Annotated in this window: 192 protein-coding genes, 3 tRNA genes, 4 pseudogenes and 1 riboswitch (1 of these 200 cut by a window edge); of the genes and pseudogenes, 115 read left to right on the top strand and 84 right to left on the bottom strand. The window is 44.1% G+C overall.

Annotated elements, in window-relative coordinates; genetic code table 11:
• On the top strand, positions 1-1,546 hold the 3' portion of the coding sequence (gene ftsZ / locus ACFS7Z_RS09010; RefSeq protein WP_377483545.1) for a cell division protein FtsZ. 35 nt of this gene lie to the left of the window's left edge; only the last 1,546 of its 1,581 coding nucleotides appear in the window; the start codon falls outside the window, past its left edge; it ends in the stop codon at positions 1,544-1,546.
• A gap of 83 nt (positions 1,547-1,629) precedes the next feature.
• Here the strand turns inward: ftsZ and ACFS7Z_RS09005 are convergent, their stop codons facing one another.
• The 4 genes from ACFS7Z_RS09005 to ACFS7Z_RS08990 all read right to left on the bottom strand — a co-directional run bounded on the left by ACFS7Z_RS09005 (position 1,630) and on the right by ACFS7Z_RS08990 (position 5,869).
• On the bottom strand, positions 1,630-2,154 hold the full coding sequence (locus ACFS7Z_RS09005; RefSeq protein WP_377483542.1) for an NADPH-dependent FMN reductase: 525 nt from the start codon (positions 2,152-2,154) through the stop codon (positions 1,630-1,632).
• Between the two features lie 173 nt (positions 2,155-2,327).
• Positions 2,328-3,083 carry a succinate dehydrogenase/fumarate reductase iron-sulfur subunit gene (locus ACFS7Z_RS09000; RefSeq protein WP_377483787.1) on the bottom strand — a complete coding sequence of 252 codons (756 nt, stop codon included), beginning with the start codon at positions 3,081-3,083 and terminating at the stop codon, positions 2,328-2,330.
• Between the two features lie 154 nt (positions 3,084-3,237).
• Positions 3,238-5,172, bottom strand: coding sequence for a fumarate reductase/succinate dehydrogenase flavoprotein subunit (locus tag ACFS7Z_RS08995; RefSeq protein ID WP_377483540.1), 1,935 nt, complete (start codon positions 5,170-5,172; stop codon positions 3,238-3,240).
• Positions 5,173-5,188: 16 nt separating this feature from the next.
• Positions 5,189-5,869, bottom strand: a complete 681-nt coding sequence (locus ACFS7Z_RS08990; protein WP_377483538.1) for a succinate dehydrogenase cytochrome b subunit — start codon at positions 5,867-5,869, stop codon at positions 5,189-5,191.
• 408 nt (positions 5,870-6,277) lie between these two features.
• Between ACFS7Z_RS08990 and ACFS7Z_RS08985 the strand changes: the two genes are divergently transcribed.
• The 6 genes from ACFS7Z_RS08985 to ACFS7Z_RS08960 all read left to right on the top strand — a co-directional run bounded on the left by ACFS7Z_RS08985 (position 6,278) and on the right by ACFS7Z_RS08960 (position 14,760).
• Complete coding sequence (locus ACFS7Z_RS08985) at positions 6,278-8,869, top strand: T9SS type B sorting domain-containing protein (protein WP_377483536.1); 2,592 nt, start codon at positions 6,278-6,280, stop codon at positions 8,867-8,869.
• Entirely contained in the window at positions 8,869-9,294 is a 426-nt protein-coding gene (locus ACFS7Z_RS08980) for a thiol-disulfide oxidoreductase DCC family protein (protein WP_377483534.1), read from the top strand. The genes ACFS7Z_RS08985 and ACFS7Z_RS08980 overlap by 1 nt, the downstream gene beginning before the upstream one ends.
• A gap of 136 nt (positions 9,295-9,430) precedes the next feature.
• Entirely contained in the window at positions 9,431-10,312 is an 882-nt protein-coding gene (fabD, locus tag ACFS7Z_RS08975) for an ACP S-malonyltransferase (RefSeq protein ID WP_377483532.1), read from the top strand.
• A gap of 598 nt (positions 10,313-10,910) precedes the next feature.
• Entirely contained in the window at positions 10,911-13,286 is a 2,376-nt protein-coding gene (locus ACFS7Z_RS08970) for a T9SS type B sorting domain-containing protein (RefSeq protein ID WP_377483531.1), read from the top strand.
• A gap of 290 nt (positions 13,287-13,576) precedes the next feature.
• Positions 13,577-14,392: a CPBP family intramembrane glutamic endopeptidase gene (locus ACFS7Z_RS08965; RefSeq protein WP_377483529.1), complete on the top strand. Its 816-nt coding sequence runs from the start codon at positions 13,577-13,579 to the stop codon at positions 14,390-14,392.
• Positions 14,393-14,457: 65 nt separating this feature from the next.
• Positions 14,458-14,760 (top strand): hypothetical protein, encoded by a 303-nt coding sequence (locus ACFS7Z_RS08960; protein ID WP_377483527.1) that lies wholly within the window; start codon positions 14,458-14,460, stop codon positions 14,758-14,760.
• A gap of 20 nt (positions 14,761-14,780) precedes the next feature.
• On the opposite strand, the gene folK is transcribed toward ACFS7Z_RS08960, so the two are convergent.
• Both folK and ACFS7Z_RS08950 read right to left on the bottom strand, forming a co-directional pair.
• Positions 14,781-15,272, bottom strand: coding sequence for a 2-amino-4-hydroxy-6-hydroxymethyldihydropteridine diphosphokinase (folK, locus tag ACFS7Z_RS08955; RefSeq protein ID WP_377483525.1), 492 nt, complete (start codon positions 15,270-15,272; stop codon positions 14,781-14,783).
• The gene (locus tag ACFS7Z_RS08950) at positions 15,265-16,110 is read right to left on the bottom strand and encodes an alpha/beta hydrolase family protein (protein WP_377483523.1); all 846 of its coding nucleotides are present in this window, start codon (positions 16,108-16,110) and stop codon (positions 15,265-15,267) included. Before ACFS7Z_RS08950 ends, folK begins: the two co-directional genes overlap by 8 nt.
• A gap of 419 nt (positions 16,111-16,529) precedes the next feature.
• On the opposite strand from ACFS7Z_RS08950, the gene ACFS7Z_RS08945 reads away from it, so the two are divergent.
• The 5 genes from ACFS7Z_RS08945 to ACFS7Z_RS08925 all read left to right on the top strand — a co-directional run bounded on the left by ACFS7Z_RS08945 (position 16,530) and on the right by ACFS7Z_RS08925 (position 20,873).
• A complete protein-coding gene (locus ACFS7Z_RS08945; protein ID WP_377483521.1) occupies positions 16,530-17,507 on the top strand; it encodes a polyprenyl synthetase family protein in 978 nt (325 codons plus the stop codon).
• 118 nt (positions 17,508-17,625) lie between these two features.
• Complete coding sequence (locus ACFS7Z_RS08940) at positions 17,626-18,141, top strand: hypothetical protein (RefSeq protein ID WP_377483519.1); 516 nt, start codon at positions 17,626-17,628, stop codon at positions 18,139-18,141.
• A 111-nt stretch (positions 18,142-18,252) separates the two neighbouring features.
• Entirely contained in the window at positions 18,253-18,873 is a 621-nt protein-coding gene (locus tag ACFS7Z_RS08935; RefSeq protein WP_377483517.1) for a class I SAM-dependent methyltransferase, read from the top strand.
• 389 nt (positions 18,874-19,262) lie between these two features.
• Entirely contained in the window at positions 19,263-19,844 is a 582-nt protein-coding gene (locus ACFS7Z_RS08930) for a hypothetical protein (protein WP_377483515.1), read from the top strand.
• A gap of 507 nt (positions 19,845-20,351) precedes the next feature.
• Positions 20,352-20,873 carry a GNAT family N-acetyltransferase gene (locus tag ACFS7Z_RS08925; protein ID WP_377483513.1) on the top strand — a complete coding sequence of 174 codons (522 nt, stop codon included), beginning with the start codon at positions 20,352-20,354 and terminating at the stop codon, positions 20,871-20,873.
• A gap of 247 nt (positions 20,874-21,120) precedes the next feature.
• Here the strand turns inward: ACFS7Z_RS08925 and ACFS7Z_RS08920 are convergent, their stop codons facing one another.
• The gene (locus ACFS7Z_RS08920; protein WP_377483512.1) at positions 21,121-22,215 is read right to left on the bottom strand and encodes a peroxiredoxin family protein; all 1,095 of its coding nucleotides are present in this window, start codon (positions 22,213-22,215) and stop codon (positions 21,121-21,123) included.
• A 367-nt stretch (positions 22,216-22,582) separates the two neighbouring features.
• Between ACFS7Z_RS08920 and ACFS7Z_RS08915 the strand changes: the two genes are divergently transcribed.
• Positions 22,583-24,859 (top strand): aconitate hydratase, encoded by a 2,277-nt coding sequence (locus ACFS7Z_RS08915; protein ID WP_377483511.1) that lies wholly within the window; start codon positions 22,583-22,585, stop codon positions 24,857-24,859.
• A gap of 78 nt (positions 24,860-24,937) precedes the next feature.
• On the opposite strand, the gene ACFS7Z_RS08910 is transcribed toward ACFS7Z_RS08915, so the two are convergent.
• Entirely contained in the window at positions 24,938-28,234 is a 3,297-nt protein-coding gene (locus ACFS7Z_RS08910; protein ID WP_377483509.1) for a S8 family serine peptidase, read from the bottom strand.
• Between the two features lie 599 nt (positions 28,235-28,833).
• Positions 28,834-29,130, bottom strand: a complete 297-nt coding sequence (locus ACFS7Z_RS08905) for a hypothetical protein (protein ID WP_377483507.1) — start codon at positions 29,128-29,130, stop codon at positions 28,834-28,836.
• Between the two features lie 384 nt (positions 29,131-29,514).
• Between ACFS7Z_RS08905 and ACFS7Z_RS08900 the strand changes: the two genes are divergently transcribed.
• Together ACFS7Z_RS08900 and ACFS7Z_RS08895 are read left to right on the top strand one after the other, a co-directional pair.
• Positions 29,515-29,952, top strand: coding sequence for a response regulator (locus ACFS7Z_RS08900; protein ID WP_377483506.1), 438 nt, complete (start codon positions 29,515-29,517; stop codon positions 29,950-29,952).
• A gap of 166 nt (positions 29,953-30,118) precedes the next feature.
• Complete coding sequence (locus tag ACFS7Z_RS08895) at positions 30,119-30,682, top strand: DUF4136 domain-containing protein (protein ID WP_377483505.1); 564 nt, start codon at positions 30,119-30,121, stop codon at positions 30,680-30,682.
• Positions 30,683-30,730: 48 nt separating this feature from the next.
• Here ACFS7Z_RS08895 and cobA read toward each other — a convergent pair whose 3' ends face one another.
• Entirely contained in the window at positions 30,731-31,486 is a 756-nt protein-coding gene (gene cobA, locus ACFS7Z_RS08890; protein ID WP_377483504.1) for a uroporphyrinogen-III C-methyltransferase, read from the bottom strand.
• Between the two features lie 777 nt (positions 31,487-32,263).
• Here cobA and nirB point away from each other — a divergent pair.
• The 6 genes from nirB (at position 32,264) to ACFS7Z_RS08860 (ending at position 43,262) form a co-directional block, all read left to right on the top strand.
• A complete protein-coding gene (gene nirB, locus ACFS7Z_RS08885; RefSeq protein WP_377483503.1) occupies positions 32,264-34,789 on the top strand; it encodes a nitrite reductase large subunit NirB in 2,526 nt (841 codons plus the stop codon).
• 50 nt (positions 34,790-34,839) lie between these two features.
• Positions 34,840-35,196, top strand: a complete 357-nt coding sequence (gene nirD, locus ACFS7Z_RS08880; RefSeq protein ID WP_377483501.1) for a nitrite reductase small subunit NirD — start codon at positions 34,840-34,842, stop codon at positions 35,194-35,196.
• 195 nt (positions 35,197-35,391) lie between these two features.
• The gene (locus ACFS7Z_RS08875; protein ID WP_377483500.1) at positions 35,392-36,678 is read left to right on the top strand and encodes an alginate export family protein; all 1,287 of its coding nucleotides are present in this window, start codon (positions 35,392-35,394) and stop codon (positions 36,676-36,678) included.
• Between the two features lie 65 nt (positions 36,679-36,743).
• The gene (locus ACFS7Z_RS08870) at positions 36,744-38,111 is read left to right on the top strand and encodes an MFS transporter (RefSeq protein ID WP_377483498.1); all 1,368 of its coding nucleotides are present in this window, start codon (positions 36,744-36,746) and stop codon (positions 38,109-38,111) included.
• A 110-nt stretch (positions 38,112-38,221) separates the two neighbouring features.
• Positions 38,222-41,749 carry a molybdopterin-dependent oxidoreductase gene (locus ACFS7Z_RS08865; RefSeq protein ID WP_377483496.1) on the top strand — a complete coding sequence of 1,176 codons (3,528 nt, stop codon included), beginning with the start codon at positions 38,222-38,224 and terminating at the stop codon, positions 41,747-41,749.
• 13 nt (positions 41,750-41,762) lie between these two features.
• Entirely contained in the window at positions 41,763-43,262 is a 1,500-nt protein-coding gene (locus ACFS7Z_RS08860; protein ID WP_377483494.1) for a rubredoxin, read from the top strand.
• Between the two features lie 179 nt (positions 43,263-43,441).
• Here the strand turns inward: ACFS7Z_RS08860 and ACFS7Z_RS08855 are convergent, their stop codons facing one another.
• From ACFS7Z_RS08855 to ACFS7Z_RS08845, 3 genes are all read right to left on the bottom strand, one after another.
• Positions 43,442-43,981: a hypothetical protein gene (locus ACFS7Z_RS08855; RefSeq protein WP_377483493.1), complete on the bottom strand. Its 540-nt coding sequence runs from the start codon at positions 43,979-43,981 to the stop codon at positions 43,442-43,444.
• A 288-nt stretch (positions 43,982-44,269) separates the two neighbouring features.
• The gene (purU, locus tag ACFS7Z_RS08850) at positions 44,270-45,109 is read right to left on the bottom strand and encodes a formyltetrahydrofolate deformylase (protein WP_377483492.1); all 840 of its coding nucleotides are present in this window, start codon (positions 45,107-45,109) and stop codon (positions 44,270-44,272) included.
• 203 nt (positions 45,110-45,312) lie between these two features.
• Entirely contained in the window at positions 45,313-48,261 is a 2,949-nt protein-coding gene (locus tag ACFS7Z_RS08845; RefSeq protein WP_377483490.1) for an FAD-binding and (Fe-S)-binding domain-containing protein, read from the bottom strand.
• 488 nt (positions 48,262-48,749) lie between these two features.
• Here ACFS7Z_RS08845 and ACFS7Z_RS08840 point away from each other — a divergent pair, with 488 nt between their 5' ends.
• A complete protein-coding gene (locus ACFS7Z_RS08840; protein ID WP_377483488.1) occupies positions 48,750-49,784 on the top strand; it encodes an acyloxyacyl hydrolase in 1,035 nt (344 codons plus the stop codon).
• A gap of 122 nt (positions 49,785-49,906) precedes the next feature.
• Here ACFS7Z_RS08840 and ACFS7Z_RS08835 read toward each other — a convergent pair.
• Both ACFS7Z_RS08835 and ACFS7Z_RS08830 read right to left on the bottom strand, forming a co-directional pair.
• Positions 49,907-49,983 (bottom strand) — tRNA-Pro (locus ACFS7Z_RS08835).
• Between the two features lie 165 nt (positions 49,984-50,148).
• Positions 50,149-51,300 carry an MFS transporter gene (locus tag ACFS7Z_RS08830; RefSeq protein WP_377483486.1) on the bottom strand — a complete coding sequence of 384 codons (1,152 nt, stop codon included), beginning with the start codon at positions 51,298-51,300 and terminating at the stop codon, positions 50,149-50,151.
• 325 nt (positions 51,301-51,625) lie between these two features.
• Here ACFS7Z_RS08830 and ACFS7Z_RS08825 point away from each other — a divergent pair, with 325 nt between their 5' ends.
• Positions 51,626-52,741: a sodium:calcium antiporter gene (locus ACFS7Z_RS08825; protein WP_377483483.1), complete on the top strand. Its 1,116-nt coding sequence runs from the start codon at positions 51,626-51,628 to the stop codon at positions 52,739-52,741.
• A 10-nt stretch (positions 52,742-52,751) separates the two neighbouring features.
• Here the strand turns inward: ACFS7Z_RS08825 and ACFS7Z_RS08820 are convergent, their stop codons facing one another.
• Entirely contained in the window at positions 52,752-54,131 is a 1,380-nt protein-coding gene (locus tag ACFS7Z_RS08820) for an SPW repeat domain-containing protein (RefSeq protein ID WP_377483481.1), read from the bottom strand.
• Between the two features lie 308 nt (positions 54,132-54,439).
• On the opposite strand from ACFS7Z_RS08820, the gene ACFS7Z_RS08815 reads away from it, so the two are divergent.
• Complete coding sequence (locus ACFS7Z_RS08815) at positions 54,440-54,565, top strand: hypothetical protein (protein WP_377483480.1); 126 nt, start codon at positions 54,440-54,442, stop codon at positions 54,563-54,565.
• 180 nt (positions 54,566-54,745) lie between these two features.
• Positions 54,746-54,928 (top strand): hypothetical protein, encoded by a 183-nt coding sequence (locus ACFS7Z_RS08810; RefSeq protein WP_377483477.1) that lies wholly within the window; start codon positions 54,746-54,748, stop codon positions 54,926-54,928.
• Positions 54,929-55,345: 417 nt separating this feature from the next.
• On the opposite strand, the gene ACFS7Z_RS08805 is transcribed toward ACFS7Z_RS08810, so the two are convergent.
• The 3 genes from ACFS7Z_RS08805 to ACFS7Z_RS08795 form a co-directional block, all read right to left on the bottom strand.
• The gene (locus ACFS7Z_RS08805; RefSeq protein WP_377483475.1) at positions 55,346-56,668 is read right to left on the bottom strand and encodes a hypothetical protein; all 1,323 of its coding nucleotides are present in this window, start codon (positions 56,666-56,668) and stop codon (positions 55,346-55,348) included.
• A 251-nt stretch (positions 56,669-56,919) separates the two neighbouring features.
• Positions 56,920-57,084 (bottom strand): hypothetical protein, encoded by a 165-nt coding sequence (locus ACFS7Z_RS08800; RefSeq protein WP_377483472.1) that lies wholly within the window; start codon positions 57,082-57,084, stop codon positions 56,920-56,922.
• A 348-nt stretch (positions 57,085-57,432) separates the two neighbouring features.
• Positions 57,433-58,326, bottom strand: a complete 894-nt coding sequence (locus ACFS7Z_RS08795; RefSeq protein ID WP_377483470.1) for a LysR family transcriptional regulator — start codon at positions 58,324-58,326, stop codon at positions 57,433-57,435.
• A gap of 97 nt (positions 58,327-58,423) precedes the next feature.
• Between ACFS7Z_RS08795 and ACFS7Z_RS08790 the strand changes: the two genes are divergently transcribed.
• The 3 genes from ACFS7Z_RS08790 to ACFS7Z_RS08780 all read left to right on the top strand — a co-directional run bounded on the left by ACFS7Z_RS08790 (position 58,424) and on the right by ACFS7Z_RS08780 (position 62,349).
• Positions 58,424-58,684: a CBU_0592 family membrane protein gene (locus ACFS7Z_RS08790; protein WP_377483469.1), complete on the top strand. Its 261-nt coding sequence runs from the start codon at positions 58,424-58,426 to the stop codon at positions 58,682-58,684.
• A 773-nt stretch (positions 58,685-59,457) separates the two neighbouring features.
• The gene (locus ACFS7Z_RS08785) at positions 59,458-60,864 is read left to right on the top strand and encodes a hypothetical protein (RefSeq protein WP_377483467.1); all 1,407 of its coding nucleotides are present in this window, start codon (positions 59,458-59,460) and stop codon (positions 60,862-60,864) included.
• 642 nt (positions 60,865-61,506) lie between these two features.
• Entirely contained in the window at positions 61,507-62,349 is an 843-nt protein-coding gene (locus ACFS7Z_RS08780) for a hypothetical protein (RefSeq protein ID WP_377483465.1), read from the top strand.
• A 62-nt stretch (positions 62,350-62,411) separates the two neighbouring features.
• Here the strand turns inward: ACFS7Z_RS08780 and ACFS7Z_RS08775 are convergent, their stop codons facing one another.
• Positions 62,412-62,567 (bottom strand): DUF4113 domain-containing protein, encoded by a 156-nt coding sequence (locus ACFS7Z_RS08775; protein ID WP_377483464.1) that lies wholly within the window; start codon positions 62,565-62,567, stop codon positions 62,412-62,414.
• Positions 62,568-63,202: 635 nt separating this feature from the next.
• Entirely contained in the window at positions 63,203-63,541 is a 339-nt protein-coding gene (locus ACFS7Z_RS08770) for a hypothetical protein (protein WP_377483462.1), read from the bottom strand.
• Between the two features lie 113 nt (positions 63,542-63,654).
• On the opposite strand from ACFS7Z_RS08770, the gene ACFS7Z_RS08765 reads away from it, so the two are divergent.
• The 3 genes from ACFS7Z_RS08765 to ACFS7Z_RS08755 all read left to right on the top strand — a co-directional run bounded on the left by ACFS7Z_RS08765 (position 63,655) and on the right by ACFS7Z_RS08755 (position 68,515).
• A complete protein-coding gene (locus ACFS7Z_RS08765; RefSeq protein WP_377483459.1) occupies positions 63,655-65,058 on the top strand; it encodes a hypothetical protein in 1,404 nt (467 codons plus the stop codon).
• A gap of 550 nt (positions 65,059-65,608) precedes the next feature.
• A complete protein-coding gene (locus ACFS7Z_RS08760) occupies positions 65,609-66,535 on the top strand; it encodes a hypothetical protein (protein WP_377483457.1) in 927 nt (308 codons plus the stop codon).
• Between the two features lie 249 nt (positions 66,536-66,784).
• The gene (locus ACFS7Z_RS08755) at positions 66,785-68,515 is read left to right on the top strand and encodes a hypothetical protein (RefSeq protein ID WP_377483455.1); all 1,731 of its coding nucleotides are present in this window, start codon (positions 66,785-66,787) and stop codon (positions 68,513-68,515) included.
• A 146-nt stretch (positions 68,516-68,661) separates the two neighbouring features.
• Here the strand turns inward: ACFS7Z_RS08755 and ACFS7Z_RS08750 are convergent, their stop codons facing one another.
• The 4 genes from ACFS7Z_RS08750 to ACFS7Z_RS08735 form a co-directional block, all read right to left on the bottom strand.
• Entirely contained in the window at positions 68,662-69,027 is a 366-nt protein-coding gene (locus tag ACFS7Z_RS08750; protein WP_377483453.1) for an HIT family protein, read from the bottom strand.
• A 2-nt stretch (positions 69,028-69,029) separates the two neighbouring features.
• Positions 69,030-70,049 carry an HNH endonuclease domain-containing protein gene (locus ACFS7Z_RS08745; protein ID WP_377483451.1) on the bottom strand — a complete coding sequence of 340 codons (1,020 nt, stop codon included), beginning with the start codon at positions 70,047-70,049 and terminating at the stop codon, positions 69,030-69,032.
• Positions 70,050-70,085: 36 nt separating this feature from the next.
• On the bottom strand, positions 70,086-71,327 hold the full coding sequence (locus tag ACFS7Z_RS08740) for a hypothetical protein (protein WP_377483449.1): 1,242 nt from the start codon (positions 71,325-71,327) through the stop codon (positions 70,086-70,088).
• Positions 71,328-71,549: 222 nt separating this feature from the next.
• Entirely contained in the window at positions 71,550-72,221 is a 672-nt protein-coding gene (locus tag ACFS7Z_RS08735) for a hypothetical protein (protein ID WP_377483447.1), read from the bottom strand.
• 342 nt (positions 72,222-72,563) lie between these two features.
• Between ACFS7Z_RS08735 and ACFS7Z_RS08730 the strand changes: the two genes are divergently transcribed.
• Genes ACFS7Z_RS08730 through brxL form a run of 7 tightly spaced genes read left to right on the top strand, consistent with a single transcriptional unit; the run spans position 72,564 to position 86,546 of the window.
• A complete protein-coding gene (locus tag ACFS7Z_RS08730; protein ID WP_377483445.1) occupies positions 72,564-73,043 on the top strand; it encodes a BrxE family protein in 480 nt (159 codons plus the stop codon).
• Entirely contained in the window at positions 73,043-73,816 is a 774-nt protein-coding gene (locus ACFS7Z_RS08725) for a BrxA family protein (RefSeq protein WP_377483443.1), read from the top strand. The genes ACFS7Z_RS08730 and ACFS7Z_RS08725 overlap by 1 nt, the downstream gene beginning before the upstream one ends.
• Entirely contained in the window at positions 73,806-74,375 is a 570-nt protein-coding gene (locus tag ACFS7Z_RS08720; RefSeq protein ID WP_377483441.1) for a BREX protein BrxB domain-containing protein, read from the top strand. Before ACFS7Z_RS08725 ends, ACFS7Z_RS08720 begins: the two co-directional genes overlap by 11 nt.
• A gap of 6 nt (positions 74,376-74,381) precedes the next feature.
• Complete coding sequence (brxC, locus tag ACFS7Z_RS08715; RefSeq protein WP_377483439.1) at positions 74,382-77,972, top strand: BREX system P-loop protein BrxC; 3,591 nt, start codon at positions 74,382-74,384, stop codon at positions 77,970-77,972.
• Between the two features lie 24 nt (positions 77,973-77,996).
• A complete protein-coding gene (pglX, locus tag ACFS7Z_RS08710) occupies positions 77,997-81,992 on the top strand; it encodes a BREX-1 system adenine-specific DNA-methyltransferase PglX (RefSeq protein ID WP_377483437.1) in 3,996 nt (1,331 codons plus the stop codon).
• Positions 81,985-84,459, top strand: a complete 2,475-nt coding sequence (locus ACFS7Z_RS08705) for a PglZ domain-containing protein (RefSeq protein ID WP_377483435.1) — start codon at positions 81,985-81,987, stop codon at positions 84,457-84,459. Before pglX ends, ACFS7Z_RS08705 begins: the two co-directional genes overlap by 8 nt.
• Complete coding sequence (gene brxL / locus ACFS7Z_RS08700) at positions 84,459-86,546, top strand: BREX system Lon protease-like protein BrxL (RefSeq protein ID WP_377483432.1); 2,088 nt, start codon at positions 84,459-84,461, stop codon at positions 86,544-86,546. Before ACFS7Z_RS08705 ends, brxL begins: the two co-directional genes overlap by 1 nt.
• A gap of 195 nt (positions 86,547-86,741) precedes the next feature.
• Here brxL and ACFS7Z_RS08695 read toward each other — a convergent pair whose 3' ends face one another.
• The 8 genes from ACFS7Z_RS08695 to ACFS7Z_RS08660 form a co-directional block, all read right to left on the bottom strand.
• The gene (locus ACFS7Z_RS08695; RefSeq protein ID WP_377483430.1) at positions 86,742-87,041 is read right to left on the bottom strand and encodes a hypothetical protein; all 300 of its coding nucleotides are present in this window, start codon (positions 87,039-87,041) and stop codon (positions 86,742-86,744) included.
• Between the two features lie 144 nt (positions 87,042-87,185).
• A complete protein-coding gene (locus ACFS7Z_RS08690) occupies positions 87,186-87,884 on the bottom strand; it encodes a hypothetical protein (protein ID WP_377483429.1) in 699 nt (232 codons plus the stop codon).
• 284 nt (positions 87,885-88,168) lie between these two features.
• Positions 88,169-89,839, bottom strand: a complete 1,671-nt coding sequence (locus ACFS7Z_RS08685; protein WP_377483428.1) for a hypothetical protein — start codon at positions 89,837-89,839, stop codon at positions 88,169-88,171.
• Between the two features lie 407 nt (positions 89,840-90,246).
• A complete protein-coding gene (locus ACFS7Z_RS08680; protein WP_377483427.1) occupies positions 90,247-90,654 on the bottom strand; it encodes a hypothetical protein in 408 nt (135 codons plus the stop codon).
• Between the two features lie 279 nt (positions 90,655-90,933).
• Positions 90,934-91,227 (bottom strand): hypothetical protein, encoded by a 294-nt coding sequence (locus ACFS7Z_RS08675; protein WP_377483426.1) that lies wholly within the window; start codon positions 91,225-91,227, stop codon positions 90,934-90,936.
• A 19-nt stretch (positions 91,228-91,246) separates the two neighbouring features.
• Positions 91,247-91,546, bottom strand: a complete 300-nt coding sequence (locus ACFS7Z_RS08670; protein ID WP_377483424.1) for a hypothetical protein — start codon at positions 91,544-91,546, stop codon at positions 91,247-91,249.
• Positions 91,547-91,899: 353 nt separating this feature from the next.
• Positions 91,900-92,499 (bottom strand): hypothetical protein, encoded by a 600-nt coding sequence (locus ACFS7Z_RS08665; RefSeq protein WP_377483422.1) that lies wholly within the window; start codon positions 92,497-92,499, stop codon positions 91,900-91,902.
• A gap of 335 nt (positions 92,500-92,834) precedes the next feature.
• The gene (locus tag ACFS7Z_RS08660) at positions 92,835-93,335 is read right to left on the bottom strand and encodes a hypothetical protein (RefSeq protein WP_377483420.1); all 501 of its coding nucleotides are present in this window, start codon (positions 93,333-93,335) and stop codon (positions 92,835-92,837) included.
• 168 nt (positions 93,336-93,503) lie between these two features.
• Between ACFS7Z_RS08660 and ACFS7Z_RS08655 the strand changes: the two genes are divergently transcribed.
• Complete coding sequence (locus ACFS7Z_RS08655) at positions 93,504-93,698, top strand: hypothetical protein (RefSeq protein ID WP_377483418.1); 195 nt, start codon at positions 93,504-93,506, stop codon at positions 93,696-93,698.
• Here the strand turns inward: ACFS7Z_RS08655 and ACFS7Z_RS08650 are convergent.
• The 5 genes from ACFS7Z_RS08650 to ACFS7Z_RS08630 all read right to left on the bottom strand — a co-directional run bounded on the left by ACFS7Z_RS08650 (position 93,691) and on the right by ACFS7Z_RS08630 (position 99,520).
• Positions 93,691-94,611, bottom strand: coding sequence for a phospholipase D-like domain-containing protein (locus tag ACFS7Z_RS08650; RefSeq protein WP_377483416.1), 921 nt, complete (start codon positions 94,609-94,611; stop codon positions 93,691-93,693). The genes ACFS7Z_RS08655 and ACFS7Z_RS08650 overlap by 8 nt on opposite strands.
• A 40-nt stretch (positions 94,612-94,651) precedes the next feature.
• Positions 94,652-96,895, bottom strand: a complete 2,244-nt coding sequence (locus ACFS7Z_RS08645; protein ID WP_377483414.1) for a GmrSD restriction endonuclease domain-containing protein — start codon at positions 96,893-96,895, stop codon at positions 94,652-94,654.
• 177 nt (positions 96,896-97,072) lie between these two features.
• Positions 97,073-97,894, bottom strand: a complete 822-nt coding sequence (locus ACFS7Z_RS08640) for a hypothetical protein (RefSeq protein ID WP_377483412.1) — start codon at positions 97,892-97,894, stop codon at positions 97,073-97,075.
• 301 nt (positions 97,895-98,195) lie between these two features.
• A complete protein-coding gene (locus tag ACFS7Z_RS08635) occupies positions 98,196-99,056 on the bottom strand; it encodes an agmatine deiminase family protein (RefSeq protein ID WP_377483410.1) in 861 nt (286 codons plus the stop codon).
• The gene (locus ACFS7Z_RS08630) at positions 99,032-99,520 is read right to left on the bottom strand and encodes a hypothetical protein (RefSeq protein WP_377483408.1); all 489 of its coding nucleotides are present in this window, start codon (positions 99,518-99,520) and stop codon (positions 99,032-99,034) included. The genes ACFS7Z_RS08635 and ACFS7Z_RS08630 overlap by 25 nt, the downstream gene beginning before the upstream one ends.
• Positions 99,521-99,751: 231 nt before the next feature.
• On the opposite strand from ACFS7Z_RS08630, the gene ACFS7Z_RS08625 reads away from it, so the two are divergent.
• From ACFS7Z_RS08625 to ACFS7Z_RS08615, 3 genes are all read left to right on the top strand, one after another.
• A complete protein-coding gene (locus ACFS7Z_RS08625; protein WP_377483406.1) occupies positions 99,752-100,603 on the top strand; it encodes a DNA/RNA non-specific endonuclease in 852 nt (283 codons plus the stop codon).
• Between the two features lie 18 nt (positions 100,604-100,621).
• Positions 100,622-101,026, top strand: coding sequence for a nuclease A inhibitor family protein (locus ACFS7Z_RS08620; protein ID WP_377483403.1), 405 nt, complete (start codon positions 100,622-100,624; stop codon positions 101,024-101,026).
• 158 nt (positions 101,027-101,184) lie between these two features.
• Positions 101,185-101,547, top strand: coding sequence for a hypothetical protein (locus ACFS7Z_RS08615; protein WP_377483401.1), 363 nt, complete (start codon positions 101,185-101,187; stop codon positions 101,545-101,547).
• A gap of 55 nt (positions 101,548-101,602) precedes the next feature.
• Here the strand turns inward: ACFS7Z_RS08615 and ACFS7Z_RS08610 are convergent, their stop codons facing one another.
• Positions 101,603-102,304 (bottom strand): hypothetical protein, encoded by a 702-nt coding sequence (locus ACFS7Z_RS08610; RefSeq protein WP_377483399.1) that lies wholly within the window; start codon positions 102,302-102,304, stop codon positions 101,603-101,605.
• Between the two features lie 127 nt (positions 102,305-102,431).
• On the opposite strand from ACFS7Z_RS08610, the gene ACFS7Z_RS08605 reads away from it, so the two are divergent.
• A complete protein-coding gene (locus tag ACFS7Z_RS08605) occupies positions 102,432-102,608 on the top strand; it encodes a hypothetical protein (RefSeq protein ID WP_377483396.1) in 177 nt (58 codons plus the stop codon).
• Positions 102,595-103,068: a hypothetical protein gene (locus ACFS7Z_RS08600; RefSeq protein WP_377483394.1), complete on the top strand. Its 474-nt coding sequence runs from the start codon at positions 102,595-102,597 to the stop codon at positions 103,066-103,068. Before ACFS7Z_RS08605 ends, ACFS7Z_RS08600 begins: the two co-directional genes overlap by 14 nt.
• A gap of 50 nt (positions 103,069-103,118) precedes the next feature.
• Here the strand turns inward: ACFS7Z_RS08600 and ACFS7Z_RS08595 are convergent, their stop codons facing one another.
• Positions 103,119-103,280 (bottom strand): hypothetical protein, encoded by a 162-nt coding sequence (locus ACFS7Z_RS08595; RefSeq protein ID WP_377483391.1) that lies wholly within the window; start codon positions 103,278-103,280, stop codon positions 103,119-103,121.
• A gap of 347 nt (positions 103,281-103,627) precedes the next feature.
• Here ACFS7Z_RS08595 and ACFS7Z_RS08590 point away from each other — a divergent pair, with 347 nt between their 5' ends.
• Entirely contained in the window at positions 103,628-103,864 is a 237-nt protein-coding gene (locus tag ACFS7Z_RS08590) for a hypothetical protein (protein WP_377483389.1), read from the top strand.
• An 82-nt stretch (positions 103,865-103,946) separates the two neighbouring features.
• Positions 103,947-104,303, top strand: a complete 357-nt coding sequence (locus tag ACFS7Z_RS08585) for a hypothetical protein (RefSeq protein ID WP_377483387.1) — start codon at positions 103,947-103,949, stop codon at positions 104,301-104,303.
• Between the two features lie 527 nt (positions 104,304-104,830).
• On the opposite strand, the gene ACFS7Z_RS08580 is transcribed toward ACFS7Z_RS08585, so the two are convergent.
• Positions 104,831-104,989, bottom strand: a complete 159-nt coding sequence (locus ACFS7Z_RS08580) for a hypothetical protein (RefSeq protein WP_377483384.1) — start codon at positions 104,987-104,989, stop codon at positions 104,831-104,833.
• Between the two features lie 303 nt (positions 104,990-105,292).
• On the opposite strand from ACFS7Z_RS08580, the gene ACFS7Z_RS08575 reads away from it, so the two are divergent.
• Positions 105,293-105,922 carry a hypothetical protein gene (locus ACFS7Z_RS08575; protein WP_377483382.1) on the top strand — a complete coding sequence of 210 codons (630 nt, stop codon included), beginning with the start codon at positions 105,293-105,295 and terminating at the stop codon, positions 105,920-105,922.
• On the opposite strand, the gene ACFS7Z_RS08570 is transcribed toward ACFS7Z_RS08575, so the two are convergent.
• Entirely contained in the window at positions 105,919-106,476 is a 558-nt protein-coding gene (locus ACFS7Z_RS08570; RefSeq protein WP_377483380.1) for a recombinase family protein, read from the bottom strand. The two genes, ACFS7Z_RS08575 and ACFS7Z_RS08570, sit on opposite strands and share 4 nt — an antisense overlap.
• 271 nt (positions 106,477-106,747) lie before the next feature.
• Between ACFS7Z_RS08570 and ACFS7Z_RS08565 the strand changes: the two genes are divergently transcribed.
• Positions 106,748-107,584, top strand: a complete 837-nt coding sequence (locus ACFS7Z_RS08565) for a hypothetical protein (protein ID WP_377483378.1) — start codon at positions 106,748-106,750, stop codon at positions 107,582-107,584.
• 406 nt (positions 107,585-107,990) lie between these two features.
• Here the strand turns inward: ACFS7Z_RS08565 and ACFS7Z_RS08560 are convergent, their stop codons facing one another.
• Together ACFS7Z_RS08560 and ACFS7Z_RS08555 are read right to left on the bottom strand one after the other, a co-directional pair.
• The gene (locus ACFS7Z_RS08560) at positions 107,991-108,521 is read right to left on the bottom strand and encodes a hypothetical protein (RefSeq protein ID WP_377483376.1); all 531 of its coding nucleotides are present in this window, start codon (positions 108,519-108,521) and stop codon (positions 107,991-107,993) included.
• A 177-nt stretch (positions 108,522-108,698) separates the two neighbouring features.
• On the bottom strand, positions 108,699-110,162 hold the full coding sequence (locus ACFS7Z_RS08555; protein ID WP_377483374.1) for an RDD family protein: 1,464 nt from the start codon (positions 110,160-110,162) through the stop codon (positions 108,699-108,701).
• 848 nt (positions 110,163-111,010) lie between these two features.
• On the opposite strand from ACFS7Z_RS08555, the gene ACFS7Z_RS08550 reads away from it, so the two are divergent.
• On the top strand, positions 111,011-113,251 hold the full coding sequence (locus ACFS7Z_RS08550) for a hypothetical protein (protein ID WP_377483372.1): 2,241 nt from the start codon (positions 111,011-111,013) through the stop codon (positions 113,249-113,251).
• 450 nt (positions 113,252-113,701) lie between these two features.
• Positions 113,702-114,091 carry a hypothetical protein gene (locus tag ACFS7Z_RS08545; protein ID WP_377483371.1) on the top strand — a complete coding sequence of 130 codons (390 nt, stop codon included), beginning with the start codon at positions 113,702-113,704 and terminating at the stop codon, positions 114,089-114,091.
• A 186-nt stretch (positions 114,092-114,277) separates the two neighbouring features.
• Here the strand turns inward: ACFS7Z_RS08545 and ACFS7Z_RS08540 are convergent, their stop codons facing one another.
• Both ACFS7Z_RS08540 and ACFS7Z_RS08535 read right to left on the bottom strand, forming a co-directional pair.
• Positions 114,278-114,541 carry a transglutaminase domain-containing protein gene (locus ACFS7Z_RS08540; RefSeq protein WP_377483785.1) on the bottom strand — a complete coding sequence of 88 codons (264 nt, stop codon included), beginning with the start codon at positions 114,539-114,541 and terminating at the stop codon, positions 114,278-114,280.
• 132 nt (positions 114,542-114,673) lie between these two features.
• On the bottom strand, positions 114,674-115,138 hold the full coding sequence (locus ACFS7Z_RS08535; RefSeq protein ID WP_377483369.1) for a hypothetical protein: 465 nt from the start codon (positions 115,136-115,138) through the stop codon (positions 114,674-114,676).
• Between the two features lie 455 nt (positions 115,139-115,593).
• Between ACFS7Z_RS08535 and ACFS7Z_RS08530 the strand changes: the two genes are divergently transcribed.
• The 3 genes from ACFS7Z_RS08530 (at position 115,594) to ACFS7Z_RS08520 (ending at position 118,940) form a co-directional block, all read left to right on the top strand.
• Entirely contained in the window at positions 115,594-116,412 is an 819-nt protein-coding gene (locus tag ACFS7Z_RS08530) for a caspase family protein (RefSeq protein WP_377483367.1), read from the top strand.
• An 11-nt stretch (positions 116,413-116,423) separates the two neighbouring features.
• Positions 116,424-117,917 (top strand): hypothetical protein, encoded by a 1,494-nt coding sequence (locus ACFS7Z_RS08525; RefSeq protein WP_377483365.1) that lies wholly within the window; start codon positions 116,424-116,426, stop codon positions 117,915-117,917.
• Between the two features lie 750 nt (positions 117,918-118,667).
• Positions 118,668-118,940 (top strand): hypothetical protein, encoded by a 273-nt coding sequence (locus ACFS7Z_RS08520; RefSeq protein ID WP_377483363.1) that lies wholly within the window; start codon positions 118,668-118,670, stop codon positions 118,938-118,940.
• A 336-nt stretch (positions 118,941-119,276) separates the two neighbouring features.
• On the opposite strand, the gene ACFS7Z_RS08515 is transcribed toward ACFS7Z_RS08520, so the two are convergent.
• Positions 119,277-119,849, bottom strand: coding sequence for a heme NO-binding domain-containing protein (locus ACFS7Z_RS08515; RefSeq protein WP_377483360.1), 573 nt, complete (start codon positions 119,847-119,849; stop codon positions 119,277-119,279).
• 473 nt (positions 119,850-120,322) lie between these two features.
• Between ACFS7Z_RS08515 and ACFS7Z_RS08510 the strand changes: the two genes are divergently transcribed.
• The 9 genes from ACFS7Z_RS08510 (at position 120,323) to ACFS7Z_RS08470 (ending at position 126,027) form a co-directional block, all read left to right on the top strand.
• Positions 120,323-120,877: a hypothetical protein gene (locus ACFS7Z_RS08510; protein ID WP_377483359.1), complete on the top strand. Its 555-nt coding sequence runs from the start codon at positions 120,323-120,325 to the stop codon at positions 120,875-120,877.
• A gap of 15 nt (positions 120,878-120,892) precedes the next feature.
• Complete coding sequence (locus ACFS7Z_RS08505) at positions 120,893-121,789, top strand: hypothetical protein (RefSeq protein WP_377483358.1); 897 nt, start codon at positions 120,893-120,895, stop codon at positions 121,787-121,789.
• 30 nt (positions 121,790-121,819) lie between these two features.
• Positions 121,820-122,257 (top strand): hypothetical protein, encoded by a 438-nt coding sequence (locus ACFS7Z_RS08500; protein WP_377483357.1) that lies wholly within the window; start codon positions 121,820-121,822, stop codon positions 122,255-122,257.
• A gap of 62 nt (positions 122,258-122,319) precedes the next feature.
• Positions 122,320-122,619 (top strand): hypothetical protein, encoded by a 300-nt coding sequence (locus tag ACFS7Z_RS08495; RefSeq protein ID WP_377483356.1) that lies wholly within the window; start codon positions 122,320-122,322, stop codon positions 122,617-122,619.
• Between the two features lie 146 nt (positions 122,620-122,765).
• Positions 122,766-123,176 (top strand): hypothetical protein, encoded by a 411-nt coding sequence (locus ACFS7Z_RS08490; protein ID WP_377483355.1) that lies wholly within the window; start codon positions 122,766-122,768, stop codon positions 123,174-123,176.
• 357 nt (positions 123,177-123,533) lie between these two features.
• Entirely contained in the window at positions 123,534-124,277 is a 744-nt protein-coding gene (locus tag ACFS7Z_RS08485; protein ID WP_377483353.1) for a hypothetical protein, read from the top strand.
• 92 nt (positions 124,278-124,369) lie between these two features.
• Complete coding sequence (locus tag ACFS7Z_RS08480) at positions 124,370-124,873, top strand: GNAT family N-acetyltransferase (protein WP_377483352.1); 504 nt, start codon at positions 124,370-124,372, stop codon at positions 124,871-124,873.
• Between the two features lie 185 nt (positions 124,874-125,058).
• On the top strand, positions 125,059-125,430 hold the full coding sequence (locus ACFS7Z_RS08475; RefSeq protein ID WP_377483351.1) for a VOC family protein: 372 nt from the start codon (positions 125,059-125,061) through the stop codon (positions 125,428-125,430).
• Between the two features lie 126 nt (positions 125,431-125,556).
• Positions 125,557-126,027, top strand: a complete 471-nt coding sequence (locus ACFS7Z_RS08470; protein ID WP_377483349.1) for a DUF2306 domain-containing protein — start codon at positions 125,557-125,559, stop codon at positions 126,025-126,027.
• 729 nt (positions 126,028-126,756) lie between these two features.
• Here the strand turns inward: ACFS7Z_RS08470 and ACFS7Z_RS08465 are convergent.
• Positions 126,757-126,830 (bottom strand) — tRNA-Arg (locus ACFS7Z_RS08465).
• Between the two features lie 173 nt (positions 126,831-127,003).
• Between ACFS7Z_RS08465 and ACFS7Z_RS08460 the strand changes: the two genes are divergently transcribed.
• The gene (locus ACFS7Z_RS08460; RefSeq protein ID WP_377483347.1) at positions 127,004-127,417 is read left to right on the top strand and encodes an organic hydroperoxide resistance protein; all 414 of its coding nucleotides are present in this window, start codon (positions 127,004-127,006) and stop codon (positions 127,415-127,417) included.
• Positions 127,418-127,658: 241 nt separating this feature from the next.
• Here ACFS7Z_RS08460 and ACFS7Z_RS08455 read toward each other — a convergent pair whose 3' ends face one another.
• On the bottom strand, positions 127,659-128,471 hold the full coding sequence (locus ACFS7Z_RS08455; RefSeq protein WP_377483345.1) for an alpha/beta hydrolase: 813 nt from the start codon (positions 128,469-128,471) through the stop codon (positions 127,659-127,661).
• 184 nt (positions 128,472-128,655) lie between these two features.
• Between ACFS7Z_RS08455 and ACFS7Z_RS08450 the strand changes: the two genes are divergently transcribed.
• The 5 genes from ACFS7Z_RS08450 to ACFS7Z_RS08430 all read left to right on the top strand — a co-directional run bounded on the left by ACFS7Z_RS08450 (position 128,656) and on the right by ACFS7Z_RS08430 (position 133,790).
• Positions 128,656-129,360: an esterase family protein gene (locus ACFS7Z_RS08450; RefSeq protein ID WP_377483343.1), complete on the top strand. Its 705-nt coding sequence runs from the start codon at positions 128,656-128,658 to the stop codon at positions 129,358-129,360.
• A gap of 16 nt (positions 129,361-129,376) precedes the next feature.
• Complete coding sequence (locus ACFS7Z_RS08445; RefSeq protein ID WP_377483341.1) at positions 129,377-130,336, top strand: ATP-grasp domain-containing protein; 960 nt, start codon at positions 129,377-129,379, stop codon at positions 130,334-130,336.
• Positions 130,337-130,403: 67 nt separating this feature from the next.
• Positions 130,404-131,507, top strand: a complete 1,104-nt coding sequence (locus ACFS7Z_RS08440) for a carboxylate-amine ligase (RefSeq protein ID WP_377483339.1) — start codon at positions 130,404-130,406, stop codon at positions 131,505-131,507.
• 87 nt (positions 131,508-131,594) lie between these two features.
• Positions 131,595-132,416, top strand: coding sequence for a type 1 glutamine amidotransferase (locus ACFS7Z_RS08435; protein ID WP_377483337.1), 822 nt, complete (start codon positions 131,595-131,597; stop codon positions 132,414-132,416).
• Positions 132,417-132,596: 180 nt separating this feature from the next.
• Positions 132,597-133,790 carry a hypothetical protein gene (locus tag ACFS7Z_RS08430; RefSeq protein ID WP_377483335.1) on the top strand — a complete coding sequence of 398 codons (1,194 nt, stop codon included), beginning with the start codon at positions 132,597-132,599 and terminating at the stop codon, positions 133,788-133,790.
• 96 nt (positions 133,791-133,886) lie between these two features.
• Here ACFS7Z_RS08430 and sucC read toward each other — a convergent pair whose 3' ends face one another.
• Positions 133,887-135,083, bottom strand: coding sequence for an ADP-forming succinate--CoA ligase subunit beta (gene sucC, locus ACFS7Z_RS08425; protein ID WP_377483333.1), 1,197 nt, complete (start codon positions 135,081-135,083; stop codon positions 133,887-133,889).
• A 210-nt stretch (positions 135,084-135,293) separates the two neighbouring features.
• On the opposite strand from sucC, the gene ACFS7Z_RS08420 reads away from it, so the two are divergent.
• From ACFS7Z_RS08420 to ACFS7Z_RS08405, 4 genes are all read left to right on the top strand, one after another.
• Complete coding sequence (locus tag ACFS7Z_RS08420; RefSeq protein WP_377483331.1) at positions 135,294-136,382, top strand: AI-2E family transporter; 1,089 nt, start codon at positions 135,294-135,296, stop codon at positions 136,380-136,382.
• 121 nt (positions 136,383-136,503) lie between these two features.
• Positions 136,504-137,172 carry an ABC transporter ATP-binding protein gene (locus tag ACFS7Z_RS08415; protein WP_377483329.1) on the top strand — a complete coding sequence of 223 codons (669 nt, stop codon included), beginning with the start codon at positions 136,504-136,506 and terminating at the stop codon, positions 137,170-137,172.
• A gap of 255 nt (positions 137,173-137,427) precedes the next feature.
• Complete coding sequence (locus tag ACFS7Z_RS08410; RefSeq protein WP_377483327.1) at positions 137,428-138,207, top strand: hypothetical protein; 780 nt, start codon at positions 137,428-137,430, stop codon at positions 138,205-138,207.
• A gap of 166 nt (positions 138,208-138,373) precedes the next feature.
• Positions 138,374-139,189 (top strand): transporter, encoded by an 816-nt coding sequence (locus ACFS7Z_RS08405; RefSeq protein WP_377483325.1) that lies wholly within the window; start codon positions 138,374-138,376, stop codon positions 139,187-139,189.
• A gap of 52 nt (positions 139,190-139,241) precedes the next feature.
• On the opposite strand, the pseudogene ACFS7Z_RS08400 reads toward ACFS7Z_RS08405, so the two are convergent.
• Positions 139,242-140,090 (bottom strand): annotated as a pseudogene (locus tag ACFS7Z_RS08400) (HAEPLYID family protein).
• Between the two features lie 301 nt (positions 140,091-140,391).
• On the opposite strand from ACFS7Z_RS08400, the gene ACFS7Z_RS08395 reads away from it, so the two are divergent.
• The 6 genes from ACFS7Z_RS08395 (at position 140,392) to ACFS7Z_RS08370 (ending at position 148,120) form a co-directional block, all read left to right on the top strand.
• The gene (locus ACFS7Z_RS08395) at positions 140,392-142,302 is read left to right on the top strand and encodes a RecQ family ATP-dependent DNA helicase (RefSeq protein ID WP_377483322.1); all 1,911 of its coding nucleotides are present in this window, start codon (positions 140,392-140,394) and stop codon (positions 142,300-142,302) included.
• A gap of 331 nt (positions 142,303-142,633) precedes the next feature.
• Positions 142,634-143,371, top strand: a complete 738-nt coding sequence (locus ACFS7Z_RS08390) for a head GIN domain-containing protein (protein ID WP_377483319.1) — start codon at positions 142,634-142,636, stop codon at positions 143,369-143,371.
• Between the two features lie 495 nt (positions 143,372-143,866).
• Positions 143,867-144,859: a 2-hydroxyacid dehydrogenase gene (locus tag ACFS7Z_RS08385; protein WP_377483317.1), complete on the top strand. Its 993-nt coding sequence runs from the start codon at positions 143,867-143,869 to the stop codon at positions 144,857-144,859.
• Between the two features lie 67 nt (positions 144,860-144,926).
• Positions 144,927-145,637, top strand: a complete 711-nt coding sequence (locus ACFS7Z_RS08380; RefSeq protein ID WP_377483315.1) for an L-lactate permease — start codon at positions 144,927-144,929, stop codon at positions 145,635-145,637.
• Between the two features lie 2 nt (positions 145,638-145,639).
• Positions 145,640-146,371, top strand: coding sequence for an L-lactate permease (locus tag ACFS7Z_RS08375; RefSeq protein WP_377483313.1), 732 nt, complete (start codon positions 145,640-145,642; stop codon positions 146,369-146,371).
• 396 nt (positions 146,372-146,767) lie between these two features.
• The gene (locus ACFS7Z_RS08370; RefSeq protein ID WP_377483311.1) at positions 146,768-148,120 is read left to right on the top strand and encodes a KAP family P-loop NTPase fold protein; all 1,353 of its coding nucleotides are present in this window, start codon (positions 146,768-146,770) and stop codon (positions 148,118-148,120) included.
• A 341-nt stretch (positions 148,121-148,461) separates the two neighbouring features.
• Here the strand turns inward: ACFS7Z_RS08370 and ACFS7Z_RS08365 are convergent, their stop codons facing one another.
• The 7 genes from ACFS7Z_RS08365 to ACFS7Z_RS08335 all read right to left on the bottom strand — a co-directional run bounded on the left by ACFS7Z_RS08365 (position 148,462) and on the right by ACFS7Z_RS08335 (position 154,821).
• Positions 148,462-149,499: an LLM class flavin-dependent oxidoreductase gene (locus ACFS7Z_RS08365; protein ID WP_377483308.1), complete on the bottom strand. Its 1,038-nt coding sequence runs from the start codon at positions 149,497-149,499 to the stop codon at positions 148,462-148,464.
• Position 149,500: 1 nt separating this feature from the next.
• Entirely contained in the window at positions 149,501-150,484 is a 984-nt protein-coding gene (locus tag ACFS7Z_RS08360) for an ATP-grasp domain-containing protein (RefSeq protein WP_377483306.1), read from the bottom strand.
• A 367-nt stretch (positions 150,485-150,851) separates the two neighbouring features.
• Positions 150,852-150,954: riboswitch (SAM riboswitch) on the bottom strand.
• Positions 150,955-151,051: 97 nt separating this feature from the next.
• Complete coding sequence (locus tag ACFS7Z_RS08355) at positions 151,052-152,488, bottom strand: amidohydrolase family protein (RefSeq protein ID WP_377483304.1); 1,437 nt, start codon at positions 152,486-152,488, stop codon at positions 151,052-151,054.
• Positions 152,489-152,513: 25 nt separating this feature from the next.
• On the bottom strand, positions 152,514-152,996 hold the full coding sequence (locus ACFS7Z_RS08350) for a GNAT family N-acetyltransferase (RefSeq protein WP_377483302.1): 483 nt from the start codon (positions 152,994-152,996) through the stop codon (positions 152,514-152,516).
• A 78-nt stretch (positions 152,997-153,074) separates the two neighbouring features.
• Positions 153,075-153,647 carry a pentapeptide repeat-containing protein gene (locus ACFS7Z_RS08345; protein ID WP_377483300.1) on the bottom strand — a complete coding sequence of 191 codons (573 nt, stop codon included), beginning with the start codon at positions 153,645-153,647 and terminating at the stop codon, positions 153,075-153,077.
• 9 nt (positions 153,648-153,656) lie between these two features.
• Positions 153,657-154,085 (bottom strand): nuclear transport factor 2 family protein, encoded by a 429-nt coding sequence (locus ACFS7Z_RS08340; RefSeq protein ID WP_377483298.1) that lies wholly within the window; start codon positions 154,083-154,085, stop codon positions 153,657-153,659.
• A 142-nt stretch (positions 154,086-154,227) separates the two neighbouring features.
• Positions 154,228-154,821, bottom strand: a complete 594-nt coding sequence (locus tag ACFS7Z_RS08335; protein WP_377483296.1) for a hypothetical protein — start codon at positions 154,819-154,821, stop codon at positions 154,228-154,230.
• A gap of 628 nt (positions 154,822-155,449) precedes the next feature.
• Between ACFS7Z_RS08335 and ACFS7Z_RS08330 the strand changes: the two genes are divergently transcribed.
• Together ACFS7Z_RS08330 and ACFS7Z_RS08325 are read left to right on the top strand one after the other, a co-directional pair.
• Complete coding sequence (locus ACFS7Z_RS08330) at positions 155,450-156,088, top strand: DUF2975 domain-containing protein (protein WP_377483294.1); 639 nt, start codon at positions 155,450-155,452, stop codon at positions 156,086-156,088.
• A 4-nt stretch (positions 156,089-156,092) separates the two neighbouring features.
• A complete protein-coding gene (locus ACFS7Z_RS08325) occupies positions 156,093-156,296 on the top strand; it encodes a helix-turn-helix domain-containing protein (RefSeq protein WP_377483292.1) in 204 nt (67 codons plus the stop codon).
• A gap of 82 nt (positions 156,297-156,378) precedes the next feature.
• Here ACFS7Z_RS08325 and ACFS7Z_RS08320 read toward each other — a convergent pair whose 3' ends face one another.
• From ACFS7Z_RS08320 to ACFS7Z_RS08285, 8 genes are all read right to left on the bottom strand, one after another.
• Positions 156,379-158,712: a glycoside hydrolase family 95 protein gene (locus tag ACFS7Z_RS08320; RefSeq protein WP_377483290.1), complete on the bottom strand. Its 2,334-nt coding sequence runs from the start codon at positions 158,710-158,712 to the stop codon at positions 156,379-156,381.
• Between the two features lie 77 nt (positions 158,713-158,789).
• Positions 158,790-159,044: a hypothetical protein gene (locus ACFS7Z_RS08315; RefSeq protein WP_377483288.1), complete on the bottom strand. Its 255-nt coding sequence runs from the start codon at positions 159,042-159,044 to the stop codon at positions 158,790-158,792.
• Positions 159,045-159,162: 118 nt separating this feature from the next.
• Positions 159,163-160,410 carry a thioredoxin-like domain-containing protein gene (locus tag ACFS7Z_RS08310; protein WP_377483286.1) on the bottom strand — a complete coding sequence of 416 codons (1,248 nt, stop codon included), beginning with the start codon at positions 160,408-160,410 and terminating at the stop codon, positions 159,163-159,165.
• A 462-nt stretch (positions 160,411-160,872) separates the two neighbouring features.
• Positions 160,873-161,874, bottom strand: coding sequence for a 23S rRNA pseudouridine(2604) synthase RluF (gene rluF / locus ACFS7Z_RS08305; protein WP_377483284.1), 1,002 nt, complete (start codon positions 161,872-161,874; stop codon positions 160,873-160,875).
• A gap of 227 nt (positions 161,875-162,101) precedes the next feature.
• Positions 162,102-162,323 (bottom strand): VF530 family protein, encoded by a 222-nt coding sequence (locus ACFS7Z_RS08300; RefSeq protein ID WP_377483282.1) that lies wholly within the window; start codon positions 162,321-162,323, stop codon positions 162,102-162,104.
• Positions 162,324-162,833: 510 nt separating this feature from the next.
• Positions 162,834-163,127 carry a DUF1330 domain-containing protein gene (locus tag ACFS7Z_RS08295; RefSeq protein ID WP_377483280.1) on the bottom strand — a complete coding sequence of 98 codons (294 nt, stop codon included), beginning with the start codon at positions 163,125-163,127 and terminating at the stop codon, positions 162,834-162,836.
• Positions 163,128-163,183: 56 nt separating this feature from the next.
• Positions 163,184-164,062 (bottom strand): O-methyltransferase, encoded by an 879-nt coding sequence (locus ACFS7Z_RS08290; protein WP_377483278.1) that lies wholly within the window; start codon positions 164,060-164,062, stop codon positions 163,184-163,186.
• A 79-nt stretch (positions 164,063-164,141) separates the two neighbouring features.
• On the bottom strand, positions 164,142-165,758 hold the full coding sequence (locus tag ACFS7Z_RS08285; RefSeq protein WP_377483276.1) for an amidase family protein: 1,617 nt from the start codon (positions 165,756-165,758) through the stop codon (positions 164,142-164,144).
• 228 nt (positions 165,759-165,986) lie between these two features.
• Here ACFS7Z_RS08285 and ACFS7Z_RS08280 point away from each other — a divergent pair, with 228 nt between their 5' ends.
• A complete protein-coding gene (locus tag ACFS7Z_RS08280) occupies positions 165,987-168,482 on the top strand; it encodes a zinc-dependent metalloprotease (RefSeq protein WP_377483274.1) in 2,496 nt (831 codons plus the stop codon).
• 85 nt (positions 168,483-168,567) lie between these two features.
• Here the strand turns inward: ACFS7Z_RS08280 and ACFS7Z_RS08275 are convergent, their stop codons facing one another.
• A complete protein-coding gene (locus ACFS7Z_RS08275) occupies positions 168,568-169,959 on the bottom strand; it encodes an amidohydrolase family protein (protein WP_377483272.1) in 1,392 nt (463 codons plus the stop codon).
• 242 nt (positions 169,960-170,201) lie between these two features.
• Between ACFS7Z_RS08275 and ACFS7Z_RS08270 the strand changes: the two genes are divergently transcribed.
• Complete coding sequence (locus ACFS7Z_RS08270; RefSeq protein ID WP_377483270.1) at positions 170,202-170,594, top strand: VOC family protein; 393 nt, start codon at positions 170,202-170,204, stop codon at positions 170,592-170,594.
• A 103-nt stretch (positions 170,595-170,697) separates the two neighbouring features.
• On the opposite strand, the gene ACFS7Z_RS08265 is transcribed toward ACFS7Z_RS08270, so the two are convergent.
• Positions 170,698-171,423: a DUF4184 family protein gene (locus ACFS7Z_RS08265; protein ID WP_377483267.1), complete on the bottom strand. Its 726-nt coding sequence runs from the start codon at positions 171,421-171,423 to the stop codon at positions 170,698-170,700.
• 97 nt (positions 171,424-171,520) lie between these two features.
• Positions 171,521-172,720, bottom strand: coding sequence for a phosphoglycerate kinase (locus ACFS7Z_RS08260; RefSeq protein ID WP_377483265.1), 1,200 nt, complete (start codon positions 172,718-172,720; stop codon positions 171,521-171,523).
• 544 nt (positions 172,721-173,264) lie between these two features.
• Here ACFS7Z_RS08260 and ACFS7Z_RS08255 point away from each other — a divergent pair.
• From ACFS7Z_RS08255 to ACFS7Z_RS08235, 5 genes are all read left to right on the top strand, one after another.
• A complete protein-coding gene (locus ACFS7Z_RS08255) occupies positions 173,265-175,967 on the top strand; it encodes a D-alanine--D-alanine ligase family protein (protein WP_377483263.1) in 2,703 nt (900 codons plus the stop codon).
• A gap of 327 nt (positions 175,968-176,294) precedes the next feature.
• Positions 176,295-177,071, top strand: coding sequence for a PASTA domain-containing protein (locus ACFS7Z_RS08250; RefSeq protein ID WP_377483260.1), 777 nt, complete (start codon positions 176,295-176,297; stop codon positions 177,069-177,071).
• Positions 177,072-177,142: 71 nt separating this feature from the next.
• On the top strand, positions 177,143-178,969 hold the full coding sequence (locus ACFS7Z_RS08245) for a T9SS type A sorting domain-containing protein (RefSeq protein WP_377483258.1): 1,827 nt from the start codon (positions 177,143-177,145) through the stop codon (positions 178,967-178,969).
• Entirely contained in the window at positions 178,966-179,274 is a 309-nt protein-coding gene (locus ACFS7Z_RS08240) for a rhodanese-like domain-containing protein (RefSeq protein ID WP_377483256.1), read from the top strand. Before ACFS7Z_RS08245 ends, ACFS7Z_RS08240 begins: the two co-directional genes overlap by 4 nt.
• Before the next feature lie 365 nt (positions 179,275-179,639).
• Positions 179,640-182,393, top strand: a complete 2,754-nt coding sequence (locus tag ACFS7Z_RS08235; RefSeq protein ID WP_377483254.1) for a S8/S53 family peptidase — start codon at positions 179,640-179,642, stop codon at positions 182,391-182,393.
• 58 nt (positions 182,394-182,451) lie between these two features.
• On the opposite strand, the gene ACFS7Z_RS08230 is transcribed toward ACFS7Z_RS08235, so the two are convergent.
• Together ACFS7Z_RS08230 and ACFS7Z_RS08225 are read right to left on the bottom strand one after the other, a co-directional pair.
• Positions 182,452-183,741 carry a site-2 protease family protein gene (locus tag ACFS7Z_RS08230; protein WP_377483252.1) on the bottom strand — a complete coding sequence of 430 codons (1,290 nt, stop codon included), beginning with the start codon at positions 183,739-183,741 and terminating at the stop codon, positions 182,452-182,454.
• A complete protein-coding gene (locus tag ACFS7Z_RS08225; protein WP_377483250.1) occupies positions 183,728-184,360 on the bottom strand; it encodes an HAD family hydrolase in 633 nt (210 codons plus the stop codon). Before ACFS7Z_RS08225 ends, ACFS7Z_RS08230 begins: the two co-directional genes overlap by 14 nt.
• 92 nt (positions 184,361-184,452) lie before the next feature.
• Between ACFS7Z_RS08225 and ACFS7Z_RS08220 the strand changes: the two genes are divergently transcribed.
• The 23 genes from ACFS7Z_RS08220 to ACFS7Z_RS08110 all read left to right on the top strand — a co-directional run bounded on the left by ACFS7Z_RS08220 (position 184,453) and on the right by ACFS7Z_RS08110 (position 215,332).
• Positions 184,453-184,526 (top strand) — tRNA-Ile (locus tag ACFS7Z_RS08220).
• A gap of 1,038 nt (positions 184,527-185,564) precedes the next feature.
• A complete protein-coding gene (locus tag ACFS7Z_RS08215) occupies positions 185,565-186,137 on the top strand; it encodes an RNA polymerase sigma factor (RefSeq protein ID WP_377483248.1) in 573 nt (190 codons plus the stop codon).
• 4 nt (positions 186,138-186,141) lie between these two features.
• The gene (locus ACFS7Z_RS08210; protein WP_377483246.1) at positions 186,142-186,918 is read left to right on the top strand and encodes a tetratricopeptide repeat protein; all 777 of its coding nucleotides are present in this window, start codon (positions 186,142-186,144) and stop codon (positions 186,916-186,918) included.
• 158 nt (positions 186,919-187,076) lie between these two features.
• Entirely contained in the window at positions 187,077-187,346 is a 270-nt protein-coding gene (locus ACFS7Z_RS08205; RefSeq protein WP_377483244.1) for a hypothetical protein, read from the top strand.
• 604 nt (positions 187,347-187,950) lie between these two features.
• Positions 187,951-189,366: a S8 family serine peptidase gene (locus ACFS7Z_RS08200; RefSeq protein WP_377483242.1), complete on the top strand. Its 1,416-nt coding sequence runs from the start codon at positions 187,951-187,953 to the stop codon at positions 189,364-189,366.
• A 24-nt stretch (positions 189,367-189,390) separates the two neighbouring features.
• The gene (locus tag ACFS7Z_RS08195; RefSeq protein WP_377483240.1) at positions 189,391-192,165 is read left to right on the top strand and encodes a CHAT domain-containing protein; all 2,775 of its coding nucleotides are present in this window, start codon (positions 189,391-189,393) and stop codon (positions 192,163-192,165) included.
• Positions 192,166-192,792: 627 nt separating this feature from the next.
• Positions 192,793-193,806 carry a PKD domain-containing protein gene (locus ACFS7Z_RS08190; protein ID WP_377483238.1) on the top strand — a complete coding sequence of 338 codons (1,014 nt, stop codon included), beginning with the start codon at positions 192,793-192,795 and terminating at the stop codon, positions 193,804-193,806.
• Positions 193,807-193,822: 16 nt separating this feature from the next.
• The gene (locus ACFS7Z_RS08185; protein ID WP_377483236.1) at positions 193,823-196,330 is read left to right on the top strand and encodes an ATP-dependent Clp protease ATP-binding subunit; all 2,508 of its coding nucleotides are present in this window, start codon (positions 193,823-193,825) and stop codon (positions 196,328-196,330) included.
• A 177-nt stretch (positions 196,331-196,507) separates the two neighbouring features.
• Positions 196,508-196,960, top strand: coding sequence for a hypothetical protein (locus ACFS7Z_RS08180; RefSeq protein WP_377483233.1), 453 nt, complete (start codon positions 196,508-196,510; stop codon positions 196,958-196,960).
• 43 nt (positions 196,961-197,003) lie between these two features.
• On the top strand, positions 197,004-198,371 hold the full coding sequence (locus ACFS7Z_RS08175) for a DUF5458 family protein (RefSeq protein ID WP_377483231.1): 1,368 nt from the start codon (positions 197,004-197,006) through the stop codon (positions 198,369-198,371).
• 318 nt (positions 198,372-198,689) lie between these two features.
• Complete coding sequence (tssD, locus tag ACFS7Z_RS08170; protein ID WP_377483228.1) at positions 198,690-199,079, top strand: type VI secretion system tube protein TssD; 390 nt, start codon at positions 198,690-198,692, stop codon at positions 199,077-199,079.
• 98 nt (positions 199,080-199,177) lie between these two features.
• Complete coding sequence (gene tssD / locus ACFS7Z_RS08165; RefSeq protein WP_377483224.1) at positions 199,178-199,567, top strand: type VI secretion system tube protein TssD; 390 nt, start codon at positions 199,178-199,180, stop codon at positions 199,565-199,567.
• A gap of 179 nt (positions 199,568-199,746) precedes the next feature.
• A complete protein-coding gene (locus ACFS7Z_RS08160; RefSeq protein ID WP_377483222.1) occupies positions 199,747-201,546 on the top strand; it encodes a type VI secretion system Vgr family protein in 1,800 nt (599 codons plus the stop codon).
• A gap of 27 nt (positions 201,547-201,573) precedes the next feature.
• Positions 201,574-202,947 carry a hypothetical protein gene (locus ACFS7Z_RS08155; protein WP_377483220.1) on the top strand — a complete coding sequence of 458 codons (1,374 nt, stop codon included), beginning with the start codon at positions 201,574-201,576 and terminating at the stop codon, positions 202,945-202,947.
• A 73-nt stretch (positions 202,948-203,020) separates the two neighbouring features.
• Positions 203,021-207,556, top strand: coding sequence for a DUF6531 domain-containing protein (locus ACFS7Z_RS08150; protein ID WP_377483218.1), 4,536 nt, complete (start codon positions 203,021-203,023; stop codon positions 207,554-207,556).
• A gap of 6 nt (positions 207,557-207,562) precedes the next feature.
• The gene (locus ACFS7Z_RS08145) at positions 207,563-207,877 is read left to right on the top strand and encodes a hypothetical protein (RefSeq protein WP_377483216.1); all 315 of its coding nucleotides are present in this window, start codon (positions 207,563-207,565) and stop codon (positions 207,875-207,877) included.
• A gap of 1,102 nt (positions 207,878-208,979) precedes the next feature.
• Positions 208,980-209,420, top strand: coding sequence for a GPW/gp25 family protein (locus tag ACFS7Z_RS08140; protein ID WP_377483214.1), 441 nt, complete (start codon positions 208,980-208,982; stop codon positions 209,418-209,420).
• Between the two features lie 7 nt (positions 209,421-209,427).
• Positions 209,428-211,290 carry a hypothetical protein gene (locus ACFS7Z_RS08135; protein WP_377483212.1) on the top strand — a complete coding sequence of 621 codons (1,863 nt, stop codon included), beginning with the start codon at positions 209,428-209,430 and terminating at the stop codon, positions 211,288-211,290.
• A 12-nt stretch (positions 211,291-211,302) separates the two neighbouring features.
• A complete protein-coding gene (locus tag ACFS7Z_RS08130) occupies positions 211,303-212,250 on the top strand; it encodes a type VI secretion system baseplate subunit TssG (RefSeq protein ID WP_377483210.1) in 948 nt (315 codons plus the stop codon).
• An 86-nt stretch (positions 212,251-212,336) separates the two neighbouring features.
• Positions 212,337-213,212 (top strand): TssN family type VI secretion system protein, encoded by an 876-nt coding sequence (locus tag ACFS7Z_RS08125; RefSeq protein WP_377483207.1) that lies wholly within the window; start codon positions 212,337-212,339, stop codon positions 213,210-213,212.
• A 14-nt stretch (positions 213,213-213,226) separates the two neighbouring features.
• Positions 213,227-214,441, top strand: a complete 1,215-nt coding sequence (locus tag ACFS7Z_RS08120) for a hypothetical protein (protein WP_377483204.1) — start codon at positions 213,227-213,229, stop codon at positions 214,439-214,441.
• A 27-nt stretch (positions 214,442-214,468) separates the two neighbouring features.
• Positions 214,469-214,996 carry a type VI secretion system TssO gene (tssO, locus tag ACFS7Z_RS08115; RefSeq protein WP_377483201.1) on the top strand — a complete coding sequence of 176 codons (528 nt, stop codon included), beginning with the start codon at positions 214,469-214,471 and terminating at the stop codon, positions 214,994-214,996.
• Positions 214,997-215,170: 174 nt separating this feature from the next.
• Positions 215,171-215,332: a hypothetical protein gene (locus tag ACFS7Z_RS08110; protein ID WP_377483199.1), complete on the top strand. Its 162-nt coding sequence runs from the start codon at positions 215,171-215,173 to the stop codon at positions 215,330-215,332.
• A gap of 504 nt (positions 215,333-215,836) precedes the next feature.
• On the opposite strand, the gene ACFS7Z_RS08105 is transcribed toward ACFS7Z_RS08110, so the two are convergent.
• The 8 genes from ACFS7Z_RS08105 to ACFS7Z_RS08070 form a co-directional block, all read right to left on the bottom strand.
• On the bottom strand, positions 215,837-216,196 hold the full coding sequence (locus ACFS7Z_RS08105; RefSeq protein WP_377483197.1) for a hypothetical protein: 360 nt from the start codon (positions 216,194-216,196) through the stop codon (positions 215,837-215,839).
• Between the two features lie 203 nt (positions 216,197-216,399).
• Positions 216,400-217,344 carry a relaxase/mobilization nuclease domain-containing protein gene (locus tag ACFS7Z_RS08100; RefSeq protein ID WP_377483195.1) on the bottom strand — a complete coding sequence of 315 codons (945 nt, stop codon included), beginning with the start codon at positions 217,342-217,344 and terminating at the stop codon, positions 216,400-216,402.
• A complete protein-coding gene (locus ACFS7Z_RS08095) occupies positions 217,319-217,711 on the bottom strand; it encodes a MobC family plasmid mobilization relaxosome protein (RefSeq protein WP_377483192.1) in 393 nt (130 codons plus the stop codon). The genes ACFS7Z_RS08100 and ACFS7Z_RS08095 overlap by 26 nt, the downstream gene beginning before the upstream one ends.
• A gap of 144 nt (positions 217,712-217,855) precedes the next feature.
• Positions 217,856-218,155: a toprim domain-containing protein gene (locus ACFS7Z_RS08090; protein WP_377483190.1), complete on the bottom strand. Its 300-nt coding sequence runs from the start codon at positions 218,153-218,155 to the stop codon at positions 217,856-217,858.
• Positions 218,128-218,787 carry a hypothetical protein gene (locus ACFS7Z_RS08085; protein ID WP_377483188.1) on the bottom strand — a complete coding sequence of 220 codons (660 nt, stop codon included), beginning with the start codon at positions 218,785-218,787 and terminating at the stop codon, positions 218,128-218,130. The genes ACFS7Z_RS08090 and ACFS7Z_RS08085 overlap by 28 nt, the downstream gene beginning before the upstream one ends.
• A 239-nt stretch (positions 218,788-219,026) precedes the next feature.
• Complete coding sequence (locus tag ACFS7Z_RS08080; RefSeq protein WP_377483185.1) at positions 219,027-220,256, bottom strand: primase-helicase family protein; 1,230 nt, start codon at positions 220,254-220,256, stop codon at positions 219,027-219,029.
• Positions 220,257-220,274: 18 nt separating this feature from the next.
• A complete protein-coding gene (locus ACFS7Z_RS08075; RefSeq protein WP_377483183.1) occupies positions 220,275-220,610 on the bottom strand; it encodes a helix-turn-helix domain-containing protein in 336 nt (111 codons plus the stop codon).
• 86 nt (positions 220,611-220,696) lie between these two features.
• Positions 220,697-221,662 (bottom strand): hypothetical protein, encoded by a 966-nt coding sequence (locus tag ACFS7Z_RS08070; RefSeq protein ID WP_377483180.1) that lies wholly within the window; start codon positions 221,660-221,662, stop codon positions 220,697-220,699.
• 352 nt (positions 221,663-222,014) lie between these two features.
• Here ACFS7Z_RS08070 and ACFS7Z_RS08065 point away from each other — a divergent pair, with 352 nt between their 5' ends.
• A complete protein-coding gene (locus ACFS7Z_RS08065) occupies positions 222,015-223,118 on the top strand; it encodes a Fic family protein (RefSeq protein WP_377483177.1) in 1,104 nt (367 codons plus the stop codon).
• Between the two features lie 243 nt (positions 223,119-223,361).
• On the opposite strand, the gene ACFS7Z_RS08060 is transcribed toward ACFS7Z_RS08065, so the two are convergent.
• From ACFS7Z_RS08060 to ACFS7Z_RS08045, 4 genes are all read right to left on the bottom strand, one after another.
• On the bottom strand, positions 223,362-223,832 hold the full coding sequence (locus tag ACFS7Z_RS08060) for a JAB domain-containing protein (protein ID WP_377483174.1): 471 nt from the start codon (positions 223,830-223,832) through the stop codon (positions 223,362-223,364).
• A gap of 607 nt (positions 223,833-224,439) precedes the next feature.
• Positions 224,440-224,859, bottom strand: coding sequence for a hypothetical protein (locus tag ACFS7Z_RS08055; protein ID WP_377483172.1), 420 nt, complete (start codon positions 224,857-224,859; stop codon positions 224,440-224,442).
• A 193-nt stretch (positions 224,860-225,052) separates the two neighbouring features.
• Complete coding sequence (locus tag ACFS7Z_RS08050) at positions 225,053-225,820, bottom strand: tyrosine-type recombinase/integrase (RefSeq protein WP_377483783.1); 768 nt, start codon at positions 225,818-225,820, stop codon at positions 225,053-225,055.
• A complete protein-coding gene (locus ACFS7Z_RS08045) occupies positions 225,742-226,362 on the bottom strand; it encodes an Arm DNA-binding domain-containing protein (protein ID WP_377483170.1) in 621 nt (206 codons plus the stop codon). Before ACFS7Z_RS08045 ends, ACFS7Z_RS08050 begins: the two co-directional genes overlap by 79 nt.
• A 389-nt stretch (positions 226,363-226,751) precedes the next feature.
• Between ACFS7Z_RS08045 and ACFS7Z_RS08040 the strand changes: the two genes are divergently transcribed.
• Positions 226,752-227,351 carry a DUF6624 domain-containing protein gene (locus ACFS7Z_RS08040; RefSeq protein WP_377483168.1) on the top strand — a complete coding sequence of 200 codons (600 nt, stop codon included), beginning with the start codon at positions 226,752-226,754 and terminating at the stop codon, positions 227,349-227,351.
• A 250-nt stretch (positions 227,352-227,601) separates the two neighbouring features.
• On the opposite strand, the pseudogene ACFS7Z_RS08035 reads toward ACFS7Z_RS08040, so the two are convergent.
• A pseudogene (locus ACFS7Z_RS08035) lies at positions 227,602-227,709 on the bottom strand (IS3 family transposase); the annotation flags it as partial.
• A 433-nt stretch (positions 227,710-228,142) separates the two neighbouring features.
• On the opposite strand from ACFS7Z_RS08035, the gene ACFS7Z_RS08030 reads away from it, so the two are divergent.
• The 3 genes and pseudogenes from ACFS7Z_RS08030 to ACFS7Z_RS08020 all read left to right on the top strand — a co-directional run.
• On the top strand, positions 228,143-229,396 hold the full coding sequence (locus ACFS7Z_RS08030) for an SBBP repeat-containing protein (protein ID WP_377483166.1): 1,254 nt from the start codon (positions 228,143-228,145) through the stop codon (positions 229,394-229,396).
• Positions 229,363-229,563, top strand: a pseudogene (locus tag ACFS7Z_RS08025) (SBBP repeat-containing protein); the annotation flags it as partial. The gene ACFS7Z_RS08030 and the pseudogene ACFS7Z_RS08025, both read left to right, overlap by 34 nt.
• 81 nt (positions 229,564-229,644) lie before the next feature.
• Positions 229,645-230,686: pseudogene (locus ACFS7Z_RS08020) on the top strand (hypothetical protein); the annotation flags it as partial.

Here is a 230,686-nt window from a genome sequence, read left to right as displayed (position 1 = left end):
CGGTAAGTCTATCATAAAAGTGATTGGCGTCGGGGGTGGAGGCAGCAATGCTGTAAACCACATGTACGGCCAAGGCATCAAAGATGTAGAGTTCATCATCTGCAACACAGACGCGCAGGCTTTAAAGAGCAGCAGCGTGCCAAACAAGCTTGCTATCGGTCAGAACCTGACGGAAGGCCTGGGAGCAGGTGCTAACCCTGAGAAAGGAAAGCATGCTGCGCTTGAGAGCAAAGAGGAGATACGCGAGATGCTGAGTAACGACACCAAAATGGTGTTTATCACGGCTGGTATGGGCGGTGGTACCGGTACAGGTGCTGCCCCGGTTATTGCTAAAGTAGCCAAAGAACTGGGCATCCTGACAGTGGGTATCGTAACTGCTCCGTTTGTGTTTGAAGGGAAGAAGAAAAAAGTAGCAGCAGAGAACGGTATAAAAGAACTGAGCGAGAACTGCGATACCATTCTTGTCATCCTGAACGACAAGTTGCGTGAGATGTTTGGTAACCTGACCATCCGTGAGGCCTTTGCCAAAGCAGACAACGTGCTGACAACTGCAGCTAAGTCGATCGCTGAAATCATCACGGTTACTGCTGAAGTAAACGTTGACTTTGAAGACGTCAAAACAGTAATGAAAGACTCTGGTGCTGCAGTGATGGGTTCTGCAATAACAGAGGGCGAGGGCCGTGCCCTGCGCGCTGCTGAAGAAGCACTTTCATCTCCTTTGCTTAACAACACCGATATCCACGGTGCTCAGAAGATCCTGCTTTCGATTATGTCTGGTGAGCAGGCGGAACTGGAAATGGATGAACTGACTGAAATCACAGAGTACATCCAGGACAAGGCCGGCCAGGAAGCGGAAGTTATCTTCGGCCACGGAATCGATTCTTCACTTGGGCAGAGCATTCGCGTTACTGTTATCGCCACTGGTTTCGCCAGCGACGCAGAAAGCATTATTGAGCCAAAAAAAACTTTTTTTGATTTAGAAAGCCAAAAAAAAATTGAAGTAGCTGAGCCTGCAAAGCCAGAGCCGGCACAGGAGGTCGCTGCCTTTGTGTCTCGCCCGGTAGCGCCGGCCCCGGTGGTAACACCGCAGCAGCCACCTGTACAGCAAACGCCGCCACCAGCGAGACCAACATATGAGCAGCCGCAGCAGCCGGTACAGCGTCCTGAGCCGCAGCCAGTAAGGCCGCAGCCGATAGTGTTTGAACTGGATGGTAACGTGCAGGGCCCTAATACTCCTGCCAACTCTCCTTACAGTGCTCGTGAGGAAGAAGCCCGTGTTGCACGTGAGCGCGAAGCCCGCTTGGCAGAAGAGCGTGAACTGATGCAGCGTCGTGCTGAGGAGCGTCGTGAGCGCTTGCGTATGCTGAGCTCAGAAATCACTTCTGAGGCTATCAAGGAGAAACTGGATGTGCCTGCTTACCTGCGTCGCAACGTGGCATTGGACAGAGTATCGCACTCTTCAGAGCGTAACATCTCCCGCTTCAACCTGAACGACGACAATGAAATTCTGGGGGACAACCGTTTCCTGCACGATAATGTGGACTAGTCCCACGGATTCAATACAAACAGAAGGGCTCTGCATGAGAACATGCAGAGCCCTTCTGTTTGTATACCTTTAAGGAACTGCCTCTAAAACTTGATGAGCTGTTCTATGTGCTCTTCCATTAAGTCATTGTAAAGGTCGCTGGTGATGATCTTGCCGTCAAAGTTTTTCTCAATGTGGGCAAACTTCAGTTTCATGGCCATAATGTGCATGCCCAGGTAATGCAGTATGTCGGTGAGGTGGCTCAGGGCAAGGCCGCTGCCCTGCATGCCGGAAGACAAGCCAATCAGCGCCCCTTTCTTGTCCTTGAAAGGGCAGGGGTAGCTGAGGGCATCTATAAATGCCTTCAGTACGCCAGGGAAAGAAGAATTATATTCCGGAACCACAAAGACAAACTTCTCAGCGTCTTCTATAACCCGGGTGAGTTTATTGAACTCCTCATTTTTGCCTGAATTCTTGTACATCGCTGAAACAATGAAATCAGAGGGTAATTCGGCGAGGTCGATGATATGATAGTCCACCTTCCGCGTTTCCAGCTTAGAGGCATACAAATCTGCAATGGCTCTTGATCTGGAGGATGGTCTGTTAGTGCCTGATATGAGTGTAATCATGAATGTTGTTTCTTATACCTCCTTTAACAGCATTAACTGCTATAGGTTATAAAGGAGAAGACTTTACATTTTTCAGCTGATGCTATCGCTACCTGCCGTATAAAGATAAGCACCAGGTAAAATAAAAAAGGCGGGAACAGTAGCTGTCCCGCCTTTACTTCTGTTAAGGTATACTAAGCTATGTTCTCGGAAGTTGCTTTTGCCACAATATACTCTCTTCTGAGCATGTTGATGTTCTCCAGCGAAATTCCTACCGGACACTCAGCCGCGCAGGCACCTGTATTGGTACAGGCCCCAAAGCCTTCTATGTCCATTTGTGCCACCATGTTTTCTACGCGTGTTTTACGCTCTGGCTTACCTTGCGGCAGCAGGGCCAACTGCGACACTTTCGCGCTTACAAACAACATGGCAGAAGCATTTTTACAGGCAGCCACACAGGCACCACACTGAATACAGGTAGCTGCGTCAAAGGCTTTGTCCGCGATTGTTTTGGGTATTGGAATCTCGTTGGCATCCGGTACACCACCTGTGTTCACAGAGATGTATCCCCCTGCCTGCTGAATACGGTCAAAAGCAGAGCGGTCTACTACCAGGTCTTTGTGTACCGGGAAGGCAGCTGCTCTCCATGGCTCAATCGTAATGGTATCGCCGTCTTTAAAGTGACGCATGTGCAGCTGGCAGGTAGTGGTGCCACGCTCCGGGCCGTGTGCACGGCCGTTGATGAACAGGCTACACGCACCGCAAATGCCCTCTCGGCAGTCATGGTCGAAGGCAACAGGCTCTTCGCCGCGTATCATCAAGTCTTCGTTCAACACATCCAGCATCTCTAAGAATGACATGTCGGGAGAAACTCCCTTTACAGGATATGTTGCCAGCTGACCTGCTGTATCTCTATTTTTTTGGCGCCAAACCTTTAGTGTCAGGTCCATTGGTTTAGCATTTGGATTACTTCCAGCCATTTCTTTCTGAATTAGAAATTATAAATTATGAATTAGAAATTGTCAGAACTGATACCCTTGTATAACATTTCGTTACGGCTATTCATTTCTAATTTTGCATTTCTAATTTTTAATTATCAATCAATTATTTGTAGCTACGCTGTGTTAGTTTCACGTTCTCGAACTCCAGTTCCTCTTTGTGCAGAACAGGCTCGTTGCCAACACCTGTAAACTCCCACGCAGCTACATACGCGTAGTTCTCGTCATCGCGCAGGGCCTCGTTCTCCGGTGTCTGGGACTCTTCGCGGAAGTGGCCACCACAGGACTCACTTCTGTTCAGGGCATCCTCTACCATCAACTCCCCGAGCTCAATAAAGTCGGCTACGCGGTTGGCACGCTCCAGTGTCTGGTTCAGTTCTTCCCCGACACCGGTTACTTTCACATCGCGCCAGAACTCTTCGCGCAGCCTGCGGATTTCCTGCTTGGCTGTTCTCAGGCCTTCTTCGTTACGGGCCATACCGCAGTGGTTCCACATAATCAGGCCCAGTTCCTTGTGGAAAGCATCTACTGTGCGGGTGCCATTTATTGAAAGCAGCTGGTTGTTTATATCAATTACAGCCTGTTCCGCTTCCCTGAAAGCCGGATGATCTGTCGGCACTTTGTCGTAAGGCATCTTCGCAAGGTAATCACCTATGGTGTAAGGTATCACGAAGTAACCGTCTGCCAGGCCCTGCATCAGCGCCGATGCACCCAGGCGGTTAGCGCCATGGTCAGAAAAGTTACACTCGCCGGCAGCGTACAGGCCTGGTATAGTTGTCATCAGGTTGTAATCTACCCAAAGGCCACCCATGGTATAGTGAACCGCCGGGTAAATGCGCATTGGCCGTTCGTATGGGTTCTCATCCGTAATCTTGGCATACATCTCAAACAGGTTACCATACTTCGCTGCGATAGCTGCCTGGCCGTCACGTTTGATAGCATCAGCAAAGTCCAGGTATACCGCAAGGCCAGTTGAACCAACGCCGCGTCCTTCGTCGCAGGCAAGTTTTGCGTTACGGGAAGCAACGTCGCGCGGTACCAGGTTACCGAAAGCAGGATATTTGCGCTCCAGGAAGTAATCACGGTCAGCTTCGGCAATGTCATTCAAAGTGATCTCGCCTTTTCTTAATCGCTGCGCAGTTTCTACTGTTTTAGGCACCCAAACCCGTCCGTCGTTACGAAGTGACTCAGACATCAGCGTCAGCTTGGACTGGTACTCGCCTGATACCGGGATGCAGGTTGGGTGAATTTGTGTAAAACAGGGGTTAGCGAACAAAGCGCCTTTTTTATAGGCTCTCCAGGCTGCTGTAGCATTAGAACCCATGGCGTTGGTTGATAGGAAGAACACGTTACCGTAGCCACCGGTTGCCAGTATAACGGCGTGTGCACTATGCGATTCTATTTTACCGGTGATCAGGTTGCGCACCACAATACCACGTGCTTTGCCGTCTACCATCACCAGGTCCAGCATTTCTGTGCGAGGGAACATCTTCACCTTACCGTAGGCAATCTGGCGGTTAAGGGCAGAGTAAGCACCTAATAACAGCTGCTGTCCGGTCTGGCCGCGGGCGTAGAATGTACGGGATACCTGCGCACCACCAAAGGAACGGTTGGCCAGCAACCCGCCGTAATCACGGGCAAAAGGAACACCCTGCGCCACGCACTGGTCAATGATGTTAACCGATACCTGTGCCAGGCGGTAAACGTTCGCCTCGCGGGAACGGTAATCACCGCCCTTCACAGTATCGTAGAAAAGGCGGAAAACTGAGTCACCGTCGTTCTGATAGTTTTTGGCAGCGTTTATACCACCCTGAGCGGCAATAGAGTGCGCACGGCGCGGAGAATCCTGAAAGCAGAATGCCTTCACGTTGTAGCCAAGTTCGCCTAGTGTGGCAGCCGCAGAAGCACCAGCCAGGCCAGTACCTACTACAATGATATCGTATTTGCGTTTGTTGGCTGGGTTTACCAGCTTCACATTAAATTTATGCTTATCCCACTTTTCAGCTATCGGGCCTTCCGGGATTTTGGAATCTAATATCATAACAACTATAAATCAGTTAGTACAAAAAGAAGAAGTAGAGTGGGATAATGGCAAAGCCAAGACACACTAAAATAGAAAAGGCATATCCAAACTTCTGAATGAAAGGAGTGTATTTCTTATGATCCAAACCCAGTGTCTGGAAGGCACTCTGGAAACCATGAATCAGGTGATAAGCCAGTGCCACCATAGCGACAACATAAATGGCTACGTACCACCAGATCTGGAAAGACTCTACCACTCTGATGTAAAGGTTTTCATATTCTGCACCTTCTATCACCACTCCTTCCAGGCCGCCAAAGCGCGCAGGAACAAAGAAGTTCCAGAGATGGATGATAAGAAACACCAGGATAACCGTGCCTAACAGACCCATGTTACGGGAAGACCACGTGCTGTTATCCTGAGGGCGTTGCTCGACATAATCAACAGGGCGGGCAGCCTTGTTGCGGCGGACCAGCATGATGGCATCGTAAATATGGAAAAGGAAACCAGCCACAAGTACTATTTCCATGATGCGGATAACGATGTTATTCGCCATGAAATAAGAGTAAAGGTTGAAGGAGGCACCTCCGTCGTCGTTAAAGAGCTGCAGGTTACCAATCAGGTGTACGACCAGGAAAGAACACAGAAAAAGGCCCGTAACCGACATGATGATCTTGCGCCCCATTGTACTGGAAAACGTTTTAGTAAACCAACTCATTTGTGTTTGATAAAGGTTAAGTAAGTATGGGTTTTAATTACCAAAGGTAATAGCGGTCCCCTTATAAACCAATTTTAGCTTCATATTTTGAATCAATCTAAATTGTTACGCGTACCACAAAAGGCTACATGTATATAACCTATTTTCGATCCTTTTGTTGATAATAAAATCTCAAAAAAAGAGTTTTACTAAATACTTATATCTACTTCCTAAATTTACAGCCAAAATCATAATTGTATGCCAATCAGTTTACGCTTGAGGTATTTGCTGCGCGGCAGTCTGTTGTTAGTGCTGATCGCATTCTTGGGGATTTTCACAGACGCACAGGCTACGCATATCAGAGCAGGAGATATCACAGCAGTACGCGACACCACGCCCAACCCTAACCCACGGAGGTTTTTCTTCAGAATGAATATTTTTACCGATCAGGCTTCTTCCGCTGAAGACCCGATTGTGTACATGAATATGGGCGGCGGAGTGATACTGGAGGTGCCGCGCGACTCCGTTGTAAACATTGGAAACGAGACCGACCGGGAAGTATATATGTGGGAATACACGTTCCCTTCCGACGGTACTTTCAGAGTCTCATGGGTGGGAATCAACCGTAACCTGGGTATCCTGAACATGGCCCCACCCTCTGACCAACGCTCGTTTTTTATCGAGACGGTTATCAACATCAATGCCTTGCGGGGCTTCAACAGCACCCCCATACTTACAGTTGACCCGATAGACATAGCCGCGGTAGGCCGGCGGTATGTTCACAACCCCGGCGCCTATGACGCCGACGGCGACAGCCTCGCCTTCAAGCTCATCGTGCCCCGATATGAAGACGTGAATGGCAACATCTCGCCTGTGCCGGGCTACCAACTCCCCCACATCCCCTTCAACTGCACTACCTCCGACGGCTCAGGCCCGGCTACCTTCTCACTGGACCCTTTGACGGGGCAGATGACCTGGGACGCCCCCTGCCGCAAGGGCGAGTACAACGTGGCCTTCGTGGTGGAGGAGTGGCGTGTGTCTCCCGGCGGCGGGGCCGTGAAGCTGGGCGAGGTGGTGCGCGACATGCAGATACTGGTGCGCGAGACGCCCAACCGCCCGCCCGTGCTCGAGCCCAGGGACACCTGCATCGTGGCAGGCACCCTGCTGCGGGGGGTGGTCTCGGCCACCGACCCGGACGGGGACCTGATTGACCTGACGGTGGCCGGCTCGGGCATCGTGCCCCCGGCCACCTTCCAGCAGACCGTGCGCACGCCGGGCGAGGCGCGGGGCCTGCTGAGCTGGCAGACCGACTGCTCAGACGTGCGGGAGCGGCCCTACCAGGTGGTCTTCCGCGCAGAGGACGTGCGCCCGCCGGGCGAGACGCGCCTGGCCGACCTGCAGGCCTGGAACATCAAGGTGGTGGGCCCGGCGCCGGAGAACCTGGCGGCCCTGGGCGGGGATCGGAGCGTGACGCTCACCTGGGACCCCTACCTGTGCCGCAACGCCTCCTCCATCCGCATCTACCGCCGCGAGGGCCCCTCGGGCTACGTGCCCGACGAGTGCCAGACGGGGGTGCCGGCCTCCACGGGCTACGTGCTCATAGGCGAGGTGGAGGCCGGGGTGGCCACCTTCTTCGACGACAACGGCGGGCAGGGGCTGCAGGCCGGGGTGGAGTACTGCTACATCATCTACGCGGCCTTCCCCTCGCCGGGCCGGGGCGAGAGCCTTGCCTCCAACGAGGCCTGCGTGGCCATCAACCAGGACATCCCCTACATCACCAACGTGACGGTGGACGAGACGGACGCCGTGGACGGGCAGGTAACGGTGCGCTGGACGCAGCCCGAGGCGGAGCTTTTGACCCCGCCGCTGGAGTACCGCCTGCTGCGCAAGCAGGGGCTGGGGGCCGGCGAGGGCTATGTGGAGGTGTTCCGCAGCCGCAGTATGAGCGACACGGTGTTCGTGGACCGGGGCCTCAACACCCTGGAGCAGGGCTACCGCTACCGCCTGGAGTTCTACCAGTCGCCGGCTGCCGGGGGGCAGCCGACGGTGCTGCGCGAGGCGGCCGAGGCCTCGAGCGTGCGGCTGGCGGTGAGCGCGGCCACAGGGGACGAGAAGGTCCTGGAGCTGGTGTGGGAGTATGAGGTCCCCTGGGACAACAGCACCTTCCTGCACCGCATCTACCGCCTGGAGGGCAGCACGCTGACGCTGATAGACAGCGTGCAGGTGAGCGGGGGGCAGGGCAGCTACCGCGACACGGGCGCCTTCGGGGGCCTGGGGCTGGAGCGGGGCCGGGAGTACTGCTACGTGGTGGAGACGGCCGGCAGCTACGGCATCGCGGGCCTGCCCGAGCCCCTGCGCAACCGCAGCCAGCGGGCGTGCGCGCTTCTGGAGAAGGTGGTGTGCGCCCCGGAGCTGAGCGTGGACCAGCTCGACTGCGAGGCCTTCGCGCGCAACCCGCAGGAGCCCCCGTATGCGAACGTGCTGACGTGGGTGCCGCAGGTGACGGGGGACTGCACCGACCAGATAGCCTTCTACACGGTCTACTTCAAGTCCTCGCTGGAGGCCGAGTACGTGGCGCTGGGCACCACGGAGGAGACCACCTTCACGCACTCGGGGCTGGAGTCGTTTGCGGGCTGCTACCGGGTGAGCGCCACGGACGCGCAGGGGCGGGAGAGCGGGCTGAGCAACGAGGTGTGCAAGGACAACTGCATCTCCTTCCTTTTGCCCAACGTCATCACCCCCAACGGGGACGGGCTCAACGACGTGTTCCGGCCCGACCGGAAGACGGCCTTCATTAGGAGCATGAAGTTCAGGGTCTTCAGCCGGTGGGGGGTGCTGGTGTACGAGCGCAACGCCAGCAGCGGGGGCGACGACCTCTACATCAACTGGCCGGGGGTGGACAACCAGGGCAACCGCCTCACCGACGGCACCTACTACTACGAGGCCGAGGTGGAGTTCCACACCCTGGACCCCAAGCAGGCCAGGGCCACCTACAAGGGGTGGGTCGAAATCATCAGGTGATGAAAGCCAGAGAACCAGAGAAGCTGCAGGGTGAGTCCATTGTTTTTTACGATGGCACCTGCGGCTTTTGCCAAGCCAGCGTGCAGCTGGTGCTGAAACATAACAGGCGGCGGAATCTTTCTTTCGCAGCCCTGCAATCCGGTGTGTTAGAGGCACTGGTACCGGCTTCGCAACGCCCTGACCCACTGCCGGATTCTGTTGTGTTCTACGAGCGCGGCAGGCTTTATGTAGAGTCTGATGCAGTGCTTCACATCTCACGTCACCTCAACTTTCCCTACGCTGTACTTTACTATTTCCGGTTTATTCCTTTATCTTTCCGCAACCTTTTGTACCGCTTTATAGCCAGACATCGCTATAAGATTGCCGGTCAAACGGAGGCATGTATGCTGCCCAGCCCTGAAGAACGGGCACGGTTTATGGCATAAATTGGCTTGTGGTGTAAGTGCTGTGTTTCTGTGGCTTAAGCTCATGAAAATGCGGTAACCACATATCAATTTAACTATGAATGGATGCAGCACTTTTAAAAAAAAGCGAGGATAAACGAATAAGAATAAACGACGAATGAAGAAGGCATATGTTTTCCCCGGGCAGGGTTCTCAGTTCACAGGTATGGGTAAAGACTTGTATGAGCAATACCCCGAGGCAAAAAGACTGTTTGATAAGGCAAATGACATCCTGGGATTCAACATCACCGAAATCATGTTCAATGGCACGGAGGAGGAGCTGAAGAAAACCAACGTAACACAGCCGGCTATATTCCTGCACTCTGTGGCGCAGGCAGCAGTGGCGAAAGATTTCCAGCCGGACATGGTAGCAGGCCACTCTCTCGGAGAGTTTTCGGCACTGGTTGCCAGTAAGGTGCTCAGCTTTGAGGACGGACTAAAGTTAGTGCATAAGAGAGCCCTGGCAATGCAGAGGGCATGTGAGGCAAACCCATCTACTATGGCTGCCATTCTGGGGCTGGAAGACAATAAAGTAGTGGAAATTTGCGCATCTGTAGAAAATGAAGTAGTAGTAGCCGCTAACTTCAACTGCCCCGGGCAGCTTGTCATTTCAGGTTCTAACAAAGGAATAGAGATTGCCTGTGAAAAGATGAAGGCAGCAGGTGCCAAACGTGCCCTTCCTTTACCGGTTGGGGGTGCGTTCCACTCGCCCCTCATGAAGCCCGCTGAAGAAGAACTGGCTCAGGCCATTGAAAGCACTACTTTCAGCGAAGGCATTTGTCCAATTTATCAGAATGTTGATGCCAAACCGCACACAGATCCAGAGGAAATTAAGCAGAATCTTATAAAGCAGCTAACGGCGCCGGTGCTCTGGACCCAGTTGGTGCAGGAGATGATTGCTGATGGCGCGACCCATTTTATAGAGTGTGGCCCTGGTAAAGTATTGCAAGGACTTGTAAAGAAAGTAGAGCGCACTGCAGAAGTAAGTTCTGCTGAGTAGACTCTACCCCAAGCAAAAGTATAAAGTCCTTTCCGGCATATGCCAGAGAGGACTTTTCTTTTTAAATGTGAAGGATAGCCAGGTGGTGGTGGTGTACAGGAACGGCAACAACCTTATGCCAAGATGATAACGTGATAAAATTGTATCTTAATAATATAAAATAAGTATATTTATTCTGACTTAGAATGTCTACGCACCTCCTGAAACCATCACTATGCCGGATTTTATGAAAAAAAGATACCTGTGGCGGGGAGTACTGTTAGGGCTGCTGGTACTTATACTAGGTACTTTCACAGAAGCACAGGCAACACATATCAGAGCAGGAGACATTACGGCGAAGCGGGATACCACACCCAACCCTAATCCGCGCCGTTTCTTCTTTACCATGACGATTTACCGTGACTCTAGGTCACAGGAGAAGAACTTTGCAGTCAGCATCAATACAGGCGAGGGAATAGAAAACGTAGATGTTGCTTCTGTGACAGACATAGGCAATCAAACTGAGAAATGGGTTTATAAATGGGAGCACACCTATAGTTCTGATGGTACGTTTGTTGTCTCCTGGGTTGGTATTAACCGCAACAGGAACATTCTGAACATGTCTCCGCCTACCGACCAGCGGTCTTTCTACATTGAGACGGTCATCAACATCAATGCCTTGCGGGGCTTCAACAGCACCCCGGTGCTGACGGTGGCGCCTATTGATGTGGGTGCTGTTGGCCGCCGTTTCGTGCACAACCCCGGCGCCTACGACGCCGACGGCGACAGCCTCGCCTTCAAACTCATCGTGCCCCGCTACCAGGACGTGAACGGAAATATTTCGCCTGTGCCGGGTTATATGTTGCCCCATCTTTATGATAATTGCACTACGTCCGACGGCTCCGGGCCGGCTACCTTCTCACTGGACCCTTTGACGGGGCAGATGACCTGGGACGCCCCCTGCCGGCAAGGGCAGTACAACGTGGCCTTCGTGGTGGAGGAGTGGCGTGTGTCTCCCGGCGGCGGGGCGGTGAAGCTGGGCGAGGTGGTGCGCGACATGCAGATACTGGTGCGCGAGACGCCCAACCGCCCGCCCGTGCTCGAGCCCAGGGACACCTGCATCGTGGCAGGCACCCTGCTGCGGGGGGTGGTCTCGGCCACCGACCCGGACGGGGACCTGATTGACCTGACGGTGGCCGGCTCGGGCATCGTGCCCCCGGCCACCTTCCAGCAGACCGTGCGCACGCCGGGCGAGGCGCGGGGCCTGCTGAGCTGGCAGACCGACTGCTCAGACGTGCGGGAGCGGCCCTACCAGGTGGTCTTCCGCGCAGAGGACGTGCGCCCGCCGGGCGAGACGCGCCTGGCCGACCTGCAGGCCTGGAACATCAAGGTGGTGGGCCCGGCGCCGGAGAACCTGGCGGCCCTGGGCGGGGACCGGAGCGTGACGCTCACCTGGGACCCCTACCTGTGCCGCAACGCCTCCTCCATCCGCATCTACCGCCGCGAGGGCCCCTCGGGCTACGTGCCCGACGAGTGCCAGACGGGGGTGCCGGCCTCCACGGGCTACGTGCTCATAGGCGAGGTGGAGGCCGGGGTGGCCACCTTCTTCGACGACAACGGCGGGCAGGGGCTGCAGGCCGGGGTGGAGTACTGCTACATCATCTACGCGGCCTTCCCCTCGCCGGGCCGGGGCGAGAGCCTTGCCTCCAACGAGGCCTGCGTGGCCATCAACCAGGACATCCCCTACATCACCAACGTGACGGTGGACGAGACGGACGCCGTGGACGGGCAGGTAACGGTGCGCTGGACGCAGCCCGAGGCGGAGCTTTTGACCCCGCCGCTGGAGTACCGCCTGCTGCGCAAGCAGGGGCTGGGGGCCGGCGAGGGCTATGTGGAGGTGTTCCGCAGCCGCAGTATGAGCGACACGGTGTTCGTGGACCGGGGCCTCAACACCCTGGAGCAGGGCTACCGCTACCGCCTGGAGTTCTACCAGTCGCCGGCTGCCGGGGGGCAGCCGACGGTGCTGCGCGAGGCGGCCGAGGCCTCGAGCGTGCGGCTGGCGGTGAGCGCGGCCACAGGGGACGAGAAGGTCCTGGAGCTGGTGTGGGAGTATGAGGTCCCCTGGGACAACAGCACCTTCCTGCACCGCATCTACCGCCTGGAGGGCAGCACGCTGACGCTGATAGACAGCGTGCAGGTGAGCGGGGGGCAGGGCAGCTACCGCGACACGGGCGCCTTCGGGGGCCTGGGGCTGGAGCGGGGCCGGGAGTACTGCTACGTGGTGGAGACGGCCGGCAGCTACGGCATCGCGGGCCTGCCCGAGCCCCTGCGCAACCGCAGCCAGCGGGCGTGCGCGCTTCTGGAGAAGGTGGTGTGCGCCCCGGAGCTGAGCGTGGACCAGCTCGACTGCGAGGCCTTCGCGCGCAACCCGCAGGAGCCCCCGTATGCGAACGTGCTGACGTGGGTGCCGCAGGTGACGGGGGACTGCACCGACCAGATAGCCTTCTACACGGTCTACTTCAAGCCCTCGCTGGAGGCCGAGTACGTGGCGCTGGGCACCACGGAGGAGACCACCTTCACGCACTCGGGGCTGGAGTCGTTTGCGGGCTGCTACCGGGTGAGCGCCACGGACGCGCAGGGGCGGGAGAGCGGGCTGAGCAACGAGGTGTGCAAGGACAACTGCATCTCCTTCCTTTTGCCCAACGTCATCACCCCCAACGGGGACGGGCTCAACGACGTGTTCCGGCCCGACCGGAAGACGGCCTTCATTAGGAGCATGAAGTTCAGGGTCTTCAGCCGGTGGGGGGTGCTGGTGTACGAGCGCAACGCCAGCAGCGGGGGCGACGACCTCTACATCAACTGGCCGGGGGTGGACAACCAGGGCAACCGCCTCACCGACGGCACCTACTACTACGAGGCCGAGGTGGAGTTCCACACCCTGGACCCCAAGCAGGCCAGAGCCACCTACAAGGGGTGGGTCGAGATTGTTAGGTAGTAGAAGAATATACTGTGAAATCATGAGCAACATGTTATGAGCAGGTTCGGAAAGGGAAGTGTATGGATGATACTTCACTTTCCAGGCTTGTGGGACATTTGGCAGGAAGTATGCAGCACTTTCAAAAAAGAAGTTTAGCAGCAAAGATTATGCACTGCTGAAAAGGCAAGTCTTGGAGGTAGTTTTCCTTCCGCTATAAGTTGAACATTTTCCGCAAAGTTCTACCAGAGGCTGCCGCCATACATGATATTTAGAATATCCTGTAGATTTGAGGCAGAATTATTGGCAACATGAAAAATAAAATAGCCTTCATCTTGTGGATACTGGCTTTCATGGTCCTGAACCTGTATGTGAAACTTACTCCCAGGTTTCTTCAGCAGGATAATGTGTCGCATTGGATAAACTATTGGCTTACCTTCTTTGGCATTGCCTTTCTGATAGCGAGATTTGTACTTCGGTTTCAGGGATTGCAGTCTTTTGGGCTGCGCCTGCATCAAGGATGGTATCAGAACCTTACTGTTGGATTTCTGCTTGGTGCCGGAGTATATTCCCTGAAGTACCTGCTTTGCTATGGTGCCGGTATGTTTGATGTAGCTGGCACGACGGACATGTCTTTTATTACTGTGTTGTTAGCGCAGGCTTTGTTGGCCATGCTCTTTTCTTCTGCCATCAACGATGTCATGAACAGGGGCTATTGGTTGCCATACCTTCGGAAAGAGCACCTGATGAAGTGGTATCTGCTATTTGTTACCGTTTTGTATGTATTAGATGACTCGTGGAATGAAGGGCTGAAGGTGGAGAACCTGGCATTTTCCGTTGTTTTAGGCCTTACGTTTGCTTATACAGTTTTAAAAACAGGCAGTATCTGGATGTCCATCGGGCTGCACTGGGGCGGAAACGTGTTGTTTAGAATGATGTACGGTTTTGATGGGCAGGGTGTCTGGAGGCTGGAAAATGTACAGGATGGGCCACTTTTCGATTACATTAGCCTTGCCGTTACGGCGCTCATGTTCCCACTCGTTTTTATGGTTCTGAAGAGCAGGTTTATAAATAAAGATAAAATCATTGAAGTGGAGGGGGCAGCTCTTTCAGCAAAAGTGGCCTGATAGCTTTTATAATCAGGACAGACCTTATTTTACCCGCTAAAGAAATAGCTCTTAAACTAACTCATATGAATACGGAAAACAGAAAAGACGTGCTGAAGCTTTTAGATGCTGCGCATGCCAGGGTAGAATCATATTATCCTGAAACACCTGTTTATAAGGAAACCCCTGAGTGGGAAGAAAAAAGAAGACTGCTGCTTTCGGACCTGTCGCTGCACCTGGCGCAGGATGCTATGAAAGGAGACAAAATGAATGGGACATCACTGAAAAACCATCTTTTCGCCATTCTTAATATCTGTGGAGAGTTTTTCCCGGATGAAAATTATAAAAAAGCAGCAGCGTTAATTGATCAGGTAGAGGCGCCGCATTAATTCTACAGCTAAAGCGCAATTCATTCCTCTTCTTCATACTTCCAGACTTCTAACGCATCTGGGCATGTTGCAAGCAAATCTTCCACACTTTTCTCCAGTACCGGATGCACCAGTCGGGGGGAGATCTCCGCTAAGGGCATCAGTGTAAAACGACGGAGGTGGAGTTGCGGGTGAGGAATAGTGAGGCGCTGGCTCTGAAGCACCAACTGGTCGTAGAACAGGATATCAATGTCAATCACGCGTGCTCCCCAATGCTCGAGGCGCACCCTGCCCAGTTCCTGTTCAATTATATGTATTTTCTGTAGAACCTCCTCCGGAGAAAGCTTGGTTTGCACCTCCAGCACCTGGTTCAAAAACGCTGGTTGGTCTGTTTTTCCCCAAGCAGCTGTTTCATACAGTTTAGAACTTTGAGTAATAATGCCTACAGATGCAGATATACTTTTACAAGCGTCCGCTAAGTAGGAGGTACGGTCGCCGAGGTTGCCACCCAGGAGCAGGTATAGTTCAGGCATGTTTCTGAAAAAAACCAATAGACAGATCAGCCGCATGGCGGGCGGCTTCCGGTAGTTCGTTCTGCTCAAAAGGGTGTGAACCTCCAAAGGAATGGTTTGCCTCCGGTAGCAGGTGCAATTCTGCATCTGGTTTCCAGCTTTTTAAAGCGCGGGCCATTTGCAGTGGTACTGTTTCGTCCTGCTCCCCGTGCAGAATCAGCAAGGGCTGGTGCATCTTCTTTATCACCTGCGGAATATCAAGGCGGTGCCGGTTCTGGTAGTAGTCTTCCACCATTTGGTAATAGAGAGGCATCTGCTGTCCTGTGCGGCCATTCAAAATCCACTGCACCCCGTCCTGCTTCCACTGTTGCATCTGCTCCTCTGTCCAGCGCTGGTCGTAGTCGCTGACAGCGGCCCAGGTGGCAACGGCTTTTATTCTTGCGTCCTCGGCGGCTTTCAGTATAACGGCCCCGCCCCCGCGACTGTGCCCAATCAGGTAAATTCTCTTCAGGTTGAATTCGTTTTGCGTAACGGGGCCGGATGGATCAAAGAGCAAGTCAATCAGGGCCTGCAGGTCATCCAGTTCCAGGCTGAAGTTGTTGTTCCCGAAGGCTTCCATGTCGTGTATGTCACTGTGGTCTTCCAGGGTGGTGCCGTTGTAGGCGAAGTTGAATTTTATAAAAGCGAAGCCTCTCTCAGCAAAATAACGTGCCAGCAGGTTAAAGTGCCCCCAGTCTTTAAAGCCCTTGAAGCCGTGCGTGAAAATAATAACCGGCTTTGGCTGACTGTTGGGCATGTAGGTGGCATCAGCGGTAAAAGGGCGCCCGTGCTCCGGGTATACTACAAAATCTACTTTCATCTTTTTAATTGTTAAATGGCTTCATTGTTAAATTGCTGATTTGGTAAATCACTAAATCAGGCGGACGTTGCTTCTGCACACTTGTCTGGCTTTTATAAGGCATCGACATCCTTAAAGTTTCAATTCTACCATTCTATTAAGTGGCCTTACATGATGAATACTGCACCGGCACAGCTGTTAAAGCTAAATGGCAGCTCATTAATAATTAAGTAAAGAAGGTAGCCAGTAACAAAAAAACAATCAGCCATCATCTAAATTCAAACAATTTAACAATCAAACCATTTAACCATTGAGCAATTCAGCTATAGAGGCCGCAGCAATCCAGCAATTAAGCCGCAACTAAACCGCAATTAAACCCGGTTCTGCTAGCACACGTTTGGAAACCACTGCAGCAGGTAGTAATATTGCGGACTTAACATATGAGCATCAGCCTAAAGGAAATACAAGCGCCAATTGCGCAGGAAATGGAGCTGTTCGAAAAGAAGTTCAGGACCTCGATGAAGTCGAAGGTGCTGCTTCTGGATCGGATCATGAGCTACATCGTGAAGCGTAAAGGCAAGCAGATGCGCCCGATGTTTGTGTTTTTTACGGCTAAGCTTTTCCGCCCCGATATCAGCGATGCTACTTACCGCGGAGCGGCGCTCATAGAACTGCTGCACACGGCCACTCTTGTGCACGACGATGTGGTGGACGATGCTAATTACCGCCGCAGTTTCTTCTCTGTTAATGCACTCTGGAAAAATAAAATAGCCGTATTGGTAGGCGACTACCTGCTCTCCAAGGGCCTGCTGCTCTCGCTGCAGAACGATGACTTTGAGCTGCTCAAGATTGTGTCTAACGCCGTGAAAGAGATGAGCGAGGGGGAACTGCTGCAAATTGAGAAAGCCCGCCGCCTAGATATCACGCAGGACGTGTACTTCGACATTATCCGCCAGAAAACAGCCTCCCTCATTGCCTCCTGCTGTGCTGTGGGCGCTGCCTCGGCAGGTGCCTGTAAAGAGGATGTGGAGAAGGCGCGCCTGTTCGGCGAGAAAGTAGGTATCGCCTTCCAGATAAAAGACGACCTTTTTGACTACGGGACTGCCGAGATAGGCAAGCCAGTGGGCATTGACATTAAGGAAAAGAAAATGACCCTGCCGCTGATTCATGCCCTCCGCAACGCCGACTGGCTGACCAAGCGCCGCGTTATTTATAACGTGAAGAACAACAACGGGAACAGCAGGCGCGTGCAGGAGGTAATAGACTTTGTGAAACGTTCTGGTGGAATCGACTATACCATCAAGTTAATGAACGAGTACCACGCTGAGGCACTGGCCATCCTGAATACTTTCCCTTCCTCCCCATCCCGTACCTCGCTGGAGCAACTTATTTCCTACACAATTGAACGAGAGAAATAAGTAGACGTATATTCAGAGAATTTAATTTTTTTAATATTTAATACTTCGTTAACTTTGGGCTATTGTACCTACACAGGTACAGGTGTGCTCTCTGCTCCAACCACTTATATTCGTTCTTATGAAGGTTCTACTCTGTGTTGTCACATTGGTACTTACGCTGCCATCCCTATTAAATGGCCAAGACCTCGAACCACAGTTTAAGCATGATAAATACAAACATCCTACGCAACTTATTGCTGACAACATGATGCCTGAAGTGTATGAACTTTCCAAGTTATGCGTCAGTTCTGTCACGTTTGTTCGGTTTGTGATTGGTGCCGACGGGAAAGTGAAGAATGTAGCCTGTACACCCGATACGCCTGCCGTTATCGCGAAGTCGCTGAAGCAAACCATAACGGCCATGAGTGGGCACTGGACTCCGAAAGAAGTAAATGGGGTAGCCGTGGAGAGTAAGCCGTACCTGCTGCCTGTGGTGTATGATGTGAATTTCGGATGCTCCAACAGTGAGCAGAGTATCAGTAAGTTTGAAGACGCGATAAAGCATGTGCTGGTTTTTGATGATGGCAGTGTTGCAGAGTCGATGGAATGTACAGTGCTGCCCCCCATGGTGCAGCGGTATTCAAAAAGCAAATAAAATTATCAGAGGCTGGCCGCTCCATCTCTTATTTTATGTGTTTTGCTTTGAAGTGAAGCGGGAGAAATGCCCTCTAATGCTTAGTTTCGGGTTTGCAAAATAACCTGTGAAATGAGCCTTAACACTAACACGTGGAATCGGATAAGGTATTCCCTGTACCTGCCGTTTTATGATTTTATAGCTGACCGGATTTTCCGGAAGCACCGCCAGCGGTCTGTTCAGTTATCAGGTGCAAAACCCACGGATGCTATTCTGTTGCTGGGTGCCGGCACCGGTCTAGATTTACCCTACCTGCAAGGCTGCACCCACCTGACTGCCATTGACATAACCCCGGGAATGATTTCGAAACTGAAGGAGCGGGCACAGCACCTGAACCTGCCGGTGCAAGCACATGTCATGAACGGACAGGAACTGCAATTCCCAGATGCCACTTTTGATGCCGTTTTGCTGCACCTCATACTTGCCGTCATCCCTGACCCGGTGGCCTGTATAAAAGAAGTGGAGCGGGTGCTGAAGCCGGGCGGCACTGTAATGGTATTCGATAAGTTTCTGCCTGACGGGCAAGAGCCTTCGTCGCTGCGCCGGTTGCTCAACCAAGTAGCTAGCACCCTTTTCTCCGACATTAACCGCTCTATCGGCAACATCATCAGCCATACTTCGCTGCGCCAGGATTTGAATGAGCCTGCAGCCTTGGGTGGTGCCTTCAGGATTGTAAGGTTGCGGAAGCCATAGTAAGTCAGTTTAGAACTTATTGACATCATGGCACTTCTTTGATCGTGGTGAGCAATTGGTATTGCTGCATCGCCACAATTTGCCTCCTTCACCTTCTGAATAAAACGAGCACATGATGGGAAGAGGATATTCTACAACAGAGTTTAACTCTAGTTGAATTGAATATAAGAGTTGTTATGGGGAAAAACACGCTTAAGAGGCTGAAATCGAAGGGTAAGTTTTTGGTACTTTTGTGGGGAAGAGTCGCCTGACGAACTGTTTTATATTGCCAGGGGTATATAGTATATTCGTTAGTCCAGTTCCGTTTATACAACCACCGTTAGGCGGCTAAACAGAATAACTTATATTTAGCCCCTAGTTAGGCAGCATAAAAACATAATTTACCTACAATGAAACAACTGAAGTTCATTAAGGCCTTATTGCTTATTTTTCTAATGCTATCTACTGCCTGCAGCAAAGACGCTCCAGAGCCAGATGAACCATATACTGGTAACGGATACATCAGGGGCAATTTTGGCTCAGAATACCTTACCTTTAAAGAGCCGCAGATCACAGGGGATGGAGATTCCTCCAGTCACTACTATAACCCCAATATCAATGGAGGGCTACTTCTGCTTACAAGAGTAGGCCTATACTCAGACAGACGCAGTGTTTCTTTGATCATCAATGGTATTGATTTGGATAACCTGCCACTACCTATTGTGATCAGTCCGTCACAGGCGCTAGAAAATAGGATGTATGGAGCTGTGATGTTGTATGATTATACGATCCCAGATAGTGTGGTTCGATGGGGCCCTGAGGACAGCTACAATTTTGAAGGTACAACACAAAAGGATATTACCATAAACATAACCAGCAAAACTGACGACATCATAAAAGGAACCTTTGAGGGCAAGATAAGGAGTAGGACAGGTTTGGAAAAGGCAGTTACAGGAGGTGAATTTCGAATTAAGATAATAAGAAAAGAATAATGTTGCCTAACCACGTGTAGACTCCATGCTTCGGCTAAAAGCCTCGCGCATAGTCTACACCAGCCGTTGGCACACATCAAAGGAAAAAATCGAAAAGAGCGATGAAAACAGTAAAGTATATACTTAGTGTAATCTTCTTGCTCTATTCTGGGATATTTATAGTTGCATATTTTGGTCTGCTTTACCATAAGGTTGATAGACCCACATTTAAGAATTTAGATTTTGAAGGATTCTTCTTTTTTGGATTACTTGTCATCTTCTTGATGATCTTAGATTATCTTCTAATTAAGTGGCTATACAAAAAAAATAAAGTTAATAAGTCAGCTGACATTAAATGATTTAGTGAGTGTTCTTATTATGAATGACAGAAAATAACATATTAAATGTTGTACTCGAGTAGCTTTAGCAAAGCATTAAATATAACGCTTGCCAACACTACTTATTAGTGCATAAATGCCGCATAGTCCACCCCGTTGGCAACCTAAAATAGCAAACTCAAAAGACAGAATGGATAACATCGACATTAGAAGAGTTTCATTGAACGACATTGACCTATTGCAAAAGATTGGCAGACAAACTTTCTCCGAGACATTTTCAGCAGGAAATACAGAGGAGAATATGAAGAAGTACTTGGTAGAAGGATTTTCTATTGAAAAACTTTCTACTGAGCTCAAAAACAAAAACTCTGAATTCTACTTTGCGACAATTGACAATAGAGTAGTTGGCTATTTAAAACTCAATTTTGGTCAATCACAAACGGAATTGAAAGACGACAAAAGCCTTGAAATAGAAAGGATTTATGTGTTGAAAGAATTTCACGGTAAAAGTGTAGGGCAGTTACTTTATGAACAAGCAATGCAAATTGCAAGGCAGACGAATGCCAATTATGTATGGTTAGGTGTTTGGGAAGAAAACCCAAGAGCAATAAATTTTTATAAGAAAAATGGTTTTGATGAGTTTGATAAACACGTTTTTAAATTAGGCAATGACGAGCAGACAGATATAATGATGAAACTACATTTGAAATAGATAATTAGGAATAGAAAAAAGTCAGCCACTTATACTATGTAAATCTCAGTCACAGCCGGCGGCCTTGCCAGTCGCTTAAACGAGGCCGTTACTCTTGCTTAACACAGCTTGGCCTGCAAAACATTTTAAAAATACATGCTCCTGTTCTTTCCACATCAATAAGTGACTCTCTGAACGATACAGTAGTTTCCTTTTGTCTGCTTTGGAACAGCGGGTTACTTCTGCCAGCCTGCCGCAGCATAAAAAATTACTTCTCCGCCAGCAGTTCCTCCATCGCCTGGTTAAAATCAGCCACCCATGCATCGTAATATTCTCCTGTGCCAGGGCCGGTGAAGCCGGTGTGTATCTGGCGTACTTTGCCGTCTCTTCCTATAAAGATGGTGGTCGGGAATGATAGGACGTGGTCGAGGGCAGGCAGGGCTTTGGCTGCCGCTTCTTTATCTGAAACACCTGCAACAAGTAAATCATAGTTAACGCCTAAGTGCACTTCCATATTCCGCAGGCGTGCGGCCGCTTCCTCGAACACCGGGCTGCGCTCAAAACCCAGTCCGATAATTTCCAGGCCGCGGCCTTTGTTCTTATTATAGTAAGGCACCAGGAAATTGGTAGCATCCATGCAGTTCGGACACCAAGAAGCTACTAACTGTACAAGCACCACTTTGCCTTTGTACTTTGGGTCAGATAACGAAACCTGTTTGCCCTCCAGGTTTGGGAAAGTGAAATTCAGTTTGTCGTATCCAGGCTTCAGGCTGGTCAGCGAATAAGCGCTAGCAAGCTGAGCGTGTTCATTTCGTGTGGCTGTCCAGCTTTCATACCCGCTTAAGCCGGAGTAAAACTCCCCCTGCAAAGTGCCGTCACCGTTAGGCCTGGCAGTGAAGAGGTAGGCATGGTTGCCATCGAAGGCAGATAGTTTCTGTTGCTCACCTGCTACCTGCCCATCTAAATAGCGGTAATCGCCTGTCTCGGTCAGGAAAGTGCCGGTAATGTTATTACCGTCATGCTTAAATACTCCGATAGCCTTAGAACTCCCACCTTCCTTATCAGAAAAGACAACGTCCCACTTTCCGTCGAAGTTATAGGAGGCAGGAGCAGGGTTTGCTGTAAAGCGGTTTTCCTGGCCAAATTCGGCTACAAAAGGAATAGAATAAGGCGTTTTGGTATCGTTCTTCACAAAGTGGCCTTCCATTGTATGGCCGTTTACGCTGACCATAAGGGCAGCATCAAAAATATGCAAGTCTATTTTCAGGAAATCGCCTTGTTGCTGCATATCATCCAAAAGAATGCGCTCTTCTCCGTTCACGAGGTACAATACGGTTTTGCCCTCTCTTTTTTCAACATGCATTAAGAATGGAATTTCCTGGCCCTGAGCTTGTAGGGTAACTCGCCAGGTGCCTGTTTGTATGGGAGCGGGATTATCTTCTGTAGATTTCATCGAGATGCAGGAGCTATGAATTTGTATTACTGGTATTCCTAAAAACAAAAAGAGGCTGGAAGGGGTATGCATAAAGTGATGTTTTATGCGGTTACCTTTTAAACTTGCCTCTACAAAAATATGGCACATCACGTTATAAACCGCATTTTGCCAGTTATGCTTGCATCATCATGTAGCTACCTATATTCATGGCAGCTAATGTTTTTCAAGATACTTAGATTTTGTACCTTTGTAGAATTCATTAGAGAGCAATTAAAAACTAACAATAGCAAAAACTATGGCATTTGATTTAGGAATGATCAAGGCAGTATATGCCGGCATGGAAGAGCGCATAACTGCTGCCCGCCAGGCAGTGGGAAGACCGCTTACCCAGACAGAAAAGATCCTGTACTCACATCTTTTCGATGGCAACGCGACACGGGGTTTTGAGCGTGGTAAATCTTACGTGGATTTCGCGCCTGACAGGGTAGCAATGCAGGACGCCACGGCCCAGATGGCCTTGCTCCAGTTCATGCAGGCTGGCAAGCCGCAGGTTGCAGTACCTTCTACTGTGCATTGCGACCACCTGATCCAGGCAAGAGTCGGTGCTGACTCTGATTTGCAGGACGCATACAACGAGAACAAAGAAGTTTATGATTTCCTTGCTTCTGTATCGAATAAGTACGGCCTGGGCTTCTGGAAGCCAGGCGCGGGTATCATCCATCAGGTAGTGCTGGAAAACTATGCTTTCCCGGGCGGTATGATGATTGGTACTGACTCACACACACCGAATGCAGGTGGTTTGGGTATGGTGGCCATTGGTGTTGGTGGTGCTGATGCGGTAGACGTGATGGCTGGTATGCCCTGGGAGTTGAAGTTTCCGAAAGTAATCGGTGTGAAACTGACCGGCAGAATGAACGGATGGACTTCAGCTAAAGATGTTATCCTGAAAGTAGCCGGTATCCTGACTGTAAAAGGCGGTACGGGTGCTATCGTGGAGTACTTTGGTGACGGTGCCGAGTCTTTGTCTTGTACTGGTAAATCTACCATCTGTAACATGGGTGCTGAGATTGGCGCAACTACTTCGGTGTTCGCCTATGACGCGAAAATGCGAGAGTACCTGATGGCAACAGAGCGCCAGGAAATAGCTGATATGGCTGAGGGCGTGGCACAACACCTGCGTGCTGACGATGAGGTTTACGCTGATCCGGCTGCTTTCTACGATCAACTGATTGAAATTGACCTTTCTACGCTGGAGCCACACGTAAACGGACCTTTCACGCCGGATGCGGCATGGCCAATATCGCAGTTCGCTTCTGTAGTAAAAGAGCATGGCTGGCCATCTAAACTGGAAGTAGGTTTGATCGGTTCCTGCACCAACTCTTCTTACGAGGACTTGACCCGTTCTGCCTCTGTGGCGGCACAGGCAACTGAGAAAGGGCTTATAGCGCAGGCGGAGTTTACTATCACGCCGGGTTCTGAAATGGTACGCTATACCACAGCCCGCGACGGTTTGTTAGACACTTTTGCAGAGATGGGTGGCGTGGTACTGGCAAATGCCTGTGGTCCGTGCATCGGTCAGTGGGCGCGTCATACAGACGATCCAAAGCGCAAAAACTCTATCATCACTTCGTTTAACCGTAACTTCGCGAAGCGTAACGACGGTAACCCGAACACACACGCCTTTGTGGCCTCTCCTGAGATTGTAACCGCTTTTGCCATTGCCGGTGACCTGACGTTTAACCCACTGACAGATACGCTGACAAACAAAAACGGCGAGCAGGTACGACTGGATGAGCCAAAAGGCATTGAACTGCCAGTGCAGGGCTTTGCCGTGGAGGATGCTGGTTATACAGCTCCCGCAGAAGATGGCAGCCAGGTAGAGGTTGTGGTAGATCCAGGATCTGATCGTCTGCAACTGCTGGAAGGATTTAAGCCATGGGAAGGCACAGACCTGAAAGGCCTGAAACTCCTGATTAAGGCCCAGGGTAAGTGTACGACTGACCACATTTCAATGGCCGGTCCGTGGTTGAAGTACCGTGGCCACCTCGACAACATCTCTAACAACATGTTGATTGGTGCCATGAATGCTTTCAACAGCGAGGCCAACAGCGTATACAACGACATGACACGCGGTTATGATACTGTGCCAGCTACAGCGCGTACTTACAAAGCTGCCGGAATCGGTACAGTGGTAGTAGGCGACGAGAACTACGGTGAAGGGTCATCCCGTGAACATGCTGCCATGGAGCCACGCCACTTAGGTGTTCGTGCCGTTATCGTGAAGTCATTCGCTCGTATCCACGAAACCAACCTGAAGAAGCAGGGTATGCTGGGGCTTACATTCGCTAACAAAGCGGACTACGACCTGATTGAGGAGACAGATACTTTCGATATCCTTGGTTTGACAGATTTTAGGGAAGGACAGCCACTGAAAGTGGTGCTGCACCACAAAGATGGTAGCCAGGACAGCTTTATGGTTAACCATACCTATAACCAGGGACAGATCGAATGGTTTAAAGCTGGTTCTGCACTTAACCTGATAAGATTGAAAGAAAAAGGCACCAACGCATAATTCTTTCATCCACATAAAAAGAGAAGGCCTCACTGTTAAGTGAGGCCTTCTCTTTTTATGTGGTATAGGTTCGGTACATTACTGGTGTCTGATTAAAAACCGCTTCACATAGCTGGTGTTGTTATACCTGATGTGAGCAATGTAAACACCTGCTGCCAACCTGCTTACATCGTAGTATAGCTCAGAGTTCTTTATATGAGATGGCAGAGAAATGCTCTTGCCTGCCATATCTGTCAGCAACAGGTGTGGACTGGTAGCGCTGTTACCCCAATCGACGGGGCCTGTCAGCGTGATGATGAGAAACTGATCTGCAGGATTGGGGAAAACTGTTACATCGTCGGCGTAAACCTGCAGCTGCTTTGTTACAACGCTTTTTACGCAGCCAAGGCTGTCTGAAGCTGTCAGCGTCACCTCATATAAGCCTGTTGCTTTAAAAGTATGCGTAGGGTTGATGTCTGTGGAAGTAGTGCCGTCCCCGAAGTTCCATTCTACAATGGCAGTATGCTTACTCCTGTTAACGATCTCTGTTGCTTTTCCTGCGTTTCCAAAGCCTTTCGTTAAGTTAAACTCTGCAACAGGTTCGGCCGGTATAACATAGGCATAAGGTACAGCTACGCTTTCAAACAGAGAGTCTGCATTACTGACGTAGATCTTCCTGTTCTCATATACCGAGCCAATAGGAAGGGCATCGGCTGTGCCAAGAAGTTCTGACCTGGCCTCATCCGCATAAAAATTAAATACACTGCCCTTGTCCGGGGTAACCAGGACAGGTGAGCCGGCACAGATGCCCTGTTGTAACGGTGTTGGGATTGGTCCTGACTTGATGCTGATATATTTCAGTTGGGCCGCGGCCGCATGTGCCTTGAGCTTCGGAAGATTATCAGCAGCCAACAGCGCCACAGCTACGGTTCGTGTCTCACCGGGAGCTATATCAGAGAGCGTGGCACCTACCAAATGCGATACGTTGTTACCTGATCTTCCGCCTGCTTTCACCCTGCTCACACCGTTGGAAATGATCTTATATTTTTCTGCGTCCGAGAAGCCGTCATCAACCGTAACAGTAGAGTCGTTTCCGCCAAGGTTGTCGATGGCGTGGTAAACCGGCTGGTCTTTTGTCAGAAGCTTGATGCCTGCATAGGGCAGGGCAGAACGCGTGTTGTAAACATAGCCCAGCTTCAGGGCATCATCCCAGGCGGCGGCATTTTGCATGTAATTGCCAATATCCCAATCGGCAAAGAGGCCGGCATGTACTTTCCGCATAGTGTCGGTCGTGACGTTCGTGATCTGGTATTCAAGAATGATATAGTCCCTGTCAGGGGCTTCCATCCAGGCAGAGGCTACTTTTTTTACCCTTACGCCCGCCTGCTTTTCTCCTGTGGACTGCATCAGGGTGCGGGCTTCCTGGGTGGCCAGCGGCGTGTCGTAACGCAGGCGTACAGCGCCAGACGAAATAAAGTTGGCGTCGTTGAGCCACTTTTCATTGTGCAGGTTATCCGATACCTTGCCTGCGTCTGAGGCCACTACCAGGCCTCCTTCAAACAGCAAAGAAGGACCGCCTTTGTATTTCACGCCTACACCCTGCTTAAAATTCAGGCCATTGTAGCCAATGTTACCCACGTTGTTCAAAGACACGTGCAGGTCGTTTGCGGTGAGCGTAACAAAGCTTGGGTTGATGACCAGGGTGATGTACTGAAAATCTTCGTAATCGCCATCCTTAAAGCCAAGGCGAAGGGCCACCATGTGGTCAGTAGGTGCATTTTCAGCGATATTGAGGATAAAAGGGCGCAGGCCGGAAGTGGCAGTGGCCATGGTCCCTACGGCGCCTAAACTCAGCGTAGCCCGCTCCATGCTAACATAGGGCGAGGAAGAACTCATGGTGACCTGTAAGGCTGTGGTAGGAGAGAGGTAGTTCAGGAAGCTGGCTTCCAGGGCTACTTTGCTGCCTGCGTAGGCAATCTGCGTGCTCAGCGACAGTCCGTAGGAAGTACAGCGCGCCGACTTCAGATTTTGCTGTTTCAGTGCTTTCTTCAGGTTAAAACGGCCCTTACCCAGCTTCTCCAGGTATGGCTGGTTACCCGCATGCCTGTAAATATCGTCCGTGCTCACCCGGATTCTCTCGGCTACCTGCCGGGCATTCAGTTCCGGGTATTTTGCTCTTACAAGCGCCGCGCCCCCAGCTACGATAGGAGAAGAAAGTGAGGTGCCATAGCCGCCACCATACCCCTGGTCGCTGGAAATGGAGGCAGTGTATATATTCGCACTCGGCGCCGTCAGGTCTATGCGGTAGCTGAAAGTGTGGTCTTTGTATTTAACATCATTTGCGTCTGTGCCACCCACTGAGAGTACGTTATCGTAAGAAGCCGGGTAAATGTCCACCATCTTGTTGGTATTTCCACCGGATGCTATAACGAGTACGTCTTTGTCCAGCACGGCATAATTGATGATATCCTGCTCATACTGCGAACGACCCTCACCACCCCACGACAGGTTGATGACTTTACAACCATGGTTCGCAGCGTAAACAATGGCCTCGTAACCGCCAAAAGGGCCATTTGTAACTGATGAAAACACCTTGAGTGGCAAGAATTTGGTGTTGTACCCTAAGCTGGCTATACCAGCGCTGTTGTCCGTGGCACCTGCCGACACTCCGGCTACACTGGTGCCATGCCCCCTCCAGGGCGTGTCGTCGTTCACGTTGTTGTCTTGGTCGGCGAAGTCCCATCCGGAGAAGTTGTCGATATAACCGTCGCCATCGTTGTCTATGCCGTCAACCGGGTCGTTGTAGTTGTGCTTTACTTTGGACTTGAGTTCATCGTGTGAGAGCCGGAAGCCCGTGTCTAAGATGGCAACCATCACGTTTGTGTCGCCTTTCTCCACCGCCCAGCCTTCATAGGCCTGCAGCAGCTTCAGGTAAAATTGCGTGGATTTGGTTGAGTCAGCAGCAGGGTCGTTCGGTTGCATAAGCGGCTCACGGATATAAAGCGGCTCTACATACTCTACCATACCAGTGCTCATCAGGGCACTTTGAACCTCCTCAAAGGAAAGGCTGGCGGTATACTTCAGTTCATAAACCAGGGAAAGGTCTACAGCAGGGGCTGCTATACGCATTCCGGACACCTGTGCCCCTGCCTTCGGGAATTTCTGCTGCACTCGTTTCGCGCCCACCTCCTGCAGGGCTGCCTGTAGCGTTCTGGCTGTGCTTTGGGTGCTACGCGCCATCTGCCCACCCTGAGGCCTTAACTTATACACAACGGTATGCGGTACTGTGCCGCTCCCGCTGTTTCCGGGCCGCTGCGCGTACAAGGTTGGTATAAATATAAAGAAAAAAGCTACGCTCCAGAAGATACGTTTAAGCGCTATGACGAGGGTAAGCATGCAATCAAATGAGCTAGGTTTAGTGCGCGTATCAGTTTTATCTTTTAAAGAGGGTTGCTGACATTATATGATTTTGACAGGGTGCAATCTTATCCGCTTTCATAGCCATACATTTTGTTAGGTGTCTTTCCCTTGTTTCGTTGCAGGAAGTGCAAAGTCCCTGTTTATGATAAAGTTACTAGTTAATCCGGTTTAATGTATACTTCCGTTTAAATTTTTAATACGGATAGAAAGTATATATGTTCCATTATATAACCAAAGTGCTATGAATATAAATTTGCACGACTAAGGCCAGCTTCCCTCGCAACCTATAGATCATGCCCCAGATAAATTTACAGGTGCAGAAAGCACAGGCATATCGGGGTGTGCATTTGTCCCGCTACCGGGCAGAAGTAACTAGTCAAACCCCCATGCATGCCGTTTGGTTCTTTGTATAGCAAAGGATTAACTGAAAGAAATTTATTTAACCGGACACCTGAGAACAAATAAACAACCAGGCTGGGAATAAATGTGGCTTTGAGGTAAAATGTGATGTGTACTGGAATCAAAAGAGCCCCTGCAATTATTCACAGGGGCTCTTTTGCTATTTTTTTACTTTATTATTTGAACAGCTTGTTCAGGTCGTCTTTCAGGTTGTCTAGTCCGCTTTGCAGTTCCTGCCAGGTGCTCTGCTTGTCTTCTGCATCAGCAAGTTTAGAGGAAATCAGCTCCCGTTTCTTCTCGAGGCCGGCAATGTGCTCGTGGTAAGTGTGGTTTGAATCGGCGGCAGTGGCGTGTGCCCGGCCTTTCAGCACCTTTATTTTACTGTCCAACTCATCAAGGCTCCTCTGTATCTCTTCGCGGGTAAGATTGGCAGGTGCGCGCATATGTTCAGGTTTCAAAGGGTAATGATCCATAGTTATCAGGTTAAATCATTCTACACGTGCCTTGAACAGGCTTTTCTTTCTCTTAATACTCCTCTGAAGAAAAAAGGATGTATTTAAAGCAGCACTACTGTACCCTTTTTTCAGGCCATTGCGGCACAGGAATGCGGAAAAGGGCAATACAGGTGAATAGGAAGGTTAACAATATGGCAGATGAAAAAGTGAGGAAAAACCCGGAAGCAGGGAAAGTTTAAGCTGCTTTGAATGTATCAAATATGAAAAATACGCTTAATTTGATATTTGAATAAAGTAAGCGATATTAGCAGTTGCAAATTCGGTTCTTTACGCCTGCTGTTCAGCAGGAGCAGGTACCGTAGCGCTTTTAGATATTCAAGTTAAAAGGCAGAGGCTGAATTAATGATTGCTTACAACACCCCCCTGGATCTGGTGCTATTGGTAGATGATGACGAGACGACCAACTACCTGAACAAGCGCCTGTTAAATGAAATGCAAGTAGCCAAAGATATTTTGGTGCTAAAGAACGGGAAAGAAGCATTAGAGTACCTGTCTAAGGCTTGTGCTGCTACGCCGGATGCTGCCGCTGCATGCCCCGACCTGATCTTCCTGGATATCAAGATGCCGGTGATGGACGGATTCACGTTTCTGGAGGAGTACGAAAAGCGTGGCCTCGATATGAAAGACCACATGATTATCCTGATGCTCACCTCTTCGGCCAGTTTTTATGATCTGGAGCGCCTGAAAGATTTTAAAAAGGTGCGGAAGCATTTTTCAAAGTCACTCACCAAGCACGATGTGCGGGATATTATGAATGAGTTCTTCAAGGTGAAGAAATAGCGACAGAACGTACATCTACATCATAAACACAGGAGGCGCAGCACTAAAATGCTGCGCCTCCTGTGTTTAGAAGCGTTAAAAACGGGAGCCAGGTAGTATGGCCACAGAAGGTGGCATTGCTTTGAGGTTTTCTCACGTATACAGGGTGTACATAACGTTCATTTAAATGAAGAGAATGCGCTGCACGAAATCAAACTGTCTTCTGCTCCTCCTGCCGCTGGTGTTTATACTGTCGGCCTGTAGCCCCTCAATCCGGGTTAACACAGAGCCTGCCGCAGGCTTCCAGTTAAGCAACTATAAAACGTTCGCTTTTTATGAGGTGGATGCCTCCGGGGAAGGACTGGGTAATGCTTACGAGCCGCAGGTGCAGTACCTGCAACAGGAGATAGCCGGGCAACTGGAAAATAAAGGCCTGACCCGCGCCACATCCGATACGGACCTGCTCATAAACCTGGGCATTGTGGTAAACGAAGAGGTGCAGACGCGGCAAACGGATCTCCGGTCGGACCCGCCAAACTACATCGGTCAGCGCCGCTACACCTGGAGAAGCAGGGAAGTGGAGGTAGGCAGGTACAAGGAAGGAACCGTGTCGGTGCACCTCGTGGACAACGACCGGAACGAACTGGTATGGCAGGGCAATGCAGAAGCTATCCTGAAGAGCAAAGAAGTAAAGTTACGGGAGCAAATAGCAAGGGGCGTAGAAGAGATGTTCCGCGAGATTCCGCAGTAAGCCGCCTGTGTGCGATTCTGTTTGTGTTGCTGCCACACCCACCACAGGCTATAAGGAGGAACGTTTCGGTACTCCTCCTTCCTGCACGGCAATCACCCATCCAATCACAATGATAGCGGGGTAGGTGAGGTGGTGGTGCTCTATCAGCTTTGGCAAATCCCTTACCTTGCCTGTCGCCGATTTCTGCTGCGGGAGCGAGGCATGTTGTATAACCGCGACCGGTGTATCGCCTTTGCCCTCCTGCACATACACTGCGGCAATCTCTGCAGCTTTTTTCATGCCCATGTAAATGACAACAGTCGCATTGCTTTGCATCGACAATCTTAGGTCCTGCGATAAAGAACCGTCTTTCTTGGTGCCGGTTATCGCCCAGATACCTTCACTCACAGCCCGGTGCGTCAGCGGGATGTCATCAAAGCCGCTTGCCTGCATGCTGGTGATGCCGGGGATGTAATGTGTCCGGATACCATGCTCACGGGCAAAAAGCACTTCTTCAAATCCCCTCCCAAAAATATAAGGGTCACCACCTTTCAGCCGTACCACAATGCCCTTGCTGTGGGCTTTCTCTAAAATCAACTCATGTATCTTCTCCTGTGGGGTATAGTCGCCGTAAGGGTGTTTTCCTACATATATATTCTCGCAACCTGCTTTTGTCAAGCTGAGCAACTCTTTGTTGGCGAGGTTATCATACAGCACCACGTCTGCCTGTTGCAAAACTCTATGGGCTTTCACAGTGATGAGTTCGGGGTCGCCGGGGCCAGCGCCTATCACATACAGTTCAGGGATTATTTTTTGATCAGGCATAATTATCATGCTCCTTTCAGGAGGTTAAGCTAACAGGATTATATTAACCCGGTAGCAAGTAATAGTGTACGTTTCCGGTTTAGTGTGTGGCTTTAAATTTAAGGCTGTTTCCAATACACCACCTCATTCATAGTTTAGCAGCAGGCAGTGCCGGTATGGTGTAAATGGCAGCAGCAAACTTTTGTTTTTTCTTTATTTTTTCAGGTTACACAGCGTAAGTGCTGCCTTCATCAAGCCGCCTGTAACACCAGTTGGTGATGATACTTCAACTCATATCAATCTCACATCTGATGATTAGTTACTCACTCAACTAGAAGCTGTCTTTTTATTGGTATAGTTTAATATCCCCAAGTTTAAAACTACAAACTAATGGGGTATATGCTAAATGGGGGGTAATGTACAGAAATTATGTGATAATGTATCTAACCCCCTTTTGAAATAAGGGGTATTTCTGAGCTTTATTTAATAAGAAGCGAAATATTCCTTTTTGTAATAGGGTGTAGAAAAAAACTTCGGTTTTTGCTAAAATTTATTTTTATAGATAAAATCATATTTAAACTCATGATGCAGGCACATTTTGTTGATAATGTTAAAATTTAAACAAAGAAACCTGTTGTTGCGAAACTGTTAAGGCGAATCTTAAATTATGATAAATCAGTAATCGTTTATTAGGTTTGGTTATGAAGTTGTTAAAAATAGATGCGGAAAGGGCTTGCCTTTTCTCTCTTATAAACAAGTACAGCAACATACCCTTAGCGGAATCAAACTTAGTCTTGAATGAAACTGGAAATTATGGATATCTCTCAGCAAGACCCCAAAACAGTAGTAGTGGTAGGAAATGGAATGGTGGGCTATAAGTTCTGTGAGAAACTGCTCGCTAAAACGTCAGCCTTTAACATTGTGGTTTTTGGAGAAGAGCCGCGCCACGCCTACGACCGTGTGCACCTGAGCGAATACTTTAACGGTAAGTCTGCGGATGACCTGTCTATGTCGCACCTCGGGTGGTACAGTGAAAACAACATCTCCCTGCACCTTGGCGATACCATTACGGAAATCAATCGCTCAGATAAAACGATTCATTCCCTGAAAGGAGTTTCGCAACCCTACGATTACCTCGTGCTGGCAACTGGTTCATCTGCGTTTGTGCCCGATATACCAGGAGTGGAGAAGGACGGTGTGTTTGTGTACCGCACCATCGAAGACCTCGACCTGATTCAGAATTATGCCAAAGCAGCCAGGAAAGGAGCTGTGATGGGTGGTGGGCTCCTGGGACTTGAGGCGGCAAAGGCCCTCATTGACCTGGGGCTGGAAGAAACCCATGTCATAGAGTTTGCCCCGCGCCTGATGCCCCGGCAGATAGACTCCGCCGGTAGCGCCATGCTCCAGTCTAAACTGGAAACACTGGACCTGAAAGTGCACATGAACAAGAGCACCAGCAGCATCCTGGGAGACGGCAGTATCAAGGGGCTGCAGTTTAACGATGATACTTCGCTGGAGGTGGATATGCTGGTGATTTCAGCCGGTATACGCCCCCGCGACGAACTGGCAAAGCTGGCGGGACTGGAAACCGGCACGCGCGGCGGCATTGTGGTAAACCAGAAAATGCAGACCAGCGACGAAAGCATTTTTGCCATCGGTGAGTGTGCACTCTACGACGGTATGATTTATGGTTTGGTGGCGCCGGGATATGAAATGGCCGAGGTTGTTGCCGCACATCTGTGCGCCGGCGAACGCACCTTCAACGGCTACGACATGAGCACCAAGCTCAAGCTGATAGGCGTGGATGTCGCCAGCTTCGGAGACCCGTTTGTGACGGAGCCAGACAGCAGGTCCATTGTTTTTGAGGACTCGCACAAAGGTGTGTATAAGCGCATCAACATCAGCAACGACGGCAAGTACCTGCTGGGTGGCGTGCTGATTGGCGATGCGGACGCCTATAACATCCTACTGCAGACAGTGAATAATAAAATCATTCTGCCGCCAAACCCCGAAGACCTGATTTTAGGCTCCAGGGGCGGCGAAGCCAGTGGGGGAGCGGGTGCCGTGACTTTGCCCGATGAAGCGCTCATTTGTTCCTGTGAGGCAGTAACGAAGGGAGATATCTGCGGTGCTGTGACGGACCTGAATGTGACGACGGTGGAGGGCATGAAGAAGTGCAACAAAGCGGGTACAGGCTGTGGTGGTTGCGTGCCACTTGTAAAAGACCTGATAAACGAGACACTGAAGGCAAACGGCACCTACATCAAGAACGTCGTTTGCGAGCACTTCGACTACTCCCGCCAGGAGTTGCTCGACCTGCTGAAGATGAACAAGATAAAGACTTACGACGCAGCCTTAGACCACTTTGGTAAGGGCGATGGCTGTGAGACCTGTAAGCCTGCCGTCGCCAGCATACTGGCCAGCCTCTGGAACGACGTCATTGTGAAGCAGCATACCATTCAGGATAGCAACGACCGCTACCTGGCCAACATCCAGAAAGGCGGTACTTATTCTGTGGTGCCGCGCATACCGGGAGGTGAGATAACACCAGATAAACTGATTGTAATCGGGCAGGTGGCGAAGAAGTATAACCTGTACACCAAAATCACCGGAGGCCAGCGCATCGACCTTTTCGGGGCGCACCTCAGCGACCTGCCGGAAATCTGGTCAGAGTTGATAGATGCCGGCTTTGAAAGCGGCCATGCCTACGGAAAGGCGCTTCGCACGGTGAAAAGCTGCGTGGGCAGCACCTGGTGCCGTTTTGGCCTCCACGACAGTGTGTCGTTTGCCATTGAAATTGAAGAGCGCTACCGGGGCATCCGGGCACCGCACAAAATAAAAGGCGGTGTGAGCGGATGCGTGCGGGAGTGTGCCGAGGCGCAGTCGAAAGACTTCGGCATCATTGCCACGGAAAAAGGCTGGAACCTGTTTGTGTGCGGCAATGGCGGCTCTAAACCCCAGCACGCCCAGCTATTGGCCACTGATATAGACAAAGAGACCTGTGTCAGGTACCTCGACCGGTTCCTGATGTTCTACATCAACACCGCAGATTCCCTCACACGCACCGCCACCTGGCTGAACAAAATGGAAGGCGGGCTGAGCTACCTGAAGAACGTGGTGATTAACGACAGCCTCGGCATCAATGCCCAACTGGAAGCGGAGATGCAGGCCCTGGTAGACAGCTACCACTGCGAGTGGAAAGAGGCAGTGGAGAACCCGGACCTCCGCAAGCAGTTCGCCCACTTCGTGAATGCCCCGAAAGAAAAAGACCCGCATGTTGCTTTCGATACCATGCGCGAGCAGGTGAAAGCGAAGGAGTGGTGATTCCTGAATTACAGAGTAAAATCATTCATCAAACAAAAATACACAAGTATATGGAAGCAGTAATTGACATCGCAGTTGAATGGGTATTTGTTTGTAAAACAGACGATATTCCTCAGAACGGGGGCGGATGCGTGAAGGTGGGAGACGAGCAGATTGCCCTCTACAACTTCAGCCGCCGCGCAGAATGGTATGCTACCCAAAACCTGTGCCCGCACAAGCAGCAGATGGTGCTCTCAAGAGGCATGATAGGCAGCACCGGCGATACCTGCGAACCGAAAGTTGCCTGTCCTTTCCACAAAAAAACCTTCTCCCTCCTTTCCGGCGAATGCCTCACGGGGGAAGAATACCAACTGAAAACCTATCCTGTGAAAGTGGAAGGCGACAGGGTGTATGTGGGTATAGAGTAATTCAACAAAATAAGTTACCTGTCATAACAGCAGATACAGGGCGTGGGGCCTCTCCTTGTTTTGCACCACCTCGTTACACGCCGTTAGCTGATTAAGAAGAGCCTTTGACAAAAAATTGACTTTGCCTGCAAAGTAGCTGTTGCAGGATAGGCAGCGCTATACCTGGATTTTTAACATTAGCCTTATTTCTGTTCTATGAAGAAGTTCTACTTTTCTCTTGTGCTGCTGATACTATGTATGGTTCTGTCCAGTTCGAACATAGCCTTGGGACAGTTCACCCTATCGGCAGAGATACGTCCCAGAGCAGAATTCCGCGACGGCTTTAAAACAGTGCAGGCCCAGGGGGAGACACCTGCCTTTTTCATAGAACAGCGCTCCCGGCTAAATGCAGATTACCACTTAGATAAACTGCGGCTGCGGCTGTCGTTGCAGGATGTCCGGGTATGGGGCAACACCAGCCAGATTTACAAGTCGGACCCGAGCCTGTTTAATGTATACGAAGCCTACGGAGAATACCTGCTCACACCCCGGTTGGCGATGAGGGTGGGCCGGCAGGAACTGGACTACGACAATGCCCGCTTTTTAGGGAATCTGGATTGGGCGCAGCAGGGCCGCAGCCATGATGCTGCTTTGCTGATGTATGCCGACAGCACCGGCTTTTCCGCGCACGCAGGAGCCGCTTTTAACCAGCAGGTGCTTTCTGAGCCTGCTAAACTGGAAGGCACTTTTTACGGCGGAGTAGACAACTATAAGACCATGCAGTATCTCTGGCTGCACAAAGAAGCCGGAGGGGCTAAGGTATCCGGCCTGTTTTTCAACGACGGGCGCCAGCGTGCTTCAGACTCCACCGTTTTCTTTCGGCAGACTTACGGGCTGATAGGTGAAAAAAGCCTGGGTGCCATCAAACTGGGAGGGGAGTTCTACTACCAGGGAGGCAAAGAGCCTGCTGGCAGAAAGGTGCGTGCTTATCTTGCCGCGCTAAATGCAACACTTGCTACAATGCTAACGCCGGTTACAATAGGAGTAGATTACCTGTCCGGCTCAGATGCCAATGACACCCCCAATAAAGCTTTTACACCTTTGTACGGCACGAACCATGCCTTCTACGGCTTTATGGACTACTTCTATGTAGGCAACAACCATGGGCAGAGCGGCCGAACCGCAGGTCTTGTAGATTATTACCTCAAGACAAATTTCAAACTGGGAGAGAAGAGTTCGCTTCTGGCGCACCTGCACCATTTTGAATCTCCGGCAATGGTGTATGCACCGGTAGAGGGTGCAGGTACTTCATCCTCCCGGCTCGGGGAGGAAATAGACCTGATGTATAACCTGAACGTGACACCAGACTTTAACCTGAAGGTCGGTTACTCTCAGCTCTATGCCGCAGGTTCGATGGAGGCGCTGAAAGGCAAGGCCGGAAATACTTTCAATCAATGGGCCTGGGTTATGCTGACTTTCAAGCCAGTCTTATTCAAGCAGTAGGCCCTCATACTTTACATCACCAGAACTAATTCCGATTCATACATCTCACATTATACTTGAACATTATGAAAGCATCAAAAGGAAAAGCAACCTCTATTAACCTGTTTAGTCTGAAGTCGATACCGATGCGAACGTTTCACCTTTCGTGGCTCGCCTTCTTTTTGTGCTTCTTTGGCTGGTTCGGTATTGCGCCATTAATGGCTGTGGTGCGCGATGAGCTGAACCTCACAAAAGACCAGATTGGTAACATCATCATCTCCTCGGTGGCCATCACAGTCATTGCCCGCCTGGCCATCGGTTGGCTTTGCGATAAAATCGGGCCGCGCATCTCTTATACTGCCTTGCTGATTTTAGGTGCGTTTCCGGTCATCTTTATCGGGCTCAGCAACAGCTATGAATCTTTCCTGCTTTTCAGGCTGGCTATAGGAGTCATAGGGGCTTCTTTTGTAATTACGCAGTACCATACCACTGTCATGTTTGCACCCAACGTGGTGGGTACGGCCAATGCGACCACTGCCGGTTGGGGTAACCTGGGCGGAGGTATTACGCAAATGGTGATGCCAATAATATTTGCAGCTTTTGTGGGGGCAGGCTTTATCGAGGCCCAGGCCTGGCGCTATGCCATGGTGGTGCCAGGAGTTGCGATGATTCTGTGTGGAATTGCATATTATCTCTATACCAAAGATACGCCCTTCGGTAATGTTTCTGACTTATCAGAAGCAGCGGCAGTGGCGAAGAAAAAAGACACCGTGTCTTTCTGGAAAGCGGCAGCTGACCGTAGGGTATGGGCGCTGTTCGTGCTTTATGGGGCCTGCTTCGGCATAGAACTGACTATCAACAACATTGCCGCCATCTACTACCACGACTATTTTTCTCTTGACCTGGCCACTGCCGGTTTGATTGCAGGACTGTTTGGGTTGATGAACATCTTTGCCCGTACGCTTGGCGGTTATTTCGGTGATAAGGCAGGCATACGCTGGGGCCTCTCCGGCAGGGTATGGTTTCTGGGTGCTGTGATACTGGTAGAGGGCCTTGCCTTGGTTCTCTTTTCCCAGATGACTGTTCTGCCGCTGTCCATTATCGCGATGATTGTCTTCAGCCTTTTTGTGCAGATGTCGGAGGGAGCTACTTTCTCGGTGGTGCCTTTCATCAACAAGAAAGCAATGGGAGCTGTGTCCGGTATCGTTGGGGCTGGTGGTAATGCGGGTGCAGTGGCGGCAGGCTTCCTGTTCAAAGTAGAAAACCTTTCTTACCCGGAGGCTTTGTTTATCATCGGCCTGGTAGTGGCCGGTACATCTGTTCTGACGATGTTGGTAAGATTCTCTCCAGAGATGGAACTGGATGCGCAAGTCGAAATGGATGCATTATTGGCTGAGAAGGAAAGTGTAAGTGTAGCAGAGCCTGCTTATGTGATGGAAGAAGCCAGAAGATAAACTGGCTATATGAGGAATGACTGACTGCCTGTAACTACAGGCAGTTTAAAAAGCCCCTTTCAAAGGGAGACAAAAAAGCACCTGCGCAACAACAGTAAAACAAGGAAGAGATGCCAGTAGATACACAACATAAGAATGCCTTTACCAGCACGTGTTGCTACTGTGGGGTAGGATGCGGTGTGGTGGTGAACAGAGAGAAGAATGGCACCGTGACCGTGGAAGGAGACAAAGCGTATCCTGTGAACAAAGGTATGTTGTGCAGCAAAGGCATGAACCTGCAGTACACAGTGAATGACAAAAGCGACCGGCTGCTGTACCCGGAGATGCGCTACAACAAAAACATGCCGCGGCAACGCGTCTCCTGGGACACCGCGTTGGAACGTACAGCCGCCGTCTTCAGCACTTTCATCCAAAAGTATGGACCGGAATCGGTGGCCTTTTACGCTTCCGGGCAGTGCCTGACGGAGGAGTACTACGTTATCAACAAACTTATAAAAGGCTTTATCGGCAGCAATAACATCGATACGAACTCCCGGCTGTGTATGAGCAGTGCGGTGGCGGGCTATAAAATGGCACTCGGCGAAGACAGCGTGCCGATTTGCTATGATGACATTGAACTGGCAGACTGTTTTTATGTAACGGGTGCGAACCCCGCCTGGTGCCACCCTATTCTGTGGAGGAGAGTAGAGGCGCACAAGGCAGAGAACCCGGACGTAAAAATTATTGTGGTGGACCCGCGGGTAACCGATACCTGTGCCATCGCGGATTTGCATCTGCAACTCAATCCAGGAACCGATGTAACGCTGAACCATGCCATTGGCAGGGTGCTGATAGAGAACGGAGACATCGACCTGGACTTCGTGCGGAAGCATGCCCAAGGGTTTGAGCAGTACCGCGAAGTGGTGTTTCAGAAAACACTGGCAAAGTCTGCCCAAATATGCGGACTCACAGAAGAGGAAATTCGCCTGGCAGCATCTTATATCGGTAACGCCAAAGGCTTTATTTCGATGTGGACGATGGGGCTGAACCAGAGCGCTAACGGTGTAAACAAGAACCTGAGTTTACTTAACCTGAACCTGATTACGGGACACATTGGCAAGCCCGGCTCCGGTCCTTTTTCCTTAACGGGTCAGCCCAACGCCATGGGAGGCAGGGAAGTGGGCGGCTTGTCTAACCTGCTGGCGGCCCACCGCAACCTGAATGACCTAGCCCACCGCGAAGAAGTGCAGAAGTTCTGGGGCGGTACGGTGATATCAGAGAAGCCCGGACTGACGGCGACGGAGATGTTCGAGGCACTGAACGACGGCCGCCTGAAAGCCATCTGGATTCTGTGTACCAATCCGCTCACCAGTTTGCCTAACGTGCGCATGGCCGAAGAAGGCCTGAAGAAAGCGAAGTTTGTGGTAGTACAGGAAATCAGCAATAAACCCGAGACGCTTGCTTATGCCGATGTAGTACTGCCTGCAGCAGCCTGGGCAGAGAAGGAAGGCACCATGACGAACTCGGAGCGGCGTGTGAGTTACCTGCACAAGGTAATTGAACCGCCGGGAGAAGCGTTGCCGGATGCTGAAATCATTTGCCGCTTTGCAAAAAAGATGGGCTACCGGGGCTTTGATTACCCAAGCTTTGCCGACATTTACAAAGAGCACACTCAGCTAACGGTTGGCACCAACATCGATGTGAGCGGGCTGAGTTACGAGGTGCTGAAAGCGAGCCGAAGTATACAGTGGCCATACAAAACTGGCGATGTAGGAGACGGCACTGCAAGGCTTTTCACCAATAAAATATTCTACACCCCATCCACCAAAGCCATCATTCATTCGCCTTCTGATGAAGTCAGCAGTGAGCAGCCTGATGTCGATTTTCCGCTGATTCTGACCACCGGCCGCATCCGCGACCAATGGCACACGATGAGCAAGACGGGCAAGGTAAACAAGCTGAAGAAACATGTCGCGCAGGCTTTCCTGGAGATAAACCCTGCCGATGCGGAGCGCCTGAAGATAGCGGAAGGCGATATTGTGGAAGTGAAGTCGAGGAGGGGAGAGGTGCGCGTGAAAGCGAAGCTGTCTCCCGGAATAAAGCAGGGTGTGGTGTTCCTGCCGATGCACTGGGGCAAAATACTGGGCAGCGACCTTAACCGCGCCAACAACGTGACCAGCGAGTTGTTGGACCCGATTTCGAAAGAGCCGGACTTTAAGTACTGCGCGGTGGAGGTGCAGAAGTACCAGAAGCCGTTACAGCGCATTGTGGTGATAGGGGCCGGCGCGGGTGCCTATGGCTTTGTGAAGTCCTACCGGGAAATCAACGAGAAAGATGAGATTATCATTTTCAGCAAAGAGGATTTTCCTTTTTATAACCGGGTCATGCTGCCGGACTATATCAGCGGAATGCAGAGCTGGCAACAGCTGGTGAAGATGAAAGATTCTGAAGAACCGGCTTACAATATCCAGCTGCTCAGAGGGGTGAGCGTGGAGCATATAGACCGGGAAAATAAGTTCGTGATTGACTCCAGGGGAATTCAGACGGAATACGATGTGCTGTTGATGGCTACCGGTAGCCGGGCAGCTGTGCCGAAGCATGTGCCTTCGTTGCCGGGGATTTTTACTATGCGCAGCCGCACGGATGCCGATAGCTTCCGGAACCATGTGCCGGAAAACGCCCATGTGGTAATTGTGGGAGGCGGCTTGCTTGGGCTGGAAATGGCGGCTTCGCTGCGCGAGATGGGGGTAAAAATCACCATCATTCAGCGGGTGTCGCGCTTCCTCGACCGGCAGCTGGACCCGTTGGGTAGCCAGTTGCTGCACGAGGAAATGATAGACCAGGGCTGCGACATCTACTACAACGATGAAGTGCAGCTCTACTATGGCCGGTCAAAGCTGACGGGGGTGGGCCTGAAAAGTGGCCACCGCATAAACTGTGACGCCATGATAATTGCCATCGGCACGGTGCCGAACCTGGAGCTAGCCAGAGCCTGCGGCTTGGAGTGCAAGCGCGGTGTACTGGTAAACGAGCGGCTGGAAACCAGTGACACAAACATCTATGCCATCGGTGAGATAGCTGAGTTTAACGGGGTGCTGTATGGTATAACCGCTGCCGCTGAGCAGCAGGCAGATGTGGTGGCGCAGCACCTGAACGGGAACATTGCCAGCTACTATGAAGGCAGCACCTTCATGAACATCATCAAAATCCATGGGTTTGACTTGTGCAGCATTGGCTTGGCGGAGAGCCCCGATGAGGAGCACTACGAGGAGATTGTTTTCATAGACAAGGCCAAGCGCTACTACAAGAAGTGCATCATTCACCAGGACAGGCTGGTGGGCACCATACTCATCGGTGATAAAACGGAGTTCCGGGAGTTCCGGGAGTTAATCTCCAACAGAATTGAGCTGAGTGAGAAACGCCTGCAGCTTTTACGGAGCGGCCAGAAGGCGGAGCCGGTGCTGGGCGAACTAGTGTGCAGTTGCAACAATGTGGGCAGCGACAATATCCGGCAGAAAGTTGCAGAAGGCTGCACCGATTTAAAACAGCTGTGTGCCCAGACCGGTGCCGGTACCGGTTGCGGTTCCTGCAGGCCGGAGGTAAAACGGCTGTTAGACGACATGCTGAAATTAGATGTGCAGGAGGTAGGAGTCAGCTAAAAGAACAATACGGATGACACAAAAGAAGAACTTAGTGAAGATAAACCTGCCCGGAGGCATGGTGTCTGCCGGGGACCTGTACCGTATTCTGGAGGCCGCCGAGAAAGCGGGTGTGGAAAACATACGGTTCGGAAACAGGCAGCAGGTTATTTTTTATGTAGCGGAGAATAAACTGGAAGTGCTGAAACAGGATTTGATGGCGGCTGATATCATGTTTGAGCTGGATGCAGACGTTCACCCGAACATCATCAGCTCGTATGCCATTGAGGACGTGTTTTACCATGCCGACTGGCTTCGGGAAGGCGTTTACAAAGACGTTCTGGATCTGTTTGATTACAGGCCCCAGCTAAAGGTAAACCTGGTGGATAACAACCAGACCTTCTTTCCGTTCTTCACCGGAAACCTGAATTTTATTGCCTCCGACACCAGCAACTACTGGTACCTGTACATCCGCTTTCCCAAAACAAACATCATTTACGCTTGGCCTTCGCTGGTGTACTCCGAGGATATTCCCGGCCTGAGCAGTGCCATTGAAAGCACCATTTTTTCTAGGCAGGAGCAGTTCTACGATCAGCCTGCCGTTGATGGCAATGTGCTTCACGGATTAGTGAATGCAGGCGGCAATTTTGTGGTGCAGCCGGTTACTAAGGCACTGAAACTGCCGGACTTCAAGCTTCCCTACTACGAGGGGTTCAACAGGTATGGCAACAAGCTGTGGCTGGGCATCTATCGCCGCGATGAGCTCTTTTCTGTTTCCTTTCTGAAAGATGTATGTAAAATATGCCTCAAAACGAGGGTGGGGCAGCTGTACACCACACCCTGGAAATCCATCATTGTGAAAGGCATAGAACTGACAGACCGCGATTTGTGGGATATCGTTTTGTGCAAGCACCGCATCAACGTACGGCATGCCTCCAATGAACTGAACTGGCAGGTAGAGGACCTTTGCGATTACGGCCTCGACCTGAAAAACTACCTTGTCCGGATATTTAATGAAGAAGACGTCCGGACATACCGATTGTGCTTTGCCATCAAAACGCAGCCTAAAACGGGGTTGTTCGGCTCCATTATCATCCGGACGCAGCAACAGGACATAAAGGGAAGTGAACCCGGTACCGAGCGTTTTGAAGTGCTGCACACGCGGGAGTTTAATCCCAATTCAAAGGAATTTATCAGTTTCCGGAAAAATGTGACCAAACAGGAGCTGAGTGCCTGCCTAATTCAGCTGTGTAACCATTTTTATGAGCTGCAGAGCGAACCGGAGTTGATGGCAGGCGCTGTTTACCTGAAAGAAGATGCCACCGGCGAGTCGGAGGAGCAGGAGATAATGCTGGTATACCAGTGCAGAAACTGCTTTACGGTTTACAACCAAAAGTATGGTGACGAGCAGAACCTGATAGCCGCTGGCACTCCCTTCGTAGAGATTACCGCCTACAGATGCCCCACGTGCGAGGCTCCGAAAGAAGATTTTGTACCGGTAGAAGTGCAGGCTTTTGCGATGGGTCTGTTCTAAGCTGTTATGCCTGCAGTAATTTTAAGTTTAACAGGAATCTGTAATTTGCAAGGTTGCCTTATTCAAACTCCCTTGCTTGTGTGCTGCACAGGCAAGGGAGTTTGGAGTGAAGTAAAGTGTAGTATAAAAATCAATTTCTCTACACTTGCCGTAAAGGGTACAGTTCAATGATGAAGGTATCAATACTGTACCTGGGCAACTACCTCAATGTCACGGGGCTGGCTGAGCATCATCTCCTTGTCTACTCTAAAGCTCCCGACCGGCTCGTCGGTAATGGTGATGCGGTCCAGCAGAAAACGCCGGTGAATCGTGTCCTCTCCTGACACGGCACCCCATACCCAGGCTCTTTCTTCCGAGTCCTTGCCATACACATAAGGCGATAGTGTCACATTCTCTTCATCCCCGTCTTCATCCCTGTACAGGATCTCCAGGATGAGCTGCTGCTCTATGGCCTTAATGATGGTGGAAATCGTGCTATTCCCTTCCATGAAGTATAGTCCCTTCTCCGTGAGTCTCCCATGGATAGGGTGAATTTCATCAGTGTCTTTTGAATCATCAAAAGCTGACGGTTCCTGAATTTCTATAAACCCGTCGAGGTGAAGGTTATAGATAAACGTTTCAGAAAATGCTGACGGGTTTCTCTTTATCAGCGGTGTCAGGTCATGGTATTGTCCGTCACCGTAAAAGCCATGCAGGTAAGTTAATACTGTGTTTATCATAGGTGTATTTTTAGGTTCTTTTGTTTTGCCGTTTCCGCATCTTCACGACATCTGCCGCCAGTCTGCTGACTTGTGTGGCAGCATGCTTTCCTGCACCTTTATGGGCGCAGGGAAGCATAGTACCATACGTATGTATACGTATGCTAAAGAACAAAAAAGGTTATAAGAATATGATAAAGCCAGAAAGAGGGCTACACCTGAAGAGCAGCTATGGAGTAACAGGAGTAGAAGCATCTCAAGGCAGGTTGAATTGCTGGCGTGCTGCTCTCTGCTAAAGAAGCAAAGCGGTTATTCAAAAAGAACAGTTTTATTCCTGTACACAAACACCTGTTCATTTAGCACAAGTTTTAAAGATTTAGCCAATACATTCTTCTCCACATCCCGCCCGGCCTGGGCCATTTCCCTGGAGCTGTGCGTATGGTCCACAGGTATAACACTCTGGGCGATAATGGGTCCCTGATCCAGCTCAATATTAACGAAGTGTGCGGTTGCCCCGATGATTTTAACACCCCGCTCATAGGCTTGCGCATAAGGATTTGCGCCTATAAAGGCAGGTAAAAAGGAGTGATGGATATTTATAATCCGGTTGGTGAAGTGGGAGACGAAATCGCCTGACAGGATGCGCATGTACTTGGCCAGCACAATAACCTCCGGGTTGTACTGCTGCACAGTGTTGAGCACAGCTGCCTCGTGTACTTCCCTACTCATACCTTCGTGACTGATGAAATGAAAAGGAACATCGAACTTCCTGGTCAGATCTTCCAGCACATCATAGTTGCTGATGACGCATAGAATATTGGCGTTCAGCTCATTAAAGGCATGGCGGATGAGCAGGTCACTCAGGCAATGGTGTTCTTTTGTGGCCAGCAGCACAATGTCTTTCTTCCGTTTTCCTGTGAGTTTTATTTCTACGCCTTCCGGCAATACCTCATACAGATCTTTCAGCAGTTCTTCCTTGTCAAACGTTCCCGAGAACTCTGTGCGCATAAAGAAGTGGTTGAAGTTTCTTTCTACAAACTCTCCGTTACGGATAATATTCAGGTTATACTTCTTATACAAAATACCAGTGACTTTAAAGACAAGTCCGCTTTCGTCGGGGCAGTTGATCAGGAGGATGTTTGATTCCATGGGTTTTGGTTATAGAGCGTTTTCTTCTCTTACCTACCGCAAGTTTTCAACTTGTGGTTTACATAGGGCCAGTTTTCAACTGGCGTGGCTTAATAAGCTGTTATATATACTTCCACCAGTTAAAAACTGGGGCCTCACAAAAGCTCCAAGTTGAAAACCTGAAGCAGGTAATATTCCCTACAAGTTGCCCTTTTTGTTACTGCTCAACGTAAGGCACTGTACAATACCTCAATCGGGTGCAGGGCTTTGCGGCCGGTGCCATCGTGAATCTGGTGGCGGCAGCTGGTGCCGGGGGCGGCAATAATGACCTCCTCCGGTTGCTGCCGTACGGTTGGGAACAGGACCAGTTCACCCACCTGCATGGAGATATCATAGTGCTCTGCCTCGTAGCCAAAAGAGCCCGCCATACCGCAGCATCCTGATGGAATGGCCTCTACCTTGTAGTTTGGAGGCAGGGTGAGCATCTGCTGGGTATACAGCACTGAAGAAAGTGCTTTCTGGTGGCAGTGCCCATGGAGTTTTATCAACCGCGCCTCCTCTTTAAATAAACTCTTATCTATGTTCCCGCTGAGAATTTCGCGCGCGATAAACTCATCGAACTGCAGGCAGTGGATGGACAGGCTTTTCGCATCTTCTTCCTGGTCAGCTTCTACTAAGTCCAGGTATTCGTCGCGGAAGGAGAGGATGCAGGAAGGTTCTATACCCACCAGTGGTGTGTCGCTGGAGATAAGGTCCTTTAGCAGGGCCACATTCTTTTGCGCCAGTTTCTTTGCCTCCCGCAGCAGGCCTTTGGACAGGTAGGTGCGGCCGCTTTCCTCGTGCTTCGGAATCTCTACTTCATACCCCAGGCGCTCCAGCAGGAGCACCGCTGTTTTGCCGATGTGGGTGTCGTTGTAGTTGGTGAATTCGTCGCAGAACAGGTATACTTTCTTCTTCGCCTGCTGCTGTCCGTTGCTGTTGCCTGATTGCTGTTTATGTTTTTTAAACCAGCTGCGCAAGGTAGTTCCCTGTAGCAGCGGGATAGTGCGCTTTGGTGCAAAGCCCATCATTTTCTTGGCAATGGCGGCAGTGGTTGTATTCTTAAAGAGGAAGTTGTATACACCGGGCGCCATGGCGGCCAACTGGTTTGCCTTGGTAAAATTACCCACCATGCGGGTGCGGAATGGAACGCCGTTGGCATCGTAGTAGTGCTGCAGGAACTCTGCTTTCAGTTTAGCCACATCCACGTTAGAAGGACACTCTGACTTGCAGCCTTTGCAGGACAGGCAGGTATGCATGGTGTCCATTATTTCCTCGTGGTCGAAGCGGTTTGCCTTATCGGAACGGGTGAGGAATTCACGCATCATGTTGGCCCTGCCCCGGGTAGTGTCCTTCTCGTTGCGGGTCACCATATAACTCGGGCACATGGTGCCGCCTGTCAGGTGCGTTTTACGGCAGTCGCCGGAGCCGTTGCAAAGCTCTGCTGCCCGCAGTACGCCACCCTGCTGGCTGAAGCGGAAAACGGTATCAAACTCCGGTGTCTCCTGCCCCGGGTCATAGCGCAGGAAGGTGTTCATGGAGGGCGTGTTAACAATTTTGCCGGGGTTGAAGATATTGCCCGGGTCCCACACCCGCTTTACTTCCTCCACCAGCCTGTAGTTATCCTCCCCAATCATAAAGGGAATAAACTCGCCTCGGAGGCGGCCATCGCCATGCTCGCCGCTCAGGGAGCCCCGGTACTTTTTTACGAGGTGCGCAATCTCCGTGGCAATATCGCGGAAGAGCTTGTTGCCTTCTTCTGTTTTCAGGTTGATAATCGGGCGCAGGTGCAGTTCGCCGCTTCCCGCGTGGGCATAATGCACACAGTATAAATTATACTGCTCCAGCGTGAGGTTAAACTCCCGGATAAACTCCGGAAGGTCGGCCACGTCCACAGCCGTATCCTCGATGACGGCTACCGGCTTGGCGTCGCCCGGAACGTTGGAGAGCAAGCCGAGGCCGGCTTTGCGCAGGTTCCATACTTTCTTCGTGTCAGGTCCTGTCACCAGGGGGTAATGGTAGCCCAGTTTATTTTTCTCCAGGTCACGCACGAGGGCTTCTGCCCGCTGCTGCACTTCTTCCAGGGTATCGGCCCCAAGTTCCACTACCAGGATGGCTCCCGGATCTCCTTTTACAAAGAAACGGTTCTGGCTGTGCTCAATGTTTGTTTTGGTGCACTCCAGTATGTAGTGGTCCATCAGTTCGCTGGCGCTAGGTTTATAGTGCAGCGCCACCAGGTTCGCCCGCAACGACTCATCAATGGTATTGCAATGGATGCAGAGCAGCCCGGTTTCCTTTGGAGGGAGCGGGTTCACGTGCAGCTTGATCTCTGTCAGGAAAGCCAAGGTGCCTTCAGAGCCTGCCATCAGTTTGCAGAAGTTAAAGGCCTCCGCTCCTTCAGTAAACGGCTCCGACTCCAGTAGCAGGTCGATGGCATAGCCGGTATTGCGGCGCTGGATGCTGGGTTTCGGGAATTCACGCCGGATGTTTTCCTGTGATGGCACATGCGATAGCATTGCCTTCGTTGCCTGGTAAATACGGGTCTCTAATTCTCCAGAAGTGTTCTCGCCTCTGCACTTTGCCTCAAACTCCTCCTGACTCAAAACCCCAAATTCTGTTTCCGTACCATCGCTTAAGATGGCTTTTACAGAGATGGTGTGTTCGCGGGTGCTGCCGTAAACTATTGAGTTGGAGCCACAGGAGTTATTGCCTACCATTCCCCCGATCATGGCCCGATTAGCGGTAGATGTCTCCGGTCCGAAGTAGAGCCCATGCTGCCTTAGGAAAAGATTTAACTCATCCCTGATAACACCCGGCTGCACCCGTACCCAGTTCTCTTCCGGGTTCACTTCCAGAATTTGGGTGAAGGTGCGCGAAACATCCACTACAATGCCATTGCCAACCACTTGGCCAGCCAGGGAGGTGCCGGCTGTTCGCGGAATCAGGGAAGTGCCTTCCTTGCGTGCAAAGGCAATCAGCTTTTTAATATCCGCAACAGATTCAGGAAAGGCAACGGCCTGGGGCATTTCGCGGTAGGCGGAAGCATCTGTGGCGTACAGCGTACGCATGGTACTATCGAAATAGAACTCTCCCTCCAACTGCCCGGAAAGGTGCTTGAGTTTTTCTGGATTCATATATCACGTTGCCTGTTGCTGCCTTAGTTGGCAACAAAGGGCGGTTAAGTGCTTAATATTGATACTGCAGAACTGAAGATGTTAAAATATAAAGCCATTCTTTAAAGCTTTATTTATAAAGTAACGGCCGCTTTGCTTTTTTAACAAATGTTCTGTTCCCGAAGGTAAGCAGCGGCAGGCGAAAGTCAAAGATAGAAGGGACCGCTAAATGCATTATGCTGCTGGTGCTATGCAAACTTTTCTACTTTAGCGGTAATTGGAGAGGTGTAAAAACAGTTGCAGGCGTATTCCGAATTAATGGCAGTGTGTAAATTTTGTAACCACCGGCGCTGATAACCTGTTCATTAGGTACAGCATTTAACTCAAAAGCGCATCTTGTATCACGTGTAGAGGGCTATTCTTTTATGTTCAGACAATTTCTTATACATCTGTTCCCGATCATTCTCTTCCTTTGGCTTCTTACTTTTCCTGCGTCAACGCTTGCAGTTGTGCCTGTACAGGATGACAGTTCACGCGTGGCTGTCTCTATTGGTCTGCTGGGACACTACGGATTTATCATACCGCATTCAAGGGAAATCAGGGAGGTATCGGATTCTAACCCATGGGGTACTGAAGTTGATGTGGGTTTTCATTTTACAGATGCCAAAGCCTGGCAGTACCTGCAGGCCTACCCGAGGCTGGGTGTTTCACTGGCGTATTATAATTTCGATAACCCGGAGGTGCTGGGCAGCGCGTATGCCCTGGTGGCTTATGTAGAGCCTTTTTTGTCAGCGCATAAGGACTTCAGTATGTCTTTTCGCCTTGGTGGCGGTTTAGCTTACCTGAACAACGTGTATGACCCGGAGACAAACCCTGAGAATCTGTTTTACAGCACTGCCATCAGTTTTCCGCTGGAGGCGAACGTGATGGCTAATTACAGGCTAAACAGGCATTTTATGCTGCGGGCTGGCGGTACCTATAAGCACATTTCCAACGGCGGTCTGCGCCAGCCAAACAAAGGCATCAACTTCCCTACAGCCACTTTGGGGGTACATTATGCTTTACAGCATGCTTCTTTTCCGGAAAGGCAGCCATCAGAAGCCAACACGGCGCAAAATGAGCGGAGTTACCTGCTGGCGCTGATAGCATCTTACCAGGACCGCTCAGACGACCCGACGAAACAGCTCCCGCTTCTGGGACTCACGGCTTATGTGAGCCAGCCCCTTGGAAGGCTCAGCGCCCTTACCGCCGGAGCAGAGTGGATTGCCGACTTCACTATCCAAAAGCAACTGGAACAAAATGGTGAGGATACTGATTTCCAGCGTGGCGGTTTGCTGGCAGGGCATGAGTTCCGCATCGGCAGGTTTCGGTTCAGCCAGCAGTTAGGATTTTATGTATATGCCCCGCATGCTGCCCGCGATGCGGTGTACCAGCGTTATGGCCTGGAGTATCATACAGGCAGCAAAGCGTTTTTTGGCATTAACCTGAAGGCACACCGCCATGTGGCAGATTTCCTGGATGCGCGGGTGGGGGTGCGGCTGTAGAAACTGTAACAGCCAAGGCTCACAAAGAACAATATTTCTTCAGCAGGTCATTTTTGTGGCAGAACAGTTGGTTCAGTGGTGCAATTAAAAAGCCGCTTCAGCATTTTGCTAAAGCGGCTTACTGGTCGGAGTGGCGGGATTCGAACCCACGACCTCCAGCACCCCATGCTGGCGCGATACCAGGCTACGCTACACCCCGAATTTTTCAGCAAAATAAAAGGCTGTTACAACAAATGCAAGCCTTTTAGGAGCGGAGGCGGGTATATTTATACATACCAGCCGTTCAGGCAAAGATGCCTTGTCTGCAGCAGGAAGCTGAATCCTGGAGCCTGTCTTCCTTTGTCGCTGTAAATCAAAGGGTATATCAGCCAGCCGTTGCCAGCCGGGCTTCTTTCCTGAAAAACAGGGTCGATATCGGGATGAACATGAACCCGGCGAAGGCAAAGGCTATAAACGACACCCTTAGGTTAAATGCATGCGCCAGGTAACCGATAAGGGGTGGACCAATCAGCATGCCGACCATGCCATAGGTGGCGATAATGGAAATGGCCATACCAGGGGAATATTTTTTTGAAGCCCCTGCCAGGGTAAACGTCATCGGGATAACAGCGGCAGTGCCAAACCCGACCAGCGAGAACCCGAGCATGGCGGGCCAGAAACTCGGGAAAAGAGTGGACAGCCCAATGCCCAGAAAGATAAAAACAGCACTGAACATATACGTGGCAGGCATGCCTATTTTATCTATAATCCGATCGGAAAGAAACCGTGAGAGCGCCATGAACGCCATGAATATCAGGTAGCCGGCAGTGAACAAATCTACCTTTAAAACTTCTTTGAAATAGATGCCACTCCAGTCGAACATGCCGCCTTCGCAGATAGCTGCAAAAAACACGAGCAGGCCCAAGTATAGGATGTAAGGGTCCGGTTTCCCGAAACGCAGCTTGTTACCGGCTGTGGAACGGTCGTTTTGCAGCAGAAACCTGGAGGAAAACAGGGTGGCCAGTATAATGATGAAAGTGACAGCCATTAAATGGGGTGATATGGCAACATTAAATGCAACCAGTAGCGTGGTAAACCCGACACCCGCTATACCGCCTGTGCTCCAGAGGCCGTGAAAAGATCCGTTTATTTTGCGGTCGAACTGTTTCTGGAGTGTAATGGCCTGCGTGTTCATAGCTATATTAAGTATGCGCATGCTAAAGGAAAACAGGCATACAGCCATCACGAGTGTGGTAGTGGTCGTGGCAAAGCCGATGAGCGACAGGCAGGCGGCATGTAGCAGAAAACCCACAGACAAGGGTACCCTGCTGTCGAACTTAGTCAGTAGCCAGCCGGAAAAAGGAAGGCCGATGAGGGAGCTGATAGGCATCGCAAGCAGAACGGTGCCCAGTTCTGCCTCATTAAAACCAAAAGCCGTTTTAATGGTGGGTATCCTGGATGCCCAACTCGAAAAACTGAACCCGGAGAGAAAGAAAAATGCACTTAATGCAACCCGCTGCCTGACTTGTAAATCCATACCACACTATTTGAGCGAGTGCAAATATCCTGAATAACAGCAACAGGCGGATGTGGTTAAAGGTAAAATTTAGGAAATACACAGTTGTCTCCTGCAAACACACGCGAAAGAGAAGTTTAAAAAATTCAGTGTAGTAGCAAGTACCTTTCAGATGTAGGTTAGTTTTAGCAGTAGGATCTCTCAAAGAGATCTCACAGGCTTCCTCTCATTAAAATAAACATGAGGCTTAAGTTAAAGTATAAAAGATAACGCAGATTAATGTAGGGCAACAATTGTCAGGCCTGCTTTTGAAAGGAATGTTAGACCGTTTAAGAACCTTTAGATTTTGAAGAACTTTCTACAGGACCTCCCTTTGTTATGGAACATCGGTATTTTTGTTTTAGCAGGTGCATTGGTTTGGGGTGCCGGTGTGAGGCTTTCTAAATATGCCGACAAAATTATAGAGAAAACGGGTGTATCAGAGGTTTTCATTGGCACCCTAGGATTGGCGGTCATCACCTCGCTGCCAGAGGTGGCCACTACCGTTTCAGCTGCTCTGGCCAACAATGTAAGTATGGCCGTCAACAACCTGTTTGGAAGCATTGCGCTACAGATTACCATTCTGGCTGTTGGAGATGCTATTATCAGAAATTCATCCCTAAGCGGTTCTCTTGAAAATCCTGTGTCCCGGCTTCAGGCAATCTGCCTTTCATTTTTACTTGCGGTTGCGGCCATCGCCATCCTTTATAAAGATTTTGCTATTTTCCATGTAGGCCTTTGGTCTGTCGTGCTTTTCATCCTTTACGTCGCACTCTTCTACATCATCAACTACTTCAAAAAAATGAAATGGTGGCTGACAGAGCCGGCAGAGCGGGAAAGTATAGGCAAGGTGAAAGCCATCGTATCTAAAAGAGTAGAAGAAATAGAGGAAGAAGAGGAAGCCGATGATGAAGAAAATAAAGGAGAAGAAAAACTTTCCGAAGTTATCATGTCTAAGCTCGGGGCATTCTTCTTGCTTTCTGCGATTGCCATATTAGTGGGTGGTTACTTTGTGGCAAATACAGCAGACATTATTGCGAACCAAACAGGCATTGGCTCCGGCTTTATGGGTTTCTTTTTTGTAGGACTTACCACTTCACTTCCCGAACTCAGTACTACCATTAGTGCTGCAAAACTAAAGAGGTACCGGATGGCTTTTAGCAACATATTTGGGACTAACCTCTTGAATGTTGGTTTGGTGTTACTCGCTGACCTGCTTTACTTCGAGGGGCCAGCCCTGGATGAGGTAGGAAACTTTGCTGCAGCCGGAGCTATCCTGGGAATACTGCTGACAAGTATTTACCAGATTGGGCTTACCATTAAGTTCAGGAAAGCATTCTTCAGGCTGGGCTTAGACTCTATCCTGGTTATTCTGTTTTATGTAGTAGGAGCGGTTATTCTTTTCAACATGCGCCAGCTTTAACCACATCACGCTACTTAATGTACTTGTCGAAGCTTCCTCTTTTGTCCTGTATTTTACCTTTAGGGAGACACAGCGGAATCAATACTAATCCGCAAATCACGCCGTTCCATAGCGCCATGTTGTTGTCTGTTCCTAATACCCAGGGGGCAGCAATGAGCCAGAGGCCGAAGAGTACCAGGATATACCGGATGGGGCGGCCTACTTCAGACATGGAGATAACAGTAAAGGTTATGATGAGTGCCCCTGCAATATGGCTGCTATTGGCGATGGTGCCACTGTAGCCTAAAACAGAAGGCGAGAGCATGATCCAGGCACCTAAGGCAAAGATGAGAAACAGGTTCCAGGGCCTGTTCAGAAAGTCTTTGGAGGCTTCCCGGAAGGTAAGATCCAGCAGGGTTTCCGGATTTTTTGCTTCTTCTGTTCTACCGCCTTCCATGGTGCCACCAAACCATAGCGACTTCCAGTAGGAGGTGTTTCGCTGCTTCTTCTCATTCTTCATCATTTGCAGGGTAGCCACCACTTCGTCAATTGTAAACGGAATCATGATAAGCGAAACCATGGCGCTGGTAAGGCACAGGGTACACCAGTACCCCACCGACACAGGCTGGAGGATAACCAGGGTAATACTCACCACACCGAGCGGGAAAATCAGGATACCGAAGATAATTACAACCCAGGGCATGGTACGCCAGCGGTGTGTGCCTCCTGCCAAACCAAACAGCACATCGACGATATAGGAAAAGGCCCCTAGCATGGCATCCGAAACCGGGAAAGACTTTGACACTTTGGACGTGAGTACATTTTTGGTGCCGTCGCCAAAAAAAGGATCCCACACCGTATCGATGTACTCCATCTGGTAAGCCCCCATGTAGCGGGCCACAAAAAAACCGATCCAGGCAAAGAAGACGACGGGTACGCGTTGGTTCCAGGAGGAGGGGTTATAGCTCCAGCCGGGCGGGACGTTAGGCCCTGGCTGTGCGAATAGTTTGATGCCGGGCTGCCGGGGAATAACAATTCCGAAGACTACTACCAGTGTGCCTATCAGGTAATCAGTTACGAGTCCGGCTCCTTCCTTAGCCATAAAAATCATGGGGGCAATAAAAAGCCAGCTTCCCAGAAAAATAATGGCCCATTGTGCCCATAGCCTATAGGGCTTCAGAGCAAAATAACTCAGCACGATCAGTAGGATACCTGACAGAATATCATTCCATACCATTGCCGGCACCTTGTAGCCGAAAGTGGGAGGGTTGGCTATAAGCCAAAGCCCCAATGTGATGATGCAGTAATAAACCCAGCTTACTTTTTTATGATGTTCTTCATGAGACTGCTGCTTCTCTTCAGGGAACATCCCCTTTTTTACAAAAAAAAGATTACTAAAAGTAAGATCCATATTATTAGCTATTTACACTCCACACTGAATACGGGTAGAAACATGTTACAGAAGAAAGGCGGTGTATTTTCCGGAAGAGCTTCATTTATCAGGTCTGCCTAAACCAGGGTTTTATAAAACCAAACATCGCTGAAAACGGGTGGTAAACACCCGGTCCTGTTGTAAATGAGGATAACGCAACCAATATTTTTTTGTTTGCTGCAGCGCTGTTTCCGGGTTGTGAGGGCATTCTGCTGTAAAAGAACCTGGTTGGCAGGCAAAAGCACTGTTAGCGGGACTTGGTTGAATGGTATGCTTTTTTGTAGGAAATGAGAAGTGGTTTATGTGCTTTGCAGGGGCAGAGTGAGGAGTCCATCATCAATACCTTTGTGGAGTGGCACAAAGGGCAGGTATGGTTTGAAAGCAAAGCAGGGATGGCATCAGTTTTATACTGAGCTTCCGAAAGAGTAATTACCTGAGCTAAAGCTATTCTGCCTGAGTTCGTGTGGTTACAGAAAGGTATATGCCTGCTATTGAAGGGGAGTAAAATACGGAGGTGCCTGATAAATACGGTTTAAAAATCAGTATATACCCTCCCTGTCAGCTTCGTACACTATAGCTCAAAGCCTTAAGGAATGGAACATAAACCTATCACAACTCAGGCCGAGTATGATAAAGTGGCCTCTCGTATAGAACAGCTAAAAGATGGTGACCCGGGCTCGGAAGAAGCCGAGGAGCTGAAACTGCTAACCAAGCTAATAGTGGCATTCGAGAGCAGAAAGCAACAGACAAAGCTGCGCAATTCTGAAGAGGGTTGATCTGGATCCAGGGCATGATTCCAGCAGCACAGTATTTGTTTTAATCTTCTGCTTCCTCCTGCTTCCCACAAGTTTGTCTATACTTATACATTAACCCGGAATACTATGCAATGAGTGCAGTCAACTCCTGTTTAAGTATTTGGTTGATGAATGTTTTTGCTAAAAGCCTCAGTAGTTACAGAAAGCCACGTCCCACTGCATGTAGTGCCAGGTAAGTATGCTGGTGATGGATGTGCTTGCCTTGTAAATCAATTGTTGAGGCTCATTCTATACTTTCTTAGAAAGACTTGCTCCTGTTTTATCATCCCTAGAAGACGTATCTGCATCTATACTTTTTCAACAGTTTCCTGTGCCCCTATACTACAAAAGAACAGGGAGCAGAGCTTTAGCAGGTTATTGTTCTGTGAGGGAAAAAATCTACTGCTCCAGCATAGAGGCACTATACGGGTTAGAGAGGAGTTCACGGAATGCCTCCCAGCGCTTTTCCGGGTTTGCTGCGGTACCGCCCCGCGCCTCCACATGCTGGCGCACCAGCTCCTGCCCTAAATTGTAGTTGATGACGTAACTCCTGTAGCGGTCGAAAAAGCGGGTGCGTTGCAAGGCCTTGTCTTTGTCAGAGAAAGTATACTTCACCAGCAGGTCGGCGGCTTTATCGCGGCTTATCTTGCCGTCCAGGTACAGGCGCGCTACTTCATTTCCGGCAAAATTCAGCTGGCCTATTTTTTCAAGAATGGCATAATAGTTCTCAGCATTCTCAGGATTCAGACCTGCCAGAGGAAACAATACTTCTTTCTCAAACTCAATGCGTTCAGAGGCAGGAAAGGCAACTTCCACGCCGTAGTTGGCACTGCCTTCTGCAATCAGCGACTGAGGGCTGAACAAAGGGTAGATAGAATACTCTTTCCAGCCACGGTTGTTGACCAGTTCTTTCTCCAGCAGCGCGTTAAACACATGGTGGCCGGGGTAGCCCTCGTGGCCTGCCAGGTCTATGGCGCGCTCGATATTGATCGGGAAATCCGTGTTAATCTGAATCAGGCTGTAGCCATTGCCTTTATAGTAGTTATAACCCGACCACGGTTTGTCCGTCACATACTCCAGCGTGAAATTCTCATTTTCAGGAAGGTCATAGTGGGCTTTGGTTCTTTTGCGCGCCTCCGCTATGGCAGCCTGAAACACAGTGTCGAGCTTTTCTTTTGGTATCACAAAATTGGCACGGTAAGCAGCCCATCGGTCTGCTGTGCTGCCTTCGCCGGGAAGCATCGTGTCCAGCGTGTGCAGTACGGAGTCGAAGTAGGCAAGCTCATAGTGTGGAGGTACTGCATCGTATAGTAGTTGTGCCTCCTCATCAAAAGAGAGCTGTTTACCCTGCATCATTTCCACTTTCGTTATGCTTGCCAGCACCTGTTTCTGCAGCATCTTTATTCTTCTTTTCTCCTGTGCCGTCAGCCCGGTGGTGTCCTGTGCGGTAAGCCCTTGCTGTACCAGTTGTAACTGCTTCAGCAGGGTGTCTCCCGGAAAAGTATCAGCAGGTGGTGTCGTCGGTTTCCATTCCTCCGGACCGTAATAAGCATCCACAAAGTCACTGTCGTACTGGCCTATCTGCAACAACGTTTTTACATACTGCTCTGCCAGGTTATCCATAAGCGGTACATTTGCTTCTTGCTGTCTGGCAGGCGCGCAAGCCCCCAGCAAAGCCAGGAAAACGATAGCGAACAGATTCTTTAGGTTGTGGAACTTCATGCGGCATCAGTTTAGAGTCAAAAAAGCTATGAAAGCTAAGAATTTTTTCCTCTTAAATAAAACAAACCCTGCAGCCACTCCCTGCACTGCGCAAGTGGCTGTAGGGTTGACTTATTGAAATGTGATCGCCTTAAGATTCAAGGAAAGACAGGCCCCTGCTATAAGGCTTTGAGTATCCTGTAAGCCAGAATTTTATTTCAGCAGAAGGATAATCTTTGGAAAAGTTGCAACAACTGAGGCTTGAGCTGAAATTATTCTTTTAAAAGTTTCACCAGCACGCTGACCACACCTACCCCTATAGCAACAGCTAGCAATAAAGGTATAATGGTGGCAACAGTGATTCCATAGTTCTGGATGGTGGAAGCCACCGAGCCGATAACAAGTATAATGAGTAGAATGATGAAAAATCTTCCCATAGCAGTATCTCTTTTGATTCCTATTTGTTTCCTGTCTTATTACAAGCTTAAAATATAGTTAAATATAAATACATAGATGCAATAAATCCAAGTACATATAAATATTTGTATTGAAAAGCTGTATGTCGCTTCGGAAAAGTGATACTGATATCCTAATAGCTATAGGAAACTAAGGCTTTTGCTTTGAAAATAAAACTGGCTGCGAGACTATGAATAGTGAAAATGACCAGAGCAGAGGAGAATAGTATAAACCGGAGAAAAATTGCATTGCGCAAAAACATGCTACTGGTCATAAATCCGGTTAACGGCTCATCTTGGCAGGAATAGTATAGGTGATGTGCTGGCTGGTCATTTACCCTCTCCGATATATTTACTGGCTGCTTCCGACACCTGTTGCAGAATGTTCCTCAACACAGGGCTGTTGTCGTTTTTCCGCCACGTCACGTAGAGGTTCATTTTGTAAGGCAGGGTAATAAAGCGCACGTTGGGCAATGCGCTGAACGAGTAAGAGTGCGGCAGGATGGAAACGCCAAGCCCCTTGGAGACTAACCCGAGCACCATGCCTCCGAAGTCCGTTTCGATGCGGACATCGGGCGTGAAGCTATAGTCTTCGAAGATTTGCCGGAGGCACGAAGTATAGAATGTTGTCTGTGCCAGGTTTGACAGGATGAACTTCTCGTTCTCTAAATCCTGAAACCCAGAGAAGTTCTGCTCATGCAAGTGGTGGCTCGAGGGCACGACAAGGGCAAATGGCTCCGAGTACAGGCAGGTTGACTGCAGCGAGGGGTTTTCAGCGGGGTCTCGCCTGAAAGCCATATCCATCTGGTAAGAGAGCAGCAATTGCTCAAAGCTGACGTCGGTTGGCTCCACCAGTTCCACTTTTAGCTCCGGCAGGGTGCGGGATATACTGGTGATAAGTTCTGGCATGAAACCATAAGCGATAGAACCGGGGTAACCTATCCTCACCGTGCCGAATGCTCCCTCGTGAATTTTCCTCGCCTGCAAGTGGATACGGTTTATCTCGTCAAGCAAAGGCAGCCACTGGTCTCTCAGGAATACGCCAGCCTCGGTTAGCTTCACGCTCCGCTTGCTTCTCTCAAAAAGCTGCACCCCAAGTTCATCCTCCAAAGCTTTGATTTGCCTGCTGAGCGCAGACTGCGTAATGAACATCCGCTCAGCAGTGTTCCAGAAGTGCAACTCCTGTGACAGCGCCAGAAAGTATTTTATCTGCTGAATCTCCATCTACACTAATCTGATTTTCGCATTAGTTAAGCCAATATTAGCATTTTTATACCCATCCGCATGCACTTACTTTACAATAAAATGAAGGTGTAGCGCCATGGTGTCACAACGTAAATATGTATGGGAGGGGATAGGTTGGGTAGGAGCGCTGTTTTCGCTTCTGGCTTTCAGCCTGAACAGTTTTGGTGTTATCAGCAGTCAGTCGGTGGAGTACCTGGGGATGAACATTGCTGGCTGCTTTTTCATGATTCTGTACGCAGTTTCAAAGAAAGCCCATGCCAGTTGGGTACTCAATACCATCTTTCTATTGATGGCTGTTATTGCGTTAGTGAGGGTGTATATGATGCAAGCTTACTGATGCTTTGCAGTTGAATAGTTCAACGTTCTTTCACATGCTGGACGTTCTTTTGGCTTGCCTGACCAGCCATAAAACCACTCATGCTATCTAACTGGTGCTACCGGATAGCACCACCACCATAAGTCTATTTGCATATGCAGGATAGCATTCATACAAATCAATCCTCTCAAATAACCGTAATAAAGCGTAAGTTTCAGTTTAAAATCTTATTCATGAGGACTTTTTTCAACCTTTTGATTCCATCTATTTTCTTAGTTTATCTGCCTAACAGAATCTGGGAAGAAGTGTATCAACCCCAACCTGACAAGTCTGGAATCTTGATTCTTACTTTGATGTTCCTGTTTGCCTTAGCGCTTTTTATCTACCGTTTAAACAGGTTTATGAAAAGGGAGAGCAGGTAAAATGTGATAGCCCAGGCTGCTGAAAGTATGAGATCTTGTCTGGATGTCTAAAGGCTCAACAGACCCGCGACAGCAAAAGAAGTTCATAAAGTTGTGCTACTTGCCAGGAAGAATGATGCTTACAGGTATGATAGTGAACAAAGGCTCCTTCGATACTTATAAGATGTGATACCCTGAAAACAAAAAAGCCACACATCTAAGTATGGCTTTTCTCTACTTGTGCACCCGAGAGTATTCGAACCCATTTACAAAGTGCCTAAATTGGTTAATTAAGGCACTTTTTAGACTAATGTTTGATTAATGTTTGATTAAAAATTGTATGTTATTTACCTTTGTTTTAGCTATTTATGATTTGTAAATAATCAAAGATAAATGTATTCAACTAAGGCATATCTACAAAAGCCCGATAAACAGGGTGTCGGACGTATTTATATCAGGTATACACATGACCGAAAAACGAATGCCATTAGCCTTGATAAAAAAGTTGAGGCATTCAAATTCGATTCTAAGAATGGATTAATTTACAATAAATATCCAGAAGCAGAATCCCTTAATTCAGCTATCAGAGAAGCACAACAGCTTATTGAAAAGGTAGCTGCAAGCCTTCGGACACCAGAATTTGCGCTGGTTAAAAAAGGTTTTCTTGAGCGTAGTGCTGAACTTAAGGCAAAGAAGAAACAGGAACGTTATAACAGGGTTATTCCTGATTTATACAATCACTTTGAGGCGGAAGAAATACCACAGCAGATTAAGGAATACCAGGAGAAGATAAATGAATTACTTGTCAAGCAGAGAGAACTCAGCGCAAAAGGTTATAAGAACGAAAGTGTGGAAGAGTTGGAATTCAGAAATTACCTGGCTGAATATCCAGATACTTTCAATTCAAAGAGTAAGTCAGCAAAAGCACACATCAATGTTTGGATAAAGGTATTGTTAGAGTTTTCAGAGAAAACAAACACTACATTAACATATGATATATTCGACTATAAATTTTATGACTCCTATGCAAAGTACCTGATGTACGACAGTGAACACAAGTATTTTAATAATAATTTTGGCAATCACGTAAAAAGACTGAAAGCGTTTTTGCAGTGGCTGGAAGATGATAAAGGGGTAACTGTAATCAACAAGGGATACAAAAAATATAAAGTTCTGAAAGAAGAAATCGAGATTATATACCTTACATCGGAAGAACTTGAATTACTGTGGAATCATAGAAGTGAGGTTGAAGCCCCGTTCGTTAAGTATATTGACCTTTGTGTTTTTGGTAATCTGACTGGTTTAAGATACTCAGATATTAAGCGTAGCTACTGGAAAATAGAAAATGGTTTTCTGCAAGGTAAAACCAAGAAAACAAAGGGAAATTATCAGATACCTCTGAAACTTGACAGTAGAATAGAAGAAATTCTGAAGAAATATAACTACAGTCTTAATTTGGTTTCTTCTGTTAAGTTTAACAAATACATCAAAACAATTTGTGGTGAACTTTTTAAGAAAAATGAGATTAACCAAATTCCAATACCAATCTGTCGTTATAAATTAAAAGATGAATTTATAACTTATCATCTAAAACATGAATTGATAGCCAGTCATTCGAGCAGGAGGGGCTTTTGTACAAGATTATGGCAAGACAGTTGGTCTGAGCGAGACATATTGCTGATGTTAGGGTCCAAGTCTAATGATGTGCTCCGAAAATACGTTCGTAATTCTACTGAGGATTTATTAAGAAAGGTTAATGAGAAATTGAAGCAAACTATAGTTTCAAATGTTGAGGAATAACTAAATCGGTATAGGGTGTCTAAGAATACTTGGGTTTAAGGTAAAGCCTTCTGTGACCTAATAGTGGCACTCCATGGTCTATCAGTAGCTGTAGCACCACATCTTTCCCATTGTCCATCCCATAAGAGCAGCACTCAGCATAGTTTACCTTCTGACACGCCTCTACCTGTGGTGTCCTGTCTTACTCAGCATACCTAATTCTTTAGCAAAGCACTTGGCTTTTATATTAAATAGCGATGAGTCTTAACCAGTGGTTCTACACCTTCTGGCTTCTGCTGCTCAACTGCATTCATTGTGTCTGAGCAATACATGAGGCATTGTCTAAGAGATTCAGTGGCTACCGATGCGAGTGCTTTACATACTATTTTGAATAACCTGTAGCCGTATTAATTGGATATAAATGGACATTTACGGTAAGCGGAAAGGAAATGGATTGTTCTCCATTTTCTTCAACTCACCATCATTGCATTACGGTGTTGATTCAATTAATATAAAAGATGGATAATCATGTTATAGCTATTCATTTAAAAAGTTCAGAATAGTAAATACAATGATACGTATAATAAGTATGGCAAAAATAACTTGATATAATTACTGTTAATAGAGTTAAGGATAGATTGTTGAATTGCTTAAAGAGGTGAAATGTGTCAAAGCCTTGATTTTATTAGTGCAGCTGAAAAGTGGACAGAAGGTGAATCCCTCTCAGATTACTGTCTCTATGGGCTTTCGTTTGTGTGGATTGGGAGAATTGGGCAGATTATTCAATTTCTTGGCGGTTTTACGATAGTAGCTGAAATTATTGGAAGGGAAAAAATCTTAGTTTACCGAGATAATATAGAAAGCCTTATAAATATTCGAGAGTTCATCAGGAAGACAAGAAATGACATTAAATTGTTAAAAATCTATGTTAATCTTAATTTCTTTATTAATAATATTCCCTTTGCTTTATACATAAGAGAAAAAGCTAAAGAACGATATCAAGTTAATTTCTTTTATAGGGATTTGATAAGATTCAGAAAGGAATATGAGGAATGGAGACAAGCTCATTCTATTGAATATGAAAAGTGGCAAGAAAAAAGAAATCTTATACGACCACATAAAAAAAGATTTTCAAGATTTGTGTTTAATGTTGGGCTTCCATTCACCTTTATTTTTTTATGTTTTTGTATATATATGCTGTTTTGTATTTATGGAATTACTTTCAAAACTTTAACAATATTTGTAATTCTGTTTGTGCCTCTATTACTGAGTGGCTTATATTCTTCGATAGTAGTAGGGCTTTTTTTAATGCTATTAATATTAATGTTGCCTATTCTGTATATTCCATTCTTACTATTGAGGGTAATCATAGCTTTCTTCATTGAAATATTTGTTTTCAAACTGGCCCTATGTTATCTCAATTTTGCACAAAAAGAGAGCATATTTAAGTTAACAGGATTCTTTTTGATCTCGATTGGATTTCTAATTGCTTTGTTTTCAGATTAAATTATAGGTAGCTATCTATGATGAAGGCATGAAATAATCTTAAGATTTTCCCGCTGTGCTAATCACTTCACATAAACATTTTGTATCTCACTGAGCCTGGTGGTATAGCAAGGTGATTTGAAGTCGCTCTTCAACTGCCATGAGTTATCTGTACCCTGTGTGGCAACTCTTATCTTTCCTCTGCCGAAGCGGTCAGTCATGTTATCTATGACACCCATAAGTTTTGCATGCTTATCCCTATCCACCGTATCCAGCAGGTCTAACTGAATCTGGTTCTATGGCACTATCTCCGTTACATACACACCAGATTTATGTCATTTTCAATCTTTGTAATAACAGTACTAATAAAAGAGATACTTTTGCTGCCATCCCTTTTCTTTTTAGGTTAAGGCTTCACTAAATTATTGGCTTATACAGGAACTGATGGACAGCTTCTTTGCTCCCTGCTATTTTAATCGCTTCTGTATGAACTCCTGTAAGTCTTCTTCATATTTACCATACTCATCGTTCAACAACTCAAATGGGAGGAATCTATCTGTCACGCCAGCAGCTATATGTTGCTTCAGATTTCTAATTACATCTTCTCGGAGGTTGTAATCAGGTAAAATCTTGATTAAGCGTACTCGTTATTAGTGTTAACAACCTTGTACTTTCTGCTTAGTTGAGCAAAGGCTGCTTTAGCACTCTGTACGTGTTGATTTTCTTCGAAAAGTATTTCTGCTCAAATGTTCTTTGATGGATCATCATCAACCAAAGGAATCATGGAGGAAACAGGAATAAGATTAAAGCTTACATCTTTGGTTGTAGTAGCTAGATTATAACTTATAATTATCACAATTACTGCTCTGCTTAATTAAACGTGAAACAACGCACTTTCCTGCCTTTTCAGGTCACTGCTTTTCTCACTGGCTGCTTTGTTGGAGTATGTAATGATGTAGACATCTTCTATCTTCTTGTCAGTGTTGTAGCTATTGTATTGATTGATTCGATTGCTTTTAAATCGGTTGTATGTGCTTGCCGTTGGAATATAGCTATCATAGTTGAACCTTATTGAATCTGGACTGATAACTGGCATTTTTTTTAACTTTGCCACACGTGCTGCTTCTCTTGCTTCAATTTTAGCTTTTTCTCGGGCAAGCATGTTTTCTCTATCTGCTACTAATCTTTTACCCCCTTTCTGATCATCAATCATTCTGAATCACATTCAAGAAAACCACATTCCCTTTTTCGTTTTGAATACTATTAATGAAACATTATTTTTATATATATTGTATCGATAATACAATATATATAAAAATAATGTTTATGATAAAGAAACTTTGTTGTTTGAGTAATGCAGTTGTGATTGTGTTGCTTGTTTCGTTATGCTCATGTTCTTCATTGAATGAAGAAAGAAATGAAGCTGAAATAGAAATAGTCGCAAGTAGCATAATGAATGATACAATTGCTATGCAGATGGCTACTAATAGTAGTGATGCATATGTACACCCTGAACCATATCCAGATGGTGGATTTGTCGGATTTGATGTGTGGGAATGGAAACCACGTAGCTGGAAGGACTTACGTGAAAGATATTCTGGACGATTTTATGATACTACTTCATACAAATCCGAATTGCCTGATATCAATGGAGTTATGTTAGATTGTGAAAATCCTCCACACATACTTTATTCACCCGTTGCATCTTATAAAACAGACAGCACACATGTCATTTTCTTCAATATGGGATTGGGTTATGGAAACGAAGGAGATTACTGTGAAAAATTAAGAAATGAAAGGGGTTATATAGGAGCAGCCGCTTATAAAAAAACAAAAGAAGGATGGGTATTATCAAAAAGAGTTTTTGATTTTATTCCAATGGCAAAAATCGGATTAGGAGATATTTATTCCTGTTATTTCGGTGATGCAGGTAATATCGCAGGTTCACCAGCGGTAGTTATTTACATAAACAATAAGGAATCAGATAGTTATGATGATTTTGAATCTCGTTTTTATGATTATGGTTTAAACATGATAAATCGAGATCATGCAGATGTTGTACTCTTCAAGCATGAAATAGATGTTAATAATTATTTTCAACCGCTGCCATCAAAATCGTTACGCACAATAGCCAGAGATGTCTATGAGACATTCAAAAATAAAACCAAAGCTACTCTACCACCATTCGAAGATGTGTCACCTATTTTCACAACATCACGCTCCCGCTACACAGGTATTACATATTATAAGCATTATGCACGGTATAGTGATCATTTAGAGAAAGATACAATTTTATTAAAAGGTGAAATAAACATTTATAATCTTGGTAAAGATGATGAAAAAGTATATTATGATGGTATCTGGTATAACTATCATGATGGTCTTGCTCATAATTTGAATAACAAGTTGCTTAATCAAAGTGTTGTTGATATAGCAGATGTGGATATACTATATGATAACATAAGAGATGAAGAAAGCAGATCTTACAATACCAGACAGACGTATCTTACGGATGGTCAAAAATGTTCATTATGCTCAGTCGGAAGGTACGTTAGCGGTACATGTAACATGTGTGGAACAGTATCAAGTGAAAAAGAGTCAAAATATTTAGATGATTTTAGATCAGATCATGAAGATAGTCCATGTAGATTTTGTCAAGGTACTGGAAGAATAAGTGGTGGTGAGTGTGCTCAATGTTTAGGCACTGGTGTTTCGCCTCGAATCTACTAAGCAGCACATACCTATAAATGAAAAAGCCTACATCTTATTGTAGGCTTTTTCATTTATAGGTATGTGGATTTTTAATGAATATACTAAGTGTAACTGGTAGTGCTGAACTTGTAAAGCTAATTTAAACATCTCTCCAGAATGTTCAGTTGGAATATGCCCATTGTGCGCAACGCCTTGGTTGATGATATTAAATTTTAGCCCGCACTGACACATAGTCTATATGATGTTTCTCATGCAAGGTCTGTTAAAGCGTATTAAGTACCTCAGATATATTGTTCATTGATGAGTTCAACAGGGAATACATTCCATATGCTTTCATATTATCAGCACAGGGCTTCAACACCGATAGGAAACCCGTTTGTATCTAACGCTCGTCCAGTCATAATTTTTTTTTAATCAGGTGAGAGAATCACAGGTATTTGAATGGTTATCGTGTCAATTTGTTGATAATTAGCTTATAGTGTTTATAAACATTAGGATTTTAAGATATTTATTACTATCTTTGTACCAGAAAATCCTAATACCCATCTTCCAACTAAACCCATTCTAAATGACCCAAACCGTTCTTCAATCGCCTCAATGTGTTACAGATAATTTCAAACATGCATTACAGGAACGGTTGAAGGATAGGAAAAACCTAGTCTATTTTGCCTCTGGTAGAAGCATCAGAAACGGCTACTCTGACCTTCCCTATGAGAATGTAGTGCTGGTGGATAGATGCTTCAAGGAAGTGTTGTCAGTACATGGAAAAGTGCTTTGTATAGGGCTTGATTCAGTTCAAGCTACAGCTTTATTCAAACAGATTAATGCGAAGTTTGATGCCTTTGTATGTATAAACGAAGGACTTAGTGAAGGTGGTGGCCACTATCCTATCCACGGTAACTGGAGTTTGAGTAACATTCTGCCTATTCTGAAGGATGAATACCTGCATATCGCCTGTCCTGAATACTACGGCCAGAGAAAGTGGAAGAAGATGTCGGACCTACCTCAGCAGGCGGTGTTGTTAAGTGAAAAAGACTCTGGCTATATTGACCCTAAAATGTTCTCTGATTATCATAAATATGGCAAAGAGTTCTGCGTCTGGAAGGTAACGAAACAAGCAGGTGAGCCAGTCTCATTCAAGTGTGGGAATAGAGAGATTGCCGTTCAGAGAGCTAACATTTGGGATGCCTATGAGTTGGATGCCTTATTCGTGCGCTGTTCTCCAGGAGAGGCCCAAAACCTAAAAAGCGTGGCTCCCAGAGCCGAAATCCTTAAAGATCATACCTTTGAGCAGATACTAAGATACTGCAACAGAAACAAAATTTCTAAGTTAGGCTTGTCGCCTTGGCTTAGACATAATTATGATGGATTTTTAACCTTTTTGGAAGTGAATGAAGAGAGGTTTCCTTATCCGCAGCAAATACACTTCTACCACCTTCATAAGAACGACTTTCAGCAGCTATATGCGAGAGCAAAGCAACATGAAGAATGTTAGCAATCGCTGTAATGAAGCTGTAGAAGCTGCTAGATTGGCATGGGAGAGTAGAGGTTATAGTAGCCCTCTATATCTCAGACAGAATCTTTACTATCTTTTATTGTTCTGATCATTTGGCCTTGAAGCTTTGATATATGTTTTTTTTTTGCGCCTAAAACTATACTTAGCTTAGCATTGACTGTTACCGTATGTTGCAGATATTGTAATTGGAATGCTTCATTCACCTTTTATGAGAAGATTTATTAAAACATGTCATTAGTTAGAAAACAAACAGTAGGATATAAAGATATTTTCGAAGAAGCACCAAGCACAATTGGTGCTTATTTAACAGGTATCCCCAGAAACCTACTACTTAAGGCTGCCACTTTCTTTCTAGGTTTGGCAAGAAGCAATTCAAAGTTTAGAAATCATGTTGACTTACTAAGCATGTTTTTTAATCAGGAAAATAATGATTTTGCGAATGACTTATACAGTAGACTCAAAGATATTGAGCAAGATACAGGCGCTGAGTTAATTATCATAAATAACCACAGTAGTCTTAGACTATTTGAGTACAGTTTTGATCATATATCTGAAAACCGTACACAAACTGACAGTGAAGCAGAAATCAATATATTTAAAGCTTATCTTCTGTTTAATCAGCACTTATCTGATTTTGATTCAATTGCAGGAAATTCTACAAAAGAGCTCACAGAGTTGCAGTTTGCTGCGCTTTGCTTATCTCAATCGTACGTTTACTCAGATATTGAGAACTATAACATAAATGAGATTTTTATTGCCCAACTTATCAAAGCAATTTTTTTATTTGAATTTTTAGAATCACGCTCAGACACTCAATACCTTTTAGCTAACTTCTTAGAGCATTTTGGATGTGAAACATGGAAAGAGTATTTGAAGAAAATACTTCCAATGATGATCTCTGCAATCAATAAAAAAAATGAGGGTAGTGTTGAATTAACAGTGATAGAAGATGAAGAGTATACAAGGAATTGCCTATTGTTTGAGAAACTGATTGTAAGTGAAGCACAAATTATAGAAGATACTGATTTTAAAAAACTTAGGTCGGCTCCATTTTATAAAGTTAATGATGGAGTATATCAGATTATATTTGATTTGTTTGTTGTTGAGAAGCTTTTCAAAGGGTTGTATTTTCAACTAAATGAATTAAACAGTTCTTTACCTAAGTCTGAAAGGGTAAAAGATTTCAGGAGAATTTACACAGATGATTTTTCTGAAAAATATATACTGTACAGTATATTACAATCAATTTATAGTAAAAGGTATAAAAAGTACAATGGTGAAGATATACTCAGATTAGGTTATAATGCTGAGCCAGACTACTATTTAAGGAATGGCAATAGTTTATTCTTATTTGAATCGAAGGATATATTAGTTCAGGCTGAGGTTAAGGTTTCTTATGATTACCAACAGATCGAAGCAGCATTTAAAAAAAAATTATATTTTGATGACTCAAATGGCAAAGTAGAGAAAAAAGCTGTTCTACAGCTCGTATTCAACATTGAGAGGGTACTGAAAAAATCCTTTAACTTTGATATAAATTATAAATCATCATCGCTAAAAATTTATCCGATTATTATACTGCATGAACGGCAATATAATTTGGCAGGATTGAATGTAATTGTTAACCAGTGGTTTCAAAAAGAATTACTAGAACTAAAAAGACGAGGTGTTGGTGTACAAGGAGTTAAACCCGTAACTATAATTGATATAGACACTTTTTTGTTATACCAAGATTATTTGAAATTCAATAAGGTTAAGTTAGATAATTTGTTAGATCTATATTTTGAACATGTTCAGATAAAAAAAAAGAAGAAGTATCTAAACTATCATCATTTAGAAGAAGCCATTAACAACTCTGTTATACCCTTCTCAATATTTTTAAGTAACTACTTAAATGGTAGAGGTATATACCCTACACCAAAGATGCTATCAGAAAAAGGATTTTCTCTTTTCCATTGATCGCCACTCAATATGTATAGTGGTGGTAGTTTAGTAAAAGCCTATAATAATCATTGCTCTGAATCCAGTACTCTTAGTTCTTTATCCTCTTGCTTCTATCTCTAATTGGGAGAGACATAATCACTATTAAAATTATAAGTATATAATCAATAATAGCCCTTACCAGCCACACAATGCCTTACACCACCTCTTGGGTCTTCCATGTCACCCTTGTATCGTGGTATAAGATGGCAGTGGAAGTGCATAACGGTTTGTCCAGCTACTTCACCGCAGTTCATTCCGATGTTATAGCCATCTGGTATAAATTCCTGCTCTATTAGCTTCTTACATTTCTCAATAACTTTTACCAGATGGAGTTTCTCATCTTCAGTTAAGTCAAAGTAGTCAGACCTTAGCATATTAGAAATGATAAGCGAGTGACCATCAGAAACAGGATACTTATCCCTGATGATGAAGAACATTTCGTCTTTATAGATTACTCTATCCTCTGGTATTTCGTGAAAAACGCTCATAGCTAAAATGTAGATGGTAGCTCTATATCTGGTTTCCAGGTATGAATGGAATTGTTCTTTGCAATGTCGTAGTGGTGTTGTAGAAATGCCCTGCGTTTTTCAGGTGTATTGCCAGTCTGATTAACAATAGTTTCCGATAAGGGATGCTTGCTTGCAATGAAAAACTCATTCCTGTTGTAAAGACGATTCAGGTATTTTATGTCAGGAACTGTTGCATTCTTCTTCCGATTTACGCTACTGTCAGCCAACACCAGATTCCATACACCATTAATATTAGCTGGAAAATGATTTTGTTTATTAAGATGTGGTAGGAAATGGTCTACATCACAAATGTTAGGGGAGAGGCTGTTTACAGAAATGTCCTGAAAGCTGTAGAAGCACTTACCTTTCTGGTATCCATTGAGTGAGTCACGAACGGAAGTGATGTTAACCCTGCGCATGGTGTTGTTCTCAATGAAGAGCAGCTCTTTACCTTCATCGTACTGCACTTCCAGGAGAGTTGGGTTAATGTTGAGGTTCCACGCTGTCTCCACCAGATTCCATCTGGATTCAGTTTCCTGTCCGAAGTTATGAAACTGGAAAGACTCTTTCAGTTTCAGTAGGTTATCAGTAATTACAATCTCTTTTTTACCGTTGGTATAGTTCTTCTGATAAAATGGGTCAGGAACAGCATCTCTGTTTACCATCTGGAATGCATCTACCACATTCACAAACCCGAGCCGTTCTGTTTGAACCAGTAGTTGTTCCTTTGTGATTTGGCTGTTTATAAAGCTCCTGCAAGTGCCTAAGAACTTACTTGATGATGAGCTTCCCTGTTTATCATTTTTTCTCAGGTGGTCTACTACATGCCTTGAAAAAGGCTCTGCGAGGTCGGTGAGCGTAATCTTTGTCCTTTCTTGCTCAACCAGTTCAAGCAAAGCCTTGGCAAAGGCGAACTTGTAGGTTGCCGTATTCTTTCCGAACAGGATAATAGCCCTCCACTGAGATTCGAGTGATGGGTCGTTAATCAGAAATTTAACCATAAGGAACAGTTGCGTTTCTAAAGCGTGAAGGTAGATTTACTTATAGTTGTTCTGTATATAATTCCGAACAACCATAGTGAAATGATTATCCACAGTAGAACTGAGAACTTTCTTAGAAGAGCTTTTAAGTTCACTATAATAGTAATCCATATCCACTTTTACTATTTTGTTAGAGGGTAATAACTGGTTTAATGTCCTTTCTCGTATTATCTGTCCACAATAAATTAAATCGTAGATGTCATGAGTAGTAGTTGTTTCTCTGTTATCATCCCCAACTTTATAGGTGCTTGTTTTTTTTTCAACAATTTTATTGAGAACAAAGACCTTCTCGAGATCCCAATTTTTATAATCACTACCATGTTCAACAAACAGAACCTCACATTGCTTAAGATAAGCATCATCTAGTGTCTTGTTTATGTTATTGCGAGTATCAACTACTATTTTCTTTCTGTAATGATTATCTGGGGGTAGGTTATCTAATCTTAGTCCATAGGTTTTAAAGCTCAATTCAGAAGCAGTAAATAATTTTTCTAAATGGGTTTGTATTCTTTCTAATGCTAAACCAAAAGCCTTTGTAACTAATGGGTTAATCACATTAGGATAAGAATTAGACTTAGGGAGAATAAATGTTTCAGGAACTGAATATTTTCTTTCATAGTCAGACCAGTTGATATTTATTATAGCAGGATAATCAACTAATGACAAAGTGTAGTTTTGTTTATCTAAGTAAATGCTTCTTTCCCCAAAATCTAGCACATGGATGTTTTCTGCCAATTCCTTTGTACAAGCATACTTACCTAGTGCCTGTACAAATTGTACAAATTTTTCACCTTTGATAATAAGGTTAAGTTCTTCTTCAATCTTTAGATTTTCAATTTGCTCTTTTATTTTCTCTGCTTCCTGTAAAAGCTTTATTTTTTTATCAGCCTTAGTTTTAGCTAATTGATAGATGTCTTTTAAATCTTCTTGAGTAAGGGATGGAAGTTCAAAATTAGTCTGTGTATCATTATTTAATGTAGTTGTTTGTTGATGAAGATGTATCCAATAGGTCTTTTTTGCTTCTATACCAAGTATATTACCACCATCTGATATGTTGAAAGAAACTGCTTTAGCTGTATCATAACATACTATCTTGCCATTATTATTGTAGAGTCCTTTATAAGAATAATAAGCCCCCACTTGTATCAAATATTTGTGTATATACTTAGAATTACCTCGTTCATCATTTACAATTTTATAAATGTCTTCTTTAGTTAATAATATGTTTTCAACAAGCATAAAAGCTATATATTAATGCAGCAGGGAAATTGATAAGTTGAAAAAAAGGAAATTAATAAAAGAACAACTTGTTTAAAGTAAAGTATTACATTGTAAGGATATATAAATAAAATTATGATTCAATTATCAAGCATTTTACTCAGCTCCTGAAACTCAGGTTTATTCAAAAATATCTACCGTATTTTTAGTCACCAACTTTATAGCATCTCTGCTCTTTACTATTCAAGACAACAGAGGAATAATCATGCTATTGCCGTGATTAACAAGCTTCTCAGTTGGTATGTTTTTAGTTACCTCAACAGATTGCAAAATGTACCCGTATTCATAGGAAGACTCCTCTTCTTTTAGCTTAAACACTTCTCTGATGTCAGATGCGAAAGCTTTTTTTGAGACATCCTGATTAACCTCTAGTTTTAGTTTTCCAGAGGCACTTAGTTCATACTCTGGTTTAACAGCAATAGGTAAGGACTGATGATCAAGAATTTTTTCCTGTGCTAAGATATATTTAACCCAAATGGTTTTCTGATCCAGCGCATCTTTATCTGAAGCAGGAGTGGGTAGTACTATCCTTTCTCTTTTCTTAGGTATGGGGCGTTCGGTAGTAATGCTTTTTGTTGATGAACGCTTAGTATGAGGAAGCTCAATCTTTCCTGATGCAGTTAATCCCTCCAAAGCAGAACTTTTATCATGTGATAGCGAAGGTGAATGTAAAGTATCTCTGTTTGCCAAGGATGGAGCATATACCTTTACCAAGAGGTCATATTGTTCTTGAGTAATTTTTGTAACTGGTTTATTTTCTACATGAAAACCTTTGGCTGCTAAGAAATCTACAATTGTGTATATACCAACATTAAGTGTTGTAGAAACCTGTTTCAGCCTTCTCGTTCGTTCCATTTTTCAGTCGTTCTCTTAAATCAAAGCTGCTTAATATAGCAAAAACAAAATTGGATTATGAAATATCTTAATGGAGTTTTTTTAATATTTTAAACTGGCTATTAATCGTGTATAAAACTTGGTCAGTGCAGTGTTTTGGTTTAAATTGAAAAGAATTTTACCCTAGTTGATGCTTAAGCCATGGAGGTAAGGGGCATATTTTAAGAACTATATGATTTATAGGTAATTAATTGATTGCATTATCAAACACTAAAAAATGTGATTCTTCGATTCTTATGAAGCACTGCTAAGTCAGATCATAAAATGACTTTTATAGGAATTGATTTAAAAAAAAATTAAAACATGACACATAATGTCAACAACTGGATTCTACTACGACAACTAGTTATCCTTTCTGGAGAATATAGTAATTGGTGGCCTACGAACATATTGAGTGCAAACGGGGAAGAGTTTTTAGGGTATGCTCTACCGAAAACAAAGAAATCTGCCACATTGCATCTAGCTTCACAGATATGCCAAGTCAATCATGACAAGCACATTGGTCCAGGTAAATACCACTTGTTTCGCTTACCCCAAAAAATGGAAGAAAATATCTTCACTGAATTAAGGAGCTTTATATCGAACGATGGTACACTAACTCAGGAAGAGGTCTTAAGTGAGCTTAGAAGGCTTACTGGTGATATTTCTACTGAGACTATTAAAGGACCAGTTCTAGTTGGTCATAATACTGAGCTAGGGGATGACTCTATTCTTAAGACCTTTGCACGTCATTATTATGAGGCATTTAAAAACAACTACAGCACATTTCCATATTTGAATTAATGATAAATACACAATGGGTCTATAACTCTGATTTGTTAAAAGGTACAGGTTTAATACAGGAAACTCTTTTATTGCTGGATATCTATGAGCCTGGTATACCAAAAGCTGACCTGATAAAGAAGGTTATAGAATCAAACGTCCTAGTTAGAAACCACCCAAATAGAATCAAAGACATTGTGAATCATACCTTCTTCAGAAGATACTTGAAGCAAGGAGAAGATACAGTAACTTCTTTAAAGTTACTAAGAGAGAAACATGTAAGCCTTGACATCTTAAATCAAATATTTCTTATCTACACCTGCCGAGCTAATTTAATTTTATTCGATTTTATACGCTTTGTGTATCAAAAGCTAATAAAAGAAGGAGCAAGTGAATTACCAGGAAATGCAGCTAAAGCATTTATAGATGAAGCCATTATAGATGGAAATATCGAGAAAGCATGGGCAGATTCAACCAAAAGAAAGGTTTCTGAACATATCAATGCCAGCATGATCGACTTTAAGTTGATCAACAGGCAAAGAAAGATTTTGCCATTCTTTCCATATGACTTTGTCGCTAATTATTTAGTGCATCAATTACATTTCAGTGGCCTCTCCGATGAAGCAATTTTAAATGCTAAGGAATGGGAGCTGTTTGGATACAACAGACATGATACTTTAAAACACCTTGAAAGACTGTCCTTTCAAGGCAATTTTATATTGCAAAGCTCTGGTGAGATAGTTAGAATTACCTGGAATTACCAAAATATGAACGAACTTATAGATGCTGCTTGATAATAAATTTAAAACCATTCTAGATTCCTTAGATAAACCAGCAACAAGCCATCATGCTGGGGATAAGCAACTTTGTTATCTCACGTATGAGCCATCTTTAACCTTAGAAGTTAAGAGGAAGCTTCCAAATTGGTTAAGCTTGGCAAAGGGCTATCAATTCGAGTGTTCTGTTTTGTCCATAGCTCAGGTAACTAATGATTTCTTTAGAAACAATCCTAGACGGAAAGGTTGGCCTGTGCCTGATGCATCATCAGGTTATGATGAAATCATAGATTTCTTTAAAGATGATTTAGGATCAATGATCATAAGCAATAGAGTCATTGAAAAGTCTATTTTAGAGAAGCAGGAAACCTGTAAGCATCAGAAAAGACCACTACTGATATTGTCTGATATAGAAGCTTTGCATCCTTTTACTAGGTTTGGTCCAATCGAGCAGAATATCTACAACGAAATAGAGATACCACTTATCATATTGTACCCTGGTAGCCTTAGCGGGTCCAGCTTGGAGTTTTTAGGATATTATCCACCAGATGGTAACTATAGATCAAAACACTTTTAATCTGTCATGAGCAAAATCAAAGAATTGTTTGATCCTTCAAAGGATATATACAGGAGTATAGAGAAGGTAGTTACTTTTGGAAGCACTAAGCCAGAAGCACTCAAGAGAGAGGTTTCAGAATATGTTGTAACTAATAAGTTAAAGCAGAATTTTGAAGATATTCTTGATGCGATGAATGTAGGAATGCAAACTGGAGATAAAGATCAAGCAAACGAAGTAGGTGTTTGGATATCTGGTTTCTATGGTTCAGGTAAGAGTTCATTTGCAAAATACTTTGGGTTAGGCTTAAAGAAGAACTTTATAATAGATGGTACTTCTTTCCAGGATAGACTAATTAATAGAATTAACTCTCTTCCAATAAGCCAGCAATTAAAAACCTTGGTTCAGAGATATGATCCAGAGGTTTTTTTAATTGATATGGCTACACAGCAAATCAGCGGGTATACCTTAGCTCCTGTTGGTACCATTATTTATCACGAAGTAATGAAATGGGCTGGTTATGCAACAGAAGAAAAAATTTCTCTCTTAGAGAGAAAACTCGAGATGGATGGAAGGCTGGAGGAGTACAAGAAGTTAGTAGAAACTGAAAATGAAGAAGATTGGGATAAATTAAAATTTGAGGATAAACTTACCGCTAAAGGTATTGCTCAGGAATTGGCTCCACGCTTTTATCCAAATATTTGGAAAGATGCAAGGTCGTTCAATATTACTAAAGTTGAAGATATTGAAAACGACGAGGAGAAGGTGAAGCATATGCTATCCCTGATCAAGAAGAAGTCAGGTAAAGATAGTGTGCTTTTCATTTTGGATGAAGTGGGACAGTATGTTTCAGCTGATAATGGCCTTATTCTGCAGCTGCAAGGAACCATGCAAAATTTCAAAAATATTGGAAATGGCAAAGCATGGATATTGGCAACAGGGCAGCAAACATTAACAGAGGATAATCCGAATGCACGTTTCAACTCAGAAAAGCTTTATAAGCTGAATGACCGCTTCCCTATCAAAATAGACATAGAGGCCTCTGATATCAAGGAAATTACTACTCAGCGTCTTTTAGGAAAGTCGTCTTCAGGAGCACAAGAACTGAAGCAATTCTATGCAAAACATGGAGAAATGCTTCGCCTAAACACGCGCTTAACAAATGTTGACCGAACTGTTTATAAGGCAGATTTAGATGAGAAAAGCTTTGTAGACTTATATCCTTTTTTACCTCATCATTTTAACCTGCTGCTAAACCTTCTTGCCAGATTGGCAAAAAAGACAGGCGGCATTGGTTTAAGATCCGCAATACGTGTTATTCAGGATGTATTGACTGAGGGGCCTGCAGACATGTTAGCTGAAGAGAAAGTAGGTCGCTTGGCAAACACTGCTCATATCTATAATGTGTTAAAATCGGATATCAGAAAGTCTTATCCACATGTAGCGGCTTCCGTTGAAAAAGTAATCAACGTTTTCAATGAAAATTCTGAGGAGGCAACAATTGCTAAATCAATTGCTACACTCCAAATATTAGATGATTTTCATCTGTCTATAGAAAATCTGGCTGTGATGATGCATCCTTCCGTTGATGCACCTTCACAGTTAGATAAAGTTAAGGAGAAGGTTAACGAGCTTAAAAATACTAAAGGTCAAACTTTGAAGGAGATTGATGGTCAGTTACGATTCATGACTGATGCAATTATCCGAATCGAAGAAGAAAAGCAAAAAATTACGGTCTTTGGAACCGCTTCACGAAGAGTATATGACGATCAAGTTGAAGATATATTTACGCCATTACCTACTGCTCGAATAGCCAATACAAAAGCTGTTAAGTCTGGAGTTCAGTTGGTTTTGGATGAACGAACTACTAAGCTTATAGAGCAAAATGAAGAAATACAACTCGAAGTTCACTTTGTTCAAAGGACCAGATATACAACTGAGCTAGAGGAGCTAAAACAGAAAAGTACCGACAAGCTTAATACAAGCAGAATTTACTTCCTAGGCGTTCTGGATGAAGATTTAGATAAAGCAGTTGAAGAAATTGTGCGTTGTGAGGAAATAGGCGGCACTAAAAACAGGTATGACGATAAAGAAATAAATGAGTACTTAAATAGTCAGCTTCAGGAAGCCCAGAACTACAAATTACAGGTTAAAAGGAAGTTAGCTTCGTCATTAGAAGCAGGAGAATTCATCTTCAGAGGAGCATCAACCCCTACTAAGGCATTATCAAGCAATTTAAGAGACGCTGTCAATCAACAGTTAAAAGCTGCTGCGGAGGAAGTTTATCATAAGTATAATCTGGCGGCTCAGTCTATTGACTCAGCGACTGCTCAAAAGCTGCTTCAGTTTGAAGATTTAAGGTTACTACCTGCCACTTTGAACCCATTCAATCTTGTAAAAGGGGATGGGAGCATAGATGTTAATGCTTCTGCTCTTCAAGCTATAGAAGATTATCTGCAAAGTGAATTACAAATTGATGGTCGTAAACTACTACAACACTTTAGTGAGGCACCGTTTGGATGGCATAAGGATACTACTCGCTATTTAGTTACAATAATGTTCTTAGCTTCCGTGGTTAAGCTGAGAATTGCAGGAGATACAGTTAAGGTAAAAGGTCCGTCTGCTATAGAAAAGTTGTCCAGTGCAGCTGCATTTAATCAAATTGGCGTTTCCCTTCATAGCGATGATCAGCCTACCCAAGCTCAGAAGCTTTGTGCGGCTAAACACCTAACTGAACTTACACTTACAACTGTGCCGCCATTGCCGCAAAAAATAAGTGAGGTGGTGATGAAGCACTTTCCTGAGTTTCAAAAGAAGTATGGTAACCTTAGATATATTTTAGAAAATCTAAAACTCCCAGGTAAGGATAAAGCTGAAAGCATCCAGGAGGGGATTTCTGAAATTTTAAAAGGTGATGCTTCTGATGCAACATTTAGATTAGGTAAAGATGATGCTGAACTTTATGTTGCCTTGGTTTGGGCTAAAAAGGTACAACAGGCTTTTGATAATGGTATAGAAACGGTAATAAAGAAAGTTCAAAATACTAAAGCAGATATAGACTCTTTGCCTAACCAAGGAATAATTGGTGATTTAAAAGAAAAGTCTAAGCCACTATTCGTTAAAGTTGATCAGGTTATACAATCAGAGAACTTCTTTGAAAGAGCAGCTGATTTGAATGATTATGCTACAGAGTTAGATAACACCATTGCTGAGGCTTGCGAAAAATTCAGAGAGCATGAGAATGATAATATAGCGCTATCTATAAAGGGAATAAAGTCTTCCCCTAATTGGGCGCTTTTAGAGGATGAACAAAAACAGGAATTCTCGCTTCGTTTAGATAAGTCTCTGATTCTAGAAAAAGCTGGAACGAAAGGTATTAGGGAGATAATCAATGAGGCATACGTCTTTAATAACCTGACTAAGGAAATTGAAAAAGAAATTGAAGAACTCACTAAAGCTGAGGAACCTGCTCCAGGAACCAAGAAAGTAAAAAAGGTGACCCTTTCTCATTTACCGAAGCGGTTCGAGAAAAAAGAAGATGTTGATCCTATCATTGAAGAGTTTACCAAGATAAGAGAACAGCTTATTGAAGATGAAATTGTAGATATAAGCTGGTAATTATCAAATCTGTTATTCTCGATTATGGCTATTACTAAAGCAGCCCGAAAAAAAATATTAGACCTTGTACAGCAGGCTAAAGCTCTGCTTATGGATGAGGTTGAATCTCAACTGCAACAATTTTATGGGATTCGTCCTGATGGAATAGTTGTATTAATTGAGCAGTTAACCACAGAAGATTCAGAAGTAGTATATACAGCAAGGCTTTTACGACAGCGATTAGAGTACATTAAGTCTAACCTTCCTTCAGCTAGTAATAAGGAGGCCGAGGCGGTACGACAGTTGGTCAGAGAGCAGGCTTTTACTATACTCAACCGCATTGCCAGCCTCCGTATGGCAGAAGAGAGAGGCATCATTAGCGAGAGTATCCGTAATGAGTATAATAGTGAGGGCTTCCAAATATTTGATGATATTACTGGAAAAGGTAAAACCGCTGAGCAATTCATAAGGTACAAGTGGTACATCCATGCTATTTTTGATGAGCTAGCTCTAGATTTACCGTCAATCTTCGACCGTTTCTCTCCTTATGCTCTGATTTTTCCATCTGAAAGAGCATTACGTGCATTACTAGCTATCATTAATGATGATCAAGTAGCAATGCATAGGGAAGAGGGGATGCAGCCAGTTAACCTATGGAAAGAAGATGAGACCATAGGATGGATATATCAATACTATAATTCTAGTAAAGAGATAAAGCAGATGCGTGATGCATCTGACCTTCCTCGTAATAGTCGGGAGCTGGCTGTCAGGAATCAGTTCTTTACACCAAGATATGTTGTTCAGTTTTTAACTGATAACTCTTTAGGTAGAATGTGGTTTGAAATGACAAAGGGTAATACCAGTCTCCACTCTATCTGTAAGTATCTGATTGTTCATCCAAATGAGGTATATCTTCAAAAGGGTAAGATTATACCTACCAATGAAGATGAACATAAACTCTACATCGAGCATCGCGAGCTAAAAGATCCCCGTGAAATTAGTCTTTTAGATCCTGCATGTGGTTCTATGCATTTTGGCTTGTATGCTTTTGATGTGTTAGAGCATATTTACATTGAAGCATGGGACAACCAGCCATCTCTACTAACAGATTTAAGGAATAGCATTACCCGACAGGAATTCATTAATAATGTACCTGAATACATAATTCGCTTCAACATACATGGAGTGGATATTGACCCAAGGGCTTTGCAGATAGCCGCACTAAGCTTATGGTTAAGAGCGCAAAAGAGTTTTGATAAGTTAGGTCTCGCGCCAGAACAAAGGCCACAAATAACCAAGAGTAATCTTGTGCTGGCTGAGCCAATGCCTGGGAATGCTGATGTTTTAAGCGAGTTAGTCAAGCCTCTAGACGCCCCTATGCGAAAGTTGATGCTTTCTATTTGGGATCTAATGGAAATGGCTGGGGAAACAGGCTTATTGCTAAGAGTTGAAGAAGAGATTGATCGTAAGATTAAAGAGATTGTAGGCGAGTTAGTTAAGGAATCAAAAAATACTCAGCTCTCCTTAGGCAGTAACAACGAAGACTTACAAGCCGCAGAGCAAGCAGCTCTGTATGCTTCTAAATCTTATCGTGATAACTTCCTCGAAACATCTGAGATTAAGGTTATAGAGCTGTTGCAGGGGTTAGCCGAAACAGCCACTAATGGAGATGCTTATCAGAAACTACTGTTTGTAGATGATACTGCAAGAGGCTTTGCTTTTATTGAGTTATGTCGTAAGAACTATGATGTAATTTTGATGAACCCACCTTTTGGTGCAGCATCTAAGGATACAATTAACTACTTAAGAAGCTCTTATGATAGTTTTTGTGATAATTTATATGTTGGATTTACACTAAGAATGACTGAGCTTTTAAACAGTAATGGTATAATTGGCTCAATAACAGACAGAGGATTTATTAATAAGCAATCATTTGAAAAGTTTAGAAGGGGAATTATTACTCAAAATAGTCTTGCATGTTTAATTGATTTAGGTGGAGAGGTACTGGATGGAGCTAACGTAGATGTAAGTGCACAAATACTAGCAGGAAAGTCTGTAAGACAATCCATTTTTATAGATGTTAAAAACTATAAAGACAAAGAACACCAAATTCTTCTAAACCTAAAGAACATTAGTGATACGGCCTTCCTAAACATAGGTTCTTTTTTATATTTTCCTTATGCTTCTTTTGTCTATAATATGCCTAAAAGCTTGTTGGAAAGTTATGAAAAAGGAGAAATAGTAGGAGAAAGCTTGTTTAATTCTCAAAGAGGGCTAGCATCTAGTGATTCAAAAAGGATGTTTAGGCTCTTTTGGGAGCCTAAAGTAAATAGTATTAAAGAACGTTGGGACTATTTTCAAAATGGTAGTCCATTTAGTCCTTATTACTACCCTACCTTCCTCGTAGTAATCTCTGATAACTTTACATTTAGAACAGTATTGTCACTAGATTCTGGGAGAGTTACAGGACAAGAATTTTATGCAAAACCAGGTATTGCATATGGGAAAAGAACAGATATAATGTATGGGTACAAAATGAGGTCTGGGCATGTATTTTCCGTAGAAGGTCATGCAGTCTTCCCTGTTCAGTTTAACGATATTTGGTTCTCCTTATTAGTAATCAATTCAAGTCCTTATCAAGAAATAATTAACCACTTATGTGGCCAACATAAATTCTCTGGCTACATAAATCCTGCTCAGATTGAATCAAGTAAGTTTATCGATAAAGGGAATGATCTTAGAGAAGTAACCAAAACACTAGAATTCTTAGATTCTGGAAATGAAACTTCATCAATCTTTTGCTATCCCCATGTATTCGATTTTAAAGAACTAGATTTTAAAGGAGCACTATCTGCAAGTATTAAGCAAAATGCTGAAATAACAAGCACTGCAAATAAATTCAGATTTAATTATAACGAGTTAGTTGAAAATAATTTTGAATGGAAAAGCTTAGGTAGATTTGATAAGTTTGTTGATTACACAAAGCTGTATTATGGTGTTGAGAATAGCTTAAATAATGAATGCCTAAAAGTTGTCTCGTACTTAGTAGGGGGCATCTTTGGCCGATGGGACCTAACTGCAGCAAAAGTATCAGGAAGATCAATTGATTTAGGTATGTTCAATGAACTACCTAAATATCAGCCAGGGAGACTGCTCAATGAGTCCAATGAGATGCCAAGTAGCATTACAAGTAACAAATATACCTCGCCTAAAGACAAATGTTTAGAGACGTCTCAGAACAGATACATAACCTTAAAGGATATAATAGTAAGGGACGGTATAGTTACAGAGGAAGAGTTAGTTAAGAAACTAGAGTTATTGACTAATACACTACTACCAGTTAACTCTATTGATGACATATTATCTGTTCTTGAGGAACGTAGTCTTAATCAAGTAATAAGTAAATTAAATGTCTTTTTTGATTTTCATTTTAATACTTACTCTAGGTTTAGACGAGAAGCTCCAATTTACTGGCCTATATCAACAATTTCAGGGAGTTATACAATATGGGTGTACTATCCAGAGCTTACGAATCAAACACTATTCACTGTTGTAAATAACTACCTGCAGCCAAAGATTGATGAGGTAGCAGACGATGTAGCAAAGCTTCAAAGCAATTCGATAATTGATAATAATGGTCTAAAGCAGCTTAATTATCAGCGTGATTTCCTTCATGAGTTAGAAGAAATGAAGAAAGAAGTATTGCGTGTTGCTAATCTTCCTTATAAGCCTAATCATGATGATGGGGTGCTTATAACAGCTTCTCCACTTCATAAGCTGTTTAGACACAACAAATGGTCAAAAAGCACAGAGGAATGCTGGAAAGGATTAGAAAAAGGGGATTATGACTGGGCGCATTTAGCATATTCAATATGGCCAGGAAGGGTAGCTAATAAATGCAAGAAGAACTTGAGCTTAGCAGTTACACATGGGTTAGAAAGTATATGTGAAATAAAGCCTAAGGCAAAAAAAGAAAAGAAGGCTAAAGCTACTATAGCAAGGAAACCAAAGCAGTTGACCATAGGCTCAGAAAATGATTAGGGAATACATCATTTCGCATATAAAATCTAAACTGGTTGATCATCCATCTCTGGTGATTTATGATTCGGAACAGCGTTATCAAGAATTATTAACTGGTTTAGCAAATGATCATATCAAGATTTTCGACACATCTGATTCTGTTCTATCAGTTAGGGAAGATGCTCTAGATTTCTATACAAATACTATTCCTTCAGGTAAGGACAAGAAGATGGTACTCTATGTACCTTTCCCAGCTCCTCAGTCTAAGCAGGATAAAATATTAGATCCCTTTTACATATTTTCTTTCGGAGGCGTAGTCTTTCCATACGATGCAGGTGATAAGTATGAGTCACTGTGCAAAGCATGTTTCAAAGATAAAGAGCAACAGATAAATCAGCTGTTTCAGGAGGAAATTCCTGATTTTGATACGATAGATGCTTTAGGTGGAGGTTATACCTGGGCCAAGCTACAAACATTAACGGGAGGGAAGTCTGAAAAAGAAATTTTAGTTGAGTTACTAGCGCCAGGTCCTACACGCTTGGAAGCACTTAAGAAGGATAAAACATGGTTGAAAGAGTACAAAGAGCTGTCAAAACAAATAGGGCTCACTACAAAAGAGAAATCATTTGATGCTGTTAATGATGAACTTTGGAGATTCATACTATTTAGTGAGTTTGTTTTTGATTTGCCTATACCGCTACCAACTAACTTAGCCAGCATTTCCATAGCTAAAAACTCATCGAAGAATTTGATTTTAGATATTTGCCAAACAATTCGTAATAATAAGGTTTGTGAGGATTTGTATATAGAAAAGGCAGATCAGATAGCTGAGCAGCTTTCATTACCTGAGCTTTTCAAAAATGAGAATAACTTAGGTGACATTATTACTTTTTCCTTTGAGGATAATACTTACTACTACCACTTGGTAGACTTGATAAAAGAGGGTAAGGGAGAAGAAGCCAGTAAGATAATTGCAAAGAGCAAAAATAATATCTGGTACCATCACGATGAAGAAAGAAGAAGATATTGGAAGCTTGCAGAAGTTGGGTTACAATTAATACAGCTTACAAATGACAAAGCACCTACTGCTTCATCTCTTCATATATTGATTGATAACTATACTACTGTAGGGTATAAGGTTGATCAACTACAGCGGAAATTTGAAAAGCTGGTAGTTGAGGTAATACAATCGAATACGGCAGTATCTACATTAGTTGAGCTTGTAAGAAAGCAATACAGAAAGTTTACAGAAAAACTCCAGAAGAACTACCAACTACTTTTCAAAGACGAGCATTGGCCTGTTGATGGAGTAGTACATAATAATCAGGTCTTCAATAAGTTTATACAGCCTCTGTTAAACTCTAATACTAAAATTGCCTATATTCTGGTTGATGCATTAAGGTTTGAGCTTGCCAAGGAGTTAGAGGGTTTAATAGAAAAGCATTTCTCTGTTGAATTGTATGCAAGCTGCGCCTTCTTGCCTACTGTTACGAAATATGGTATGGCTGCTCTCTTACCGAATGCTGAGAAGGAACTGCACCTGGATGAGCATAAGGGGACTTTGGAAGCGTTTATGGGTACAAAGCCTTTACTAACACTGGCAAACAGGAAAGAGTACCTAAAAGAGAAGCTAGGAGACCGATGTGACATCATATCATTAGATAACTTAATATCCTCATTAAAAGTCAAAGCTATTGACTTATTGGTAATCACAACCAATGAAATAGATGCAGCAGGTGAAAATTTAGCCTCAAATGCGTTGGTTATGATGCATCAGGCTATTCAAAACCTGGTTAAAGGAATCTTTCTTTTAAAGCAGAGTGGCTTTAACAAAATTGTTATCGCTACAGATCACGGTTTCGTATTGCATCCATCATTTTTAGCGGGAGATAATGTTTCGAAGCCAAAAGGAGAATGGCTGATGGCTAAATCCAGATCCTTAGCAGGAAAAGGAGCCGCATCAGATTATACATTAAGTTTCTTGCCAGAACAGATAGGGACAAAGTCTACTGTTGAATTCTTTTCCTTTTTAAGAGATTTTGCAGTTTTCGAGAAGAATACTACATACTTTCATGAGGGAGTTTCTCTTCAGGAGAACGTTGTACCTGTTATGGTCTTAACTAATCAAAAGGCCAGAAAGCAGAAGAAAGTTGAGGTTAACGTTACCTATAAAGGAAAGTCTGGTGGCTTTATTACGACCAGAAGGCCTCTTATTGAAATCTCTTCCTTTATTGAAGGTGAGCTGGGGCTTGAGCCTGTTGTTATTCGAGTAGAGGCTTTGGCAAATGGCCAAATAGTAGGTGTAGCTGCATCTGATGAAAAAGTGAATGAGACCACCAATTTAGTGGAGATCATGCCTGGCCAAGCCTGTAAGATTCCGATTGATATGCAACCAGAATTTGAGGGTGAGTTCGAAATTAAGCTTACGGATCCTGTAACAAGCCTTACATTAGCATCTATTACTTTAGAAACCGATTACATTTCCTAATGGATAGTTTAGATAAGAAGCTCAATGAAGTTTTCACGGGTAAAGTAGTCAGGAAAGATTTAGTGCATCATATCAAGAAGGCAGCAAATGTGCCTTCATTTGTACTAGAGTTCTTGCTATCCAAATACTGTGCGACTGATGATCCTGCAGAGATTGAAGCAGGTAAAAGAGCCGTATTAGAAGTAGTAGAATCTAACTATGTAAGACCTGATGAATCAAACCGCGCTCAATCCAAAGTTCAGCAGCAGGGGAGGCATAAGTTTATTGATAAGATACATGTAAAGTATTACGAGCGAGAACGTCGTCATTGGGCTGAGATGGAGAATTTTGGCTCAAAGCGTATTGCAATAAATGAGAAGTTCTATAAGGAAAACGAGAAGCTATTAGAAGGAGGTATGTGGGCAGAAGTAACAATCGCTCACAATGACATTGAAGAAGATAACTATGCTTTTTATATAGAAGATCTTAGACCTATTCAGCTTTCAAGGTTCAATGAATCAATATATTTTGAGGGAAGAGAGCAGTTTACAAGGGATGAATGGATTGATGTAATCTTACGTAGTGTAGGTTTGAATCCTGAAATCATGGATAATCCTCCTGCAGAGATAAAAGATAGATTTCCAAGTGGCTTAAGATTAAAGCTACACTTTATATCCCGATTGATACCTTTAGTTCAAAACAACTTTAACTTCATTGAACTAGGACCAAGAGGTACAGGCAAATCATACTTTTATTCAGAGTTTTCTCCTTTTTCAACACTATTGAGTGGTGGGCAAGCAAGTACAGCAACCCTATTATATAATAATGCTCGCAGGAAAGTTGGAGCTGTCGGCTTTTGGGACAATATCGCCTTTGATGAGGTAGGTAACATGAAAATCAAAGATTCTGATACCATCCAAATCATGAAAGACTATATGGCTAATGGTCGCTTTTCCAGAGGTCAGGAAGTAATAGCGAATGCAAGTTTCTCCTTTGTTGGTAACATAGACCAATCAGTTGACCAACTTGTAAATTCATACGAGCATGATTTGTTTGTTACGCTACCCAAAGCTTTTGACCTGGCTATACAAGACAGATTTTTCTTCTTTTTACCAGGATGGGAAATACCCAAAATGGACAACAAGTTTTTTACTGAAAGCTTTGGACTGATTACAGATTATATGGCAGAGGCTTTTCATTATATGTTCAAACATAATAAAGATTATGTTGATGTAGTGAATAAGCGGCTAAAACTCGGTGCCAGTGTTCAAGGTAGAGATGAACTAGCAATAAAGAAGACTGTCACCGCTTTGGTAAAAATTATTCATCCTTCTGGCGATCCTTCTGAAGAAGAATTCAATGAGATTGTAGAGTATGCTATTGAAGGTAGACGTAGAGTAAAAGAGCAAATGAATAAGCGAAAGCCTGACGATGAATTTGCGCTAATCAATCTATCATACTTTACTTCTGATGGAGAAGAAAGAGTCGTCTATTGTCCTGAAAGTAGATACGCTCAGGCTACTCAAAACCCACGAAAAACAGAAGAAAATTCTGCTGCGTTCAAGCATTCAGATACTTCCCCTATAGATAAAAAAGAAGTATCAATAAACACTATTCAAGAAAAGAAAGTATCGTTAGAGGAAAAACGTTTCAAAGTTTACTATGGTGATACAGGCTATAGTTATGAAACTGTATTCAAAGACTATTTGGTTGGTGCAAGCGAAGTGGTTTTAGAAGATGCTTATGTACGCCAAAGACATCAAATTTTGAATTTTTTACGCTTTTGCGAGATACTGGTTCGTGTAGGTGACTGTAAAAAGATAAAGCTAATTACCTGTGCAGATGACGATGTGCAGCAAAAGGATAATACATTAGCCTTTGATCAGATAGCTGACAATTTGTTTGATCATGGCATTGAGTTTCGTTTTGAATTCAGTAAAACTCTTCATGATCGTGAGCTCAAGTTGAGCAATGGCTGGAACATAAAAATGGGAAGAGGCTTAGATTACTTTCAATCTCTTGGGGGAAATTATCTACAGATTGGAATTAGCGACTACGATTTAAGACCTTGTCTGGAAACCAGTTTTGATATATATAAGGTGAGGTAACATATATTTCATCATTTCTTTGTTGACCTTGTCACTATCTGGACCTGCACATCGATTGCTTACCTCACCATCACACCAGACAAGCTGATTTTTCTTTCGCAACCCCACATTATAAGGTGAGAAGGGTTGCGAAAGAAAAAATGTCAGGTTTTATTAAGTCTGCTGAAGCTGCACTGTAAGGCTATATTATTTTTATCACAGTTTTCTAAGAATCTTTAGTTGTTCAAGATATAGATTAATTTCATTCATAACTTGCTGTATTTGTGTATAGTCAAACCAGCATGTGTTCTCTTCCAGAGAGAGAATAAAATAGGCTAATGAGTCCGATCCAGGTTTGAAATACTTATTAGCTTTCTCATAAGTACAAATACTTTCATTTACAGTTTCATAATGGAACAGAATGAATAAATCAGCTTCCTGTTCAGGAGGAAGACCATCATAATCTAACCATTCGGAACAATCTTTTTCGCTATTTTGTAGGATATTGTGTATCATTTTATTGCTTTTTTAATTTTATTGAATTCCTTCAACCAACTATTATGGAATCAGAAATGGTTAATGCTTTAAATTTTTAGTATCTAATTTCAATTCTACATAGCCTCTGATAGCAGTATTTTGTTTTTGGGATAGCATGTCATACTAGTCGTGAATCAGGAAATCACCGATGATGAATTTACGTTTAGCAATCTTATATTCGTTATATTGGATTGCGAATCCAATATCAATCAACTCCTTATCGCTCTTCTGATCAACATAAACCTCAAGCTTAGTGGGGTTGCTAGTAAATGCCCTTTCGCCTGCTGAAAGCCTATCAATCAGGTTCTTGACGTGGAAAGTTGTGTTTAGGCAGTACATTGCTCCATTTCCCAAATGCCTGTATATCTTTTGCTTGCTAATCTTACTGAAGGTCGTCAGACTGAAAGTTCGGCTTGCATATAGTACCAGTTCACTCATTGGAATGCTATCACTTCCTGCTATTTCGAGTACATCTGTAGGCAATGGCACATAATCATCATCTGTATATTTTAAGTTTTGGCTGTTGCGTGCGTAGATAGCATCTATTTTAGATTGAGATTTCTTTGCTATGAGTAACAGAGTTTTAATTATCTTGAACTGCTTGTTATTGCCAGCTTCATTCTGTTCTCCGATCAAATAGTGCAGTTCACAATCTGGTGCTTGCCTCATAAACCTTAATGCTTTTACATAGTCATCCTTCATCCAAATAGGCTCCTGCTTATGAAAAAGACTATCTTCACACTTTGCTATAAGCAGGATGTGATATTGTGGATTTTGGGCTGCTAATGCTTCTAATGCCTCTTTAAGTTGTTTTTTTGTCATTTCTATAAATTGTTAATTGTTATTAATGATCATTATAGAAATGACAAAGGGGTTTGTTTTATATATTTTTGCTTTGAATGAAGAAAAGTTAAAAGTTGGCAGACATAGTATACATGCTTGCCTGGACGCGGGAAAATATTTTTTCAGGTTGGCACATTACCACTCTTTTGTGATTTGCTACGGCTTGTAACTGGACTTACGACTACTAGTTGGTTGCATAAAAATCGAAAAGACCTACTAGATATCCAGCAGGTCTTTTACCATAAAAAACTAACCTTAGTATATTATTTACATTCTACTACTGGTGCTGGTAGGCCTAGATCAGCGAACGTAGTAGCAATTAAGCTCCTGAAAATTTGTTCGTCTGCTGCCGCAATGATGAAAGAATCATGTACAGAAGTAAACTCATGGCATGCCTGAAGGCTTGCATTTCGATTAGCTAAACCTGATGCTTTTAAGGCTATGATATCAATCATGATTCTGCTTTCAAGCCTCTGTAGCAACTGAGGTACAGAGTAAATAGGAGCATCGGCTTTACCATTTAGAACATTCTGCTTCTCTTCTTTCCTTGCCCTGTTGTTGATGATTTCACACAACCTGATTACGTTGGGGTAGTGGGCTTTCAGCAGGTCCTTTTCCTCCTTGCTCTGCCCAGACCTGGAAAAGAAAGCCCTGAAACATAGGTCCTTCACATAGGTCTTCCCGTACTGACCATTGAATTTGCTCATGATAGTTTGATAAATACTGTTGGTAAGGGATACATCCACAAACTCTTTCACATCTTCATAGGAGTCGTAATAGTGCTTCATAGTATGCATAATTTCATTCAGACGAACTTGCTTCATCTCTTTTTTCAGCACTTCCAGACACTGATCTGGGTGCAGCACCATACAGGCGAAGAAAAAGAACTGTGACGCCTTCAAGTCTATTTCCTTAGCGGTAGTGCCATTGATATTTATGTACTTTCTGAGGTGCCTGGAAGTGTTTGTAAATACACTGTGAAATCTCTCTCCGTACAAATCAGAAGCCGTAATATATATATCACCATTTTTAATGGAGTTAACGTTGACTATAACATTGTTAAGTGCTTCTTTATCATTGAACTCACCAGGATTTGCCAACGCCCAGCTAGTGAAACCATCTACGTCAATATTCGGAGCCATTTTGAATACATTGGCAATCAGGTGATGTCGGAGTGTCTGCTTTAGAATTTGCTGTCTCTTCTCTTCCTTTATTTCAAACAGCCTTAGTAACAGCCTTTGTGAGCTATATTCTACACGTTGATACATTCTCAGGTCACCAGGTTTATTAAGGTGCCTTTGGTGCCACTTATACATTTTTGCAAACGCATTAGGACAGTAGCTTTCCTCTTTCTTTTCGAAGCCTGTATAGAAGCCCCTGATGTATTCAGCATCTTTGAAGAAGGTGATATACTTTTTGTAGTTTCGGCCAACATAGTACTTCAAGTCCTTATTGTGCAGGTTCACATAGCCCTCCGAATAGACAGACTTTCTTTTCTGTATATCGTCCATTTTGCAGCGCATAATGATGAGCAGAGATGATAGTGCTAATGCTCTGTCTATTTCGAACTTCGTCTTCTTGTCTTTCCAGTGTATAACTGCATCAGCTTTTATAACCTCTATTGATAAGTTAATCGGCAGCCATCCGTGACTCTTCCAACTCCCAGGATGGCTAGCCTTAATTTTCTCTAGTTTCTTATTATAAACAAGCCATTTTGCCTTACCTACAGCTTTTCCGACAGCTAATCCTTTTGCCTTGCCTTTAGCTTTACCTATATGCTGGCCTTTCGTGCTGTCTCTGACTGGCTTCTTCAGCCATTTTTTTGTTAATCCATTCCAATATTTACCAGTGGCTGGGTCTTTTTGTCCGTGTTCCATCTCTATAATTATTTTAGTATTATAGTCTGGAAAAAGGCTTTGTTTTATGTCTCCCAAAAAAATATATGATTCGTCTTTATTGATAGGAAAGAGGGAGGAAATATTAATATAATTTAATGGGTTTTATAGTAAATAGATATTATAATAATCTATAACTAATATAAAATTCATATAGGCTTAGATAACAGACTTATAAATATTGAACTATCAGTAAGGGTTGATAATCAATGATTAATCTAAACAATAGCAAAAAAAACTCTTATCACAGATTCAATACTTAACTACTTAAAGAAGACTAATTCATATAGAATATAATAACTACAAAAGTCAACACCTATATCATCTTCAAAAAGCATATCCTGTATCATTAAAAACTGATGTATCTGATTAGCTTAACAAAAAAAAGAGATGGTACTGAGCTATCCCAGTACCATCTACATCTAATTATTGATTAATAAAAGTATCTACTCTAAAGCTAACCTGATTTTCAGCTTACGTGTTAAGTGTAGTAAATCAGCCTTCATCTCCTTCGCCTTTCTTAGTGCAAACTTATTATCTAAGCCTTCTCCTAATATGACGATGTCTTTTATATAAGGATAGGTACCTTTCTTTAAATAACTAATCCAGTAGGTGAAAGGTGATTCGGTATAGCCAACGTGAATACACTGATATCTAGAATCCATTATTGCTACCAGATAGTTCATGTCTTTAACCTTCTGCATTGGCTTTAGCTTGTTGTAGAGGCTGCTTCCATATAAACCATTTTCTACTGCTAAAGCATCATAATAAGGCTCTATGTAGTTGTCTCCATGCTTTTCTTTTATCTGCATGTACCTTTTTAAGCCAATATCTTTAAATAAATTATTTTTCATGTGATTGATTCTGATTTTAAAATATGATTGGTTTTACTTACACATGTTATAATCAGAAAAAAGTAAAAGTTTTATAGTGAATGTTGGTTTATCCCATGTAGCAGGAGGGAAGCATTAAATCTTGTATGTAGTCTGCATATTACACTTTGTTGCTAATCCACGATATGTAGTTATAAATATGATTAAATAGAAATTCCAGCACTGGCTCAGAAGCCTGAACCTGGTGCTGGAATATGCATGGATGAAGGAATCATCAGTTTCGAATGGATGAGGTTTGTTCTAAATTATCCACCATTCATCTTCTTGTTCATCGCTGATTATTGTAGCAATCTTCTTGTTGCGAATTATGACCTGGGTTCTTTCTTTGAAAATTTCTTCGTAAATACCCAGAACCACATCACATCGATGTACCATTTTGTAGTCTCCATCACACCTAAAATCGCTCCTGCAATCATAGCCAGTATCTATCTGACTCTCTAACTCATCCATCGTATATTCATATGCATCTTTCCTACATTCATTTACCAGGTCATTGTACTCCTGGTCTGTCATGTACCTATTATTGTTTTTCATGCTACTAATTATTTTTTATCTAATTACTGAACAGGCTGTGTATGTCTAAGCTGTCTATAAAATCCGTGTCCTTGATATCACTTACTATTTCATCAATCTTGTCTTTACGAATCTTGGTAGCAACTCTCTCTTCGTAAACATTGACAGCAACTTTATACTGTACCCAATAGCTAAAAGCTTCTGTGTGGTTGCCGTACTTTTTCATGTGGAAAGAAAGACTGTCTAAAGCCTGTATATCATAGGGAAGGTGATCTAAATCTATATTGTATGCAATATCACGGCTTTCTTGCACTAACCTGCTGAATTCTTCGTCTGTCATGTAAGTTGTATTTTTCTTTATCATCTGTTTTAAAATCTGTTTATGCACTTTATAGTATCTATAATGCATTAGTTTTGAAATCAGATGGACTATATTTTCTGAAGCTGAAACAAGAGATGAGAGGCAGGGTAATACTCAATTTTGATATTTGGTAGGTGATATCCTGATGTAGTAGGTCAGAAGTAGGTTCCTACTATAACAAAGTGTGCAATTACAGCCATAAGACTGGGTTCTTGTATGATGTAGTAGTGAAGCCTGTAACTTAAACTAAACATAAAAAAACTGGTAAGGAGAACAGCGAATTATGCCATTCTCCTTACCAGTTTAACTAAGCTAAGTCACACCCGCTTTACTTATTCAGAAAATGCGGTTCTTATCTTGTACTTCCTCCTTCTAGATAAGAAGTCCTGGGTATTGTATAGTGCCATATCGTCATTTTCTTCGCTCATCTCCAGAAGTTCCTGTTCAGTAAAGTCTACCTTGTAGGCAAAGTATAGCAGCGAATCCTCACACATATATTCCTCTGCTATATACATAGTTAAGTATTCGTAGCTTATAGAGTAGAACTCTCCAGTTATAACACTCCTAAATAGAATAGAGAAATACTTATTAGTAGCACCCCTGCCAAGCACACCATGAGTGATTGCACAAATTATAAGGTCATTGAAGTTTATCTCCTTTCCTTCTATGTCGGAAACGCTTTCTCTGTAGCAAAGTACGTCTGATGGCCTGATAAAACCTTCCTGATACCAGCAGCGGTCTTTTTCTACCACTAAGCCTCCTTGTTTGTACCCCATATATGTTACATTACCTTCTTTATATTCCTCGCATAAAGTATAGTCTCTGATGTACTTTTCATTTCCCCTTCTGATCTTGTTGCATGCGAAGATATCTTGGTCGTCCCAGTAGGAGCTGTCGAACAGTAAATGCGTCTCATCCTGTATTGTTTTCATATATTCATTTTTAAAATTTTGTTTAACACTTATTATAGAATCGGCAAAAGGGAAAGTTTGATTTATTTTTTATATGGAGAGAAGTATTTGAAGAAGCTACAGCTAAGTGGAGCCTGTATGTAGGTATGTAGAAGATTACACCATGTGTGCCTAATCACGTAAGAAGACATGAACTAGCATTCTAAAAGCTTGTAAGCTAGCAATTCCAACCTTCATGTTTGTTGCTACTCCTGATTCTATGTAGCTGACATATAGTAAAGCCTTTTACCCATGACTCCGATATACAGGTAGATTCCGCATGGCAGGTATGGTTGTGCAGACATGTAGCACCATCACTACAAATCGGCAATTAAACTTCCCAGTTTTTCTTTTTTAATATCTTCTAGCTCCTTCAGCACGTCATCTGCAAAGAATAAATCGTCTCGATTAAACAATTGTACAGGGAGCTGATCCTTTGTCGATTCTGATATAGTTAGAGGTGTAACGAAGCTGGCTGTAAGCCTACAGTAGTCAAATTCGTTAAATATTGCACGTAGCACCTCTGGCTGAAGGCTTAAATATTCCTCTATGTCGACAGCAAGAATGCTCTTGTTGTTGAAGACTATTTCGTCTGTCCTGTCGTCCAAGTAGAGTTCGATATACAAACCATCCACTGTGGTAACTTTATGGTTCACGCAATAGTAAGTCTTAGCATATGCGATACCCAAGTTGTTAAAATGTACCAGGTACTCCTTATAACGCTGCACAAGGCGTATGAAATCGTTAATGCTGTTTATTGTCACTGGCCGCTGCAGCGCAGCCTCCATTTTTCTTAGTTCTTGTACCTCTATGGTCATAACTTTAAAGTTTAAATCCGACCATTACTGTATCTCGAATCTCTTTGTTCTATAAGTAGCATAATTTAGAACAGATACAAACAAGCTGCTTTAAATACAGACTACCTGATATGCTTTTTTGCTCAATGAAAGTCTTTTGGGTGGTCAAAGTTGGTGCAATAGTTCTTTTTGATTAAGATAATCTGCACCATTCAAAACCACATAGTAGAAGGCTGGCTGCAGCAAAGAGAGGTAGGCGGTGTGTATTATGCTCTTCTAAATGATTTTTGCAACGATGAAATTGCTAATCCCATGGAGGATGTAAAGTTGCTGATTGAGCAGGCTGAAGGATCTATGTTGATTAGAATAAACGATTCTATTTAGCTTCTTCTTTCAGCTTCTTAGCCGCAGCTTCTTCCTTATCACGTTTTTCTAAGTACAGCTTTCGGCTCTTCGTTTTAAAGTCGCCAACACCTTTTATGAAGTCTGATATTGCGGCTATCAACTCTTTCTTTTCGTTTACACGCAGGTTATCCAGAAAGGTGTTGGATAGTCTCACTTTAGAATAACCACCAATCATGTTATGGTAGCCGTTGCCGCCTTGAACAAACTGATATTCAAAATAGCCAGGCCTCAGATGGTTGTGTGCCTCTGTATGGTAGAAGCCTGCATCATCTTGTGATAGAACAGCATCAATATATACCTTGTTCTCAACCTTATCTATTGACAGAGTGAATTTGGTTGAGCATCCACTTATTATTAACACACCGTTGCTGAAATAAGCTCTGGCACTACTGCCTACGTTGTGGTAAATATAGTTCTGCAGCACCACGGTGAATTTCTCCTTACTTACATATAAATCTTCATCATTGGGCTTCTCCTTAATTTCATTAGTGGTAATGAAATCCTTCACAAACCTTTTCAATTCATCCAGTTCTTCGTTGTTTTCCAACTTACAACCAATCTCAATAGAGTTGCTGTTAGAACTGGATAAAAGGTTCATAGATGATATCACACCATTCTTTTCATTGAAATAGAACTTTGCATGCAGATTGTTCACTAATCGTGGAGTAATGCCTAAAGCCTCAACCTGCTCCCAACTGGCCGCGTTTTCTGGTTCATTTCTAACAAAGAAGTCTATTCTAACACCACGGTTCTTGGCATTAACCAGTTCACTAGCCAGCCTTTCCCAGTACTTAAAGTTGACATAGGGTGATACAATAATCAGGTATTGTTTGGCTTCATATATTAAGTCAAGTATTTCAGTGCTTATTTTATGTGGCTGTAGAATTTTCATGCTTTAATATAAAGGTGAGTAAAACATCTAAGTTTTGCTTCTATGCTACTATTGATTTCAATTCAGCGTGAACTTTATCTTCGAAGTTAAAAAGCACGCCTATACGTAATATGTCGTACCACTCTGTATAAATATTACAAAGCCGATTTATAATTGCGGATAAATGCACAGCTACCATTTCCGTGTTGTTATGATTTATTCTTCTTTCGATTTTCAACCAATATGCCCAATCATTGCTTTTGACAAAGCTATCCTCACGCACATCAATCTCTTTTTCTACATCAACTAACCTAAGTTTGGGTGCAAGATGATTGCTCTCACTTCTGTTATCTTCTAATGCCATAGCCCGAAGGTTGCCGATGGTGTTAGTCCAGAACTTTGTGTTCGCATGGATATACCACTTACCATTTGCCCAACTGCCAGGATAAATATGGTCCCAATCCCATGGGGTGTTTGTGTCTTCCAGGTTCTCCATCTGATTGAAGTCTCCAAAATTATTATTTATATATCTTCTTTGGGCGAAGAGTAGCAGGTATCTGTTTCTGATTACTTCTTTGATGAAAACATTCCAGATACTGTTAGCAAGACGATTGTCTTCTTCAGGCGAGTTTTCGTGCTTTAGAACATACTTATATTGATTGGCAATATCACTATTAGAATCTGGATATAATTTATCCCGCAGTGTACTACCTTTAACTACGTTTTCTATCAGAAACTCCTTTAAAGCTGATGGTGAAATCAAGGGGTACATCAAATAGTCATTACTTCCATAAAATGGTTTTTGCAGAACATCTCTCACCCAAAACTCTTCGTGAGTTATATGGCTCCATATCGCACGGACATACTTTCTTTCATCTTTGCAAAACCAGCTTAGAGCAGTTATTGATGCTAAGGCTCGTTTCTTCTCATTTATAGTTATCTGGCAATCCTTTAACCTAATCCAATGTAAAAGCATCAGGAACAATTCAGGAGACTTTCTAATGATGCTCTTTACTAATACTGGTGGTATGGTTACATCATCTTCCGATAGAAGTATACTGATAGCGCAGTCAAAAATCTGCTTCGCTTTCCCAGGTATTTCTTGAGAGGCAGATAAATCGCCAATATACTCTTTGAGAATGCTCTTAAACTCGTTATCCTGTATCCTTTTTCTGAAGTCATTGACATTCATAGGAGATGGATAAGTGCTTTGCCGTTCCGCATAGTTGCTTTGTAACTCCGCATATGCTAACCTCGAAACTAAAGAGATAACCAAAGAAGGTGCAACATAGCTTGCAGCGATACCTTCAACCAGCCCTTTGGCTTCAGGAAATGATGCTTTGTAGATGGAGTATATTAATTCTTCGCCTGCGATTCTTGTTCCCGAAGAATTTAATCTCACAAACAACGTAGAGTCTTCTTCATCTTTTCTTTCTCCTGTTCTTTCATCTTCTGCCTTTAGTACTTGCTGGTCAACCACTATACCTGGTATAAGCACTTGTTGTATATGCTTAATAGCATTGTAGATGTCTTCATCGAACTCTTCACTATAAAGCACTTCCTTTAAGATTTCAAGATAGCCAAGTTCTGAGTTCAAGTACTTAGTCCTGATGTGTTTACAAGGAAGATATTTCTCACACATTGCTAATAGCCTATCTTTCCAAAAAGCATTTTTTCTGTCATTGGCATCATCACAGGCTGAAATTGACTCAATTAAAAATGACAACGGAACAGGAAGGTTTGCATCATAGGGAAAAGTTATCTTATTAGATAAGTTAATGTACCTTTCTGTTTTGTTGTCTGAGCTAACTTTGAATAAGTCCAAAGCATTTCTTCTGTCAGACACGCTTAACGGTTTGCTATGGTCTATCCGTTGGTATCCCCAAGGGTGGGATTGTGTGACTACTCGTAGCACAAATTTCTGCGTGTTTGTCTTATCTTTAGGTGCCAAATCAATCCAGACAACAGGCGTGTTAGCCTTCTTTAATGACCAGAACTTAGTGTCTGATGATGTCCAGGGGTTATAATGTCCTAATGCTATGGATGTAGCACGCTGCTGACCATCGAGCAAAAACAACTTTTCATCCTCGCTTTTCGACAGCAGGAATGCACCCACAGGAAAGCCCCTCAGCAAAGAATCCCATACTGCTTCTATCTGACTCACCTTCCACACAAAGCTTCTTTGCAATGGAGGCAAGTCAACAGGTGATTTATCAGAATTGAGTTGCCAGGAAGCTATATCACTTAGTTTGAAAGATTCAGGTTTGTGGATGACACCTTCTGGTTTGGTTGCTGTGATTGTCATGTTTGCTTTCTTTAGTTCTGTATAGTGCCGTAGATGTTCAGCTTGAAAATATGAATAAATAAATGCGACCGACAATATCACAAACTTTATTTAATATTCCATATATAATATGTCTATAGAAGTATGCGTGAGTGAGGTGAAACTTACGCATGTATAGGGAAAGACTCAGTTAGAATTTTACGCTTTCATGCCTGTAAATACCTGCCAGTCGTATTGCTTTTCTAAACTGAGGCATTTGAAAATATGAAAGCCATATTCGGCTACGAGAATAATTTGCCTTTCAGACTCTTTCTTAGTCATTCTTAGGTTATAAGAATGGCTATCTTCATCAAAAGTGAAGTAGTGTTCAAATAACTCCTTTTGAAAGTCTGTGAACCTTGCTCGGTTCTTATTCATCTTAAACAGAGAGTGTACAACAGCATGCCTGACATGGCTTATCACCTGATACCACTCCGAAATATTGTGCCTTCTTGGCTTTTCTGACTCGTTTAATTTTACTGATAGATGCCTGAGTAACTTTATAATTTCAGCGTTATTTTGACCACGATATTTTCTGACCTTCTCCTTATACTCTTCCAAAGAAGAGCATTCTTGTGATGCTATTTTAGCTGCTTTAGATTGTTCTTCTGGATTATTATATAGGTATGACGCAGTAATGTCAAACAGGAAGGATTCAAGTATTTCGTAGCAATTCGCTGTGCTTCTCATACCCTCTCTGCTAATTAATTTTTCTACACTTTCTTCTATATCTTTTACTTTGACTTTGTCGACTTTTCCTGTGTGATAGTAGATCTTGAAACCTTTGTCTGTTGGACCAGTTAAATCGCCAATGACTAAAGAAGTACCCATGATACCTTTCTCTGGCTCATGACCTTCGAATTGTTTTAATAAGCTTTCTTTTTGATTCTTCAGATGAGTGGAAGTCTGGTAGAACATTAAATTCGTGAGAGAGATATTATGGAGAAATATATCCAGTTCTGCCTTTAGTGGGTTCGCCATTCAAGTCTTCTGATTTCTGATTGCTACTAAGATTTACTCTGTAAAAACCTCTTTAACTGGCTCGTATTAGGTATACCAGTTAACTTTTCTGTACCTATAGTGTGTGCGTAATAACCTGTTACTACTTTGGGATTATGCATATTATGTAGAATATATACATGATATTTATCTGTAACAGTATGCGTTTTAGCTTGCCCCCAGTAAATCATTTCATTTATGTCTTCGAGTGTATATTTAGGTAATGACATAGCAGTTTGTGCAGTTAGATTCAGTTAATCAATTCATTATATCTTTAGCAGAGTTAAAGCACTTTAGCGTTCCACGATATACAATTTAATATACCCCCTTCATTAGCAATATCACTGCAATCAATTGTGGCTATTCTACTTCCCGAAAATAACCTCTCAAACTGTTTCACAACCGCATCATCTTCTTTCATGTTGGAGACTGGAACAACGACCACATCTTTCATTTGAAGGTAGTTAATGTATATGCCGCTAGCCTGGATAGGCTTTTGGTTGCTATAAGGGTTGTAAGGTATTTCAACCCATTCCAGACCAGCATTGTGCAAAGCCATTCTGAAAGTGCGTTGAAACTGCGGCTTCTCCCTTGAATAGTCGTTTATCAGCACCGTTCTATCATCCAGGAAACGCACCATACCATCGGCATGACCTATTATGTCTGATGGGTCTGTAGGTATAAATATTATCTGGTCTACTTCTAAATGCTGCTGTAACTCAGTTATCAGAAATTTCTCGGTTAGGTAATGGTGTTCACTGAACACCTTGTCGCACATTATCACCTTATCAGATGCGCGAACCACATTACCGCCATCTACTTTGAGAGGTGTATATTTAGGGTTAATGCCTAAATATACGATAATGGCATTTGTGTCAGTGATGGTCTTGTGCCACTTCTTACTCTGAAGGTAGTCTGGGTTGTATACAAACTTAACGAACTTGTCAACAGCTAACTGTATGGGCATATAGTCTCTTGCCCAGATATCCTTTGTGCCAGGTAGCAGTTCATAGCTGATTCCGCAGTCGTTCAGTACGGCTTCGAACCATTGGTGGAACTTAGGGTACTTCTTCGGGAGAGTGTCAGCCAAGTAAAGAAAATTGGTTTGGTCGTCTGTTATCATTTCGCCATTCGTCGCTTCCAAATTGTTTTTATAACCTTGCCTACTTCTTTAAACTCACTATATGTGAATGTATCTGTTTTGGCGTTATTGCACCAATAGCAGCATAAAACAATGTTGTCTATATTGTCATAGGTGAGGTTCGGCTCCTTACGGTCATATTCGAGTTTCTTGCCTCTTGTAGCTATGCGTTTGGTCTCAAGTTTACCGCTGTTAAGGAGTTCTGCAATCTCTTCCTCGGTTATTTCGCAGTAATGGCACTTCCTGTCCAATTTTTCATACCAGTTATAAAAGTCTTCGAAAATAGGGGTGAACTTCTTCGTTGTCCATACTTGCCTGATTTTAGCTATTCTTTCCCTCTCAAATCGCAGTTCCTCATACCAAAGTGTAAGTGTTGGTCTGGGAACAGAAAGCTTTTGCTCTACTGCTGCGTAATTCTCACCGCAGATAACGTGTAGCCTTAAAAATTCTTTTTGCTTGTCATTCATGTTTTTGATAGTCATCAAAGACTTGTTTACTTTGAAAGAGTATGAGATTGATAGAATATCTTGTAAGCATAATATACTAACATAACTATGACAACTGCTAAACTTGCAGAGAATCTATTGAGCAGTATTTCTTGAAGTCCATTATAATTTGCCGTAGGTAATAAATGCCTACTCACTTTGGATTAGGTAACCTGCCACAGAAGAGTTCTTATGCAGTACAAAAACATAATTATGAGAAATCGTTTATACATAATTTTATTTATTTTTTTAGGCTTACAGGCTTGTTCGGAAACTGAGGTTGCTCCTAAAGACACTTTTGATACACCCGTAAGTGAGCATGTTGCATTAGGAAATCCGAGTAATGCCACTGCCGAAGTCTCAGATTTCAACAACTTCCTGATGGTAAAACCGCAGTATGTGCTTTCGTACAGCAGAGACAAAGGAACGCCTAATTGGGTAAGCTGGCACCTGAACAAAGATTGGTTGGGTTCTGCTCCACGACAGGATGATTTCAGAGCGGATATGACTTTGCCAGCAGACTGGTACAGGGTAGGAGCATCTGCTTATACAGGAAGTGGTTTCGACAGAGGACATAACATCCCAAGTGCCGACCGAACCAGAACAGTAGAGGATAACTCTGCCACCTTCCTTATGACTAACATTATACCGCAGGCTCCCAATAACAACAGAAATACGTGGGCAAACCTTGAGGACTACACAAGAGACCTTGTTGATGATGGTATGGAAGCATATGTGGTTATGGGTAGCTATGGCGTTGGTGGTGTAGGTAGTGAAGGTGCTGCCAACACGATTGACAATGGCAGAGTTACTGTTCCCAGAAATATCTGGAAAGTGATAGTAATCTTGCCTGAGGGTGAAAATGACATCAGCCGTATCGACACAAGTACAAGAGTGATAGCGGTAAACACGCCTAATATTAATACTGTTGATTCAAACTGGGGAATTTACAGAACCTCTGTGGATGCAATAGAGCAGGCCACTGGCTATGACTTGCTTTCCGCTTTGCCAGACCAGGTTGAAAATGCTCTTGAGTCAAAAGTGGATACAGGTCCGACCAGATAACTTTTTAAACACTTTTCTATGACTAACGAAGCTATACTGCAAAAACTGCAAGAGCTAACGCAAGGCTTATACTATATCAGTGAGAGCGACTATCCAATGGAAGTTGTTCATTTCGATGATGTCGAAGCTGATAATCTTTCTGATGAAGCCATTTCTCAGCTTGCTGGACAACCAACCGATGCAAAAGTAGAAACAGTTGACTTAGCTTACTTCCTGCGGAACATGACGAGAACAGAGCCTGAGGCAGATGAAGCGGAAGGGCAAAATGCTGAGCGATTCCAGGCGTTGCAGGCTCTCATGGAGCAGCAACTATCAGGTGTCAAGGTGTACAGGATAGGCAGAAGAGAGATAACGGCATTGGCATTAGGCGCACTGCCAGAAGGAGGGTATGGTGGCTTCAAAACTATCCTCATCGAAACCTAACAACCTCGCTTAAATTCTTCTTTTTTTCATCCTCCAATTAATACGAGCAATATTATATTGTTAATAATACTGCAAGGCGATATGAAACATAAGTTGTCACTCTAAGAATATCGCTCAGAAGGTAAGCTGTATGATATATAAGAAAAAGTTTGATAGACATGCTTATACTAAAATACAGCTACCTGAACAGGAATATGAATCTGGTGAAGGTTCTCCATAATGAGAAGTATGGAATCTACGACCTTGCCAAAAGTGAAGTGCTGACTGAGCCACAGTATGACGTTTTGCAGTACCTTCCCGAATTAGATGCCATTGTTGCCAAGAAAGATGGCTACTACTTCTACATAGACGTTTATGGAAATTTGATGGATACAGTGATGGTTGCGGAACAAGACTGGGGTATTATTGACAAAAACGATACATGTCCTGCCTGCTTCGGGCATTGTTGTTCTGACTGCCACGGGTTTGGTATCGTGTCAATCAGTGGTAGCTATGATGAGTTATTCAACAGTGATATGTAGTGCTGTAATATGAAAACAGGTATAGCTGTATTTGGCCATACCTGTTCTTATATGTTTAAAATAAGTCTAAGTAGATTTTATCATCATTTAAAGTGGCAGAGATAGAAGTGTCTGTTCTGCTTATCTTAACCAGGTATCCTGTTAGCCAGTTTCCTTCTTCCCCTTCCTCACTGATGTATTCATATACACAGATGTCAATAATCTTGTCACTATAAGCTCCTGGCTCTGTTGTCTCTAAATCGTCTACAAGTTCCTGTAGATTATCTTCCAAATCGCATATACGCCACAGGTGTTCATATCTAATTCTAACACCTTCCACTTCCAGTAGGGTGATTTTGTAGTTAGCAAGTGAAGTCCTGTACTCATAAGTTGTAAGGTGTGCCTCACCTTCGACCTTTTTAAAATTTACAGAAGAGCGTATAATTCCTTTCCTACAAACTTTGCATTCGTTTGACGTGCCATTGCAGTTGCAGCGTGAATTCTCCTGATAGAAGCTGTCAATTATCTCTTCATCGAGCGCAGATATAGTAGTTAGATTTAAATTTGTGTCAACCCATAAGTATTTGTCTTCTGTTGTTACTACTATTCCTTTTCCACTTTCAAAAAAAGGGAAGACGTGCTTGTAAATAGCCTTGCTTTCTTTCTTGCCTTCCTTTGTCTGTAAGACTAAGCCGAATAGAGCCTTATTTGGACAGTAGCCTTTATAGATTTCAACGTCTTTTTTCTTGTATAGCTGTTCGTTTATTAGTGTTATCATTCATATCTCTTTGTTTTTATTATATATCATAATTTAATACTGAAAAGCGGTCAATATTTACACTTGTGTAAAAGTGGTAAAAGTGAGTTTAGAAAGTTGATATATAGTAAAAAGAATAAAAGCATAAATGAGAAGTTTAAAAATAACGGATGATACTGATTATCAGTTAGAAACATTGAAGTTGTTAACGCTGAAAAAATATAAGCTAAGACTGAGCAAGGGTGGAGTAGTTCGATACGCTTTGCGTGCGTTAGCTGAAAAAATGGAGATAATAGTGGAGGCGAAGAAAGATGGCGAAGAATAAAAAGCAAAATGAAAATGAGCAGGGTATTTGGCTTGATGATTTACCTGCGATACCTGGCGTACATCAGCAGGAAGGGTTTCTATTAGCTATTCCTGCTGACTTCCAGGTAACTACAGATGAAGGTGTTATCTATAATATTGAAGTTGCTCAGGTACTCCCCAGGGATTCAGCCACTTTCAATCTCGTAACGACTGTGGATGAGTTCCAGGCCACCCTCACACGATTTGTTAACACAGATAAAAAGAAATTAACTCCAAGTATAGCAGTCCTTGTAACTTACTATGATGAACAATTGGGTCTTTATTCCACTTTAGACCTTTGGGTTAATCTAACAGAAGTTGTTGCGGATTATACCCCTTCTTTCGAGCCAGTTAGTGGAGAGTTAGATACAGAGCGTATGGTGATGGCATTTAGAAATTTTGTCGAATACCTCAACACAGGTAAGTATAGGTTAGAATAAAACAGCAACGGCTACTATTATAAGTAGCCGTTGCTGTTTTATAAGGAGTCTTAGCTCAGAACATGCTGAATCTTCGTCTTTCGCTCTAGTCTTTTCCATCCTTGTGGAAGAATATTGAAGTAAACCTCACCAATATAAAAGCTGAATAATTCAAAATATTTCCTGAAGGCTTCTTCAATAACTGCTTCATCATATTCCATTTCTTCTAACATACCTGTGTCTGGTACTGAATGCAGAGTATATTAGCTAGATCGGCAGCAAAGAGTGTAGCCATAGCCTGTCTCTTCCTCTAATTTATGTACCGTTTTCCAGCATACTCTATCTATTACTATTGTGTTCATTTCTTCCTGCCTATTTCTCTGTTATACTCAGGGAAAGAGAAATTTTAAATGTGATTAAACTATCATCACTGATGGGGTTCTCTATTGTATTACAATGTAGTAGTAGGGAGGTGACAAATAACTACTAAAATAAATATTCAAAAATAAATATGTTATATGTGTTGACTTTCATTTTTTTAATTATTAACTTTGTGTAGTTATTAAACAATTGTATAATAATGAAAATTGAGATAGACCTAGATAAAGAAACAACACCAGCAAAATATGCTGAGCGGAAAGGAGTGACTGTAGGAGCAGTAACAAATTGGATAGCTAGAGACCAGATTAAATATAGGGTTATTGAGGAACTGAATCTGACTCTCGTGGAAATTGATAGTGAAGATGAAAAGATAAAAGAAAGAAGGAGAAGAATTATTGAAGCATTTTTACGAGAAGAAGGGAAAGGTGAAGAGTAATAGAAGAAATACACTGATAATAACTAATAGAGTTTTTACAATTTTACATAAGAGCAAAATATAATAGAAACCTTAATAATTGATGAAAGAAGAAGCAATAGTAACAGGTATAGATCACATTACTTACAGCGATATAGGTAAGGTCATGACGAATCATGATATAGTAATTCAATACAATCATACCCAAAGTAGCATAGATCGGGACGGCAAGTCATTGGAACATGGTTATGTGTCGATTACGGGGGATAAACTTGTACTTAATGATATTGAATTTGGTGATGAGGATTCTGATGATGAAGAGGAATACCATTACTACAGCTTTAAGATAGAGGACGATTCAGAGGCAACAATTGAGGTCTATGACTTTTTCAATAAAGATGAGATTCACGCCTGGAGAGACATAATGTTGAGCTCAAGAGAAATTTCTTATAGCCTTTAATCTATTATCATAGCTCTCGCTCTTAACCAAGTTTATGGGAATGATATAAAGTGAATTATGGTAAATTTAAGTTGTTTGGCAGAACGATAATTTTTCAACTATCATGAAAGATCGGTATAAATAGTGATTAATAGATGCGGTAGAGTTACAAATCACAATGTAAAAAGCACAAAGACTTAACAAAATGATAACTGTAGAAAGACTGCTAAAGAAGCATATTTATAAAGCATTACAGCAACAGGCTTTCTACAGTTATCATTATTAAATAATAACTGGGGAGGTAGATGTTATTTAGAGATGCGTAAGAAGAGGAGTATTTTGTGTAGAACGAGTTATGCAAGTACAGTAAACATATCATACTCACTACATAGCAAACTAAACCAATTAATTACTAAGGGTGATATTATATACCCTTTAGTGCCTTATACCCGCAAAGTTAAACTATCAAAAATTTTTTTGAAGAGACAGAGCAGGTTTAAGCTAGCTTAAACCTGCTCTGTCTCTTTTAGATAGCTATGAAGGGTTGGTTATGAAATACCTATCATACGCCAAACAGCATCGATTAAATGCTGCTTCTCTTCACAAAAGCGGACGTCAAGTTTTCTTTTATTTTGATTCATTTTTTTCGGACGACCTCCGACATGACCTTTGGCTCTGGCCCCCAGGCCACTTGTCGTAGTTTTCATGATTGTTTAGGTTACGGTAGTTCAAAATATAGGTATCAGCAAAATGCTTCGTTTTTGAGCAATAGCAATTAAATAATTTGTGAGTAAAATAGTTCACGATATAGTTTTAATATAGAGACTTAATAATAAGTACAACCCATGGGTTTTTAGTATTACTTAGGCATTAACGTAGGTTTATAATATTATGTACTATTAGTTCCCTGGGTTCTCTACCTTAAGATTACAGTCACGACAGAAATAATTTCACCCAATAAAAATATGGTATACAAAACAGAAAGAGGTTTAAGGAATAAGATCAGGAGTGTGATCGAGTCAGAAGAAGCAGTCACTTGGCGAATTGAGAAAATAATAGATAAATTTCATCTACTTATACAAAACAATTTAGTAGAGCTTACAGAGGACCAGTACAAAAATTTATATCCTTATTTTCTTAAGGTTGAAGAGTTTTATAGTATAACATTGCTCTGTAAAAATATTAAAGGTTTCCCCACTAAATTGCTCTTGGATTATACCAATGATTTGCCACCTGGTGTAGTGCCGAGTGAGGCGATAGAAGGTGAACTCCTTGAAAGGTTAAGAATAAATACTTCAGATATTAGTGCCCTAAAAATAATGATTTTTGAAGTAAGAGAATTCTATGATGGTGTGCACGATATACACAGATGGGCAAGTATGACTGAAATGAAAACTTTTAGGGTTATATTAAAAAAACTTTCAAAGCAAGCACGAGAGATTTCTTCAGTATTCACTCTCGGGCCGCAAAATAAATTGGCTTCATCAAATTATTTGATAGATTTGAATCTAAATCGAATGGAGTTATTTTTTTTATACAACTATTTAGGGAACCACAGTATGCTGGATGAAGACTTTTTAAGAAGTTTATTACATTCGTATATTAGGAAACATAAAATAACTGAGGTCTTAAATAGCTAACCTTCAAAAGCCTTGACATAACTATATAGAGTAGGCTTGGAGATTCCCATCATCTGGCAAATCTCATCTACTGAGTGTTGCTTTTCATTATAAAGACGAACAGTAAGCTTTCTCTTTTCCTGGTTCATTTTCTTCGGGCGACCTCCGACACGGCCTCTGGCTCTGGCTGCAGACAGACCAGCAACCGTGCGTTCCTTAATCAGATTCCGCTCGAACTCAGCCATAGAAGCAAAAATATGGAAGATAAGTCTACCAGTTGCAGTACTGGTATCAATATTCTCTTGCAAACTTTTCAGAGCAATACCTTCACTTTCCAAGTAGTTCATCCACTCGATAAGGTCTTTCAAAGATCTGCCCAAGCGATCCAGCCTCCACACCACCAGAGTGTCTCCTTTCCTCAGTATCTCCTTTACCTTTGTCAGTGCTGGTCTCTCGAATACAGTGCCACTAATTTTGTCGGTGAAGATTTTCTCGCATCCTGCCAGAGCAAGAGCGTCATGCTGCAAATCCTCTTTCTGTAAAATTTTAGAGACCCTAGAATACCCTATCAACATATAGCTGTTACTTAGTTAAATATCTCGTTATACAAATATATTAATTTACTTTGAATATTTAACTAAGTTTCTTTACTTTTTGATGTGCCTGTACGCTCAACCAGGCGAAGTTTGGAATGAAGGGTAGGGGAGTAAAGAAAACAGTCGTTTATTTTATAGAAGGTTAAGTATATGCTATATTAGTTGTACACTTCCTATGTTTAGCCTTATCTAAGTGGCTATTCTTATTTTTAAGCCTATGCCGTAGTTAATATGTATTGAATTTCGTGATATGGGAAGGTCTTCTTCAAATGAGCAAACATTAAAGCTTGCTATAGACACATTAACATTCGAAATAAAGCAGCTAAAACATCAAGTAGAACAGCAAGAAAAAGCAGTTCAAAATGAAAAGTTAAAGGATAAAGAGTCTACTCCTACCAAAGTAGAGAGCTGGATTAAGAATTTGGTTATGGTACTTGGAATTCCTGGAATTTTCGCTGCTCTATTTTTACAGTTTAGCCTGACAAGAAATACAGATGCGCAAGTCGAAAAGACAAGAGCTGAAACTGAACAAATCCAGGTAAATACGCTGAAGCAGAAAACAGATATACTAATTGATACACTTCTCAGTCAAAAAACAAAAAATTTAGAAGAATACAAGTCTCTGATAAATAATGAACTACCAAAATTAAAGGAAGCCGTTAAGCAGTTTGAGGAAGCGACTGTAGTAAGGCAAAATCAAAACACTCTTTTAAAGTACGTAATACTATGGATTGTTTTTATTGCTATAGGGTTCTTTTTTAACCTTATTTCTACTTTTTGGAGTAGCCTTTTAAACCTATCTATGCGCATTATTTATAAGAAAACACAGGACAGCTACAACAATAAAAGGCAAGAAAAACTAAGGCATATATCAGAAGTTCTACTACACTTACTTATCCCTTTGCCGAGCATCTTAGACTTGGTTGTAAGACTTTCAATATTTATAGTTCTAATTATTCCTTTATTCAAAGAAACTGCCCTGCTTCTCGGTTCTAATATTGAATTTCATAACATTCTTGGAAATGTTAGAGAGTGGGAGTTCTCAGCAGCCCTTAAAAGCCTTAAGAACATCTTGTTTCCAGAATGACCTAGAGCCCCTTTTTTGTGATGCTATTTTAGAGGTGTTGTCGGGGGTGCTAAATTCGTTTCTTATACTAAGCATATCTAAAGGCCCTAAAGAAGAACTCTTTAAAAGAAATCTGATTATAAACTTAATATAAACAACTTTCTTGTACACCCCTTTCAACATCTCATGCACGATGTAGTACGGTCTCTCATACTAGGTAATCCTGCTTGTCAGGTGCTGCCAAATGATACTCCCCAAGCAATTCGGTTTCGCCCAAACCACGTTATTCCGCTTCTGCTGCTACTTAACCTTCCCAGTAAAAATCAACTAAACATTCGAGCGTTTGTTTGCTGGTGAATTCACACTAGGCAGAACAACTTACTCATTCAAAGAATCGGAAGTCAAAAAATCAAAATTATACAAAAGTTTAATTCTCAGCTTCAAATAAAGGGATAAGGAATGTATAAATTGGTACAATCAGCGTAGCATAAATAGGGTTTAAATTATACCAATCTAGCTGTGCAAAAGGCCCTCCAATAGCAAAGACCCATACGCAGAAGGCAAATGTAGATATTAACAACTGTGACTTTTTATTTACTTTCTGTTTCTTCCATAAATATAATGGAGTGACAACAACACCAAAGGCAAAAATTAACCAGTGGATTATATTGTATTGATTGTTACCTGAAGATAGTAAAGGCCTACAAGTTAGATATAAAGCAATGATTTCTGTTGGAATGTATTTAAGAAGCCTGGATAAGTAGTTATCAGGTTGTGTTGGCATTTGCTTCTCTATTTCCTCTAATTGTTCAAAAGATATATCATGGTTTGAGGCTTTCACCAATCCTACCTTTTTGAAAGTATTGTAATCTACTTCTAGAAGGCCCTTCTGTAGTGATGTGATGTCGAGTTGACTCAGGGTCTTGATATCTTTTTCAGTAACAACAGTTCTTATCATGGTTTTATATATTTCTCTTATGGCTGTAAGCTATAGGTTTGTCTGCCTAAGATGCTTTTAGTAAATAATTGATTCTTCTAGAGAATATTAATTACAATAATCAGTAAGCTCTATAGCCTCGAAAAAGTATTTATTCTAAAGTTTTGGATGTGTAACCCTTTTTAGCTACTAGCTCTTCTACTCTGTTCTCTCAGCTGATGCTGTATTGAAAACCACAAAAGTTTTAGATAATTTATCATGAAAAGATTGTCTCTTTCTATCAAATAAAATTAAAATAAACCCTATAAAGAATAATTTTGATAAGTTTCTTAAAAATGACTGTGATGGTTTTAATTGTTGATTCTGATAGTCTACTACCATTATACCCATTTGTTTCTTTCCTATGGTTCCATGTATATATGAAGCTTCATAAATTGTAAAATAGGAAGTCCAAATAATAATGAATATTACTAAAGAATTAATCCCGCTAAAGGTATCTGGATAAGCTAGAATAACTGAAATTATAATAATCAATGATGCTACCACTCCAATTATAACAAAGTCTATAAAAAATGCGACAGAACGTAACCATAATCCAACATACTTTTCTTTTTTATATAGCTTATTTTGCTGTTCAATTTTGACAGAATCACTATATAATGTGATTTTATTTTTAAGATCTAAAATTTTCAAATACCTTTTACTTAACTCTTCTTCATAAGAATCAATATAGGTAATTAAATCTCTTGCGCTTCTATCGGTAGCTTCTTTATCTGAAATCAAAGAAATGCTCTTCAATCTTTCAGATAAGGAAGGATATAAATCTCCTACAAGAGTACTTTTTTTGAGTTCATCATTGATGGCTTCATTAGCAATATCCTTATAATTATTGAAGTTTATTTTAAGGTTTTGATAAATATTGTTCGTTTTGTTTAAACTCAGACCTATGTAACTATGGATAATTTTATTGAAAACAGGTAGGGAACCTATTACATTTGTCAGCCCTGTCGTAAACACGTTTCTTCCGCAAATACTGCTAGCTATATAATCTGCTCGGATTTCTCTTAGGCGAGATATCTTCGCATGTATTTTTTTAAAAAGCTCAAGATACCAACATATGAAATAGAACTGTGGCATCATGACTAATGAAACTAATTCATTAATATTTTTCGCAATCATCTGAGCATAAATTTTTTTTCCCGTAGAGAGACTAAAATATGCTGGAGTAACAAACGAGCTATATAATGTATCAAAACCTGTAAAGTGTGCTAACTCATGAGCGAGTATAGCTCTAAGTTGATCAACAGTCAAGTAATGAAGGAGCGGTACACCTATAACTAATATTCTACCTTTCGCTAATTTGCCATTCATCAATTTTATTTTCCCTTGTACAACATAAAGAGTAGGCTCTGCATGTAGCACAATAGAGTTTGGCAATCGAGTGTTTAGTAAATTACATAGGTTTACCAGAAACAACTTCAATTCGTATTCTTCATCTAAAGAAACAAGTAAGCCTATCTCCTTAGGAGTTTTTGTGGAAAAAACAGAAAGTAACGCCCCTAACAATGTGTAAAAGCTAATTGCTAATCCCAGATAAAGTAAAAAGAAAATAAATACTTGAAAACTTAAAACTTTTTTAAGTGAAAGAATAAACTCAAGCAATAACGAAGAAATAAGGTAAACGAGAAACAGTGAAAATATCAGAAATACAAAAGTTAAAAGTGTGAGTGTTATAGATTTGATTATCAACACCTTAACTTTCAGGGGTAATATATAATTAGGTTGATGCAATTTGCAAACTTAGATTTCATTAATATAAATTTATACTCATAAAATCTAAATTAGTTACTATATTGAAGGAACGTTGTGCCAAATAGAAATTCAGAATTTTTCAACCCTTTGAATTGTCTTTAATTCTGTGATTCTATATGAAAGAAGTAAGTTTGGAATTATTAGCATAAGTATCATCAAGCTGAATCTATTTATAGTTATGAGTATTAGTAGACAACAAAATGCAAAATATCTACTAATCATCTATAGAGGCCTTTTCTTGGAATCATGTACACTTTTGATTGAGGCTTTCTCCTTAAAGAATGATTCTAAAACTTGAAACCTTTTGATAGTTGAGGTATTTTTTCAAGTGGCGATTTACTCAAAAATATATTTAGTGTTGGTGAATAAGAAAAATATTGTAAAATTATGATTAAATTTTTAATATACTAGATGTTATTAATAATTTAGATTTGTAATATAAAATTATCAATATTATTTTGCTTGATCTTAGATTAAAATGCTCCTATTGTCAAAATTATATTTTTTATTTAAAACTATAGACAGCCTAAACAATAAAGCCAAATACTCTTCATCAAATAACTCCTGTCGCAGTACTTAATTTAAAGTTTAGAAGAATTGCACAGTCTTATAATATTAAAATTGCGTTGCAAACATGTTTGCTTTACTATAGGGGAAGTATTTTCTTAAATTATTATAATATTTAATTCAAATATATTATGAAATATTTATTTACTATTCTGTTGTTGACTACTTCTATTATTTCATATGGAAATGATGTTAGTCTTTATAGCCAAAGTCAAAACTCCTTTTTGATTGGTGGTAAAGCGACTATTATCACCAAACACAGCAAAGAATATTTTGAATACTTGAAAAAAAACGAAGTTAAACTTTCTATCGCTGGAATTAGGATCCCTTACGAATTAAGCATCTATCAAGATAGCTTACTTAAATGGGAGCTAAATATTCCTGCTTTAAATAAGCTCGTTGGAAAAGATAAAGAACTTTATTTTGATGATGGTACGAATAAGAAGAATTCTGTCAAAATTAATTTATTTTCAGAAAAACCTGATGTTCAAAGTTTCAGCATAAATAATGGTGAAAATGTAGTCTATACTGATATGTTAGAACCTCAAAATATTAAATTAACTCTTAATAATGCGGCTTATATTAATAAACTTGTTTTCATAGATAAAAACATACGAATCAAAGGAACAAATACAAATACTATATCTTCATCTAGTATTTATTTCAAAACTGATAAGAATAATACCTTATCATTAAATTTTGTGCCTAAGGACTTTAAGTCACTTGACTTTCTGCTTTATTACACAAATAATAAGTTTAATTCAGTTTCTACCGATACTATAAAATTAGATATTTCAAAAGATAAAAGATTCAATGAGCAAAGGTTTAATACATCAACAGATGCAAATTTGTACATAGATGATTTTGACAGAACTAACTCCATGCCTAAGATTTATTTTGAATTTGGAAATAATACTATAATAGGTAAAAACTTCAAGATTCTGAATGAAAATCCTAACATAAAAATATCAACTTTAACAGGTGACGAATTTGATATGCCTAAAGACAAAAAGGTTCAAGTTTTAATAAGTAACATTAAAACTCACGGATCTTATGAAGTTAAAGTTACTAGTAATAGTGGTGAATCTTTTTCTTCCTTATTAAATGTGCTTCCTAAACCAGAAATTAAAGAATTCACCATTTCTAATAGTGTTAATAATGAAATAAAGAGAGATTTCACAAAAATCTACTCGGTGATAGTGAAGGGAAGTCAATTGCACCAAATGAATGAAGTTCAACTTGAGCTTGTAAGTACTACTTCGTCCAACGCCTATCCTTTAAAGAAACTTTCAAATATTGATGCTGACAAAATTGATGCTCAGCTTGATTTTACATTAAATCAAAACCAAAAATTGCCAGTTGGTAAATACTATTTGCAACTAATAAGATCACCCAACTTTATAGAAGGTAGAAAAATTTATCCTTTACATGCTAAGCAAATAACTGTTACTTATCCTAATAGAATATTTACAGACCAGGTAAATTTAGTTAGTTTAAAAGATCCTCAACTATTCTACAAAGAAAGCATACCGAAGAAGTACAATGCCTTGAAGCAGCATCTCTTAGCTGAAGGCAGCAATATAAGTCTGATTATATCTCCAAATATGAAATCATATAATGAATATGGTCCTCAATACTTAAAAGTAACAGCAACACATATAAAATCGGATGGAAATGAGGTTTTACTAAATATAAAAGAAAAAGAGAAAGATTTCATTACAGTATTGGATAGTGCAAAACATATCGATTTAAAAAAAGAATTTGGAATAGAAAGTCTGAATGTTAATGAAAAGATAAAAATAGTTCTGAGCCATTCACCAGATAAATATGGCTCAACTATGTTGTCATCAGCTAATGAAATAACTTACCATCGTGGTGTCAGCTTTTTAGATAAAATGGGTGTAACCTTATCAATACCGCCATACCTAGCTTCATTTAGAAACGTTAGAAGGAAAGCCATAACAAAAGACGAAGATGGAAATTCAAACGTTGAATATAGTGGTGAAAAAGAGATAGAATTCCAATCATTAACTATTAATGCTGGACTAGGTATTAAGTTCAGAGATAAAGATAAGTTGTACAAGCCTTCGAGATTTGCTTTAGGAATGTACTTAATGAGTTTAGATTTAGCTGACAATAGTAGTAAAAAAGAGCAAAAAGCTGACACGGATAATCATAACTTCATTGCGAGAGGAAGTATCAACCTAATGCTATTAGGAGAAGTATTGTTTTTAAATTTAGATAAATCTAATGCATATATACCTGGATATTTGGGAATAGTATACATTTTTGATCCTATAGATAGAGGTTCAAAATTCGCTCCAGTTTTAGGTGTAGGTATTGATATCAAATTGTTTGGTTCACATTTGTAGTTAATTGAAACAATTCATAAGGACTTAAATAGAGTACAGATATAAATTAATTGCTTCTTTGATTAGCTTAATATCTCCATACTTAGCCAATTTTTGTTTTTCTTGTAATTATAAGTGCTAGAATAATTATTCATTTTGCGGTATTTCACAGATATGAAGGCAGATGAATATATAGAAAGCCTAAAAATTGAGGAATTAGAAAGAATTAAACTAATAGAAGAAATTAATGAAATAAGAAAACCTACATGAAAGAAAATTTCATTTATATCTGTTGTAGGTACTCTTACGCTCACTTTTACTGCTATTAATGTGTCAATATGGCAAATACAAGGAGATAAAATCAAAGCATTAGAAAGTGAAAAAGCTGCTCTTGAACCAAGAACTAAAGAAATTGAACGGAGGACTAAAGAAGTAGAAAAAAAATAGTCTGATGTTAATACTCTTTACAATTTGGCTGTTGCAGAGAGAGCCGTAGCTCAAAGCGAAAAAGCTCAAGCAGTATCTGAAAGAACTACAGCAGTACAAGAACTTAAGAACTTTGAATTACTAAAAAGAGAAGAAGGGTTGAAAGCAAATATTAAAATATTTAATACTACTAACGAAGAACTTAAAATGCAGTCTCGCGCATATAAAAAGGGATTTGTTGATAGTTATGTGAATAATAATAAATCAGTTAGGATTGATTTTGAAAGATTTTCAACTGAAGGTAATGAAGATGAATTAGAAAAACGGTTAAAAGAGCAATTTCTTTGGACTGCTTTAACTAGATATGAAGAATACATTTTGACTCAAAAAATAAACACAAACCAAAAAATATCTTCTACCATACAAGAGTTGTAGCTTAGCAAATCTGAAAGTCATTGAACAGCATATGTGTCGACTACATAAATGCTACAAAGGTGAAAGACCAAGAAAACTATCGAGCTATTTTCGTTACTGTATATGCTATGTTTGATTTCAGTTCAGATGGCTCTACTAAGAAATTACCCCAAGTTGCGTCTATCCAGAACTCATAACCGCTGAGATTTACATGTGTCCAAGCATGCAAGTCTCTGTTAGGGTCACCATAGTTAGATCACCTATTACAAGCTTAGCCTTTATTCCAGCATAAGAGAACATTTTATGAATCAAGATAGAGTATCCAGCACAGATGCCTTTCCTGCTCTTAAAGGTTCTGTAATAAGTATATGACCTGTAAGTGTGGTCGTATGAGATGTTGTGTTGTATCCATAAAAAGATAGCTCTCATCTTTTCATGGTCATACTCATATTTGTGAGTCAATAGCCACACAAGTGCTTCCAAATCATCGCTTTGAACAGATACAGCGTGTTGATAGATTTGGCTATCAGCATACTCCCTGAAAAAACTTTTTGCCTCTGACCTACTGCAAAAATTTAAAGTCTTTGGTTTTTGATATAGAGCCTAATATGCCTCAGTTGTATCGCCCCATCGTGCTAATGCATTTACGTATCTCTTAGCTTCCCTGTAGTTCAAGCTGTTTACCATCTCTACACACTTCTCTGTAAGCTTATCTTTTATATACTGGTACTGCTCCTGATGCACAAAACGCTCTTCTGTATCCAGTTGAAGCAGCCTACCATACATCCGAACTATCTCCTTGGTATCATCAAGACCATTTACATAGATGAAGGATGAAAGCTTGTAGTGGTAAAACTCAGCAGATGATTTATGAGTCTCTTTGATGTAGTTTGCTCCAACAAGTTCACCAGCAATTTTAGGTTTATCTACAGACTTAGCTAAATTGAGAACACGGCTATATTCGTGGTTTTTATATAGCTTTCTAATCCTTTTCAACTCTTCAAAACCGTTTGCAAGAAGTAGGTTTGAAATTAATAGCGTTAGTAGCAGCAAGCCAAATCTATTCATAGTTACGTTAGTCAATTTCATTTAAACTCTTAATCCTTAAGCCTGTTTAATTTCTTAAGTGAGGTAGCTTGCTTATATTAATATACTCTCACTGTAATCAATTTATCTTTAGGGTTGAACGCCTTTGATTTTTCTTGATTCAATTTATGCCTGTACACATTCCATATCCGAAATGGTTATAGTGTACTATATTTTTATATGCTAATAAGTTTATGAAGTTGTTAAATATGTATATGTTACTTTTTAAATAAAAAATAAGCAGGAAAAGATAATCAGCAGTCTTGGAAAGGTTTATTACTAGGTAAATTTTTGATATTAATTTATACTTTATGGTGTTACTTATGTAGGAGAACATTCCTTTTACTACGTCTTCTACCACAATAACTTTATTTTATTAGCAGAAGGTGTAACATCCATTATGATATAGTTTGTGGTAATCTTTTGAATAAATAAATATGGCTTCTGGAATTTCTTTACACATAGGACTTAATGCTGTAGATCCGTCTCATTATAGCGGTTGGAATGAAATTTTAAATGCAGCTGAGTATGATGCACATGATATGTATTTGATTGCTTCTGCTTATGGTTATCATGCATCTAAACTTTTAGGAAGTAATGCTACCAGAAATAATGTGATTCATGCAATACAGCAAGCATCAGCAACTTTAAGAAGTGGCGACATCTTCCTTCTCACATATTCTGGTCATGGTGGTCAACTACCAGATTTTAATTCGGAAGAAAATGATGGTTTAGATGAAACGTGGTGCTTATATGATGGGGAGTTCCTAGATGATGAGTTATATTATCTTTGGTACCATTTTAAGGATAATGTAAGAATATTAGTAATATCAGATAGCTGTCATAGTGGGTCTGTAGTAAAAGCAAGAGGTCTAGTTAATGGAGATATTAACATTCCTTACAAATCAAAATCTTTGCCAAGTGAAATAGCTGCATCTACATATTTTAATAATAAGGCCTTCTATGATAACTTAATTTCAAATTTAGAAATCGTCAAATCACACCAAATAGCTGCCAATGTAAAATTGTTATCGGCTTGCCAAGATAATCAAGAATCTAAGGATGGCGCTTTCAATGGAAGATTTACTGGAATTTTAAAACTTGTTTTAAATGGTGGAAAATTTAGAGGTAATTATGCAATGCTGCATAAAACATTGTTGATGAGGTTTTCTTCGTTCCCAGATCAGTCACCTAATCTAATGAATATAGGCAAACAGAATTTTAGTTTTGATAACCAAATGCCTTTTACCATATAACAGATTATTATATGAAACAATTATTAGTAGTCATAATTCTTAGCTTGTTATGTTATGAAGGTTTTGCTCAAAGGGTAATACCATCACAAGGAAATAAGGTTGATAAAAAGAGATTATACTTCTTAGTTCATGATGAAAAACTAAAATATTTTACACTTGAAGATGGAGAAGATGATAAAGAACCAGTAGGTGAGGAACGTTCTTTTGCTCTTAAAAAAAGATACAATAATCTTTACTTTAAATGGTTGAATCCTATCAAATATACTTATGAATGGAAAGATACAACCTATAATGATGAGAGAGACGAAGCTGTTAAGGAGTTTGTTAACATATTAACAAGTCCATTTAGATCAGCAGGTTTAAATATGGATATAGCAGAAAGTTCAAAAGCTTTATCTAAATCTAATCCTGCCGCTGCTCCCGCTGGTTCTACTGGTATTTACGTGCCTTCACCGAGTGGTTTCAACAATGTAGATTTAACTTTGTTGTTTATACTTCTAAGGGATAAGCAAAATACACTTACTCCAAAAGAGATAGAAGAAATTAGTAATTTATCTAAAGAATTAGAAAAATTAGATAAAAAAATTACAAATTCTATATCTGATGAAATAGGTAAACATTTCCAAACTTTAATTGGCATTAAAGATCCAGATCAAGTAGAACTAGCAGTACAACTAGTAAATAGTGATTTGAGTAAATATGAAACATCTTTCAATGAGATTGAAAAATTGAGATCTACTATATCTCAGTCAAACACAGCTTTGTCAATATCTGATGTTCTCTTAAATAGCTACACTAAAAAGATTGTTTCAGATTTTCTTGATGAAGTGTCAAAAGGTGTAAATACGGACAGAGATTTAGTGACTAAGATAAAACCTGTTTTAAATCTACTTCAGGAGTCTATTGAAGATGAGTCAGAAGATCAAGAAGGTTATTTTGGAATAAGAGAAGTTAGTTTTGATGAAGGCAAGGTTTTGAAAACAACTGTGTCTATTACAGAATTCGAATATAAGGCAACTACTAATGAGCTAGAAAAAAAAGATGTAGTTATAAAAAATGAATTATCATTTCGAGAATATGATTTCATTAACGTTTCCGTAAGTACAGGACTTTTCTATGCTAATACAGAACTTACAAATTACGGATTATCTAATAGCGATGATAGCTTTGTAGTAAAACAAGATACTATAGAGAGAAGTACAGCTGTAACTGCGCTTTTTTTGAACTTTGGCATCGAAGAAGGTTCAAGAATGATTTCACCACTAGCTCAAATTGGCGTAGATCCTACTAAAACGAGACCCTTTATCTTGATCGGTGGAGGTCTTTCTATCCCTTTAGCTAAATTTGCTATCACTGCTGGTGGCATTTGGACATGGAATCAAACTTTGGATAAGTTGCAACCAGGGCAAAAGGTGTCTGCAACTACGGATTTAGAAAAAGATATTAAATATAATTTTGAAATGGAGCCGAAGGGTTGGTATATAGGAGTACAGTATATGTTCTAGAAATTGATTGTCAGGTTTGTGGTGGTTGTAAAAGTTTTTGTGCAGCTTATGTAGTAGTAAAACAAAGCTTACCCCTTATACTATGAAGTTGCTGTTCTTTCAACCTCACTTCTAATATGAATAATTTTTACAGATTTATATTTACTAAACTCTGCCAGACTAACACTACCCATCATTTCCATTAGAGAACTATCTGAAATACCTCGTGCGCTCATGTTTGTAACCCAACTTCTTCTACAACAATGAGAGGTAAACAGCTTATGCCTGTATTCTAAGTTGTTCCCATCTCTTACAAGTTTGCCCCAACAGTTTGTATGCACAAGAGGTAGAAATGCTAGATCAGGTTTTTACCTATGGTCGCCCTTTAGAATAGACACGGTTGAAAGAAATGTAAACTGATACAACGCCTATGGAAAAGGATTTTATTTTGAGCAGCCCATTTTACATAATGAATTGTCTGGTTTTGTGTGATTTAAAACTGCATGTGCCAACTTCATTTCCTTTCAGAATATTTCTAAGCATCAGTTCTGTAACATTCATGCTGAGTTTGCAGAAAACGCCATTTCAGCTTATGCCAACGCCTCTTTAACCAGTACGTTTCTACAACAATAGTGGAGCGACTTCAAATAATTATTGTTCCTTTAGAGGTTTGGCAGTATTAAGAATTTGTCTCTAAAAAGATATTAATTGAAGTTGTATACAATAAATGTATTTTTATGTTTACAATATAAAATCTTTAACTAAAACATTATGAAAGTAGATCTTTACACAAAAACAGTTTTGACAGTCATTGCTGCATGCTTAACAGTACTTGTGTTAAAAGAAGTGGAGGTATTACCAAAGGCACATGCAGACTCATCAGTCTCATATACAAAAGGCAATGTGAACTATGGTCTTGTTCCAGTCAATGCAGATGGTACTATAAACGTAAAGTTGTCAACTACTGACGTGGTTAAGGTTGCAGTTGAAGAAGTTGATAGATATGCCTTTAGATATTGTACAGTACCAGTAGAGGTTCAATAGTAGAACATACACCCTTTGGTTTATTATAGCCAAATCTATCTAAGATGGGTTTGGCTTTTCTTTTTTGATAAAATAGGTTCTTCAAGCAATTCCACTCCTAAGCAACGCTTTTCATCAGACCAGCAGTCACGCCAGCAACGGCACGTTCACCAGTGTGCTTGGTGGAGATGGTACAACACTGCTGACGATAACCTAAAAATAAACCAAGAGTTAGGTGCAACTGCTCCATATGTTACCTCTAAGAATAACATCCACTTTAACGCTACTATTTCAGAAAATCATCAGTCTTTGAAACATATGTTCTATCTAAAGTAGTGGTAGACCATTCCAGTGTCTTCAGCTAAGGAAATCAACCTTGATTTGTACTCTTTCTGCATCAGCAGGTGAGAGCAGCATTACCTCCACCTTATCGTTTTCGTTAAAGTACCTGGCAATCCCTTTGACAATGCCCACCGCAACGCCAGCCATTCTGCGTTTGGACGAATACTCTATCATAAGCTGGTCAACGCCCTTTTTTGTTACCAGTAGCTTTGGTGAATTAGTTCTGTTGTCCTCCCTTCTCACAGCACCGTGCATCGCTTCCTCTGTATTGATTAGCATCTCATAAGTACGCCACTCTGGTCGGACATACCTGCTGTACAGCAGCATCAGGTCTGGCACAATGAACTCCCCGAACTGCTCCATCAAATCAAAAATAGACTGTCCTGTGGTCTCGCTCAGACAACCGACAATGGCAAAAATCTCATGAGTAGGATACATCTCCTGCATGTGAAATGACATATGTTCAACGCCTGCCTCTTTAAGTATTTTTACCCAGGTGCTGTGGTCGTAGGTGTTTTCAACGAAGTGTTCGAGCAGCACAAACATGGAGCCGTGCATCAGGTGTAATGCATCGCCTTGTTTTTCCATACAGAAACATTTTATGTCTGTACAATATAGCAAAATAATCCTGTTAAACCTTTTATAAAGCAAATTTATTGCACGAATTTTTTTAAGACAGCCAAGCTTTATAAAAATTGGTTCTTTGTTGCTTCTGTTCTCTATAAGTTACATTCCCCAAACTATTCATCCACTCCAAAACATTCCTTTTCTGCTCCTGGTGCTGCTCAACTTCATTCTGCAATGTATGCCTAAGCAAACTAAGAAGAACCCTAAAATTTGTATAACTTATTATATTAATATAAGTATATTAGCTACTTTACGAATCTTTATGTATCAAAATAAAACAACTACCTGAGTACTAAAACTGGATTCTGCAAAAGGTGTAGTAAGAAGTTGAGAGGCGACACTTCATTGCTCCTTGCTACGCATGTTGGGAAAGTAAATAATTTAAACTGTTCTATCAGTAAGTTTCTTTCTTTTCATTGTTTAATCAATAATTCATGCAAATAGAAACAATATTGACCATAGCAGTTACATCTTTAATATGGGTGTGCGTGCTTGCCTTCTTATATTATAAATTTAACTATAAAACAGAAAGAACAATCAGGGATAGTAAAGATGAGTTGAAGAAGGTAGTTGCCGACTATCAGTCAATGTACGAACTCATTATGAGTAGTAAGAATAATGAAATAAAGAACAGCTATGATAAAGGTTTCTTAGATGCAGAGACTAATAAAGGTTTAACAGTTATAGTTGCTCCATGGAAAGAAGAAATTGAAAATAATACATTTTGGAAAAACAAAAAATCATTGAAAGTCGGCTATAAATATCAACTTTTCTCTAATGGAATCCCTTGCTTTGAACCACATATTACGGTTGTTGAAGAGATTTCTTTAGACAATATAAATAACGAAAATGTCAGTAGAGCATTTGAAAATCTTGAGTCGATTTTAGCCAAGATTCCAAATGTAAGTAGCCCATCTGTGAAAGTATTAGGTGATGCTATGGGTTTAATCAGTTCATCTTTGACTCGAACAAAAATAAATGCTAATTAACACTTGAAAGTAATTATGCCTACTAATTTAAGTACGAAAGCCTACGATACATCGACTTATCAACCAGTGCCAGAGGATAATAAAAACACGGCTGTTTCTGCCATTGATGTTATTTTAAATGCAATGCCAAGTGTGTCTGATAAAATCAAAAAGCAACATCTGTTAAATGGAATGCTGTGGCTTTATACTGAAGGAGCAGGGCAGAGGCAAAAGTGGAAATGCAGGTACAGAAGTGAGCAAGTGTTAAACCGTGACAAGGAGGTAGACATTCAGCATGAACACCTACACACTCGCAGTTATATTAAAGAAGAACTCTTAAGTGGTCGGGTAACTGATATAAAATCTTTTTTAGAAGAAAATTGTATAGGGTGCCTGGTCTCAAAAGAGGAACATAAAAAGTTTGGTAGCAGAGAAAGTGGGTGGGGAAAGTATGCGAGGAATGGAATAAGGATTTTTGACATTGTTGAAAAAAAGTGGCTTGATGGAAGTTCCTTAGCTGTTAATAGTTCAGGAGATTTTACGTCTGATGTAGCTGAACAGCCAGTTACAAAGAAAACACTCTTTCCTAATACTTATATTTTAAGAAATTATCTGACACAAGAAGTAGAGCAACTTCTTGTTCGAAGTGAAATGGAGCAGATAGTGTCCATTTTACCCAAGAAGAAAAAGATTGGCAGCAAGTGCCATGCGCAGTTAATGATTTCCAAAGGAAGACCAGAACTAAAAAGATTTGATAGACCACCAAACATCCAAATCTTCAACAATGGTCGCAATGACTTTGGTAACATGATTCATGACTTTGATGAAGACTACTACAGCGAAGTCGTGGGTGAAAATGAAAACCAGATTATTGTAGAGAACCTGAAGTATGCAGAATCTCAGATTCGCTATTTACGAGAATTGTTAGATTAACTAAATTACAGTTTTACAATCAGAATAATAATGAGTCGGTTTACTATAAGAAGGCTACAGATTGAAGATGTACTTGACTTTGGAAAGGTTGATAAAGGGTACAAGTTCACCGACATATTCGTCTATGACAACGACTACCTGGTGAACTATATCATACCGAGAACAGGAGTTTGTTTCAGAAGCTTAGATGATTTCTTGAAGGTGGGGAATCCTAAGCGTATAAATTTCGACACCTTGAATGAATTTGCTTTAGACTCAGTATTGAACTATTTGGCAAAAAACGAGACATATGTATCTGGTGCAATCCCATGGAGTTTAGATAATATCACATACAATAAAAATATTGGGCATATGTGTGAGGCTAACTTTGAAGAGTTTGAATTTAAGTTTTCCGAAGAACTCATAAGAATCAATAATGAAAAGCTTTTGCAGTTAGAACTAAAAGGCGATAAAGCTTATTGGGAATAGGTGTAGGTGAAAGATTCACCAATTCACATATTTCCAAGCTTACGAGTAGAGCAAAGTAATACATGAGACGAATTTTTGAAGTTGAGCCACCTCAATGGGGGTTAAGGGGAGACCCATATTTATGGAATGCTTTACGAGAATATATGTCTTCTGAAAAGCAGCCTAAAAATGAAGAAGAGTTTGTAATACTATTTCGTAAAGCCTTCGAAATCTTAGCTGGTGAAGATTTAGCACCAGGTAAAGAGATTTTTATTGAAAGCTTCGACAAAGGGGGGATGTCGAGCGGATATGTCTGTGCTGACTGGTGGTTAAGCGATGGGCTTCCGTTATTAAGAAAAAGATTTTCTGAAGTCTTTCTTTAGAAGCTATAATTGAGGCTTTATTTGCTAATGCAGTGCATAAGTTAGTTCATGCCTATTTAACTGATTGACTTACCATAGTTTGTTATACTTTAACTGAATCTATAAGGATGGTGCAGTACTATATGCAGTATCATAATGCAGACAAGATGGGGTACTTCCCTGACTCGGACAGCAAAGATTTTGATAGCATAAAGTTTGAACCTGCCATTCGTAATAACTTATACTTCTTCACAAAAAGACAAATGGTAGAAGAAGCAATCGAAGACAATTGCTTTCTCATCGTAGGTACAAGAGGTAGAAAGAAAAAGGTAGATTTCTATTTATGGTCGTCCTTCAGAATAGACACTGTTAAGAAAGATGAAAATCGCTACAACGCCTATGGAACTGGATTTAATTTTGAGCAGCCCATCTTGCTAAATGAATTGCCTGGATTCAACGAGTTCAAAAGTGCTTGCGCCAATTTTGTTACTTTTCAGAATGTATCTAAGCATCAGTTTAGTAAGCTTCTTATTAAGTTTGCCGAAAACGCCAGTTCAGCTTATGCCAAAAGGTCTTAGCCCTGTGCGTTTGGTGGATTGGTGTCCAAGCCAATGCTCTTGGATAGGTCGAAACCTATTGTTATGGATTTAACATTTAGACAAAAGCCTTTACCATTTTAGGCTGGGAAGATATCATGGGCTAAACCTTGCCATACCCTCTGAATCATCTTACTTTATAAATTACTGATTTTTCAGTATTTACTTAGTTTCGTGCCTTGGTTACCTTTCTTTTATGTGTTCAGGTGTGGAATCAACAACTTGCTGTTCCTATACTATTGACCCAGCAACATAACATCAGACAAGGCTGTATTTCCTAAACTACAAGTGTTAATTCATGAAGATATAGAGAGGTGAAAATTATGTGAGCAAAGGCATATGGAGCAAGATGAGATTAACCAGACAAGTGAAAGAAAGGTTTACACAACCAATTCTATTTGGTATGCGACCTTTTTAGGTGGACCCCTAACAGCAGGTTACCTGATAGCTGAAAACTTCAAGACTTTAGGGCAGAGAAACAAGGTATTAGCCACATGGGTGATAACCATACTGGCAACTATCATAATTTTCAAGTTATCTGAATACGTAACCTCTCACAGATATGCTTTGCCACTCTTCTGTGCAGGAGTTGCTTGGTTGATTGCTATGAATGTACAAGGCAAGAAAATCAAATCATACGTTTCTGCGGAAGGGAGAACATTCTCAGTTATCCATTGTATTGGGGTAGGTGTGGTATGGTGTGCGCTTACAGTTCTCCCTTTGATTGGATACGCATATTTTGCAGACCCTTTCTATAATACCGCAACCGCATATTATGGTCAGCTACGGCATGAGGTCTACTATACTAAAAACATTTATTATGGTGAGGTTGACAAGGTTGTAGATGCTCTTACTCAATCTGGTTACTTCGGTGAGGATTACCAAAGATTTATCTTCTTAGAGAAGAAAGATGATAAATACATTGTTTCAATTTTTATAGAGGAAGATTGCTTGAATGACCAGGAAACAGTTGACTATTTAGAAGAGGTCAGGCTTTATGCGCAATATCATTTGATAGATAATAGGCTTGTGTTTAACCTTTGTGAAGAAGAAGTAACAGAAGTTAGAAAAGTTTTGGAGTAATGAGTTAGCGACTATCACCCTTTTAAAGCTGATGATTTTATGCTGCCCGAGGATGTAGTGGTGAAAGAATAACTATGAGTTAGCCCACACTAATGGATTTCAGCCTTAGACCTTGGATATCGGATGACGTAGAGAGCCTGGTGAAGTACGCCAACAACTACAATGTTGCCAAGAACATGTCTGACGTCTTTCCCCATCCTTACAGTATCGAAAATGGCAAATCCTTCATTGCGTTTGCCACAAAGGATTCGCCTCCAAACATTATGGCGATAGAGATTAATGGAGAGGCTGCGGGAGGCATCGGCATTCACCCGCAAAGCGACATATACAGAAAAAATGCGGAGTTAGGCTATTGGCTGGCTGAGCCGTATTGGGGCATGGGAATCGTCTCTAAAGCCATTATCCAGATGGTGGACTATGGTTTCAGGCACTGGGACATCACCCGAATTTATGCGAGACCTTTTGGTACAAATCTCGGCTCCCAGAAAGTACTTGAAAAAGCAGGATTCACTTTAGAGGCACGACTGAGCCAGACGTTCTTTAAGAATGGTGAGTACATGGATGAACTGATATATGCTGTCAGACGCCCAATGTGATGGTTTATATTTACGTATCGTATTTCCGATAGTAACAGAATAGTGATTGTTGGTAGCTGTGAACCTGTATCAGTAGTGGGCAATGAAATAGCCACTTACCCTCGAACAATTAGTATTAAAACACAACGCTTTTGCAAAGTTGGGTACCGTTACCTGAAGCATAACCACAAAAAAAATAAAGCAATATGAAATTAGGAGCATTTTCTATAAGTCTCAATGTCAGGAATCTTGAGACGTCAAAGCAATTCTATGAGAATATAGGCTTCAAAGTTTTTGCTGGCAGTATGAGTCACAATTATCTCATAATGAAAAATAACAATGCTCTTATCGGAATCTTCCAGGGAATGTTTGAAGGCAATATTTTGACTTTTAATCCAGGTTGGGATGAAAATGCCAGTAATATTGAAGAGTTTGATGATGTTAGAGAAATTCAGCGACAACTGAAAAACAAAGGCATTGAATTAATGAGCGAGGCTGATGGAGAAACTTCTGGACCTGCAAGTATCATGGTAACGGACCCAGATGGGAATACCATCTTAATTGACCAACACCGTTGAGCAAATTAAAACCAACAGTTCTTCTGCTGAAATGAGAATAATGCCTGCAATGTTTTAATGCCTGGCTCGGCTGATAGTCTCATATACCTTATGCACAAATCCGTTAGCATTCACAAGAAATATAAAATGGAACATTTAGTCGGAGATACATACGGGTTTATCCATTTGATTTCATCAATAGTCGCTTTGGTTGCAGGGACATCAGTGCTATTCATGAAAAAAGGAACACTCCGACATAAGCAAGTAGGGTATGTTTATGTAATAAGTATGTTCTTCTTGTTACTAACTTCATTTATGATTTACAGGCTGTTTAACGGATGGGGAGTTTTTCATTATGCAACTATCTTCAGCCTGATAACAATTAGCTTGGGAATGATACCCATATGGACCAAAAAACCATCTAATAAGTGGAAATACATGCATTTCTCATTTATGTATTGGTCCGTAATAGGATTGTATTCAGCATTTGCAGCAGAAGTATTAACAAGGATACCCGACTCACCATTCTTCGGAATGGTTGGAATTTCGTTTGTAATAATAATGCTTGTAGCTGCGGTATCCTTTGGAGCTAATAAATCAAAATGGTCAAGACTTTAGCAGCATCATGAAGAGAATTTTCACAATACATATTATAGTTTTTGGGTTTCTGATTTCGTGCTCAAATCCCATTTCTAAGTGAGTAATTAAATTACACATTTCTTAAGGTACTTATTTAATACTGCTAACTTTAGTAACCTGTATAGCTATAAGTATATCATTACATGCCTCTTTTACAACATTTATCAATCCTAAGGTAACGCCTGCAATTGCACGCTCACCAGTATGTTAGATTGAGATTATGTTATGGTCTATGCTTCTGGATAAGTCGAAGCTCACTTCTACTGGTACGCTGATGGTTGTTTCGAGGCTTATAATAAACATACAAACTTAAATTAGTGTAGAAGTAGCTGTCAAGTAGAAGATGCCTCAAAACAGCTAAAATCGCTTCCATTTGTCCACTCAAGTTTCAGTTAAGTGTACACACATCTACCAGTGTGGTTAATTATCCTGAGTGTTACCTTCAAGAAAAGATTAGGGAAAGATAATCAAAAGAATATTCTGTGAAAGTGGCTTTATGATATAGAAAATGTAGACTGGAAGGGCATTTAAAGGGAGATTTAACAGAATTTCAGATATAACAATTCGAATTACCAGCCATCAAACTTTAATCAAACACAAGAGTCTTTTAATCAAACAAATGCTGAAAATGTTTGATTAAAAGACTCTGATGTAAACATAAAACGCTGACCCTCATTTAGATAGTCAGCGTTCATGTTTGATTAAAAGTGCACCCGAGAGGATTCGAACCCCTAACCCTCGGAGCCGAAATCCGATATTCTATCCAGTTGAACTACGGGTGCAGTGATGCAAAAATAGAAACTAAGCTGGTAAAAGAAAATATTCATCAGCAAATTTTATGCTTGCTTTTTCATTTGTGCCACAGGCTGCTCACGCACAGCCCTTTGCTTCTTTCTTAAAACATTCCGCTTTGCTCTTTAGTTAGATAGAAAATACTAAAACAAACTTAAGAATTATGGAGAAAGTATATACGGCAGAGGTAACTGCCACAGGCGGCCGTAAAGGTCATGTAAAATCATCAGACGGCGTTATTGATATGGCCTTAACTGTGCCGGTAGGTATGAGCAGCGGGGGGAAAACGAATCCGGAGCAGCTGTTTGCTGCGGGGTATGCCGCCTGCTTTCAAAGTGCTTTACTGGTGGTTTCCGCAAAGCATCACGAACAGCTAGATCCGCAGTCTACTGTTACAGCACATGTTGATCTCTTAAAGAAAGAGGATGGAGGATATGCCTTGGGAGTAAAACTGGAAGTAGACCTGAAAGGCGTTGACAAAGACAAGGCCCAGAAAATGGTAGATGAGGCGCACCAAATCTGCCCATACTCTGTGGGTACACGCGGCAACATTGAGGTGGACCTGCAAGTGGTTTAAGTTTGAAAGACGAAAAAGGGGGTGAAGTAGCAGTGCCTTCACAGAGTGCGCTGGTATAGCGAAGAGTTGTCTAAGGGAAAATTAGGTTTCTGTATAATGATGAAGACAAACTAAAAGCTTTATAACTTATAATTTCTCAGCTTTTCGTTAGCATATAAAACAGAGAAGGCTGCCACAATTGGCAGCCTTCTCTGTTTTATGGTTGAACTGAAATCAAAAGAGAGTGCTTATCTGCAATAGCTTACTTTCCAAAAGCCCAAAACAGAAACTCAGGCATCATTCTACCCCAGGTTGGCACGTCGTGCTTTCCTCCTACAAGTTCAATATAGGTAACATCCTTGTTGCGCTCGTAGCCCTTTTTATACAGCTCCAGGATAAGGCTGGTGGTATCGTCTATGGAGTCAATAATGCCGTTCTGGTTCCGGTCCGATTTCTCGTCCTGGGTGCCGGCCTCAAACCAGAATTTCAGGTCTGGCTTTTCTTTACTGCTGCTCACCATTTTGTGGGTAATGCGGTGGTCGTCCGGAAAACCTTTCATAGAAGGCTTGCTTCGCCACCAGAACGAACCTGAGAAGGCACCCATCTTTGAAAAGATATCTGGGTGGCTCCAGGCAATATCAAAGGCAGAGACAGCGCCCAAGGAAAAGCCCTTGATAACACAGCTTGCAAATTCTGCTATATTGGTTTTTTCCTGAATAGCTGGCAAGAGTTCTTCTATTACAAAGAGCCGGTAGTTTTCTGCATCGGTCCCTCTTCCTTTATAATCCGGGTTGCCGGATATTCCAAACTCCCGTAAGCGGTCACCTGCTTTTATGCCTACCGTTAGTACCGGAGCAATCCGGTTCTTCATGTACAAAGGCTGCAGTATCTGGTCGTACTGCATTGATTCAAGGTCCTGACCGTCATTTACCAGAAGCAGGTGCAGGGGCTCTGCCAATCCGTCCACTTCTGGTATGTAAAGCACACACTCTACCTCGCGGTTTAATTTTTCCGAAGGTATCGTCAGGTTCTCCACCTTGATGTTGACCTCAGACATTGTATATTCTAAAAACATTGTAAATCAAATTGTAAATCAAAATAAGAAATAATAATAAATATGGTTTTTTAAGGCTGCTGTTTTATAACATAAAACCCTAACTTATTGTTTTTTAACTCTATCCTGAGATTTTCTCCCGTCTCCTGCAAACATCCTATTAGGAATTTGCCTCGTACCCTTTAAAATACCAATTAAATACTACATGAAAGAGCAGTACCATAAGTGGTATTCCCAGCAGCTCAGTTCAGAAATAGAGATGTTGGTCTACGGCGAACGTGGATATCCAGTTATTCTTTTCCCATCCTCTATGGGAAGGTACTACGAAAGCAAAGATTTCCAACTGACAGACAGCGTATCCTGGTTCATTGAACAGGGACTGGTAAAGCTCTTTTGCATAGACTCTATTGATACGCAAAGCTGGTACAACAAGCAAGCACATCCTGCAGAGCGGGTAAAAAACCACATCTGGTATGATCAAATGTTGTACCACGAGTTAGCACCCTGGGCCATGCATGAAACCGGTCAGGGTAAGGTGTGCGTGGCCGGATGTAGTTTTGGTGGATACCACGCCGCCAACTTTGCCTTTAAACACCCCGACAGGGTAAGCCATATGTACAGCATGAGTGGCGCCTTTGACATCAGAGGCCAACTGGACGGTTTCTATAATGAGGATGCCTATTTCAATAATCCCGTTGATTTCCTGCGCAACGCGAACGACCCGGCATTATGGCAGATGAAAATCATACTGGGTACGTCTGACCACGACATCTGCAAAGAATCGAACCTGGCTCTCTCCGGTATACTAAACGAAAAAGGTATTTCGCACTGGCTGGACATCCGGCCGGACGCAGTCCATGACTGGCCTGTATGGCGCGAGATGTTCCCGCATTACTTATCACTACTTTAAAGCAAACACATTATATATGAAGAAAATTGGAATACTATTCGGACAGGAAAACACGTTTCCGCAAGCCTTTGTTGATCGCATCAACCAAAAAGGAGAGCAGGATATTACTGCAGAAATTGTGCGCATCGATAAGGTGATGCAGGCGGTGGGACCTGGGTATGATGTAATTGTAGACAGAATATCGCAAAGCGTCCCTTTTTACAGAGGAATGCTTCGAAATGCGGCGATCTGTGGTACAGCCGTTATCAATAATCCTTTCTGGTGGAGCGCCGATGAGAAGTTCTTCAATAATGCCCTGGCTGTAAAGCTAGGGGTGCCGGTGCCGAAAACAGTTTTGCTGCCTTCCCGCGACATGCCCGAAGACACTACCAGCAACTCATTCAGAAACCTCAGCTTCCCGCTCGATTGGAATGCCATTTTTGAATATGTTGGCTTTCCGACTTACATGAAGCCATTTGACGGAGGCGGCTGGAAAGACGTATATAAACTGCACGACCCACAGGACTTTTTCGATAAGTATAATAAAACCGGACAGCTTGTCATGATGCTGCAGGAAGAAATTATTTTCGATGATTATTTCAGGTGCTACTGCATTGGTGGAGAACATGTCCGCATCATGCAATATGAACCCCGCAACCCGCATCATCTACGGTATGAGCACGGTAAAGCACCGGCTGCCAAAGAGCTCCTGGACAAAATTGAAGATTACGTTAAAAAGCTGAATCAGTACCTGGGCTATGACTTTAATACTGTGGAGTTTGCCATTAGAGATGGCGTGCCTTATGCCATCGACTTCTGTAACCCTGCGCCAGATGCAGAACTGACAAGTGTAGGCCAGGAAAATTTTGAATGGGTGGTAGAGACAGCGGCCTCCTATGCCATTGAGCGGGCCAAAAATCACAAACCTGATTCAGATAACCTGACCTGGGGAAAATTTGTGAAAACCGGCAGTGCCAAAACCTCCTTGCTGGGCTAGCAATAGCCAGCTAAAAGAGCAAAGCACAAAGGAAATTGGAATGATGTAAAACTTAAACTTACGTTTTATGAATGATTTCACCCTAGGTGTAGAAGAGGAGTTCATGGTGGTAGACCCCGTCACCCGGGAGCTTACCTCGCATGATCAGAAGATTGTGGATGCTGCCGAAAAGATATATGAGGACCAGGTGAAAGCAGAGATGCACCAGGCCGTAGTGGAGGTGGGCACCAGCATCTGCAAAAACACCGATGAGGCACGCGCGGAGGTAACCAAGCTACGCAAAACGGTGGCAACCCTAGCCGGCGAGTTGGGGCTGCGCATTGGAGCCGCTGGCACGCACCCTTTTTCGCACTGGCAACATCAACTGATAACAGACCACCCGCGGTACAGCGACATAGTGAATGAACTTCAGGAGGCGGCCCGCTCAAACCTGATTTTCGGCCTGCATGTGCACGTAGGCTTCCAGAGTAGAGATATCGCCTTGCATATTGCAAATGAGGTTAGGTATTTCCTGCCGCACGTATATGCCCTTTCCACTAATTCTCCTTTCTGGGAAGGTAGGAATACAGGCTATAAGTCCTTCAGGACAAAGGTGTTTGATAAATTTCCCAGAACAGGTATCCCTGACCTCTTCCAAAGTATAGAGGAATACGACAGCTATATAAAACTGTTGGTGAAAACCAATTGTATAGACAATGCCAAAAAGATTTGGTGGGACGTAAGGGTGCATCCTTTCTTTGATACCATAGAGTTCCGGATCTGCGACTGTCCGATGCTGGTAAATGAAACCATGGCGTTTACGGCTCTTTTCCAGGCGCTTTGTGCCAAATTGTACAAGCTCCGGATGCAGAATATGAAGTACATCACCTACACCCGCGCTTTTATAAATGAAAACAAATGGCGCGCTGCCAGGTATGGCATAGACGGCAAAATGATAGACTTTGGCCGGGAGATAGAAGTAAACACCAGGGCACTTATTCTGGAGCTGCTGGACTTTGTGGACGACGTGGTAGATGAGTTAGGAAGCCGCAAAGAGTTGAATTATGTGCACCATATTCTGGAGCACGGCACGGGGGCAGACCGTCAGTTGGAAGTATACAACAAGAACCAGAGTTTTACGGATGTAGTAGATTACATTACCTCGCAAACTTTAGTAGGAGTTGACGTATAAAGTGTCAAATTTAACTAGCACAGTATTTGTACAATTGATAAAAAAGTGCAATTTGTAGCTTTAGTTTTAAAAGGAGAGTTAGATTATATGTCAATAAAGGTTGCTATCCTGGATATGTATGATGGGTACCCGAATCAGGGAATGAAGGGCATACAGGATATTTTAAATAAGTACCGCACAAATAACAAGCTTGATTTAGATTATCAGGTCTTTGATGTAAGAGGCAAGAACGAGGTTCCGGACACCAGCTATGATATTTATATATCAACCGGCGGCCCCGGAAGCCCTGTGGATAGTGAAGGGTCGGAGTGGGAGAATAACTTTTTTGACCTGATTGATAAGCTGGATGCTATCAACAATGACCCTACTATAGCTGCTAAAAAGCATGGTTTCTTTATCTGCCATTCGTTCCAGTTACTGTGCCGCAAGTACAAGCTGGGCAATGTAGTAAAAAGACGTTCTCCCTCTTTTGGTATCTTTCCGGTTTATAAAACAGACCAGTGGGACCAGGAAGAGATTTTTAGCGGGGTAGATGAATCGTTCTTCGCTATGGACTCCCGAGAGTGGCAGGTGATAGAGCCGGATTTCAATCAATTTGAGAAAATAGGAGCGAAGCTTTTAGCCATTGAAAAGGAGCGGGCGCATGTAAACTTGGAGCGCTGCATAATGGCGATTCGGTTTAACGACTACTTCTTCGGAACGCAGTTTCATCCAGAGGCGGACCCAGTGACCCTGAAGGACTTCATGTTACAAGAAACCACTATGGAGCAAATTGTAAGTACCCATGGTGGTGAGAAATACTTTGAAATACTTCGGCTACTCGAGGACCCTACAGAACTGGAACTGACGCGCAAAGAGATTATTCCATCATTTCTTAACAAAGCGATCGGCGCTGTGCTGGTTGGGTAAGCTTTATTTTTAACTGATTTAGATAATAGAGCTTTATACCGGCAAGGCAGATTCTGAAATCCTGTCTTGCCGGCGTGGTTTATTTCTTTGAAGAGAGGGTGGGGGAGACTTAAAGTTTTTGTTGCTGCGGCAGGAAAATTGCGCGTTAGCAATAGAGAAATATTATAATAAGGTCATCGTATGGTAAAGGAAATACGGGAAAAGTATAATGCCGCGTTTACTCAGGAAGCATACCAGGAACTCTTAGCAGACCTTAACCGGCAGTTGGAGGAACCTATTAGTTTTAGAGTAGCGGAAACGCCGGTTTTCTTAACCCAGGACTTCAAAGATAAGCTAATAGCTGCAGGCGATGACCTGGTGAACGCTGTTCTCAGTAAAGACTTCAAGGAACTAACTGAAAAATCGATTCCGGTCGAGTGGAACACATCCCACGAAAACGAACGCCCTCATTTTCTTACGTTTGATTTTGCTGTTTGTCAGAATGAAAGTGGCGAAATGGTGCCCCAACTAATAGAACTGCAGGGCTTCCCGTCGCTTTATGGTTTCCAGTCTGAACTGGCAGAAAAGTATAAAAAGCATTTCCAGGTAACAAGTCATCTCACGCCCTACTTCCAGTCGCAGGACCAGAAAGAATACTTTGACTTGCTTCGCCGCACCATTGTTGGCCATCATCAACCGCACGAAGTCGTCCTGCTGGACATAAACGCCAGGGAGCAGAAAACAGCAGTAGACTTTTATATCACCGCCCGGCACATCGGTATAGAAATCGTTTCTCTTGATGAATTAAGACAGAAAGGGGACCAGATATACTTTATAAAAGATGGGGAGGAGAAGCCGGTGAAGAGAATCTACAACCGGTTAATTTTCGATGAAATAGAGAACAAGGAGGAGGCTTTAAAACATGTGCCAGACCTGCTGCGCACGGATACCATAGAGTGGGTCACGCATCCAAACTGGTTTTACCGCATCAGTAAGTATACCATGCCTTTCTTGGAGAGTGAGTTCGTGCCCGAGACCCGCTTCTTATCCGAAATAGAGACTTTACCAACTGATCTCACTGATTACGTGTTAAAGCCTCTCTTCTCTTTTGCCGGTCAGGGAGTTATTATCGATGTAACAGAGGAAGACATACAGGCCGTGAAAGACCCGGAGAACTGGGTGCTGCAGAAAAAAGTAGATTACGAACCTATTATTCAGTCACCAGACGGCTTAGTAAAGTGCGAGGTAAGACTCATGTACCTGTGGCCTGAGGAAGATAAAACGCCTACTTTGGCTATTAATCTGGCCAGGCTGAGCAGAGGCAAAATGATAGGCGTGCGCTACAACTGTAATTTCGACTGGGTGGGCGGTTCTGTTTGCCTTTTTGAGTCTTAAGGGAGTCAATAATTTATTTGACGTCTGAAGAGACAAAATAAAAAGCCTTCCCGTTTGCACAGGAAGGCTTTTCTATGATAAAAGCGATACTTAAAATTAAGCTTCTGCTAATACTTGCTTCACTTTTTCAGCTGCTTCTTTCAATACTACAGCGGAGTATACTTTCAGGCCAGACTCATCGATGATGCGCGCGCCTTCTTCAGCGTTTGTTCCCTGCAGACGAACGATGATTGGAACACGGATATCGCCGATGTTCTTGTAAGCTTCCACTACACCGTTGGCTACACGGTCGCAACGTACGATACCGCCAAAGATGTTAATCAGGATAGCTTTCACGTTCGGGTCTTTCAGGATGATGCGGAAACCAGCCTCAACTGTCTGCGCATTTGCCCCACCACCTACGTCAAGGAAGTTAGCAGGCTCACCGCCGGAAAGCTTGATGATGTCCATTGTTGCCATCGCCAGACCTGCACCGTTCACCATACAGCCCACGTTACCGTCCAGCTTTACATAGTTCAGGTTGTGCTCGCCAGCTTCAACTTCCAATGGATCTTCCTCTGTGATATCACGCAGCGCAGCCAGCTCTTTGTGGCGGAACAGGGCGTTATCGTCTAAGTCAACTTTAGCATCAACAGCTAATATTTTATTGTCTGATGTTTTCAGTACAGGGTTGATTTCGAACATAGAAGAGTCCGTATCAACATAAGCCTTGTAGAGGTTGGTAACAAACTTTACCATCTCCTTAAAAGCCGTTCCTTCCAAACCGAAAGCAAACGCCACTTTACGGGCCTGGAAGCCCTGCAGCCCTACAGCAGGGTCAATCCACTCTTTAATGATTTTCTCAGGAGTCTTTTCAGCTACCTCCTCAATGTCCATACCTCCTTCGGTAGAGGCCATGATCACATTCATGCCTTTCGCGCGGTCCAGCAGGATGCTCAGGTAATATTCTTTTGGCTCAGACTCGCCTGGGTAGTAAACATCCTGTGCAATCAACACCTTGTTTACTTTCTTTCCTTCAGGGCCAGTCTGGTGCGTAACTAGTTGCATGCCAATAATCTGCTCAGAAATCTCTTTCACCTGCTCCAGGTTCTTGGCCAGCTTTACACCGCCACCTTTACCACGGCCACCCGCATGGATTTGTGCCTTGATAACGTGCCAGCTGGTGCCAGTTTCTTCTGTCAGTTTTTTTGCAGCCTCTACAGCTTGCTCTGGCGTTTCAGCCACGATTCCTTCCTGGATGCGTACGCCGTAACCTTTTAAAATCTCTTTAGCCTGATATTCGTGTATGTTCATGCTTTCAGTTTTAATGGACGCCACGAAATTAAGCCTTTATTAGGTGAGATTCAAGAAAAGCTTTTTTTAAATATACCCTTAACGGTTGCGCAGAGGGCGCCTGCAATCACAATTTTTCTATTTTAAGAAATAGCTATTGTAACGAGGGCGGTCCTGAAAGAGTAAGTAGGGGAGAATAAAGATACTAACAACTGAAAATATTCGCTGCTTATGCCTGATGTTTACACCTACTCCAAACGCGTTGCCATTGCTACATTGATTGTACTGCTGATAATAGCAGGCTTTTACATGCTGGGCTGGCACGGTTACTTCTTCCTGCTCGTTTTTGCAGCTATTCTCATGGCTGTCCTCTTCTGCGGTATGACAGATTGGATTGTAAATAAACTGCACCTGAAACGGGGGCTGAGCCTGCTGCTGGCTGTGCTCTTTTTTTTCGGGATAATCATCCTGGCATTCTGGCTGGTGGCGCCTACTGTAAGCAAACAAATACAGGAAATGAAGCAGACAATTCCACAGGCCCTGAACCAGGTGCAGGATTGGCTGGCGCAATACGGATGGGGGCAGCGGCTCATTGAAAGAGTGCCCAACGATATAACCAAGGTGCTGCCTAAGCAAGATGCACTGCTCTCCAACCTGTCTGGAGCCTTTTCCACTACCTTAAGTTTCCTGGCTGACTTCGTGATTGTAATTATCACAGCCTTGTTTCTGGCTTCCAACCCTAAAATTTATACTGTTGGGCTGACCAAGCTTTTCCCGATACGGAACCGGTCACGCATCATGGAGGTGCTCGGCAAATGCTACGATATACTAAAGTCGTGGCTGGTAGGCATGCTGTCTGCGATGGCGATCATAGGGGTAAGTTCAGCTATAGGCTACAGCCTGATTGGCTTGCCCATGGCTTTTGCTTTGGCACTCATCGCTTTTTTCCTGGCCTTCATTCCCAACGTGGGCCCCTGGATTGCCGGAGTGCCCGCTGTGCTGGTGGGCTTAACAGTCAGCCCGCAGATGGCCCTCTACACCATCCTGGTGTATGGCGGCATTCAGTTAATAGAAACATACCTTATCACGCCCATCATCTTCCAGAAAACAGTAGATCTTCCGCCAGCCTTGCTGTTGTTCTTCCAGGTGCTGCTGGGCATCCTGCAGGGTGCGCTTGGGCTGCTGCTGGCTGCCCCTATACTTGCCGTGCTGATTGTGCTCATCAATGAGTTGTATGTAAAAGATGTATTGGAAGCCAAGCCCGTAGACGCCAGCGCGTCAGATGTGCCGGGAGCATCCGGGCTGGAGGCAAAAGGCTGATGGACTTGCTATTGGCCTGCCTGATACAAAAACAAAGTGCCGTTGCTAAAGTATTCCCTTTGTTTTGTAGCTTTGGCAGCATAATTGCCAATACAAATTGCCAACAAATCAATAACAAGAAGTGCTGCAGGTAACAAACATTCATAAAAAATACGGTTCGCTGGAGGTGCTCAAGGGCATCGATTTGTTTATTGCCGCTGGGGAGGTAGTGTCTATTGTGGGAGCTTCAGGAGCAGGTAAAAGTACCTTGCTGCACATACTTGGTACACTCGACACAACAGACAAAGGCGAAGTGATGTTTGATGGCAAGAATATCGCGAAGATGAATGCAACGGAAATGGCCCGTTTCCGGAACAGGCACGTTGGCTTTATCTTTCAGTTCCACAACCTGTTGCCAGAGTTCACAGCCTTAGAGAATGCCTGCCTGCCGGGCTTTCTGGCTGGAAGGCCTGAAAAGGAGGTGCGGGAGCAGGCAGCGCAACTCCTGCAGATGCTTGGCCTGTCGCACCGCATGAAACACAAGCCCTCCGAAATGTCGGGCGGTGAGCAGCAGCGCACAGCGGTGGCCAGGGCGCTTATTAATTCTCCCCGTATTATCTTTGCCGATGAGCCAAGCGGCAACCTCGACTCACAGAATGCGCAGGAGCTGCATGAGATTTTCTTCCGGCTGCGGAGTGAGTTTAACCAGACATTTGTCATCGTGACGCACAATGAGCAGTTAGCCGGCATGGCCGATCGCACACTGGTCATGAAAGACGGACTGATTGTGCAGGAGTCTCCGGTTCTCTGATTTTTGTACCCTTCTTTTCTGTATATTTTTAAGCCTTTCGTATACTTCTGGCTCTGAATCTCGTATCAATATTCCACCCTTTTCTCAACTTTTAGCTACAGCCAAGCCTCAGCGCAGTAGGCAGAAAATATTTTGAAAAATAATTGTAACTACTTGATTATCAGGTAATTTAGTTACAATATTTTTCTTATTTTTTGCACTATTTATTCATCTGCTCTGTTTAATATATGTACAAAGAAAAGAAGCTAAATGAGTATGAATCAAGATAATAAAGAGACAAAGGTGCAGAAAAAACCAAAGGTTGAAAGCTATGATATTTCTAAGTCAGATGAAACGCTGCACTTGGCCATAGACCTGGCAAAGTTTATCAAGGAGAACCGTCTTTATCAGAATATACAGGGCAAAGAATACGTGAACGTGGAAGGCTGGCAGTATGCTGGTTCCCGCCTCGGTATTCTGCCGGTGGTAGAGCATGTGGTAAACATCAGCACCGACGATGAAATCAAATACCAGGCAAAGGTAAACTTGCTTGACCTGCGCAGCCAACAGGTGGTAGGTGCTGGTTTTGCTATCTGCTCTAACCGTGAGCAGGGTAAGAAGTACTACCAGGAGTTCGCGATTGCCTCTATGGCGCAGACGCGGGCTATTGGTAAAGCTTACCGTAACATTCTCGCCTGGATTATCAGGGCGGCCGGTTACGAGCCAACACCTGCCGAGGAAATGGATTACAGCGGCAACGACCAGGCTGCCAAACCAGCGGTGCCAACTGAGAAGAAGGCAACAATGAAATCTTCGACCAACAGTGAGCCGGTAGTGGCGCAGGAAGAGCAACAGACAACCAGCGTGCGGTATGCGTCGGCAAAGCAGAAAGAGGAAATCATCAGCCTGCTGAATAACCCGACTATTACGCGCCAGGAGAAAACTAAAATGTTGCTCAACATCAACCGCTTTGATGAAGAACGCGCTGCACAAGCTATTGAGAAACTGAAAAAAGTAATCGAAGACCGCGAAGACGGTCAGTCAGCTGCAGCATAATTAAGTTTAATTTTACACTTCTGAGACCTGCTCCTGTATAGGGGCAGGTCTTTTCCTTTTTAAGCCTCTTCCCGGGCAAGTGTGCCGGTGCAGTATTTTATCGTCGTATACTATGCCTTGTGCAGCAGCAGCCGTATAAAGTTTCTTTGGCACTACATACTAAACTATGAAGAGAACCTATACAAAGCAATTATGGCAACTTAAATGGCTCCTGGTCCTGCTGCTCTTTTTCGGTGTTATACTACAGGGGCAGTGCCAGGAGGAGGTGCCGGAACAGTATGAGTTGCCGGAAATGGAAACAGACAGACCAGATCAAACGGAGGCAGCATCTCTTGTGCCCCGGAAGACCGTACAGTTGGAGACGGGGTTTTATTTTCAGGAGGATACGGAAAGTGGAGTGGAACAGAAAATAAGAGCTTATCCTACCGCACTGCTTCGCATTGGGGTGCTGGGCTGGCTGGAGCTACGGGTGCAGTCTGCTTTGAGAGATTCTGTGGCTGAAAGTCGCCGCCGCTTCAGAACAAGTGGTTTTGCTCCTTTAACAGTAGGTGCCAAGATAAAGCTGTGGGAAGAACAGGGCCTGAGGCCACAGGCAGCCTTCATGACAATGGTCGTCTTGCCTGTAGGAAGCCGGCAGTTTCGGCCTGAAAACCCTAATCCTACTTTTAGGCTTATGTTGAAGAATTCTCTGGCTGAAAAGCTGGACCTTAGCTATAACCTGATGTATGGTTGGGTGGAGGGAGAATCAATCAAAGGCTATGCAGTTAGTTTAGGGTATGATATAAGTGACAAATTTACGGTATACGGGGAAGCGTTCGGAGATAAGCAGACTGGAGACAAGGCAGAGCACTCTGTAGATGGCGGCATCCTGTTCATGCTGTTCCCAAACCTTCAGTTGGATGTAGCGGCAGGTAGAGCTTTAAACAAAGCGGCAACCGATTATTTTGTCACGGCAGGTGTTTCTGTAAGGCTACCCCGTTGAAAGATAGGCTCCAGCATTATTTGCTACCATTTATTCCTGCAAGGCCTAAGGTTTAAAACTTATGATGCTTTTTTTTGCTGGAAGGTTCATAAATGAGGCGCACAAAAGAACTGAGCCTTTCAGTTTCTTTGGAAATAGGTATACCTGTCACAATACCAACCATCATTCCTTCGTGTACCACCAGCCGCATCTGCGGCCTGATGATCATGTCAAAATGCCCTCCTTCAAACTCCTTGTTTAACTCCACTCCCACAAAGTTTCTGGTATGAGGTATCATGTAATGGAAACTGGTGTTTACCTCATAGTCGGCACTTATGCCTCTATGTCCGAAATGCCTCGTTAAGCGGGGGCCGGTATAAATAAGTGAATGGAAATCGTTTCCCCAGCGTTTTGCCGCCACAAAAAAAGGGTTGAGCAACACCCCCTGGAGAAGGTTTTCTTTTCCGAACCTGTCTAAGTCAGTAAACTCAAACTCTGTAATGTTTCCCAAAGCCAGGGAAGTATTCTATTTCTCCGAAACCAGGAAAGTATATTGTGCTGCCAGCTTTAAAGATTCGATACGGTCAGAAGGACGGTACATTTCAGGACGGAGGTCTCTGCTGTTCTGAGTAAAAACAGTCACCGGCACCTCTACTTCCAGTCCCAGCCTATCTGCAGGCGCCCATTCGTATTCAACAAGGAACTCATACCGGTCATACGCCAGGTTATCTGTCATTCCTGCACCGATGTTCCACTCCTTTTCACCCTTGTGCGCCCCTAGGTCCCGCATCAGGTCAATGTACAGCGGCTCCGCATGCTCTAACTTCAAAGGCTTTTTTACTGTTGAATCTGGCAAAACATGATGCTGCGCCTTTGTAAGTGAAGTGATCAAAAGAAGGCAGGCAAAAAAGTACAATCGCATAGAATATTTTAATTTGCCGCAAGAACCATCGGTAAGATTAAAAGGGGATTAAGGCGAACTTAAAATCAAATTAAAACGGCAGCCAAAGTTTGCCAATGTTCTGACTTCTCTGCTTTTCTTTTTCTTTGCATGCCTGCTTTTATTAATAGAGCCTGTACTGCTTTAGAAATATAGCAACGTGCTCAGGCTTCTCAGATTACTGTGAATCAGTGTACTGCTGTAGAGAAGCCTCCAGCTTACCTCTTTTTATACTTGTGTCTGATTTCTTATGTCCTATCTTCGCTGCATAAAACATCAGGCTTTGCAGGACATCCACCACATACTAAAAACCTACTGGGGCTATGCGCAATTCAGGCCGCTGCAGGAGGAGATCATCCGCTCGGTGCTGGCAGGGGAGGATGCCCTGGCGCTGCTCCCGACAGGTGGTGGTAAATCCATCTGCTTCCAGGTGCCTGCTTTGGCAATGGAGGGGCTGTGCCTCGTGATTACGCCGCTGATTGCCCTGATGAAGGATCAGGTAGAGCAGTTGAACAAAAGGGGAGTAAATGCGATTGCCGTTTATTCGGGCATGAACCGCCGCGAAATTGACATTGCCCTGGATAACTGCGTGTATGGGGAAGTGAAATTTCTGTACCTCTCTCCGGAGCGGCTCCTCACAGAGTTATTCCAGGAGCGGGTAAAGCGGATGAGGGTAAATCTGATAGCAGTAGATGAAGCACACTGTATATCTCAGTGGGGCTACGACTTCAGGCCACCTTACCTGCAACTGGTGGAATTGCGGGAAGTGCTACCCAAAGTGCCCGTTATCGCGCTGACCGCCACCGCCACCGAACAGGTGAAGGAGGATATACAGGAGAAACTGGCTTTCCCGAGGCCGAACGTCTTTCAGAAGAGTTTCTCGAGATTAAACCTCTCTTATTCCTGCCTCCATACAGAAGATAAAACAAACCGTCTGCTGGAGATACTGCAGCGCATGACCGGGCAGAGCATTGTGTATGTGCGGAGCCGCCGCCAAACCGTGGAGATAGCCAAATTGCTCCAGAGCCGCCGTATACCGGCCGCTGCATACCATGCCGGGCTTAAGTTCGAGCAGCGCAACGCGGTGCAGCAAAGCTGGATACAGGACAAGGTGCGGGTGATGGTAGCCACCAATGCCTTTGGTATGGGTATCGATAAGCCGGATGTACGGTTGGTTGTGCACCTCGACCTGCCGGAGAGCCTGGAGGCGTATTACCAGGAGGCCGGGCGTGCCGGGCGTGATGAGAAGTATGCTTATGCCGTTATCCTGAACGGGCCGAACGACATAGCCGAACTGCAGCGCAAAGTGCAGGAGGCGCATCCATCTATAGCCATGATTCGGCGGGTGTACCAGTGCCTGGCCAACTATTACCAACTGGCTGTGGGCAGCGGCCTGATGAGCAGCTTCGATTTTGACCTGGCCGACTTCTCCAAAAACTATAAACTGCAGCCGCTGGAGGTGCACCATACCATCAAGCGGCTGGAGACAGAAGGCTACCTGCAGCTGAACGAGGGCTATTATATGCCCTCACGGTTGATGCTTCTGTTAGACAACCTGGCGCTTTACGAGTTTCAACTGGCCAACCCGGATCACGATCAGTTCATCCGGGTAATTCTCCGAATCTATGGAGGCGAGGTATTTACAAATTTTGTAAAGCTGTCGGAGCGGAGGCTGGCGCAGCAACTGAACATGCCGGAACCGGAGGTGCGACGTAAGCTGGAGTACCTGCATAAGCTACAGGTAATTGCGTATGAGCCGCAGCACGATTCGCCGCAGCTGGTGTTTACGAAGCCCCGCGAAGATGCGAACGGCCTGCCCCTGGACACCAAAAGGCTGGCTGCCCTGCGGGAGCGAGCACTGCTGCAGGCCAAAGAGATGGGGCGCTATGTAGAGGCTAGCCACCGCTGCCGGACACAGCTGCTTTTAGAATACTTTGGAGAGATAACAGACGCCCGCTGCCGCATCTGCGATTACTGCCTGGCAGAGCGCAAAAAAGAGCGGGAAAGGCCGGAACAGGAAGCCCTTCGGGAAAAGCTGCTGACACTGGTGAAAGCGCAGGCCTGGCTACCAAAAGAACTGGTGCAACAGTTCGAGCCCAAACACGCTGAAACAGTGACTTCACTTGTGCGTGAACTGGTAGAAGTAGGCCGATTGAAGTACAGGGAAAGCGGGAAACTGGAAGCGGCAGAGTAGGAGAGCTTTTTTGAGAGTAACACTACTGGTTTGCAACCAGTTTCTTGCCTCTTTGTCTCAACGTTTCCACGTTATCCTGTATTTCCGGGTTAGGTGCTTTCAAATAAACAGCTGATTTTCCCCTTGTGTCTTCTTTCAAAATAATGTCAACAAGCACTGGTGCAACACTCCACAACCTAATCCTTCCCTTATGTGGCGGCCATGCTTACCCATCATAAGCCTGCTTTACCGATAATATAACAGTCTTTTAAAGTTATAACATAACTGCCTTGCAACGCTTCCGCTATTTTCAGACTCTTCTTTTTGAACTATGGATAAACCAAAGTAAAACATGAAAAAGTACCTTTTGTCGAAATCAGGTAAAGCTGTTCAGTGGCCGCTGGTAGTATGTGGCATGTTATTTTTCAGTGCCTGTGATGATGTGCAGTGTATCAAAGGAAACGGAAACGAAGAGCGCCGTACCCTGACCCTGCAGCCGTTTAGCGAACTGGAAGCCAATGGTGACTTCAAGGTATACATCACCCAGGGCGAACCGCAGAAGGTAGAAGTGGTAGGTGAATCCAACATCTTGAGTGACCTGAGCACACAGGTGCGTAACGGAAAGTGGGAGATTGAGCATGAGAGCTGTGTACGGAGGGCTGAGCCGGTAGAGGTTTACATCACCATGCCTGAAGTGAAGGCGCTGTACCTGAACGGCTCTGGCCTTATAAACAGCGAAAATAAGCTGGATGTAGAGGAGTTGCCTGTGCAGGTAAATGGCTCAGGTAAAATTGATTTGGAGCTGGACGCATCAAAAGTAATCACTCGCGTGACCGGTTCCGGAGAGGTGTGGCTAAGTGGCAGAACAGCAATGCAAAAAATAAATATGTCTGGTTCTGGAAGGGCAGCTACAGCAGACCTGGCAGCTGAAGATGTGACGGTAAATTTATCCGGATCTGGTGAAGCTGAAGTAAGGGCCAGCAAATCACTCACTGCAGATGTCTCCGGAAGTGGAAAGGTCTACTACTACGGTAACCCGGCAGTAGTAAGCACGAATATCAGTGGCTTCGGTAAAGTGGTGAAAAGATAAATATAGCTACATCACGTTTCTTTCGATGTCTTACATAACATGTTAGAGAGAACCCTAAACGGCAGCAGGCAGGCTGCTTCAGAATTATAGTAACCCGATCCTATTGCTTTAACCCTTAAAGTAAGCCCGGATTAGGTGCGTGCCCAGTCCGGGCTTTGTTGTGTAAGATGGGATTGGAAACTAAGGCCATCCAACCTATAGCGTTACAGTTGTCTGAGCAATTAAAGAATAATCGAGCAGTATATATAGTTGTTCATCAGGAAAGATTAACCCTGATTTTATGCATTTTTTAGATAGTGGATACGAGCTGATTTCATAAGCTTTGTAGTAAATGCGTATAGTCAGTTTTTTATACAGCATCCGTCATGTTTGCTGAGATGGTTGCTGTATAACTTGCACTAAAGCGAGGCGAATATGCTTTTGCAATTGTAAACCTAAAGCTGTGATACGTCGCCTCCTGCTTGTATCTTTTTATAAATATTTATACCTGCTCCCATGAAAGTAGCTTTCTTCAGCACCAGGAAATATGATAGCCAGTATTTTTCCCAATACAATGCGGCGTATAATCACGAACTAAATTTTCTGGAGGTGCCGCTTAACAGTCACACAGCACCGCTGGCCAAAGGGCACGATGCTGTGTGCATTTTTGTGAATGACCAGGCGAATGAGGAGGTGCTGCAGGAACTGGCAAGGCAGGAAATAAAGCTTATTGCCCTGCGCTGTGCCGGCTTTAATAATGTCGACCTGAAAGCTGCCGCGGCATTGGGTATAAAAGTAGTAAGGGTACCAGCCTATTCCCCCTACTCGGTGGCCGAGCACACTCTGGCACTTATACTCACCCTGAACCGGAAAACACACCGCGCCTACAACCGTGTAAAAGAAGGTAACTTCGCCTTGAATGGATTAATGGGTTTCGACCTCCACGGCAGAACCATTGGTTTAATAGGATTGGGAAAAATAGGGCTGGTAACGGCTGGTATTCTGAAAGGCTTTGGCTGCAAAGTGGTGGGGTATGATATTGCAAGACCAGCGGAGGCAGACTCCTTGGGGATAGATTTTGTTGACCTGGACACGCTGTACGCCCAGTCTGACATAATTTCTCTGCACTGTCCGCTTACGCCGGATACGTATCATATCATCAACTCAAAATCGCTCGCCAAAATGAAGAAAGGAGTGATGCTGATTAACACCAGCCGTGGGGCACTCATCGATACAAAAGCGGTGATAAGCGCCCTAAAATCAGAAAAGGTAAGTTACCTGGGGCTGGATGTGTATGAGGAGGAAGCAGCCTTGTTTTTCGAAGATAAATCAGAAAACGTCATTCAGGACGACATCTTCATGCGACTACTCTCCTTCAACAACGTGCTCATCACAGGGCACCAGGCCTTCTTCACCAGCGATGCCATGCAGGGAATTGTATCCGTAACGCTGCAGAACATTTCTGATTTTGAGGAAGGGAAAGCCCTGAAAAATCAGGTACTGCCTTAGGTCTTAGTATAAAATACGCTCCATAAAAAGCCTATCTCTTATTATACTTGCATACATAGTATAAAGCATGATCTACATCCTTTCCCTGTTGCCAATCCTCATCCTGGTGGTGCTCTCGCTGGCAAGAGGAGTGAAAGTGGCGGTAATGGTAGGTTGGGTGGCTACAACGGTTCTCTTCTTTTACTGGGGTGCTGGCTTCAATCAATACCTGGGGGCGTTGGGAGTATCATTGCTGACTACCATCAACATACTCATGATTGTGTTGGGGGCGGTCTTCCTCTACAACATCATGTCGCATACGGAGATGATCACGCAGATCAGCCATTCCCTGGACGGGCTGCATCCTTCCAATGAGATCCGTTTTTTCCTGCTGGCGCTGGGGCTATCAGCTTTCTTTGAGGGAGTGGCGGGCTTTGGTACGCCAGGTGCTATTGTGCCGCTCATCTTGATGGCACTGGGCTTCAGTGCGGTACTTTCGGTGTCGGTGGTTTTGCTGTTTGATGGGCTGGTAGCTCTTTTTGGAGCAGTGGGTACCCCAGTCCTTATTGGCATGCAGGCACCTCTTGGTCTTTCTGCTGGTGAGGTGAATACCATTGGCATGATAGCCGCTTTCATGGTGGTGCTGGCAGGTTTACTGGTGTTGCTGCTGGTGTTCCGGATGGTTGCCAGGGAGTACGGACCGCTGGAGCATAAAAAGCAGGTGCTGTTACTCTATACTTTCTTTGCCATCCCTTTTTGTGTGTTTGCCTGGCTGGTGCCGGAGCTGGCTACTCCTTAACCATGCTGGGGCTTTCGGTGCTGTACCTGGGGCGGGGCAGAAGCAAAATCGACCTGAAGCCCTGGCTGCCCTACGCGGTGCTGGCTTTTTTGCTTTTGCTGCCAAAGCTTTGGGAACCCCTGCGGCAGTGGATAGGGTGGGAGCTGGCTTTTCCTGACATGTTTGGCACTTCCATTCGTGGAGCCATCAAGCCGCTGCAATCGCCTTTGCTGCCTTTTGTGGTGGTGGGGCTGGGAGTAGCCTACTTTAAGAAAAGCAAATCTTTGTACCTGCGCGAGCCGCTCAAGAAAATGGGGAACGTGTTTGTTGTCCTCTTTCCTTCTGTTGCCATTGCCCAGCTTATGATTTATTCAGGTGTCACGCAGCCTTCCATGGTGCGTTATATTGCGGAGATGATGAGTGCGCTGGGGCAGGCGTATGTGGTGGTATCGCCGTTTGTGGGGGTGATGGGAGCCTTTATTACCGGCAGCACAACCATCTCTAATTTAGTATTCAGCGCCTCCCAGGTTGAGACAGCCGTTTCGCTTGACATTGCTCCGACCACCATTCTTGCCTTGCAACTGTCTGGCGCTTCTATAGGAAACGCCATCTGCCTGTTCAATATCATTGCTGCAGCTTCGGTTGCCAACATCAAGGACTATCGCAGTGTGCTTTCTAATAATATGCTGCCTGCGCTGACAGCTGCTTTGGTAGTGGGATTGTTGGGGATAGGATGGATGGCGATTGGAAACTAAGTATCCTTTTTTGTGGAAAATGCGGAGGAGTAAGAGATGAATTCTCATTCAAAGAGCTGCCTGAAGAGGAGCAGCCACATTAGGAAAAACAAGGGATGTTAGCACCTATAGACTACTTTCTACACTGTCCCAGCTACGAGGAGTATTCCGCCTTATTCATGAAAGAAGAGTTTTAGCAGAAGAACAGGGTAAAACCGGTTTTTTGTTTTACAACAGTATCCTTCTTATTATATATGCTATATTACGTTTAGTGTTAAAAATTAGCAAGTGAGTAACAAGCTAAGTGTGGCCGCGGATTCTAGTAACACTCCAAATCATCAAATCTTAATTCTTATAACAATGAGTTTGAGGCATAGTGAACTTACAATAGAGCCTGGTAACCCTTTTGCTAACTGTATGCTCGACCGACAGAAATATGCAAGAGTTTTAACAGGGATAATCAATTTGCATCCTACAGGTTTTGTTTTGGCAATCAATAATAAGTGGGGAACAGGGAAAACCACATTCATAAAAATGTGGGAGCAGGAGCTAAAAGATGATGATTTCAAAACGTTGTATTTTAATGCATGGGAAAACGACTTTGAAAACAATCCTTTGACAGCTCTCATGGGAGAGTTAAAGACGCTTACAAAAGAGCCGAATGAACCTAAGTTTGGGAAAGCATTAAAAAACGCAGCAATGTTATCAAAGCATATTGCTCCAATTATGGTACAAGCAATTGTGGATAGGTATGTTATAAACACAGAGCTCTTAAAAGATGCTATTGTGGATGTATCGAGAGGGGTAAATGATATTTTCGAGAACGAAGTCAATGAGTATGCTAACAAAAAGAAGAATATTAAAGAATTTAGAAATAGCCTATCAGACTTCATCTCTAAGGTAAATAAAGCTAAACCACTTATATTTATTATAGATGAGTTAGATAGATGTCGTCCAAACTATGCTGTATCAATTTTAGAACAGATTAAGCACTTCTTCTCAGTTCCTAATATTGTGTTCGTCTTGTCTATTGATAAAGTTCAGCTTGGAAATGCTGTTCGAGGAGTTTATGGAAGTGACGCAATAGACTCTGATGAATATCTTAGAAGATTTATTGACATAGAATATTCAATCCCAGAACCAGATAAAGGATCCTATTATAATTATCTATATAATTATTTCGATTTTGACAACTTCTTTAATTCTGAAATAAGAAGAGAAAACCATGCCCTCACTTCTGATGGGAGAGAATTTTTAAATGTATCGGAAGTTTTATTCAAGGACACTTCTTTATCTCTGAGAAAGCAAGAAAAAATATTTGCTCATGCTCGACTTGCTTTACGTAGTTATAATGCAAGACAACCTGTTGTGCCCTCTGTTTTCTTACTTATGGTCTACCTTAAAGTTGTTGACGATAGTTTCTATAGTGAGATTAGAAAAAAAGCTTTAACTATAGAACAATTGCAACAGAAGTTCTTGACACTTGTACAAGGCGAAGTAACTAAAGAACGGAATAGAGAATTATTGTGGCTGGAAGGTTATCTGATACTCTTCTACAATAACTTTGTTTATACCCCACATACTAGAGAACATGTGTATAAAAGGAATACAGCCGGAGAAAAAGAACTAGTTATCAAATCAGTTACTAACCCACTTGAAGAAAAAGGTCTCCTCTCAGTATTTGATGAAATTGACAGAAAGGGAATTGGTGATTTTGAGATTGACCGCTTTTTGAAAAGGATAGATTTGACAGAGCATATTCATATATAATGTCTTTAGATTCTAATACACCTAACATCTAAGCTTTTTAGTTGCCTAATCATCAACGTTATGTGGTAATTCATCACTTGAATAGAATTTTACGACGTATTGATACTACAATTCTAAAGTGCACGCACAATAATAGCATTTCAAAATGCAAATTCCCCTCCCGGGAGGGGCTAAGGGGTGGGTTATTCTGCTACTGATTTTATATTAATGACTTAATACACAGCGCTCACTTTATGATATTATAGCCTACTTGCCTCAAGTATCTTTCAAAAGAAAACCCCATCCGCCAAAGGCGCATGGGGTTCAGGTTAGATTAGTTATATAATTTGTGTGTTAGTTTTTTATGCTGACTGTTGCTGCGGGTTGAAGGCTTTGATAACGGAATCAGAGAAGCGCTCCATTTCTTCTAATTGTGGGCTGCTCTGCAGCAGGAAGAAGTCAACGCCTACCTTTTCAAACTCTCCGATACGGTCCTGTATCATTGCCGGAGTGCCTGTCAGGCCTGTTCTCAAGCCACGGTTCGAAACAGAGTAATCCTGCAGCGACACCTGCTGTTCCAGTTGCGTGCCCGCCAGCCACTGCTGGTAGTTATCGTATCCAGCGGCAGACGCTTTCACGTCTGTAATGCGGTCCAGTTCCTCCTTAACTTCAGCTTCTGAGTTTCGCACGATGCTGTAGGCGGCCACACCATACTTCATCGGCGGAAGGCCCAGCTGCTCACGTCGGCGGCTCATGTCAGCGATGCGTTCCCCTATTTTTTCAGGAGAATCACCGTGCATCACGTAGCCGTCGCACTGCGTGCTGATCATTGTTTTGGCTGCTTCCGACTCACCGCCTGCATAAATGAAAGGCTTTTTGGCTGGCTTTGGCTGAAGAATGTTATCCTCCACCTTGTAGTACTTGCCCTCATACGTGAAGTGGTCTTTCTCCCACACATTCGTTACCACGTCCAGCCACTCTTTGGTGCGCGCGTAGCGGTCGTCGTGCTGCTCAAAGTGAATACCGTACTTGGTAGCCTCATCACGCCACCACGACGATACCACGTTCAGCGATAATCTGCCGTTGCTGATAAGGTCGATGTTTGCCGCCTGCTTGGCCAGCTGTGCCGGGTTGTGGAACGTAGGCCGCACCGCCACCATAATTTCCAGTTGCTCCGTAACAGCTGCCAGGGCCGCCGCCGTAGACCAGGCATCCAGCGAAGGAGCAGCTTGGCCTTTAATATCATTCAGGTACAGCTCCGCGATAAGGGAGAGGCTGTAGCCCCAGTCCTCACTTTTCTGCGCCAGCGTTTTGACATAGTCCCAGGAGGTATCCATGCCCTCGTCCGGAATGTTCCGGAGCCATCCTCCGAAAACAGGTAACCAATATCCGAACTCCATGCTATGCCTCCTGTAGTTTAAGTTGTGCTTTCTTCTCCAGGTAATCCACCAGGCGCTCGTGCGGGTTAAAGCCAATCACGTTCACAGCGTCTGCCACAAAGTTAGAGAGGGCATTCACATCGTAGTAGTAAATTTGGCCGTCGCGCTCATCCACCATATACTCAATACCACCCACGTCAATACCCGCTTCCTGCACAATACGCTCAATGGCATCTATTACTTCCTGCTCTGGCGTAAATGCCTCTACTTTCAAGCCGTTCTTTGGCGCATCCAGGGCGCAGGCGTTGCGAGTCAGCTCCTTACCGTTTGTGGTCTGGCAGATATCAGCAGGGCAGAGATTAAAGCTTTCGCCGTTGGTATACACCTTGATGGCATAAAGGTATTTGCCACCCAGTGTTTCTACGCGGTTAATGTGTCCGCCGCGCGCCACCACGTACTCCTGCACTAAAGCGGTATTGTCGATACCCAGTTTTACTTCTCCGGCTTTTACGGCCTGGGCAAGTTCCTCGGCAGAGTCGTAGCGCACAATGCCGGCACCACTACCACCAATGTTTGCCTTTACCACTACCGGGTAGCGCAAGCCTTCTGCCGCTTTCACTGCCTGGGAAGGGTGGTTGATAACACGGGCTTTCGGGTAAGGGAGGCCCAAACGCTCCAGCAGGGTAATCTGCAGGGCTTTTGATGTCTCGTACTGGAAAGCTTTGTAACCGTTTACCACCGGAATGCCGCGGGCCTCTAATTGTGCCAGTAGGCCAAGGGTGTAAAAAATGCCCTGCTCGTTGTTACGCAGGTAAGCTGAAGGGCTCATGCGGTTGAAGAACAGGCTGTAAGGCAGTTCTATCTGTGCCGGGTCGTAGGTATGCTCGGCCGCGTTCAGGCGCTCATACGGTATACCACGGGCATCCAGCTCGTTAAACAATGGGCGGAACCAGTCCGGGTGCTCGTGGAAAATGGCGATGGGTCTATCTGATGAATAAGTTGACATAGGATTTCTCTTAAGTTTATGTATAAAGCTGCAGTAGGCAGCCGGTGTTATAAATTTGAATTTCTAATTGAAACCTGCTGCATGCAAAGCGGCAGGTATAGTTCTAATGGAGTGAGGCGCTACTATGTTATGTACGGAAACACAAGCCACAGCTACTCCTGAAACTTGCTGATGCTGGCAAAAGAGAGTTATAAAGTGGCGAAATGCCAGAGCTTTACACCTACAGCCAGGGCAGCAGGACTAGCAACAACAGCAACAACAATAAGTGGAGGTAGTAAATAACGAGGTGTTACCGATGGAGTTGAACCGGTAAAAAGAGGCTACCTGGGCGGTAGAACGTGATAAAAAGGTATTCTTCATGAATGCTAATTTATATGCCCTAAATAGTTTAGGCAGGATGTAGCACCTGGTTTGTTAACTGGTTGCTAGAAGTTCACAGAGCCTGTTCTCTCCCTTCTTCTTTATAAATCAAATACTATGATGGGTAGTTGACTTTACGGATGCAAAATTGGCAGCTGATTTTTAGAATTCCAAATAATTCCAGGAAAATAATGTAGCTACATGAGTTTATTTGTCTTTCACCTCGTTTAGCAGGCGCTGCAGGTCCTGTGCTGTATACACTTTACCTCCAACAATTAGAGTGTTAATATTCTGCGTGTTGCTGATTTTCTCCAAAGGATTCTGGTTCAATATAACCAAATCAGCTACTTTACTTTGTTCTACCGTCCCATACTGCTCTGCTTTACCCATGAATTGAGCGCCGTTGATGGTAGCCGTGCGGAGAGCCTGGGCAGGAGTGAGGCCGGCTATTACCATCTGCTCGAGTTCTTTGTGCAGCGAAATGCCCGGGTACACATAGGAGTTAAAGGCGCCAGCATCGGAGCCTGCGAGTATAGTGACGCCTGCTGCCTGCATAGCTGGCACCAACGTATGGAACTTCGCATTCAGGTTATTAGAAAACTGTACGGACTCTGCTGACCGGCGTTTGGCGCTATTGATACGGCGGGCATAAGTTTGCTCAATACCATCTCCGATGTATGCGAGGTACTCATCGTTGCTGTGATCATCCTGGTGGAGGTTGTCCAGCACCTCACTGATGTGCAAGGTTGGAACCACGGCGGTATTAGCCTCGGCCATGCGCTGGAAAAAATCCCGGGCAGTACCAGCATCATAAGAGTTGTAGAGCCAGTTGAGAGTGGTATAGAAGCCAACGGGCTTATCGCTCTGGGAGCTGGTACGAACTACGGTGGTGATGCTATCTTCCTGCGGCGAACCGGACTTGAAAGCATAGTAAAGGTGCTCCGTTATATCGAGGCCACTGTCGATAGCTTCGCCCAGGGTGACGGTGAAAGGCATATGGCCCGCGGTCATCATGCCTCTTGCTTCCGCTTCTTTCACGATAGCCAGGAAAACATCCCTGGAGATGGTGCTGTCATAAATCTTCACGAAGTCTACTCCCAAACGCTGCAGTGAGTCCAGTGCGGCGGGTACTTCAGCCACTGTGGCCACCTCAATAGAACCTTCCCAAACAGGCTTCGGTCCATCCAGTTTAGGACCTGCCGTGATGATGCGGGGGCCAACCAGTTCGCCTGCTGTTATCTGGTCTCGCCACTGCCGGATAGCAGGATAGAGGTCGCCACCGGCGTCGCGTACTGTCGTTACGCCATTGGCTATAAAGAGGGGGAGCAGGTTCTTGTTTTCTTCTACCAGTGCCTCACCTCCGCGCAGGTGAATGTGGTTGTCCCAAAGACCCGGTATGACGTATTTACCCTGTGCATCAATGGTGGCGGTTGCCTTATATTTTTTTGCTGCCTCCGTACCAGAGATTTCCTGAATGATGCCTGCATCTATCACCAGTGTCTGGCCAGGACGCACGTTTCCTGCTGTTACATCCACTACATTTGCATTCGTAATAACAAGGTCGTGGGTACTTTGCTGTGTGGCGGCGCATCCTGCAAAAAGAAGGCTGCTGAAGCATAATGCTATAGAAGAAAGATATCGCATGTCAGGGAAAGTTTAAATGTGCAGTTTAGCTTTTTTTAGCCTTAGAAGAAACATCGAGTACCATGTGGTGCGTGGAAGGAGTAAAGCCCTGTACTTCCCAGAACTTTATAGCAGCTGTATTTTTTACTGATACCTGTAGCTCAATGTGGTCGGCTCCTTTATCGATTAACCAGTTTTTAGCAGCCTCGAACAGCTCATTACCAATACCTGTGCCTCTATAGTGCGCCTTCACCACTGTTTCGGCTATGTAGCCTTTTTTAGAAAGCTTGAAGCCTGGTGCCGCCTGTTTCAGACTCGCTATGATCATACCCTGCCATTCATCTTCCTGCACATACCCGAAAAACCGTGTGTCTTTATCTTTCAGCCTGACCAGTAGCTCCTTTTTTTGCTCCTGCTCGCTGTTCGGTTTGTACTTGAAGATAGGGTGGTAAGGTTGATGAAAGTCCAGCAATTCACGCCACAACTCAAAAACATCGTCAATATCGTCTGGGTCGGCTTCTTTGATCAAGGGGCAGGGTTTAAGTAGTGTATGCCACTGTTATACGACGCTTTGTATAAAAGCTTTGGATTGTGATTTCTTATATGGTCAGTCCACCACAATAGCGTGTTTTTCTAATAAACCTGGTAAGCCTGTGAGGGAGAATCTTGCTTTTCTGATTTTATTTGTTTCCGGATCGATGGAATAGTTGCTGGCCGTCCGGAGATCTACCTTTTCCAGTATCGTTTGGTCGAATATCGTTCGGCTCAGGTCACAATCGCTAAAGCAGGAGCCTGACAAATCTGTTTGCGTGAAGTTGGCTTCTTTGATGCTGCAGCCATCAAAGGTCGTTTTCCTGATTTTCCTCCTGAAGAAAGAAACAAAGTCGAGGATGCAGTTGCTGAAGCTTACTGAAAACAGGAACTCCTGGCAGGAGCTGAAATCAACGCCCATTACTTTGCAATTGTAGAAACCAACCTGCTTCAGTCCGGTATGATCTATCCGCATGTTACTCAGGTTACAACCCTCGAACCGGCAATCGATAAAGTCGTTGCCGGAAAAGTTGCTCCCGGAGAAGTCGCAGTTGGTAAAGGTGCAGGCCTCAAACTCTCTCCCGGACACGGCTTTGTTGGCGTAACTGATTTTATCAAAGGTTTTATCGCGGTGGTGTGTTTCCTTCATCTTCTGTCGCTATTGAGGTTTATCAGGAGAGATAAAGGTTACCTCCACAATCTGGTTGTCCTTCACTCTGTATACCGCAATAGCATCGAAACGGGGCTGGTCTTTGCTGCGTCTTACCTTCTCATGGTCAATCACCACATTGCCTGCTATAATCCTGTTCACCACTTCGCAGTGCAGCTCAGGCGTGTTCGCGAACATCTGGCCATACCTTTTCCGTAACTCCTCCCTGCCCTGGTAACTGAGCACACCCGGCTGCCGGTACACTTTCACCGTATCGCTGAAAGCCTTTGCAAAGGTGTCGATATCGCGGTTGTTGTAGCCTTTTAGCTGTAGCTTCACAGGAGCAAGAACAGATGCTTCATCCTGTTTTGCCTGTGCCTGTGCGGAGAAAGAAGTTACTGCCAGTAAGATAAAAATCAGGAATGGCTTGATATACATAAGCTTGATATTTATGAGTTAAGCGTCTTTTTGCTGCTGCAAATTTGGGGAAATTACTGAAGATTGCCTCTTATACCTGAAGAGTCTTTTATTTGAAGGTTGCCTTCCTTGAGACTGAAGGGTACTCTATGTTTCTTCCTAATCATTTTGGCAAAACAGTTTTGGCTGTGGAAAGATCAAGTCTTTTATACTTATCTTTTATCATTTCATCAAATTGAATTTTATCATCTGTAAAAGAGACGAGTCCGGTATCAAAATGCCATGTTCCTAAGTAGTTCACAGTGTTAGGTTCCACAGTAAAAACGTAATACTTTATTTCGTCTGGATTAATCTGTCCGGAACTAACCCTTTTATCAGAATCATCAGTTGCGTCGACACCTTTCAAAATTGGCTCGGTAAAGATTTTACCACCGTACCACTTACTTTGAGTCCACCAATAATTTAATATGGCATATGTTCCTGGTTCCAGTGCATAGGTAAATGTATTCTCTTTTGCAGATTTGAAAGTCGGTTTAACTCTGAAAGCAAACGCTTCTTTTGTTTCCACATTAACTATCCTGATATCCTGAGGAAAGCCACCGCTGCTAAAACCTAGTCTTTGTATGAAGTTGCCATATATCACGGCTTGCCCGGACGCAACGGCATCATTGCTTCCTACCTCCTTTAGCTGCTCAAAATTCTGCCCTTTAGCGACAATTGCTAGTAGTATAAAGAAGGCGGTTAGTAAGTGTTTCATTTTTACTTGTTTCTCTTAACGTGGAGTTGCTGCAGCGTTATCATATCTAAGGCTAAAGCTACTGTTTCTAAAGCGGATTTCTACTTCCAGTCTTCCAATTATCTCAGTATAAAATAAATTTATTCCATCTTTAAACTTTCATCCAATATGTAGCTTTCTCCTTTCGCTGTTTTAAGCATAAAGGCCTGATCGCCGTAGTGGATCTGGCAGGATTGCTCAGCCTTTTGAGCACCTCTACCTGCCTCTTGGGCTCCCTGTGCCATCAATATTTCAGCATACTTACCAGGTCCGCAGGCAGCATTAAGAATTTAATTCCTTTCACTTCAGGTATCAAGCTAGCATATATGTCCTATCATAATTAGGCATTGTGGGGTTTATGCTCAATCATCTGATGGTAGCTTTCTGCCATTTCTTCGTAGGCAGCTATTATTTTCTCTTCTGATCCTTCCATTTTCAATGTCATAATTATTTACCCAGGTTGTTGAATATAGAACGTTTAATAGCCGATAAACAATAACTATGTTCTTATTATCAATGAATTATTATCGATAATCAATAAAAACGTTTTGATTTACAATAAAAATTTTATTCCTTAGTGTAGTTATTCAAATATAAGGAGGTAAACACTATGAAAACATTAGGAAAATATTCCCTGGCATCCTTTATTAAATTTATTATCAGCGCTGCCTGGTACATCCAGCTCTTCTTCCTCATCTTTTTAACTTTTGCCATTTCCATTAAGTTTTTGAAAAATGGCACAACAGAACCTACTCCTGAAACAGTGGAAGTGCGCCTAACGCAAAGCCGGCAAGTAGATGTGGCTACTGCTGCTATAGCCCAAAACATCTCTGCCGCTGCTCTGCAGTTAGATTCCGGAAAGCTTACGTTCAACCATCAAAGCAGCAAGCAGATAATAGGCTTCAATTTAGTGTCGATGTGGGTGTCTTTTTCTATCTCGCTGACTATTACCTATCTCCTGCGCAGGCTTTTCAGAAGCCTGACGCAGAACGATCCTTTTATAGTCGAAAATGCTCAGCGGTTACGCCTGATAGCCTTTTTGATCATGTTAATTCCACTCACTTCTTTTGTGCACGATTTTATTGTGAACTGGTTTCTGAAGCAAAACTTTCTCATCGACGGCTCCGGCATTCGGGCTCACCTGAACATTGACTTGAAGACTTTATTTGTAGGATTAGTAGTACTGGTCATTGCCGAAATATTCAGGGTAGGAGCGCGCCTGAAAGAAGAACAAGAGTTAACCGTTTAACGCCATGCCCATACTCATCAACCTGGATTTACAGCTAGTGAAAAGAAAAATGTCGTTAACTGAGTTGTCGGAGCGCGTCGGGATTACCATGTCTAACCTGTCTATTTTAAAGCAAGGCAAGGCCAAAGCTATTCGCTTCTCTACCCTGGAAGCTATATGCCGCGAACTGGAGTGCCAGCCCGGCGATATACTGGAGTTTAAGGAATAGGATAATCCAAACCGTTTTGTTCTTAGAAAGCTAAGCCAGATTTTTTCTCAGGATAAAGAAACAGGAATGAGAGTAACGGCGCTTAAAGCTGCCTTAAATTAGCATCTAGTGTATAGCTTTTGCCTTTCTCGGTTTTCAGCGTAATTATCTGGTCGTTGTATCGGATCTGGCAGGTATTACCCAGCTTTGATATTAGCTTTACCTGCTTCAGTTTACCGGCCTCCCAGTCTATATCTACCTCAAAGCCACCACGGGCCACGATGCCGTGAATGTAGCCTTGCTGCCATGCAGAAGGCAGTGCGGGTAGTAACTGGATTTCCCCGGCGTGGCTTTGCATCAGCATCTCGGTAATGCCGGCTGTGGCACCAAAGTTACCGTCGATCTGGAAAGGAGGATGGGTATCGAAGAGGTTTGGCAGCGTGGATTTGCGTAATAGTGCCAGCAGGTTTTCGTGCGCTGCCTCCCCATCCTGCAGTCGGGCAAAGAAGTTGATGATCCAGGCGCGGCTCCAGCCGGTGTGCCCGCCTCCGTGCGACAGGCGGTAGTCAATGGTTTTACGGGCTGCCTCCATCAGCTCCGGGTGCTGCTGCTTTGTAATTTGGCGACCCGGGTGGAGGGCAAAGAGATGGGAAATGTGGCGGTGGCCAGGTTCATTTTCCTCAAACTCCTCTGTCCACTCCATAATTCGGCCATCGCTGCCGATTTTGGTAGGTGCCAGGCGCGTCAGAATTTTCTCGAGGCGGCGGCGAAAAGCGGCGTCTCTATTCAGTTCCTTGCTTGCGGCAATGGTATTTTGCAGCAAATCTCGGATAATCATGTGGTCCATTGTCGGCCCCATTACCATAGTGGCTACTTCACCTTCTTTTGTTTTAAAAGTATTTTCCGGCGAGATGGAAGGCCCTGATACCAGTTGCTTTGTTTCCGGGTTTTCTACAAGCCAGTTGACGCAGAACTCAGCGGCCTCTTTCATGACAGGGTAAGCCAGCTCTTTCAGATACCCTTTGTTTTCTGTGAACAGGTAATGCTCCCACAGGTGCTGTGCACTCCAGGCCATGCCCATCGGCCACATTGCCCAACGCGGCTCGCCATAGGTTTCAGTGAAAAGCCATGGGTCTGTCGTAAAGTGAGCCACCGTTCCTTTAACGCCATACATATCTCGGGCGGTTTTGCGGGCATCAGGGCGCAGCGCATCTAAGAAAGTCAGGAACGGCATGTGCATTTCAGATAAATTGGTGACTTCTGCCGGCCAGTAGTTCATCTGTATGTTGATATTGATGTGGTAATCGGCGCTCCAGGGAGGAGTGAGGCCATCGGCCCAGATGCCCTGCAGGTTAGCAGGCAAACCACCCGGCCGTGAACTGCTGATGAGCAGGTAGCGGCCAAACTGGTAGTACAACTCGACGAGGTGCGGATCGATGTTGCCGTTCTGCATGGCCACCAAACGGGCATCGGTTGGGAAGTAAGCTGCGTCGGTGATTCCCAGGTGCAAATCAACGCGCTTAAAGTATTTTTGGTAATCAGCTATGTGGTCCTTTTTGAGGGACTCGTAGTCTTTTTTTGCAGCGGTAGCTAACTGTGTAGCGGCTTTTGCCAGTTGGTCGCTGCCCCGGTAATCGGTAGCGGCTGTTAAAAGGAGCGTCACGGCATCTGCATTTTCTACACGGATGTTTTCTCCGGCAACTTGTAGAGTACCGCCTTCCCGCAGCACTTTTACGCGTGTCACCATTCTCACGCCCGTTCCATCGCCCACATGCTCGCTCATGATGATTTCATCTCCGGAGAGTTCCAGTTTTGCCTTGTTTCCGGGCCTGCTCAGGTTCATTCCGAAAGTTAAAGCGCCGGGCTTGCTGGCCGTAAGGCGCACCACCAAGGCTTGGTCAGGGGCACTGGAAAAAACTTCGCGAGTGAAGGTTACATCTCCTGCGCTGTAGCTCACCTTAGCTACGGCTGTTTCCAGGTCCAGCTCCCGTCGGTAGTTGGAGATGTCTTTCGCGACAGGGCCAAAATCCAGCTGCAGGTCGCCCAGCGTCTGGTAGGTGCTGTGGACTTTCTTGTCGCCCATCATTTTCTCCTGGGCCAGTTCCCGCGCTTCCGCATACTTGCCTGCAAACAGCAGGGCCCTTACTTTCGGCAGCGTTTCGCGCGCCTCCGGGTGTACAAAATCAGCGGGCTTGCCTGTCCACACAGACTCTTCATTTAGCTGAAGCCTTTCAGAAGCCACGCCACCAAATACCATGGCACCCAGTCTGCCATTGCCTACCGGCAGCGCTTCATTCCAGTCAGCAGCAGGGTGGCTGAACCATAATTTCAGATCGTCAGGCGCCTGTTGCTTTTCCTGTGCGATGGAAGGAAATACAGCTAAGAGAAGAAAGAGTAGGGGAAGGAACTGCTTGGTATAAGATGTGAACTGGTGCATGTGGTGGTTTCTAGTAATTGCTAAGATGGCGGAAATAAGAATAGACATACGTGGCCAAACAGTGTAAAAGGATGAATTTACCTTTTTGTCAACAAATCAAAAGCATTTTCGTCTGCTGCATCCTTAAGTTCTTCTAAAATGCGCAGGTTAAATGCTTCAGAGATTGGTCCACTATTTATTAGTTCCAGATTCTGTATCAATTCATCAATAAAGCTCCAATCATCACTATCGATGGTTCTCTTTTCAGCTTCATGACCACTTCTGGCAAAACCGTCCATGTCTCCATGGTACTTGTAGTAGACCTTCAGTTTATCAATTGTTATTCTTTTCATGGAAGCCTGTCTCAGGAAAGCGTTTTTGATGTGACATCGTTACCCGTAGTATTTATCAACTGAACTGTTCCTCCTCATCCAAGAAAGATAAAGCTTAACCTGATGGGGGAGGCAGTAATTATTTGCTTGCTATATGTTTACTAATAGCTGCATTGATTTTTCTAACATTGTTCTCATTGTAGCCGAGCATTTTTATGATTTCTCTGCCCGAATTATCAGTTAGAACTACAAATGGAATACCGGAAAAATGGAACTGCTGTTGAACTACATCTATCTGTTCTTTCCCTACAATATACTGTTGCCAGTCCATATCCTCCTTAGCCAGGGCTTTGCGCCAGCTAACAGAATCTCTATCTAATGAAATACTGACCAGATTTAAGCCCTTATCTTTGAATGTCTGGTGCAATTCCTTTAAAGCTGGTATTTCTTGACGACAAGGTCCACACCAACTGGCCCAGAACACCAACAAGTTTATTCGGGCATTTGGATTTAAGATTCTCTGCTTTTCATTTATAGAGTTGGTGAGGAGTAGATTGGGATAAGGCTTGTTCCGGCCCGGCCTGTTGGCTAGGTAACTGTAGAGCTCCTTCCCTGATCTTGAATCCCGGATGTCTTTATTAAAATAGGATAACAAGCTGTTAAGTTCTTCTTCTGTATAAGACACTTTGTTTTCGTAAAGTTGCGACAACAGGAAGTAAGAGCCTGAGTTTTGCCTGATTACTTTTCCGAAATAACTTAGCCTTTTTGAACGTTCGGTGGAGTCAGAACTACCGATATTTCCAAATCCCTTGTTCAGGAATTTCTGGTATAGCATGTTGTCTTTCCCACCAGTAACCAGATGAAACGTCCACATGGGAGGGGAATTGGGAGTCGCTGGATCTGCTTTTATCGTGGTGCTTTCTCTTCCCTGAAAAAAAGCGGAAATTCCAGACTTCATTTTACTGGTTGACTGTGCTGTATTAAGAAAGGATATTCCTCTTATCATGTTGTTTTCAGTAAATGTACTGTCACGATAATGAATACTTGCCAGAAACGGCACAAAGGAAGAATCCAGCTCTAACCTAAACTTGAAATGTCCATTTTCTACTTCGGTAGAATCCAGAATCATATTGGAGTCGTGAGCATGTGTGAGATATACTTTTCCATTCGGTACATGTTTTACAAACCCTTCGATAAAGATATCTCTGGGTTCCTCTTGCTTTGAACAAGCCGTTAAAATCAACACAATGGCAATTAATCTCGCTAAGTATTTCATATGATTCTTTTCTGTATGGGCTATAACGTTGTACAGGAGCGAGCGAGGTATAGCTGTACCTGAGTTTAAGTTCAGCGAGGATAATTTTAACTTTTCGTTCAGCACATCCATAGTTTGGGGATAGGAGCTACTACAAACTGAAAGCACTTATACCACAGATCAGGCCCCAGAGCTTTTCCGGTTTAAGAAGAATGATCTATAGATTGCTATTAAGGTGGCAAAGAGAAAATTGAGCAACGCGGCTATCTTGTTGAATTCTATAGCGTCGCACTAGTCTATGCCTGTTACTGTTGATATGCAATCGCCTGGAGCATCAGTCTCATATTTTAAGCTTACCATGGTATGAATGACTCCAAATACAAAGCTTATGGAGACTACAAATGAAATGATGATAAGTAGGTTAAGCTATTTTCTCATACTTTAGTTAATGCTATTAATCCCTTTTTGAAGCGCTATATAACCAATATAGCAGATTATCAGGAAAAATTTACGGCTTAAGATCAACCTTAACAAAAATCCCCTGACACTTGTGAGCGGCAGGGGATGAGAAATGTTTTTGATAATCCAGCCTTTTTACCTGCTCCGGCCTTTCGACCTGCCAGAGGCTGTTCCCGGTTTGCCAGTGGCGCCTCGGCTTCTACCAGTTCCTTCACTTGGTTTTCCAGTGCTTCGGGCTGGTTTACCGGCGGCTCCTTTCTTTCTTAAAGAAGCTGATTTTGGATTTACAAAAGGTTCTTTAGGCTTAGCACCACCACTTTTGGGTTTTGCGGAAGCAGTTCTGGGTTTGCCTGCCGTTCGTTTAGGTTTCTCGGGTGCCTCCTCAAAGTCAAAATAAGAGGCGTCTTCTGTATTCACAGATTCTGCCACCAGTTGGTGCAACGTGTCAGCTTCTTCCTGCGTCAGGTAGCGCCAGTTGCCCACGGGCTGGTTGCCAAGTTTGATGTTCATTACCCGGATGCGCTTTAGCTTTATCACCTTGTAGTCCAGCGCCTCGCACATCCTCCGTATCTGGCGGTTCAGGCCCTGTGTCAGGATAATCCTGAACACATTCTTGCCCTGCTGCTGTACAAAGCAAGGCTTGGTTACAGTTTCTAGGATGCGAACACCGCTGCTCATTTTTGTTACAAACTCCGGAGTGACGGGCTTGTCTACCGTTACAATGTATTCCTTGTCGTGGTTGTTGCCCGCTCGCAGTATCTTGTTGATGATATCACCGTTGTTGGTTAGCAGGATAAGCCCTTCCGTCGGGTTGTCCAGGCGGCCAATCGGGAAAATGCGTTTCGGGAAACCTATAAAGTCGATGATGTTGTTTTTGTCTTTTGTGTCGGTGGTGGTGGTTACACCGGCGGGCTTGTTAAAAGCAATGTAAATCGGTTTATCTGTCGGTTTTCTGGATTTTATGGCTTCGCCGTCTACAGCCACTTTATCCCCGGCTTTTACGGTAGCACCCATCTTAGCGGCTTTCCCGTTGATGGTCACACGGCTCTCTTCAATATACCTGTCGGCCTCTCTTCTGGAGCAGAAGCCGGATTCACTGATAAATTTGTTTAGTCGTGTGCTGGTATCTTCAGACATAAATGTTTCTTAAATGGTACATAGAGTGGGGCTGTAATTGAAATAGGCACTTGCTTTATAACTTACGAGACTGACAAAAGCAAGTCAGTACAATACAGCATTATCCAATGGTGTTGTTGCCTCTATTACAGTCTTTTGATTCAATGAAGCCATCTATCGGCATCTCTACTGTAAAGAAGATGTAAGGTAGATAATTGTTCAACTATCAGGATAGCATGCAGGGCTTCCTATCTTCTGCTTATCATTCTAATATATAAGTCCTCTACTTTCTGACGTGCCCAGGGGGTTTTCCGGAGGAACTTTAAGCTGGACTTGATGCTGGGATTCTTGTTAAAGCTGTTGATGTTGATTTTGTACCCCAGTTCTTCCCAGCCATAGTAATCCACTAACTGAACCAGGATCATTTCCAGGGTTCTGCCGTGCAAAGGGTTATTCTTTTGTTCTTCCATCGTATTCTGGCAAAATTAGCCAAATACAGTATATGAAACACTGCAAGCCAGTTTAATTATAGCGGAAATCAAAAAGGAAAGTTGTAAACGTGGAGACGAGTTCAAGCGCAGCAGGCCCTGCGTAGCATAGCTTCTAATACTACTTTGAGGCACTGGGATGGGTTTATTTTGGCTGCTTTCACAGTTGGCATGCCCACGGTATACCGAGCAACGAGCAATGCCATCAGACCAGTGCTTACAAAGTGCCAAAGTTCCAGATCTGTCTTGTAAGCAAATTTATTAAGCAAGAGCCTCACAAGGAGAAAGCTAATGGGCAAAGCAATCTGGCTTGAAGCAAGCAGCAGCTTTGCAAAGCCACTCGACAGCAGGTATACTATATTTAATTCGCCAGCTCCCAAATGGTCATAACAAAATGACAGCCTTCTCCCTGCGTTCAAAATGACAGGTAGTATATAGGATAAGGAGTGATGACTACAAAATTAAAACGCAGAGAACTGATCCTGTTTTATACTACCCTTCAAAGCCTTCCAGAACAATCATTTTTGTGTTAGCAGCTCTGTGGCGGATAGTTTTGGCTTCGGTATACTCCGGGGAACTCCACCACTCCTTTGCCCGCTCTACGGACGGGAACTCCAGCATCACCATACGGTTTGGTTTCCAGTCTCCTTCCAGCGTCTCGTATTGGCCGCCCCGCACGATAAACCTGCCATCGTAGGCGGCTATGGTGGCGGGAGTTAATTTTTTGTATTCTTCGTAAGTAGCCGGGTCTGTTACCTCTACTTCTACAATCACATATGCTGCCATTGTCTTTTCTGTTAATAATTTTTAAAATACAGGCAGAGCCTGTGTCAGTTAGATCTTTACCAGTTCTTCCGGAAGATATTGGGCCTTGGCAGGTAATCGCCCAAATCGTAAAGCGCTGTTTTGCCCGAGGTATTCTCTTCCTGAACACACACACCCACCGAGAACAAGTCTACTGCCTTGGAAAAGTCTTTAGTGTAAACCAGTTCCTTCCAGGCCTCATTCATGTCATCGGACCAGTAAATGTCGTCGAAAATATAGATGGCGTTGGCTGCCATAAGTGGTTTTACCCGCTCAGCATAGTGCAGGGTTGCCTCTTTTTCATGCTGCCCGTCAATAAATACACAGTCAAATTTCGCATTCTCCTGAATTAACTGATCAATGGCCTCATCAAACAGGTTGTTCATGATCCGGTACTTGGGAGATATCCTTCTCATGTTCTTATCTGCAATGTTGCACAGTGATTCGGAACCTTCTATTGTGGTCAGTTCCACACCATTCACAAAGATAAAATAGCTCCCGGAGAATCCTGTGTTTGTGCCCAGTTCCAGCACTCTTTTGGCGCCATAGCCTTCCACTATGCGTTTCAGAAGCATACCTTTCAACTTTGGGGAGCCTGTTTTTACGTGTGCTTCCACATTACTCTCCACATACTCCCCACTTAGCGCATGCCCTTGTGCATCTTTCTTAAAGGAGCCGGAATGTGGGGACGTATAGCTGGCTATTTTCTGCGCATCAGAGACTTTCGGAATCTGTGAACGGAAAGCTTCAATTTTGTTGGCGACTGCTCTTTCATCTGAACTTAAGAGCGGGACGAACTGTAGCTTCGCTGCCGGATGAAATTCCTTCGGGAGCTTCCTCAAAAAATCAGCATGAAACTGGTTATAGTTTACAGCCCTTGCTACAGCTTCTTTGAAATACTTGCTTATTTTACCCATTTTAAAATGATGTGTTAATATGAGGGGCTGATAAACAGCTGCTCAGCTTTTTAAGCTACCACTCCGCAATCGTAGTAGCTTATTTAATTTTTATATTTTTCGCACTTTTCGGTGTGTCTCCATAGAAAAGAAAGGGTGGCTTTCTGTGCCTGGTTCCTTGCTCATAGGAGTAGGTGAGTTTGATAAGGGTTGGTTCATCAAACATTCTGCCCAGGAACTGCAGGCCAGCTGGCAGATTTTCATAGGTATAGCCCATCGGTATTGTAAAAGCAGGCTGTCCCGTATGCGGGGCAATAACCTGGCTGTTGTCTCCTTTGTAACCCTTAAAATCTCCTACCCTGGCAGGTGGATTGTTCCAGGTAGGGTAAATGATGGCGTCTACTTCGTGTTTATCCATTGCCGCTACCACTGCATTTCGGAAGGCAATCCTTTTTGGATCTGTATAAGCATCTCCACAGGCATGAGTGGCTTCATCAAAGTGTTCTGCCTGCTCGTATTCATCTTCCAGAATTTCTTTAATGTAAGGCGCATACTTTCCAGAAGCAATGACCTCTTCTAGACTACTTACAGGTACTCCATCACCTAAAGAAAAGAGGTACTGGTTAATGTCCTGCTTAAACATAGAACACAACTGGTCCTTGCTCAGGCTTTCAAAGTTCTCTACCTCCACGGAATCCACCACTACAGCGCCCAGTCTCCTCAGGTCTTCAATGGCCTGCTCAAAAAGCGCCTTCACCTGCGGGTCCGGGTTCTTTTCGCTCAGGGTTCTGAAAACACCGATACGGGCGCCCTTCAGGCCATCCTTATCTAAAAACTGGCGGTAATTTTCAGGTACTTTTCCTTCGCTGTACTTGGTGAGCAGGTCATTTGGGTCATAGCCTGCAATTACCTCCAGTAACTTAGTAGCGTCAGCTACGGTGCGTGCCATCGGACCACCCACGTCATTGCGCAGGTTCAGCGGCGCAATGCCGCTTCGGCTGGTCAGGCCCAGCGTAGAACGGAAACCGACCAGGGCATTGTGCGAAGAAGGTCCTCTGATGGAGTTGCCGGTGTCGGTGCCTAAGCCTACGGTACCCAGGTTAGCCGCCACTGCCGCTGCTGTACCACCACTGGAGCCAGCCGGTACATGATCAAGGTTGTAGGGATTCAGGGTTTCGCCGGCAATAGAGCTGATAGTCACCATCGGGCTGAAGGCCCACTCGGCCATGTTGGATTTACCCAGTACAATGGCTCCGGCATCCTTCAGTGCTTTTACCTGGTACGCGTCTTCAGAAGGAGCAAAACCTTTTAAGGCCAGTGAGCCGGCTGTCGTCTGTAATCCTTTGGTATTGTAGTTGTCTTTTACAATAACCGGTATGCAATGCAGCTTCCGGAGCTGCTTTGTCTGGGCATACTCCTGGTCCAGTTCTCTTGCCCTTGCCAATGCCTCCGGGTTCGTCACCACAATGGCGTTGAGCCTGGTCGGTTGGTCGAAGGCTTTAATGCGGTTCAGGTAAGCTGTTACCAGCTGCTCACAGCTGCAGGTGCCTGTCTGAAAGGCCTCGTGTATGTCTGCGATGGTAGCCTCCTGAACATTAAATGTCTTTTTTGCAGCACTGCTCTTAACAGTAGTGCCTTTTTCAGGTTGTGGAATACAGCTGTTAAAAAAGAGAAAGCAAAACAAGCAGTATAAGACTGCCGAAAACTTTAAGCGCATGGGGCTTTTTTTAATTTTTATTGTCAGAAGTAAAGCTACAGGTAATATCCCTTTCTGGAAAGGTGTAGCCCTGAAAAATAATTATGGGAATGTTAACATAGGGCAAATTCGAACAGCATCCTTATGTTATAGTATAGGATTAATTCTCAAATAAAGCTTAACTTTATAGGGCTAACCTGCTTCCGGGCAGTTTAGCTGTTACTCTTTGTTTCAATAATCTAATACCGAATGCGAAAGCTTTACCAAGCCATTAGTTTTGCCATGCTCGTGGCTATCACCCAAACATCCTGTTCCACTACTAAAGAAGCTGCGGCGCAACAACCCACTGCCGCTGCCAAAACAGAGAACAACGATAAACCCAAACCTGCCTCCAGGAGCGGTATCAAAAACTACAGCGAGGTTATCACAAAAGACGCAGTGTCAGACAAGGGCGTTTTTACCGTGCACAAAGTAGGAGACAAGTACTACTATGAAATTCCTGATTCGCTGCTGAAGCGTGATTTCCTGTGGATTAGCCGGTTTGCAAGCCTTCCGTCCGGGTTGGGCGGCGGCTACGTGAATGCCGGTTCTTCTGTAAATGAACAGATGGTAGAGTGGCAGAAGTTTAACGACAAAATCGTGCTGAAGACGAAGTCTTATAATGCCGTTGCGGCTGATTCCCTGCCTATCAGCCTTTCGGTGCAGGCCAACAACTACCAGCCAACCATCTATGCCTTCGATATCGCTGCCTTGTCCAAAGACTCATCAGCGTATGTAATTGATGTGACCAAGTTCTTCGCCAGCGATGTGAAAGCTATCAGCGGGCTGGATGCTGATATGCGCAGGACCTATAAAGTAAATAAGCTGGATGATGCCCGCAGCTTCATCTTTAGTATGAAGAGCTTTCCGCAGAACATAGAGGTGAAGCAGGACTTCACGTATGAGGCTGCTGAGCCACCCACCAATTCTGCCACGGGTTCTATCAGTTTAATGATGAACCAGTCGATGGTCTTATTGCCGAAAGTGCCGATGCAGCCCCGTATCAACGATTACCGCGTGGGCTACTTTAACATCAAACAGATTGACTATGGATCTGAGGCCTTTAAAGCCGACGAGAAATCGTACATCCGCCGCTGGAAGTTAGTGCCCAAAGATATAGCAGCTTATAAGCGCGGCGAACTGGTTGAGCCGGTGAAGCCGATCGTCTATTACCTTGACCCAGCCACTCCTGCCAAACTGCGACCTTATATAAAAGCAGGTGTGGAGCAGTGGCAGAAAGCGTTCGAAACAGCTGGCTTCAAGAACGCCATTATCGCTAAAGACCCGCCTTCGCCGGAGGAAGACCCGGATTTCAGCCCGGAAGATGTGCGCTACTCGGTGATTAGGTATGTGGCCAGCACTACCCGCAATGCCGTTGGACCGAGTGTATCTGACCCGCGTTCCGGGGAGATTATTGAAAGTGATATTATCTGGTACCACAACCACCTGCGCTCTTACAGAAACAGGTACTTACTGGAAACCGGAGCTGCCAATCCAAAAGCCCGCACCCTCGAAACACCTATTGAAGATTTGGGGGAGATGATGCTGGAGGTGATTACGCATGAAGTAGGACACGCCCTTGGCTTGCCGCACAACATGAAAGCAAGCGCCGCCTATCCGACAGACTCGCTTCGATCAGGGGCATTCACGCAGAAGTACGGCATTGCGGCCACGATTATGGACTATGCCCGCTACAACTACATCGCGCAGCCAGGCGATGAAGATATCCGGTTTATTCGCCAGTTGGGCCCTTACGACCATTATGCCATTAACTGGGGCTACCGCTACCTGCCGGATGCCAAAAGTGCCGAAGCGGAAGTACCGACATTGAATAAATGGATAACCGAGAAAACAGGCAACCCAATGTACCAGTTCGGCAGTGGAAGCGGCGGCTACGATCCGGAAAGCCAGACAGAAGGTATAGGCGCCAATGTGATTGAGTCCAGCACCTATGGCCTGAAAAACCTGAAGCGCGTGGCCCCTAACCTGTATCAGTGGACAGCAGCCAGAACGAATGACTACAACGACCTCGAAGAGCTCTACGGCGAACTGCTCGGCGTTTGGAGCCGCTACATCGGCCACGTGGTCACCAACCTGGGTGGAGTGCACGAAAGCCGCCTGAAGCCGGAGCAGAAAGGGTACATATTCACACCTGTAACAGGCAAAACACAGGCTGAGTCGATGGACTGGCTACTGAAGAATGCCTTTACGTCGCCGGAGTGGCTGCACCAGACAAACATCAGCCGTAACATTCACCATGCCAACTATGTGGAGAGCATCCGCAACCTGCAGGAGCGCCACCTGAACAACCTGCTTTCGGCAGACAGAATGGCACGCCTGATGGAGAACGAGGTGAATGAGGTGAACTACAATGCCCTGGACATGGTGCGCCAGCTGCAGCGCGGCATCTGGAGCGAAATTTACAGCGGTGCCAAGATCGACATTTACCGCCGAAACCTGCAAAAGGCTTACCTCGACCGCATGAATTACCTGCTGAACACAGAGCCGGCCCGTAGCAACCGCAACTACGGAACGCCAGTAGAAATCAGCCAGTCCGATATCCGTTCTATTGTTAGAGGAGAGCTTGTAAAGCTGCAGCGACAGTTGAGAAGTGCCCAAAGCCGCTACAACAACGACCTCAGCCGGTATCATATAGATGACGCTATTTTCAGGATTGAGAATATCCTGAATCCGAAGAAAGCATAAGCTATACTTAAAGTGTAGAAAATGAAAAGCCCTTCCGGTTGGAGGGGCTTTTAGCTTGATAAAGGTTTTGGAAGTTGAACAGGTACTACCGCTTCTCTAATTTCTTTAACTCCTCCTCAATATAACTTTTAGGAAGCCAGCGCTTACCAACCAGTACACCCTCTATCTTCTGCGTATTCTCAATCTGTTCCAGCGGGTTGCCCGACAGCAAAACTAAATCTGCGGCGGCCCCTGATTTGATGGTGCCGATGTCCGGGCGGTTCAGGTAGCGGCCCACGTTCACGGTTCCGGTGCGCAGGGCCTCGTAAGGGGTGAGTCCTGCATCCACTAAATACTTTAACTCATGGTGCGTAGAGAAGCCCGGCACATTAAATACCTGGGGCGCATCAGAGCCAAGCAGCAGCCCAACGCCGTTCTTGTTTGCTTCATAAATCAACTTTTTCCTAAGGTCTATATAGTCTGCAATCTCCGCCGCATCATACTTTGGGTTTTGCATCAGGTTCTTTTTTGTAGATACCCAGTTATCTAATGTCTTAGGTGCCATGTATTTCATTTCCGGTGCCTTGCGCAGCATCTCCGGGTCTTTGTCGGCTGCAATCCAACGCTCTGCAAGGGCCTGCGTAGGAACCACCCAAATATTGTTTTCCCGGAGTCCATTCACCAGTTTCGGGATTCGGGTCTCATCCGCCTGGTCCGCAATGTACATGGCAAACAGACCTGCCTGTTGCTCCGGAATGGTGTCAAGGCCCGGCACCAGGCTCTCCACAAAACCATCTAGGTGGTCAATAGACGCGTAGCCACTTTCAATGGCGCGCCAGACACCCACGTTATAGGACACATGGCCGGCAAACGGGATGTTCACTTCCTTGGCTGTTTTAGAGATGGCTGCAAATGTTTTCGGTGTAAGGCCGGGGTGCAACTTCAGGAAATCGTATCCTGCCTGCTTCTGCTGGCGCACCATCTCAGCGCCTTCTTCCGGTGTCTTCACGCTGTTGCCGTTAAAGGAAGGGCCTGAGGTATAAAAGCGGGGGCTGATAAGCTGGCCACTTTGAATCTTATCGCGCAGTTCCAGGTGGCGCGGGTGGCCCAGCATACCGCGGATGGTCGTGATGCCCTTCAGTGCGAAAAGCTTCAGCACTTCCTCCATCGACTCCAGTTCATTTACGGGAGGCACATGGGCATGCATCTCCGCCAGCCCTGGCATCAGGTACTTGCCCTTGCCATCTATAACCAAGGCATCTTTGCTATACTTCACTTTACCGGGTTTGCCCATCGCGCTGATAACGCCGTCCTTCACCACCACTACCTGGTCCTGGAGCACCTGCTCCTTGTCCATCGGTATGACGTTGACACCTTGGAAAACTACTTCACGGTTCGCTGTATTTACCGGCTCCTGGGCCATAACAGAGCGGCTGGCCAGCACAAGAAAACAGGCAAATACTGTTCTCAGGATTTTATTTGTCGCAGATAGTAGCATAAGAAACAGGATTTAGGAGAAGACAAACAGCAAGAAATAACGTTGATATTCAGTACATGGGAAAGTAAATTCTCCCACGGCAGCTTTGTTACATGAAATACTTAAAAATGGGCTGAAGTGTTTACCAGGAGTGGAGTAGTTAGTTGTATTGCCTGCTTTTTTGTCTCAAATTTGTGGCATTTCATTGTGTGACGGCTCCAGTTTCTGCAAACCGCAGGCGCTGGAGCCAAGAAACTTGCTTTATGCATCCTATAACCGCTACCATCAACCACATTGCACTTTATGTGCACGACCTTAACCGAAGTGTGAATTTTTATGAGGAGGTCCTGCAATTTCGCCAGATACCGGAGCCATTCAAAGACGGCCTGCATGTTTGGTTCAGCACCGGATGGCGCAGCCAGTTGCACCTGATAGAGGGTGCCCCACAGGCAGTGGAACATGAAAAGAACACCCACTTCTGCTTCAGTGTTGCGTCTTTAAATGAGTTTATGGAAAACCTCGACGAGTTGCACATCCCTTACGGAAACTTTGCAGGAGACCCCCGAACACCGAATCATCGATCCGATGGCATCCGACAGGTGTTTTTCCAGGACCCGGACGGCTACTGGCTGGAAGTGAATGATGACCATGGGTGAGGGTACATATCTTGGAATGGCCTATACCTTAGAACTCATCCCGAAGAAAGCTCTTAGCACGAAGGCAAGCATGAATCAGCAGTAGTTGGGAGGGAAATCAGTTTTACCTGTCCCTGATTAGGAAGGATGTTAGCAGCAGGCTGAGTAACCCGGCAGAAATGAGAACCACAACCACATTCGGGAAATAGCTGAAGCTTAAGCCAGTCATGTACCTGATAGCAGTGATGAGTAAAGTAATGGTTATTAGCAGCACCCAGTACTTCAGCGTCTGATATGTATGGTTGTATGTTCTTTTTACAGGAAGAAGCAGCATAGCGTAGAGCACCGCAAGCCCACCAAGTACAGAGAAGCCAATCTGAAGCAAAAAGTACAGGGGCAGCCTGTATTCACCTAAAACCACGTCCTGTGCCAAAGCGGGGAACCACTGAAGGAATATGCCATAGTGGTGTGTGAAGTTGTCCCAGAAGAAATGTGAGAGAATGCCAATGAGTATGGAAACAACCACCACAAGGGTTTGCTGACGGAAATGTTGTGTCCAGTTAAAGCCTTTGAAACTGTTTAGCCGCTGCTTCAGGAAAAGAGGAAGGTGACTAATGAGCGGATTTCGCACTAAAAGATGAAACAGAAAGCAAAGCACAAGGGCTAAAGGCAGATTAAACCAGAAAATGCTGTGCCAGGTATGGCTGAACGTGATCAAAGCCTTCATCCGCAGGAACATCTCAAAATCCGGCACTACGCTGCCAGCAACCAGGCCTGTTAATGAGCGCCATCTCTGGGGTAGGTAACAGCATGGCAAAACAATGGCTGGATGTGAAAAAGTAAAAGGCATTGGTACTTACGCAGATTTCCTTCATAAAGGAGAATCCCCTGTCACTTAGCAGCAGCAGGGGATTCCCTAATTCTGATTATATCTTATTCGCAGAAGCTTAGTAATCGTTGCGCTCAATGGCAGCAACACCCGGAAGTGTTTTACCTTCCATGTATTCCAGCAGCGCACCACCACCAGTCGATACGTAGGACACACGGTCGGCATAGCCCAATTGGTTTACAGCGGCAGCAGAGTCTCCGCCACCTATCAATGAATATGCCCCACGACTTGTTGCTTCTACTACGGCCTCGGCCACAGCCTCAGTGCCTACAGAGAAGTTTGACATCTCGAATACACCCATCGGGCCGTTCCAAAGGATAGTTTTTGAGTTGGCGATAACGGCAGCATACTGCTCGCGGGCGCTAGGGCCTATATCCAGTCCCATCCACATTGGTTTGATGTGATGGCTCAGGCAGGTGTCGATGTTTGCGTCGTTGCTGAAGGCATCGGCAACCACAGAGTCTACCGGAATCATCAGCTGCACCCCTTTTTCACGGGCCATGGCAATTAAGCGTGCCGCCAGATCCACTTTGTCTTCTTCTACCAGCGAGGAGCCGATGGTGCCGCCATCTGCTTTTACAAAAGTATAAGACATACCGCCTCCAATAATCAGGTTGTCCACTTTGTCCAGCAGCCGCTCGATGATCAGGATTTTATCAGAGATTTTGGCACCTCCCATAATGGCGGTATAAGGCCGCTCTACATTCTCCAGCACACGGCGGGCATTTTCCAGTTCGGCCTGCATCACATAGCCCACCACCTTGTCGTTCGGGAAGTAACGCGCTACCACCGCTGTAGAGGCATGCTCACGGTGCGCAGTTCCGAAGGCATCGTTCACGTACACATCGCCTAAGGCAGCCAGCTGTTTTGCAAAATCAGGATCACCTTTCTCCTCGGCCTTGTGGAAGCGGAGGTTCTCGAGCAACAGAATTTCGCCCGGCTTCAGGGCACTCGCCAGTGTAACAGCCTCCGGACCTATACAGTCGTTGGCGAACATTACGGTGGTGTTAAATTCTTCCTTCAGGCGGCTTACCAGGTGAGTCAGCGAGTATCTGTCTTCAGGGCCGCCTTTCGGCCGGCCAAGGTGCGACATCAGTATCACGGCGCCTCCGTCATTCAGGATTTTCTGGATAGTAGGCACTGCCGCTCTGATGCGGTTATCGTCGGTTATGTGGTAGTTTTCGTCGAGAGGCACGTTAAAATCCACGCGCACCAATGCCTTCTTTCCGGCAAAGTTATACTGGTCTATGGTTTTCATGAAGTAAAATGGGTTTCGTTATCCGATACTCGTTGTTCGTTATTTAGAGATTTTTGTTGCTGTAGCAAATATAGTAAAAATAGATATTCACCATGGAAGGAAGGGGAGGTGGAGTATTCAGGAGAAGTAGTATACGCTGGAGTACTGTAAATCACCTATTCTAACATAAAACTCAAGTTGCGACTTTCTATGTGTGAAAAGAACCCACCCCTAACCTCTCCGAGGTGGGGAATCTTCGTTCTATGCTGAAATTCCCCTCTTGGGAGCTAATCTTGTAGGGGATAAACAAATGAATGAAAAAGGATAAAACAAACTGTCATTCTGAAAGAAACTTGGTAGAAGGGAGGTTAAGCTATTGCGGCTTGCCCACAAGATCCTTTGCAGGATGACAAAAGAGAGGAGTATTTGCTGAATTTACTTGTTCTTAAACCTCTTAATTGCTCAAAGAATGCTGAAAATAAACCGTTAAAACATCAAAAATCGTTAGCTTCACAAGCAACTGCGTGTTGCAGAAGTAGTGGCTAAATTTGTTACCTTTGCAGGAATGAAAGTAGGAATAATTTTCGGTGGGCCGTCGCGTGAGCGTGAGATTTCGTTTGCAGGAGGCCGTACGGTTTATGATAATTTAGATAAAGCCCTGTTTGAGGCCGTTCCCGTATTCGTGGACAGCCTCGGCAACTTTATATTACTGGATTGGCAGTATATCTACAAAGGCACTATCCGGGATTTCTACCCGCCGGTGGAGGCCCTGCCGGAGACGGAGCACGGCCTGCAGATATACATGGAGTCGCTGGGCGAACTGAGCATTGCCGAGCAGGATGCCATTATCGCCAAAGCGGGCAAGCGCCTGATGCCGCATGAGTTTAAGCAGCACTTCGAATTCGCGTTCCTGGCACTGCACGGCCCTTATGGGGAGGATGGAAGTATACAGGGACTGCTGGAGTGGTACCATATTCCGTATTCCGGCTCTGGTATTCTGCCTTCCGCGATAGGCATTGACAAGGCTGCGCAGAAAGAGATGCTGAAGCAGCACGGCTTCCCTGCGCCTGATTACAGCACAATTCAATACAGCGACTGGTCTGACAAGACAAAGCGCGGAAGAATATTCGAGCAGCTGGTAGAGAAACTGGGCCTGCCATTGGTCTTAAAGGCACCGCATCAGGGTTCTTCTATTGGTGTTTCTATTATCAAGGAAAATGATTTTGCCCTGTTTGAGGCAGGCGTAGAGCGTAGCTTCTTCACCAAAACCATACAGAAGAGCCAGTGGCTGGCGTTAGGCGAGGAGCAGCAGGTGGCCAGCATGCGCCAACTGGTGGACATCCGGGAGGGAATTGGGATGCCGGTGCTCCTGCAGGATGGTACTATCCTGTACCACCCGGAAGAACTGCTGAAGCACATAAACGAGACATTCAGTAAACCTGACACCGACAGCATCACCCTCACGAATATTGAGCACGAACAGCAGATCCTGGTAGAGGCCTTCATCAAAGGCAAGGAGTTCTCCTGTATCGTGGTACAGGATGAATCAGGGAAGGCGCTGGCCTTGCCTCCAACCGAAATTGTGAAGGGCAGCGAGGTATTCGATTACCGTTCCAAATACCTACCTGGCCTGAGCCGCAAGATTACGCCTATTAACCTACCGACAGAGCAGATCCAGGAAATCCGGCAGGCCTGCAGCAAACTCTATAAAAACTTCGGATTTAATGTGTATGCCCGTTTAGATGGCTTTATCACAGAAAGCGGCGAGATATTCCTGAACGACCCGAATACAACGTCTGGTATGTTGCCGTCGTCGTTCTTCTTCCATCAGGCAGCTGAAATCGGCCTCAACCCATCGCAGTTCCTGACTTATATTATCCGTACGTCGGTGGCTGAGCGCCTGAAGTCCGGCAAGGACACCGTGAAGCTCACGCGACTGCTACAGCAATTGGATGGCGCTATCAGAGATGAGCAGGCACATCGCCAGGATAAAGTACGGGTGGGTGTGATTATGGGTGGTTACTCCTCAGAGCGACACATCTCTGTGGAGAGCGGCCGTAACATTTATGAAAAGCTATCTTCTTCTACAAAGTATGAGCCGCTGCCTATCTTCCTGACGGGCAGCAACGAGTCGCATCGTCTGTATACTATCCCTGTAAACATCATGCTGAAGGACAATGCAGACGATATCAAGGAGAAGATACAGTACTTTGAGCAAGGTGGAAAGCCGCACCCGGTACTGGCGCAGATAATAGAAGAAGCGGAGAGCATCACGCGCAAATACACCGGACGCAGCCTGCAGGAGCCGCAGCGCATCACATATGCACAATTGAAAAACCTGGTGGATGCCGTGTTCATTGCTCTGCACGGCCGCCCCGGCGAGGATGGTGCCCTGCAGACGGAACTGGAGAAGCTGCACATCCCTTACAACGGTTCCGGCATCCGTTCCTCCCGCATCACCATCAACAAGTATGAAACCAACGAGATACTTGCCAAACATGGCGTGCCGGTGGCAAAACACCAGATGGCTTTCAAGGAAGATTGGCTGAATGACAAAGAGGCCTTTTTCCAAAGTATAGAGGCAGAGTTTCTTTATCCGTTCATTGCCAAGCCTGCGGATGATGGCTGTAGTTCTGCAGTAAAGAAAATTAAGAACCGCCGCGAGTTAGAGGCTTTCTCTACGTTGATGTTCCGTGAACTGGAGGAACTGGACACCGAATGTGCTCGCACCTTATCACTTGGTTTCAAAGAGGAGTTTCCCAACAAAGGAGGCTTTTTGGTAGAAACTCTGATTTCCAGAAATGGAGCGAAGCACTTCCTCGAGGTAACAGGTGGCCTGCTTACCAAGTATGGCGCTGATGGCACAGTAGATTATGAGGTGTTCGAGGCTTCTGAAGCGCTGGCAGAAGGGGAGGTCCTTTCTCTGGAGGAAAAGTTTCTGGCGGGCGAAGGCCAAAACATTACACCGGCACGTTATGCTGCTGACCCGGAACGCCGGCAGAAGATATCAGATAAGGTGAAGGAGGATTTGAGGCGTGTGGCGCAGATTTTGCAGATAGAAGGGTACGCCCGCATCGATGCCTTTGTACGCATTCTGGAGAACGACGAGGTGGAGACCATCATCATTGAGGTGAACTCTCTTCCAGGTATGACCCCGGCTACCTGCATCTTCCACCAGACCGCCATCAACGGCTACAAACCATACGACTTCATCAACCGGATCCTGCAGTTTGGCATAGAACGCAACCGTATGAAGGTGATGCAATAAAGTTAGAAAGTTTTGCCTATAGCTTGCCCTTGGTGGTGTTTTTACCATATCCGGCAGGCAATGTTGATTGTCATCTCGACCAAAGGGAGGAATCTGATATATAATGAAAGCATTAAGAAATTCAGGTTTCTACCTTTGGTACCAATGACAAAGTAGCTTTTTGCCTTTAATGGTGTCTTCACCACCAGGCACTGTGTCAGCGGAAGTAAAATGTAGAGTAAGAAATTCAAAAATATACAGTTGAATGTCTGGAAATAACGGTTGAAACGATTAGCAACTCAGCAACAACAATTCAACAACCAGGCAATTTAACAATCACAAAAACTCATGTTCAAAGCGAAATCTTTTTTAAGTGTTCTCATACACCTGCTGCTGATGGCAGTTGTGATGGTGGCCTTGATAATCGGCTTCTTTTATTATTACCTGCCTTCCACTACCAACCACGGTGAGAGCATTGCGGTGCCACGGATAGAGGGCATGCAACTGGCAGATGCGGAGGATCTGCTGGAAGAACACAGCCTGCGGTACTTCATCAATGACTCCAGCTATAACTCTGATTTAGCGCCTTACACCATCCTGACGCAGGACCCGGCACCGGAAGCTAGTGTGAAGGAGAACCGTAAAATTTACATCAGCGTGAACATGAAAAATCCGCCGATGATTAAAATGCCGAAGCTGATAGACGGCTCGGTAAAGAATGCGGAACTCATCCTGAAAAGCTACGACCTGAAGAAAGGAAAGATTACCCCAGTGCCTGACCTGCAGCAGAACGCGGTGCTGAAGCAATTTGTGAATGGCAAAGAAGTAAAGCCCGGCGAAATGATTCCGAAAGGCTCGATAGTAGATCTGCATGTGGGTGATGGCCTGGGAAATACAGAGTTCGAAGTGCCGGAAGTAATCGGAATGCCAGTAGACGAGGCTTCTGTGCTGCTGGTAGGGCAGGGGCTTCAAATCGGAAACATCATTTATGTGCAGGGCAGCAACGAACCGGATGGCACCGTGCTGAAACAGCGCCCTTTTGCCGAGGTAGGTGCTAAAATTCGGGTGGGTGAACTGGTAGACCTTTGGGTAGCTGGTGAGGAGCCGGTACAGGGAATCGACTAACACAAAAGAAAAAAAGAACAAGCGCCTGCCAGAAATGGCGGGCACTTTCGTTGTAGAGATAAAGCAGGAATATGAGAAATGCGCTGTTATTTATTCTTTTCGTTCTTCTGAGTGGAGCTACAGCCATGGCACAGGCTGTGCTGCAACCACTGCAACAGGAGGTACGGCAGGCACAGCGGAACGTAACAGCAAAGCCTTTGCGCATAGCAGCAGCTGCAGCAGTTTCTCTTCCTTTCTTCGATGACTTTGCCGCCGCCCAGGTGGTGCCTGATCCATCGCGCTGGCAGAATGGGGGCGTGTTCATCAACAATCGTTTTGCATTTGAACCTGTCACAATAAATGTAGCCTCTTTTGATGGTCTTAATGCCTTCGGACAGCCATATGCTCCCGGTTCCACAGGTGCCGGGGCTTCCGACACGCTTACATCAGAGCCTATCCTTTTAGGCGGCCTCAGCCCAACAGATTCAGTTTACCTGAGTTTCTATTGGCAGTCTGGTGGATTGGGTGACGTGCCAGACCTGACAGAAAGTAACCTGCGCTACCTGCAACTGGAGTTTAAAGACAATACCGGCACCTGGCGCGAAGTGTGGCGACAGCCGGCGCTGGGCGTGGTATCTGACTTTGCACAGGCATTTTTCGGCTTATTGGAACCCAGATATTTCCACAACGATTTCCAGTTCCGTTTCCAGAACGTAGGGCAGCGCAATGGCCTGGCTGATGTCTGGAACCTGGATTACGTTGTGCTCGATAAGAACCGCCGCAAAGGGCAGAACACCACACGCGATATTGCTATCAGTGAGGGTGTAAGTAAACTGCTGGAGCATTATACTGCCATGCCTGCTAGGCAGTTCCTGGCCAACCCATCTGGTGAACTGGCACAAGAGGTGCGGGCAACAGCAAACAACCTGGGTGGCTTACCGGGAGCTATCAGCTGGCGCGGTTATATCAAGTTATTAAATGAAGCGACCGCAGACACTTTTTTGCGCGAACAGGCGCTAATTCCGGCTGCTGCCTGGCAATACCCGATTACGGGAACTCCAACCTTAGCTGCGATTACGTTGCCACCGAATGGACCTTTTACTTTGCTCCACGGCATCCGACTCGATACCAGAGAACAGGACCAACTGCAGCGCGCAAACGACAGCACCGAACGCAAAACCATTTTCGCTGACTATTTTGCTTACGACGATGGTACGGCAGAAGCAGGTTTTAGCTTCCTGGGCACAGGAAATGTGCAGGTGGCGCAACGGTATGAACTGAACCAGCCAGATCAGTTAAAATCCTTTCGGGTTCATTTCCCACGCGTAGGTAGAGATTTGGCCGGTTCTTCTATTATTTTCAAAGTGTGGGCCGATGCCGATGGTCTGCCGGGGGAAGTGCTTCATCAGCAGAGTTTCCAGATACAGTACACTGATACGCTAAATGAATTTTACGAGGTGGAGCTCACAAAACTGGTTCCGGTGGAAGAAAGCTTCTATATTGGCTGGTCGCAGGGAGGAAATGCCTTTCTAAATATCGGTTTCGATAAAAACGAAAGGGCAACAGATCGCCGCTTCACTTATACTCCCTCAGGGGGATGGGTGGCAGAAACAACACTTGAAGGAGCCATCATGATGCGACCTGTGCTGGTGGGTGAGGCACCTCTGGGTATCGAAGATGAGTTAGCCGCGGCTACGATGCGCGTGTTCCCTAATCCGTCCAGAGGTGAGGTGTTTATCAATGACCCATATGAGCAGGTAACCGTATTTGATATTACCGGAAAGCAGGTGTATAGCCAGGCGTATGCCGGCCCTTCGCAGCCAGTTAACCTGCGCCACCTGGCACCGGGACTTTATACTTTGCGTATTCAAACAAGGAAAGCTATTGTCAATAAAAAACTAATACTGACTAAACTATGATTACTTCATCACAAGACATCACAGCAGAAGAACTGAAGGAGCGCCTGAACAAAGGGGAAACTCCTATTATTATAGATGTGCGGGAGGATTGGGAATACCAGGAAGCAAATATTGCCGGTGCAAAAAACATTCCGCTAGGCACCCTCCCGATGCGCCTCGACGACATTGAAGATTACAAAGGGCAGGAAGTAATTGTTCAGTGCCGCTCCGGTGCCCGCTCTGCCAACGCTAAAGCCTTCCTGCAGCAGCAGGGCTTCACAAATGTGCGCAACCTGCTGGGTGGTATTCTGGCGTACCAGGGATAAATACTCGCGCAGGTATTAGGTAAGTACTGCATTGAAACAAAAAAGGGTAGAAAGGCATTAAGCCTTTCTACCCTTTTTTGTTTCTGTACCCGATGTTACAATCTGCCTCATAAGGCAAGACGCAGCTATAGGAACAATATAAAATTGCATTCAGCCTCGTAAGTTTTCTATGATGTATAGGATGGTCATGAACAACAAGCGAACCTGTATAACGGAAGAACTATAGTAGCTCGTAAAGCCGGAAGAAAAGGTTAAAAAGGAAACTTTATGTTAGAATGTTCGAAATCTGCTCTAAAAGTATTCTCGTATTTAGATTTTATTCTCACCTAAAGCATTTTATGTCATACTTTTTACCCTTCAATTTTATGAGAAAACTTCTAATTGCTGTTGCTTTCTGCATTCTGACGGTAAGCCACATTTTTGCACAAGCCTTCGTCGATCCGAAACTCAAAGCAGCTATTACCGACAGAATCACCCCCGTACAGGTAGTAGTCACTTTTAAAGGAGAAGCAGCTCCAACTCTTCTGGATATCTCAGCACTCACGCAGGCTGGTATTGTAAATGGTTTAACCTTGAAAGCGCTTCCAATAGCCGGAGTGCTGGCAACAGCGTCGCAGGTTGAAGCACTGGCAAAGAATTCCAGGGTTCTGTCGCTTTACCTGAACGAATCGCTCCGTTACGAGGGCGATGGTGCCACTGAACTGACAGGCGTAGACAAAGCACGAAACGAAACGACATTTACATCCCAGAATGGCGGCTTCCCTGTTTCAGGAAAAGACATAGGCGTACTGGTAAATGACAGTGGTGTAGATGGAACACACCCTGACCTACAGTTCGGCAAGAATCTGAAGCAGAACGTAACGGCTGCCACCAACCTGAATTCCGTATCCGGTATACTTCCGTATACTCCTCTGGAAAATGTACCGAACACTGACGCTACCGGTGGCCATGGCACACACGTAGCCGGTATTGTAGGTGGTACAGGCCAGGCTTCGTCGGGTAAGTATGAAGGTGTAGCTCCGGGCGCTGGTCTGGTGGGCTACGGTTCTGGGGCAGCGCTTTTGCTGCTGGATGTGCTGTCCGGCTTTGACTATGCCATCATCAATCAGGCTACCTACAACATTCGCGTGATTACCAATTCTTTCGGTACTACCAGCGATACAGGCACCGAAGTAAATCCTGCAGACCCTATTACACTTGCTACCAAACGCTGCGTTGATCGCAACATTGTTGTGGTGTTCTCGGCAGGTAACTCCGGCCCTGGCTCCGGTACTATGACCGGCCAGTATAAAAAAGCACCATGGGTTATTGCAGTAGCCGCCGGCGATAAGTTTGGTCGCCTTGCCAGCTTCTCTTCCAGAGGTATCAAAGGCAAAGGAGGCTCTTTTACGCTGGATGGTAAAGCTTTCACCTGGGAGGATCGCCCAACCGTAACATCTCCTGGCGTAGACATCATTTCTGCTAAGGTCACGGAGCCACTTACGGTGCTTTCTACTCAGCAGGACATAGATGCCATGGATCCGGCACATGTGCCATATTACACGCATAAAAGCGGAACCTCTATGGCAGCTCCGCATGTGGCTGGTATTGTCGCCCTGATTCTGGATGCAAATCCTACGCTTACAGTGGCACAGGTAAAGGAAATACTGCAGCAAACAGCTACCAACATTCCGAACCGTGCCTCATGGGAAGTGGGTGCAGGGTATGTGAACGCCTATGCAGCTATTGACAGGGCCTTCAGAGCTTCTGCTCCTTATGGATCCACGCTTAACCTAAACCGTACGTTCAATAGCAATGTCAATACAAATACCTTATCAGAGAACTTCATCATAGATTATAACCCTGCCACTCCTGCTACAAATACTTATACCTTTAATGTGGCAGCAGGCACAACCGGTTTAGAGGCCAAAATTAGAACAGAAGGTGTTGAGGGAGAAACAGGTAACCCGGTAAGGCTGTCGCTTATATCCCCCAGTGGTGTGAGAACAAGTGCTGGCATACCAGTGTTATTCGCCCTGAGCTACGACCGTGGTGTTGCAGTAGCCTCTCCGGAAGCAGGTACCTGGACAGCTGAGATTTCAGGGTTGAATGGTGTGGCTTTCCCCGAGCAGATAAAGGGTGTTGTGAACATGATGGCAGCAGCAGGCACCACCGGGCTTAATGATATTGCCGGACACCCGGCGGAAGCCTCTATTAAAATGGCTGTGAGTGCCCGGTTAGCAGATGGGCTTGCAGGTGGTGCCTATAAGCCGGATGAACTTCTGAAGCGCATTGATTTGGCTGATTACCTGATGATGGGAGAGGGCATTCGTCAGTTCCTGCCAGTGAATGGTGCCTTCACCTTAACAGATGTAAAAGAGAGAAACCTGCTGGCTGAATCAATTGTAGCAAAAGGCGGTGCTATACGCGATAGAGCGCATAAGTTTGCGGGCATCATGCTTCCTGCAGCTGCAGGTAAATTCTCTCCTAACGGAAAAATAAACCGGGCTGAGTTGTCTTACTCGCTGGTGCAGGCTTTGGGCTTACAGGAGTTTGCATTAGAGCGCAACGGTAAAACACTGACAGTTGAAGTGAACGGTACTAGTTATCCTATTGAGGATGCTGCCGAAATCCCTGCCGGTCTGGAAGGCTATGTGAGTGTAGCGCTGGAATTGAACCTGATCAATGCCTATTACTCCCTGACACAAGGGCCGTATGACCTGGAGCCAATGCTGCACGCTACTTTTAAGCCACTGCAGGATGTTACACGTGCCGATTTCGCAGTTATTATAACACGCACACACGCACAGTGGAATGCGGGCACACAGCCCCTTTCAGCTTCAGACAGCTCAACGGCTGTTGCTGCTTCAGGTGTGCAGGCAGAGGAGCGCGTATACAGCTATCCAAATCCATTCTCTGGCAGAGCAACCATCAGCTATGTGGTGCCACAGGACGGACCGGTACAGGTAGCGGTGTATGATGTGCTGGGCAAGAAAGTGAAAACGCTGGTAGCAGAAAGCCTGAAAACAGGCAACTATTCTGTAGACTTCGAAGCGGGCAACCTGCCCGGCGGAACATACATCTATCGTGTTGAGGCTGGAGACAAAGTGTTTACCAACCGCATGATATTAACTAAATAAGCTGCCTACTATTTGTAGAGTTTATGAAGAAGCCATCCCTATAGGGATGGCTTCTTTTTTATTCAATGATAAATGGCGATGGGCTGAAGCAGAGCAGGAAGATGACAAACGCCAGTATCCCGAGTGCCTTTCGCATAGGCGTGAGCGGCCGTTCATCAGGGCAGGAGGGATGAAAAATTCCCATCACCCGCGAAAGGAGGAGGCCAAACACCAGCCAGCCACTGTACCCATCTGCTTCCGGGAAAACAAAGGAAATCAGCAACTGTGCCAGCACCACAAAGGCTGTCAGGTAGAGGGTGTAGGCCAAGGTTGGCGTTGCGGGTTTCAGCACGAACAGCAGGTACAGGACGTAAAAAGTCCACAACCAGATGTAGCCAGCCAGTTCAGGGAGAAGTTCTGAAAAACCGTATTGCAGCAGCAGCAGCGCCATCGCCGCAGCCAGTCCCTTGCGCCTGTCGTCTAATATTTTCCAGAGCGCCCAGTAACTAAAAGGGGCAAAAACCACCAGTAGCTCCTCCGCCCACACAGGCTCAGTATAAGGCGAAATAATGCCCAGGCCGGCATAGAGTATGAACATGGTGAAGAAGATGGGAGAGAGGCGGTTAAACTGCCTGTAGCCAATCAACCCGTACAGCACGTGGCCACCGTCCAACTGGCCAATAGGTAGCAGATTCAATGCGGTGAAAAAAAGCGCCAGGTAACCCGCAAATACCAGGGGGTAGTGCATAACCTCATACTTGTTCGGTACCAGTTCCGGGTCGGCCACAAACTGCTCGAAACCCATAAACAGGAGGTTCTTACCCAGAGAAAAGCTTCCCATTCCCTCTTGGTACACATACTTGGCGTAATCAAGCCCAAAGCGCTTGTACTCCGGGTGTATTTCAAAAATATACTCCTGCTGCGGCAGGTGCGTAAAGGCGTAGAAGAGCAGCGGAACAGCTACCACAAAGCCAGCCAGCGGACCGGCAATGCCAATATCAAAGAACTGCTGTCGTGAGAAAATGCGCTCCTTTATCCTAATAAAGGCTCCCATGGTGCCCAACGAGAAGGAAATGCCGAACCACAGGGGGATGTAATAAGGCAGCGTGACGTTGGTGCGGTAGTACCTGGCTGTAAAATAGTGGCCAAACTCATGAACAGTCAGCACACCTAAAAAGGGCAGTGAAAAGTAAAGGCCGCCTGCAAACTCTGCCCACGTAATAGTTCCTGTCCAGTCGAAGCCTTCCGGGCCAAAAAAGAAGAGCTTTCCGTAGCGCCACTCCGTACCAGCAACAGTTGTGGTGATGAACGTAATACAGAAAAGCAGCAGGTGAAGAAAATAATTGTGCTGCTGCTTAGATTTTAACATCCCTGAATACTTCGTTTATGGTAAGTGGTGGCTGCAGGTGGAGGGTGTTCAGCCCCACTTTGTGTGCACTTTCAATGTGCTGAATGCTGTCGTCGATAAACAGCGTTTCTTCTTTCTTCAGGCTGTTCATGGCCATAATGTCTTCGAAGACCGCTGCATCGGGTTTGCGCTTCCCGATGAGGTGGGAGTAATAGCTTTGCTCAAACAGCGAGTCCAGGCTCGGAATAGTGAAGCTATGGGCTACAATGTCGTTGAAGCGCTTCATATGGATGGCGTTGGTGTTGCTTAGCAGAAAGATGCGGTACTTTTTCCCCAGTTCCAGCAGCAGGTCAATGCGCTCCTGTGGGATGTCCAGCAACATGGCATTCCAGGCGGCGTCTATCTCCTCGTCTGGCGCGGTGATGCCGTAAGTGGCGCGTAATTCCCGTCGGAATTCTTCGGGTGAACTGGCACCTGTTTCGAACATGTCGAACAGTTTAGTCTGCTCTTTCTGGCTATAGGCAATGCTGCAGTTTTCTTTGCACAGTTTCTGCAGCTCTTCGATACTCTTGTTATAGTTCAGGTTGATGATGACACCGCCCAGGTCGAAGATTATATTCTTTATTTGTGTCAGATCCACGTAAAAATATTTTCGTTTCTGTTTGACATATTGAATGCAAATATGTAAAATTGCACTCCCAAATCAAAGAAAGGCATGCCTTTTAAGGGAACGGGCCTATAGCTCATTCGGTTAGAGCAACTGACTCATAATCAGTAGGTGCCTGGTTCGATTCCAGGTGGGCCCACTTGATAATCAAGCACTTACGAGGTGAAACTTGTAAGTGTTTTTTTATGTGCACACAATTTGCACACAACAATCGGTTCTGAGTATGGAGAAATCTCCTTCCTTCGATAAGACTTTGGCAGGCAAGCAGCCTAGGTAGAGAACTCGCTACTTTCGAAAGTATCTGCGCTAAGAGTACTCTTTGATTTCTTGGCACTGAAGATGACTTTTCAAGAAAATTAATCAAGACTGGCTGTTTTGACGCTGATCCAAATAAGCACCGGAGCCCGCCCATGTTGAGGACAGGACAAAAGTATGTAACTTGAGTTTTAACTTTATTTTTCTTACCTCCGCCAAAGTTTAAAACTGCTCCTTATTTTCCTTGCTTAGTTGATAATCAAAATAATTGCAAGCGCCCACTAATTTTAAGTGACAACACAGAAGACAATAGTGTTTTCTCAGACAAATATTCAGCTATTGACATCATACAAGCACCACTAACTTAATCCTGGAGGAGGTAACAATTGTCAGGGTTCCTTGATTTATAAGTGAGTTCTGGAAGCTCTCCTAGCTATTTTAAATTAATATTAAAGGGGCTGTTGCCTGTCATGTTTTATATCAAAACACTGTATGGAATTCCTGATTAACAAGACATCATTAGCTTTACAAGACTGTTTAGCATCATGTTGAATTTGTGAAGGTTATAAGGAGGAAATGATGTTAAGCTTGAGTAGGCAGGCTTTGGAAGAGCGTTATATTTTTGGTTCTTTCCGCTGTTTCGAAATTGATCTAAATTTTATATGTTCAAAATCTACTGCTCTCTCATTTTATACTTCCACGACGTTTAACAATAGAGCTGACATGTTATATAAATTAGCATTATTAGAATAAAATTATACATAATCACGTCTACATTCAAACTAATATATAGCAATTACAAAAGTGAAAGAGAATATATTAGCCATTTATTTAAAAAAGAGCCAAATTAAAATTAAAAAAGAGGCTGAAAATGTTTACTTTCATTCTGTTTAAAGTAATATTATGCTTAATTTAGGTCTAGATGAAACATGCGGATCAAAAGTACATAGAAGCACTATTTAAAAATGACGTGACCTTACTTGATGAAATTTATCGAAAATTCTCTGGAAGAATAAAGTGGATGGTTTTACAAAATAATGGAACAGAAGCTGATGCTGCAGATATTTTTCAAGAGGCCTTATTATCTATTTATCATAAAGCAAAGACACAGGACTTTATTTTGACCTGCCCTTTAGATGCTTTTCTCTATTTGATTTGTAAGAATAAGTGGTTGAATGAGCTGAACAAAAGAAAAACAAAAAACGAGACATTCACAGAAGACGACGGATATGCATTAGGCGAAGATAGTTTTAAGCTTGCTGAAGATTATATTTTGCAGGAGCAGCGCTACAACCTACTTGCTGAAAAGATAGCAGAGCTAGGCGATACTTGTAAAGAGCTGCTTCGACTAAGCTGGAGTGGCAAATCAATGGAAGAGGTGGCTGAAATACTTCATGTAACTTACGGCTATGCAAGGAAAAAAAAGTCAGAGTGCATGGCAAAATTAATCATGTTGGTGAAACAGTCTTCTCAATTCAGCTCTTTAAAATGGTAATAAAATGAATACCGATTTATATGAAAAATTCGAAGATTACCTGAATGGAGAGATGAGCCTTGAAGAAAAGTCACAGTTCGAGATTGTGCTCTCTTCAGATAAAGAACTATACAGTGAGTTTTATTTGTATCGTGCAATTGAAACAGAAATGCGAGTTCATGAAGGCTATTCAAGTAATGATAGTGCATTAAGAAATTCACTGCAAACACTTAATAAAAAATATTTTAATTCCAACCAACAGCAAACAGGCAAAGTAGTCCAGCTATACTCCTCTCATTTTTTCAGAACTGCAGTAGCTGTAGCAGCAAGTGTTGTAGTGCTACTTATTGCTTATATAGTTTTATTTCAACCAGAACAGAGTACACAGCGTCTGGCTGAAAATTATTTTGATGAGCATTTACAACAGTTGAGTCAAACAATGGATGCTTCTACTGACAGCCTTCAATTAGGTATTGCTGCCTATAACAATAAGGAATACAGCAAAGCACTGCAATATTTTAAGGGTGTGTACCATAATCACCCCGAAAATAGTGAAGCAAAAAGAAACATTGGTCTCACTTACCTTGCTACAGAAGAATATGATAAAGCCTTGCAGCACTTTGATGAACTGGCTAGCGTGGATAGTTTATATAGCAACCCCGGTCTATTTCTCAAAGCAGTTACATTAATGCTACGGAATGAAGAGGGTGATAAACAAGAGGCGAAGCAACTGCTGCAGCAGGTGGTAAAAGAAGAAGCAGAAGGCAGCAGGGAAGCAACGAAATGGTTGGAAAGAATTTGAGAAAGATTATAAAACAAGTCACATCATCATATATTTTTATAATTTGTGCTAGATGACATCATTTAGCTTCTTTTACTTCATTCACAGAAAGCTGTAATAAATATTTTTTAAATGGATTTAAAAGTTATACTAAATCATACATTCTAAATTTAAAAAAAATGGGAAATCACAAACGAAAGCCTGAGCCAGAACTAAATGCACCGCAAACTTCTACGGACAATGATAGTACAATTTCAACATCTCCTTCAAACCCCCATTCTTCAAATAAAACAAATGGAGTGACGGCTGGTTCAGTATCTAAACCAAAAACAACTATCAAAAATAGAGGTAAACTCAAAGGAGTTTCAGCACCTGAATCACTTGTTACGGTTACAAGTGGAGTGAAAGCTGACTCAGTGTCTGAATCTTCTAAACTAAAGAAAGAATAGCTTTTTATACTTTTAGGCTTAGAATTTAAAGTTCAACTCAGTAAGGAGACAGCATTGAATATGTGTTTTATTCTAATTTTCAGCAATGCGTTACCAATAATTGTGAAGTTCAAATACAATATACTGCATAACTCAAGGGATAATATGCAGAAGTGCAAAATATGGTTGAACTAGAAATGGCCTTAAAACAAGTTTTTATTTTTTGTATGCGAACAATGGCCATAAAGGATTCTGGCGAAACGATTCTAGAGCTTAATAACAACGCTTTAGAGTTTAAAAAAGTTAATTCAGCTTCCTTTATAAGCCGTTTGCAGCGCAAATATTGAATATTAAAAAAGTTCTAAGAACTAAAGGACTAACATACACTATAAAACCAGAACCTCACCAAACCTAAAAAAACTAGCACCACCCTTATTTAGATTTTAGAGCTACTGCCATGCTAACAAGTTTATTTTAACTATGTAATGGCCTTTTATTTTTTCTTCTGCGTGGTAACACTGCACTCCAACTCCTTAACTGCTATTGAACAACTATAGCAATAAGGCTGCAGGTAATTTTTAGGATAAGTATTATTGTTTTAAATGTAACTCAAAAAGCGAATAATATGCAGGGCGAGCAACCAAACAAGAAGCCACCTATCTGGATAGATACAGACTTTGAAGGAGAAAAAAAGTACAAAGAGATACTGGAGAAATCATTTAAAGAGAATGAAATCATCGTGTATTTTGATGATAATTCTATTCTCCAAAACCTAGATGAAAAAATTAAGACGGTTATTGAATCATTTGAAAATGATAGTGATTCTAAAGTATTTAATATTGGTAAAATAACTCCCTACAAGTGCGACAACTGTGATATACCTGTAGTATTATTTAAAGCAAGGAACATACACACAGTTGTCAACACTGAAGGGGTGAGAGGAGGCGCTGTAGCTAAACCACCTGTAGTTGGAGAAGAGTATTCATTAAACTATTTTAATCAGAATCCCATCGGAAAGTTAAAGTTTGAGCCTCAAGATTGCACCGAGCAGGATGATGTAGACGAAGAGAAAGAAGAATTAATAGTAGCTGTTTTAGATACAGGTTTCGACCCCAAACTTGTAGATCCTCAATACTTATGGAAGGGAAAAGAGGAAAACGGGGCATCGCAATGTTATAAGAAAATTAATTCAGGTTGGAATTTTGTAGACCAAGACTCAGGGGAACAGTATGGGAGCCCGGATTTCTCTGATAACCACCGTGGCAGGCATGGCAGTATTGTTAGCCAGTATATTATAAATGAATTTCGAAAATCTCCTAAGAACAGGGTAAAGATTATGCCCCTGAAAACGCATGACAGAAAGGGATTAGGAGATCTCTTTGGAATTATTTGTGCCATACACTTTGCCATCGCAAAAGGCGCACATATCATTAATGCGAGTTGGGGATTTTATTATTATTACAAAGATCCGATTCCTTACCTGAGTAATTTAATAAAGCACAAACTTCACGAGGAAGGAATACTTTTTGTTACTGCCGCTGGAAATCAGTTTAAAGAAGAAGAAATAATAGCCAGGAAAATTTACGAACTACAGTATCCTGGTGAAGAGCTAACAGACGATCAGTTGCGTGACATTGCCATTCATAACTTTTACCCAGGCCACCTCAGCAGTGATATAAACAGTATAATAACAGTTACTACCACGGATAGAGAGTCGGTAAGCCCGACACAAAATTATTCTAACACATATGCTGATTTGGGTGTACTGGCAGATAATGACATGAAATTCCAAGTGCCCTTTGCAGGTAGTAGGCCTAACGAACTAATAGGCGGTTCTTCTTTTGCCACTGCCATCGCAACCGGTGTCATCGGATCTTATAGTCCAACGAGTATGTATAGACCGAATCTCACCAAATCGGAATTTTTCAATACTCTTTCCAGCATGCCAAGTACGGGAGCTTTACCTACCATTCTGTTCAAAGAACCTGATCTGGCACAAAAGCTAATAAAGGAAGGTGCTGTGACAGAAAAGAACTCTTAAGCCACCACTATGTAAATTGCTGTAATGCTTAAGCTACTAGTAAAATATTTTCTATTGCTGACACTGATGCCCCTGAACCAGCAAATACAGGCTCAGTGTCTTTCAAATATCGAATTGTTCCATGAATTGAAAAAGATAGAAGGAGATGCAGTTGATGAGAACACTGAAAAATTAAGAAAGCTACACCAACTGCAAAGCATTTTTTTAAAATGCAATAAAAGTAAGGATAGCACTTATGCGCAGATCGTTCACAGGTTAGGAAGCATATATTACCAATCTCAAAATATTGAAGAGGCAATTCGTTTTACCAAAGAAGCTGTTTCTGTTAATAAATCGGGTAAAGAGTACGCTGATAAATCATTCTTAGCAAACAGTTACTTAAATCTCGGTACCTTTTACAGCGCAGTTTATCTTTCTGAAGAATCTCATCAATCCTGGAATAACTGCATTTCCATCAGCAGCCAATTCCCTGGAAGAAGTTTCCTGGCTTTAGTTGCTTTTGAGCAAAAGTCTTTTGCTTATTTTCAAACTGGTGATTATCAAAAGTCGATAGAAACAGCCGAAAATGGAATTTCACTTGCAAGAAAAACTGCAAATTCCACTGCTGAAGCATTACTCCTTTCTCAGAAAGCACAGGCACAGGCAGAATTAAATATTATTAAAGAGGCCGAAGAAAATATCAAAAAGGCTGTTTCTATTCTTACAGAAAATAGCGAAACGGAGATGCTTGCCACTAGCTATTCAGTTTATGCTTTAATATTAAACAAAAAAGGAGATACAGAAGCAGCTATACAATATTATCGTAAAGCCTACGATTTAAATAAAGCACAAGCATATTGGGCTCAGTGTTCCCGTGATATGTTAGACCTGGGCTTGCTATATGACAATAAGCTACAAGATAGTCAGAATGCTTTGGCCTGTTTTGAGCAGGGATTGGAGATGGTTGATAAACAGAATGACGACAATCTGCGAGCTGGGATCTACACCAACATGGGAGCTGTTTATTGGCGAGAGAAAGATTTTGATAAAGCCCTTCAGTTTTATCAAAAGGCACTGAACACATTTCCTATCCAGTTCAAGGATACCTCCATTCATAGCAATCCTACTCTGAGCATGTTAAAGCTGGCGTCCAATGACTATTATGTATCTACTCTTCTTGCTAACAAAGCAGAAGTACTATTAGACAAATACAAAGTAGTATGCAGTAAAAAACTGTTGTCTTCCTCCTTAAAGACTTACCTACTAGCAGATAAGGCCGTAGATCTAATGCGCTGGGAACAGTATGGAGAGCAGTCCAAACTCTTTTGGCGGAGTAACACAAAGAAGATGTATGAGCATGCCATTGAGGCCTCTTATCTGGCTAACAATACCAGGTTAGCATTTTTCTTTATGGAAAAAAGCCGAGCCGTCCTGCTGAATGATAAATTGAACGAGCTCGGCGCTTTTGCCAAATTACCTCCGTCTGAAATGGTGAAAGAGCAGGAATTTAGAAATAGGGTACTCACTGCTCAGCAAAAGTGGATTAACTTAGAAACCGAAACACAGGAGCGGGAAACAGTAAGAGCTGAATTGCTCGAGGCAAAAAATGATTACGAAAACTATATAGAAAATTTAGAAAAAAGGTATCCTGCCTACTACCAGTATAAATATGCAGATGATGTTCCTTCTTTGAATACCTTACAGCAATACCTGGCCTTGAACAAAGCTTCCTTTGTTCATTATTTCATTAATGATTCAGCTTCCTATGTTCTTAGCATCACTCCCGAGAATTCCCGGATACTAAAGCTCCCGAAAGACAAATTTAACCAGGAGCAGCTCAATCGTTTTATTATGTTTTGTTCAGAAAAACAGACTTTGAATAATAACTTCAGTTCTTTTGCCTTATTATCAAATCAATTGTACAACACCTTATTTAAGCCATTGCAACTGCCTGAAGGGAAAGTCATTGTTTGCGCCGACAATTTCTTGATCCCATTTGAAGCGATGTGTACAGATAGCCGGGGCAAGCGCTATCTTATTGATGATTATGTATTCAGTTACGTCTATTCGTCTCGTTACCTGTTGGAAAAGTTTGCCTCCAAGCCAGCGGAAGGCAACTTCATTGGTTTCGCTCCCGTTCATTTTCAGCCTTATCTCCAGTTAGCAGAATTAAAACAAGCAGCCGTTTCTCTTCAGCAAACAGCTAGCTATTACCCCAGTTCTAAACTGTTCACGGAGAAACAAGCGACGAAAGACAATTTTATTCAAAACATCGCAGGCTATAGCATAGTAAATGTGTTCTCCCACGCCCGCGCAGACACCAGTAAGCGCGAGCCCATGTTGTTTATGCAGGACTCTGCTATTCGGCTTTCGGAACTACAGCTGTCTCGTAACATGGCCACTGAGTTAGTAGTGTTGAGTGCCTGCCAAACGAATGTTGGCAAGAATGCAACTGGTGAAGGTATTTACAGCCTGGCCAGGGGCTTTGCTTCTGCCGGAGTTCCTTCTGTTGCTGCCACTTTGTGGAAAGCTGATGAACAAGCCATATATGAAATTTCTAACATGTTTCATGAGTACCTTGCGCAGGGAATGCGAAAAGATGATGCCTTACAGAAAGCAAAATTGAATTATGTAAGGCTTAACAGCCATGAAAAATCTTTGCCCTACTATTGGGCTAACATGATCATCATGGGTAATTCTGAGCACATTAACTTATCAGAAAGCCAAACTGATTGGTGGTGGATTGGTTTGGCTATTGTTATATTACTTGGCATCATCTTCATTCTGTTTCGTAGAAGACTGACACCTAAGGCGATCTGAGACAACAAAAGGGACATGCTACTATTGCTTCACTAAGTTTAACAGAAACAAAATATTCTTCGGCTAGACAGTTTATTAAATTTTTCCGTTCTGGCATTTTACTCCTTTATCCGGTCTAACTTCGAGCAGTTAAAATTCAGCAGCTGCGATAAAATAAATCTGATCCTGATGTAATTAGCCCTCTCCCCTTTTGATTGACTTTACTATTCCGCAACCTTCGGAACTCGTCAAACTCAAACCCGTCAATACAGTCTTTCCTCTCTTCATGCCATCGTTATACATGGAGTTCCCAACACTGAGACGCAGTAAGTCTTTGACCGCATTTTTAACCTGCTTTTGTAGTAAATAAAGTTGTGGTGCTGCGGATTCGGCTTTCAGCCCATATCATCAACAATGAGGTTAGCCAACTCCTTGATTTCCTTCTTCAAAGGTAGTCGTAGGAGGCAAAGGTTATAAACCTCCACACTTTAGTCACAATCCTCACTGTCACATATTCCTTTCCGTGGCGCATCCCTTGCCCTAACTGCTACCGCACTTAGCACTCTAAATAAAAATCTCTGCAAAATCAGGTAACAAATCCCATTCGGTCTTTATCTAATTATATAAAACAGTTTTAGGTAATTTAGTATGAAAACCAAGTCCTCCTATTCCAGACTTATTGACGAACGGGTCTTCCTGAGCATGCTTGTTTGCGCAATTATTGCATTAACAGTATTAGGATTCCGTTTTAAAAGCTACAAACCCTGCAATACGATAGAAATTTCTGTCAAGCAGGGTCCCATTTATGCAGGTGAACTGATACAGTTTAAGGCTGTAGTATCACATCTTGATAAAAGGAGACTACAATGGGACTTTGGCGATGAAGGTATACGGAATAAGGAAGGAATCACGGCCAGCCATATTTTCAAAAAGCCTGGGCGATATGAAGTCAATCTGAATGTTGATAAGATATGTAGCGCCTTCAGAACAGTCTATGTTTTAGAAGCCCCCCCAGTAGTAGATGAAAGTTCCAAACCTGTATTTTCAGGTCCGCTGTCGGTGGAGGTAGGTGCGCCTGCTGTTTTTGTAGATTCTACCCTAAATGCTAAAAAATGGGAATGGAGGTTTGGAGAAACAAATGGTGTTGACGCTACGAAGCAAAGAGTAGTCTATACTTTCAAAACTACGGGTACAAAGAAAGTCCTACTTACTGTTAACGAGAAAATGCTCGGCGAATTAATGGTCCTTGTGACTCCTCAGGCTTCTGATCACCAAATGCATCGGCCAATAAGGCGCTCTCGTCCTCGAGTACCCAATATATCCACAACAGAACCTAACATTGAACCATCAGAACCGGCAAATTTAATAGTCTCCAGAATGCCTGATGTCACCCAGGAACAACTTCAGGACCTTATAAAGAAGATGGTGGAGGGAGAAAAAGATGTCACTGATTTAGCAGCACATTTTTGCGAAAATCCAGAAAGGCCGATAAACTATAATGAAGAGCAGATGAGCCTTGATAATCTATACAAGGAGCTAAGAAAAATAAAAAAAGATCAAAAGATAAAAGAGCTAAAGATAGATATTGAAAAGGACGTTGATACGAATTGTATAAAGTCAATGACTGTAAAGCTTAAACGAAAAACTTTTTTAGGGTTATAATCAGAACACACATGCCATGCAAGAAATCCTCCAGGAACTGCTTTTATCAGATAGTCTGAAAAAGGCGATCAGTATAGCACAGGCTGTTGCCAAAGAGAACATGCACCCTGAGTTTACACCGGCACATTTACTTAAAGCCTTATTACATAAAGATGTCGGTCTTCATCCCCTACTGGAGTCTATGGAGCAGGATGTTTATTACCTGGAGGAGTGGGCAGAAGTTAGAATTGAAAACGTGCCAAAAAAAGTTGGCTTTGTTGAGCTGATATCTGGCAGTTCCTCCATTTCAGAAGTGATATATGAAGCGGATAATATACGCTTGAAACTTGGGAAAGAAACACTGGAACCGGTGCATGTGTTGGCTGCCTTAAGCACTCCTGGAGTAGGATTTACCTATGAGCAGCTAAAGACATTTACCCTTAACCGGGATATTCTTATCCGGCATACGGCCGCTAATGATGAAATACAGGCAGTCTTTGGATGTACGATAGAAAAAAGTCCGAACCGGCAAAGTGACAAAGTTGGCCATCATGCTTTGTTAAAGTATTGCACTGATAAAACCTTACTGGCTCAGGAGGGCAAACTGGATAAAATAGTAGGCCGGGATAATGAAACGCGGATGATGGCAGAGATACTATGCCGGCGTTCCAAGCCAAATGTGCTGATTGTAGGTGAGCCGGGTGTAGGAAAATCTGCTCTCGTTGATGGTTTTGCCCTGGCGATTCTGAATCAGAAGGTGCCCAAGCAGTTATACAATGCCCGGGTATTTGAGTTAGATTCAGGTTCTCTGGTCGCCGGGGCATCTTATAAAGGTGAAGTAGAAGAGCGCTTGAAAAATATCCTGGCAGAAATCAAACAGTATGATAAAGCAATTCTCTTTATTGATGAAATTCATAGCCTGCTGGACAAGCATGGTGCCGCCGCCGGTAGCGCAAATTTATTAAAGCCGGAACTGGCACGTGGTGAGTTGACGGTGATTGGCGCTACTACTTTAGATGAATACCGCAAGGGGATAGAACCAGATGAGGCTTTTAGCCGTCGTTTTGAATTACTGCTCGTAGCAGAGCCCGCAGCGGAAACATGTTTCCACATGCTAAAAGCAGTCCTCCCCTACTATGAACAGCACCACAGCATTACCGTGCCCGACGATACCATACATGAAGCCATAAAGCTCGCCAAGAGATATACGAAGGAGCGCAAACTGCCAGATGCCGCCATCGATCTGGTAGACCGCACCATGGCTGCTTTGCGGATGATCAATGACAACGGAAGCAAAGATATAAAAGATGTTGCCGACAAATATGACCAATGGTGTAAAGACGATGAAGGCGCCGCGCCCCATTCATTAGCAGAATGGAAATGGTTTTACTACCAGGTCAACCAGAACATAAGCCCGATACTATGGCGCTACATTCAATCAGAGGAAGATCCTGCTAAGATGATTCAGGTGGAGGAGGTAAAAAGCTACTTACACACTGCCCTTGATATTTTAAACACTGCTGCTTCACAAACCCGTTCTTCTTTAGAGAACACTGATGTTGCAGCTATCATATCCTACAAAACAGGAATTCCTATCGGCAAAGTGCAGACCCAGGAAAGGGAAAGACTTTTAAACATGGCTTCGGTTTTAAAACAGCGGGTAGTAGGACAGGATCATGCTATTCAATCTATCTCCGAAGCGGTACTGGAATCAAGGGCAGGTTTGAGTAAACCAGGCCAGCCTATAGGGTCCTTCTTTTTCCTGGGACCAACCGGAACCGGAAAAACAGAGCTGGCTAAATCGCTTGCAGAGTTTTTATTCCAGGACGAGTCCTATATGATCCGCTTCGATATGTCGGAATTCAAGGAAGAACATGCAGCCGCATTATTATATGGAGCGCCTCCCGGGTATGTAGGGTACGAAGAGGGCGGTTTACTAGTGAATAAAATCCGGCAGAAGCCTTACTCTGTGGTGCTGTTTGATGAAATAGAAAAGGCCCATGCGTCGGTATTTGACATTTTCCTGCAAATTATGGACGAAGGCAGGCTACACGATAAGCTGGGCAAGGAAGGAGACTTTTCAAATGCGCTGATCATCTTTACTTCTAACATTGGCAGCCAGTATGTGGCCGATAAGTTTAATAAAGGAGAAATACCTTCCTCAAATGCGCTCCTGGAAAAAATGGGGCAGCATTTCCGGCCCGAGTTCCTGGGCAGGTTAACTGAAATCATTCCCTTTGCTCCTATGAGCGAACCTATGGTGCAGAATATTTTAGGGATACAGTTGAAAAGCCTTTTCCATGCGCTTGAAAAACAGGGAATCCAGCTCAAATTATCTGAGAAAGCTTTTGCACAGTTAGCGCATTCCGGTTTTACGCCACAATATGGAGCTCGCCCCCTGGCTAGTGTTATTAGATCTAAGCTGCGCCGCCCTTTATCAAAGAAAATCATTTGTGGGGATTTAAAACCGGGCGATACGATAGAATTATCAACGGATGCCGAAGACATCCTGCAGTGGAAGATTACGAAAGCACATCAAGATTAAGAGTTTAATCAAAAAGATAAGTTTTCTTCTCTTTTACAGGTAACAAAAGTGAGTTCACCGGATATAACATTGAATTCCAAAGCGAATCTACAGGAGTCGAGATTCACTTCTTCCTGTAGAACGCTGGTAGGTAAAACAAATTAAATTCTCATTCCTGATCAACTAAAACTCAATATTATGGCAGTTGAAAAATATAGTATCGGCGGCACAGTGCTCGAAACAGAGGCTTTTGAAGCTTTTGCCGACATACCTCAGAACCGGGTGCTGTTAGCAGAGAAGTTTACCGCGGACACTCCCATCAAACCCGAAATTGTAGGAGGGCTTACCACAATTGAGCAGGTGTTTGAACACTTTAAACCGCAGGTCGAGGTTGAGTTTGAAACCGAAGAAGGAACGATGCGGAAAGAAACGATGCGTTTCAAAAACCTGGGTGATTTTGGGATCAAAGGTATCACGCCTCAAAGCAGATTGCTAAATGAACTTACCTTAAAGCGGGAGCAGTACCAAAAGATCATCAGGCAACTGAAAACGAATAAGCTATTAAAGCAGGCCTTGGCTGATAAAGCATACAAGGAAAATTTGATTGCCTCTTTAAATGCGCTTGTTCAAGAGTTAGAAGCAGCTCGGTAGCAATAGTATCTTATTTTCAATTTTCACCTAATACTACACTTCTATGGATTCATTACAAACCGCAAGCCCTGTAACACAGGATGCTTTAGAGTATAAAAACAAACCGGAACAGGTACTGGAAAATGCGACCCAAGGCTTGCAAAAGTTGGGTGGTTTTGATTTGCTTGAATCAATCATCGATGGCGTACAGAATATGAATCCAGTTCGTAAAGCCCGTAGGAAAATATTTCTGGAAGAGGGTGCCAAACAGGCAGAACGCGAAGAATTGAAAAAAACCCTCCAGTGGTGGATGCAGATATTAAACAGTACTGAAGACATTTCGGAAATGGTGCAGGGCTGCCAGGATGCCTCAACAAATGCTGATCAGCTTCTAAAGAAGAACCTGAAGATTGCCATAGACCAAACAAAGGATATGGAAAGGTCTTACCGATCGGCAGCGTTGTTCTATAAAAACACGGAAAGCATAAAAGTTAAGAATGTTTCTATCATCAATGTTGAATTAGAGCAACTGAAAGATCTGGATAACACCCGGTTTATTGATGCAATTCATAGAGAATTAGTAGAAAATTACGACAGGCTCGACCTTCGCAATAACTATAGCTTATTGGTTGTACCAGGCTATTTGGGGTCTAACAAAGTGGTGGAGAAATGGGCGAAGCTGGCCTATGAAAACAAGGTATTGCTGGTAACAGACTTTGAAAACCTGGATAACCCGGATGATGTGATGGAATTGTTTGATGCAGCTAATTTAACCGGGGGTGACAATTACCGATCGAATATCATAATGGCCTGTAACTGGCTTGTAGGCAGGGAGAAATTTGATGAGGTGGGTGAACAGGAAGAATTGTTTGTGCCGCCAGCTGCGGCCTTAGCAGGCAAGATGTACAATACCCTGATGTCGCAGGTAACAGCTGGTAAAAAGTACGGCGGAATCAATGAAGTTGACGGCGTAAAATTCGACCTCAAAAAAAGTGAGATAGCGAACCTGGAGAAACTGGGGCTAGTGCCTATGGTAAAAGAATATGGTAAAGTAATGGCCTTCTCAGCTAAGACCTTATTCAATGGCGACAACCTTGGTCTGCAAACGTACTCGGTGGTAAGGGTATTCGACTATGTGGCAAAAGTGATGATGGACTTCTTAAACCGAAGAGCATTTGAAAACTTCACTGCCAGCAGCCGCAAGGAACTGATGGGCCAGATTGTCAAATTTCTGGATAGCATAACCGGACCTACCAAACTGATAGAGAACTTTTCGATCAAACGCTTTGAGCAGGATCCGGTGCAGAAAGATCGAATATACCTGGATATTCACATGAAGCCTTATTTCCCGGCAAAAACATTTTTGATTAAGCTGGATGGGCAAAAAGGAGATGATGGAACAGACTGGGCTTCTGAATATGCGCAGCAATAGTTGCCTGTTAGTAACAGGGACAAAATACCGTTAGCGGTTAAACCTTATCTCCCAAGGTTAGCAACGCTCCTTCTCCATCCTCAGAATAACCCTTAGAAAACTACCACCCCTTATTACTGTCATCTTACTCTTTCATTGTAAAAAATGAATGTACAGGAAAACTATTGCCTATACATTCTGGAGCACAATAAGAACAGGAAAGTCGCGAAAAGTGCCTGAGGGAGCAACACTGCAGGTGGTAAGGCAAAATGTATGGCTATTAAATGTTCCTTTTAATAGAGTTTAAATTATTTCATTTAACCACTTAAAACTAAAATTATGTCATTTAAAGCACGATTGAAAGTTGCGGGCAAAGATCTGCCCGTACTTGACGCCCACTACGAACTGAAGCGGAATACCGATGCTACCGGCCGACCTTCTGAAGATGTACGTGGTGGTAAAATTACGCTAACCGTTGAGTCTACTGGCGAAACCCCATTTTTTGAATGGATGTGCAACAGCTTCGAACGCAAAGACGGATCCATTGTATTCTCTAAGCGGGACAGTGACGCCACCATGAAAGAACTGACTTTCACAGAAGCTTACATGATAGATTACGCAGAAAGCTTCGACAGCGACAGCGCAAAACCGGTAAGAGAAACTTTTACCATCAGCGCCAAATCTATCAAGTTAGGGAACGGTGAGCATAAAAATGAATGGCCTGTATAGGCATGTATGTAAAAGGGTGGTGAACTGTCCATCACCCTTTTATATCTCTTCCAATGCAGATGAATTTTAGATCAGCACACTAGAAACCACTTAGCAACATGTCATTCAGAGCAATACTTAAAGTAGATGGAGAAGAATCAAAAGTGTTACACTGTTCCTATTCTTTCTTACAGGTTACAGATGCAACGGGAAAGCCTACATCTATACCCCAGGGGGGCATGATTACCCTCAAAATTGAAAGTAACGGGATAACAAACTTCTATGACTGGATGATAAGTCCTACGCAGGTAAAAAGTGGCGACATCACCTTCTACCGCCGGGATGAAATGAGCAAGCTTAAAACACTGGAATTTACTGATGCACATTGTGTAGGATACCAGGAAACCTTTGATCATTTGGGTGAGCACCCGATGCAGGTGGAGATGAAGCTAAGCCCAAGGGAATTGAAACTGAATGATTCCATTTTTCAGAATAACTGGCCAGAGTAAGTATAGTAAAGCACCTCCTTTAAGATGCAGCAGCCTTTTATGTTGCTGTAAAATAGATGATTTAGAAGGATACAAATAAGGCAGCAAGTATACCGTTCATCTTCATTGTAAAGATTCAACCAGAACTCCGAAGCGAATTTCAGAGGTGATCCGGGTAAGCAGACACTAACTCTTTTCTTATGGCACAATTTGTAGTTACAGGCATCGATATCGAGGGTAAGAGCATTAAACAGTTCTCATCTCTAACGCTTAGCCAAGGCATAGCGGAACATCATTCATTTCGCCTGGTATGCCCCACCGAGGCCATTGATGGCACCAAGGGCACGATCTTCCATGCATCTAAGAATATGGTGGGGGCATCTATTACAATACAAATTGCAGCTGTAGGAAGTCCTGGCACCTTACAGTTTGCCGGCTTAGTAACACAGGTTGAAGCAGCCCGTTTTAGTGGCCATACAGGTGATATCATTATCAGTGGTTACAGCCCGACTATTTTAATGGATGATGGGCCACATTGCAAAACATGGGAAGAAAAAGGCATTAAAGATATTGCACAGGACGTGTTACAGCCTTTCCCCCAGAACTTATTACAGCCTCAGCTTAACCCGGTTTATGCCGAAAAGATTTTTTATACAGCGCAGTACAAAGAAACTGCCTGGCAGTTCTTAAAGCGCCTGAGCGCCACTTACGGAGAATGGTTGTATTATAATGGCGAAAAGTTGGTACTTGGCTCAGAAAAAGGGAAAAGCATCTCTCTGGTGTATGGTAATAACCTGAGCCATTTTAATATGGCTTTGCAAGTGAAGCCCGCCAGCTTCCAGATGCTGGCTTATGATTACATGAACCATGAAGTATACAACGGTTCTCCCAGCAGCATAGCCGCCAAAGCCGGACTAAATGATTTAGGAAAACATGCTTTACAAAAAAGTGAATCATTTTATGCCGCCCAACCCAAACAATGGTACAATCAGTTCCTGACCAGCAAGAAACAACTGGATGATTATGCTAACACCCGTGCTGCTATGCAAAGCAGCAATATGGTACGAATCAATGGCAACAGCAGCCATCCGGGCATACAAGTTGGCGCCACAATTTGTGTGGGAGGCAAGAATGTTTTCAGCCAGGCAGACGAATCTTTTGGCGAGTACACTGTGCTATCAGTAAGCCACTGCTGCGATGGCCAGGGCAATTATTCAAATGATTTTATTGCCATACCGGCCACTATTAAAATGCCTCCGCAGAACAACTGTCCTGAACCTTACTGCGAGACCCAGAGCGCAATGGTTACCGATAACCATGATGAAAAAGGGCTGGGACGCATACGGGTGAAATTCCACTGGATGGAAGGAAGTGAAAAAAGCCCCTGGCTACGCGTCACAACGCCGCACGCTGGTGGTGGCAAGGGTATGTTTTTAATGCCCGAAGTGGGAGAAGAAGTTATCGTGGGATTTGAAGGCGACAGCCCTACCAAGCCTTATGTTATTGGCAGTGTTTACCACGGCAAAGCAAAATGCTCTTTTGGCAATGGTGGCAATGATGTGAAAGCTTTGCAAAGTAAGAGCGGCAATAAAGTATTGATGAATGATAAGGACGGTAGTGTGCAGGTTTCGGATAGCAAAGGGAATGATGTAATGGTTGACGGCAATGGAAACATTAACATTACTTCTTCAGCCAGCATCAAGCTTACCTGTGGTAGTTCTTCTATGGAATTAAAAAGTGATGGAACGATAACCATTAACGGAAAAGGAGTCAGTATTTCAGGAACAGAAAGCATCACCGCAACTGGCGGACAAAATGCCACTATAGGTAGCGGAGGAGCATCTTTCGCTGCGGATGGCACAAAGAATGAAGCAAATATGGGCGGCATGAAAGCAAATATCAATGGCGGTGCAGAGGCCAATATGAATGGGGGTGCGAAGACCACTGTTAGCGCTGGAGGTAAGGTAGCCATACAAGGAGCTATCGTTGCCTTGAATTAATAATCACTACAACTAATCCTACGATTTATGGCCGGCAAAGAAAGTAATCCTATTCAGCAAAGAATGGATCTGTTAGTGGAAAAATGGGAATTAGCTGTAGCCCAGCCTGGTGTTAACATTGTTCGCATTTACGCCGAAGACAATGAGAAAGATATGGTGGACACCTTCTATACTTACTTGCTTGGCGTGGATACAACAAATAATGACATCCCTATCATCTTCGAAAGCATTTATCAGGATGATGATCAATACACGAACGATCTACTAAAAGAACTGGAGGATCTGCTGAGTCTCTGGAACAACTCCAATAAAGATCAGCTGACAATAAAAACTGACACCATTGAGTGGAAGCCGGATTACAGCCTGGTAAAGAAAGATAATCCAGCTTACCTGTTTACAGAAAATATGAATAGGCTGGCCACCTACCTGAACTTAATGAAAGGGAGCTATTTAGTAGGCGCCTTACGAGTGTCTTTCACGGAAGCTCAACCCTATACCCGTTGGCTTCATTTTGCCCTCGAAGCCGGGATGATTACAAAGTTCAAAATAGTGGTGGACGACTGTGCTTCCAATCCTTTTTATGAAAAAATAGCAACTAAATATCCTGATCAAATAACCACCTTGAAGCCTGGGCTTGATATGGATAATGCCATGCAGCAGGTGGCAGCCATGGGCAATCCCAACGATCCGGCTGTACAATACCGACAGGCTTATGTAAAGCTGATGCAGGCAATCGAAAAGCGCAAAGAAAAGGATGCTGAAAAGTACGCAGCCGCTTGCATAGAAATTGCGGTTAGGAACTTGAAGAAAAATGCCTACTGGATCGGCCAGATAATAGCTGTTTATGCTGCGCTTGCCAATGACCAGGTTGGCTATAAAAACTATAAAAAAGCCCTAGCCTATTCTGATTTAGGAGTACAGGCTGCCCGGAAATCTCAGGAGTTGATACCTGATGAATATGTATATCGAAAATTCATCGCACAGGCTGTCATGCTGAGAGCAACTCTGCATACAGTCCAAAAAGTATGGGAAAAAGCCATTGTTGACTTTTCGGTAGCTGCCGAAAACTACACTTACACCAATGATTTTATTCTTGCAATGGAAGCTTACCGAATGGTGGGACTTTCTAATAAAAAATATAGCAATACTGAAGCAGCCTGTAAGGCATTAACAACCGCATTACATATCAGCAGGCAAATACCAGCAGATACGTTAAAGTTCACCACTTTCCCGGGAGTAATAGAATTACTGCTTGAGCTGAATCATGCAAAGTATCTAAGTCACGAAGAAGTAAAGACTGCTGCTCAGGCTGTATATGGATATGACTGGATGGACGAAGTCTTAAACTGGAAAACCCCACATTCTAAGTCTATCAATAATACATCAGAAGCAATGGCTTGATAAAAGCATTAACAGAGTTAAGAAGCAGTGTTAAAAAAATCAATTCGTTTTGATGGAATAAAAAGTGATTGTTATGGCAGATGAAAACACAACTAATACTCAGCCACCTAGTGTGTTTGAGTATTATGCAGCAGAAGTAACAAACTTTCATTTGTCTCCCGATGATGGAAATGCTACTACAAAAACCGGTAGAGCAGCAGAAGATGCCCAGCAAACGAGCCAGAGTACAATGGGGAAAGCCGTGGGAGCAGTTGGTACGGCCATGGGGGTTTTTGGTGAGGTAACCAGCCTTACCACCCAAATGAGCGAAGCAGCCTTAATGCCAGCTTTAGCCATGATGGGCATGCAGGGGCTGGCTTGCCTTCCAGCTTCCAGTCACCTCGACCCCGTGATGGGCATTGATGTGCACTTTGTGATGATTCCCCCCTCTCCTTCGCCGGTGCCAATGCCTCATCCTTATATCGCTATGATTATGGATCCCAAGGACTGGCTGAGCTGTGCCGTTATGTCAGTGGCAGCTATGGCAGCACCCACACCCACAGAGTTGCCAGATGACGCTACAGAAGAACAAGCCGCCGCTGCTGCCGATGCAGATGCTGCAGCTAACTTGGCATTTAGCATGGGTACGATGGCTTTGGGAATGGCCGGGCTGGGAGCTACAATAAAATTAGGTGGTTTTACCCCCCGCACCAACACGGGTGCAAAAAATAAAACTATTCCACACTTTCCGATGGGAGCCAGTTTTGCCCCCCTACCCGTGCTTAAGAACGCTGGTCATGCCCAGTTTGGAAGTCTTTTCCTGCTGGCAGATGGGGAGCCTTTTACAGGTCTCATGCACCTGAACAACGACTGCTGGGATGTAGGTGTTGTTCAGCTCCTGCGTAAGAAGTCTTCCCCTGAGCCTATGCACTTGTACATGCCGACTGGCTTCATCATGGCTATCCCCTCCCATAACGTACTGGTCAATCCTATTCCTACGCCAATTAACCCGATAGCATTAGGGGCCAAAATATTTAAAGCAGCATTTGCCAAACTTAAAAAACTGGCTGCTAAAGGTTTACATGGGCTTGTAAACAGGGTTGCGGGGCCAAATAGCCGAATGGGCAATGCCCTGCATAAAGCTATATGTACGGTAACGGGACACCCGGTTGATGTAGCCAGCGGAAAGCTGTTTACGGATGAAGAAGATTTTTCCTTACCTGGTATGATTCCTTTATCGTGGGAGCGAACATGGTACAGCGACAGCAACTATAATGGTCCTTTAGGCCACGGCTGGCATCATAGTTATGACATGGGGTTTGCTATTGATGAAAATAATATTGGTGTTTTCCGAATGAATGATGGCCGGGTAGCATCTTTTGAGTTGCCACTCCCGGGCCAGTTTACTTTTAATCGGAGCGAAAGACTTTTTCTGCACTGTCATGCCGAAGAAAAGTTTTACTACATCACCGACTGCAATGGGTTAATATACCGTTTTACCGATAAAATTTACATAAACGATTATAGTCAGACGGAATGTCAGCTGATCCAGAGTATTGCAAACCATAACGGGTATGCCATCCGCTTTGAATATAACCGCCAAGGGTACTTAGCAAAAATTATTGATAGTGCTGGAAGATTACTAACAGTCCATAATGATTTTTTTGGACGTATCACCACTATTTTAGCCCCTCATCCCGAAGATAAAGAAAAGACATTTGCTATTGCAAGTTACATGTACGACGATGAGGGAGATATGATCTGCCATACCGATGCACTCGGGCAAAAAATGACTTTTAAGTACCAGAACCACTTACTCGTGAAAGAAACATGGCGAAATGATCAGCAGTGGTATTTTATATACGAGGGTAATAAAATAGGCTCCAGATGTATTCATACCTGGGGCGACGGAGACTTATACAACCACAAACTCACGTATTTGGATGGATGTACACTTGTAGAAAATAGTTTAGGGCATATCACTACCTATCACCACAAGGGCGGATTAGTTTACCGAAAAACAGATGCCAACGGTGCTGATTGGGAATACCGCCACAACCAGTATAATGAACTGGAATGGGAAACCGATCCTTTAGGAAATCAGCACTCTTACACGCATGATGAGTGGGGAAATATTTCTAACACCACTGATCCTGCTGGTGGCTTTACGCATATGGAGTATTACAATCCCCAATTCCCATATCTTCCTACCGAAGCAATGGATGCTGCCGGAGGTAAATGGAAAAGGGAACACGACGAACAGGGAAACCTTGTAGAACAAATTAGTCCATTAGGTGCAAAAACGCAAATAAAGTATACGGATGGTTTACAGACGGAAATCATTAACGCTTCTGGAGCAGTCACCATTTTAGAGTATGATAGAGAACAGAATCTTAGCAGAATAGTAACTGATGATGGAGCCACTACACAGTATACATACGACTGGTTAGGCAATTGCACAGAGGTCATAAATCCTAACCATAAGAAGCAGTCTCGCATTTTTGATTATAAAGGACACATTATTGGTGTACATGATTATGACGAGAATGTTATACACCTGGAGTATGATGAATTAGATAATGTAGTTCGCTATAAGGACAAACATAAAGATGTACGCTATACGTACCGCGGTTTATGGAAACTAACCAGCCGTACCGAAGCAGGTGCAAGTGTCTATTTCAATTACGACACTGAGGAGCAATTACGTAAAGTAGTAAATGAACACGGCCATCCTTACCGCTTTGAGTTAGATGCCGTAGGAAACGTGACAGAAGAAACTGGGTTTGATCGCATAAGCCGTCGGTATGAACGCAATGCTGCTGGCTGGGTGACACAAGTACATCGTCCTGCCGAGCGATTTACTAAATATATCTATGATGCTTGCGGTCGTGTAACGGAAGTACAATACAGTGATGGCAGCAGTGAAACATATACATACCGCCCAGATGGGTGTTTGGTAAGCGCAATAAATAACTCCGCCACTGTTATGTTTAAACGGGACTTGACAGGAAACACGCTAAGTGAAACGGTAAACGGAGAATGGATTAGTTCAGAATACGATATTTTCGGGAATCGCATAAAAACTATCAGTAGCCTAGGAGCAAATATTGTGAGTCGGTACAGCAAAACTGGTGATGTACTCCAGATGGAAGCTAATGGCTGGTTTGTTAAATTCCAACACGATAAGTTAGGGTTAGAAATTGAACGTTTATTGCCTGGTAATATCAGCAGCAAATGGGACCGGGATGGATTAGGCAGGCCATTGGCACATATAATAGACCATAAGGCTGGTGCTGCTGCAAATACTCATCGTACCAAACAGTATCTATGGGATGTAAATTATCGCCTGAAGCAAATCAAAGACAGCACAGGAGTAACTAGTTTTGAGCACGATGTGTGTAGTAATTTAGCTAAAACAATCCTTCCGGGTGGACAGGTCCAGTATCGTAATCCAGATGCAGTGGGCAATTTATTTAAGACCGAAGGCCGCAAAGACCGAATGTATGCCAGAGGAGGACAATTGAAAAAAGCGGATGGCTGGGAGTACAGGTATGATGCAGAAGGCAATCTAATAGAGAAGAAGCACATCAGAGGCGAGGTATGGCAATATGAATGGAATGATGCTGGAATGCTAACCAGAGTTATACGACCCGACCAGACAGAAGTAATCTTCGGGTATGATGCTCTGGGAAGGAGGCTATGGAAAAAATTTAAAAACACGTACACTAAATATGTATGGGATGGGAATATACCTTTGCACGAATGGAAAGAACATGCAATCACGGGAGAGAAATTAAGTGATTTAAAAATTGGGGACAATGGTATTGTTACATGGATTTTTGATGTAGGGAGTTTCGTGCCGGCTGCTAAAATAAAAGGGAGTAAACAATACAGCATCGTTGCGGATCATCTTGGTACACCCGCACAAATGTACACAGAAGAAGGAAAATTGTTTTGGGAATGCCAGCTAGACAGCTATGGAAAAGTAAGAATAGAAAAAGGGGAATTGGGAAGTTGCCCTTTCCAATATCAAGGCCAGTATAAAGATGCAGAAACTAGCTTATATTATAACAGGTTTAGGTATTATGCAGTAGAAGAAGGTATATATATTAGTCAAGATCCTATCCGGCTATATAGCGGTGCTAATAATTTTTATGCTTATGTTTCTGATCCAAATATTTATATTGATGCTTTAGGTCTAGCAGCAACGTATAGTACTGCATCGAAAAGGTGGCATGACTCCGCTACGGGAAGATTTAGAAAACGGCCAATAGACCCGTCTGAACTTGTTCACAATGGTAGAGTCAATTACTCAGATATTAATCATTGGGCTACACAACATAGTTTAGCAAATACATGGGGTCCGGATCCTAATAGATTTCCTGCTGGAGGACATAAATATCAAGCAAGTGATGGCGTTTATAATTATACCATTCATGGGCACGGTGCAGATCCGGTAGCCACTTCGAGTCATCCAGGATCAAATTCTGCTATAGGGCCTACATCATCTATCAGGCGTCGGCCAGTTGCAGGCGGACCTCCTGAAAATTATAGAACTGGTGGAACTTGGGGTTCTTTTGGTAGTGATCCCAATGCAGCTCACATCCCAATGGATGGTTCACCATATTAAAAAGATATGAAAAATTTGAAAGATATATTCGATCTTGTAATGTCAAGCCCTACAATAATGCGGCTTGACAAAGAAATACTTATTTTTAAGAATTTGATGTCTTTAAATGAAGAGCATCTACTAAAAGAGCAAGAACTTTTATATAAAGTATTAGACAGATTATACGAATCTCATATTCAAGCTTATATGGAAGTTAATGATGAAAATAAGCAAATGGTATACGAATTTGCTGACTGGCTCGGTAAGCTAGCTTTAAAAAAAGAAATGAAAGATACAGATTTTTTGATTGCTTTGTCTAAACATTTCGAAACTACAGTTTAGCTATGATTTCAAGTAAATTAATCTGTGTTTAAGTTTACGAACAAAGTTGTAACTGAATTATTTTATCAACTAAAGGATAAGATAATTCTCTAAAAAGCTATTTTTGATCAATAACAATATTTTACATCAATGATATTGTTAAGAATAATTTGAAGGTACTCCATTAAAATTAATATTGTTGAGTAGGCTTTGTTTTACTATTATGAAGGTTGCAGGAAAAAAACAATAGGAGATAGTCTAATCAGGGAGCAAGAACTAGATACACAATATCTACCTTAACTGCTACTCAGCTTCTTCAGCCAAAAGGAGGGAGAAATTTTAGAATATTAACGACTACGCTTTCTATTGGTAAAGCTAACAGATATTTCTATATAATAAAGATTTGCCAATAGTAAAAGATTAGAATTCAGTATCGCTACTTCTTACTCATTTTTGCTCCCTTTTCCTATTGCCGTGTTTGAAGCATCTACTTGACTCCAACTGACCTCTACTCTACATGAAGATAGCCCTTACAAGATATTTATGCAATCAAGATTTGCATAGTTTTTCCCTATACATAAGCACTGGTAAGCTTCTCTAAAATCCTTTCAAACCATGCCTAATCCAAAGGTAACAAATCTTCCTCCACCTGATATAATTTCAGAAGAAGCAGGAAGCCACAAATGAAACAACAGATCTATTCCTGACCTTTAATACTTGCAAGGTTTAGGCAGAAAATGAGCTATTAAATAATAATGTGTTTGGGAAAGTAACCGTGAACAAGTCCTGCGGGGTACATATGTATTCTTAAATATTAGATGCAGTTGTAGCGGGAGAAAAGTAGAATGATAACCGCAAAACGTCATCAAACAAATGGCTCAACCTGGACCTGGTAGCAATGCGCCCCACCTTACCCTACGCTTGGTAGTCCAAGTATCCTTTCATATTCCTCTTCTACCTCTGATGTAACCTCAAGTACAGCAATGTTAGACTTTATGTCTGACTAAAAATCTACTTGTACAATTTCCAAAAATATAATTAATAAAGGTAATTATTTACTGAATCAATGGGTAACAAATGCCTTCTTCGCCTGATGTAATGTCAAAGAAGCAGCAGTTTACCCATGAAACAACAGTTCTATACTTTGCCATTAAACTTTGCAGGAGTCATGCAGAAAAAGGAGCATCCAACCTGCACTCTGCAACAGTCGGTGGCGCAGCATCTGCACCTGATCATTACCACTGCTTTTGGGGAACTGCCGGCTGATGAACGCTTTGGCTGCAGCATCTGGGACCATGATTTTGATAACATTACGAGTACCCATAAGATAAAAGAATATATCCGGCAGTCCTTGCTCAGTTCCATTGAGCGCTACGAAAAGAGATTGTTTAATGTGCGTATCGACCTCATCATAAAACAGGAGGAGGTTGGAGGCAGCATCCACGGTTGCCGGGTGAAGAAAAAGATATCCATCACCATTACAGGATGGCTGTTAGCAACCAATGAAAAGTTTATGTATGAAGACAGCTTTTTTACCGGGCCTTTATCTTATCAACTGATATAACAAAGCCATGCAGGAAACAAGAGAACATATTAAATCACGGATGCTGAAGAATGTGGCCAGGCTCTGGGGATACACTGAAACAGAAGCAGAAAGTAACTTCGATCCCATGGTATCCATGCTGCTGGGAGCTTGTGCCACAGAAATGGAGAAAATATCCGGTGAAATACATGCTTCCCGCGCAAGAGTAATGGAGCGGCTGGTGCAGTTGCTTTCACCAGACACCCTCACTGGCGCCTTGCCTGCACATGCAGTTGCCAGCGCATTACCTGTAGAAACCGCTACGGAGCTGAAGCCTGACACACAGTTCTACACCCGGCTAAAACAAGGATTTTCTAATGAAACACAGGAGGCTTATACAAAAGATATATTCTTCTCCCCGACTGATTCCTTCCATTTAAACAGGGCATCGGTTAGGTTCATGGCAACAGGCAATCATTTGTTTAAGGTGTTTGGCAATCAAAAAGAAGTCATTTCTACCACTACTAACAGCTTGCCTCCTTCTACGCTGTGGCTGGCAATCGATGAACCGGAAGTAAGCCTGCACCATACCTCCTTTTACTTTGATATTCGCAATGAGGCAGATAAGCAGTTGTTCTATCACCAGCTGCCCAAAGCCAAATGGTTTTACTACCATGTACCTTTAGAGCATATACCTGGCTATGGCAACAGGGAAATCAGCGGTGAAACGTTTGATATGAATAGTATCTATGCCGCGGAGTACAGTATTTTTCATAAAGTAAGGAAACAGGTAAATGCTTACTACAAGCCTTACTTTATAACCCTGCTGGATGATGAGGGAATTACAAACCAGGAAGGAATATATCAGACACCTTCCTTTGTTTTCGATACTTTTAAAGGGAAAGAGGTAGACCTGATCGGGCAACAGCCTTTACGCTGGATTCGGATCCAGTTTCCTGAAACTGTTTCCAATCGCTTGTTACAGGATACGGTCTGTATCACGAACTGCTTCCCAATCATTAACCGGCAGCTACATGAAGTAAACTATCGCTTGCAGGATATTATCAATGTAATTCCCCTTCATTCGGATGACATTTTCCTGGATTTAGAAGAAGTAAATACAGATGAAAACAAACCTCTGGCTGTACATGCCTTTCAGCAGGACAACCAGGAATCATTTGTCATGCTGATGCGGAACGGGGGGATCGGAAGGTTTGATGAGCGGGATGCTGCTTCCATGATAGACTATCTCTTACAGCTGCTTCGGGATGAAAGTGCCGCTTTTTCTATATTGGACAATGACTTTGTGAGCGGCGAAATCAAGCAACTGCAACAGATAATGAATAAGCTGGAACAAAGGTTGTTCTCCAGGCAAATTCACCGGGGTTCATGTCCTTACCTGGTTATTCATCATAACCAGCGACAGCCCAGGCAAAGCTTATTCATAAAATACTGTAGCACGAACGGGCAGGAAGCGAATAATATAAAAGCAGGTACAAGGTTGCACCCTTATAATGGTGCCTCTATCATCAGTAACAGTGTATTTCTGGCTAGCCCCAGCAGAGGTGGCCGTGATAAGTTATCTACTACAGAAAGTGTACTGGCTTATAAAAGTGCCTTGTTATCGAAAGACCGTCTGATCACCACCGAAGACATTAAAGCTTTCTGTTACTACCAACTGGGGCACCGGTTAAAGAACATCAGCATACAAAAGAGCATGATGATTAACCCGGATGAGCTGCAGGGTTACAAGAAAACGATTGATGTTATCCTGTTCCTCCACGAAGATGCCTACAACGATATGTCGCAAAAAGGTGAACTAAGTTTCTGGGAAGAACATCTTACACATTTACTGGAAGAAAAATCAGTAGCCTGGATGCCGTACCGTGTCTTTACAAAAAAAGCCATATAAGAAACATCAGCTATGGAACAGGATGCATTCATCACACAGCTGCAGCAGGAAATTAAAAGTAACTTTTCCGATATAAAAGCTGAATCTCTTTTGGCGATTGCCACGGCAAGCGGATTAACGGAAGATGACTTCATGATAGCATCAGACAGCTTGTTTAGCCGCGCCTATAGCAGAGATGTTTTGTTTTCCGCTTTAGAGGAAGATGCCAGTAAGAGAATTTTTTTGCAGCTACATCTAAGTCGGAGTGGCTTGTATGATGCCTTACCGGAAGGGGTGTTCCATCAGCCAACAAAATCAAGTCGTTCGGTTGCTAATGCCGCAACCATGGCTGCTGATCATAAGATGAACAAGCAAAAGGAGCGGGAAATCAGAAGGTTCTTCATGCCTTTCGAAAATGCTTTTTTTGAGCAGCGCATGCAATTAGAGATAGAAGAGACGCAATTGCTGGAAGGCCTTCAGTCTGGAATACTAAACGAATACTTCATAAAGTTTTGGGGCGTTTCTCCTGCTATTCCTCCATCTCTTATTTCGCCCTTGATTGAGTTGTTGCCCTATGTGCATAAGATAGCGGGGAATCTTAAAATTACAGCCCAATGCCTTGAGAAGATATTGCAGGAAAAGGTAAGCACGCAAAAAGTACCAGTTCCGGCAACTATGGCTGCGCCAGATTACATATTTAAACTGGGCGGAGGGCAGTTAGGACTGGATATGGTTATAGGGGATCAGTTCAAGGAAGATTCCCCGCTGGTAGAATTCATCATTGGCCCATTACAAAATTCGCAGATAAAGGATTACCTGGAGGGAGGAAATAAGGATGAATTTCTAAAAGTCTTCTACAGCTTTTTTATCCCTGTGGAAGCTGAAGTAATCACAAGAATTGAAGTTGCTAAAGAAAATGAATCCATGGTTTTGGCTATAGAAGAAGAACCAGTATTAGGCTACTCCAGCGTGTTACTTTAACCTGATACTGCAATTATTGCTAAAGCATGCTCTATTCTATAGTTAATTATTTCCGTCGATTGTACAAATTTTGAAACTACCTAAAAATGGAAAAGATGTTCACACAAGAGCTTACTAAAACAGTCTTGCTTCTGGGCATGGCGGCGGCAGGTGCATCAGCCTTACTGGTAAAGCTGATTATGAAGATGCAAGGTAGTTTTAAGGCATTCCGAAAAGCCACAATCGTTTACTTACTTATTGCTTTTTTGTTATTCTCGGCAATTGCCTGCTTAGCCGTATGGTCTGTTCTAAAAAACCAACAGTTCTACTATTTGCTTTACCAGGCTTACTTTCTGCTTCTGGGCATTGTGCATGTTTACTGGATGAGGGAACATTTGAAGTGGAGTGGCAACCGTAAAGCTTTCTGGTCAGAGCTTTTGTTTACAATGATAACAGGTGTTTTGGGCAGTATCGGCTTTATTCTGGTATACCGGTTTTTTAATTATGACGGGCTGGAATACATCATGGCAACCAGCATCATCTGTTTTATTATCCCGTGGTTTGTTAACAAAACTTTTGTAAGCGCTTTAGAGATACCACCCAGCCTTCTTAAACAGTGGTTTTATCCGGTTGGCGAAGAAATAGAAGAGCCTGACGAAGACAAACTGAAGAATCTGCTGGTGATCAGCTTTGTATTTCAAAAACAAATGACTGATCCCCATGAAACCAATTTCAGAGCCAAAGCTCCGGTGGATATGGAAATGGGTGAGTTGTTCTACTATTTCATAAACGACTACAACGAAAGGCACCCGCACGATAAAATCGAATACATCAACGATTCCGGGGAGCCTTACGGGTGGGTTTTTTATAAAAAACCACTATTCAGCCTCTTACAAAAAAGATTTATAGATGCAGACAAGACCATTTACAGCAATGGTATCAGAGAAAACAATGTCATCATCTGCAGAAGGTCTCTTAACTAAGTTAAACATAGGTTATGCTACAGAATCAATATTTGCCCGTGCATTGGATCGATGGAATGAAGATCAACAAAAATCATTTTATAGCCCAGAATAATGCCTTCACATCTCAGGTTGCACAGGGCGTCAGTGGCTTATTAAATGAGTATAATTACGGACTGCTGCCAAACGCCTCTACAGGAAACAATGGTTTAAAGTTAGCTGTAACAACAGATAACCAGCAGCAGGTACAGGTCAGACTTCAACAATGTCGGGCGATAACGCTTGGCGGTCATGTAATTCAGTTGGGTGACGGCTCGCCAATAAATGGCGGCTATGTTAGTGCAGCAATACCAAACCTGAGCATTCCATTTAGTGAGTTGAGAGGTAAATCATCAGATTATCTTGTTGTTCTTGTTGTAAACCCCTATGATCGCACGCCCTACGGAGATGCTGATCCTGCTGAGTTACCGCCAAGGTTACCCTACACGCTACCATCTTATAAGCTGGAACTTATGCCAGTCAACGAGGTTAGCTCGGATGCTATTGGCCACTTTCAGTTACCGGTGGGTAAGCTAAAAGTACTGGAACAGAAGGTTATGCTTGATGAAGACTACATCGCCCCTTGCTCCTCTGCAAAAAGTCATCCCGATTTAATAGAAACTCATGCGGCTCTCGAGCATTTCTTTGGCAAGATGGAGTCGTATGCTTTACAGATTATCCAGAAAATCCTGCAAAAGAAACAGCAAAATGAGATGGCTGGTATTGTGCAGAAGCTATGTGAAAACATTGCTTTTTTCACGGCTTCCCATCTCAGTGATATCAAACTAACTCATCTTCAACAGCCCCCAGTATATTTGATAAGCACTATTTCAGCTTTTGCGCGGCTTTTTAAAAACACCTTGGATTTTTACACCGGTTCAGGAAAAGAAGAGCTTCTAAATTATTGCGTAGAGTGGTGCGATGTAAAGCAGGGAGAACTGGAGGGTGCCATCACAGCTTTAGCGAATCACCCATACAATCATTTAGATATTAATGAATCTCTAGAGAAAGCAAATGGCTTCACCAAGCTGGTTAAACACTTGTTCGCTAATCTTGCACGCCTGGAATACATTGGCAAACGCAAAGACACTGGCATATTCGTGAAAGAGCAGATCATTCAAAAAGACTCCAGCATGTTTATGCAGGAGCCAAAAACTTTATCAGAATCAGAAGTTCCACAAAAGAAACGCAGGAGCTTCCTGGTTGACTAAAACTATAATCACTAAATAATTAAAGTCATGGAACAGGTTTTAAATGCGAGCGAGAGGAAATATGCTTTCGGAAAGTACATTATTTTCTTTTCAATAACAGTTGCAATAATAGTTGCTGCTGTGTATTTCGATACGCTCATTCCTCAAAACGAAAATGAGTTGTTAAGAAACAAAATTGGAAACATAGAGGCCCAGGAGTATAAGCAGAAAGAATTTATCGCTGCCATGGAAGAGGTAAAGAGCCTTAATGATTCATTAAGTAAAATAGGAATTGTCCATCCCTTAGTTGAACGTGGAATTACGGAACAACTTAGCATTATGAATAGGCCAAGTCATCAGGAAAATGCTCTATATGGATCATTGAATAAAGACCTATTTAATTTTACATATGAGTATACTGAAATGAATAAAAGATTAATAAATCTTAAAAAAGATTTAAAGGAAATTGAGCAACTAAAAGCTGAGTTGAATAGAACTCAAGTCAGTCTTGAAGAAGCAAACAGAAGTCTGGATGCCTACAGAAACAGCGCTAATTTAGGTATTGACAGACACTAAAGTTCCTTTTGAAGCTAGTTTACAGTCTCAGAAATACTTGATTAAACAAGACAAATAGAGAATACAGGCTTTCTTTTTTTTGCAAACTACTTTGCTAAAGGCACCCTTTGCAGGCGCGGGGCGGAGGCAAGCCTTGGGCCCGCGCGCAGGCGTTACACCTACACCAAGGTGCAGATGGATGAGCTTTTGACCCTTGTGGGCAGGCGAAAGAAAGGCAAATACTTGCTTGTCTACGCCTACAGCCCTAAATACGACGTGAACATTGGCTTTGAAAGCGGAAGCGCTAAAACGATGGAGGGGCTGATGGTAAAGCTCAGGGGCCTGGAGGTGGGTTAGTATTGCACCGACAACTGGAAGGCCTTTGCCAAGGTGCTGCCAGCCGAAAGGCGCAGGGTAAGAAAGGAGTATATTAAAAACATAGAGGGCGTAACACCTATCTCAGGGCAGAAACAGGAGGCTAGTGAAAAGGACAACCTGCTTATCAAAGAAAGAGTAGAACCATCTGGTATGCCTAAACATCATGTTCAGCCATAGAAACAAACAAAAATGCATACATCATACATTGTGTTCCAAAACAGAAAGCCTATCTACTAATACAATGCTTTTAAACATCGGACCCATGCGAAAGTAGCCCTTGAATTGTCAAAACAGGAGAAACAGTGTGCGGAGCTTCTTAGGCAAATTGTAAAAGTAGGTTTTTAGTATGAGGAGGGGAAGGTGCCTATGCTTAAAGAAGTAGCTGGTAGGAGCGGAGTAAGTAATAGTAAGGCAATAAAACATGTTCATCTGGGTGAACACATGAGAAGGAGCTGGATGATGTGACGCTAGATAAGATGCGAGTTATTTTTCCTCTTGCGATGGGAGGGTATTTCTTTCCGCCTCCAGCTTTTCAACCAGTTTCACGGCCTCTTCCGAATTCCGGGCAAAAATTGAGTCTGCCCATGAAACTGCACCCGGATAAACCTGCCTAATTATCCTCAGTTTTACGCCGCTTTCCATGAGCCTGCTGTTCTCCCTGTACAGACTGAAGCTAAGCCCGGCTGAAACAGCAGTTGTTAAAAATAGAATAATTCCCCCTGTCACAAAGCTCCTGGACTTGTATTCAAAGTTGTGGTGGTGCCGGACGGGCAGAACTTTTGGCAGCTTTGAGATGGTATCGCGGAACGAGCTGATGAGAGCATGAACCTGGAGAGCCTGCACACTCAGGTCCTGCCGCCTGAGCAGCTTTTTCAGCTCCTCAAACTGATCGGAAAAGTCAGGGGCATGAGGTGTCTGCCCCTGGTTGGCCTGTTCAGGTTTGGCCGGTGCAGGGTTGCTTTGCTGCTCCAGCTTTTCCAGCCGCTTACTGTGCAGGGCCAGTACACGCTCCGCGTCGGCCAGTCGCTCTTATATTTCTGCTGGTATCATAGGTGTCGTCTCTTTTTCTTCTTCCTCTTTTTCCTGAAGTGGTAATCCTGCGCAGCTACTGCGCTTTCTGCCTGGCCTGCGGGGGAAAGCAGGTCGATGTTACGGGGCGAAAGCAACGGGTGGTTATTTAGAGAGGCGGCAGGGCTTGCTGTGCCCGGCTGGGCGTGGCGCTTCGGCTGCGGCTTCAGAACATGTGCCGACAGCCGTTCCTGCTGCCTGTTTAGCTCCAACTGCTTGCTGATAGCCCCGTAACTCAGGCTCCTGTCAATCCTGGAGCCCCTGAAGCTGATATTCCCTTCGCAGAAACTTATGCCCTGCACTTGGTCTGTTCCCCTCCGGTATTTGTAATGGAGGGTGACGCCTTTAGTCTGGAGCAGCCGCTCCATCTCCTGCCAGTTCCTGGCCTTGCCCAAAGCGATTTCGATGGCATCATGTAGTTCGTATCTCGCCTTATCAGCCCCTTTCAGGCGCAGGCGGTTCACCTGCTCCTTGCCCGGTGCCAGGTAATAGCCATGGCGGAGGGTCATTTCCCGGCACACCTCGGCATTGCGGTGGCGCTGCAGTTTGTCTGTGATTGTCCTGCCCTGGAAGTCTACCCTATTGTAGACGATGTGCAGGTGCGGGTGCTTCCGGTCTCGGTGCTCGACGATGAGGTACTGCGTGTCTCTAATCTGCATTTTCTCCAGGTACTCCCGTGCCCGCTCTGCCATCACCTGGCCATTCAGCTTTGGCCTGTCGTGCACACTCCAGCTTAGGGCGATGTGGCCTACCGCCTTCCCAAGCTCCGGGTTCATGCTACGCTGGAGGTTGAAGTCTGTGACCATGGCAGAAACGGTATCCGTCCGGATGCCGTTGGCCTCCAGTACCAGGGCTCCTTCCTTCTGCACCACGTAGCGCACACAGCCCGCGAAGCTTTTACCGCTTGTTACTTTTCCTATCATCTTTCCTTAGGCTTTGAAGCAGGCGGTCTATCTCATCGAGGGCCTTACGGCACTTGCTCTGCACCGAGAGCAGCCCCTCGCGGTGCGCTAGGCGGGCCAGCTGGTTTAGGTTGTTGGCAAGCCCGGAGAGCATTCGCAGCAGCGTTGCCTCCTCTGGTTTTAGCCGCGCCGTGACAGTAGCTTTTTTTGCAGCCGCCCTGAACCACTCGGAGGTTTTCATGCCCGCCTCCCGGGCCTTGCCGGTGACGAGCAGGCGTTCGGTCTCCGTTACCCGGACCACCAGCGTGCAGCTCTTCTTGACCCGCTTTACGGGACGGCCTCCTTTCTTTTGCTGGTCCATATGCCGGGCCTCATCGGTTGTTTCCATCGTCTGTTTCTTTTATGCTTTAGTCCAATGCCCTGCTGCGACCACCGGGAGCACAGGGATAGGGAGCAAGTTTTTGTATGACAAAAACACAAACTTGCTCCCTACTTAAAAGACGCTTTAAAGAAGCTTCTGAAGAGGGAGACTTCACAGGTGACCGGCCCTTCGCCTGTGCCGTCTTGTCCTGTTTCTCCTGGTTGCCAGGTATTCGTTCACGTCCTTGTGGCCGTTGTAAAAGGCGGAGCAGTCGATGCCCTCCACGCCTGAACATTGCAGTGACTCCGCTACCCGCCTCCCGGCCTGGTCGCGGTCCAGGAAAAGGTATACCTCCTTGTGCTGATGCAGCAGTCCAATACTCCTGTCTATCAGGGAGGCAGAGTTAAGAATCAGGAAGTTCGACTTGACAGGGTGCCGCGACTTTAGCTCCAGCAGCGAGAGGAAATCCATAAACCCTTCCAGCAGGCAGACAGTGCCGCAGCCGTTATCCACGAAAGTGATGTCCTTGGGGGGGAGGAGCCCTTGAACAAGGCGCTGCGCAGCTCGTACCCGCCGGAGCGGTTCCCGAATCCGATGGCCCGATACTCCCTGCCTTCTATGGCAAATTTCACTTCCTTGCAGTAGGGTTTGGCTGTGGACAGCCTGATGCCCCGTTTGCGCAGGTAACAGGTAAGGTGACTGCTCTGGCCCAGCTCCTGCACACTCAGGACAGTGATGCCGGGTTCAGGAGCAGGCGCCCTGTTCTGACTGACCTTGGCTGCGTGGCACTCACCATGTTTTAAGTCCGGAACATCATTTGCCTGTGAAAGAAAAAACTGGCCTGAGAGGCTTTTAATTGTTTCCCGGATGGTGCCGGTGGGATGGAGGCGCAGGGCCAGGTCAAATACCTTCCCGCCTTCCCCGGTGCCGTGGTCGTACCAGCGGTTGAGTTTGGTGCTGACCTTAAAGGAGGGAGAGCGTTCGGCGGGGCGGATAGGGGAGACGTACCACCAGTCGCCCCCTTTCCTGCGGACAGGCTCAATGCCCTGGCTGGCCAGGTAGTCCGTGATGGACAGTGCATCATTAATCTGCTGAATGTTCATACCTTTTTCCTTTCATAAGCAAGCTTAAAAACTGAAAGCCTGAGACCTGGCTGAATACCGATGATTTGATGAGGGTGATGTGCAAGTGGTTGATGTACAGTAATATGTATGTACATCATGGCCTCATCAGGCTTTTCCTGTATGATGAGGAAGCTCATCGTTCTCATCATTTCTCATCAATTAAAAAGATACTTTGATGAGTAGGTAAATATCTGATATTCAGGTTTATGAAGGCTGAATTAGCCGTCCTCATCAAGCCGCAGTCTGAGCCAGCTCTGGGAAATGCTGTAGAACCTGCCGGTGAGCCGCACCTGGCAGGGCTCACCCTGCGCGTCGTAGCGATAGGTCTGGTAGCTCAGGCTGTTGGTTGCCGGCACCAGGCCCCATTCCCGCTGCAGCACCCGGCGCACCTCCTGGCCTGAGAGACGGGGCATGTGCCGCCTGAGCAGCTCAAGCATGTCCTTTGCCGTAAAGCACAGCTCCCCGTCCCAGGTGGCCTCGAAAAGCTCCCTGAGCAGCAACAGCATTTCTGTCTCCACCTTGTTGCGGCTGCCTTGCATCACGCGCAGCAGCGCGTCCGTCCGGAGCTGCTTTTCTGAGAACCACATCCGCGTGAGCCCCTGCGGCACCGACAGAGGCCGCCTCAGCAGCAGGTGCAGGAGTTGCGGGACCTCCTGCCGCATCTGGCTGAGAAGGTGTATATTCTCCCGCTCCAGTGGTGGCACCTTCCTGACCCAGTAGCGTGTCTCAGTGGGCTCAATCACCAGGAAGTCCTCCTCGTTGTTGGAGCAGAGCACGAACTTGCCGAAGAACTCTGTTTCGCGGCGGTCCTTGCCCTTGGCCTCAATTTTAGCGGTGCGGGCCGTGCTCAGGTTCTTGATTTTCTCCGAGTCCTCCTTCCGCCCGAGCAGCACCTCATCCACGGCGATGAGGAGCGTGTTCATCCAGTCGGAGTTGAACTGGGAGCGGAAGTCGCTGTTGCCGTTGAAGGTCACGTTCCGTCCGAAGATGAGCTTGAGCAGGTTAAGGAAGGTGGTCTTGCCCGTCTTGCGCTCCCGGGATACCAGGCACAGCACAGGCAGGTGCTGGGTGGGGCTCCGGTACAGGAGTGCCAGGTAATCCAGCCCCAGCTCGTACTGCTCCCCGAAGATGTGCCTGAGAAAGAACAGCGTCTGAGAGCAGGGCCCCTCCTCCGGTTGCCAGGGCAGCGGATGGTAGAGGTTGTAGAAGTTTCCCACCGCCTCCTGGTAGTGCAGGTGGCTGGGCACGCAGCAGAAGCCGTCGAAGCGGCAGATTTTCTTTACCTCCTTGCGCGGGAGGTCCTGGCGAAGTGTCTCCGACGACCAGGGAATCCACAGCTCCACATAGTCTCCCTGGATAGTGGGCTGCCGGCAGCGCTTGTAGTAGGAGGTCTGCACCCGGATGTAACTCTCCGGCGCGTCAAGGGGAAAGTGTTCCGTCTCTTTCATGAGCAGTCAGAACAAAGGTCAGACCTTCCTTCTTTTGCCGAGGACAAGCTGCCCCGCCTCCTGCCTGATCTCTGCTACGGTTTTCTTCCGGCCCTCCCGAATCCACTCAGCCAGCTCGCTTTTGTAAAAGTAGAGCCGCTTGCCCCGCTTGCTCACCGGAACCTCCCGGCGGCTGACTTTCATGTAGAGCGTGGCAACGGAAAGATGGAGGAAGGCAGCGGCCTGGCTGACGTTGAAGATGTCCTCCTGCTCCTCTTGGGGGTGTCGCTCCTCCAGCAGGCGCTCCAGGTGGTTTAGTTTCTCGTGCAGCAGGCGCATGGCCTGCGGCAGTTGCTCAAAGGTGAAGTTTTCCATAACAGCATTGTTTTTGGTTTGTGCTGCAATGGTAGGGGCTTGTTTAGAAGGGTTGCAAGAAGGCTGTGCCCTATCCTACCTGTATCTTACTGGATAGTGTAGTTTTTCTGGGTGCGGACGACGGGGAAAACAGAGTAGGTGCCGTCGGGCTGCTTCCGCACGTCCAGAATAGGGGACTGGCAGGGCTTGGCGTTGGAGGAGATGATGGCGGCCAGGTAGTTAGGCGGCAGGGTTCTTTGCTGTTTTCGGTACACATAGGCGAAGTTTGCCGATATCCATGCCTCGAGCTCCCCTTTCTGACAGCCCACGAGGAGATTGGCTTCGTAGAGCTGCTTGAAGGCGTCGGCCAGCTGGTTGCCGTTCCCGTGGAAGAGCAGGGGGGAGGAGGGGGACTGGTTCTCCTGCAGGAGGGGCAGTAGCTGCTCCTGGTCCTCTGTGGTAAAATATCCCTTGAGGATTTCAAAGAGCTTCTCCGTTACCCCATCCACAAAGTGAGGATAACCTGTAATAGGCCTGGCAGGGGCGGGTTCAAGCGGGAGCGAATCCTGCTCCTCCGGGGCGGGTAGCAGGGCCGTTACACTCCGGATAAATTTGGCCAGCACGGCCTCCCGTAGCTTGACCGACTCACCCAGGTCATCCACCAGCTCCTCGCGAACCTCTATGTGCGCATAGACGGGCTGAAGGTTATGTATGACAAACAGGTCAGGCAGGTTCATCTGGTGCAGGTAACCAACCGGATAAAACTGCCCGTAGTCCAGGGCGTGGTTGTGAAAGTTGACCCAGAAGGTCCTGAACCGCTCCTCTATCCCGGCAGTTTGCTCCAAAACCACTTGCAGCTGCCTGTGGTGGAGGGAAAGCAGATCCAGTGCGGCCATCTCAGAGAGGAGCCGGAGTTCACTTTCGAAAACAGCGGCCTCGTCATAATGCGTCTCATGCCTGAGGTCGTAGCTTGTTTTCACCTGTTGGCCAAAAGGGCCTACAGGCACCTTCCGCTCGATAAGGTGAAGTTCAAAGGTCTGCAGGCGGGTCAGAAACTTCTTCAGGTGCTTCATGGTGCTGCGGTTTTATGACGGCCATCTGGGAGCTGAGAAACGAAGGAAGGTTCAAGGTACCTGTGTTGGTAGCTTGTCTCTACTTCTTCACTATCTCAATATAAACCAAAGCATAACAACAACAAAGAATACGCAGTAGCATTTTATAATGCGCAGGTAATCGCTGCCGCGGCATTTCATGGCCAGCTGTATCAGCTTGTCCCGGTATGTTGGCACAAAGTCGGGCTAAGTAAGGATGATGCTGGCCATTATTTCCTGCTTTAGCGCATTCAAGTTAAGATGAGCCGATTAAATTTCTTATTCGGCTCATATTTATTTTATATTTGAGCCATTTAAGCGTTATATTCGGCTCATGATCTACAATTGGCAACAACCCGACTGGCCTAAATTCAGGTATGATGTAAGCGAAGTAGAAGACATGCTTTTCGAGTTCGCAGAGTTGACGGGCCATGTCAGCGGGATATTAAAAGCCCTGCCTGAAGCGGTGCAGTTGGAAGCTGTGATTGACTTGATGGTGGCTGAAGCTATCAAAACGTCAGAAATCGAAGGCGAGTACCTTGACCGCCAGGACGTTGTTTCATCTATTCGCAATAACCTCGGCCTTAATCAAACCCCTGAAGCTACAAAAGATAAAATGGCGCAAGGGGCGGGTGAACTGATGACCGATGCCCGTAAAACCTATGCGAATGCCTTGACAGCGGAAAAGCTCTTCCAATGGCACACGATGCTTTTAAAAGAGCAGAAACAAGTTAATGTCGGTGTGTGGCGCAGCCATGAGGAACCGATGCAGGTTATTTCAGGAGCCCTTGGCAAAGAAAAGGTGCATTTTGAAGCTCCTCCTTCTTCCCGCATACCGGATGAAATGAATAAGTTCATTCAATGGTTCAATCAAACAGCACTCGGAGGAGGCAAAGAGATGAAGAAAGCCCCTGTCAGGTCGGCGGTTGCACATTTGTATTTCGAGACCCTTCACCCGTTCGAGGATGGCAATGGCAGAATCGGGCGCGCCATAGCAGAAAAAGCTTTGTCTCAAACCTTGGGCCGTCCGGTGTTGCTTAGCCTCTCCAGGACAATAGAGGCAGATAAGAAGGCGTATTATAATGCCTTGGAGCAGGCCCAGAAAAGCAACGACATCACGTCCTGGGTTATATACTTTGTCAGTGTTATTCTAAAGTCACAGCAACAGGCTATCAGCCTTGTCGATTTCATTCTGAAGAAATCGAAGTTCTTTGACCGGTTCAACAACCCGCTGAATGAAAGGCAAATAAAGGCTGTAAGAAGAATGCTTGACGCAGGGCCGGAGGGTTTTGAGGGAGGTATGAATGCACGAAAATATATCTCTATTACAAAAGCCTCCAAGGCAACTGCAACAAGGGATTTGCAGCATCTTCTGGAATTGGGAGCTTTCGTTCAGGAAGGTGGCGGTCGGAGTACCCGCTATATTATAAATATTTAATTCAAATAAGCACTTTGTGCAGGACTAACCGGAAAGCGTTGCGAACACTTTTCCGGAAGATCAGATTGTGTACGCACTGAGTTCGCAATTGGGTTGGACGCACCTGCGCACACTAGCCGCCATGAAGGATTAGATGAGCTTAGCGTACAGGAACGGTGGAGCACACGTGTCCTGCAGGAGCGGTTCGACAGCATAAGGTGAAGTGTACTTTACTGTGATTTTATTTTAATGAGCAAAAAGAGGCTACAAAAGCCCCTCGTCCGCCAGCGAGTAGTAACTCTCGCTGGTGATGATGATGTGGTCCAGCACCGCAATATCGAGCAGTTCGCCGCCCGCTTTCATTTTCTTTGTCAGCTGCAGGTCTGCCGCGCTTGGCTTGAGGTTGCCAGAGGGGTGGTTGTGGCAGAGGATGATGGAGGAGGCGCAGGCTTTTAACGCGGCCACAAAGATGAGCTTAGGGTCCGCTACCGTGCCGGCGACTCCTCCTGTCGATAGCTCATAGATGCCCAGCACCCGGTTGGCCCTGTTGAGGAGCATGACCTTAAACTGCTCCACGAACTCTATCTTGCCTGAGTCCCAGCTTGCCTTCAGCACGTTGTAGCTGTCGGTGGAAGAGGTGACCTGTGGCCTCTCGGATGGTTTCACTTCGGCGCGGTAGGAGAGCTTTATCTCTGCCACTTTGGAGAAGGAGGAGTTTCTGATGAGCTTTTCCATAATCTTTGTCTTTTTAGTGTGAGGAATTGATTATGGTGCCCCACCTGCCTTCGGGACGGACTAAGGGCATAGGTGGAGCTTGGAAAAATGTGGAGGGCTCCCTTTGGGATACCCATTTTCCCAAGACTACCTTGTCCCGTGTCCGGCACGCAAGGCTATCTTTGCACTAGAATGAATGCCAATGGATTTTTGCTTTGTGGTGTATGGGGAAAGGCATTTTGGAAATATTCGTCTGGTCAGGTGTCTTTTGTAATCCAGCATCACCACGATCGTGCTTTGGCCCTGTTGAAAACTGTTTAAAGCTTCCGGATTGTAAACCGATAGCGCTTTGCAAAACCTTCCAATTAACAAGTAATATTAGTCTCCCAGACAGGTAAGATCCTCCCGCTGATTGATATACTTTAAAAGTAACCAGAATTTTTTTGATATTGGGCTCCAGTGAAGAGCATTTGATTTCTTTGTTGGCCACTGTGTTAGCCTGGGGAGCATCTTTGGTGTTAGAGTACACTGTAAATTTCTTTTGGAGGCATTTTACCGGTTTTTGGTCAATAATGTAAACCCGGTTTTCTGTTACATCATCCTTGGTTTGTTTCTCATCAACAAAGCTTCACGCCAGGCGCCGCTGCAAGACAAAAAAAGGAGTGCTGTCTTTTACAAAATAGTTATCTACTGCTGAAAAGTGACTGTACTCATTGTAGGTATGCTTTATCATTCGGAGCTGTCCATTTTCAGTAAAGTAGGTTACTGTCCCTTTCTTTTCATCGTTACAGTTGTAGTTAAATGAAGCAGAGTTCATCCTGCTGCTTTCTATCCTGGAAGTAACATAGGTGTATTCCTTTTTGATATCCGCAACATTCTTTAAATCGCGCAGTACTTCAAAAGAATCGGTCTGAGTTATTATCAGGGGAGTAGTCGCGCCTACTAGATTTGAATTTTCGCTGGAAGTTGTACTTTCCTTGCAAGAAACAAGCGTCATAAATACTATCAGGTAAACTATTGCCAGGCTAACTATATTTCCTTTCGTCATGTTCACTTGTTTCCCTTGTTCATTGTACGTGAACATTCAAAAACAATGAACATAAACTTCGAAAGCAAGCTGTAGCCTTATGAGTTGAGTATAGGAAGAGTTAAGTTTCTGGCATACGTTCTGGTGAGCACAACGACTTTAACCGGACCTGAACCAGAGCAGCCAATATTACCACCAGTGCAAATGAGAGCTATTAAAACTTGTCCACGTTCTTAAATGCTGTCAGATGAGCTGTGTATTGCAGTTTCACGTTATCCTCAAAGCTGTCCAGGTAACTCTCTGTAGTTTTTAAGTTGCTGTGTCCCAGAGACTCAGAGATATACTCAATAGGTGCTCCTGCACGCTTTAGTACCGTACTGAAACTATGCCGGGCGGTGTAGGTAGTAACGTCCTTTACGATGCCAACATTAGCTGCTATCCGTTTGACATAGGTATTGATAAATTTAATTACCTGCTTTACCGTCGAAAGCTCTCTTTGAGGTGTTAATCCTTCTTTCAGAAGAGGGAATACATACGCTTCAGGGTAGGAGGGTTTGTTCCCCCAGCGCTTAATAATCTCCCGAACCTCAGGAGTAAGCATCACTACAATTGGTTTTAAGTTTTGGCGGCTGGTTCGTTCAGTTTTAGCTCTTATGAAGGTAATCTTCTCATTATCGAGGTTGCTGTACTTTAAACGGGCGATGTCTTTTATGTTGATTCCATTGCATAAATAAGAAAACATCCAAAGGTCACGGGCCCGGGCTTCGCTTGGTGTTGTTGCCTGATAAGTGAATATTTTTTCAATATCAGTAAGAGTTAAGGCTTTTTTGATGTTACGTCCAGCCGGGATCTGGTATTTTCGTTTACCAAAGGGATATAATTCAGGTGTAGCCTCTCCTGCAGCTATGGCATTGTTAAAAATAGCGCGGACAGCCCGTAAATAAAAACCGATCGTTGTGGTGGAGTTGCCATTATCCAGAATCCATCTTTCGTAATCGGAGAGAAAATCAACTGTGATGGCAGCATATGGCAGCGGTTTTCTTTTTTTAGCAGGTTTTCTTTCTTTTCAAGTGATTTTGCTATAGATAATCCTTTTTTCTTGGCTAAAGGTGTTTTACAGACAAAGGAAAGCAGGGAAAAGCTGGCGCTGGCATAACAGTGAGCTGTACCTACTCTCCCTTCACTGTTTAATTTTTGAATCTGAAGATCGAAGGCTGAAAACATATCGCCCTTGGCGGGGACTTTTAAAAACTTCCTCTCAAACTCCTCAAATGAAAATGATTCCAGGTTGCGGATGATACCGATTGCCTCCTGCTCGATTTCCTGGAAAGCTATCTGAAGCTCCTTGTATTTCTTCTTCGGCTTTTCCGCGTGAACTTTAGAAAAATCTGCCTCACTTAAAGCGTAGTTGGTGTTATAATACTTGCGCTGTCTTAGATAGGTTAGCCTTAACCTTACCGGGAAGCAACCACCTTTTAAGGCTCTTCTGGTATCCAGCATAACGGAGGTAAGTACAGGTATCATGTGTGTGCAAATGTGATTTGTGTGCACACAATTTGCACACAAAAAGGCGGATTAGCAAGAAATAGTTATAAATACCGAAAAGTAAAAACGGTTTTTAAGGCTATTTAAGCACTATTTATAAATGTCTATAAGTAATAATTATATCCGTGTGATTAACTCATAATCAGTAGGTGCCTGGTTCGATTCTAGGTGGGCCCACAGCCTTTATAAAGCCAGATAACAAAATGTTGTCTGGCTTTATTGTTTTCGCCCTTTTCTGTACATTTAGCCCTCCTTTAAAAACATAGAATGACAACGCCTATCAAAATTCATACATAACCTTTCGCTAACGCTTCAGGCTCTGTATGCACGAGCACGATGGGCAAATTCGAAGCTTCACAATTAGCAGAATGAATTACAAAGACATTGCTGAAAGAATAATCGAACTGAAAAACGCGGACTTGGAATTTCGGGACAAGCTTGTTGAAAGCAAACAACTTGGTGAAGGCTATAACGCAGAAATGGCGAAGATACATGACGAGAATGCCAAAATCTTAAATCAGATAATAGACACAATCGGTTATCCTACCGTTGACAAAGTAGGCAAAGAAGCCAGTGAAGCAGCCTGGCTGGTGATACAGCACTCCATTGGACAGCCAGATTTCATGAAAAAATCCCTGAAATTATTAGAGGTTGCCGTTGATGAAAACAAGGCAAGCTCCATACACTTAGCTTACCTGACTGACCGAGTTGCTGGATTTGAAGGTAAACCTCAGATTTATGGGACTCAATTTGACTGGGACGAAGACGGAGAGCTAAGCCCGAAACCCTTTGACGACTTGACCAAAGTAAACCAAAGGAGAAAATCAATCGGACTGAACACCCTTGAAGAACAAACGGAGATTATAAGAAGACAAGCAAAAATCGAAAATCAATCACCACCGCAAGACTTTGGAAAAAGGAAGCAGGAGATTGAAAAATGGAAGAAAGCAGTTGGTTGGACAAAATAAGGCAGCCCATAACAGCTCCTGCCAAAAAGTGGCGGTTCGTTTTTTGAATCAAGCGGTGTACCCCTGTCAAAGTCTGTGCTTAGCTGACAGTGAGCTGCTCCGAAATCGCTACCATAGGGTAGCTGCAAAACGTCAGACTGTCTAATAACTTCTTGTCTTTTGCAACTTTCGTCCTGGTAAGTAGCTAAACACTAGAGTGGAATTGCAATGTTTTACTGGAGTTTTTTTCTTAGGCAGCCATAGCTTTAGGTTACAGCAGGTTTTCATATTGCCAAGGAGTCCTGTAGCCAAGCGCTGAGTGCCTCCTCTTCCGATTGTAAAAGCCTTTAATGTATTCGAACACAGCCAGTCGGGCCTCCTGCCAGTATGAAGAATGGTTACACTAACAAAGTAAGGCTGCCTAAGAAATACCCTCCAGTAAACTCTTGCAATTCCATTATGTTCTTGCTGGTGAAAGCAAGATAACTGGAGAGACATCTACAAAGGGGGAAAATCAGTTACCTATTATCGCGGCACAGGCACTCAGGAGTAACCGGCGAACAGAGAACAGATATTGCCACTCTCCCTAAACTTTTATTGATTCACCCATTTTCCCTCTACTTATACTAAATTTAATAGAATAATTCTAAAAAAAGAAGTATAAGACAGAACCCTACGTATTGAGGAGACAACCTTCTTCTCCAGGAGCAACATCTATTACATTCCACTCACCCTCAGCACCCCTCGTTTGCCTGCCGACCTGGCAGGAGTCTCCGCCTATTATGTTCATTTTACTTTAAAAACTTTACTCCATGAAAATATTCTTACTTCCTTCAGCATTACTTTTCCTGCTGTATCTAGTTAGCACGGCAGCAATTGCCCAGCAACCGACACTAGAGTGGGCCCAGCGCTACAATGCAAGGAGCAGTACGAATGACAATGTAGTGGCTGTGGCAGTGGACGCTGAAGGAAACAGCTACGTGACAGGTAACAGCTTTAGTACGTCTCAGCAGATGGTAACTGTGAAATACTCCTCCTCCGGCGAGCAGCTCTGGGCGATGCATTTTAGAGACCACTCCAACGCCATTGCCTTAGATAATGCTGGCGGCGTCTACGTCACCGGCAACAGTGCGGGAGGCGAAAGGGGCAGAGGATACACCACCATCCGCTACGATGCCGCCACAGGGGAAGAGAAATGGAGCCGCCTCTACAATGGCCCAGCTAACGACTATGACCTGGCCTTAGCCATCGGCGTGGAGGGTGGTGGTGTTTACGTCACCGGCTCTGTTGTTAGTCCGGGCTACAGCCAGGACTACGCCACTATCCGTTATGACGCCGCCACGGGAGAAGAGTCGTGGGTACAGCCTTATAACGGGCCAGCAAACAGCAATAATGTTGTCCCTGAAATTGCCATAGATAACGCGGGCGGAGTTTACGTTACCGGAGCAAGTGGTGAGAAGTCCTCCTCTGACTTCGTCACTATCCGCTACGCGGCCGCCACCGGTGAAGAGGCATGGGTCCGGCTTTATGACGAACCGGCAAGCAGCGAGAACAGGGCCTATGGCATTGCTGTAGGAAACGGCAGCATCTACGTCACTGGTTCAAGCATCAGCGGCACAACTTCTGACTTCGCCACCATCCGCTATGAGGCAGCCACAGGGGAGCAAATTTGGGTGAGGCGTTTTGATGGCACTAGCGCAAGTATGAGTGACACTCCAGTAGCTGTCGTCGTGGACGCGGCAGGCAACAGTTACGTTACAGGCACGAGCCAAGGCACGCTTTCAAAAGTGACTATTGTCAAGTATTCTCCCTCCGGCGAGCAGCTCTGGGCTGTGCATTTTAAAGACTTTACAGCCGCCACTGCCATCGCAGTAGATAATGCCGGCGGTGTTTACGTAACAGGTGCAAGCTCCAGCTCCAGCAGTTTTTTAGAAAGTGACAATGCCCTGTTCGCTATGATGCCGCAACAGGGGAAGAGACATGGGCTAAGTTCTACAACGGCTCCGGCAACGGCTATGACGTCGCAACAGGTATCGCCGTCGACAATGACGGGGGCGTCTATGTAACAGGCTTTATTGTAACCAGCGCTACTAATGTTAATTATGCCACCCTCCGCTACGACGCCGCAACCGGGGAAGAGGCATGGGTAAAGCAATACAACGGACCAGGCGGCGGTTCGGACAGAGCCACAGCCATCGCCGTTGATAATGCCGGCGGCGTCTACGTCACCGGGTCTAGTTCCGGCCCCAGTGTTTTCTCTGGCATCGATTATGCCACCCTCCGCTACGACGCCGCAACAGGGGAAGAGACATGGGTGGAGCGATACAATGGCCCCGGAGATGGCAATGACAATGCCATAGGTATCGCCGTTGACAACACAGGTGGCGTTTACGTCACCGGCTCAAGTACCGGCAGCGAAAACGCTATACTTTACGCCACCGTCCGCTACAATGCCGCCACTGGTGAAGAGACATGGGCTGAACTTTATGACGGTCCCGGCAGCGGGGCCAGCTTTGTCTCAGATATAGCCGTCGGTAACGCTGGCGGTGTTTATGTGACCGGCTCCAGTTCCGATACCAACACCTCCCTAGGGACCGACTACCTTACCGTCCGCTATGATGCCGCCACCGGGGAAGAGGTATGGGCTGAACGGTACAATAGCATGGGCAGCAACGAGGACTTGGCTGTGGATGTGGCCCTTGACTTAGAGGGCAATGTTATCGTGACCGGCTCCAGTTATAGGGGGCCTGAGACCAACAACGACTTCCTGACTATCAAGTACAGCCAGCAGGCCCAGTGTCCGGATATAAGCGATGCCGTTATCACCGGCCTAACCTCTGTTCAGGCAGGCACCACAAGCTCAGTCTACTCCCTCCCCAACACCGGGGCCAACTCCTTCTCCTGGCTGATAACCGACAGCCAAGGCAATCCTTACACCAACTTCACCGGCCAAGGCACAAGCTCTATCACCGTCGACTGGCCTTCCGCTCCTGACTTCTTCAAAGTGAGTGTCAGCACCGGAGGACCAGGCGGAGGCTGTGTCGTGAGCACCTCCGTGACCTACGTCTCCGTCTTCGACCCTGACGCCGGCTTTGTAACCGGTAGCGGCTGGATAGAGTCACCCGCCGCCCCTGCCTATGAATTTATGCAAACCAGCAAAAGGGCGCACTGGAGCCTGGTGGCCAGGTACAGCAAAAGGAACGGGGAAGAGGACCAGGTGCAGGGTGCTACCATGCTCCTGCTGCAGGCCGGCTCCTTCACCTTCCGTAGTACCTCTTACGAGCCCGGCTCGCTGGTCATCACCGGCAACAGGGCCTACTACAGCGGCCGCGGCACCCTCACCCGCAGGGATGGCC

It is taken from the genome of Pontibacter toksunensis (assembly GCF_042686245.1).
Lineage (GTDB): Bacteria > Bacteroidota > Bacteroidia > Cytophagales > Hymenobacteraceae > Pontibacter > Pontibacter toksunensis.
This window is presented reverse-complemented; position numbering and strand designations above follow the sequence as displayed.

Excerpts from the sequence above, each read along its gene's own strand:
- ACFS7Z_RS09005 (WP_377483542.1), bottom strand. The coding sequence starts at position 2,154 with ATGATTACACTCATATCAGGCACTAACAGACCATCCTCCAGATCAAGA.
- ACFS7Z_RS09000 (WP_377483787.1), bottom strand. The coding sequence starts at position 3,083 with ATGGACCTGACACTAAAGGTTTGGCGCCAAAAAAATAGAGATACAGCA.
- ACFS7Z_RS08995 (WP_377483540.1), bottom strand. The coding sequence starts at position 5,172 with ATGATATTAGATTCCAAAATCCCGGAAGGCCCGATAGCTGAAAAGTGG.
- ACFS7Z_RS08990 (WP_377483538.1), bottom strand. The coding sequence starts at position 5,869 with ATGAGTTGGTTTACTAAAACGTTTTCCAGTACAATGGGGCGCAAGATC.
- ACFS7Z_RS08985 (WP_377483536.1), top strand. The coding sequence starts at position 6,278 with ATGAATATTTTTACCGATCAGGCTTCTTCCGCTGAAGACCCGATTGTG.
- ACFS7Z_RS08980 (WP_377483534.1), top strand. The coding sequence starts at position 8,869 with ATGAAAGCCAGAGAACCAGAGAAGCTGCAGGGTGAGTCCATTGTTTTT.
- fabD (WP_377483532.1), top strand. The coding sequence starts at position 9,431 with ATGAAGAAGGCATATGTTTTCCCCGGGCAGGGTTCTCAGTTCACAGGT.
- ACFS7Z_RS08970 (WP_377483531.1), top strand. The coding sequence starts at position 10,911 with ATGTCTCCGCCTACCGACCAGCGGTCTTTCTACATTGAGACGGTCATC.
- ACFS7Z_RS08965 (WP_377483529.1), top strand. The coding sequence starts at position 13,577 with ATGAAAAATAAAATAGCCTTCATCTTGTGGATACTGGCTTTCATGGTC.
- ACFS7Z_RS08960 (WP_377483527.1), top strand. The coding sequence starts at position 14,458 with ATGAATACGGAAAACAGAAAAGACGTGCTGAAGCTTTTAGATGCTGCG.
- folK (WP_377483525.1), bottom strand. The coding sequence starts at position 15,272 with ATGCCTGAACTATACCTGCTCCTGGGTGGCAACCTCGGCGACCGTACC.
- ACFS7Z_RS08950 (WP_377483523.1), bottom strand. The coding sequence starts at position 16,110 with ATGAAAGTAGATTTTGTAGTATACCCGGAGCACGGGCGCCCTTTTACC.
- ACFS7Z_RS08945 (WP_377483521.1), top strand. The coding sequence starts at position 16,530 with ATGAGCATCAGCCTAAAGGAAATACAAGCGCCAATTGCGCAGGAAATG.
- ACFS7Z_RS08940 (WP_377483519.1), top strand. The coding sequence starts at position 17,626 with ATGAAGGTTCTACTCTGTGTTGTCACATTGGTACTTACGCTGCCATCC.
- ACFS7Z_RS08935 (WP_377483517.1), top strand. The coding sequence starts at position 18,253 with ATGAGCCTTAACACTAACACGTGGAATCGGATAAGGTATTCCCTGTAC.
- ACFS7Z_RS08930 (WP_377483515.1), top strand. The coding sequence starts at position 19,263 with ATGAAACAACTGAAGTTCATTAAGGCCTTATTGCTTATTTTTCTAATG.
- ACFS7Z_RS08925 (WP_377483513.1), top strand. The coding sequence starts at position 20,352 with ATGGATAACATCGACATTAGAAGAGTTTCATTGAACGACATTGACCTA.
- ACFS7Z_RS08920 (WP_377483512.1), bottom strand. The coding sequence starts at position 22,215 with ATGCATGTTGAAAAAAGAGAGGGCAAAACCGTATTGTACCTCGTGAAC.
- ACFS7Z_RS08915 (WP_377483511.1), top strand. The coding sequence starts at position 22,583 with ATGGCATTTGATTTAGGAATGATCAAGGCAGTATATGCCGGCATGGAA.
- ACFS7Z_RS08910 (WP_377483509.1), bottom strand. The coding sequence starts at position 28,234 with ATGCTTACCCTCGTCATAGCGCTTAAACGTATCTTCTGGAGCGTAGCT.
- ACFS7Z_RS08905 (WP_377483507.1), bottom strand. The coding sequence starts at position 29,130 with ATGGATCATTACCCTTTGAAACCTGAACATATGCGCGCACCTGCCAAT.
- ACFS7Z_RS08900 (WP_377483506.1), top strand. The coding sequence starts at position 29,515 with ATGATTGCTTACAACACCCCCCTGGATCTGGTGCTATTGGTAGATGAT.
- ACFS7Z_RS08895 (WP_377483505.1), top strand. The coding sequence starts at position 30,119 with ATGAAGAGAATGCGCTGCACGAAATCAAACTGTCTTCTGCTCCTCCTG.
- cobA (WP_377483504.1), bottom strand. The coding sequence starts at position 31,486 with ATGCCTGATCAAAAAATAATCCCTGAACTGTATGTGATAGGCGCTGGC.
- nirB (WP_377483503.1), top strand. The coding sequence starts at position 32,264 with ATGAAACTGGAAATTATGGATATCTCTCAGCAAGACCCCAAAACAGTA.
- nirD (WP_377483501.1), top strand. The coding sequence starts at position 34,840 with ATGGAAGCAGTAATTGACATCGCAGTTGAATGGGTATTTGTTTGTAAA.
- ACFS7Z_RS08875 (WP_377483500.1), top strand. The coding sequence starts at position 35,392 with ATGAAGAAGTTCTACTTTTCTCTTGTGCTGCTGATACTATGTATGGTT.
- ACFS7Z_RS08870 (WP_377483498.1), top strand. The coding sequence starts at position 36,744 with ATGAAAGCATCAAAAGGAAAAGCAACCTCTATTAACCTGTTTAGTCTG.
- ACFS7Z_RS08865 (WP_377483496.1), top strand. The coding sequence starts at position 38,222 with ATGCCAGTAGATACACAACATAAGAATGCCTTTACCAGCACGTGTTGC.
- ACFS7Z_RS08860 (WP_377483494.1), top strand. The coding sequence starts at position 41,763 with ATGACACAAAAGAAGAACTTAGTGAAGATAAACCTGCCCGGAGGCATG.
- ACFS7Z_RS08855 (WP_377483493.1), bottom strand. The coding sequence starts at position 43,981 with ATGATAAACACAGTATTAACTTACCTGCATGGCTTTTACGGTGACGGA.
- purU (WP_377483492.1), bottom strand. The coding sequence starts at position 45,109 with ATGGAATCAAACATCCTCCTGATCAACTGCCCCGACGAAAGCGGACTT.
- ACFS7Z_RS08845 (WP_377483490.1), bottom strand. The coding sequence starts at position 48,261 with ATGAATCCAGAAAAACTCAAGCACCTTTCCGGGCAGTTGGAGGGAGAG.
- ACFS7Z_RS08830 (WP_377483486.1), bottom strand. The coding sequence starts at position 51,300 with ATGGATTTACAAGTCAGGCAGCGGGTTGCATTAAGTGCATTTTTCTTT.
- ACFS7Z_RS08820 (WP_377483481.1), bottom strand. The coding sequence starts at position 54,131 with ATGGATCTTACTTTTAGTAATCTTTTTTTTGTAAAAAAGGGGATGTTC.
- ACFS7Z_RS08815 (WP_377483480.1), top strand. The coding sequence starts at position 54,440 with ATGAGAAGTGGTTTATGTGCTTTGCAGGGGCAGAGTGAGGAGTCCATC.
- ACFS7Z_RS08810 (WP_377483477.1), top strand. The coding sequence starts at position 54,746 with ATGGAACATAAACCTATCACAACTCAGGCCGAGTATGATAAAGTGGCC.
- ACFS7Z_RS08805 (WP_377483475.1), bottom strand. The coding sequence starts at position 56,668 with ATGAAGTTCCACAACCTAAAGAATCTGTTCGCTATCGTTTTCCTGGCT.
- ACFS7Z_RS08800 (WP_377483472.1), bottom strand. The coding sequence starts at position 57,084 with ATGGGAAGATTTTTCATCATTCTACTCATTATACTTGTTATCGGCTCG.
- ACFS7Z_RS08795 (WP_377483470.1), bottom strand. The coding sequence starts at position 58,326 with ATGGAGATTCAGCAGATAAAATACTTTCTGGCGCTGTCACAGGAGTTG.
- ACFS7Z_RS08790 (WP_377483469.1), top strand. The coding sequence starts at position 58,424 with ATGGTGTCACAACGTAAATATGTATGGGAGGGGATAGGTTGGGTAGGA.
- ACFS7Z_RS08785 (WP_377483467.1), top strand. The coding sequence starts at position 59,458 with ATGTATTCAACTAAGGCATATCTACAAAAGCCCGATAAACAGGGTGTC.
- ACFS7Z_RS08780 (WP_377483465.1), top strand. The coding sequence starts at position 61,507 with ATGTGTCAAAGCCTTGATTTTATTAGTGCAGCTGAAAAGTGGACAGAA.
- ACFS7Z_RS08775 (WP_377483464.1), bottom strand. The coding sequence starts at position 62,567 with ATGGGTGTCATAGATAACATGACTGACCGCTTCGGCAGAGGAAAGATA.
- ACFS7Z_RS08770 (WP_377483462.1), bottom strand. The coding sequence starts at position 63,541 with ATGATTGATGATCAGAAAGGGGGTAAAAGATTAGTAGCAGATAGAGAA.
- ACFS7Z_RS08765 (WP_377483459.1), top strand. The coding sequence starts at position 63,655 with ATGATAAAGAAACTTTGTTGTTTGAGTAATGCAGTTGTGATTGTGTTG.
- ACFS7Z_RS08760 (WP_377483457.1), top strand. The coding sequence starts at position 65,609 with ATGACCCAAACCGTTCTTCAATCGCCTCAATGTGTTACAGATAATTTC.
- ACFS7Z_RS08755 (WP_377483455.1), top strand. The coding sequence starts at position 66,785 with ATGTCATTAGTTAGAAAACAAACAGTAGGATATAAAGATATTTTCGAA.
- ACFS7Z_RS08750 (WP_377483453.1), bottom strand. The coding sequence starts at position 69,027 with ATGAGCGTTTTTCACGAAATACCAGAGGATAGAGTAATCTATAAAGAC.
- ACFS7Z_RS08745 (WP_377483451.1), bottom strand. The coding sequence starts at position 70,049 with ATGGTTAAATTTCTGATTAACGACCCATCACTCGAATCTCAGTGGAGG.
- ACFS7Z_RS08740 (WP_377483449.1), bottom strand. The coding sequence starts at position 71,327 with ATGCTTGTTGAAAACATATTATTAACTAAAGAAGACATTTATAAAATT.
- ACFS7Z_RS08735 (WP_377483447.1), bottom strand. The coding sequence starts at position 72,221 with ATGGAACGAACGAGAAGGCTGAAACAGGTTTCTACAACACTTAATGTT.
- ACFS7Z_RS08730 (WP_377483445.1), top strand. The coding sequence starts at position 72,564 with ATGACACATAATGTCAACAACTGGATTCTACTACGACAACTAGTTATC.
- ACFS7Z_RS08725 (WP_377483443.1), top strand. The coding sequence starts at position 73,043 with ATGATAAATACACAATGGGTCTATAACTCTGATTTGTTAAAAGGTACA.
- ACFS7Z_RS08720 (WP_377483441.1), top strand. The coding sequence starts at position 73,806 with ATGCTGCTTGATAATAAATTTAAAACCATTCTAGATTCCTTAGATAAA.
- brxC (WP_377483439.1), top strand. The coding sequence starts at position 74,382 with ATGAGCAAAATCAAAGAATTGTTTGATCCTTCAAAGGATATATACAGG.
- pglX (WP_377483437.1), top strand. The coding sequence starts at position 77,997 with ATGGCTATTACTAAAGCAGCCCGAAAAAAAATATTAGACCTTGTACAG.
- ACFS7Z_RS08705 (WP_377483435.1), top strand. The coding sequence starts at position 81,985 with ATGATTAGGGAATACATCATTTCGCATATAAAATCTAAACTGGTTGAT.
- brxL (WP_377483432.1), top strand. The coding sequence starts at position 84,459 with ATGGATAGTTTAGATAAGAAGCTCAATGAAGTTTTCACGGGTAAAGTA.
- ACFS7Z_RS08695 (WP_377483430.1), bottom strand. The coding sequence starts at position 87,041 with ATGATACACAATATCCTACAAAATAGCGAAAAAGATTGTTCCGAATGG.
- ACFS7Z_RS08690 (WP_377483429.1), bottom strand. The coding sequence starts at position 87,884 with ATGACAAAAAAACAACTTAAAGAGGCATTAGAAGCATTAGCAGCCCAA.
- ACFS7Z_RS08680 (WP_377483427.1), bottom strand. The coding sequence starts at position 90,654 with ATGAAAAATAATTTATTTAAAGATATTGGCTTAAAAAGGTACATGCAG.
- ACFS7Z_RS08675 (WP_377483426.1), bottom strand. The coding sequence starts at position 91,227 with ATGAAAAACAATAATAGGTACATGACAGACCAGGAGTACAATGACCTG.
- ACFS7Z_RS08670 (WP_377483424.1), bottom strand. The coding sequence starts at position 91,546 with ATGACAGACGAAGAATTCAGCAGGTTAGTGCAAGAAAGCCGTGATATT.
- ACFS7Z_RS08665 (WP_377483422.1), bottom strand. The coding sequence starts at position 92,499 with ATGAAAACAATACAGGATGAGACGCATTTACTGTTCGACAGCTCCTAC.
- ACFS7Z_RS08660 (WP_377483420.1), bottom strand. The coding sequence starts at position 93,335 with ATGACCATAGAGGTACAAGAACTAAGAAAAATGGAGGCTGCGCTGCAG.
- ACFS7Z_RS08650 (WP_377483416.1), bottom strand. The coding sequence starts at position 94,611 with ATGAAAATTCTACAGCCACATAAAATAAGCACTGAAATACTTGACTTA.
- ACFS7Z_RS08645 (WP_377483414.1), bottom strand. The coding sequence starts at position 96,895 with ATGACAATCACAGCAACCAAACCAGAAGGTGTCATCCACAAACCTGAA.
- ACFS7Z_RS08640 (WP_377483412.1), bottom strand. The coding sequence starts at position 97,894 with ATGGCGAACCCACTAAAGGCAGAACTGGATATATTTCTCCATAATATC.
- ACFS7Z_RS08630 (WP_377483408.1), bottom strand. The coding sequence starts at position 99,520 with ATGAATGACAAGCAAAAAGAATTTTTAAGGCTACACGTTATCTGCGGT.
- ACFS7Z_RS08625 (WP_377483406.1), top strand. The coding sequence starts at position 99,752 with ATGAGAAATCGTTTATACATAATTTTATTTATTTTTTTAGGCTTACAG.
- ACFS7Z_RS08620 (WP_377483403.1), top strand. The coding sequence starts at position 100,622 with ATGACTAACGAAGCTATACTGCAAAAACTGCAAGAGCTAACGCAAGGC.
- ACFS7Z_RS08615 (WP_377483401.1), top strand. The coding sequence starts at position 101,185 with ATGCTTATACTAAAATACAGCTACCTGAACAGGAATATGAATCTGGTG.
- ACFS7Z_RS08610 (WP_377483399.1), bottom strand. The coding sequence starts at position 102,304 with ATGATAACACTAATAAACGAACAGCTATACAAGAAAAAAGACGTTGAA.
- ACFS7Z_RS08605 (WP_377483396.1), top strand. The coding sequence starts at position 102,432 with ATGAGAAGTTTAAAAATAACGGATGATACTGATTATCAGTTAGAAACA.
- ACFS7Z_RS08600 (WP_377483394.1), top strand. The coding sequence starts at position 102,595 with ATGGCGAAGAATAAAAAGCAAAATGAAAATGAGCAGGGTATTTGGCTT.
- ACFS7Z_RS08595 (WP_377483391.1), bottom strand. The coding sequence starts at position 103,280 with ATGTTAGAAGAAATGGAATATGATGAAGCAGTTATTGAAGAAGCCTTC.
- ACFS7Z_RS08590 (WP_377483389.1), top strand. The coding sequence starts at position 103,628 with ATGAAAATTGAGATAGACCTAGATAAAGAAACAACACCAGCAAAATAT.
- ACFS7Z_RS08585 (WP_377483387.1), top strand. The coding sequence starts at position 103,947 with ATGAAAGAAGAAGCAATAGTAACAGGTATAGATCACATTACTTACAGC.
- ACFS7Z_RS08580 (WP_377483384.1), bottom strand. The coding sequence starts at position 104,989 with ATGAAAACTACGACAAGTGGCCTGGGGGCCAGAGCCAAAGGTCATGTC.
- ACFS7Z_RS08570 (WP_377483380.1), bottom strand. The coding sequence starts at position 106,476 with ATGTTGATAGGGTATTCTAGGGTCTCTAAAATTTTACAGAAAGAGGAT.
- ACFS7Z_RS08565 (WP_377483378.1), top strand. The coding sequence starts at position 106,748 with ATGGGAAGGTCTTCTTCAAATGAGCAAACATTAAAGCTTGCTATAGAC.
- ACFS7Z_RS08560 (WP_377483376.1), bottom strand. The coding sequence starts at position 108,521 with ATGATAAGAACTGTTGTTACTGAAAAAGATATCAAGACCCTGAGTCAA.
- ACFS7Z_RS08550 (WP_377483372.1), top strand. The coding sequence starts at position 111,011 with ATGAAATATTTATTTACTATTCTGTTGTTGACTACTTCTATTATTTCA.
- ACFS7Z_RS08535 (WP_377483369.1), bottom strand. The coding sequence starts at position 115,138 with ATGAATAGATTTGGCTTGCTGCTACTAACGCTATTAATTTCAAACCTA.
- ACFS7Z_RS08530 (WP_377483367.1), top strand. The coding sequence starts at position 115,594 with ATGGCTTCTGGAATTTCTTTACACATAGGACTTAATGCTGTAGATCCG.
- ACFS7Z_RS08525 (WP_377483365.1), top strand. The coding sequence starts at position 116,424 with ATGAAACAATTATTAGTAGTCATAATTCTTAGCTTGTTATGTTATGAA.
- ACFS7Z_RS08520 (WP_377483363.1), top strand. The coding sequence starts at position 118,668 with ATGAAAGTAGATCTTTACACAAAAACAGTTTTGACAGTCATTGCTGCA.
- ACFS7Z_RS08515 (WP_377483360.1), bottom strand. The coding sequence starts at position 119,849 with ATGGAAAAACAAGGCGATGCATTACACCTGATGCACGGCTCCATGTTT.
- ACFS7Z_RS08510 (WP_377483359.1), top strand. The coding sequence starts at position 120,323 with ATGCAAATAGAAACAATATTGACCATAGCAGTTACATCTTTAATATGG.
- ACFS7Z_RS08505 (WP_377483358.1), top strand. The coding sequence starts at position 120,893 with ATGCCTACTAATTTAAGTACGAAAGCCTACGATACATCGACTTATCAA.
- ACFS7Z_RS08500 (WP_377483357.1), top strand. The coding sequence starts at position 121,820 with ATGAGTCGGTTTACTATAAGAAGGCTACAGATTGAAGATGTACTTGAC.
- ACFS7Z_RS08495 (WP_377483356.1), top strand. The coding sequence starts at position 122,320 with ATGAGACGAATTTTTGAAGTTGAGCCACCTCAATGGGGGTTAAGGGGA.
- ACFS7Z_RS08490 (WP_377483355.1), top strand. The coding sequence starts at position 122,766 with ATGGGGTACTTCCCTGACTCGGACAGCAAAGATTTTGATAGCATAAAG.
- ACFS7Z_RS08485 (WP_377483353.1), top strand. The coding sequence starts at position 123,534 with ATGGAGCAAGATGAGATTAACCAGACAAGTGAAAGAAAGGTTTACACA.
- ACFS7Z_RS08480 (WP_377483352.1), top strand. The coding sequence starts at position 124,370 with ATGGATTTCAGCCTTAGACCTTGGATATCGGATGACGTAGAGAGCCTG.
- ACFS7Z_RS08475 (WP_377483351.1), top strand. The coding sequence starts at position 125,059 with ATGAAATTAGGAGCATTTTCTATAAGTCTCAATGTCAGGAATCTTGAG.
- ACFS7Z_RS08470 (WP_377483349.1), top strand. The coding sequence starts at position 125,557 with ATGGAACATTTAGTCGGAGATACATACGGGTTTATCCATTTGATTTCA.
- ACFS7Z_RS08460 (WP_377483347.1), top strand. The coding sequence starts at position 127,004 with ATGGAGAAAGTATATACGGCAGAGGTAACTGCCACAGGCGGCCGTAAA.
- ACFS7Z_RS08455 (WP_377483345.1), bottom strand. The coding sequence starts at position 128,471 with ATGTTTTTAGAATATACAATGTCTGAGGTCAACATCAAGGTGGAGAAC.
- ACFS7Z_RS08450 (WP_377483343.1), top strand. The coding sequence starts at position 128,656 with ATGAAAGAGCAGTACCATAAGTGGTATTCCCAGCAGCTCAGTTCAGAA.
- ACFS7Z_RS08445 (WP_377483341.1), top strand. The coding sequence starts at position 129,377 with ATGAAGAAAATTGGAATACTATTCGGACAGGAAAACACGTTTCCGCAA.
- ACFS7Z_RS08440 (WP_377483339.1), top strand. The coding sequence starts at position 130,404 with ATGAATGATTTCACCCTAGGTGTAGAAGAGGAGTTCATGGTGGTAGAC.
- ACFS7Z_RS08435 (WP_377483337.1), top strand. The coding sequence starts at position 131,595 with ATGTCAATAAAGGTTGCTATCCTGGATATGTATGATGGGTACCCGAAT.
- ACFS7Z_RS08430 (WP_377483335.1), top strand. The coding sequence starts at position 132,597 with ATGGTAAAGGAAATACGGGAAAAGTATAATGCCGCGTTTACTCAGGAA.
- sucC (WP_377483333.1), bottom strand. The coding sequence starts at position 135,083 with ATGAACATACACGAATATCAGGCTAAAGAGATTTTAAAAGGTTACGGC.
- ACFS7Z_RS08420 (WP_377483331.1), top strand. The coding sequence starts at position 135,294 with ATGCCTGATGTTTACACCTACTCCAAACGCGTTGCCATTGCTACATTG.
- ACFS7Z_RS08410 (WP_377483327.1), top strand. The coding sequence starts at position 137,428 with ATGAATCAAGATAATAAAGAGACAAAGGTGCAGAAAAAACCAAAGGTT.
- ACFS7Z_RS08405 (WP_377483325.1), top strand. The coding sequence starts at position 138,374 with ATGAAGAGAACCTATACAAAGCAATTATGGCAACTTAAATGGCTCCTG.
- ACFS7Z_RS08390 (WP_377483319.1), top strand. The coding sequence starts at position 142,634 with ATGAAAAAGTACCTTTTGTCGAAATCAGGTAAAGCTGTTCAGTGGCCG.
- ACFS7Z_RS08385 (WP_377483317.1), top strand. The coding sequence starts at position 143,867 with ATGAAAGTAGCTTTCTTCAGCACCAGGAAATATGATAGCCAGTATTTT.
- ACFS7Z_RS08380 (WP_377483315.1), top strand. The coding sequence starts at position 144,927 with ATGATCTACATCCTTTCCCTGTTGCCAATCCTCATCCTGGTGGTGCTC.
- ACFS7Z_RS08375 (WP_377483313.1), top strand. The coding sequence starts at position 145,640 with ATGCTGGGGCTTTCGGTGCTGTACCTGGGGCGGGGCAGAAGCAAAATC.
- ACFS7Z_RS08370 (WP_377483311.1), top strand. The coding sequence starts at position 146,768 with ATGCTCGACCGACAGAAATATGCAAGAGTTTTAACAGGGATAATCAAT.
- ACFS7Z_RS08365 (WP_377483308.1), bottom strand. The coding sequence starts at position 149,499 with ATGGAGTTCGGATATTGGTTACCTGTTTTCGGAGGATGGCTCCGGAAC.
- ACFS7Z_RS08360 (WP_377483306.1), bottom strand. The coding sequence starts at position 150,484 with ATGTCAACTTATTCATCAGATAGACCCATCGCCATTTTCCACGAGCAC.
- ACFS7Z_RS08355 (WP_377483304.1), bottom strand. The coding sequence starts at position 152,488 with ATGCGATATCTTTCTTCTATAGCATTATGCTTCAGCAGCCTTCTTTTT.
- ACFS7Z_RS08345 (WP_377483300.1), bottom strand. The coding sequence starts at position 153,647 with ATGAAGGAAACACACCACCGCGATAAAACCTTTGATAAAATCAGTTAC.
- ACFS7Z_RS08340 (WP_377483298.1), bottom strand. The coding sequence starts at position 154,085 with ATGTATATCAAGCCATTCCTGATTTTTATCTTACTGGCAGTAACTTCT.
- ACFS7Z_RS08335 (WP_377483296.1), bottom strand. The coding sequence starts at position 154,821 with ATGAAACACTTACTAACCGCCTTCTTTATACTACTAGCAATTGTCGCT.
- ACFS7Z_RS08330 (WP_377483294.1), top strand. The coding sequence starts at position 155,450 with ATGAAAACATTAGGAAAATATTCCCTGGCATCCTTTATTAAATTTATT.
- ACFS7Z_RS08325 (WP_377483292.1), top strand. The coding sequence starts at position 156,093 with ATGCCCATACTCATCAACCTGGATTTACAGCTAGTGAAAAGAAAAATG.
- ACFS7Z_RS08320 (WP_377483290.1), bottom strand. The coding sequence starts at position 158,712 with ATGCACCAGTTCACATCTTATACCAAGCAGTTCCTTCCCCTACTCTTT.
- ACFS7Z_RS08315 (WP_377483288.1), bottom strand. The coding sequence starts at position 159,044 with ATGAAAAGAATAACAATTGATAAACTGAAGGTCTACTACAAGTACCAT.
- ACFS7Z_RS08310 (WP_377483286.1), bottom strand. The coding sequence starts at position 160,410 with ATGGATGTGCTGAACGAAAAGTTAAAATTATCCTCGCTGAACTTAAAC.
- rluF (WP_377483284.1), bottom strand. The coding sequence starts at position 161,874 with ATGTCTGAAGATACCAGCACACGACTAAACAAATTTATCAGTGAATCC.
- ACFS7Z_RS08300 (WP_377483282.1), bottom strand. The coding sequence starts at position 162,323 with ATGGAAGAACAAAAGAATAACCCTTTGCACGGCAGAACCCTGGAAATG.
- ACFS7Z_RS08295 (WP_377483280.1), bottom strand. The coding sequence starts at position 163,127 with ATGGCAGCATATGTGATTGTAGAAGTAGAGGTAACAGACCCGGCTACT.
- ACFS7Z_RS08290 (WP_377483278.1), bottom strand. The coding sequence starts at position 164,062 with ATGGGTAAAATAAGCAAGTATTTCAAAGAAGCTGTAGCAAGGGCTGTA.
- ACFS7Z_RS08285 (WP_377483276.1), bottom strand. The coding sequence starts at position 165,758 with ATGCGCTTAAAGTTTTCGGCAGTCTTATACTGCTTGTTTTGCTTTCTC.
- ACFS7Z_RS08280 (WP_377483274.1), top strand. The coding sequence starts at position 165,987 with ATGCGAAAGCTTTACCAAGCCATTAGTTTTGCCATGCTCGTGGCTATC.
- ACFS7Z_RS08275 (WP_377483272.1), bottom strand. The coding sequence starts at position 169,959 with ATGCTACTATCTGCGACAAATAAAATCCTGAGAACAGTATTTGCCTGT.
- ACFS7Z_RS08270 (WP_377483270.1), top strand. The coding sequence starts at position 170,202 with ATGCATCCTATAACCGCTACCATCAACCACATTGCACTTTATGTGCAC.
- ACFS7Z_RS08265 (WP_377483267.1), bottom strand. The coding sequence starts at position 171,423 with ATGCCTTTTACTTTTTCACATCCAGCCATTGTTTTGCCATGCTGTTAC.
- ACFS7Z_RS08260 (WP_377483265.1), bottom strand. The coding sequence starts at position 172,720 with ATGAAAACCATAGACCAGTATAACTTTGCCGGAAAGAAGGCATTGGTG.
- ACFS7Z_RS08255 (WP_377483263.1), top strand. The coding sequence starts at position 173,265 with ATGAAAGTAGGAATAATTTTCGGTGGGCCGTCGCGTGAGCGTGAGATT.
- ACFS7Z_RS08250 (WP_377483260.1), top strand. The coding sequence starts at position 176,295 with ATGTTCAAAGCGAAATCTTTTTTAAGTGTTCTCATACACCTGCTGCTG.
- ACFS7Z_RS08245 (WP_377483258.1), top strand. The coding sequence starts at position 177,143 with ATGAGAAATGCGCTGTTATTTATTCTTTTCGTTCTTCTGAGTGGAGCT.
- ACFS7Z_RS08240 (WP_377483256.1), top strand. The coding sequence starts at position 178,966 with ATGATTACTTCATCACAAGACATCACAGCAGAAGAACTGAAGGAGCGC.
- ACFS7Z_RS08235 (WP_377483254.1), top strand. The coding sequence starts at position 179,640 with ATGAGAAAACTTCTAATTGCTGTTGCTTTCTGCATTCTGACGGTAAGC.
- ACFS7Z_RS08230 (WP_377483252.1), bottom strand. The coding sequence starts at position 183,741 with ATGTTAAAATCTAAGCAGCAGCACAATTATTTTCTTCACCTGCTGCTT.
- ACFS7Z_RS08215 (WP_377483248.1), top strand. The coding sequence starts at position 185,565 with ATGAAACATGCGGATCAAAAGTACATAGAAGCACTATTTAAAAATGAC.
- ACFS7Z_RS08210 (WP_377483246.1), top strand. The coding sequence starts at position 186,142 with ATGAATACCGATTTATATGAAAAATTCGAAGATTACCTGAATGGAGAG.
- ACFS7Z_RS08205 (WP_377483244.1), top strand. The coding sequence starts at position 187,077 with ATGGGAAATCACAAACGAAAGCCTGAGCCAGAACTAAATGCACCGCAA.
- ACFS7Z_RS08200 (WP_377483242.1), top strand. The coding sequence starts at position 187,951 with ATGCAGGGCGAGCAACCAAACAAGAAGCCACCTATCTGGATAGATACA.
- ACFS7Z_RS08195 (WP_377483240.1), top strand. The coding sequence starts at position 189,391 with ATGCTTAAGCTACTAGTAAAATATTTTCTATTGCTGACACTGATGCCC.
- ACFS7Z_RS08190 (WP_377483238.1), top strand. The coding sequence starts at position 192,793 with ATGAAAACCAAGTCCTCCTATTCCAGACTTATTGACGAACGGGTCTTC.
- ACFS7Z_RS08185 (WP_377483236.1), top strand. The coding sequence starts at position 193,823 with ATGCAAGAAATCCTCCAGGAACTGCTTTTATCAGATAGTCTGAAAAAG.
- ACFS7Z_RS08180 (WP_377483233.1), top strand. The coding sequence starts at position 196,508 with ATGGCAGTTGAAAAATATAGTATCGGCGGCACAGTGCTCGAAACAGAG.
- ACFS7Z_RS08175 (WP_377483231.1), top strand. The coding sequence starts at position 197,004 with ATGGATTCATTACAAACCGCAAGCCCTGTAACACAGGATGCTTTAGAG.
- tssD (WP_377483228.1), top strand. The coding sequence starts at position 198,690 with ATGTCATTTAAAGCACGATTGAAAGTTGCGGGCAAAGATCTGCCCGTA.
- tssD (WP_377483224.1), top strand. The coding sequence starts at position 199,178 with ATGTCATTCAGAGCAATACTTAAAGTAGATGGAGAAGAATCAAAAGTG.
- ACFS7Z_RS08160 (WP_377483222.1), top strand. The coding sequence starts at position 199,747 with ATGGCACAATTTGTAGTTACAGGCATCGATATCGAGGGTAAGAGCATT.
- ACFS7Z_RS08155 (WP_377483220.1), top strand. The coding sequence starts at position 201,574 with ATGGCCGGCAAAGAAAGTAATCCTATTCAGCAAAGAATGGATCTGTTA.
- ACFS7Z_RS08150 (WP_377483218.1), top strand. The coding sequence starts at position 203,021 with ATGGCAGATGAAAACACAACTAATACTCAGCCACCTAGTGTGTTTGAG.
- ACFS7Z_RS08145 (WP_377483216.1), top strand. The coding sequence starts at position 207,563 with ATGAAAAATTTGAAAGATATATTCGATCTTGTAATGTCAAGCCCTACA.
- ACFS7Z_RS08140 (WP_377483214.1), top strand. The coding sequence starts at position 208,980 with ATGAAACAACAGTTCTATACTTTGCCATTAAACTTTGCAGGAGTCATG.
- ACFS7Z_RS08135 (WP_377483212.1), top strand. The coding sequence starts at position 209,428 with ATGCAGGAAACAAGAGAACATATTAAATCACGGATGCTGAAGAATGTG.
- ACFS7Z_RS08130 (WP_377483210.1), top strand. The coding sequence starts at position 211,303 with ATGGAACAGGATGCATTCATCACACAGCTGCAGCAGGAAATTAAAAGT.
- ACFS7Z_RS08125 (WP_377483207.1), top strand. The coding sequence starts at position 212,337 with ATGGAAAAGATGTTCACACAAGAGCTTACTAAAACAGTCTTGCTTCTG.
- ACFS7Z_RS08120 (WP_377483204.1), top strand. The coding sequence starts at position 213,227 with ATGCTACAGAATCAATATTTGCCCGTGCATTGGATCGATGGAATGAAG.
- tssO (WP_377483201.1), top strand. The coding sequence starts at position 214,469 with ATGGAACAGGTTTTAAATGCGAGCGAGAGGAAATATGCTTTCGGAAAG.
- ACFS7Z_RS08110 (WP_377483199.1), top strand. The coding sequence starts at position 215,171 with ATGGATGAGCTTTTGACCCTTGTGGGCAGGCGAAAGAAAGGCAAATAC.
- ACFS7Z_RS08100 (WP_377483195.1), bottom strand. The coding sequence starts at position 217,344 with ATGATAGGAAAAGTAACAAGCGGTAAAAGCTTCGCGGGCTGTGTGCGC.
- ACFS7Z_RS08095 (WP_377483192.1), bottom strand. The coding sequence starts at position 217,711 with ATGGAAACAACCGATGAGGCCCGGCATATGGACCAGCAAAAGAAAGGA.
- ACFS7Z_RS08090 (WP_377483190.1), bottom strand. The coding sequence starts at position 218,155 with ATGGATTTCCTCTCGCTGCTGGAGCTAAAGTCGCGGCACCCTGTCAAG.
- ACFS7Z_RS08085 (WP_377483188.1), bottom strand. The coding sequence starts at position 218,787 with ATGAACATTCAGCAGATTAATGATGCACTGTCCATCACGGACTACCTG.
- ACFS7Z_RS08080 (WP_377483185.1), bottom strand. The coding sequence starts at position 220,256 with ATGAAAGAGACGGAACACTTTCCCCTTGACGCGCCGGAGAGTTACATC.
- ACFS7Z_RS08075 (WP_377483183.1), bottom strand. The coding sequence starts at position 220,610 with ATGGAAAACTTCACCTTTGAGCAACTGCCGCAGGCCATGCGCCTGCTG.
- ACFS7Z_RS08070 (WP_377483180.1), bottom strand. The coding sequence starts at position 221,662 with ATGAAGCACCTGAAGAAGTTTCTGACCCGCCTGCAGACCTTTGAACTT.
- ACFS7Z_RS08065 (WP_377483177.1), top strand. The coding sequence starts at position 222,015 with ATGATCTACAATTGGCAACAACCCGACTGGCCTAAATTCAGGTATGAT.
- ACFS7Z_RS08060 (WP_377483174.1), bottom strand. The coding sequence starts at position 223,832 with ATGGAAAAGCTCATCAGAAACTCCTCCTTCTCCAAAGTGGCAGAGATA.
- ACFS7Z_RS08055 (WP_377483172.1), bottom strand. The coding sequence starts at position 224,859 with ATGACGAAAGGAAATATAGTTAGCCTGGCAATAGTTTACCTGATAGTA.
- ACFS7Z_RS08045 (WP_377483170.1), bottom strand. The coding sequence starts at position 226,362 with ATGATACCTGTACTTACCTCCGTTATGCTGGATACCAGAAGAGCCTTA.
- ACFS7Z_RS08040 (WP_377483168.1), top strand. The coding sequence starts at position 226,752 with ATGAATTACAAAGACATTGCTGAAAGAATAATCGAACTGAAAAACGCG.
- ACFS7Z_RS08030 (WP_377483166.1), top strand. The coding sequence starts at position 228,143 with ATGAAAATATTCTTACTTCCTTCAGCATTACTTTTCCTGCTGTATCTA.